This window comes from Pseudomonas sp. NBB, from assembly GCF_032701105.1.
GTDB lineage: Bacteria > Pseudomonadota > Gammaproteobacteria > Pseudomonadales > Pseudomonadaceae > Aquipseudomonas > Aquipseudomonas asiatica.
This window is the reverse complement of the sequence record NZ_CP103994.1, coordinates 683,263-910,933: the sequence shown is the minus strand read 5'-3', so window position 1 is coordinate 910,933 and position 227,671 is coordinate 683,263. Positions and strand designations below refer to the sequence as shown.

Annotated in this window: 205 protein-coding genes, 8 tRNA genes, 2 rRNA genes and 9 pseudogenes (2 of these 224 running past the window's edge); 99 read left to right on the top strand and 125 right to left on the bottom strand. The window is 61.3% G+C overall.

Going from position 1 to position 227,671, the window contains the following annotated elements; all coding sequences use genetic code 11:
- Positions 1 to 412, bottom strand: the 5' portion of a protein-coding gene (locus tag NY023_RS04170; protein WP_013970929.1) for a YajG family lipoprotein. It extends 173 nt beyond the left edge of the window; the window shows 412 of its 585 coding nt (coding positions 1-412); it begins with the start codon at positions 410 to 412; the stop codon falls past the left edge of the window.
- 145 nt (positions 413 to 557) lie between these two features.
- On the opposite strand from NY023_RS04170, the gene NY023_RS04165 reads away from it, so the two are divergent.
- Together NY023_RS04165 and mqo are read left to right on the top strand one after the other, a co-directional pair.
- On the top strand, positions 558 to 791 hold the full coding sequence (locus NY023_RS04165) for a hypothetical protein (RefSeq protein WP_013970928.1): 234 nt from the start codon (positions 558 to 560) through the stop codon (positions 789 to 791).
- Positions 792 to 1,391: 600 nt separating this feature from the next.
- Positions 1,392 to 2,900 carry a malate dehydrogenase (quinone) gene (gene mqo / locus NY023_RS04160; protein ID WP_013970927.1) on the top strand — a complete coding sequence of 503 codons (1,509 nt, stop codon included), beginning with the start codon at positions 1,392 to 1,394 and terminating at the stop codon, positions 2,898 to 2,900.
- Positions 2,901 to 3,078: 178 nt separating this feature from the next.
- Here the strand turns inward: mqo and NY023_RS04155 are convergent, their stop codons facing one another.
- From NY023_RS04155 to NY023_RS04140, 4 genes are all read right to left on the bottom strand, one after another.
- Positions 3,079 to 3,369, bottom strand: coding sequence for a PA4642 family protein (locus NY023_RS04155; RefSeq protein ID WP_044046896.1), 291 nt, complete (start codon positions 3,367 to 3,369; stop codon positions 3,079 to 3,081).
- A gap of 68 nt (positions 3,370 to 3,437) precedes the next feature.
- Positions 3,438 to 3,908 carry a hypothetical protein gene (locus tag NY023_RS04150; RefSeq protein WP_013970925.1) on the bottom strand — a complete coding sequence of 157 codons (471 nt, stop codon included), beginning with the start codon at positions 3,906 to 3,908 and terminating at the stop codon, positions 3,438 to 3,440.
- A 142-nt stretch (positions 3,909 to 4,050) separates the two neighbouring features.
- Positions 4,051 to 4,524: a WbuC family cupin fold metalloprotein gene (locus NY023_RS04145; RefSeq protein ID WP_015268953.1), complete on the bottom strand. Its 474-nt coding sequence runs from the start codon at positions 4,522 to 4,524 to the stop codon at positions 4,051 to 4,053.
- Positions 4,525 to 4,526: 2 nt separating this feature from the next.
- The gene (locus NY023_RS04140; protein ID WP_013970923.1) at positions 4,527 to 5,084 is read right to left on the bottom strand and encodes a hypoxanthine-guanine phosphoribosyltransferase; all 558 of its coding nucleotides are present in this window, start codon (positions 5,082 to 5,084) and stop codon (positions 4,527 to 4,529) included.
- 161 nt (positions 5,085 to 5,245) lie between these two features.
- On the opposite strand from NY023_RS04140, the gene upp reads away from it, so the two are divergent.
- Positions 5,246 to 5,884: a uracil phosphoribosyltransferase gene (upp, locus tag NY023_RS04135; RefSeq protein ID WP_013970922.1), complete on the top strand. Its 639-nt coding sequence runs from the start codon at positions 5,246 to 5,248 to the stop codon at positions 5,882 to 5,884.
- 2 nt (positions 5,885 to 5,886) lie between these two features.
- Entirely contained in the window at positions 5,887 to 7,161 is a 1,275-nt protein-coding gene (locus tag NY023_RS04130; RefSeq protein ID WP_013970921.1) for a uracil-xanthine permease family protein, read from the top strand.
- A gap of 123 nt (positions 7,162 to 7,284) precedes the next feature.
- Here the strand turns inward: NY023_RS04130 and hemH are convergent, their stop codons facing one another.
- Together hemH and NY023_RS04120 are read right to left on the bottom strand one after the other, a co-directional pair.
- A complete protein-coding gene (gene hemH, locus NY023_RS04125) occupies positions 7,285 to 8,298 on the bottom strand; it encodes a ferrochelatase (protein ID WP_013970920.1) in 1,014 nt (337 codons plus the stop codon).
- 13 nt (positions 8,299 to 8,311) lie between these two features.
- Positions 8,312 to 9,217, bottom strand: coding sequence for a TIGR01777 family oxidoreductase (locus NY023_RS04120; RefSeq protein ID WP_013970919.1), 906 nt, complete (start codon positions 9,215 to 9,217; stop codon positions 8,312 to 8,314).
- Between the two features lie 187 nt (positions 9,218 to 9,404).
- Between NY023_RS04120 and NY023_RS04115 the strand changes: the two genes are divergently transcribed.
- The 5 genes from NY023_RS04115 (at position 9,405) to NY023_RS04095 (ending at position 14,477) form a co-directional block, all read left to right on the top strand.
- Positions 9,405 to 10,391 carry an NAD(P)/FAD-dependent oxidoreductase gene (locus NY023_RS04115; protein WP_013970918.1) on the top strand — a complete coding sequence of 329 codons (987 nt, stop codon included), beginning with the start codon at positions 9,405 to 9,407 and terminating at the stop codon, positions 10,389 to 10,391.
- 100 nt (positions 10,392 to 10,491) lie between these two features.
- A complete protein-coding gene (locus tag NY023_RS04110; protein ID WP_013970917.1) occupies positions 10,492 to 11,460 on the top strand; it encodes a YbgA family protein in 969 nt (322 codons plus the stop codon).
- On the top strand, positions 11,450 to 12,349 hold the full coding sequence (locus NY023_RS04105) for a MerR family transcriptional regulator (RefSeq protein ID WP_013970916.1): 900 nt from the start codon (positions 11,450 to 11,452) through the stop codon (positions 12,347 to 12,349). Before NY023_RS04110 ends, NY023_RS04105 begins: the two co-directional genes overlap by 11 nt.
- Positions 12,340 to 13,782 carry a deoxyribodipyrimidine photo-lyase gene (phrB, locus tag NY023_RS04100; RefSeq protein WP_013970915.1) on the top strand — a complete coding sequence of 481 codons (1,443 nt, stop codon included), beginning with the start codon at positions 12,340 to 12,342 and terminating at the stop codon, positions 13,780 to 13,782. Before NY023_RS04105 ends, phrB begins: the two co-directional genes overlap by 10 nt.
- Positions 13,779 to 14,477 (top strand): SDR family NAD(P)-dependent oxidoreductase, encoded by a 699-nt coding sequence (locus tag NY023_RS04095; protein ID WP_024086264.1) that lies wholly within the window; start codon positions 13,779 to 13,781, stop codon positions 14,475 to 14,477. The genes phrB and NY023_RS04095 overlap by 4 nt, the downstream gene beginning before the upstream one ends.
- 123 nt (positions 14,478 to 14,600) lie before the next feature.
- Here NY023_RS04095 and NY023_RS04090 read toward each other — a convergent pair whose 3' ends face one another.
- The 6 genes from NY023_RS04090 to hemA all read right to left on the bottom strand — a co-directional run bounded on the left by NY023_RS04090 (position 14,601) and on the right by hemA (position 19,946).
- Positions 14,601 to 15,119, bottom strand: a complete 519-nt coding sequence (locus tag NY023_RS04090; protein ID WP_024086263.1) for an acyloxyacyl hydrolase — start codon at positions 15,117 to 15,119, stop codon at positions 14,601 to 14,603.
- A 101-nt stretch (positions 15,120 to 15,220) separates the two neighbouring features.
- Positions 15,221 to 16,018 carry a glutamate racemase gene (murI, locus tag NY023_RS04085; RefSeq protein ID WP_024086262.1) on the bottom strand — a complete coding sequence of 266 codons (798 nt, stop codon included), beginning with the start codon at positions 16,016 to 16,018 and terminating at the stop codon, positions 15,221 to 15,223.
- Complete coding sequence (locus tag NY023_RS04080; RefSeq protein WP_013970911.1) at positions 16,011 to 16,766, bottom strand: molybdopterin-synthase adenylyltransferase MoeB; 756 nt, start codon at positions 16,764 to 16,766, stop codon at positions 16,011 to 16,013. Before NY023_RS04080 ends, murI begins: the two co-directional genes overlap by 8 nt.
- On the bottom strand, positions 16,760 to 17,590 hold the full coding sequence (prmC, locus tag NY023_RS04075; RefSeq protein WP_013970910.1) for a peptide chain release factor N(5)-glutamine methyltransferase: 831 nt from the start codon (positions 17,588 to 17,590) through the stop codon (positions 16,760 to 16,762). The genes NY023_RS04080 and prmC overlap by 7 nt, the downstream gene beginning before the upstream one ends.
- Positions 17,590 to 18,672: a peptide chain release factor 1 gene (gene prfA, locus NY023_RS04070; protein WP_013970909.1), complete on the bottom strand. Its 1,083-nt coding sequence runs from the start codon at positions 18,670 to 18,672 to the stop codon at positions 17,590 to 17,592. Before prfA ends, prmC begins: the two co-directional genes overlap by 1 nt.
- Positions 18,669 to 19,946, bottom strand: a complete 1,278-nt coding sequence (hemA, locus tag NY023_RS04065; RefSeq protein ID WP_013970908.1) for a glutamyl-tRNA reductase — start codon at positions 19,944 to 19,946, stop codon at positions 18,669 to 18,671. Before hemA ends, prfA begins: the two co-directional genes overlap by 4 nt.
- Before the next feature lie 416 nt (positions 19,947 to 20,362).
- Between hemA and NY023_RS04060 the strand changes: the two genes are divergently transcribed.
- The 3 genes from NY023_RS04060 to NY023_RS04050 all read left to right on the top strand — a co-directional run bounded on the left by NY023_RS04060 (position 20,363) and on the right by NY023_RS04050 (position 23,413).
- Entirely contained in the window at positions 20,363 to 21,343 is a 981-nt protein-coding gene (locus tag NY023_RS04060) for an IS5-like element ISPa26 family transposase (RefSeq protein ID WP_024086516.1), read from the top strand.
- A 607-nt stretch (positions 21,344 to 21,950) separates the two neighbouring features.
- Positions 21,951 to 23,144, top strand: a complete 1,194-nt coding sequence (locus NY023_RS04055) for a hypothetical protein (RefSeq protein ID WP_024086261.1) — start codon at positions 21,951 to 21,953, stop codon at positions 23,142 to 23,144.
- 23 nt (positions 23,145 to 23,167) lie between these two features.
- Positions 23,168 to 23,413, top strand: coding sequence for a CDP-alcohol phosphatidyltransferase family protein (locus NY023_RS04050; protein ID WP_193384126.1), 246 nt, complete (start codon positions 23,168 to 23,170; stop codon positions 23,411 to 23,413).
- Between the two features lie 134 nt (positions 23,414 to 23,547).
- Here the strand turns inward: NY023_RS04050 and NY023_RS04045 are convergent.
- The 3 pseudogenes from NY023_RS04045 to NY023_RS04035 form a co-directional block, all read right to left on the bottom strand.
- A pseudogene (locus NY023_RS04045) lies at positions 23,548 to 24,018 on the bottom strand (IS5-like element ISPa26 family transposase); the annotation flags it as partial.
- Between the two features lie 59 nt (positions 24,019 to 24,077).
- Positions 24,078 to 25,345, bottom strand: a pseudogene (gene ltrA / locus NY023_RS04040) (group II intron reverse transcriptase/maturase).
- 521 nt (positions 25,346 to 25,866) lie between these two features.
- A pseudogene (locus NY023_RS04035) lies at positions 25,867 to 26,379 on the bottom strand (IS5-like element ISPa26 family transposase); the annotation flags it as partial.
- Positions 26,380 to 26,413: 34 nt separating this feature from the next.
- On the opposite strand from NY023_RS04035, the gene NY023_RS04030 reads away from it, so the two are divergent.
- The 16 genes and pseudogenes from NY023_RS04030 to NY023_RS03955 form a co-directional block, all read left to right on the top strand.
- Complete coding sequence (locus NY023_RS04030; RefSeq protein ID WP_193384125.1) at positions 26,414 to 26,833, top strand: hypothetical protein; 420 nt, start codon at positions 26,414 to 26,416, stop codon at positions 26,831 to 26,833.
- A 12-nt stretch (positions 26,834 to 26,845) separates the two neighbouring features.
- A complete protein-coding gene (locus tag NY023_RS04025) occupies positions 26,846 to 28,156 on the top strand; it encodes an ATP-grasp domain-containing protein (RefSeq protein WP_013970902.1) in 1,311 nt (436 codons plus the stop codon).
- Positions 28,157 to 28,214: 58 nt separating this feature from the next.
- On the top strand, positions 28,215 to 29,030 hold the full coding sequence (locus tag NY023_RS04020; protein WP_193384124.1) for a PEP/pyruvate-binding domain-containing protein: 816 nt from the start codon (positions 28,215 to 28,217) through the stop codon (positions 29,028 to 29,030).
- The gene (locus NY023_RS04015; RefSeq protein WP_193384123.1) at positions 29,027 to 30,574 is read left to right on the top strand and encodes a PEP-utilizing enzyme; all 1,548 of its coding nucleotides are present in this window, start codon (positions 29,027 to 29,029) and stop codon (positions 30,572 to 30,574) included. Before NY023_RS04020 ends, NY023_RS04015 begins: the two co-directional genes overlap by 4 nt.
- The gene (locus tag NY023_RS04010) at positions 30,571 to 31,173 is read left to right on the top strand and encodes a type 1 glutamine amidotransferase (protein ID WP_024086258.1); all 603 of its coding nucleotides are present in this window, start codon (positions 30,571 to 30,573) and stop codon (positions 31,171 to 31,173) included. The genes NY023_RS04015 and NY023_RS04010 overlap by 4 nt, the downstream gene beginning before the upstream one ends.
- Positions 31,170 to 31,895, top strand: coding sequence for a phosphocholine cytidylyltransferase family protein (locus NY023_RS04005; protein WP_013970900.1), 726 nt, complete (start codon positions 31,170 to 31,172; stop codon positions 31,893 to 31,895). The genes NY023_RS04010 and NY023_RS04005 overlap by 4 nt, the downstream gene beginning before the upstream one ends.
- A gap of 188 nt (positions 31,896 to 32,083) precedes the next feature.
- Positions 32,084 to 33,805 carry a tetratricopeptide repeat protein gene (locus NY023_RS04000; RefSeq protein ID WP_013970899.1) on the top strand — a complete coding sequence of 574 codons (1,722 nt, stop codon included), beginning with the start codon at positions 32,084 to 32,086 and terminating at the stop codon, positions 33,803 to 33,805.
- A gap of 4 nt (positions 33,806 to 33,809) precedes the next feature.
- Complete coding sequence (gene lolB, locus NY023_RS03995; RefSeq protein ID WP_013970898.1) at positions 33,810 to 34,427, top strand: lipoprotein insertase outer membrane protein LolB; 618 nt, start codon at positions 33,810 to 33,812, stop codon at positions 34,425 to 34,427.
- 3 nt (positions 34,428 to 34,430) lie between these two features.
- Positions 34,431 to 35,291, top strand: a complete 861-nt coding sequence (ispE, locus tag NY023_RS03990) for a 4-(cytidine 5'-diphospho)-2-C-methyl-D-erythritol kinase (RefSeq protein ID WP_013970897.1) — start codon at positions 34,431 to 34,433, stop codon at positions 35,289 to 35,291.
- 20 nt (positions 35,292 to 35,311) lie between these two features.
- Positions 35,312 to 35,386, top strand: a tRNA-Gln gene (locus tag NY023_RS03985).
- Positions 35,387 to 35,433: 47 nt separating this feature from the next.
- Complete coding sequence (locus tag NY023_RS03980) at positions 35,434 to 36,375, top strand: ribose-phosphate pyrophosphokinase (protein ID WP_003247410.1); 942 nt, start codon at positions 35,434 to 35,436, stop codon at positions 36,373 to 36,375.
- Positions 36,376 to 36,496: 121 nt separating this feature from the next.
- Complete coding sequence (locus NY023_RS03975; protein WP_013970896.1) at positions 36,497 to 37,090, top strand: 50S ribosomal protein L25/general stress protein Ctc; 594 nt, start codon at positions 36,497 to 36,499, stop codon at positions 37,088 to 37,090.
- A 79-nt stretch (positions 37,091 to 37,169) separates the two neighbouring features.
- Complete coding sequence (gene pth, locus NY023_RS03970; RefSeq protein ID WP_008099045.1) at positions 37,170 to 37,754, top strand: aminoacyl-tRNA hydrolase; 585 nt, start codon at positions 37,170 to 37,172, stop codon at positions 37,752 to 37,754.
- 23 nt (positions 37,755 to 37,777) lie between these two features.
- Complete coding sequence (gene ychF, locus NY023_RS03965; RefSeq protein WP_013970895.1) at positions 37,778 to 38,878, top strand: redox-regulated ATPase YchF; 1,101 nt, start codon at positions 37,778 to 37,780, stop codon at positions 38,876 to 38,878.
- Between the two features lie 187 nt (positions 38,879 to 39,065).
- Complete coding sequence (locus NY023_RS03960) at positions 39,066 to 40,310, top strand: tyrosine-type recombinase/integrase (protein ID WP_013970894.1); 1,245 nt, start codon at positions 39,066 to 39,068, stop codon at positions 40,308 to 40,310.
- Between the two features lie 50 nt (positions 40,311 to 40,360).
- Positions 40,361 to 40,513 (top strand): annotated as a pseudogene (locus NY023_RS03955) (integrase); the annotation flags it as partial.
- A 115-nt stretch (positions 40,514 to 40,628) separates the two neighbouring features.
- Here NY023_RS03955 and NY023_RS03950 read toward each other — a convergent pair.
- Positions 40,629 to 41,618 carry a zinc-dependent alcohol dehydrogenase family protein gene (locus tag NY023_RS03950; RefSeq protein ID WP_042927614.1) on the bottom strand — a complete coding sequence of 330 codons (990 nt, stop codon included), beginning with the start codon at positions 41,616 to 41,618 and terminating at the stop codon, positions 40,629 to 40,631.
- A 140-nt stretch (positions 41,619 to 41,758) separates the two neighbouring features.
- On the opposite strand from NY023_RS03950, the gene NY023_RS03945 reads away from it, so the two are divergent.
- Positions 41,759 to 42,655 carry a LysR family transcriptional regulator gene (locus NY023_RS03945; RefSeq protein WP_013970892.1) on the top strand — a complete coding sequence of 299 codons (897 nt, stop codon included), beginning with the start codon at positions 41,759 to 41,761 and terminating at the stop codon, positions 42,653 to 42,655.
- A gap of 176 nt (positions 42,656 to 42,831) precedes the next feature.
- Positions 42,832 to 43,029, top strand: coding sequence for a hypothetical protein (locus NY023_RS03940; RefSeq protein ID WP_013970891.1), 198 nt, complete (start codon positions 42,832 to 42,834; stop codon positions 43,027 to 43,029).
- Between the two features lie 619 nt (positions 43,030 to 43,648).
- On the opposite strand, the gene NY023_RS03935 is transcribed toward NY023_RS03940, so the two are convergent.
- A complete protein-coding gene (locus tag NY023_RS03935) occupies positions 43,649 to 43,951 on the bottom strand; it encodes a putative quinol monooxygenase (RefSeq protein WP_013970890.1) in 303 nt (100 codons plus the stop codon).
- Positions 43,952 to 44,014: 63 nt separating this feature from the next.
- Here NY023_RS03935 and NY023_RS03930 point away from each other — a divergent pair, with 63 nt between their 5' ends.
- Positions 44,015 to 45,028 carry a GlxA family transcriptional regulator gene (locus NY023_RS03930; RefSeq protein WP_028699802.1) on the top strand — a complete coding sequence of 338 codons (1,014 nt, stop codon included), beginning with the start codon at positions 44,015 to 44,017 and terminating at the stop codon, positions 45,026 to 45,028.
- A 274-nt stretch (positions 45,029 to 45,302) separates the two neighbouring features.
- On the opposite strand, the gene NY023_RS03925 is transcribed toward NY023_RS03930, so the two are convergent.
- Genes NY023_RS03925 through NY023_RS03915 form a run of 3 tightly spaced genes read right to left on the bottom strand, consistent with a single transcriptional unit; the run spans position 45,303 to position 47,500 of the window.
- A complete protein-coding gene (locus tag NY023_RS03925) occupies positions 45,303 to 46,412 on the bottom strand; it encodes an S-(hydroxymethyl)glutathione dehydrogenase/class III alcohol dehydrogenase (protein ID WP_013970888.1) in 1,110 nt (369 codons plus the stop codon).
- A gap of 59 nt (positions 46,413 to 46,471) precedes the next feature.
- A complete protein-coding gene (locus NY023_RS03920; protein WP_013970887.1) occupies positions 46,472 to 46,696 on the bottom strand; it encodes a metal-sensing transcriptional repressor in 225 nt (74 codons plus the stop codon).
- Positions 46,697 to 46,756: 60 nt separating this feature from the next.
- Positions 46,757 to 47,500: an SDR family oxidoreductase gene (locus tag NY023_RS03915; protein WP_044047213.1), complete on the bottom strand. Its 744-nt coding sequence runs from the start codon at positions 47,498 to 47,500 to the stop codon at positions 46,757 to 46,759.
- Positions 47,501 to 47,643: 143 nt separating this feature from the next.
- On the opposite strand from NY023_RS03915, the gene NY023_RS03910 reads away from it, so the two are divergent.
- From NY023_RS03910 to mobH, 7 genes and pseudogenes are all read left to right on the top strand, one after another.
- A complete protein-coding gene (locus tag NY023_RS03910) occupies positions 47,644 to 48,558 on the top strand; it encodes a LysR family transcriptional regulator (RefSeq protein ID WP_028699799.1) in 915 nt (304 codons plus the stop codon).
- 107 nt (positions 48,559 to 48,665) lie between these two features.
- Positions 48,666 to 48,791 (top strand): annotated as a pseudogene (locus NY023_RS03905) (hypothetical protein); the annotation flags it as partial.
- Between the two features lie 453 nt (positions 48,792 to 49,244).
- On the top strand, positions 49,245 to 50,369 hold the full coding sequence (locus NY023_RS03900; protein ID WP_025297883.1) for an alkene reductase: 1,125 nt from the start codon (positions 49,245 to 49,247) through the stop codon (positions 50,367 to 50,369).
- A 66-nt stretch (positions 50,370 to 50,435) separates the two neighbouring features.
- On the top strand, positions 50,436 to 51,419 hold the full coding sequence (locus NY023_RS03895; RefSeq protein WP_041014695.1) for an LLM class oxidoreductase: 984 nt from the start codon (positions 50,436 to 50,438) through the stop codon (positions 51,417 to 51,419).
- A gap of 138 nt (positions 51,420 to 51,557) precedes the next feature.
- Positions 51,558 to 51,863: an ArsR/SmtB family transcription factor gene (locus NY023_RS03890; RefSeq protein ID WP_013970882.1), complete on the top strand. Its 306-nt coding sequence runs from the start codon at positions 51,558 to 51,560 to the stop codon at positions 51,861 to 51,863.
- A gap of 266 nt (positions 51,864 to 52,129) precedes the next feature.
- A pseudogene (locus NY023_RS03885) lies at positions 52,130 to 52,607 on the top strand (IS66 family transposase); the annotation flags it as partial.
- A 178-nt stretch (positions 52,608 to 52,785) separates the two neighbouring features.
- On the top strand, positions 52,786 to 54,645 hold the full coding sequence (gene mobH / locus NY023_RS03880) for a MobH family relaxase (RefSeq protein ID WP_013970880.1): 1,860 nt from the start codon (positions 52,786 to 52,788) through the stop codon (positions 54,643 to 54,645).
- Between the two features lie 80 nt (positions 54,646 to 54,725).
- Here the strand turns inward: mobH and NY023_RS03875 are convergent, their stop codons facing one another.
- The 6 genes from NY023_RS03875 to NY023_RS03850 form a co-directional block, all read right to left on the bottom strand.
- Complete coding sequence (locus NY023_RS03875; protein WP_044046895.1) at positions 54,726 to 57,377, bottom strand: excinuclease ABC subunit UvrA; 2,652 nt, start codon at positions 57,375 to 57,377, stop codon at positions 54,726 to 54,728.
- A 25-nt stretch (positions 57,378 to 57,402) separates the two neighbouring features.
- Entirely contained in the window at positions 57,403 to 59,181 is a 1,779-nt protein-coding gene (gene nhaA, locus NY023_RS03870) for a Na+/H+ antiporter NhaA (protein ID WP_238531258.1), read from the bottom strand.
- Between the two features lie 1,034 nt (positions 59,182 to 60,215).
- Complete coding sequence (locus tag NY023_RS03865; RefSeq protein WP_044046894.1) at positions 60,216 to 61,235, bottom strand: zinc-binding alcohol dehydrogenase family protein; 1,020 nt, start codon at positions 61,233 to 61,235, stop codon at positions 60,216 to 60,218.
- A gap of 10 nt (positions 61,236 to 61,245) precedes the next feature.
- Positions 61,246 to 61,539 (bottom strand): putative quinol monooxygenase, encoded by a 294-nt coding sequence (locus NY023_RS03860; protein WP_003288729.1) that lies wholly within the window; start codon positions 61,537 to 61,539, stop codon positions 61,246 to 61,248.
- 98 nt (positions 61,540 to 61,637) lie between these two features.
- Positions 61,638 to 62,627 (bottom strand): zinc-dependent alcohol dehydrogenase family protein, encoded by a 990-nt coding sequence (locus NY023_RS03855; protein ID WP_044046893.1) that lies wholly within the window; start codon positions 62,625 to 62,627, stop codon positions 61,638 to 61,640.
- A 126-nt stretch (positions 62,628 to 62,753) separates the two neighbouring features.
- A complete protein-coding gene (locus NY023_RS03850) occupies positions 62,754 to 63,845 on the bottom strand; it encodes an NADH:flavin oxidoreductase/NADH oxidase (protein ID WP_044046892.1) in 1,092 nt (363 codons plus the stop codon).
- A gap of 83 nt (positions 63,846 to 63,928) precedes the next feature.
- Here NY023_RS03850 and NY023_RS03845 point away from each other — a divergent pair, with 83 nt between their 5' ends.
- The 6 genes from NY023_RS03845 to NY023_RS03820 all read left to right on the top strand — a co-directional run bounded on the left by NY023_RS03845 (position 63,929) and on the right by NY023_RS03820 (position 68,213).
- A complete protein-coding gene (locus NY023_RS03845) occupies positions 63,929 to 64,231 on the top strand; it encodes an ArsR/SmtB family transcription factor (RefSeq protein ID WP_182819077.1) in 303 nt (100 codons plus the stop codon).
- 343 nt (positions 64,232 to 64,574) lie between these two features.
- Entirely contained in the window at positions 64,575 to 64,904 is a 330-nt protein-coding gene (locus NY023_RS03840; RefSeq protein WP_044046891.1) for a hypothetical protein, read from the top strand.
- Between the two features lie 97 nt (positions 64,905 to 65,001).
- Positions 65,002 to 65,970, top strand: coding sequence for a DUF932 domain-containing protein (locus tag NY023_RS03835; protein WP_013970872.1), 969 nt, complete (start codon positions 65,002 to 65,004; stop codon positions 65,968 to 65,970).
- Positions 65,971 to 66,042: 72 nt separating this feature from the next.
- Positions 66,043 to 67,047, top strand: coding sequence for a YqaJ viral recombinase family protein (locus tag NY023_RS03830; RefSeq protein ID WP_044046890.1), 1,005 nt, complete (start codon positions 66,043 to 66,045; stop codon positions 67,045 to 67,047).
- Between the two features lie 90 nt (positions 67,048 to 67,137).
- On the top strand, positions 67,138 to 68,040 hold the full coding sequence (locus NY023_RS03825) for a hypothetical protein (RefSeq protein ID WP_013970870.1): 903 nt from the start codon (positions 67,138 to 67,140) through the stop codon (positions 68,038 to 68,040).
- A complete protein-coding gene (locus tag NY023_RS03820; RefSeq protein ID WP_013970869.1) occupies positions 68,037 to 68,213 on the top strand; it encodes a hypothetical protein in 177 nt (58 codons plus the stop codon). Before NY023_RS03825 ends, NY023_RS03820 begins: the two co-directional genes overlap by 4 nt.
- A 572-nt stretch (positions 68,214 to 68,785) precedes the next feature.
- On the opposite strand, the pseudogene NY023_RS03815 reads toward NY023_RS03820, so the two are convergent.
- The 3 genes and pseudogenes from NY023_RS03815 to NY023_RS03805 all read right to left on the bottom strand — a co-directional run.
- Positions 68,786 to 69,346, bottom strand: a pseudogene (locus NY023_RS03815) (GIY-YIG nuclease family protein); the annotation flags it as partial.
- 168 nt (positions 69,347 to 69,514) lie between these two features.
- Entirely contained in the window at positions 69,515 to 69,715 is a 201-nt protein-coding gene (locus tag NY023_RS03810; protein ID WP_016711371.1) for a hypothetical protein, read from the bottom strand.
- On the bottom strand, positions 69,715 to 70,080 hold the full coding sequence (locus NY023_RS03805) for a hypothetical protein (protein WP_013970866.1): 366 nt from the start codon (positions 70,078 to 70,080) through the stop codon (positions 69,715 to 69,717). The genes NY023_RS03810 and NY023_RS03805 overlap by 1 nt, the downstream gene beginning before the upstream one ends.
- 80 nt (positions 70,081 to 70,160) lie before the next feature.
- Between NY023_RS03805 and chrA the strand changes: the two genes are divergently transcribed.
- Positions 70,161 to 71,366, top strand: coding sequence for a chromate efflux transporter (gene chrA / locus NY023_RS03800; RefSeq protein WP_029380191.1), 1,206 nt, complete (start codon positions 70,161 to 70,163; stop codon positions 71,364 to 71,366).
- Between the two features lie 10 nt (positions 71,367 to 71,376).
- Complete coding sequence (locus NY023_RS03795; RefSeq protein WP_009405714.1) at positions 71,377 to 71,682, top strand: PadR family transcriptional regulator; 306 nt, start codon at positions 71,377 to 71,379, stop codon at positions 71,680 to 71,682.
- A gap of 333 nt (positions 71,683 to 72,015) precedes the next feature.
- On the opposite strand, the gene tnpC is transcribed toward NY023_RS03795, so the two are convergent.
- From tnpC to NY023_RS03775, 4 genes are read right to left on the bottom strand one after another with little or no spacing between them, the layout of a single operon-like run.
- A complete protein-coding gene (tnpC, locus tag NY023_RS03790) occupies positions 72,016 to 73,578 on the bottom strand; it encodes an IS66 family transposase (RefSeq protein WP_009405712.1) in 1,563 nt (520 codons plus the stop codon).
- Positions 73,579 to 73,627: 49 nt separating this feature from the next.
- Entirely contained in the window at positions 73,628 to 73,963 is a 336-nt protein-coding gene (gene tnpB, locus NY023_RS03785; RefSeq protein WP_009405710.1) for an IS66 family insertion sequence element accessory protein TnpB, read from the bottom strand.
- Complete coding sequence (tnpA, locus tag NY023_RS03780) at positions 73,960 to 74,277, bottom strand: IS66-like element accessory protein TnpA (RefSeq protein WP_009405708.1); 318 nt, start codon at positions 74,275 to 74,277, stop codon at positions 73,960 to 73,962. Before tnpA ends, tnpB begins: the two co-directional genes overlap by 4 nt.
- Before the next feature lie 58 nt (positions 74,278 to 74,335).
- Positions 74,336 to 75,004, bottom strand: a complete 669-nt coding sequence (locus NY023_RS03775) for a hypothetical protein (protein ID WP_013970863.1) — start codon at positions 75,002 to 75,004, stop codon at positions 74,336 to 74,338.
- A 141-nt stretch (positions 75,005 to 75,145) separates the two neighbouring features.
- Here NY023_RS03775 and NY023_RS27670 point away from each other — a divergent pair, with 141 nt between their 5' ends.
- Positions 75,146 to 75,217, top strand: coding sequence for a DUF4113 domain-containing protein (locus NY023_RS27670; RefSeq protein WP_230684674.1), 72 nt, complete (start codon positions 75,146 to 75,148; stop codon positions 75,215 to 75,217).
- A 3-nt stretch (positions 75,218 to 75,220) separates the two neighbouring features.
- Here NY023_RS27670 and NY023_RS03770 read toward each other — a convergent pair whose 3' ends face one another.
- The 3 genes from NY023_RS03770 to NY023_RS03760 form a co-directional block, all read right to left on the bottom strand.
- Complete coding sequence (locus NY023_RS03770) at positions 75,221 to 75,946, bottom strand: inovirus Gp2 family protein (protein ID WP_044047210.1); 726 nt, start codon at positions 75,944 to 75,946, stop codon at positions 75,221 to 75,223.
- 409 nt (positions 75,947 to 76,355) lie between these two features.
- Positions 76,356 to 76,586 (bottom strand): helix-turn-helix transcriptional regulator, encoded by a 231-nt coding sequence (locus NY023_RS03765; protein ID WP_034019465.1) that lies wholly within the window; start codon positions 76,584 to 76,586, stop codon positions 76,356 to 76,358.
- 60 nt (positions 76,587 to 76,646) lie between these two features.
- A complete protein-coding gene (locus NY023_RS03760) occupies positions 76,647 to 78,008 on the bottom strand; it encodes a hypothetical protein (RefSeq protein ID WP_013970860.1) in 1,362 nt (453 codons plus the stop codon).
- Positions 78,009 to 78,213: 205 nt separating this feature from the next.
- On the opposite strand from NY023_RS03760, the gene NY023_RS03755 reads away from it, so the two are divergent.
- Positions 78,214 to 78,891 carry a hypothetical protein gene (locus tag NY023_RS03755; RefSeq protein ID WP_024086255.1) on the top strand — a complete coding sequence of 226 codons (678 nt, stop codon included), beginning with the start codon at positions 78,214 to 78,216 and terminating at the stop codon, positions 78,889 to 78,891.
- A gap of 420 nt (positions 78,892 to 79,311) precedes the next feature.
- The gene (locus NY023_RS03750) at positions 79,312 to 81,024 is read left to right on the top strand and encodes a SulP family inorganic anion transporter (RefSeq protein WP_013970859.1); all 1,713 of its coding nucleotides are present in this window, start codon (positions 79,312 to 79,314) and stop codon (positions 81,022 to 81,024) included.
- An 89-nt stretch (positions 81,025 to 81,113) separates the two neighbouring features.
- Here the strand turns inward: NY023_RS03750 and NY023_RS03745 are convergent, their stop codons facing one another.
- From NY023_RS03745 to NY023_RS03680, 14 genes are all read right to left on the bottom strand, one after another.
- Positions 81,114 to 82,136, bottom strand: coding sequence for a DUF2955 domain-containing protein (locus NY023_RS03745; RefSeq protein ID WP_013970858.1), 1,023 nt, complete (start codon positions 82,134 to 82,136; stop codon positions 81,114 to 81,116).
- On the bottom strand, positions 82,126 to 83,223 hold the full coding sequence (locus NY023_RS03740; protein ID WP_024086253.1) for an HlyD family secretion protein: 1,098 nt from the start codon (positions 83,221 to 83,223) through the stop codon (positions 82,126 to 82,128). The genes NY023_RS03745 and NY023_RS03740 overlap by 11 nt, the downstream gene beginning before the upstream one ends.
- Positions 83,220 to 84,740: an efflux transporter outer membrane subunit gene (locus NY023_RS03735; RefSeq protein ID WP_013970856.1), complete on the bottom strand. Its 1,521-nt coding sequence runs from the start codon at positions 84,738 to 84,740 to the stop codon at positions 83,220 to 83,222. Before NY023_RS03735 ends, NY023_RS03740 begins: the two co-directional genes overlap by 4 nt.
- Positions 84,741 to 84,753: 13 nt before the next feature.
- Positions 84,754 to 85,851 (bottom strand): AI-2E family transporter, encoded by a 1,098-nt coding sequence (locus tag NY023_RS03730; RefSeq protein ID WP_013970855.1) that lies wholly within the window; start codon positions 85,849 to 85,851, stop codon positions 84,754 to 84,756.
- Positions 85,852 to 85,890: 39 nt separating this feature from the next.
- Positions 85,891 to 87,087 carry a monovalent cation:proton antiporter-2 (CPA2) family protein gene (locus NY023_RS03725; protein WP_013970854.1) on the bottom strand — a complete coding sequence of 399 codons (1,197 nt, stop codon included), beginning with the start codon at positions 87,085 to 87,087 and terminating at the stop codon, positions 85,891 to 85,893.
- Between the two features lie 35 nt (positions 87,088 to 87,122).
- Positions 87,123 to 87,941: a polyphosphate kinase 2 gene (gene ppk2, locus NY023_RS03720; protein ID WP_003256373.1), complete on the bottom strand. Its 819-nt coding sequence runs from the start codon at positions 87,939 to 87,941 to the stop codon at positions 87,123 to 87,125.
- A gap of 229 nt (positions 87,942 to 88,170) precedes the next feature.
- The gene (gene ycaC / locus NY023_RS03715) at positions 88,171 to 88,791 is read right to left on the bottom strand and encodes an isochorismate family cysteine hydrolase YcaC (protein ID WP_013970853.1); all 621 of its coding nucleotides are present in this window, start codon (positions 88,789 to 88,791) and stop codon (positions 88,171 to 88,173) included.
- Positions 88,792 to 88,916: 125 nt separating this feature from the next.
- Positions 88,917 to 90,302, bottom strand: a complete 1,386-nt coding sequence (locus NY023_RS03710) for an aspartate aminotransferase family protein (protein ID WP_024086251.1) — start codon at positions 90,300 to 90,302, stop codon at positions 88,917 to 88,919.
- A gap of 12 nt (positions 90,303 to 90,314) precedes the next feature.
- A complete protein-coding gene (locus tag NY023_RS03705) occupies positions 90,315 to 91,781 on the bottom strand; it encodes an NAD-dependent succinate-semialdehyde dehydrogenase (protein ID WP_013970851.1) in 1,467 nt (488 codons plus the stop codon).
- 36 nt (positions 91,782 to 91,817) lie between these two features.
- Positions 91,818 to 92,837 (bottom strand): N(2)-acetyl-L-2,4-diaminobutanoate deacetylase DoeB, encoded by a 1,020-nt coding sequence (gene doeB / locus NY023_RS03700; RefSeq protein WP_013970850.1) that lies wholly within the window; start codon positions 92,835 to 92,837, stop codon positions 91,818 to 91,820.
- 3 nt (positions 92,838 to 92,840) lie between these two features.
- Positions 92,841 to 94,031, bottom strand: a complete 1,191-nt coding sequence (gene doeA / locus NY023_RS03695; RefSeq protein ID WP_013970849.1) for an ectoine hydrolase DoeA — start codon at positions 94,029 to 94,031, stop codon at positions 92,841 to 92,843.
- Between the two features lie 36 nt (positions 94,032 to 94,067).
- Positions 94,068 to 95,060, bottom strand: a complete 993-nt coding sequence (gene eutC, locus NY023_RS03690; protein WP_013970848.1) for an ectoine utilization protein EutC — start codon at positions 95,058 to 95,060, stop codon at positions 94,068 to 94,070.
- A 30-nt stretch (positions 95,061 to 95,090) separates the two neighbouring features.
- Complete coding sequence (eutB, locus tag NY023_RS03685) at positions 95,091 to 96,062, bottom strand: hydroxyectoine utilization dehydratase EutB (protein ID WP_013970847.1); 972 nt, start codon at positions 96,060 to 96,062, stop codon at positions 95,091 to 95,093.
- Positions 96,063 to 96,276: 214 nt separating this feature from the next.
- Positions 96,277 to 97,671: a PLP-dependent aminotransferase family protein gene (locus tag NY023_RS03680; protein WP_031324447.1), complete on the bottom strand. Its 1,395-nt coding sequence runs from the start codon at positions 97,669 to 97,671 to the stop codon at positions 96,277 to 96,279.
- 239 nt (positions 97,672 to 97,910) lie between these two features.
- Here NY023_RS03680 and ehuB point away from each other — a divergent pair, with 239 nt between their 5' ends.
- From ehuB to ehuA, 4 genes are all read left to right on the top strand, one after another.
- Positions 97,911 to 98,765 carry an ectoine/hydroxyectoine ABC transporter substrate-binding protein EhuB gene (ehuB, locus tag NY023_RS03675; protein WP_013970845.1) on the top strand — a complete coding sequence of 285 codons (855 nt, stop codon included), beginning with the start codon at positions 97,911 to 97,913 and terminating at the stop codon, positions 98,763 to 98,765.
- 62 nt (positions 98,766 to 98,827) lie between these two features.
- A complete protein-coding gene (gene ehuC / locus NY023_RS03670) occupies positions 98,828 to 99,487 on the top strand; it encodes an ectoine/hydroxyectoine ABC transporter permease subunit EhuC (RefSeq protein WP_013970844.1) in 660 nt (219 codons plus the stop codon).
- Complete coding sequence (ehuD, locus tag NY023_RS03665) at positions 99,484 to 100,140, top strand: ectoine/hydroxyectoine ABC transporter permease subunit EhuD (RefSeq protein ID WP_003256382.1); 657 nt, start codon at positions 99,484 to 99,486, stop codon at positions 100,138 to 100,140. The genes ehuC and ehuD overlap by 4 nt, the downstream gene beginning before the upstream one ends.
- A gap of 59 nt (positions 100,141 to 100,199) precedes the next feature.
- Complete coding sequence (ehuA, locus tag NY023_RS03660; RefSeq protein ID WP_164842880.1) at positions 100,200 to 100,994, top strand: ectoine/hydroxyectoine ABC transporter ATP-binding protein EhuA; 795 nt, start codon at positions 100,200 to 100,202, stop codon at positions 100,992 to 100,994.
- 15 nt (positions 100,995 to 101,009) lie between these two features.
- On the opposite strand, the gene NY023_RS03655 is transcribed toward ehuA, so the two are convergent.
- Complete coding sequence (locus tag NY023_RS03655; protein ID WP_013970842.1) at positions 101,010 to 102,029, bottom strand: transporter; 1,020 nt, start codon at positions 102,027 to 102,029, stop codon at positions 101,010 to 101,012.
- Between the two features lie 431 nt (positions 102,030 to 102,460).
- Between NY023_RS03655 and NY023_RS03650 the strand changes: the two genes are divergently transcribed.
- The 5 genes from NY023_RS03650 to NY023_RS03630 all read left to right on the top strand — a co-directional run bounded on the left by NY023_RS03650 (position 102,461) and on the right by NY023_RS03630 (position 107,993).
- Entirely contained in the window at positions 102,461 to 102,850 is a 390-nt protein-coding gene (locus NY023_RS03650; RefSeq protein ID WP_013970841.1) for a YybH family protein, read from the top strand.
- A 92-nt stretch (positions 102,851 to 102,942) separates the two neighbouring features.
- Complete coding sequence (locus NY023_RS03645; protein WP_013970840.1) at positions 102,943 to 104,442, top strand: purine-cytosine permease family protein; 1,500 nt, start codon at positions 102,943 to 102,945, stop codon at positions 104,440 to 104,442.
- A gap of 13 nt (positions 104,443 to 104,455) precedes the next feature.
- Positions 104,456 to 105,886 (top strand): aldehyde dehydrogenase family protein, encoded by a 1,431-nt coding sequence (locus NY023_RS03640; RefSeq protein ID WP_013970839.1) that lies wholly within the window; start codon positions 104,456 to 104,458, stop codon positions 105,884 to 105,886.
- A 420-nt stretch (positions 105,887 to 106,306) separates the two neighbouring features.
- On the top strand, positions 106,307 to 106,552 hold the full coding sequence (locus tag NY023_RS03635) for a hypothetical protein (protein ID WP_024086246.1): 246 nt from the start codon (positions 106,307 to 106,309) through the stop codon (positions 106,550 to 106,552).
- 223 nt (positions 106,553 to 106,775) lie between these two features.
- A complete protein-coding gene (locus NY023_RS03630) occupies positions 106,776 to 107,993 on the top strand; it encodes a DUF3422 domain-containing protein (protein WP_013970837.1) in 1,218 nt (405 codons plus the stop codon).
- A 114-nt stretch (positions 107,994 to 108,107) separates the two neighbouring features.
- Here NY023_RS03630 and NY023_RS03625 read toward each other — a convergent pair whose 3' ends face one another.
- From NY023_RS03625 to NY023_RS03600, 6 genes are all read right to left on the bottom strand, one after another.
- Positions 108,108 to 110,519 (bottom strand): DUF3772 domain-containing protein, encoded by a 2,412-nt coding sequence (locus NY023_RS03625; protein ID WP_024086244.1) that lies wholly within the window; start codon positions 110,517 to 110,519, stop codon positions 108,108 to 108,110.
- Positions 110,520 to 110,575: 56 nt separating this feature from the next.
- The gene (gene ada / locus NY023_RS03620; protein ID WP_013970835.1) at positions 110,576 to 111,628 is read right to left on the bottom strand and encodes a bifunctional DNA-binding transcriptional regulator/O6-methylguanine-DNA methyltransferase Ada; all 1,053 of its coding nucleotides are present in this window, start codon (positions 111,626 to 111,628) and stop codon (positions 110,576 to 110,578) included.
- 148 nt (positions 111,629 to 111,776) lie between these two features.
- Positions 111,777 to 112,403 carry a DNA-3-methyladenine glycosylase family protein gene (locus NY023_RS03615; protein ID WP_013970834.1) on the bottom strand — a complete coding sequence of 209 codons (627 nt, stop codon included), beginning with the start codon at positions 112,401 to 112,403 and terminating at the stop codon, positions 111,777 to 111,779.
- Positions 112,404 to 112,477: 74 nt separating this feature from the next.
- The gene (locus NY023_RS03610) at positions 112,478 to 113,656 is read right to left on the bottom strand and encodes an MFS transporter (RefSeq protein WP_013970833.1); all 1,179 of its coding nucleotides are present in this window, start codon (positions 113,654 to 113,656) and stop codon (positions 112,478 to 112,480) included.
- A gap of 83 nt (positions 113,657 to 113,739) precedes the next feature.
- On the bottom strand, positions 113,740 to 113,877 hold the full coding sequence (locus NY023_RS03605; protein WP_164842885.1) for a hypothetical protein: 138 nt from the start codon (positions 113,875 to 113,877) through the stop codon (positions 113,740 to 113,742).
- 187 nt (positions 113,878 to 114,064) lie between these two features.
- Positions 114,065 to 115,279, bottom strand: a complete 1,215-nt coding sequence (locus NY023_RS03600; RefSeq protein WP_013970832.1) for an MFS transporter — start codon at positions 115,277 to 115,279, stop codon at positions 114,065 to 114,067.
- 182 nt (positions 115,280 to 115,461) lie between these two features.
- On the opposite strand from NY023_RS03600, the pseudogene NY023_RS03595 reads away from it, so the two are divergent.
- Positions 115,462 to 116,034: pseudogene (locus NY023_RS03595) on the top strand (FecR family protein); the annotation flags it as partial.
- Positions 116,035 to 116,134: 100 nt separating this feature from the next.
- Positions 116,135 to 116,211, top strand: a tRNA-Met gene (locus tag NY023_RS03590).
- A gap of 100 nt (positions 116,212 to 116,311) precedes the next feature.
- Here the strand turns inward: NY023_RS03590 and NY023_RS03585 are convergent.
- Positions 116,312 to 116,926, bottom strand: a complete 615-nt coding sequence (locus tag NY023_RS03585; protein ID WP_024086240.1) for a LysE family translocator — start codon at positions 116,924 to 116,926, stop codon at positions 116,312 to 116,314.
- Between the two features lie 226 nt (positions 116,927 to 117,152).
- On the opposite strand from NY023_RS03585, the gene NY023_RS03580 reads away from it, so the two are divergent.
- Positions 117,153 to 118,070 (top strand): LysR substrate-binding domain-containing protein, encoded by a 918-nt coding sequence (locus NY023_RS03580; RefSeq protein ID WP_013970829.1) that lies wholly within the window; start codon positions 117,153 to 117,155, stop codon positions 118,068 to 118,070.
- On the opposite strand, the gene NY023_RS03575 is transcribed toward NY023_RS03580, so the two are convergent.
- On the bottom strand, positions 118,010 to 118,591 hold the full coding sequence (locus tag NY023_RS03575) for a D-Ala-D-Ala carboxypeptidase family metallohydrolase (protein WP_024086239.1): 582 nt from the start codon (positions 118,589 to 118,591) through the stop codon (positions 118,010 to 118,012). The genes NY023_RS03580 and NY023_RS03575 overlap by 61 nt on opposite strands.
- Before the next feature lie 67 nt (positions 118,592 to 118,658).
- Between NY023_RS03575 and NY023_RS03570 the strand changes: the two genes are divergently transcribed.
- Positions 118,659 to 119,816, top strand: a complete 1,158-nt coding sequence (locus NY023_RS03570; RefSeq protein WP_013970828.1) for a hypothetical protein — start codon at positions 118,659 to 118,661, stop codon at positions 119,814 to 119,816.
- A gap of 16 nt (positions 119,817 to 119,832) precedes the next feature.
- On the opposite strand, the gene rimI is transcribed toward NY023_RS03570, so the two are convergent.
- A complete protein-coding gene (gene rimI, locus NY023_RS03565; protein WP_013970827.1) occupies positions 119,833 to 120,288 on the bottom strand; it encodes a ribosomal protein S18-alanine N-acetyltransferase in 456 nt (151 codons plus the stop codon).
- Positions 120,285 to 121,070, bottom strand: a complete 786-nt coding sequence (locus NY023_RS03560; RefSeq protein ID WP_038408674.1) for a hypothetical protein — start codon at positions 121,068 to 121,070, stop codon at positions 120,285 to 120,287. Before NY023_RS03560 ends, rimI begins: the two co-directional genes overlap by 4 nt.
- Positions 121,071 to 121,355: 285 nt before the next feature.
- Here NY023_RS03560 and mksB point away from each other — a divergent pair, with 285 nt between their 5' ends.
- Genes mksB through mksF form a run of 3 tightly spaced genes read left to right on the top strand, consistent with a single transcriptional unit; the run spans position 121,356 to position 126,173 of the window.
- Complete coding sequence (mksB, locus tag NY023_RS03555) at positions 121,356 to 122,645, top strand: Mks condensin complex protein MksB (RefSeq protein WP_024086237.1); 1,290 nt, start codon at positions 121,356 to 121,358, stop codon at positions 122,643 to 122,645.
- Entirely contained in the window at positions 122,635 to 123,342 is a 708-nt protein-coding gene (mksE, locus tag NY023_RS03550; RefSeq protein WP_013970824.1) for an Mks condensin complex protein MksE, read from the top strand. The genes mksB and mksE overlap by 11 nt, the downstream gene beginning before the upstream one ends.
- Positions 123,339 to 126,173, top strand: a complete 2,835-nt coding sequence (gene mksF, locus NY023_RS03545; RefSeq protein ID WP_013970823.1) for an Mks condensin complex protein MksF — start codon at positions 123,339 to 123,341, stop codon at positions 126,171 to 126,173. Before mksE ends, mksF begins: the two co-directional genes overlap by 4 nt.
- Before the next feature lie 139 nt (positions 126,174 to 126,312).
- Here the strand turns inward: mksF and NY023_RS03540 are convergent, their stop codons facing one another.
- The 5 genes from NY023_RS03540 to rplU form a co-directional block, all read right to left on the bottom strand.
- Positions 126,313 to 126,774, bottom strand: coding sequence for a CreA family protein (locus NY023_RS03540; RefSeq protein ID WP_003256322.1), 462 nt, complete (start codon positions 126,772 to 126,774; stop codon positions 126,313 to 126,315).
- Positions 126,771 to 127,889 carry a glutamate 5-kinase gene (proB, locus tag NY023_RS03535; protein ID WP_015268899.1) on the bottom strand — a complete coding sequence of 373 codons (1,119 nt, stop codon included), beginning with the start codon at positions 127,887 to 127,889 and terminating at the stop codon, positions 126,771 to 126,773. The genes NY023_RS03540 and proB overlap by 4 nt, the downstream gene beginning before the upstream one ends.
- Before the next feature lie 85 nt (positions 127,890 to 127,974).
- The gene (cgtA, locus tag NY023_RS03530) at positions 127,975 to 129,201 is read right to left on the bottom strand and encodes an Obg family GTPase CgtA (RefSeq protein WP_013970821.1); all 1,227 of its coding nucleotides are present in this window, start codon (positions 129,199 to 129,201) and stop codon (positions 127,975 to 127,977) included.
- Between the two features lie 189 nt (positions 129,202 to 129,390).
- Positions 129,391 to 129,648 (bottom strand): 50S ribosomal protein L27, encoded by a 258-nt coding sequence (gene rpmA / locus NY023_RS03525; RefSeq protein WP_003247464.1) that lies wholly within the window; start codon positions 129,646 to 129,648, stop codon positions 129,391 to 129,393.
- Positions 129,649 to 129,686: 38 nt separating this feature from the next.
- Positions 129,687 to 130,001, bottom strand: coding sequence for a 50S ribosomal protein L21 (gene rplU / locus NY023_RS03520; RefSeq protein ID WP_003247466.1), 315 nt, complete (start codon positions 129,999 to 130,001; stop codon positions 129,687 to 129,689).
- A 244-nt stretch (positions 130,002 to 130,245) separates the two neighbouring features.
- Between rplU and NY023_RS03515 the strand changes: the two genes are divergently transcribed.
- The 3 genes from NY023_RS03515 (at position 130,246) to NY023_RS03505 (ending at position 132,052) form a co-directional block, all read left to right on the top strand.
- Positions 130,246 to 131,214, top strand: coding sequence for a polyprenyl synthetase family protein (locus NY023_RS03515; RefSeq protein ID WP_013970819.1), 969 nt, complete (start codon positions 130,246 to 130,248; stop codon positions 131,212 to 131,214).
- A 166-nt stretch (positions 131,215 to 131,380) separates the two neighbouring features.
- Positions 131,381 to 131,722 carry a zinc ribbon domain-containing protein YjdM gene (locus tag NY023_RS03510; RefSeq protein ID WP_009686103.1) on the top strand — a complete coding sequence of 114 codons (342 nt, stop codon included), beginning with the start codon at positions 131,381 to 131,383 and terminating at the stop codon, positions 131,720 to 131,722.
- Between the two features lie 84 nt (positions 131,723 to 131,806).
- Complete coding sequence (locus NY023_RS03505) at positions 131,807 to 132,052, top strand: hypothetical protein (RefSeq protein WP_003256316.1); 246 nt, start codon at positions 131,807 to 131,809, stop codon at positions 132,050 to 132,052.
- Between the two features lie 127 nt (positions 132,053 to 132,179).
- Here NY023_RS03505 and NY023_RS03500 read toward each other — a convergent pair whose 3' ends face one another.
- From NY023_RS03500 to NY023_RS03480, 5 genes are all read right to left on the bottom strand, one after another.
- Entirely contained in the window at positions 132,180 to 132,797 is a 618-nt protein-coding gene (locus NY023_RS03500; protein WP_003256315.1) for an FKBP-type peptidyl-prolyl cis-trans isomerase, read from the bottom strand.
- Positions 132,798 to 132,882: 85 nt separating this feature from the next.
- On the bottom strand, positions 132,883 to 133,188 hold the full coding sequence (locus NY023_RS03495) for a DUF6482 family protein (protein WP_013970818.1): 306 nt from the start codon (positions 133,186 to 133,188) through the stop codon (positions 132,883 to 132,885).
- Between the two features lie 158 nt (positions 133,189 to 133,346).
- Positions 133,347 to 133,835 carry a TIGR00645 family protein gene (locus NY023_RS03490; RefSeq protein WP_003247486.1) on the bottom strand — a complete coding sequence of 163 codons (489 nt, stop codon included), beginning with the start codon at positions 133,833 to 133,835 and terminating at the stop codon, positions 133,347 to 133,349.
- Positions 133,836 to 134,027: 192 nt separating this feature from the next.
- A complete protein-coding gene (locus NY023_RS03485; protein ID WP_003247487.1) occupies positions 134,028 to 134,366 on the bottom strand; it encodes a hypothetical protein in 339 nt (112 codons plus the stop codon).
- A gap of 161 nt (positions 134,367 to 134,527) precedes the next feature.
- On the bottom strand, positions 134,528 to 136,966 hold the full coding sequence (locus tag NY023_RS03480) for a Lon protease family protein (protein WP_013970817.1): 2,439 nt from the start codon (positions 136,964 to 136,966) through the stop codon (positions 134,528 to 134,530).
- A gap of 253 nt (positions 136,967 to 137,219) precedes the next feature.
- Between NY023_RS03480 and NY023_RS03475 the strand changes: the two genes are divergently transcribed.
- The 5 genes from NY023_RS03475 (at position 137,220) to NY023_RS03455 (ending at position 142,182) form a co-directional block, all read left to right on the top strand.
- Positions 137,220 to 137,708 (top strand): DUF3015 domain-containing protein, encoded by a 489-nt coding sequence (locus NY023_RS03475; protein WP_003256313.1) that lies wholly within the window; start codon positions 137,220 to 137,222, stop codon positions 137,706 to 137,708.
- 74 nt (positions 137,709 to 137,782) lie between these two features.
- Entirely contained in the window at positions 137,783 to 139,636 is a 1,854-nt protein-coding gene (locus NY023_RS03470; protein WP_038408669.1) for a DUF4105 domain-containing protein, read from the top strand.
- 240 nt (positions 139,637 to 139,876) lie between these two features.
- A complete protein-coding gene (locus tag NY023_RS03465; protein WP_013970815.1) occupies positions 139,877 to 140,233 on the top strand; it encodes a hypothetical protein in 357 nt (118 codons plus the stop codon).
- 67 nt (positions 140,234 to 140,300) lie between these two features.
- The gene (locus NY023_RS03460; RefSeq protein ID WP_038408667.1) at positions 140,301 to 140,798 is read left to right on the top strand and encodes a GreA/GreB family elongation factor; all 498 of its coding nucleotides are present in this window, start codon (positions 140,301 to 140,303) and stop codon (positions 140,796 to 140,798) included.
- Positions 140,799 to 140,934: 136 nt separating this feature from the next.
- Positions 140,935 to 142,182 carry an IS256 family transposase gene (locus NY023_RS03455; RefSeq protein ID WP_316927882.1) on the top strand — a complete coding sequence of 416 codons (1,248 nt, stop codon included), beginning with the start codon at positions 140,935 to 140,937 and terminating at the stop codon, positions 142,180 to 142,182.
- 108 nt (positions 142,183 to 142,290) lie between these two features.
- Here the strand turns inward: NY023_RS03455 and gdhA are convergent, their stop codons facing one another.
- From gdhA to NY023_RS03440, 3 genes are all read right to left on the bottom strand, one after another.
- Positions 142,291 to 143,631, bottom strand: a complete 1,341-nt coding sequence (gene gdhA, locus NY023_RS03450; RefSeq protein ID WP_015268894.1) for an NADP-specific glutamate dehydrogenase — start codon at positions 143,629 to 143,631, stop codon at positions 142,291 to 142,293.
- 315 nt (positions 143,632 to 143,946) lie between these two features.
- Positions 143,947 to 145,614, bottom strand: coding sequence for an energy-dependent translational throttle protein EttA (gene ettA, locus NY023_RS03445; protein ID WP_015268893.1), 1,668 nt, complete (start codon positions 145,612 to 145,614; stop codon positions 143,947 to 143,949).
- 290 nt (positions 145,615 to 145,904) lie between these two features.
- Positions 145,905 to 146,306 carry a hypothetical protein gene (locus tag NY023_RS03440; RefSeq protein ID WP_024086234.1) on the bottom strand — a complete coding sequence of 134 codons (402 nt, stop codon included), beginning with the start codon at positions 146,304 to 146,306 and terminating at the stop codon, positions 145,905 to 145,907.
- A 248-nt stretch (positions 146,307 to 146,554) separates the two neighbouring features.
- On the opposite strand from NY023_RS03440, the gene NY023_RS03435 reads away from it, so the two are divergent.
- From NY023_RS03435 to NY023_RS03425, 3 genes are all read left to right on the top strand, one after another.
- Complete coding sequence (locus NY023_RS03435) at positions 146,555 to 150,385, top strand: bifunctional diguanylate cyclase/phosphodiesterase (RefSeq protein ID WP_038408666.1); 3,831 nt, start codon at positions 146,555 to 146,557, stop codon at positions 150,383 to 150,385.
- A gap of 196 nt (positions 150,386 to 150,581) precedes the next feature.
- Positions 150,582 to 151,835, top strand: coding sequence for a serine hydroxymethyltransferase (gene glyA, locus NY023_RS03430; RefSeq protein ID WP_003256308.1), 1,254 nt, complete (start codon positions 150,582 to 150,584; stop codon positions 151,833 to 151,835).
- A gap of 278 nt (positions 151,836 to 152,113) precedes the next feature.
- The gene (locus NY023_RS03425) at positions 152,114 to 153,067 is read left to right on the top strand and encodes an arsenic resistance protein (RefSeq protein ID WP_013970809.1); all 954 of its coding nucleotides are present in this window, start codon (positions 152,114 to 152,116) and stop codon (positions 153,065 to 153,067) included.
- 23 nt (positions 153,068 to 153,090) lie between these two features.
- On the opposite strand, the gene NY023_RS03420 is transcribed toward NY023_RS03425, so the two are convergent.
- The 9 genes from NY023_RS03420 to NY023_RS03380 form a co-directional block, all read right to left on the bottom strand.
- Positions 153,091 to 153,414 carry a RidA family protein gene (locus NY023_RS03420; RefSeq protein WP_013970808.1) on the bottom strand — a complete coding sequence of 108 codons (324 nt, stop codon included), beginning with the start codon at positions 153,412 to 153,414 and terminating at the stop codon, positions 153,091 to 153,093.
- Between the two features lie 44 nt (positions 153,415 to 153,458).
- Positions 153,459 to 154,877 carry an aldehyde dehydrogenase family protein gene (locus NY023_RS03415; RefSeq protein ID WP_013970807.1) on the bottom strand — a complete coding sequence of 473 codons (1,419 nt, stop codon included), beginning with the start codon at positions 154,875 to 154,877 and terminating at the stop codon, positions 153,459 to 153,461.
- Positions 154,878 to 154,889: 12 nt separating this feature from the next.
- Positions 154,890 to 155,933, bottom strand: coding sequence for a homoserine dehydrogenase (locus NY023_RS03410; RefSeq protein WP_013970806.1), 1,044 nt, complete (start codon positions 155,931 to 155,933; stop codon positions 154,890 to 154,892).
- Positions 155,934 to 156,142: 209 nt separating this feature from the next.
- Positions 156,143 to 156,580, bottom strand: a complete 438-nt coding sequence (locus tag NY023_RS03405; protein WP_013970805.1) for an Lrp/AsnC family transcriptional regulator — start codon at positions 156,578 to 156,580, stop codon at positions 156,143 to 156,145.
- On the bottom strand, positions 156,577 to 157,965 hold the full coding sequence (locus NY023_RS03400; protein ID WP_013970804.1) for a threonine synthase: 1,389 nt from the start codon (positions 157,963 to 157,965) through the stop codon (positions 156,577 to 156,579). The genes NY023_RS03405 and NY023_RS03400 overlap by 4 nt, the downstream gene beginning before the upstream one ends.
- Before the next feature lie 23 nt (positions 157,966 to 157,988).
- Complete coding sequence (locus NY023_RS03395) at positions 157,989 to 158,873, bottom strand: LysR substrate-binding domain-containing protein (protein ID WP_013970803.1); 885 nt, start codon at positions 158,871 to 158,873, stop codon at positions 157,989 to 157,991.
- Between the two features lie 37 nt (positions 158,874 to 158,910).
- Entirely contained in the window at positions 158,911 to 160,359 is a 1,449-nt protein-coding gene (locus tag NY023_RS03390) for an amino acid permease (RefSeq protein WP_013970802.1), read from the bottom strand.
- 143 nt (positions 160,360 to 160,502) lie between these two features.
- The gene (locus NY023_RS03385) at positions 160,503 to 161,774 is read right to left on the bottom strand and encodes a cystathionine gamma-synthase family protein (protein ID WP_013970801.1); all 1,272 of its coding nucleotides are present in this window, start codon (positions 161,772 to 161,774) and stop codon (positions 160,503 to 160,505) included.
- Between the two features lie 169 nt (positions 161,775 to 161,943).
- Positions 161,944 to 162,828 carry a homocysteine S-methyltransferase family protein gene (locus tag NY023_RS03380; RefSeq protein ID WP_013970800.1) on the bottom strand — a complete coding sequence of 295 codons (885 nt, stop codon included), beginning with the start codon at positions 162,826 to 162,828 and terminating at the stop codon, positions 161,944 to 161,946.
- A 118-nt stretch (positions 162,829 to 162,946) separates the two neighbouring features.
- Here NY023_RS03380 and NY023_RS03375 point away from each other — a divergent pair, with 118 nt between their 5' ends.
- A complete protein-coding gene (locus NY023_RS03375; RefSeq protein WP_044046887.1) occupies positions 162,947 to 163,768 on the top strand; it encodes an ABC transporter substrate-binding protein in 822 nt (273 codons plus the stop codon).
- Positions 163,765 to 164,586 (top strand): amino acid ABC transporter permease, encoded by an 822-nt coding sequence (locus NY023_RS03370; RefSeq protein ID WP_013970798.1) that lies wholly within the window; start codon positions 163,765 to 163,767, stop codon positions 164,584 to 164,586. Before NY023_RS03375 ends, NY023_RS03370 begins: the two co-directional genes overlap by 4 nt.
- A gap of 156 nt (positions 164,587 to 164,742) precedes the next feature.
- Here the strand turns inward: NY023_RS03370 and NY023_RS03365 are convergent, their stop codons facing one another.
- Positions 164,743 to 165,672: a malate dehydrogenase gene (locus NY023_RS03365; RefSeq protein ID WP_023663598.1), complete on the bottom strand. Its 930-nt coding sequence runs from the start codon at positions 165,670 to 165,672 to the stop codon at positions 164,743 to 164,745.
- Positions 165,673 to 166,215: 543 nt separating this feature from the next.
- On the opposite strand from NY023_RS03365, the gene NY023_RS03360 reads away from it, so the two are divergent.
- The 5 genes from NY023_RS03360 (at position 166,216) to NY023_RS03340 (ending at position 172,316) form a co-directional block, all read left to right on the top strand.
- A complete protein-coding gene (locus NY023_RS03360) occupies positions 166,216 to 167,514 on the top strand; it encodes a sensor histidine kinase (RefSeq protein ID WP_230491489.1) in 1,299 nt (432 codons plus the stop codon).
- Positions 167,499 to 168,848: a sigma-54-dependent transcriptional regulator gene (locus tag NY023_RS03355; protein ID WP_013970794.1), complete on the top strand. Its 1,350-nt coding sequence runs from the start codon at positions 167,499 to 167,501 to the stop codon at positions 168,846 to 168,848. Before NY023_RS03360 ends, NY023_RS03355 begins: the two co-directional genes overlap by 16 nt.
- A 167-nt stretch (positions 168,849 to 169,015) precedes the next feature.
- Positions 169,016 to 169,699 (top strand): hypothetical protein, encoded by a 684-nt coding sequence (locus tag NY023_RS03350; RefSeq protein ID WP_013970793.1) that lies wholly within the window; start codon positions 169,016 to 169,018, stop codon positions 169,697 to 169,699.
- Positions 169,700 to 169,711: 12 nt separating this feature from the next.
- A complete protein-coding gene (locus NY023_RS03345) occupies positions 169,712 to 170,986 on the top strand; it encodes an MFS transporter (protein WP_013970792.1) in 1,275 nt (424 codons plus the stop codon).
- Positions 170,987 to 171,062: 76 nt separating this feature from the next.
- Complete coding sequence (locus tag NY023_RS03340; RefSeq protein ID WP_013970791.1) at positions 171,063 to 172,316, top strand: arsenic transporter; 1,254 nt, start codon at positions 171,063 to 171,065, stop codon at positions 172,314 to 172,316.
- Positions 172,317 to 172,501: 185 nt separating this feature from the next.
- Here NY023_RS03340 and NY023_RS03335 read toward each other — a convergent pair whose 3' ends face one another.
- On the bottom strand, positions 172,502 to 173,392 hold the full coding sequence (locus NY023_RS03335) for a LysR substrate-binding domain-containing protein (protein WP_013970790.1): 891 nt from the start codon (positions 173,390 to 173,392) through the stop codon (positions 172,502 to 172,504).
- Between the two features lie 109 nt (positions 173,393 to 173,501).
- On the opposite strand from NY023_RS03335, the gene NY023_RS03330 reads away from it, so the two are divergent.
- Positions 173,502 to 175,040, top strand: coding sequence for an MFS transporter (locus NY023_RS03330; RefSeq protein ID WP_013970789.1), 1,539 nt, complete (start codon positions 173,502 to 173,504; stop codon positions 175,038 to 175,040).
- Between the two features lie 658 nt (positions 175,041 to 175,698).
- Here the strand turns inward: NY023_RS03330 and NY023_RS03325 are convergent.
- The 4 genes from NY023_RS03325 to NY023_RS03310 all read right to left on the bottom strand — a co-directional run bounded on the left by NY023_RS03325 (position 175,699) and on the right by NY023_RS03310 (position 179,556).
- Positions 175,699 to 175,926 (bottom strand): hypothetical protein, encoded by a 228-nt coding sequence (locus NY023_RS03325; RefSeq protein WP_044047208.1) that lies wholly within the window; start codon positions 175,924 to 175,926, stop codon positions 175,699 to 175,701.
- Between the two features lie 569 nt (positions 175,927 to 176,495).
- Positions 176,496 to 177,646 (bottom strand): IS3 family transposase gene (locus NY023_RS03320; RefSeq protein ID WP_085982912.1). Its coding sequence is split into 2 segments (ribosomal slippage): positions 176,496 to 177,403 and positions 177,403 to 177,646, totalling 1,152 coding nucleotides; the frame shifts between segments, so codons are not numbered across the junction.
- A 125-nt stretch (positions 177,647 to 177,771) separates the two neighbouring features.
- Complete coding sequence (locus NY023_RS03315) at positions 177,772 to 178,215, bottom strand: GFA family protein (RefSeq protein ID WP_080563731.1); 444 nt, start codon at positions 178,213 to 178,215, stop codon at positions 177,772 to 177,774.
- Between the two features lie 528 nt (positions 178,216 to 178,743).
- A complete protein-coding gene (locus NY023_RS03310; protein ID WP_049798427.1) occupies positions 178,744 to 179,556 on the bottom strand; it encodes a DUF2971 domain-containing protein in 813 nt (270 codons plus the stop codon).
- Positions 179,557 to 180,282: 726 nt separating this feature from the next.
- Between NY023_RS03310 and NY023_RS03305 the strand changes: the two genes are divergently transcribed.
- On the top strand, positions 180,283 to 186,786 hold the full coding sequence (locus NY023_RS03305; RefSeq protein ID WP_238531257.1) for an NACHT domain-containing protein: 6,504 nt from the start codon (positions 180,283 to 180,285) through the stop codon (positions 186,784 to 186,786).
- A 104-nt stretch (positions 186,787 to 186,890) separates the two neighbouring features.
- Here the strand turns inward: NY023_RS03305 and NY023_RS03300 are convergent, their stop codons facing one another.
- A complete protein-coding gene (locus NY023_RS03300; protein WP_013970781.1) occupies positions 186,891 to 187,769 on the bottom strand; it encodes a hypothetical protein in 879 nt (292 codons plus the stop codon).
- A gap of 343 nt (positions 187,770 to 188,112) precedes the next feature.
- Here NY023_RS03300 and istA point away from each other — a divergent pair, with 343 nt between their 5' ends.
- Together istA and istB are read left to right on the top strand one after the other, a co-directional pair.
- Positions 188,113 to 189,612 (top strand): IS21 family transposase, encoded by a 1,500-nt coding sequence (gene istA, locus NY023_RS03295; RefSeq protein ID WP_169725187.1) that lies wholly within the window; start codon positions 188,113 to 188,115, stop codon positions 189,610 to 189,612.
- Positions 189,605 to 190,405, top strand: coding sequence for an IS21-like element helper ATPase IstB (gene istB, locus NY023_RS03290; protein ID WP_013973887.1), 801 nt, complete (start codon positions 189,605 to 189,607; stop codon positions 190,403 to 190,405). The genes istA and istB overlap by 8 nt, the downstream gene beginning before the upstream one ends.
- A gap of 155 nt (positions 190,406 to 190,560) precedes the next feature.
- On the opposite strand, the pseudogene NY023_RS03285 reads toward istB, so the two are convergent.
- The 9 genes and pseudogenes from NY023_RS03285 to NY023_RS03245 all read right to left on the bottom strand — a co-directional run.
- A pseudogene (locus tag NY023_RS03285) lies at positions 190,561 to 191,181 on the bottom strand (DNA/RNA helicase, superfamily II protein); the annotation flags it as partial.
- A complete protein-coding gene (locus tag NY023_RS03280; RefSeq protein ID WP_013970779.1) occupies positions 191,178 to 191,462 on the bottom strand; it encodes a DUF3077 domain-containing protein in 285 nt (94 codons plus the stop codon). The gene NY023_RS03280 and the pseudogene NY023_RS03285, both read right to left, overlap by 4 nt.
- On the bottom strand, positions 191,459 to 191,740 hold the full coding sequence (locus NY023_RS03275; RefSeq protein ID WP_044046885.1) for a hypothetical protein: 282 nt from the start codon (positions 191,738 to 191,740) through the stop codon (positions 191,459 to 191,461). The genes NY023_RS03280 and NY023_RS03275 overlap by 4 nt, the downstream gene beginning before the upstream one ends.
- A gap of 552 nt (positions 191,741 to 192,292) precedes the next feature.
- Positions 192,293 to 192,886, bottom strand: coding sequence for a hypothetical protein (locus NY023_RS03270; RefSeq protein ID WP_013970776.1), 594 nt, complete (start codon positions 192,884 to 192,886; stop codon positions 192,293 to 192,295).
- Positions 192,883 to 193,152 carry a helix-turn-helix transcriptional regulator gene (locus NY023_RS03265; RefSeq protein WP_013970775.1) on the bottom strand — a complete coding sequence of 90 codons (270 nt, stop codon included), beginning with the start codon at positions 193,150 to 193,152 and terminating at the stop codon, positions 192,883 to 192,885. Before NY023_RS03265 ends, NY023_RS03270 begins: the two co-directional genes overlap by 4 nt.
- 46 nt (positions 193,153 to 193,198) lie before the next feature.
- Positions 193,199 to 194,194 (bottom strand): hypothetical protein, encoded by a 996-nt coding sequence (locus NY023_RS03260; protein WP_013970774.1) that lies wholly within the window; start codon positions 194,192 to 194,194, stop codon positions 193,199 to 193,201.
- Between the two features lie 250 nt (positions 194,195 to 194,444).
- The gene (locus NY023_RS03255; RefSeq protein ID WP_013970773.1) at positions 194,445 to 195,740 is read right to left on the bottom strand and encodes a tyrosine-type recombinase/integrase; all 1,296 of its coding nucleotides are present in this window, start codon (positions 195,738 to 195,740) and stop codon (positions 194,445 to 194,447) included.
- Between the two features lie 161 nt (positions 195,741 to 195,901).
- Positions 195,902 to 195,977: transfer RNA gene (locus NY023_RS03250), tRNA-Thr, on the bottom strand.
- A gap of 71 nt (positions 195,978 to 196,048) precedes the next feature.
- Complete coding sequence (locus NY023_RS03245) at positions 196,049 to 196,459, bottom strand: pilin (protein ID WP_013970772.1); 411 nt, start codon at positions 196,457 to 196,459, stop codon at positions 196,049 to 196,051.
- Positions 196,460 to 196,674: 215 nt separating this feature from the next.
- Here NY023_RS03245 and NY023_RS03240 point away from each other — a divergent pair, with 215 nt between their 5' ends.
- From NY023_RS03240 to yacG, 4 genes are read left to right on the top strand one after another with little or no spacing between them, the layout of a single operon-like run.
- Positions 196,675 to 197,883, top strand: a complete 1,209-nt coding sequence (locus tag NY023_RS03240) for a type II secretion system F family protein (RefSeq protein ID WP_013970771.1) — start codon at positions 196,675 to 196,677, stop codon at positions 197,881 to 197,883.
- Positions 197,884 to 197,885: 2 nt separating this feature from the next.
- Entirely contained in the window at positions 197,886 to 198,752 is an 867-nt protein-coding gene (locus NY023_RS03235; protein WP_044046883.1) for a prepilin peptidase, read from the top strand.
- Positions 198,752 to 199,375 (top strand): dephospho-CoA kinase, encoded by a 624-nt coding sequence (gene coaE, locus NY023_RS03230; protein WP_013970769.1) that lies wholly within the window; start codon positions 198,752 to 198,754, stop codon positions 199,373 to 199,375. The genes NY023_RS03235 and coaE overlap by 1 nt, the downstream gene beginning before the upstream one ends.
- On the top strand, positions 199,372 to 199,572 hold the full coding sequence (yacG, locus tag NY023_RS03225; RefSeq protein ID WP_003260624.1) for a DNA gyrase inhibitor YacG: 201 nt from the start codon (positions 199,372 to 199,374) through the stop codon (positions 199,570 to 199,572). Before coaE ends, yacG begins: the two co-directional genes overlap by 4 nt.
- 135 nt (positions 199,573 to 199,707) lie before the next feature.
- Here the strand turns inward: yacG and NY023_RS03220 are convergent, their stop codons facing one another.
- Positions 199,708 to 200,415, bottom strand: coding sequence for an energy-coupling factor ABC transporter permease (locus NY023_RS03220; RefSeq protein WP_013970768.1), 708 nt, complete (start codon positions 200,413 to 200,415; stop codon positions 199,708 to 199,710).
- Positions 200,416 to 200,501: 86 nt separating this feature from the next.
- Here NY023_RS03220 and NY023_RS03215 point away from each other — a divergent pair, with 86 nt between their 5' ends.
- The 4 genes from NY023_RS03215 (at position 200,502) to NY023_RS03200 (ending at position 203,305) form a co-directional block, all read left to right on the top strand.
- Positions 200,502 to 200,933, top strand: a complete 432-nt coding sequence (locus tag NY023_RS03215; protein ID WP_015268860.1) for a hypothetical protein — start codon at positions 200,502 to 200,504, stop codon at positions 200,931 to 200,933.
- A gap of 55 nt (positions 200,934 to 200,988) precedes the next feature.
- A complete protein-coding gene (locus NY023_RS03210) occupies positions 200,989 to 201,618 on the top strand; it encodes a DUF1780 domain-containing protein (protein ID WP_013970766.1) in 630 nt (209 codons plus the stop codon).
- Positions 201,619 to 201,751: 133 nt separating this feature from the next.
- The gene (locus NY023_RS03205) at positions 201,752 to 201,925 is read left to right on the top strand and encodes a DUF3094 family protein (RefSeq protein ID WP_013970765.1); all 174 of its coding nucleotides are present in this window, start codon (positions 201,752 to 201,754) and stop codon (positions 201,923 to 201,925) included.
- A gap of 84 nt (positions 201,926 to 202,009) precedes the next feature.
- Entirely contained in the window at positions 202,010 to 203,305 is a 1,296-nt protein-coding gene (locus NY023_RS03200; protein ID WP_003260618.1) for an NAD(P)/FAD-dependent oxidoreductase, read from the top strand.
- A gap of 176 nt (positions 203,306 to 203,481) precedes the next feature.
- Here NY023_RS03200 and NY023_RS03195 read toward each other — a convergent pair.
- From NY023_RS03195 to rluD, 8 genes are all read right to left on the bottom strand, one after another.
- Positions 203,482 to 203,557: transfer RNA gene (locus NY023_RS03195), tRNA-Lys, on the bottom strand.
- 5 nt (positions 203,558 to 203,562) lie between these two features.
- A tRNA-Pro gene (locus tag NY023_RS03190) sits at positions 203,563 to 203,639 on the bottom strand.
- A gap of 47 nt (positions 203,640 to 203,686) precedes the next feature.
- A tRNA-Lys gene (locus NY023_RS03185) sits at positions 203,687 to 203,762 on the bottom strand.
- Between the two features lie 6 nt (positions 203,763 to 203,768).
- Positions 203,769 to 203,845 (bottom strand) — tRNA-Pro (locus tag NY023_RS03180).
- Between the two features lie 4 nt (positions 203,846 to 203,849).
- Positions 203,850 to 203,925, bottom strand: a tRNA-Asn gene (locus NY023_RS03175).
- A gap of 455 nt (positions 203,926 to 204,380) precedes the next feature.
- Positions 204,381 to 206,945, bottom strand: coding sequence for an ATP-dependent chaperone ClpB (gene clpB, locus NY023_RS03170; protein WP_015268858.1), 2,565 nt, complete (start codon positions 206,943 to 206,945; stop codon positions 204,381 to 204,383).
- A 252-nt stretch (positions 206,946 to 207,197) separates the two neighbouring features.
- The gene (gene pgeF / locus NY023_RS03165) at positions 207,198 to 207,938 is read right to left on the bottom strand and encodes a peptidoglycan editing factor PgeF (protein ID WP_013970763.1); all 741 of its coding nucleotides are present in this window, start codon (positions 207,936 to 207,938) and stop codon (positions 207,198 to 207,200) included.
- A complete protein-coding gene (gene rluD / locus NY023_RS03160) occupies positions 207,935 to 208,897 on the bottom strand; it encodes a 23S rRNA pseudouridine(1911/1915/1917) synthase RluD (RefSeq protein WP_015268856.1) in 963 nt (320 codons plus the stop codon). Before rluD ends, pgeF begins: the two co-directional genes overlap by 4 nt.
- Positions 208,898 to 209,044: 147 nt before the next feature.
- Here rluD and NY023_RS03155 point away from each other — a divergent pair, with 147 nt between their 5' ends.
- On the top strand, positions 209,045 to 210,064 hold the full coding sequence (locus NY023_RS03155; protein WP_013970761.1) for an outer membrane protein assembly factor BamD: 1,020 nt from the start codon (positions 209,045 to 209,047) through the stop codon (positions 210,062 to 210,064).
- A gap of 94 nt (positions 210,065 to 210,158) precedes the next feature.
- Positions 210,159 to 210,389, top strand: a complete 231-nt coding sequence (locus NY023_RS03150; RefSeq protein WP_013970760.1) for a PP0621 family protein — start codon at positions 210,159 to 210,161, stop codon at positions 210,387 to 210,389.
- Positions 210,390 to 210,481: 92 nt separating this feature from the next.
- On the opposite strand, the gene thiO is transcribed toward NY023_RS03150, so the two are convergent.
- The 5 genes from thiO to NY023_RS03125 are packed head-to-tail and all read right to left on the bottom strand — an operon-like array spanning position 210,482 to position 213,309.
- On the bottom strand, positions 210,482 to 211,579 hold the full coding sequence (gene thiO / locus NY023_RS03145; RefSeq protein ID WP_013970759.1) for a glycine oxidase ThiO: 1,098 nt from the start codon (positions 211,577 to 211,579) through the stop codon (positions 210,482 to 210,484).
- A 54-nt stretch (positions 211,580 to 211,633) separates the two neighbouring features.
- Positions 211,634 to 212,023 carry a type IV pilin protein gene (locus NY023_RS03140; protein WP_013970758.1) on the bottom strand — a complete coding sequence of 130 codons (390 nt, stop codon included), beginning with the start codon at positions 212,021 to 212,023 and terminating at the stop codon, positions 211,634 to 211,636.
- Position 212,024: 1 nt separating this feature from the next.
- On the bottom strand, positions 212,025 to 212,489 hold the full coding sequence (locus NY023_RS03135; protein WP_044046882.1) for a hypothetical protein: 465 nt from the start codon (positions 212,487 to 212,489) through the stop codon (positions 212,025 to 212,027).
- The gene (locus tag NY023_RS03130) at positions 212,486 to 213,130 is read right to left on the bottom strand and encodes a PilW family protein (RefSeq protein ID WP_013970756.1); all 645 of its coding nucleotides are present in this window, start codon (positions 213,128 to 213,130) and stop codon (positions 212,486 to 212,488) included. The genes NY023_RS03135 and NY023_RS03130 overlap by 4 nt, the downstream gene beginning before the upstream one ends.
- A complete protein-coding gene (locus NY023_RS03125) occupies positions 213,127 to 213,309 on the bottom strand; it encodes a prepilin-type N-terminal cleavage/methylation domain-containing protein (protein WP_024086213.1) in 183 nt (60 codons plus the stop codon). The genes NY023_RS03130 and NY023_RS03125 overlap by 4 nt, the downstream gene beginning before the upstream one ends.
- A gap of 109 nt (positions 213,310 to 213,418) precedes the next feature.
- Between NY023_RS03125 and NY023_RS03120 the strand changes: the two genes are divergently transcribed.
- A complete protein-coding gene (locus tag NY023_RS03120; protein ID WP_024086212.1) occupies positions 213,419 to 213,916 on the top strand; it encodes a GspH/FimT family pseudopilin in 498 nt (165 codons plus the stop codon).
- A gap of 78 nt (positions 213,917 to 213,994) precedes the next feature.
- On the opposite strand, the gene ispH is transcribed toward NY023_RS03120, so the two are convergent.
- The 6 genes from ispH to murJ form a co-directional block, all read right to left on the bottom strand.
- Entirely contained in the window at positions 213,995 to 214,942 is a 948-nt protein-coding gene (gene ispH, locus NY023_RS03115) for a 4-hydroxy-3-methylbut-2-enyl diphosphate reductase (RefSeq protein ID WP_013970753.1), read from the bottom strand.
- 14 nt (positions 214,943 to 214,956) lie between these two features.
- Complete coding sequence (gene fkpB, locus NY023_RS03110; RefSeq protein ID WP_003258215.1) at positions 214,957 to 215,394, bottom strand: FKBP-type peptidyl-prolyl cis-trans isomerase; 438 nt, start codon at positions 215,392 to 215,394, stop codon at positions 214,957 to 214,959.
- Positions 215,387 to 215,902: a signal peptidase II gene (lspA, locus tag NY023_RS03105; protein ID WP_003258216.1), complete on the bottom strand. Its 516-nt coding sequence runs from the start codon at positions 215,900 to 215,902 to the stop codon at positions 215,387 to 215,389. Before lspA ends, fkpB begins: the two co-directional genes overlap by 8 nt.
- Entirely contained in the window at positions 215,895 to 218,726 is a 2,832-nt protein-coding gene (gene ileS, locus NY023_RS03100; protein ID WP_013970751.1) for an isoleucine--tRNA ligase, read from the bottom strand. Before ileS ends, lspA begins: the two co-directional genes overlap by 8 nt.
- Entirely contained in the window at positions 218,723 to 219,673 is a 951-nt protein-coding gene (ribF, locus tag NY023_RS03095; protein WP_023660619.1) for a bifunctional riboflavin kinase/FAD synthetase, read from the bottom strand. The genes ileS and ribF overlap by 4 nt, the downstream gene beginning before the upstream one ends.
- Positions 219,674 to 219,791: 118 nt before the next feature.
- Entirely contained in the window at positions 219,792 to 221,330 is a 1,539-nt protein-coding gene (murJ, locus tag NY023_RS03090; RefSeq protein ID WP_013970749.1) for a murein biosynthesis integral membrane protein MurJ, read from the bottom strand.
- 250 nt (positions 221,331 to 221,580) lie between these two features.
- Between murJ and rpsT the strand changes: the two genes are divergently transcribed.
- Entirely contained in the window at positions 221,581 to 221,859 is a 279-nt protein-coding gene (gene rpsT / locus NY023_RS03085) for a 30S ribosomal protein S20 (RefSeq protein ID WP_003247625.1), read from the top strand.
- A gap of 167 nt (positions 221,860 to 222,026) precedes the next feature.
- Here rpsT and NY023_RS03080 read toward each other — a convergent pair whose 3' ends face one another.
- The 5 genes from NY023_RS03080 to NY023_RS03060 form a co-directional block, all read right to left on the bottom strand.
- A complete protein-coding gene (locus tag NY023_RS03080; RefSeq protein WP_013970748.1) occupies positions 222,027 to 224,327 on the bottom strand; it encodes a PqiB family protein in 2,301 nt (766 codons plus the stop codon).
- Complete coding sequence (locus NY023_RS03075; protein WP_015268842.1) at positions 224,320 to 224,943, bottom strand: paraquat-inducible protein A; 624 nt, start codon at positions 224,941 to 224,943, stop codon at positions 224,320 to 224,322. The genes NY023_RS03080 and NY023_RS03075 overlap by 8 nt, the downstream gene beginning before the upstream one ends.
- Complete coding sequence (locus NY023_RS03070; RefSeq protein ID WP_013970746.1) at positions 224,930 to 225,589, bottom strand: paraquat-inducible protein A; 660 nt, start codon at positions 225,587 to 225,589, stop codon at positions 224,930 to 224,932. The genes NY023_RS03075 and NY023_RS03070 overlap by 14 nt, the downstream gene beginning before the upstream one ends.
- A 258-nt stretch (positions 225,590 to 225,847) precedes the next feature.
- Positions 225,848 to 225,963, bottom strand: a 5S ribosomal RNA gene (gene rrf / locus NY023_RS03065).
- 131 nt (positions 225,964 to 226,094) lie between these two features.
- Positions 226,095 to 227,671: ribosomal RNA gene (locus NY023_RS03060) — 23S ribosomal RNA — on the bottom strand; it runs 1,315 nt beyond the window's last position.

The following is a 227,671-nucleotide window of genomic DNA, read 5'->3' as shown; positions in this document are numbered from 1 at the left end:
CGGCACGGAAGGTGGCGCCGATGGTAGCCTCGGTCACGTACAGGTTGTCTTTCGGCGACTGGTACTTCAGTTCGGCCAGGGTCACGGTCAGCTGCGGCGCGTTGTAGGCGTTCGGCGTCGGGGTGAAGCCGAGCAGGCGTACGGCGGCTTCGGCCTGGGCCTGCAGCTTGGGCACGATGTCGTTGCCACTCACGCTGATGGTACTGGTCTCGGGATACATGCCACCGCGAGTGCCCAGGGACTGCGAGGCCCGGCCATCAACTACCCGGACCACTACCGGCTGGCCATGGCCGACCGGGGCGAGCTGGGCCTTGAGCGTGGGTTGCGGGTTGAGTTGTTGCGGGCTGTGGGCACAACCGACCAGGCTGAGGCTGGCCACGGCGATCAAACCGAACAACAGACGTTGCAACATGCGCGTTACTCCAGAAAAAGCGGCGAAGGCCCACAGTATACCTAGCCACGCATCGACCAGTCATCGGTCCGGCCCGCTTGTCACAATCGTTTCATCGCCGCGCCCTTATCCTTGCGCCAAGCCCTAACGCACAGGACTCGCTGCCATGGCCTCGCTCTGGACCCTGCTGTTCCAACGCCCGCGCCACAACACCTATGCCCGCCTCGATGCCGACGGCAAATGCCTGGCCTTCAAGCAATGCAGCCAGGCGCCCAGCGGCAGCGGCTGGGTGCAGATCGGCGAAATCCGGCTCGCCTGGCTGGGCCGCGAGCTGCCCGCCAGTGCCCGGGTTTGCGCCCGCGCAAGCCGCCGCTGGCACCAGCGCATCCTCGCGGCCTGACAAACGCTGCAATAAAAACCACGAATGGCGACATTTCTGCCCGCGACATCGCTATAATCTCCCCCCGATTATAAGGACGTCTCCTGATCGGGCCCCGCACTCGCCGATTGACCCCGGCAACTTCAATGCTTCGCCCACAGAGAGCCTTCCACTCAGGTCTTGCATCGGCTGTCGTGCCTGCTTTTCCGGCCCTTCACACTGCATGAACCTGCGGGTTGCCATCGCGCAGTCCCCTTTTGAGGTTCACGTCTCCAAAAGAGCGTGAAAAAACGGTTTTCACAACTTCACAAGAGTGTGGCGAGCAAATGAACAGTCTGGCATGTGCAAAAGCGGCAGATGTGTCCCGAACAGCCCTGAACAGGCGGCAAATGCGCTCATCCCGTATGAGTGTCTGAGCCGTTCCATAACGCACGCACGACACCTTGACCATAAGTCGAATTGCCGCACCCGTGGCAAACCGCGTTCAATACGCGAACCCGAAGACTGATTGGCGGTGTCCGCGGAAGTTGCAAGAACTGCGAAAAGTCGGACATGGCGACCCTGGCGAACCCAGGTCCTATGCTGTCAATTAGGTAGCTGTAGATTGTGGAGACGCGTTAAATGGCGCAGAACGAATCGGTTGATGTGGTACTGGTAGGCGCAGGCATCATGAGTGCCACCCTGGCCGTACTGCTCAAGGAGCTCGACCCGACCCTGAAGCTTGAGGTCGTGGAGGCGATGGACTCCGGAGCCGCGGAAAGCTCCAACCCCTGGAACAACGCAGGCACCGGCCACGCCGGCCTGTGCGAGCTTAACTACACGCCCCAGGCCGCCGATGGCAGCATCGACATCAAGAAGGCCGTGCACATCAACACCCAGTTCGAGGTTTCGCGCCAGTTCTGGGCCTACCTGAGCAAGAAGGGCAACTTCGGCTCGGCACGTGCCTTCATCAACCCTGTCCCGCACCTGAGCTACGTCGAGGGTGACAAGGGTGTTTCCTTCCTCAAGAAGCGCTATGAGCTGCTCAAGCAGCACCATGCCTTTGCGGACATGGAATACACCGAAGACAAGGCCGTGATGAAGGACTGGATGCCGCTGATGATGCCAGGCCGCCCAGCCGACCAGCACATCGCCGCCACCCGCGTGCTCAAGGGCACCGACGTCAACTTCGGCGCCCTGACCAACAAGCTGCTGAAGCTGCTGGGCGACTCGCAGGACGCCCAGGTCAAGTACAGCAAGAAGGTCGTTGGCCTGCGCCGTAACGGCAAGGGCTGGACCGTGAGCATCAAGGACGTCAACAGCGGCGGTAGCCGTGAAGTGGACGCCCGCTTCGTCTTCCTCGGCGCCGGTGGCGCGGCCCTGCCGCTGCTGCAGCTGTCGGGCATTCCGGAAAGCAAAGGTTTCGGCGGCTTCCCGGTCAGCGGCCAGTGGCTGCGTTGCGACAACCCGGAAATCGTCAAGCAGCACCAGGCCAAGGTCTACAGCCAGGCCGCGGTCGGCGCCCCGCCGATGTCGGTACCGCACCTGGATACCCGCGTGGTCGATGGCAAGAAATCGCTGCTGTTCGGTCCATATGCCGGCTTCACCACCAAGTTCCTGAAGCACGGTTCGCTGATGGACCTGCCGCTGTCGGTACGCATGGGCAACATCGGCCCGATGCTGGCCGTGGCCCGTGACAACATGGACCTGACCAAGTACCTGGTCAGCGAAGTGATGCAGTCGATGGAGCAGCGCCTGGAAGCCCTGCGTCGCTTCTACCCGCAGGCCAAGGCCGAAGACTGGCGCCTGGAAGTAGCCGGTCAGCGCGTGCAGATCATCAAGAAAGACCCGAAAAAAGGCGGCGTGCTGCAGTTCGGTACCGAGCTGGTCTCAGCCCAGGACGGCAGCCTGGCTGCACTGCTCGGCGCATCGCCGGGCGCTTCGGTGACCGTTTCGATCATGCTGGAACTGATCGAGCGCTGCTTCCCCGAGCAGGCCAAAGGTGCCTGGGCTGCCAAGCTCAAGGAAATCTTCCCGGCTCGCGAGAAGACCCTGGCGACCGATGCTGCCCTGTACCACAAGATCAGTGCCGACAACGACGTGGCGCTGGACCTGGTGGAAAGCAGCCCGGCGGCCAAGCATTACGCCTGATTCGGCCGGTCACGAAAAAACGCCCCTCGGGGCGTTTTTTTGTGCCTGGATCTTTGTAAGCCTGTTCCGGCCCTTTCGCGGGTGAACCCGCTCCCACAAGGACCGCACCACAGCTAAGGGCTGTGCTGTACCTGTGGGAGCGGGTTTACCCGCGAAAGGGCCGGAGCAGGTTCACAAATCAGCCACGGGCCTTGGCGATGATCTCGATGTAATCCGGCGCATTGCGCTGGTCGGCAATCTGCTCGACAAAGGTCTGGCCGTGCTCGTCCTTGCCATCCAGATCCAGCCCAGCCTTGACGAAGAAGCCGACAAAACGCTCGAAATCGTCGATGCGCAGGCCGCGGTAGGCCTTGACCAGCTTGTGCAGCGACGGCGAGGTCACGCCATCGGCCGGCTCGAACTGGAGGAACGACTTGATGTAGTCGTCGCTGATCTCGTCACCGATTACCTGTTTCTTGTCTTTACGCATTGCCGACTCCAACTGGACCATCACGAAATTTCGAAGGCCGGCAGTGTACCCCCCGCAGGCCGGGCGCCTCAACGCGTACGTACGGTACCGGTGTGCAGGTCGGCCCAGACGTGGCCGTTGCCGTAGGTGAGGAACTGCACATACAGCGTCTCGTTGCGCAGCAGGTCCATGATCACGCGGTAGTCGCTGAGCGGATAATTCAGGCTCAGGGTGCGGGTTTTCTCATCGTATACGGGTTTCTTCAGGCTCTTGGCCGCTTCACCGTCAAAGGTCAGCAGTACCTGGGCGATGGTTGCGCCCTTGCTCAGCGGCTTGCCCTTGAGGCGCACCTGCAACGACGAGGTGATCGGGATCGGCTGCTGGTCGGATTGGCGTTGGGTACCCACTACCACCGAGTAGTCGGTCACTTGCAGCAATTGCTGGCCGGTCGGCGCTTCCTGGCGCAGGGACTGGTCGTCTGGTGGCAGGAACTGGCTGTGCAGCGGTGCGGCGGCGAGTGGCAGGCTGACCGCCAGCAGGAGGGGAAGAAACGCACGCATGTGAGGCTCCTTGAATGAAAGAGCACTCTAGCATGCTGTGTCTGGGCTGTACCGGCCCTATCGCCGGCAAGCCAGCGCCCACAGGTACCGCGCTATCCATGTGGGAGCTGGCTTGCCGGCGATGGGGCCGGTGCAAGCAACATCAATCGAACTGCGCGCGCATCCAGGCCTGGTACTCGTCCACGCCCTCTTCTCCTTCGCGCGGCGCCCAGTGCGCATGTTCGCCTTCACCCACCGGCCGATACGGTCCGGCCTTGCACTCGAACAGGATGCTGTCCGGCTCCAGCACCACAAGCCCATGGTAAATACCAGGCGCCAGGTCCACACCCAGGCAATCCCCGCCCGCCTGCAGCACTCGCTTGTCGGTCACCGCCCCCTGCTCGTTGAAGAGCAGCAGGCCCAGGCAACCCTTGAGCACGACCAGCGTTTCGGCTTTGTCATCGCTCAGGTGCCGATGCGGCGGGATATAGGTGCTCGGTTGCAGCCCGACTGCCATGCGGTGGCAAGGCTCTTCCATCTCATGGAAATTGTGATGTTGCCGCCCGCGCGGGTTGGCTGCAGCCTTTGCGGCCAGCCCGGCGAACAGCGATTGGTCGATGAACGCAGGCTGGCGCATGATCACAGCCCCTTTACGGCGAAGATGCCGTTGGCGTTGCGCCAGTAGCCTTTGTAGTCCATGCCGTAACCGAAGATATAGCGGTCGACGCAGGGCAAGCCCACGTAGTTGGCCTTGAGTTCCGGGCTGGCCTTGCGGTCATGTTCCTTGTCGATCAGTACCGCGGTGTGCACCGAGCGCGCACCAGCATGCTTGCAGAACTCGATGATGGCGCTGAGGGTGTGGCCTTCGTCGAGGATGTCATCGACGATCAGTACGTCACGGTCGATGAACGACACTTCGGGCTTGGCCTTCCAGAACAGCTCGCCGCCGCTGGTCTGGTTGCGGTAGCGGGTAGCGTGCAGGTAGCTGGCTTCCAGTGGGAACTGCAGGTGGGTCAGCAGTTTGCCCGAGAAGATCAGGCCGCCGTTCATCACGCAGAAAACCACCGGGTTCTTGTCGTGCAGGTCCTTGCAGATCTGCTCGCCGACTTTGGCGATGGCCGCTTCGACTTCGGCTTCGGTGTACAGGCAGTCAGCTTCACGCATGACTTGACGGATATGCTCGAGATCGGCGGACATGGCGCTCTCCGGGGGTGCATTTTGGAAAAGCGGGCAAAGGTACGCATCCGCTCGTCACAGATCAAGCATTTATGGACTAACGTCCAGAATGACCAGACGACAGCACAGGCTGAATAGATTAATCTAGCGCGGTTTTTTTGCCCGCCTTTCGGAGCCCCCCTATGCCCACTCGTGAGATCCGCCATCCGCTGATCCGCCACAAGCTCGGCCTGATGCGCCGTGCCGATATCAGCACCAAGAATTTTCGCGAACTTGCCCAGGAAGTCGGCGCGCTCCTGACCTACGAAGCCACCCAGGACCTGCCGCTCGAAACCTACGAGATCGACGGCTGGTGCGGCAAGGTGCAAGTTGAAAAAATCGCCGGCAAGAAGATTACCGTGGTACCGATCCTGCGAGCCGGCATCGGCATGCTCGACGGCGTGCTCAGCCTGATCCCGGGCGCCAAGGTCAGCGCCGTCGGCGTTGCCCGCAACGAGGAAACCCTCGAAGCCCACACCTACCTGGAAAAGCTCGCGCCGGACATCAACCAGCGCCTGGCCCTGATCATCGACCCGATGCTGGCCACCGGCGGTTCGATGGTCGCCACCATCGACCTGCTGAAAAAGGCCGGCTGCAAAGAGATCCGCGCCATGGTTTTGGTCGCTGCGCCAGAAGGCATCGAAGTGGTGGAAAAAGCCCACCCGAACGTGCAGATCTACACCGCCTCGATCGACCAGCGCCTGAACGAACACGGCTACATCGTGCCGGGCCTGGGCGATGCCGGTGACAAGATCTTCGGCACCAAGCAAAAGGACGCCTGACCATGCAGGACGGCTTCAACGACCCGCTCTGGCGCCAGGTCGTTTCGGGCGCGCAGATGCTCTTCGTGGCATTTGGCGCGCTGGTGCTGATGCCACTGATCACCGGCCTCGATCCGAACGTAGCGCTGTTCACTGCCGGCATCGGCACCCTGCTGTTCCAGCTGGTCACCGGCCGCCAGGTACCCGTGTTCCTGGCCTCGAGCTTTGCTTTCATCACCCCGATCATCCTCGCCAAGGGCCAGTTCGGCCTGGCCGAGACCATGGGCGGCGTGATGGCCGCAGGTTTCGTGTACACCTTCATGGGCCTGATGGTAAAAATCAAAGGCACTGGCTTCATCGACCGCATGCTGCCGCCGGTGGTGATCGGCCCGGTGATCATCTCCATCGGCCTGGCCATGGCGCCGATCGCCGCCAACATGGCGATGGGCAAGGCCGGTGACGGCAGCGTGTTGCTGCCGTACAAGACCGCCATGATGATCTCGATGCCGGCCCTGCTGACAACGCTGATCGTTGCCGTGTTCGGCAAGGGCATCTTCCGTCTGGTGCCGATCATTGCCGGCGTGTTCGTAGGCTTTGCCCTGTCGTTCGCCTTTGGCGTGGTCGACACTGCCAAGATCGCCGCCGCGCCGTGGCTGGAGCTGCCCAACTTCACCGCGCCAGCATTCAACTGGCAGGCCATCCTGTTCATCGTCCCGGTTGCCCTGGCACCGGCGATCGAGCACATCGGCGGGGTGATCGCGGTCGGCAGCGTGACCGGCCGCGACTACCTGAAGAAGCCCGGCCTGCACCGCACCCTGCTGGGCGACGGCCTGGCCACCACCGCAGCCGGCCTGTTCGGCGGCCCGCCCAACACCACCTATGCCGAAGTCACCGGCGCGGTGATGCTGACCAAGAACTACAACCCGAAGATCATGACCTGGGCGGCGATTTTCGCTATCACCCTCGCCTTCATCGGCAAGTTCGGCGCATTGCTGCAAAGCATCCCGGTACCGGTGATGGGTGGCATCCTGTGCCTGCTGTTCGGCTCGATCGCGGCGGTGGGCATGAACACCATGATCCGCCACAAGATCGACCTGGCTGAAGCGCGCAACCTGGTGATCGTGTCGGTGACACTGGTGTTCGGTATCGGCGGCGTACTGATCGGCAGTGGTGATGGCCCGGATGACTGGGGCCTGAAGGGCATCGCCCTGTGCGCCATCGTGGCTATCGCCCTGAACCTGATCTTGCCGGGCAATGATGGCTGGAAGCACAAGAAGCTGGATGATCAGTTGCCTTGATTCGGCTTTAGCCTGACCCGGCCACTTCGCGGGTAAACCCGCTCCCACAGGTACCCCGCTGCCCTCAGGCCTTGTGCAAAACCTGTGGGAGCGGGTTTACCCGCGAAGAGGGCAACCTTGGACTCAGGTTTTTTCGCACATCCCCGCCAGCGCCTTCACCCACTCCGGGTGATCATTCAGGCAAGGCACCAGCACCAGCTCCTGCCCGCCGGCCTCGACAAACTGCTCGCTCCCGCGCATGCCGATCTCTTCCAGGGTCTCGATGCAATCGGCCACGAACGCCGGGCACATTACCAGCAGCTTCTTCACCCCAGCCTTGGCCAGCTCGTCCAGCCGCGCCTCGGTATAGGGTTCGATCCACTTGGCCCGCCCCAGTCGTGACTGGAACGACACCGACCATTTGCCATCGGGTATGCCCATCTTCTGCGCAAAGGCCCTGGCCGTTGCCAAGCACTGCCCGCGGTAGCACACCGCGCGCATGTCGGCACTGGCATCCTTGCAGCAATCGGCCGCCTGGAAGTCATGCTTGCCGGTAGGGTCCAGCTTCTTCAAGTGGCGCTCCGGCAAACCATGGAAGCTCAGCAACAGGTGATCGTAATCCTGCTCCAGGTAAGGCCGGGCGCTGGCGACCAATGCCTCGATGTAGTCCGGGTGCTCGTAGAATGGCTGCAGCACGCGAAGTTGCAACGGCAACTGGCGTTCACTGACCGTCTGCCTGGCCAGTTCCACCACAGTGGTCACCGTGCTGTCAGCGAACTGTGGATACAGCGGCGCCAGGGTCACCTTGCGCACACCCTGGGCCACCAGGCGCTCCAGCACCTCGGGCAAGGCCGGCTGGCCATAGCGCATGGCAATCTCCACCGGGCCATGGGGCCAGTGCTCGACCATTGCCGCCTGCAGGCGACGGGTCAGCACTACCAGCGGCGAGCCCTCTTCCCACCAGATCGAGCCATAGGCGTGCGCCGACTGCTCCGGGCGCTTGATCAGGATCAGCGACACCAGCAGGCGCCGTACCGGCCAGGGCAGGTCGATCACATACGGGTCCATGAGGAACTGGTTGAGGTAGCGGCGCACATCGGCCACCGAGGTGGAGGCCGGGGAACCCAGGTTGACCAGCAGCAGGGCGTGATCGGTCATGCAGCGTCCTATGTCAGAGGCAGCTGGACAGGTTGTCCAGAGCCGATTGCAGATCGTTGAAGCGGAAGGTGAAGCCTGCCGCCAGCAAGCGTGCCGGGCGGGCGCGCTGGCCGCCGAGTAGCAGGGTCGACAGCTCACCCAGCCCCGCCTTGAGCAGCAGTGCCGGCACTGGCAGCAGCGCCGGCCGGTGCAAGGCGCGGCCCAGGCGCCTGGCGAACTCGCGGTTGCGCACCGGCTCCGGGGCGCAGGCATTATAAGGACCGCTGGCATCCTTGTGCTGCAAGAGAAAATCAATCAGGGCGACCTGGTCGTCTATATGGACCCAAGGCATCCACTGCCGCCCGTCACCCAAAGGCCCGCCCAGCCCCAGTTTGAAGGGCAGGCGCAGGCGCGACAAAAAGCCGCCGTCACTGGCCAGCACCAACCCGGTACGCACCAGCACCACGCGAATGCCCTGAGCCTGCGAACGCATCGCTGTCTCTTCCCAGGCAATGCACAGTTGGCTGGCGAAATCTTCGCGCACCGGCGGTGAAGCCTCGGTCAGCTCGCGTTCGCCACCGTCTCCATACCAGCCCACCGCAGAGCCGGAAATCAACACTTCCGGGCGCTGTTCGCGGCTGCCCAACCAGGCCAGTAACTGCTCGGTGAGGGTGACGCGGCTGGCCCACAGCAGGTTGCGCCGGGCCGCCGTCCAGGGCCGATCGGCAATCGGCGCGCCGGCCAGGTTGATCACTGCGTCCAGCTGAACATCCGCCTCCAGTTGTTCCAGGCGGGCGATGCCACGCACGCCGGTCCCACAAATTTTCGGCACCTGTTCAGGCCGCCGACTCCACACCGTCAGGCGATGACCCTGGCCGAGCCAGTACTGGCACAGGTGCTTGCCAATCAACCCGGTGCCGCCTGTCAGCAATATATGCATGGCTGTGTCCTCGCAGAATGCGGCGGTGGTCTATTTTTAACATCAAGGCACTTTTTTGACCCGACGCTCTCGGATAAACATAGGCCAACCTGCCTGCCAACACGGAATAACCTTATACAACATTTGAGCATTGTACAGGTTTTCCTGACAGCGTAGTCTGCTTACAGCAAGGTTTGAAGAGGCCATCATGACAGTACCTATCGCCATCATCGGGGCCGGTATCGCCGGCCTGTCAGCCGCCCAGGCCCTGCAGAAGGCCGGGCAATCCGTGCATTTGTTCGACAAGGGCCACGGCAGTGGCGGGCGCATGGCCAGCAAGCGCAGCGAAGCTGGCGCGCTGGACCTCGGCGCCCAATACTTCACGGCCCGTGACCGCCGCTTCGTCGAGCAGGTACAGCAATGGGTTGCCGCCGGTTGGGCCGCGCAATGGAAGCCACAGCTGTACAACTACCGCGATGGTGAACTCAGCCCCTCCCCCGACGAGCAGACGCGCTGGGTGGGCGTGCCGCGCATGAGTGCAATCACCCGCGGCCTGCTCAAGGACGTGACGGTCAACTTCGGCTGCCGCATCGCCGAAGTGTTCCGCGGCAAGCAGTACTGGCACCTGCAGGACACCGAAGGCTGCAGCCACGGCCCCTACAGCCGCGTGGTGATCGCCGTGCCGGCGCCACAGGCCACGCCGCTGCTGGCCGCTACCCCGAAGCTCGCTGCCGTGGCCGCCGGTGTGCAGATGGAGCCCACCTGGGCCGTCGCCCTGGCCTTCCAGACACCGCTGGATACCCCGATGCAAGGCTGCTTCGTGCAGGACAACCCGCTCGACTGGCTGGCGCGCAACCGCAGCAAGCCCGGGCGTGACGAGCAACTCGACACCTGGGTACTGCACGCCACATCGGACTGGAGCCGACAACACATCGACCTGCCCAAGGAGGAAGTGATCGAACAGCTGTGGGGCGAATTCGCCGAACTGGTCGGCTGCGTGGTGCCAGCACCTACTTTTGCCTTGGCCCACCGCTGGCTTTATGCCCGTCCGAGCAGCAACCATGAATGGGGCGCACTGGCCGATGCTGACCAGGGCCTATACGCCTGCGGCGACTGGTGCCTGTCCGGCCGTGTCGAGGGCGCCTGGCTCAGTGGCCAGGAAGCGGCGCGTCGACTGCTCGAACATCTCGAGTGATGTAGGGTTATACAAAAAAAACTGTTTGCATAACTTCCGGGCTGTGCTGGAATGAACCTGTACAACTATTTTGTCTCGTACAGGTTTTTGGAGGCAGCCCATGCACGACTCATCCGCCCACAGCAAGCCGCGTATCGCCATCAGCGCCTGCCTGACCGGGCACAGCGTGCGCTATAACGGCGGCCACAAGGCCTCCGACCTGTGCCGTATGCAACTCGAGGAACATTTCGACTGGTTGCCGGTGTGCCCGGAGGTGGCCATCGGCCTGGGCGTGCCGCGCGACCCGATCCGCCTGGTCGGCGACCCCGAGCAGCCGGAAGTGGTAGGCACCCGCAACCCCGGCATGGACCTGACCGGACCGCTGCGCAGCTATGGCGAGCAAATGGCGGCGGAACTCGATGATATCTGCGGCTACATCTTCATGCAGAAATCGCCTTCCTGTGGCCTGGAGCGGGTCAAGGTATACCAAGACAATGGCCACCCTGCCTTCCACGGTGGGCGGGGAGTGTATGCGCAGGCGTTCTGCGCACGGCGGCCGGACCTGCCGGTGGAAGAAGAAGGCCGCCTGCACGACCCCATACTGCGCGAGAACTTCATCAGCCGCGTGTACGCGTACGCCGACTGGCAACGCCTGCTGGCCGAAGGCCTGAGCCGTGGCGCTCTGGTGCGATTCCACTCACGCTACAAGTACCTGTTGATGGCCAACAACCCGCAGGCCTACCGCAGCCTCGGGCGCCTGCTCGGCAGCATGAGCAAGGACGATGACCCGCAAAGCATCGGCCCGCGCTACTTCAGCCAGCTGATGCAGGCTCTGCGCCGCTGTGCCAGCCGCGGCACTCATTGCAACGTGCTGCAGCATCTGAGCGGCTACTTCAAGGACATCCTCACACGGCAGGACAAAGCCGAGCTGCAGGCCATCATCGGCCAATACCAGCAAGGCGTGGTGCCGCTGGTAGTGCCGCTGACCCTGCTCAAGCACCATTTGCGCAAGCATCCCGATCCGTATCTGCAGCAGCAGGCCTACCTTCAGCCGCACCCCGAGAGCCTGGGCCTGCGCAATGCCGTCTGAGATCCTGTTGCCCATCGGCGAACTGGCTCGCCGCACGGGCGTCAATCCCGTCACCCTGCGAGCCTGGGAGCGCCGCTACGGCCTTCTCAAGCCCCAGCGTACCGCCAAGGGCCATCGCCTGTATCCGCTGGAGCAGGTCGAACGAGTAGAAGCGATCCTTGCCTGGCTGCAGCGCGGCGCCTCCGTCGGCCAGGTACGCGAGCTGCTCGACAAACCGGCCAGCACGCCGCCGAAAGGCGACTGGCAAGCCCGGCAGTTCCAACTGATCGAGGCCATCGCCACGCTGTCGCAGCGCGCCCTCGACCAGCAGCTCAACCAGGCGATGGCCCTGTACCCGGCCGTCACCCTGTGCGAGCAATTGCTGTTGCCGCTGCTCGACCTCCTCGACCTGCGCTGGCGCAATTACTTCAACGCACGGCTGGAACAGGTGTTTTTCCACAGCTGGTTGCGCAGCAAGCTGGGCGCCAGGGTCTACCACGACAACCAGTTGCTGCAAGGGCCTGCCATCTTGCTGGCCGAAGACAGCGAACAAACTTTCAGCCCCGGTTTGTGGTTGTGCGCCTGGCTGTTCACCAGCAACGGCCTGCCGGTCGAAGTGCTGGAGCACACCATTGCTGGCGCGCACCTGCAACGCGCAGCCACCATGCTCAAGCCACGCGCCGTGCTCCTGCACCTGGGGCCACGCATCGATGACAAGGCGTTGCACCGTACCCTGTCCAACCTGCCCGTGCCGACCCTGGCTGGCGGGCCGACGCTGGCGCTGCATGAAACCCGGCTGCGCGCCCTGGGGCTGCCCAATCTTGCCCTGTTCGATACCCCGCAGGCGGCATTGCGTTTGCTGCAAGCCCATGACCGCCAGCCTGGAGAGATGACCGCACCATGCACCTGACCTGGCTGCGCAGCGACCTGCGCATCGATGACAACACCGCGCTAGCCGCCGCCAGCGAACGCGGCCCGACCCTCGCACTGTGGCTGGTCAGCCCCGGGCAATGGCTGGCCCACGACGACGCCGCCTGCAAGGTCGACTTCTGGCTGCGCAGCCTGCGCGACCTGCGCCAGTCGCTGGAGCGCTTGAACATCCCCCTGCTGATCCGCAGGATCGACACTTGGGACCAGGCGCCACAGGCCGTACTCGACGTCTGCCGCCAACATCAGGTGCAAAGCGTGCACTGGAACGAGGAGTACGGCATCAACGAGCAACGTCGCGACGACGCCACCCGCGCGCTGCTGGAAAAGTCGTCCATCCAGGCCCACAGCCACCTCGACCAGCTGTTGTTCCGCCCTGGCACCATCCTTACCCGCAGCGGCGACTACTTCCAGGTGTTCAGCCAGTTCAAGAAGAGCTGCCTGGAGCACCTGCACCGCAGCCTCCCTGCCCTGGCCCGCCAGATAAAACGCCAGGCACCGCTGCATGTCAGCAGCGACCCGATCCCACAGCACGTGGACGGCTTCGAAAAACCCGCGCAGGCACTGCGCGACCACTGGCCGGCCGGCGAAGCCGAAGCGAAGGCGCGGCTGACCCGTTTTCTCGATGAAACCATCGACGATTACCAACAGCTGCGTGACTTGCCTGCCAAGCCCGGTACCAGCCAGCTCTCCGCCTATCTGGCCGCCGGCATGATCTCGCCACGCCAGTGCCTGCACGGTGCCCTGGCCAGCAACCGCGGCGAGTTCGACAGCGGCAGCAGCGGCGTGCAAACCTGGATCAACGAGCTGCTCTGGCGCGAATTCTACAAACACATCCTGACCGGTTATCCACAGGTCTCGCGTCACCGAGCCTTCCGCGCCCAGACCGAAGCCCTGCCCTGGCGCGATGCACCGGCCGACCTCGAAGCATGGGAACAGGGCCGAACCGGCTTCCCGATCATCGACGCCGCCATGCGCCAACTGTTGCACACCGGGTGGATGCACAACCGCCTGCGCATGATCGTGGCCATGTTCCTCAGCAAGAACCTGCTGATCGACTGGCGCAAGGGCGAGCGGCATTTCATGCGCCACTTGATAGACGGCGACCTGGCCGCCAACAACGGCGGTTGGCAGTGGAGCGCGTCCACTGGCACCGACGCAGTGCCCTATTTCCGCATCTTCAACCCGGTTTCACAGTCGCAGCGATTCGACCCGCAAGGGCGTTTCATTCGGCACTGGCTGCCGGAATTGCAGGGGGTAGATGAAAAAGCCATTCATTTCCCCGTGAAGTCGGCCGATCTTTTTGCTAGATATTCCTACCACAGTCCAATTGTCGATCTCGACAGCAGTCGTCAGCGCGCACTGGAGGCATTCAAGAACCTCCCGCGCCGGCAGGATCAGAGGGCAGCATCTTGAACAACGCACGCAGTATCTGGGTGACGGGAGCAGGCAATGGACTTGGCCTGGCTTTAGTGGAGGGGCTGCTCGGGCAAGGACACCGGGTAGCTGCAAGCGCGAAGCATGGCGAGGCACTGGATGCCTTGGGTGCACGCTATGGCAGCCAACTGTTGCGCTTGCCGTGGCAGTTGCACGAAGAACATCAGGCGGCCCAGGCCAGCCAGCAGATCTGCCATGCCTGGTGCGCGCTGGATGGCTTGATCATCAACGCTGGTACCAGCGATTACCTGGCGGACGATGTGGCTGACAGCGAGTTGTTCGAGGCGATCGTCACGGACAACCAGTTGGCCGGCGAGCATTGCCTGGCCAGTGCGCTGCCGTTGTTGGCGAAGGGTGACTCGCCGCAGGTGATGGCGGTGTTCAACCGTTATTCGGCGCTGCAGTTGCATGCACCGACGCGGGTGCCTGCGGGCTGGAACAACACGCCGCAATGGATGCGCGAGCAGCGTCAGGCGTTGAAGGCGCAGGGGGTTGAGCTGACCGTGGTGGGGCCGCAGTCGCTGAAGACACCCGTGACACCGGCGCAGGCGCTACCGGAGGCGTGGACGCCGCAGGATGCGGCAGAAGAACTGCTGCGGCGGTGGCCGCAGAGGGAGCCCGAGCTTGTGCTGGAGGCCTTGGATCTCCATGGCCTGTGGCCGTTGACGCGCTAGAGCCTGGCATCGGCACTGCTTTGTTCGCGGGTAAACCCGCTCCCACAGGTACACCACTGCACTCAAGATACAGGGGGGGCTATGGGAGCGGGTTCACCCGCGAAGAGGCCGGCACAGGAGAACTCAGAGCGCCATGCGGTAATGCAGACTATAGCTCTCCACCCCATCGTTGGGCTGCTTGATGCCCGCGTTGGAATAGTGAATCGCCCGCACGCCAATCTCATGCCCACCGGCAAAGCGCAATCCAAAGCCGATGCGGTCCTCGAACTGGAATGCCGAGCCCAGCTCGTTGTCTTCCAGCTCGGTGCTGGAGAATGCCGCCACGCCAATCCCAGCCTCTATATAAGGCTTCACCGACTCCCCGGCAAACTCGTAGACGAACACCGGCGCGAACGACAGGCTATGGTTGCTCGCGGTCTCGTCACCATCCCAATAGGTGTAGGCCCCATCCCAGTACCCCGTCAGGCGCCCGACGCTGGTCTGCCACCAGCTCGCTTCCCAATTCGATTGCAGCCCCAACCGGTAGACCATGGTCGAGTCACCGGTCTGCCCCACCGAAAACGAAACGTCGGTAGCCTGCGCCGACAGTGAGTGCCCCAGGGTGAAGACGGCAGCCGCCGCCAAGCCGAGCAGCTTCTTCATGAGCAACATCCTTCTTTGCTGTTATTGGTATCCGCCTCATTTCAGGCAAGGCGGTAGAAAACGGCAGCGGTACGATAGTTCAGCTTCTTTTCACGTTTTTTTCACAATGAAAAGCTTTGCACACTGTCCGACTTATGCCACAGCAAAGGCAGGATCTTTCTGAGATATTGCGGATCGGCACTGGTCCAGAAGCGGGTATCCCTGGCCGGCCCATCGGCCAACAGGTCATCCGCGCCCAGCAGCCGCTGCAGTTGGCGTGCCACTGCAGCACCGGTATCGATGATGGCGACGTCGGCTGGCACCATGCCGGCCAGCAACGGGCGCAGGAAGGGGTAATGGGTGCAACCGAGAATCAACGTGTCACAGCCAGCGGCCAGCAACGGCTGCACATAACCTTGCAGCAACTGGCGCAGCGTCGGGCTGGCCAGGTCACCGGTCTCGATCAGATCGACCAGGCCCGGGCAAGGTTGGGTGATGACCTGTACGTCATTGGCAAAACGATCGAGCAAGGCAGCGAACTTGGCACTCTGCAGGGTACCGGTAGTGGCCAGCACACCGACCACGCCAGAGCGCGTAGCGGCGGCAGCGGGCTTCACCGCCGGCTCCATGCCCACCAGCGGCCAGTTCGGGTACAACTCGCGCAGGTCGGCCACCGCCGCCACCGTGGCGGTATTGCAGGCCAGTACCATGGCCTTGGCGCCCTGTTCATGGAAGAACGCAGCAATGCGCCGGAGACGCTCACGGATATAGTCCGGCGACTTCTCGCCGTAGGGTATGTGGCCGCAATCGCCCACGTACAGTAGCGTCTCGTTGGGCAGCAGGCGCTGGATCTCGGCGAGTACCGACAAGCCGCCAACCCCGGAGTCCATCACGCCGACCGGCGCCGATCGCTCAGCCATCGCGCTTACCACAGACCGCACAAGCCGGGTCGCGCTTGACCCGCAATTCGCGGATACGAGTGCCGAGAGCATCGATCAACAGCAGGCGGCCGACCAGCGGCTCGCCGAACCCGGCCAGCAGCTTCATCGCCTCCAGCGCCTGCAGGCTGCCCACCAGGCCCACCAGCGGGCCGATCACACCGGCCTCGCTGCAGGTCAGTTCGGCTTCGCTGCCATGGCCATACAGGCAGTGGTAGCAAGGGCTGTAGTCACGCCGTGGGTCGAATACCGACAACTGCCCTTCCAGGCGGATCGCCGCACCGCTGACCAGCGGCTTGCCAGCCGCGACGCAGGCAGCGTTGACCGCCTCGCGGGTACCGAAATTGTCAGAGCAGTCCAGCACCAGGTCGACCGCTGCCACAGCGGCCGCCAGCGAGTCCTCGTCCAGAGCCTGGCGATGGGCAACCAGGCTGATTTCCGGGTTGATTGCCTGCAGGCGCTGCAGGGCCGAATCGACCTTGCTCATGCCCACGCTCGCACTGTCGTGGATCACCTGGCGTTGCAGGTTGGTCAGGTCGACGGTGTCAAAGTCCGCCAGGTGCAGCTCACCGACCCCGGCGGCGGCCAGGTACAAGGCGACGGGCGAGCCAAGGCCGCCGAGCCCGACGATCAGCGCCTTGCTCTGCTTGAGCCGCAACTGGCCGTCGATGTCGATCTGGGCCAGCAAAACCTGCCGGCTGTAACGCAGCAGTTCCTGATCACTCAGCATGGCAGGCGCCCCAGGGTAATGCGTTCATGGCCGCCCAGGTCCGTGCGGCTGGCGACCTCGATGAAGCCTTGTTCAGCCAGCAAGGCGCGCACCGCCGCTGCCTGATCGTAGCCGTGTTCCAGCAGTAACCAGCCACCCGGTACCAGGTGCGCGGGCGCCTGGGCAGCTATCACGCGCAGGTCGTCCAGGCCATCGGCACCGGCCACCAGCGCACTGCTGGGCTCGAAGCGTACATCACCGGCGACCAAATGCGGGTCTGCGGCAGCGATGTAGGGCGGGTTGCTGACAATCAGGTCGAAACGCTCGCCGGCCAGACTGTCGAACCAGTGGCTGAGCCGTACCTGGGCGTTTGCCAGGCCCAGCCGCTGGCGGTTGCGCTCAGCCAGGGCTGCAGCCTCCTCCACGCGGTCCACTGCGGTCACCTGCCAGGCCGGGCGATCGCTGGCCAGGGCCAAGGCAATCGCGCCGGTGCCGGTGCCCAGGTCAAGGACCTTGGCCGGCGTGGCGGGTTGCAGTTCAAGGGCAGCTTCGACCAGCAGCTCGGTATCCGGCCGCGGGATCAGGGTATGCGGTGCCACTTCCAGATCGATCTTCCAGAAGCCCTGCAGCCCGAGAATGTAGGCGACCGGTTCGCCGCCACGGCGGCGCTGCAGGTAGCCAGCATAGGTCTCGGCATCTTCGCTGCTGACGATTCGCTCGGGCCAGGTGTGCAGGTAGCTGCGCGATTTGCCGATGGCCGCGGCCAACAGCAACTCGGCATCCAGCCGCTCGGTAGGCGACTCTGGCAACTGCGCGTTGCGCAGCAGGCTGGCGATGATGGTCATCAGTCCCCCAGAGCGGCCAGTTGATCGGCCTGGTATTCGGCCAGCAGCGGTTCGATCACCGCCTCCACCCCGCCGGCGAGGATATCGTCCAGCGAGTACAGGGTCAGGTTGATACGGTGATCGGTCACCCGCCCCTGTGGATAATTGTACGTACGGATGCGCTCGGAACGGTCACCCGAGCCGACCAGCAGCTTGCGCTCGGTGGCGATGGCATTCTGCGCGGCGCTGGTCTGCATGTCGTTGAGCTTGGCCGACAGCCAGGACATGGCACGGGCACGGTTCTTGTGCTGCGAGCGCTCTTCCTGGCACTCGACCACGATACCGGTGGGCAAGTGGGTGATACGGATCGCCGAGTCGGTCTTGTTGACGTGCTGGCCGCCGGCACCGGATGCGCGGTAGGTGTCCACGCGCAGGTCGGCCGGGTTGATCTCGATGGCCGCCTGCTCGTCCGGCTCGGGCAGTACTGCCACGGTGCACGCGGAGGTGTGGATACGGCCCTGGGATTCGGTTTCGGGCACGCGCTGTACGCGGTGCGCGCCGGACTCGAACTTGAGCTTGCCGTACACGCTCTCACCCTCGACGCGGGCGATGATTTCCTTGTAGCCGCCGTGCTCGCCTTCGTTCTCCGAGAGGATTTCCAGGCGCCAGCCACGCTTTTCGGCGTAGCGCGAATACATGCGGAACAGGTCGCCGGAGAAGATCGCCGCCTCGTCGCCACCGGTGCCGGCGCGGATTTCGAGGAACACGTTGCGGCCGTCGTTGGGGTCCTTGGGCAACAGCATGCGTTGCAGCTGCGACTCCAGCGTCAGCAGTTGTTCCTTGGCTTCACGCACTTCTTCCACGGCCATTTCGCGCAGGTCCGGGTCACTGTCCTTGAGCAGCGCCTGGGCACCTTCGAGGTCGTCCTGGACTTTGCGCCACTCTTTATAAGCAGCGTAGACCGGCTCGACTTCGGCGTATTCACGGGAATAGGCGCGAAAGCGCGTCTGGTCGGAAATGACCTCGGCATCACCAAGCAGAGCGGTGAGTTCTTCGAAGCGGTCCTGGAGGATTTCCAGTTTGTTCAGCAGCGACGCTTTCATTGCGGGGATTTGTCCGTCGAGCCCTCGTTGAGGGCAAAGAGTTCCTGGGCCATGGCCAGCGCATCGAGGCGGCCCTCGGCCGAGAGCCTTTTCAATTGCACGCTGGGCGCGTGCAGGAGTTTGTTGGTCAGCCCCCGGGCCAGTTGGGCCAGTACGTCTTCGGGGTTGCCGCCGTTGGCCAGCAGCCGCTGGGCCTTTTGCAGTTCTTCGTCGCGCAGGCGCTCGCATTGCTGGCGATAGGCCTTGAGCACATCCACCGCGGCCAGCTCGCGCAGGCGCAGCATGAAGTCCTCTGCCCCCACCGACACCAGCTCTTCGGCGGCCTGGGCCGCGCCCTGGCGACTTTTGAGGTTTTCTGCCACAACGTCGTGCAGGTCATCGACAGTGTACAGGTAGACGTCATCCAGTTCGCCGACTTCGGTTTCGATATCGCGCGGTACGGCAATGTCGACCATGAAAATCGGCTTGTGCCGGCGCTGCTTCAGCGCGCTCTCGACCGCACCCTTGCCAAGGATCGGCAACTGGCTGGCGGTGGAGCTGATGACGATGTCGCTGTTGGCCAGCTCCTGAGGGATGTCGGCCAGCAGAACGGCGTGCGCACCGAACTGTTCGGCCAGGATGCTGGCCCGCTCGAGGGTACGGTTGGCCACGACGATACGGCGCACGCCCTGCTCATGCAGGTGGCGGGCGACCAGGGTGATGGTTTCGCCGGCACCGATCAGCAGGGCCTGGCTGCGGCCCAGGTCGCTGAAGATCTGCTTGGCCAGGCTGACCGCGGCAAACGCCACCGACACCGGGTTTTCACCGATGGCAGTGTCGGTGCGCACCTGCTTGGCGGCACTGAAGGTGGCCTGGAACAGGCGCCCGAGCAGCGGGCCGACGGTGCCGGCCTCACGCGCCACGGCATAGGCGGACTTCATCTGGCCGAGGATCTGCGGTTCGCCGAGCACCAGCGAGTCCAGGCCGGAGGCCACCCGCATCATGTGCTTCACCGCCTCGTGCTCTTCGTGCACGTAGGCGCTGGCGCGCAGCTCGTCCAGGCTGAGGCGGTGGTAGTCGGCGAGCCATTGCAGCACGGCATCGGCGGACAGGTGGTCCTGCTCGATATAGAGCTCGCTACGGTTGCAGGTCGACAGAATCGCCGCTTCGCGGCTGGATGTCAGCCGGCAGAGCTGCTGCAGGGCGTCTACCAGCTGCTCTGGGGTAAACGCCACGCGCTCGCGTACGTCTACCGAGGCAGTCTTATGGTTGATACCAAGTGCAAGAAAGGCCATGCAAGGTCGCTGGTTGTGACGGGAAGCCGATAATTGTCCTCTTTCGCAGGTTTCAGGACAACCACCGTTCGCTATTGCGCTGATAGTCGTGCGGCTATCGCCTTTTCGTAGCCTGCCCTAGCGGTGTTTTCAGGTCTTGCCGGCTTTTGATCTGGCTTTTGATCCTGATCTTGATCTTCGCGACTTCAGGAGGCCGAACGCAGGCCTTGCGCATGGAGGTGACGGGCATGGATGCCCGTCAAGCGCTGGGCCCCAGGATGAGGCCTGCTGCGCAGTCCTCCCGGGAGCAAGCCCTACGCTCGGCCTCCTGAAGTCGCAATCTGCAGCACCTGATCTACCGCGCTCTTAGGGAAATCCTGAAAAAGACTTCCTGATTTGGCAAAATCCCCGGACACCAATCGCCGAGCTTTTCGATGATGAAACAAATGACCTTCGCCGATGCCGAGTACGCCGGTAAGCGCAAGCAGACCCGCAAGGAGCTGTTCCTGATAGAGATGGATCGGGTCGTACCCTGGGAGGGTTTGATTGCTCTGATCAAACCTCATTACCCAAAGGGCGAAGGGGGCCGTCCAGCCTATCCGCTGATGGCGATGCTGCGGATTCATCTAATGCAGAACTGGTTCGGTTACAGCGATCCGGCGATGGAAGAGGCGCTGTACGAGACGACGATCCTGCGCCAGTTTTCCGGTCTGAGCCTGGAGCGAATCCCGGATGAAACCACCATCCTCAACTTCCGTCGCCTGCTGGAAAAGCATGAGTTGGCCACCGGTATTCTCGGCGTGATCAATGGCTATTTGGGCGACCGTGGCTTGTCACTGCGACAAGGCACCATCGTCGATGCCACTCTGATTCATGCGCCCAGTTCGACCAAGAACAAGGACGGCAAACGCGACCCGGAAATGCATCAGACCAAGAAGGGCAACCAGTATTACTTCGGTGCCAAAGCTCACATTGGTGTCGACGATGAGTCCGGGCTTGTGCACAGCGTGGTGGTCACTGCGGCCAACGTCGCGGACGTAACCCAAGTCGACAAACTGCTGCACGGTGGTGAGAACGTGGTCTGCGCTGATGCGGGCTATACCGGTGTAGAGAAGCGTGAAGAGCATGAGGGGCGCCAAGTCATCTGGCAGATTGCAGCCCGGCGCAGCACTTACAAAAAGCACGGTAACCGCAGCGCGTTATACAAAGCGATACGTAAGATCGAAAGAGCCAAGGCCCAGGTTCGCTCCAAGGTTGAGCATCCATTTCGGGTGATCAAGCGCCAGTTTGGTTATACGAAAGTGCGCTTCCGAGGCTTGGTGAAAAACACTGCTCAGATGGTGACGCTGTTCGCCCTGTCGAACATTTGGATGGCGCGTCGACATTTGCTCTCCAATGCAGGAGAGGTGCGTCCGTGAAGAGTGAAGTGACTGCTGCGAGGTGCTTGCAGCGGCAAAAAAGGCTGAAATAGACGGCAGGTTTGACCGGGATTTGAGCGGCTACCGTTTTTTGAAAGTGTCGATGGCGAAGTAGCCGGAAAACAGGGGCTACTTCAGACCATCCTTAGAAGCAACAGTCACAGCAAAAGCCAGAGCCATCGGCTCGACATCGCCCTAGCCAACTACGCCGACCGGGTCGAGAAGACTCTTTGACATATGTCCATAAGACTTATCCACAGTCTTGTAGTCCATTTCCCAAATACATGCCCAGCTGTTGCCCTACCCTCCTTCCGCACCTAGTCTTGACGCCGCTACATCGATATTCCTCACCGAGACAGCGATACGAGTGGGATAGCATGGCTTTATCAGTCAGTCGGTTTATTTCTATCTACTAATTTTGCTGATGACTAGAAGCTATGTTGGTGAGGATTAGTAAAGATATTGACGGACTGCAATGATGCACATTTACTTGGTGACGCACCCAAAACAAGCATTTTTTAAATTCTTGTTTAACCTATCTTAAAAATGATTTTCTATGCAGGGTATGCTTCATGCATGGCAGGAAGCTATATAATAGGCGCGAGCAATGGAAGAATTTGCAGCATCTCGTAGGCACTCAGTGCTCCTTTGGGGCGTTAACTTGTGTGCCATTTCGGCCTCTACGCTGAGTTATATTTATCTTTCCTACTACATTTATGCTAATACTGCCAGCCTAATACTTTCCCAAGTGGTGCTGTTTGCGCCAATGGTTCTGCCGGTAATTTTTGTCGCTCCTATCTACCGTCTGGCTGACTATCTAGCGCCACGCACCTTGCTGTGGAGTGCCAACTTGCTGTCGCTGGGCTGCGCGGCGGTCACCTACAAGATCCTGCCACATCATGTGGAAGTCGCCGTGTTAGGCGCGGTAGTCATTGGCGCCCTGGATGCGCTGCAACGGGTAGGGCGTATTGTTGCCATCAAGTGTTATTTCCCGAGTGCGCAAATCGCCAGCTCAGTGCCTCTGACACTCACCGCACAATTCATTGCCGGCGGCCTGGCAGGCATCAGTCTGGTACTGTTCAAAGCCAACATGACGCCTGGGTTAGCCCTGCTCATTACTGTCAGTCTTTTTTCCATCGCGGCTTTGGCGGCCTATCTACTACCTGCGCCAACAAAGCCTCCGATCACCGTGCAGGTCGCACCAAGACTATTGACTGCCCTTGGTTCGCTTTTGCAGGAGTATCCCGCGCTACGCCTCAGCCTCTATCAGTTCATCGTCTTCGTCAGCGTTTTTCAGGGTTTCTTCAATGTGTCCAGGGTGCTGTTACCGGCCCATGTGCTGGGCTTGGGAGAGGTGTATATCGGCTTGTTGCAGGCCGTCAATAGTTTGGCAGCTTTGGTGGGCGCAGTACTGTTCTATCGTTTGGGCAAGTGTAATTTGCGACCGCTACCTATGCCGATGGCTGTAGCCAGCGGCCTGTTCATGATGCTCGCAGCGTTCGGCCATGATATTCAGTCCAGTTACATCGCGTATTTTTTCTACATATTCTTTTTCGAACTGACATTTTTCAAGTTGCAAGCCGATCTTGTCAGGAGCACACCTACCAGTGCCATGCCGTTGATGGCATCTGTCCAGTATGCTGGGGTGTACTTAGGCATGATAATTACCATCTTCGTCGGTTCAATTCTGGTCAAGTATGCAGGCCTGTTCAGCACGAGCGTTATCTTCGTTGCTTTCTATTTCGTCGTAACCAACGCCCTTCGAAAGACAGTTGCGATCAAGGGAAAACAACCTGTCTAAATAGTTTCTTCAAGGAGAACAATATGCCCACATTAGCGCGTGTATTTCCGTTCGTCCGTCTTTTGGATTTGGCGAACATATTAACAATGTTCAATATCGGTTTGGCCTTCGGTACTGTTTATTTTGCGTTGCAAAGACGGTTCATTCTGGCGGCAACGGTGATTTGCCTGGCCGCGATGCTCGATTTCCTTGACGGCCACATCGCCCGACGCTACCTGGCGGCGAACAACGCGCAACGGGCCTTCGGCAAGCATCTAGGGATGGTCTGAAGTAGCCCCTGTTTTCCGGCTACTTCGCCATCGACACTTTCAAAAAACGGTAGCCGCTCAAATCCCGGTCAAACCTGCCGTCTATTTCAGCCTTTTTTGCCGCTGCAAGCACCTCGCAGCAGTCACTTCACTCTTCACGGACGCACCTCTCCTGCATTGGAGAGCAAATGTCGACGCGCCATCCAAATGTTCGACAGGGCGAACAGCGTCACCATCTGAGCAGTGTTTTTCACCAAGCCTCGGAAGCGCACTTTCGTATAACCAAACTGGCGCTTGATCACCCGAAATGGATGCTCAACCTTGGAGCGAACCTGGGCCTTGGCTCTTTCGATCTTACGTATCGCTTTGTATAACGCGCTGCGGTTACCGTGCTTTTTGTAAGTGCTGCGCCGGGCTGCAATCTGCCAGATGACTTGGCGCCCCTCATGCTCTTCACGCTTCTCTACACCGGTATAGCCCGCATCAGCGCAGACCACGTTCTCACCACCGTGCAGCAGTTTGTCGACTTGGGTTACGTCCGCGACGTTGGCCGCAGTGACCACCACGCTGTGCACAAGCCCGGACTCATCGTCGACACCAATGTGAGCTTTGGCACCGAAGTGGTGAGTCGGCCACAGGAACTGCCCCCGTAGCCGCTCGCAGAACCGTACGTGACACTCTCGCGTCATACGGCTCCCGTTATCCAACCTGTTGCTCGGTTACTTGCCAGTGATAAAACAGTCGAGGGGCAGCCTTATGCACCGTGTCCAACCATTTAGATATACGCCGCTTGCGCCCGTGAAGTATTTTGTACTTACGACCGGCCCAACGCTTGAGCGCGCTATCGATATGTCGAAAGATACCAAGCATGGCCGTCCGATAGAACGCGCCATAGTACTGCCACCAACCTTGTATCACTGGGTTGTAAAGCCGAGCCACAGCAGCCAGCGTCACATGAGTTTGGCGGCTGACCCGCCACTCGCGCACTGCTCGCCGCATCCGCTTCAACGCTTGCGCACTGACTCCCGGAAGGAAGCTGGTGAAAAGCTTGTTCTGCTGGCCGATTGCCTTCCTAGGTCTAAAAGTGAAACCAAGGAAGGTAAAGCTCACATGCGGATACCCTGCGCGTCGATTGCTGTCCTTGCAGTACACGATTTTCGATTTCTCGGGATGCATCGTGAGGCCACAAACCGCTAGACGTGAAGCGATTGAACGCATCACGTGTTCTGCTTGCCTCTGGCTACGACAATGCACTACCGCATCATCGGCATACCGGGCAAAAGGACAGTTTGGGCTATTTCGTTGCATCCATGCGTCAAAGGCGTAATGCATGAACAGATTCATCAACATGGGACTGATCACGCCGCCTTGCGGGGTGCCACGTTCGCGTTGAATGCGAACGCCATCTGCTGCCTCGAATGGAGCAACCAGCCATCGTTCGATGTACAGCAGTATCCAATCCTCTTTGATATGGGTTCGCACCGCTTTCATCAGCAGTTCATGATCAATGTGATCGAAAGCCGCCTTGATATCAAACTCCACCACCCAGTCGTATCGCCAGCAGCGTTCGCGTGTGATCGCTATGGCCTGTTTGGCTGAACGTCCTGGTCGGTATCCATATGAGTCCGGATGGAAAAGCGCATCCAGCTTTGGCTCGATGAGGAGTTTGACTACAGTTTGTGCGATACGGTCGCTGACCGTCGGCACTCCCAACCTGCGTATACCCCCCGATGCCTTCGGTATCTCAACAGCCTTGACCGGCGGCGGGAAATAAGACCCCGACGACATTCGATTCCATAGCTTGTAAAGATTCTTCGGCAGGTTCCGCTCAAAATCGGCAATGGTCTCATCGTCGATTCCAGCAGCTCCCCGGTTGGTTCTGACCTGCTGATAGGCCTCCCATATCACGCGCTTCGCTATGTTGTAAGGTTTGTTCGAACTCACACCGCTCATCCCCTGAGGTTGGCGGCGTTCGTTGACAGGATAACGCCTCCCCTTCGCTCCAGCTTCATTACAAAGCCTTCATCACTACTACAGGAGGCTCCGCCCCTTATTCCAGCATTGGTATTCTTCCTCATGGTTTTAGCCATTTGTCATTTTCCTTTGCATCTGGAACAAGGTTCTCACGTTCCGTACCCAAGCCTGTATGAAGATCATGCCGCCTTTACACCGGCTGCCACTGGGGCCGTAAGCAGGTAACGCCCCAACTCGTCCTGAAGCCAATACTCAACCTCAGTTTCGACAGCACTTTAGGGAATAACGATGCGTCATCGGACGGTTTGCTCTCGCTCATCTTCTCCATACTCACCTGCCATCATCATGGGATGACTTTTCCTCGGTCGCTCACCACCGCACCTTTTGGATGCAGCAGCACCGGGTGGTTTGAAGCCTGCTCCTGCAAGCCGACTTCGGAAGGCCTACTTCCATCTTCGGTACAGCATCACAGGTCATACGACCTGTGTTCGTGACACACAATACTGGTTGCCCTTCTTGGTCTGATGCATTTCCGGGTCGCGTTTGCCGTCCTTGTTCTTGGTCGAACTGGGCGCATGAATCAGAGTGGCATCGACGATGGTGCCTTGTCGCAGTGACAAGCCACGGTCGCCCAAATAGCCATTGATCACGCCGAGAATACCGGTGGCCAACTCATGCTTTTCCAGCAGGCGACGGAAGTTGAGGATGGTGGTTTCATCCGGGATTCGCTCCAGGCTCAGACCGGAAAACTGGCGCAGGATCGTCGTCTCGTACAGCGCCTCTTCCATCGCCGGATCGCTGTAACCGAACCAGTTCTGCATTAGATGAATCCGCAGCATCGCCATCAGCGGATAGGCTGGACGGCCCCCTTCGCCCTTTGGGTAATGAGGTTTGATCAGAGCAATCAAACCCTCCCAGGGTACGACCCGATCCATCTCTATCAGGAACAGCTCCTTGCGGGTCTGCTTGCGCTTACCGGCGTACTCGGCATCGGCGAAGGTCATTTGTTTCATCATCGAAAAGCTCGGCGATTGGTGTCCGGGGATTTTGCCAAATCAGGAAGTCTTTTTCAGGATTTCCCTAGACAGTTTTGCCGACTTGCTCAATTTCAGCATCACGCCAGCCCTTGTCATCCTAATCCTCGACCAGTCTCTTTCGGCCACGCTGGCCGCAGCAACTCTGGTTTTCACAGCCATTTTGCGGCTATCGCTGTTTGGCATGCCCAGCACATCGGCTGGCGAGGGATATCAGGGGCTACCCACCACATATTCAGGATTTGTCTTTGCGCTGGCGCTGATGGGGCTATCGGCCGGGCATTACGGTGCCGGTGTGATCGTCGGCCTGGTGGCCCTGGTCGGCATCCTCCAGGTCACCAGCTTGAGAATTCCCAAGTATGGCGCACCTTCGACGGTCGCTTGCTTCGCAATGCTGTTCGGGCTCAGCACCATTTACTTTCATCCCTGGTAATCCGAGGTTCCAATGAAACACGTGGTTTTCGTCGACAGCACCGTAAGCGGCCTGCTGGCTTTTGAGGCAGCCAAACGGCTTGGCTGCCATGTCACCTTCATTCATCAGCGCGACGCCTCGTTCCTGACGATCTCGATCAAGGACGACACCTCCCGTCTCGAGCCTTACCTGCGATATGTGGATACTTATTTGCGTATCGATAATCTGGAAGACGGCGAACTCAGCCAGTTGTTGGCCAACCTGCACGCGGAGCGTCCTATTGACGCCCTCATCTCTACCTCTGAAGCAGCCATAGTACCGGTGGCGCGTGAGGCCCAGCGTATCGGCACCCTCTACCCGAGGTACGAAGCTCTGTGCGGGGCGGTATACAAGAGTCGATTGCGCGAAACGCTGCGGGCACACGGACTACGCTCTCCTGATTTTGAAGTACTGAGCGAGGAGCAACTGATCAACGGGGTCGTTCCGAGTTTGTCGCTGCCATTCGTTGTCAAGCCGACCCGAGGATTCGCCAAGCAGTTTTCCGCCATTTGCCATAGCCAGGCCGACGTTGACGCCTTTCTCGCCGAGCTGCGCCAGAGTCGCAAGGGTGCTGATCCTATGATCGACCACTTGGTAAGCCGCGACTATCTGGTCGAGCAATACATCAACGGTACATTGCATTCAGCGGAAGTCATCGTCCAAGACGCCAAGGTCTCCTGCTTTGCGACCACCATCCGTTTCCGCGCCGACCATAGCGAAATATTAGAAATGACCGCGACCATGCCGTCAGGCCTTGACGCAGCACAGCGCGACGAGATCAAAGCATATGTGCAGGCAGTGTTCAGCGCTCTGGGGCTGGATGTTGGCCTTTATCATGTTGAACTGTTGCGCGATGCCAAAGGGCCCTGTCTAGTGGAGATCAACGCACGCATGATGGGTAGCGTAGCGCCGCAGATGTACCGGATGCTGACCGGCATCGACCCGTTCGAACTGCTAGTCCGTCTGCACCTAGGCGAGCCCATTCTAATTGACGACTCAGTGCTTCAGCGCGCAGGTAGCGTCGTAACTGTCGCCTCCCGCAATGGCGGTCATATCGCCAACGACTACACCCCCGACTCCCTACAGCCATTACTGGACAAGTACAACATCCGGTTTTGCACCGCCCACGTTGCGCCTGGCCAGGCGGTAAACGTCTATAGCGGCAACATCGGCACAATTGGCCACGTCATCGTTGAGGACGACTGTCCCTACGCTGCGGCGAAAAAGGGCAATCGCTTCCTGCGCGAGCTGTCCTCACTTTACGGCCTTGAACTCGCGACTTATACCGGCGCCGAGTTGGCTTAAACCTGACACAAACTTACAGCCCCTGCGAAGGACTGATTGGACTGATTAGGGAAGACATATGCACTCGGTAAATCCTTCTTCCGTGTTCGCTTTTTCCGGCAAGGCCGATACCCTGCAGCAACTGGCACCACTTCTGAGCACCGGGCAAGTGTTGCCCCTTCATCGATTCACCGTGGCACAGTGGCGGGAGGACTGGCAGGCAGTGATCTCGCACTGTCAGGCGTTCTTTGGCGATGAGCCGCTGATTGTAAGATCCAGCTGTCTAGCCGAAGACCGCGACGGCCATTCCGGTGCAGGGATGTACGCGTCAATTCTAGATGTGTGTGGCGGCCAGGCACTCGGCGAAGCCATCAAGACGGTGATCGCCTCCTACGGCCTAGCTCGCGAGCGCGATGAGGTGCTGGTGCAGCAGATGGCGAGAGGTGTATTGGCCAGCGGAGTGGCGATGACCCGTGATCCAGAGACGGGTTTGCCATATTACGTAGTTGACTATGTACTAGGTGCCAGCACCGACGGTGTCACTGCCGGCAACGAGACTGTGCACGCTTTCGTCTCCCTTGGCAGCGAGGCGGCAAGCGAGCCTGCGGAATTACTAGGGCTGTTTTCGTTGCTCGAAGAGGTACAAGTTCTAACCGGGCACGATGCCTTGGACATAGAGTTCGCGATCACTGTCGATGGCCCTCTGCTATTCCAAGTGCGTCCCATGACCGCGGATGGGCCCCGTAATGCCAGCGCACTTGCCGACGCCCAACTACGCAAAGTTTTGGAGCACGAGGCCTCTCAGCTCGAAGAGCTGATCTGCAAGCAACGCCATCCGCGTCCTACGTCGACCGCCTTCCTTGGCCTTATGCCGGACTGGAACCCGGCGAAATGATCGGTACCAAGCCGCGGGCGCTAGCCTACTCGCTATATAAGGAGCTGATCACTGACCTTAATTGGGCCTCTGCCAGATTCCGATACGGCTACCGGGATCTGCGGCGCAAACCGCTGATGTACCAGGTGGGTGGCTCTCCTTACATCTGCATTGCCCACAGCATCGAGTCATTCATCCCTGCCTCGGTACCTCAAGATGTTGCCGAGCGCGTAGTCGAACAGTGCGGCGACTACTTGGCCATGCATCCTCATCTGCATGACAAGATCGAGTTCGCGATCATTCCTACTTGCTTCACGCCAGAGCTTACTAGCCCCGGTGCCGCTGCCGCGCTGCCGGCGCTCCGGACTCTTAGTACCGAGCAGCACGAATGCTACTTGAACGAGCTACGCCAGTTGACCGAGCACATTATCTCCCCCAGCGGCCCGTTCTTCTCCGACCTGACACGCCTACCGAGTATTACTGACAAGGTGCAGAGTTTAATGGCGGGGGAACCTCGGCGCGAGTCCTTGCAACGTATGAGGAATGGCCTATCGGCGGCCAACGTGGTCGCTGAAATATTCGCTGGCGCTGCCCGTGCAGCGTTCATAGGTACCGCAATAATTAAATCGCTGGAAACAGCGGGGGTAGTATCTGCCGGTTTCATCGATCATGTGACCGGAGGGGTCAATAGTATCGGTCGCGAGATGGCCAGCGATTTCCAGACGTTGCATAAGGACGATTTCCTAAAGCTGCACGGTCATGTCCGGCCGGGTACCTACGATATACGTGTGGCACGCTACGACGAGACTCCGGAGCGTTATTTTGACTGGCAGCGCCCATTACAGCGGCCCCCAAAATCTATGAACGGGCTAACTGTATCTCGGGCCCAGGTCAACGCCATTCAGCAAGCTTTTGACCAGTGCGGTCTTAACGTTTCCGCCGAGCAGTTTCTACAATTTGCTCAGGCCGCTATTGCGTCGCGCGAGAAGCTCAAATACCTCTATGCAGCGTTTGTTTCGGATGTTCTGCGCTCACTATGCGATTGGGGTGAGGTACATGGTTTTGACCGCGACCAACTCAGCTTTGCGCAAATCACCGAATTTACCAGCGTTTATGCCGACATCGATCGCAAACGTTTGCACCAAGCAATTGCCCACAACCGCAGCCGCTGGTATGAAACGCAGTTAGTCCGTACGCCAAGCATCATCTGTCAGCCGCAAGATCTATTCGGCCATCGAGTGCACTGGTGCAATCCCAACTTCATCACTCGACGTGCCACTCACGCGCGGGTGGCCCAAGTGCTTCCAGGGCAATTGGCACCGGACATAGAGGGTTGCATTGTCTTAATCGAAAACGCTGATCCGGGTTTTGATTGGATTTTTACCCACCGCATTGCTGGTTTCATCACCGCCTACGGAGGCGAGAACTCGCATATGTCGATCCGAGCCCGAGAGTTCGCCATTCCCGCAGCTATCGGCGTGGGCGATACTCGATTCAAAACCCTATTGGCGGCGACAAGCCTGCTGCTCGACTGCGCCGAGCGGCGTATACAGGTGCTGGCATGATTTTGGTTGGGATGACCATGCTCAGGCAGTTCAACGCCGAACGCCAGGAATGGCGGGACGCGCTTGACCAGCGCTGGGTTGAATTCTTAGACCAATGTGGGCTGACCCCGCTGTACCTTCCAAACGATCCGAGAGTCAGCATGGCGCTAGTCCAATCATTGCGCCCTCAGGGCCTCTTGCTTACTGGTGGAGGGAGCTGCCAGGCCCTGAGTGGGACAGCCGACACACGCGACGCCACTGAGAGGGTCTTGCTTGATCTTGCGGAAAATCTACGGCTTCCGGTGCTCGGTGTATGCCGCGGCATGCAGGTAATGTTGACGCGAGCTGGCGGCACTTTGGAACGTTTGGCCGGCCATGTAGGCGAACACATGATCAACATGCAAGAACAACGGCGGCGAGTGAATTCCTATCATGAATACGGCTTTCGGGAGGCGCCCGACGGCTACCGCGTACTAGCCCTGGCCGACGACGGCGTGATCGAGGCTGTGTATGACGACCACCGTCGTCATACCGGGATCATGTGGCACCCCGAGCGAGAACTACCTGCCGATCCATTGGATATTCAACGCGTGCGACATGCCTTTGGAGCTTTTTCATGAAAGCCATTATTCTTGCTGCAGGTCGCGGGAGTCGCTTACAAGCCCTGACCGATGAACGCCCCAAGGCCTTGGTACCCTTTAATGGTGTGCCACTGCTACAGCGCGCGATTGAAACGCTCCGTCGATGCGATGTCAGCGAGGTTGGCATCGTTGCAGGCTATCGAAGCGAAATGCTTGCACCATTCACCGACACTTTGTTTCACAACCACCGCTGGCACAGCTCCGGTATTTTCAGCTCTCTAAATTGCGCCAGCGGTTGGTTGAGCGCAGAGCCTTGCCTTGTTAGCTACGGTGACATCTTCTACGACAGCACCCTAGTATCCGAGCTAATTAACCATCCAGCCGATATTGTCCTGGGCTACGATCCCGCTGCAGTGCGTCTCTGGCAGCAACGCTTCAACGATCCGCTACCAGACCTGGAGAACTTCCGGTTAGTCGATGGATTGGTGAGCGCTATTGGACAGACCGCTACCAGTCTTGAGGTCATTCAGGGCCAGTACATAGGCTTGTTCAAAGTCACGCCAGCGGGTTGGCAGGCGTTGAAAAGGCAATTGCAAGGGCTCACGCCTCAGGCACGCGACCAGACTGACATGACATCGCTATTAGGGGCACTAGTCAGCGAGGGTTTTCCAGTCGCCGGCGTGGCGACGCACGCTCCCTGGGGAGAAATTGACTGCCCCAGCGACGTGGCACTATACGAGCGGATCTATCCTGACCTGTGATCTCGACAAAATTGTCGGCGCAGGTAGGGGCTGGGTCATTGTGTCAGAAGCCCCTTCGAACCTCTCCCCCACCCCGCTGTCCCACTCTGCACCACCCAGCCTGTAAACCACGACCTTCGCAGGTGGGTTTGCCACCGCGCTTGTGTCATCATGCTCCGACCGCCGGTGAGTCCTTTTTAAAGCCTTCTATGAACAAACCATACGCATTGCTGCTTGCCTTCGCCCTGCTCCAGGGCTGCCAGAGCCTGGCCCCGCAAAAGGCCGAGCCTCCCGTCGCCGAGGCCGGCAAGAGCGAGGCGGAAAAACCCGTGGTGTATGGCTCGTTCAAGCAGGATACGCTCTACAGCCTGCTGGTGGCCGAACTGGCCGGCCAGCGCAACCGCTTCGACATCGCCCTGGCCAACTACACCGACCAGGCCGCGAAAACCCAGGACCCCGGGGTTTCCGAGCGCGCCTACCGCATTGCCGAATACCTCGGCGCCGACGAACCGGCACTGGACAACGCCCTGGTCTGGGCCCGCAACGACCCGCAGAACCTCGACGCCCAGCGCGCCGCAGCCATCCAGCTGGCCCGCGCCGGCCGCTATGACGACTCCATGACTTACATGGAAAAGGTCCTGCAGGGCCAAGGCGACACCCATTTCGATTTCCTCGCCCTGTCCGCCGCCGAAACCGACCAGAGCACCCGCGACGGCTTGCTGCAAAGCTTCGAACGCCTGCTGGCGAAGTACCCGGACAACAGCCAGCTGGTGTTCGGCAAGGCCCTGCTGCTGAACCAGGACGGCAAGGCCGAAGAAGCCTTGGAGTTGCTCGAGTCGCACCCGCCGCAAAACGGCGAAGTCGCCCCGGTCCTGCTGCGCGCGCGCCTGCTGCAAGCCCTGGACCGCGGCCCGGAGGCCCTGCCACTGCTGCGCGGGGCGATTCGCGACAACCCGGACGACAAGCGCCTGCGCCTGACCTACGCGCGCACCCTGGTCGAACAGGACCGCATCGCCGATGCCAAGGGCGAGTTCCTCAGCCTGGTCCAGCAATACCCCGAGGACGACGAGCTGCGCTATTCGCTGGCGCTGGTGTGCCTGGAAAACAAGGACTGGGATGAAGCCGAGGGCTACCTGCAGGAGCTGATCGAACGCGACAGCAACGTCGACGCCGCGCACCTGAACCTGGGCCGCATCCGCGAAGAGCGCCACGACCCTGCAGGCGCCCTGCGTGAATACGCCCTGGTCGGCCCGGGCCCCGACTACCTGCCGGCGCAGCTGCGCCAGGCCGACATCCTGATTGCCAACGGCCGTGGTACCGAAGCCTCGCGCCTGCTCGCCGATGCCCGCGAATCCCAGCCGGACTACGCCATACAGCTGTTCCTGATCGAATCGGAAAGCTACAGCAACAACAACAAGGACGCCCAGGCCAGCCAGGTGCTGCAGCAAGCCATCCAGCGCTACCCGGACGACCTCAACCTGCTGTACACCCGTGCCATGCTGGCGGAAAAGCGTGACGACCTGCCGCAGATGGAAAAAGACCTGCGCGCCATCATCGCCCGCGAGCCGGAAAACGCCATGGCCCTGAACGCCCTCGGCTACACCCTGGCCGACCGCACCACCCGCTACAGCGAAGCCAAGGCGCTGATCGACAAGGCCCATCAGCTGACCCCGGATGACCCGGCGGTGCTCGACAGCCTGGGTTGGGTCAATTACCGCCTGGGCAACCTCGACGAGGCTGAAACCTACCTGCGCAAGGCCTTTGCCAGCTTCCCAGACCACGAAGTGGCCGCCCACCTGGGCGAAGTGCTATGGGCCAACGGCAAGCGCCGCGAAGCCCGCCAGGTCTGGGCCAAGGGCTTCGAAGCCCAGGCCGACAGCCCCATCCTGCGCAAGACCATCCTGCGCCTGACCGGATCCGAGACTCTCTAACACCATGTTCCTGCGCCATTGCATTACCTTCACCCTGATCGCCCTGCTGGCCGGCTGTGCCGGCTTCGGTAGTCGCGAGGCCCTGCAGGGCCACGGCGACCCGCAGCAGTGGCGCGCCCATAAAGAGCAACTGAGCAGCCTCGATGGCTGGCAGATCAACGGCAAGGTCGGCATCCGTGCCCCGCGCGACTCCGGCAGCGGCACGCTGTTCTGGCTGCAACGCCAGGACTACTACGACATTCGCCTGGCCGGCCCGCTGGGCCGTGGCGCCGCTCGCCTGACCGGCCGCCCCGGCGGCGTGGTACTGGAAGTGGCCAACCAGGGCCGCTACGAGGCCCTCAGCCCCGAAGCCCTGCTGGAAGAACAACTGGGCTGGCAGTTGCCGGTCTCGCACCTGGTCTGGTGGGTCCGCGGCCTGCCGGCCCCCGACAGCAAGAGCAAGCTGACCCTGGACGGCGACAGCCGCCTGGCCAGCCTCGACCAGGACGGCTGGCAGGTGCAATACCTGAGCTACACGGAACAGAACGGCTACTGGCTGCCCGAGCGTATGAAGCTGCACGGCAAGGACCTCGACGTGACACTGGTGGTCAAGGACTGGCAGCCCCGCCAGCTGGGGCACTGATACATGCAGACCCTAACCCTGCCCGCTCCGGCCAAGCTCAACCTGTGGCTGCACATCATCGGCCGCCGTGCGGACGGCTATCACGAGCTGGAAACCGTGTTCCAGTTTCTCGATCACGGCGACGAACTGAGCTTTGCCGTGCGTGACGACGGCGTGATCCGCCTGCACACCGAGATCGAAGCAGTGCCGCATGACAGCAACCTGATCGTGCGTGCTGCGCGCAAGCTGCAGGAACAATCCGGCACGACGTTGGGCGCCGATATCTGGCTGACCAAGGTGCTGCCCATGGGCGGCGGCATCGGCGGTGGCAGCTCGGATGCCGCCACTACCCTGTTGGCCCTCGCCCACCTGTGGCAACTGGACTGGGACGAAGACCGCCTGGCCGCACTAGGCCTGAGCCTGGGCGCCGACGTACCGGTATTCGTGCGCGGCCACGCGGCATTCGCCCAGGGCGTGGGTGAACAATTGACCCCGGTCGACCCGGAAGAGCCGTGGTATGTCGTGCTTGTGCCGCAAGTGTCTGTCAGCACAGTAGAAATTTTTTCACATCCACAGTTGACACGTGATTCGCTCCCCCTTAAGATGCGCCCCGTTCCCGAGGGAAACAGTCGAAATGACTGCCAACCGGTGGTAGAGCAGAGTTACCCGGAAGTTCGCAATGCGTTGAATTCACTGGGTAAATTCACTGAGGCTCGACTGACCGGTACTGGAAGTTGTGTGTTTGGGGCCTTCCCAAGCAAAGCCGAAGCTGATAAAGTTCTGGCCCTTCTTTCAGCGACCCAAACAGGGTTTGTGGCGAAAGGAAGCAACGTTTCGATGTTGCATCGCAAGCTGCAAAGTCTGGTCAAGAAGTCGAGCGCATAAGCGTTCGCAGCAACAGATACAGGGGCGTCGCCAAGCGGTAAGGCAGCAGGTTTTGATCCTGCCATGCGTTGGTTCGAATCCAGCCGCCCCTGCCATTTTCCTTATACTCATCCAGGTTACCCTCAGCCTTCAGGTACTGCGCGTGTCCAAGATGATGGTCTTTACGGGGAACGCCAACCCCGATCTGGCTCGGCGTGTCGTACGTCAGCTGCATATCCCTCTCGGTGACGTTTCTGTCGGTAAGTTCTCCGACGGCGAGATCAGCACTGAGATCAATGAGAATGTCCGCGGTAAAGACGTCTTCATTATTCAGCCGACCTGTGCCCCGACCAACGATAACCTGATGGAACTGGTAGTGATGGCCGACGCCTTCCGCCGCTCCTCAGCATCCCGAATCACCGCCGTGATTCCTTACTTCGGATACGCCCGCCAGGACCGCCGTCCGCGTTCGGCACGTGTAGCCATCAGCGCCAAAGTCGTCGCTGACATGCTGACTGTCGTAGGTATCGACCGTGTACTCACCGTCGACCTGCACGCTGACCAGATCCAGGGTTTCTTCGATATCCCGGTCGACAACATCTACGGCTCGCCCGTACTGGTCGACGATATCGAGGACCAGCGTTTCGAGAACCTGATGATCGTCTCCCCGGACATCGGTGGTGTCGTGCGCGCACGTGCCGTTGCCAAGTCCCTGGGCGTCGACCTGGGTATCATCGACAAACGCCGCGAGAAGGCTAACCACTCCGAGGTCATGCACATCATCGGCGACGTCGAAGGGCGCACCTGCATCCTGGTAGACGACATGGTCGACACCGCCGGCACCCTGTGCCACGCGGCCAAAGCCCTGAAAGAACACGGCGCTGCCAAGGTTTACGCCTACTGCACGCACCCTGTCCTGTCGGGCCGCGCGATCGAGAACATCGAGAAGTCGGTACTGGACGAGCTGGTGGTGACCAACACCGTTCCGCTGTCCGCCGCTGCTCAAGCCTGTGACCGTATCCGCCAGCTGGATATCGCACCGGTTGTCGCTGAAGCGGTCCGCCGCATCAGCAACGAAGAATCGATCAGCGCGATGTTCCGCTAAGCGGAACACACGCTGACGAAAAGCGCCCCGCCCCAACACTGGTTGTTGGGGCGGGGCTTTTTTGCCATCCCCGTTGGCGCTGGTCGCAAACGCCCTCGGGGGGCTACTTTGGAGAAACAAAATGACCGAATTCACTCTGAACGCCCAAGCGCGTACTGACCTGGGGAAAGGTGCGAGCCGCCGCCTGCGTCACTCCGCGAACATCCCAGCCGTTGTCTACGGTGGTAACCAAGACGCTCAGTCCCTGACCATCCTGGCCAAGGAAATCACCAAGCTGTTCGAAAACGAGGCTGCCTTCAGCCACGTTCTGGAACTGAACGTCGACGGCGCCAAGCAAAACGTCGTGGTCAAGGCTCTGCAGCGCCACCCGGCCAAAGGCTTCATCATGCACGCCGACTTCGTTCGCGTCGTTGCTGGCCAGAAACTGACCGCCAAGGTACCGGTTCACTTCATCAATGAAGAAGCCCCGGTCAAGAAAGGCGGCGAGATCTCCCACGTAGAAGCCGAGATCGAAGTTTCCTGCGAAGCCAAAGACCTGCCTGAGTTCATCGAAGTCGACCTGGCCAACGCTGAAATCGGCACCATCATCCACCTGTCGGACCTGAAAGCTCCGAAAGGCGTAGAGTTCGTAGCTCTGGCCCACGGTGATGACAAAGCTGTTGCCAACGTTCACGCTCCACGCGTTGCTCCAGAAGCAGAAGGCGCTGCCGAGTAATCCACTCGCGCGCCGGCGTTGATCGGGTTACAGTGCCGCGCGCCCTGTAACCCACCAACTCCAAGGAAGAGCCCCTGACGTGACCGCCATCCAGTTGATCGTCGGCCTGGGTAACCCCGGCCCCGAATACGAACAGACCCGGCATAACGCAGGGGCTCTTTTCGTTGAACGCATTGCCAGCGCCCAGCGCGTCTCGTTGACCGCTGACCGCAAATATTTCGGCCTGACGGCTAAGTTCAGCCATCAGGGCAACGACGTTCGTCTGCTCATCCCCACCACCTACATGAACCGTAGCGGCCAGTCCGTGGCGGCCTTGGCCAATTTCTTCCGCATCAAGCCGGAAGCGATCCTGGTGGCACATGACGAACTCGACCTGCCCCCGGGCGTCGCCAAGCTCAAGCGCGGCGGTGGCCATGGTGGGCACAACGGCCTGCGCGACATCATCGCGCAGCTCGGCAACCAGAACGACTTCCACCGCCTGCGGCTTGGCATCGGCCACCCGGGTGACGCCAAACTGGTCTCCAACTTCGTCCTGGGCCGCGCGCCGCGCGCCGAGCAGGAGAAGCTCGACGCCAGCATCGATTTTGCCCTCGGCGTGCTGCCGGACGTGCTTGCCGGCGACTTCGCCAAGGCGATGCGCGAGCTGCACAGCCAGAAGGCCTGATTTCCTTAGAGAGGGGAATACCCATGGGTTTCAATTGCGGCATCGTCGGCCTGCCCAACGTCGGCAAGTCCACCCTGTTCAACGCCCTGACCAAGTCTGGCATCGCGGCGGAGAACTTCCCCTTCTGCACCATCGAGCCTAACAGCGGCATCGTGCCGATGCCCGATGCGCGCTTGAATGCACTGGCTGAAATCGTCAAGCCAAACCGCATCCTGCCGACCACCATGGAGTTCGTCGACATCGCCGGCCTGGTGGCTGGTGCCTCGAAAGGCGAAGGCCTGGGCAACAAGTTCCTCGCCAACATCCGCGAGACCGACGCCATTGCCCACGTGGTGCGCTGCTTCGAAGACGAGAACGTGATCCACGTTTCCAACAGCGTCGACCCCAAGCGTGACATCGAGATCATCGACCTCGAGCTGATCTTCGCCGACCTCGACAGCTGCGAGAAGCAACTGCAGAAGGTTGCCCGCAACGCCAAGGGCGGCGACAAGGAAGCCCTGGCGCAGAAGGCCATCCTCGAACAGTTGATCCCGCACTTCACCGAAGGCAAGCCAGCGCGCAGCCTGATGAAGAACATGAGCGCCGAAGACAAGGCGGTCATCCGCGGCTTCCACCTGCTGACCAGCAAGCCGGTCATGTACATCGCCAACGTGGCCGAAGACGGCTTCGACAACAACCCGCACCTGGACGTGGTCAAGGCCATCGCCGAGGAAGAAGGCGCGGTAGTGGTGCCGGTGTGCAACAAGATCGAAGCGGAAATCGCCGAACTGGAAGACGGTGAAGAGAAGGATATGTTCCTTGAGGCCCTGGGCCTGGAAGAGCCTGGCCTGAACCGCGTTATCCGCGCCGGTTACGAGCTGCTGAACCTGCAGACCTACTTCACTGCCGGCGTGCAGGAAGTACGCGCCTGGACCGTACGCGTCGGTGCCACCGCACCACAGGCCGCTGGCGTGATCCACACCGACTTCGAAAAAGGTTTCATCCGCGCTGAAGTGGTGGCCTATGACGACTTCATCCAGTTCAAGGGCGAGAGCGGTGCCAAGGAAGCCGGTAAATGGCGTTTGGAAGGCAAGGACTACATCGTCAAGGACGGTGACGTGATGCACTTCCGCTTCAACGTCTAAACAGCAACTTGTATTTCACCGGACCTTACCGGACACAGAACCCCTTGAGGAATGAAGCCTCAAGGGGTTTTTCTTTTCCGAAAAGGTCCGACAAGAATCTATACGATCCACATATTTACCGGGTACGCTACCGGGTATCGAAAAATTCACCCACCCATATAACCGGGTATAACAGGATTGAGCAGCCATGCCGCTTACCGATACCGAGTGCCGTACCGCCAAGCCCAAGGAAAAGCCCTACAAGCTCACAGATGGCAATGGCCTTTACCTTGAGGTGAAGCCTAACGGGGTTAAGGCATGGCGCTATCGGTTCGAGCTGAACGACGGAACCGGCAGGAAGGAAAGCGTGTTCGCGATTGGGGACTATGTAATCGCGCCCAAAGGGGAATCACCCGAGCACGCCGAAGAGCGCCGCAAAGGGCGCCGCTTCACTCTTGCAGAGGCACGCGATGAGCGCGTGAAAGCCCGTGCCCTAGTCATACAGGGCATCAATCCCGCGCACCACCGGCAACAGGAGCGGGTGAAGCGCGACCACGAGAAGGCCATTACGTTTGAAGCCGTCGCCAAAGAGTGGCTTTCACTGAAGGACTGGGAGGAGATCACCAAGTCCAGACGACTCAACATGCTTGAACGCGTCGTATTTCCCAAAATCGGTGAACTGCCGATCAAAGCCATCACCCCCATGCACATTCTTGAAGTGCTCAGAGCAGCCGCTCAAGATAATGGCCCATCTGTTGCCGCAGAGGCCAAGCGGAGCATGTCCGGAGTTTTCGAACTGGCAATTTCCACGTTGCGAGCCAGCACCGACCCGGTACACCCCGTTCGAAAAGCCCTGCCAGCCAACAAGACTCAGCACAAACGCCCTCTCTCCACCGAAGAAATTGGCCAACTGTTACGCGATGTCGAATCTCACGGCGGACGCCATGAGACCCTCTGCGCTTTCCAGCTCATGTGGCTGACTCTGTGCCGCCCCAATGAAGCTGTAGAGGCTCAGTGGGCAGAATTTGACCTGGAGAAGGCGCTTTGGCGCATTCCCGCCGAGCGGATGAAAAAGCGCAAAGAGCACACGGTGCCACTGCCGCGACAGGCAGTCGAAATACTGCGAGGCCTGCATTCCATCACAGGAAAATACACCCACGTATTTCCTCACCGCGACGTACGCACCCGCCCAATGGTTGCGGCCTCATTCCGCCAGATGCTCAACACCCTTGGCTGGGGAGGTAAATACAGCCCGCATGCCACGAGGACAACGGGCAGCACCAGACTCAATGAGATGGGCTATTCAGCAGACTGGATCGAAAGACAGCTCGCCCATACCGAGCAAAACGCTGTCCGCCGCACCTACAACCATGCCGAGTATTTGAGTGATCGAGCCATGATGATGCAGAGATGGGCGGACATGCTGGACAGCTGGAAAAAGGACTTAGGCTGAATGGAAAGAGACGTCGCTGATTACGAAAACATCGGCTGGCGCTTTCACCCGAATGCACCAACTACCCGAGAGAGGTTTGTGAGCTTGCGCTTGCCCATGATGAACGCGACCAGACCGAGGCGGCCTATTCGCGCTCCGACCTTCTGGAGAAGCGCAGTGCACTGATGGCGGAATGGGCCAAGTTCTGCACGAGCAAGAAGTGACCCACAGCAAGCCCAAAGCAGCCGGTAACAACAGGCAGAAACCGGCCAAAAGCGGTCATCAGGGCTGGCTTGAATCGGGGCCGAAGGATTACGCTCTCAGCCCCATAATTGCTGGTCAGACAGTTACCACGATCTTGCCGATCTGCTGATTGGCTTCAAGGAAACGATGGGCATCCTGGATGTCGCTAAGTGTGAATGTCTTGGCGATGATCGGGCGCAACGCACCGGACTCCAACCCTTGCAGAATAAAAGCCTTTGCTCTCTCCAGGGCTTCAGGGTCGGCCACAATCTCTGCGTAGAGATAGCCCTTCAAAGTCAGGCTTTTGCCCAGCACGGTAAACAGTGGGAATGGTGTCGGTTCAGAGCTAAGTGCGCCGTACTCCAGCAAAATTCCGCCCCGCGCCATGCTCTGCGTGAGAGGTTCCAAGGACGGCCCGCCTACAGGATCGAATACAACGCGAGCGCCTTGACCGGCAGTTATCGTCATAACACGCTCGACGATATCCTCTTCATCGCTGACGATGACATGCGCAGCGCCTGCATCAAGTAGGGCTTGCTTCTTCGCGTGAGTTCGAGTGATCGCAATCGATGTGGCGCCAACCATACGAGCCATTTGGAAGGCGGCCAAGCCAACACTGCTTGACGCGGCGGTAACGATGACAAAATCGCCCTGACGTAGCTTCGCCTGTTCAATCAATCCCCCCCAGGCGGTGACGTACTGCATCCAAGACGCCGCAGCCTCTTCAAAGGACAAGTTCTCAGGGCTCTTTACCACCAGGTGGGCCGGTACATTGGCCAACTCGCCGTAGGTGCCCCAGCGAGCAATATCCAGAGGTGGGATCAGAGCGACCGAGTCACCAATCGTGATCTCGGTTACGTCGCTCCCAACTGCCGTTACGATGCCTGCGGCCTCGTAGCCTAAGCGGCTGGGGAACTCCGCTTCTTGTAGGTATGCGTGATTGCGGAACATCACTTCGGCTCGGTTCAAGCCAAAAGCTTTAACACTAATTTGCACCTCGTTTGCTGCTGGTGCCGATACTTCCAGATCTTCCAGCTTCAGAACGCTGGCGTCACCGTATTCATGAATTCTGACAATGCGTGCCATCATAAATACCTCGTTTATCAATGGGCCTCGACGTACATCCGGAAGGTATCCGGGCACTCGAAAGGTGACAAAAATTTAGTCATTGGTTGGCGCTAGATAAAGGCCTACGATGGCGTATTACTAGAAACAGGGTGTTTATAATGGATCGCCTGACCCAGATGGCCACGTTCGTCAAAACAGTTGAGCTGGGTTCATTCAGCGCCGCTGCGGACGACCTGAATCTGTCCCCTCAATTGGTAGGGAAACAGGTGAAAATGCTCGAACAACATCTGGGTGTTTCCCTGCTGCACCGGACTACGCGCAGGCAAAGCCTCACCGACTTCGGCAGGGCGTTCTACCCGCGAGCAAAACTGATCCTTGCAGACATGCAGTCTGCCGAGAGCCTTGCTGCCCTCACTCGGGGCACACCAAGCGGCCGCCTTCGCATCAACGCGCCGGTCACGTTCGGAATCCGCACGCTTTCGCCACGCCTGCTGGAATACATGGTTCGGTATCCTCAGGTGTCTGTTGACCTAACGTTATCGAACGAACTGGTCGATATCGTTGATGATGGTTACGACGTGGTATTTCGCATCGGCGAGCTGGCGAGCAGTGGGTTGAAGGCATTGCCACTGGAGCCCTATCAGATGGTTTTATGCGCTGCGCCGTCCTATCTTGCACGTCGCCCTCCCATCATCAATCCGTGGGATCTACAGCAGCAGGAATGTCTGGGGTTTACCTATTCTGATGGCCGCTCACACTGGAGCTTCGACAGCCCGGAGGGGCGTATAGATGTTCCTATTACAAGCAAATTAACGATCAATCAAGGTGATCCACTGCTGGCAGCGGCTGTAGCTGGTCTAGGCGTGGTTCTACAGCCGATAGAGTTGGTTAGCGATGCACTGCGCGATGGGACACTGGTGCGTCTGTTGCCGCAGTACCCGGTGCCGAATACCGCAATGCACATCCTCTATGCCCCTGACCGAAGAATGACTCCAAAGCTGCGCAGCTTCTTGGAGTTTGCGCGTGAGGCTTTTGGGCAGCGAGGCCCTCTCTAACGCACGAAAATCAATGTCTGCGCTATCCGGTATTCGTAAAGGACGACGATTACCGTGGCTCACCGGATATGACCAAGCACCCCTTGCTGAGGAAGTACCTGCTGTAGCACTTCGCGGCGGAAGTCGAAGAACTGAAAGATGCCATGTTCGTTGGCTTGGGGCCGTAGGTCCAGAGCGTGCTGGAACGCCTGATCCAGGAGCGGGTTCTGAATCCCGACCGGGTGATTGCCGGCATGCTGCACCCCTCCGGAAACTGCACCTACCGGATCAACGACCTCATCGGCGACAGAAGCGCGCTGGTCCCGCACGCCACCAGCCCTGTGCCTTACGACCAGGTCCGGCGAGCATTTCGGGAGCGGTTCGTCACCGCCTGATCGAACGTCGGATGAGTGGATGCTGACGCGGGTTCAATTCCCAAACGGGAATAGAACTGGCGCCCTGTCTGATGCGCTCGGTTGGTGACCCGACCAGGGCAGAACTGGTAGGATTGCGGGCATCAAGGTCCGGATTCCGCACCTTTCCGCAGGAGTTTGCAGCGGTCGCAAGGCGCTGAGTTACATAGGTTTGGCGCAGGGTTCCACCCCACCGAGCCCCTGCAGGAGTTCGAATCGGTACGCCCCCCCAGAAACCCTCACTAGCCCGAACGACCCGATGCTAGGTCGTTGATTTTCAACAAATCGCTCGATCGATCCGCGCTTGCGGACTGCGGACTTCCAATGGGCCGGAAATCTGGCTCGCCCAGACGGCTCTCGATACCGACACGTTGCAAACAGTCGGTACTTCTCGATAACTACCCGACGAATCGGAACATCACAGCCAGCCCTGATGTTGCCCCTGCTTGCTGACGCAGCTTGGAAGTTCTGGCTGCAATATTGCCCCCCGTCGCTGTGGAAGGTAGCTCCCTGGGCAAGTGCAATCGAGGGGGGGGGACGCTGCGTAGAGCTTGTGCCCCCCCATCCTGCAGCGCGACCTGATTGGGTCAAGGCCGGGTTGTCATGCAGGCAGTTTGGCTGCAAGCAGTTCGACCTTCTCGATATTGGGCGGAGAACTGAGCAAGGTCGCGGCGTTGGTCATCAAGGCCGCGGCGATCTGGCCGTTCAGATGTGCTTGGCGACCTGCCTCATCGGCAAAGGCATCGAACACACCGAACGTCGAAGGGCCAAACTTCAATGCGAACCAGGCAGTGGTGCCGCACTCGGCGTTGGCGAGCGGCAGTGCGCTGGCCAGGAAGTCGGCAAGCGCAGCCTCCTGGCCGGGTTTGGCTTCGAGGCGAACAAACAGGGCGAGCTTGGTCATACTGTAATCCTTTGGGTGAATGGGTTAGGTGAATGGATCAATGAGCCTGCAGTCTAAGTCGTCATGACAGCCATCTCTATAGACAATAATGACAACATTGATATCATTGTTGCCATGAAACTCCACATCCTTGTTTGTGATGGCGTGTTTGATCTGGGGCTTGCGGCGCTCACCGACACAGTGGGCTTGGCCAATGCGATGGCGGGCTCGCTGCCACAGACTCCCGCGCACATAGAGCTCACGCTGGTGGGCGTGCGGCATCGCATCCGAACTGCGCAAGGCTTGACGGTCCCCGTGGTCCCTGCGCGTAGTGTGCCGAAACCAGACGTCGTGCTCGTGCCCGCGTTTGGCGACAAGATGCCTGACACGCTCTCGGCTCGGCTCACACGCCCCGACGTGCCCGACGCGGTCGCGGCGCTACAGCAGTGGTCCACCGCTGGCGCGCACCTAGGTGCCGCTTGCTCCGGTAGCTTCTTGCTTGCAGAGAGCGGCCTGCTTGATGGGCATCGTGCGACGACGTCATGGTGGCTGGGGCCGATGTTTCGGCAGCGCTATCCGAACGTCAAGCTGGACGAGTCACGCATGATCGTGAACTCGACACGCTTCACCACCGCTGGTGCCGCTTTGGCCCACGTCGACCTGGCCTTGCGCATCATCCGGGAGCGCAGTCCGGCGCTGGCGGCCCTGGTGGCACGCTATCTGCTGGTCGAGGCACGCAGTTCGCAAGCCGAGTTCGTGATTCCCGACCACCTTGCGCATACCGACCCGATGGTGGAGCGCTTCGAGTGCTGGGCCAGAAGTCAGCTCGCGAAGGGGTTCTCCCTGGCCGAGGCGGCCAGCGCCGCGGGCACAAGCGAGCGCACCTTGGCGCGGCGGCTGCAAAGCGTTTTGGGCAAGACACCCCTGTCGTATTTTCAGGACCTGCGCGTGGAGCATGCCGTCCATCTCTTGCGCACCGGAAACGCGAGCGTCGACCAAGTCGCCGCACAGGTCGGGTACTCGGATGGGGTGACCCTGCGGGCCCTGTTGCGCCGCAAGCTGGGCAGAGGTGTCAGGGAGTTGCGACGCGGTGGATGACCAGAGGCGTTTGGTGTATGTACAGCTGGAGACCGCCGGGAAACTGACGCAGGCCAAACGGCGCATTTGGACCTGACAAAACTACTGCGCCACGTTATTTGAACTGGTTTGCTAGGGTCTGTTGCCATTTCGCGCTAACCCATTGATTTATAAGAGCAAGCCCGTATCGTTGAAGCTCTGACCCAACATCGATACGAGCTTGCAATGCCCCGATTACTGCTCAGCGATGAGCATTGGTCGAAGCTGCGGGAAATTCTGCTGCACAAGTGGGCGGTCAGTAGTGGATCACCGTGCGAATCGACTTGCCTTCATGCAACAGGTCGAAGGCCTTGTTGATGTCGTCGAGGCCCATGGTGTGGGTGACGAACGGGGCGAGATCGATCTCGCCTTTCATTGCGTCTTCCACCATGCCCGGGAGTTGGGTGCGCCCCTTGACCCCGCCGAAAGCCGACCCCTTCCAGGTGCGACCGGTGACCAACTGGAACGGGCGGGTCGAAATTTCCTTGCCAGCACCAGCCACGCCGATGACGATCGACTGGCCCCAGCCACGGTGGGCAGCTTCCAGAGCCGAACGCATCACGTCGACGTTGCCGATGCACTCGAAGGTGTGATCGACACCCCAGCCGGTCATCTCGATCAGAACCTCGTGAATCGGCTTGTCGAAGTCCTTCGGATTGAGGCATTCGGTCGCGCCGAAGGTACGAGCCAGATCGAACTTCGCCGGATTGGTATCGATGGCGATGATGCGACCCGCTTTGGCCTGGCGTGCCCCCTGAATCGCAGCGAGACCGATGCCGCCGAGGCCGAAGATGGCCACCGAGTCGCCCGGCTGCACCTTGGCCGTGTTGTGCACGGCGCCGATGCCGGTGGTCACGCCGCAGCCCAGCAGGCAGACATGCTCGGGATTGGCGTCCGGGTTGATCTTGGCCAGCGAGACTTCGGCCACCACCGTGTATTCGCTGAAGGTCGAGCAGCCCATGTAGTGGTAGATCGGCTGGCCGTTGTAGCTGAAGCGGGTGGTGCCATCGGGCATCACGCCCTTGCCCTGGGTGGCGCGCACCGCCACGCACAGGTTGGTCTTGCCGCTCTTGCAGAACAGGCACTCACCGCACTCGGCGGTGTACAGCGGGATCACGTGGTCACCCGGCTTGACCGAGGTCACGCCCTCGCCGACCTCGACCACGATGCCGGCGCCCTCATGGCCCAGCACCGCCGGGAACACGCCTTCCGGGTCCTCGCCCGACAGGGTGAAGGCGTCGGTATGGCAAACGCCGGTATTCGTGATCCTGACAAGCACCTCGCCCTTGCGCGGCGGCTCGACGTCGATCTCGACGATTTCCAGTGGCTTTCCAGGCCCGAAGGCAACTGCTGCACGTGATTTCATGATGTCGCTTCCTTTACTAGCTAACTAAACTTTCCCTCACCGAGGGCACCCTGGTGCCTCTACCGCAGGTAGGAGCGGACGATGGAGATGGTCTCGTCAATGGACTTGTTCTGCGAATCGCTCCTGATTTCGCTACTGGGAAACTCTTCCCGTAGATAGCTCTCCATAACCGTTGCCATCAATCCGTTGTCAGCCCCACGAACAGCTGCAAGCTGCTGAAGAATTGCAGGGCATTCAGCACCTGCATCGAGCGCTTGCTTCTTTTCTTCCGGGCCATGTGGCACTCACCGCTTTTCACTCCAGATAAGCGGGGCCTGACGCCGAAGCGACAGGCCCTCAACTCATTAGAATTCCTGCACGGTTGGGCGCAGAACGATCTCGTTAATATCCACGTCAGCAGGCTGTTCAATCGCAAAGGCGATAGCCCGTGCGACGGATTCGGCGGGAATTGCTTGCTTGTAGAAGTCCACCACGAAGTCGCGGCTCTGCTGGTGGGAACTGCCGAATTTCAACTCGGAGTCCACGGCACCCGGTTCGATAGTCGTGGTGCGAATGCTGCCACCGACTTCGTGACGCAGTCCTTCGGAGATGGCCCTCACAGCAAACTTGGTGCCGCTGTACACCGTGCCGCCAGGGCTGAATACCTTCAGGCCTGCAACCGATGCGATGTTGATGAAGTGGCCACTGTTTTGTTTCTGGAAGACCGGCAATGCAGCCGCGACTCCGTACAGCAGCCCCTTGATGTTGATGTCGATCATGCGATCCCACTCGTCAGTGCGAGCATCACTGAGCGGTGCAATCGCCATCAGCCCGGCATTGTTGACCAGTACATCTATGCGCCCGTAGGTGTCCACGGCACCTTGAATGAGCGTTTTGACCTCTTCCTGAGAGGTGACATCGGTCTGATACGCGATTGCCTGACCACCTGCATTGGTCAGCTCAGTCACCAATGCGTCGAGTTTATCTTTGCGGCGTGCGGCCAGCACTACGCGCGCGCCAAGCGCAGCAAGGTGGCGTGCAGTCGCTTCACCCAAGCCACTGCTGGCGCCGGTGATAACGACAACTTTTCCAGAAATGTTATTGCTCATGTTGAGAACCTCATCGGCGGGTTTGTACTTCGCCATGGCTGGTTAACCTGGCAGTGCACAAACCTTAGCCCCATGATTGATCTCAATAAATGGAAATGATTGGATTAAGCTATTCCTGAATATGGAATAAATGGGAGGGCAACATGCTTAACCGCATGGAGATGGTCAGGATTTTTTGCACAGCAGCAGAGGCAGGTAGCTTCCGCGAAGCGGCAACCCGATTAGGTATCTCCCCGCAAGGGGTTACCCGAGCCATTCAAGCCCTGGAAACGGAGCTTGGCGAATCGCTGTTTCACCGTAATACCCGCCAGGTGAGCATCACTGCTTTCGGTCAGGATTACGCCAAAGATGCCAGATCAGCTCTGGAGCATTTCGACACGCTATTCCGGTCGCACAGGATGGAACCTGAGCTGTCAGGGAGGGTGGGGATCACGGCTCCACATGCTATTGGCAGGCGCTTCTTAATACCGTTTCTTCAGCCCTTGGCCGCAGCACATCCAGACCTGCAATTCGATCTCCGCCTGGAAGATCAGATGACCGATGCCGTTGAGGCGCATATCGATATTGGCATCAGGGTGGGTGTTATTCGCGACCGGCGCTACGTCGCACGGGCCTTAGCTCCCGTGCCGTTTTACGTTGTCGCAAGCCCGGCGCTAATAGAGCAAAAGGCAATACCTGGATCTCTGGATGCCTTGGCTCAGCTGCCACTTTCAGTCCTGATCGACCAGAAAAATGGTCGCCCTTGGCCTTGGCTATTTGCCGACGGGCAAACATTCACGCCCAGGCAGCCAGCGCTTATCTGTGATGATCCAGATACGGAATTGGAAGCCACCCTGGCAGGCATGTGTTTTGGCCAAATTCCTGCCTATCTGGCTGAGCCTCATCTGCGGTCAGGAAAGCTGGTTGCCGTTTTGGCTGATCACGCTCCAGCACCATGGGATCTGTTCATATACCGCCCGCAGCAGGGTCCTGTATCGAAGCGGGTGCGATTGGTGTACGACCATCTTAAGCAGGCTTTCTCAAACCCCGAGCTATTTCCCCAAGGCCTGGGGACATAGCGATGCATACCTGCCAGCCAATCGTCCGCTATTGGCCCAGGCTGTGTAAAAACGTTGGCATCGACCTTGCTGTGATTTGAAGGATTCAGACTCAGCAGGGGCGGCCCATGAAGCGCTTTATCCAGGGAGTACATCGAGGCCAAAGCACGCTGCTGCCCGAGAGCCTGGATGACTACGTCGCGGACACCAACCCGGTGCGGGTGGTCGATGTGTTCGTCGATGCAACCAGCCTCCTTGATGAAAAAATCAAGGGAGCTGGCTGCATAGGCAACCCTGGCGCGAAGCACGGCGCGCTCCCAGCTGATCCAGAAGTGAGCTGCAAGGGCGTGGAACCATGCGTACGTGCCGGCATCAATATTAATATATTGACATATATGAATATCGAGAATAGCCTACCGATAACCGCGCTAGAAACCCCAGGAGGTAGTCCCATGAAAGATTCCAGCGATACCCATCCGAATCACCTTCCCGACAGCAGCTACGGCCTGTTTATTGACAACCAGTGAGTTTCGGACGAATACGGTGAAGCCCTCGACATTATCAACGCCACAGCTGCCGACGTCGCCCGCGCGGTGCAGGGCGCACAGCGCGCCTTCGTGACCTGGACCGCTCGGACTCTTCCGACCTCGTTGATCCATATTTTTTGACCCATGACATCGACTATTTTAGATATGCAGGTAAACAAAATGGCACAATCAGAACTTTTCAAAACCACTCAGCTGGGCCCATACACCCTCAAGAACCGTATCGTTCTGCCGCCACTGACGCGTTCACGCAGCTCCCAACCCGGCAATATTGCGAACGACCTGATGGCCACGTATTACCGTCAGCGCAGCGGTGCTGGCTTCATGGTGACCGAGGGCACACAGATCGAACCCCGAGGACAGGGTTATGCCTGGACACCCGGCATTCATAGCCCGGAACAGATACAAGGCTGGCGTAAGGTCACCGACGCTGTTCACGCCGAAGGGGGGGTCATCTTTGCTCAGCTTTGGCATGTGGGTCGCGTGTCGCACACATCGCTGCAACCCGGTGGTGAAGCGCCCATCGCGCCATCAGCCATCCGCGCGGACAACGTCAAGGTGTTCATCGAAACTGGCCCCGGCACGGGTACACTGACCGACCCTTCGACCCCACGAGCTCTGTCCACCGCGGAGGTAAAGGAACTGGTTGCGCTCTACGCCCAAGCAGCCCGAAATGCTTTGGACGCAGGTTTTGACGGGGTGGAGCTTCACTGCGCGAACGGGTACCTGGTAAACCAGTTCATTTCGGCCCATACCAACCAGCGTGATGATGAATATGGCGGTTCGCTGCAGAACCGTCTTCGCTTCCTGCGCGAAATCACCCTCGCCGTTGCTGGTGTTGTCGGCAAGGAGCGCGTTGGCGTTCGCTTCGCCCCGCTGTTCGCGACCACAGACGAAGACCGCGTCTACCTTGGTCTGGTCGAAGATGATCCTCATCAAACCTACATCGAGGCAGTGAAGATCCTCGAGGAAGTGGGCATTGCCTACCTGTCGCTCGCCGAAGCCGATTGGGAAAACGCACCCGAGCTGCCTGAGACGTTCCGGGAAGCTGTTCGTAAGACCTTCAGCGGCAAGATTATCTATGCCGGCAAGTACACCGCTGAACGAGGAAATCGCGTGATAAAAGCTGGCTGGGGCGACCTGATCGCTTTTGGCCGTCCCTTCATTGCGAACCCCGACCTGCCCGCTCGTATCGCCAACAACTGGCCGCTTAACCCAGTTGATCCAAGCAGCATGTACGGCGGTACCGATAAGGGCTACACCGACTACCCGACTTACAAATCCTAAACGCTCAGAGCCACGCCCCATAACTCAGGGGCGTGGCTCAGCGTTTGCTGACCGAGGAAGTTAAGCATGTACCAACCGAGCACGACTCCCTACCAAGAGCATAGGGGATTCAAACGGACCTTCAGGCAGGGTCATCTAAGCCTTGGGCTGTTCTTTCCCCTGGAGGCTTTCGAGGGTGACACACCGCGCATGCTGGATCAGGTCGCGCTGGCCAAACGTGCAGAGGCACTTGGTTTTTCGGCGCTCTGGTTTCGCGACGTCCCGCTCAGGGACCCAAGCTTCGGTGATGTCGGCCAGGTTTTCGACCCTTGGGTGTATCTGGGCTACATCGCAGCCCATACAACAAAAATCGCACTAGGCACCGCCTCCATCGCCCTTACTTTGCGTAATCCCTTGCACACGGCAAAGGCCGCAGCGAGCATTGATCAGTTGAGCGGAGGTCGCTTGCTCCTGGGAGTAGCCTCTGGCGATCGTCCCGTGGAGTTTCCCGCATTCAGCGTTGATCCAGAAAAGCGTGGCGAGACCTTTCAGGAAAACCTCAATGTGATACGCCAAGCCCATCGAACACACTTCGAGCCCATTCGCTGGAGTCACGGCGAGTTACTGGGGGCCGATCTCGTTCCCAAACCTACGACTCGGGAAATACCGCTATTCGTAACCGGACATAGTCGCCAGTCGCTCGATTGGATCGCGCGTGAAAGCCATGGATGGATCAACTATCCACGTCCGCCAAAAATACAGCGACTCATCGTGGAAGATTGGCGACAGGAAACGGCTAAACAATGTGGCACTATCTACAAGCCGTTCTTGCAATCGCTGTATATCGACCTGGACGAACACCCATCCACGCCACCCTCGCCTATCCATCTAGGATTCCGACTGGGACGTAACCACCTGCGGGCCTTGCTGGATACACTTCAGGAAATCGGTGTAGATCACGTCATCCTGAACCTCAAGTATGGTAAACGCCCCGCAGCAGAGGTTATCGAGGAACTTGGCAAACATATCGTCCCGCAATTCGGCGCACAGGTGCCCGATAGTCCTACCTGACAGGACAATAGGATTCCAGTCCAAACCAGCCCGTCATTGCGACGGGCTGGCGCGCAGAGATCATGGCGAAGCCTTCCAATTTGATGCGCGAATCAGGAAGATATCTAGATATCGAAAAAAACAGGTCTCAAAAAATTCATGACTATTGACGTCAACGAAGCCCTGAAAGCATTGGCGAACCCGACGCGCCTTGCCATCCTCAATTGGCTCAAGGATCCCAGGACAGTCTTTCCCGCGCAGGAAGTCGACCCAGAAACGGTAGGCGTGTGCGTCAGTATCATCCAAGAGCGCACGGGCCTCTCTCAGTCAACGACATCGCTTTATCTCGCAGCTCTACAGCGCGCGCAATTGGTTACATCGCAGCGGATCGGCCCCTGGACCTACTACAAACGCCACGATGAGAATATCGATGCCTTCTTCAAGGCGCTGCAAGAAAGAATCTAGGGCTGCACACCCTTGTATTTCTGACTGATTTCAGTCTTTGCCGATGTCAAAAACAGCAATCTGACCAAATAACGATCAGATCATCCGAAGCTTCGAGTGATCGAACAGCATTACCAGTGATGCGTGCGCGGAAAGAAGGCTCCTATAGCAAAACTGCCACTTGACAACGCTGAAACCAGGGGCTGAATACGCAAAAGACAGCACACTCCAGAGAGGGACGCGAAGCCCTTCAAGTGCTCTTCTACGGCCAACCTTCTTTAGGGGGCAGCCGCCACGGCGTCGACATCCCACGCCAGCCCCTGGCGCGTTGGGTCCAAAGTGGCGAGCAACTGCAACCGTTGCTCAACCTGATGCGCGACAAGCTGCTGGACTACCCCGTGTTGCACTGCGACGAAACGCGCTTGCAGGTGCTGCATGAACCGGGACGCGACCCCTCGGCACAATCCTGGATGTGGGTGCAAAGCGGTGGGCCGCCGGACAAGCCGGTGATCCTTTTCGACTACACAGCCAGCCGCGCGCAGGAGGTGCCGCTACGCCTGCTCGATGGCTACCGCGGCTACCTGATGACCGACGACTACGCCGGTTACAACGCCGTGGCTGCACGCGACGGCATCGAACGCCTGGGCTGCTGGGCGCATGCGCGACGCAAGTTCGTCGAAGCCCAAGGGCAAGACTGGGCGTGCCGACGTGGCGCTGAGCCTGATCAACAAGCTCTACGGCATCGAGCGTGACCTGAAGGACGCTGACCATTCCACTCCAGCGGGTTCCCCATTGACGCTGGAGCCGCATCCCATTTCCCGCTATACCGAAGCGGTTAAAGGCCAAAGGGCCGAAAAGGCAAGGGAATGGGAGTGCAAGGGGAAAGGCCCTACCTCGAAAAGGCGAAAAGGCATCCCGGCCGCCCCCCCCAGAGGACACCCACATGCTCTCCCTGTTCCAGCGAAAACGGCCTCCGGTCACTGCCCCATCACCAGCGCCCGCCACCGACCTCCCCAAAGGGCTGCTACGGCCCGAATCGGCCGCATCGCTGCTGGCGACACCGCGCCGACAGAAGCTGCTGGAACACATCTGGCAGCGCACGTCGCTGTCGCGCCGGCAGTTCGCCACGCTGTACCGCACGCCGCTGGAGCGCTACGCCGAGCTGGTCCAGCAATTCCCCGCTTCCGAGAGCCATCATCACGCTTACCCCGGCGGCATGCTGGATCACGGGTTGGAGATCGTCGCCTATGCGCTCAAGCTGCGGCAGTCCCATCTGTTGCCCATCGGCGCCAGCCCCGAAGACCAGGCGGCGCAGTCGGAAGCCTGGACCGCCGCCGTTGCTTACGCCGCGCTGCTGCACGACATCGGCAAGGTGGCCGTCGATCTGCTGGTCGAGCTGGCAGACGGCTCGCCGTGGCATCCCTGGCACGGCCCGCTGCACCAGTCGTACCGCTTCCGCTACCGCGAAGACCGCGAGTACCGGTTGCACAGCGCCGCAACAGGGCTGCTTTACCGCCAATTGCTCGATGGTCCGCTCCTAGACTGGCTCAGCGGCTATCCGTCTCTGTGGGCACCATTGCTCTACGTCTTGGCCGGGCAGTACGAGCACGCCGGCGTGCTGGGTGAACTGGTCGTGCAGGCTGATCGCGCTTCTGTGGCACAGGAACTGGGCGGCGATCCCGCGCGCGCCATGGCCGCGCCCAGGCACGCGCTGCAACGCAAGCTGCTGGACGGGCTGCGCTTCCTGCTCAAGGAACAGTTGAAGCTGAATCAGCCGGAAGCCTCCGATGGCTGGCTCACTGAGGATGGGCTGTGGCTGGTGAGCAAGACTGTCTCGGACAAGCTGCGCGCGCACCTGCTGTCTCAGGGGATCGACGGCATTCCTGCGAACAACACCGCCGTCTTCAACGTGCTGCAGGACCACGGCATGCTCCAGCCTACCTCAGACGGCAAGGCGGTCTGGCGCGCGACCGTGACCAGTGCGACCGGCTGGTCCTACTCGTTCACCCTGTTGCGCCTCGCGCCCGCGCTGATCTGGGAATCCGGCGAGCGGCCAGCGCTTTTCGCAGGCACGGTGGCGATCGACACGACGCCAGCGGAAATCAACGGCAGTGCACCAGGCACACCGCCCGCGGTCGTGGGGCAGCCAGCACCCGAAGGTCAGGAGACTCCCCCTTGGGAATGCCCTCGCAGCGATACCGCCTTGCCGACTGCGGCCCCGCCCGTGCCCGACGTCATGGAGGACATGCTGCCGATGGTTGGATTGGATGGCACGGCCGACATGGGGAAGAGTGAAGAGCCAGTGGAGAAAGTCCCTGCCCAGCCTGACGTTCCTGCCCCAACCACAGCCGCAGCGTCTCCCTTGCCACTTACCCCTGCGCCTGGACCTGCATCAACTCCAATAGTCGCGATACCATCCGGGGAGCATTTCATGACGTGGCTGCAACAGGGAGTCGCCGCGCGGCGACTCATCATCAACGACGCCAAGGCGCTCGTGCATACGGTGAGCGACACCGCCTACCTGGTCAGTCCCGGCGTGTTCCATCGCTATGCGCAGGAACATCCCCAGGTGGATGCGCTAGCCAGGCAGGACAAGCAACAGGATTGGCAGTGGGTGCAAAAGCGCTTTGAGAAACTGCAGCTACACCGCAAGCACTCAAATGGCCTGAACATTTGGACCTGTGAAGTCACGGGCCCGAGGAAGTCCCGCCGACTGCATGGCTACCTCCTCGAAAATGGGTCCTTGGTATTCGCCGAAATACCGCCCAACAATCCCTATCTTGCTCTGACTCAGGAAGGATGACGCGACTCGGGCAGCGACCGTCACCACCGTGTGGCGACGATCAATGCCCCGCGAAGCTGGCAACATTTTGGCGAACTAAGCTACTCGGCCCGCGCCAACTCCCGTGCAAGGAACGGAGCGGTTCGGCTGCCAGACTTTCGGGCCACCTGCTGAGGGGAACCCGCCACCACGATGCTGCCGCCGGCAGCGCCCGCGCCTGGCCCTACGTCAATCACCCAGTCGGCTTGGGCCACCGCACGCATGTCGTGCTCGATCATCACTACGGTATTGCCGGCATCGACCAGGCGCTGCAACTGCACCAGCAGCCGGTCGGCATCCGACGCGTGCAGCCCGGTGGTCGGCTCGTCGAGCACGTACAGGCTTCGGCCGCGCTGGCTGCGCTGAAGCTCGGTCGCCAGCTTGATGCGCTGCGCCTCGCCACCGGAAAGCTCAGTGGCCGGTTGCCCCAGGCGCAGATAGCCCAGTCCGATGTCGCGCAGCAGTTGCAGGGGCCTTGCCACCGCGTCTTCACCCGCGAAGAATTCGCTGGCATCGTCCACGGTCATCTGCAGCACCTCGGCGATGTTGCGCCCGTTCCACTGCACCTTCAGCGTGGCCTCGTTGTAGCGCGCGCCATGGCAGGTCGGGCACGGCGCGTACACGCTGGGCATGAACAGCAGTTCCACGCTAACGAAACCCTCGCCCTCGCAAGTCTCGCAGCGCCCCTTGGCGACGTTGAACGAGAACCGTCCGGCATCATAGCGGCGGCGTCGAGCATCGGGCGTGGCGGCGAACAGCTTGCGCACATGGTCGAACAGACCCGTGTAGGTAGCCAGGTTCGACCGCGGCGTGCGCCCGATCGGCTTCTGGTCCACCTGCACCAGGCGCTGTATGGCGTCCACGTCGCCCGCCAGATGGCCGCCGGTCGCTTCGACCACTGCCGGCCCTTCGCTGGTGGCGCTTTCGGCGACATCGTCTTCAGGCTCGTGGCCCAGGTGCAGCAGCACCAATTCCGGCAGGGCCTGCGCGACGAGGCTGGATTTGCCGGAGCCAGAGATGCCGGTAACGGCTGTCAGCACGCCCAGCGGAATGCGCGCATCCACGCCATGCAGGTTATGGCGGTGGATGCCCTGCAGCTCCAACCAGCCGGTCGCTTCGCGTGCTCGGCTTCCGGGTGCGGGAATTTCGTCGAACAGGTAACGTGCAGTACGCGATTCGGCAATCTTGCGCAGGCCATCCGGCTCGCCGCTGTAGAGCACGCGGCCGCCACGCTCGCCGGCATCCGGCCCGACATCCACGAGCCATTGCGCGCGGCGCATCAGGTCCAGGTCGTGCTCCACCACAAACACCGAGTTGCCCGCGTCGCGCAGCCGGTCGAGTGCATCGTACAGGGCCTGGCTGTCGGAGGGATGCAGGCCCGCCGAGGGTTCGTCAAGTACGTACACGACGCCGAACAGCAGGGAACTTAATTGCGTGGCCAACCGCAAGCGTTGCAACTCGCCGGCCGAAAGCGTCGGCGTGGCCCGGTCCAGCGTCAGGTAGCCCAGGCCTAGCTCGCGCAGTTGGCGCAGGCGCGCCATCACGCCTCCAGCCAGGCGCTGTGCGGCGAGGCGCTTTTCTTCCGACAGCGCGGAGGTACGGCGCACGTCGGGCGATACCGCATGGACCGCACGGCCGGTGGCAGCGCGTTCGGCACGCTCGCGCCGGGTCGCTTCCTTGTCCGTAGCCGCACCCGCTGCATGGGCGCGGAAATCGCCCTGTGCGATGGGTTCGAGCAATGCCGCCAAGTGGTCCAGCGGCATCTGCATAAACGCGCCGATGTCCACCCCAGCGAAGGTGACCGACAGCGCTTCGGGCTTGAGCCTCTTGCCGTGGCAGGTGGGGCACGGCTTGCCCTCCATGAACCGGGATACGCGCTTTCTCATCAGCGCGCTCTGGGTATTGGCGAAGGTGTGCAACACATACCGCCGGGCGCCGGTGAAGGTGCCCATGTAGCTCGGCTCCATCTTGCGTTTGAGCGCGGTGCGGGTTTCGGCAGGCGTGAAACCGGCGTACACCGGCACCGTTGGTGTTTCCTCGGTGAACAGAATCCAGTCGCGATCCTTTTTCGGCAGGTCCTTCCACGGCCGGTCAACGTCGTAGCCCATGCTGACCAGGATGTCGCGCAGGTTCTGGCCCTGCCAGGCGGGTGGCCAGGAAGCAATCGCCCGCTCACGGATGCTCAGGGAGGGGTCGGGCACCATGATCGCCTCGGTCACTTCGTACACATGACCCAAGCCGTGGCAGGTCGAGCACGCCCCCTGCGGCGTGTTCGGCGAAAAATCCTCGGCGTACAGCATCGGCTGGTTGGCGGGATAGGCGCCGGCGCGCGAATACATCATCCGCACCAGGCTGGACAGGGTGGTCACACTGCCCACGGAGGAACGCGCATTGCTGGCCCCCCGCTGCTGCTGCAGCGCCACCGCTGGTGGCAGGCCGTCGATCGCATCTACGTCCGGCACGCCCGCCTGGTCGATCAGGCGCCGTGCATAGGGGGCCACCGACTCAAAGTAGCGTCGCTGCGCCTCGGCATAGATGGTGCCGAAGGCCAGCGAGGACTTCCCGGAGCCGGAGACACCCGAGAACACCACCAGCGCATTCCGCGGGATAGAGACGTCCACCTCTTTGAGGTTGTTCTCACGCGCGCCACGCACCTGCACGAGGCCGCTGGCCGCAGCGGTACAAGAGGATTCACCGAAAGAATTGCTTGGCATGTTCTTATCCTGTAGTTCGCCCCACTCAGGACGGGACTTCCTGAGTGCGAGGGCCGCGGCGACTGGCTTCGAGCACTGCGGTGAGAGTGCGGGCGTCGTAACTGCCGAGCAGACGACGACCCTCGATGAAGAACGTAGGAGTGACGTGCGCACCGCTGGCGACCGCGCTGACGAGGTCACGCTCGACACGCTCTATCACTGCGGGGCTGTCGAGATCCGCGATGAACCGATCGATGTCAAGACCCAGCTCGGCGGCGTAGCCGATCAAGTCCTCTCGCTCCAGCGCATGCTGACGGGTGAACACGAAGTCCAGCCACGGCCAGAACATCCCCTGGTTCGATGCCGCCTCGGACGCCCGCGCGGCGATCGGCCCGTGGGGGTGGTGCGGCAACTGGCGCACCACATACCGCAGGTCGTCCCCGAAGTGGGCGCGCAGATCGCCCCACGAACCGGTGGCGTGTGCACAGTACGCGCACTCGAAGTCAACGTACTCCACGAGCGTGAGCTGGGCGTCCTCCGGACCGCGGATGTGATCGACCTCCGGATCGACTGGTGGCTCAAGTACCATCGGCAAATCGGCAGTCTCCTCCCCCCACTTGAGAGCGGCGACCTTGAATATGAGCCACCCCAGCAACGTGGCGAGTAACATCGACACGAGCACCCCGACCGTCGCCTGGCGGCCCAGGTCAGAGGTCGTACCGAACGCGAGCCCGATGATGAGCAGCGACACGGTGAAACCGATCCCGGACAGCGCCGCACCACCGAACACGCTCCCCATCCCGACGCCCACCGGCAGGCGCCCCAGTCCGAGGCGGACTGCGGCTAGAGTGATGAGCCCGATGCCTAGAAGCTTACCGAGCACGAGTCCCGAGATGACGCCCCAGGTCACGGGCGAGCCGAAGGCCTCAGCGAGCAACCCGCCACGCAGATCCACCCCGGCGTTCGCCAAGGCGAACACCGGCACGATCAGCAGTGCCGCCGGCAGCCGCAGGAACTCGTGCAGCCGCTCGTTCACAGAGATACCGCGGGATAGTCCGCGGTCCACCGCGTGGGCCGATGCGGCACTCGGAGACTGCCAGAAGTCACGGAACAGTTGTCTTGCCGCGACGACTTTGTGACGCTGCGTCGCGTAGGCGGGGATCAGGAGCCCCGCAGCCATCCCGGCCAGGGAGGCATGGATGCCGGAGTACACGGTCGCGAACCACAGCACGATCACGATCAACACATACGGCGTCGCCCGCCACTGGCGGGTGCGCCCCAACAACCACAATCCAACGAGGCTGGCGAGGGCGATAAGCAACGGGACGATCCGGATCTCCTCGCTATAGACGATGCCGATGATGGACACTGCGAGGAAGTCATCGACCACGGTCAGGGTGAGCAGGAACACGCGCAACTGACCCGATAGCCGCGGGCCGACGATCGCCAAGGTGCCCAGCATGAACGCCGTATCGGTGCCGACCACCGCACCCCACCCGTGCAGGCCCTCACTTCCGGCTAGTTTCACGATCAGGACATACACCAGCGCGGGAAGCACGACTCCCGTGACCCCCGCGATCAGGGCGAGGCGGGCACGGCTGCGGTCACGGAGCGATCCGTGGGCGAACTCCTGACGCACCTCCAGTCCGATCAGGAAGAAGAAGACGACCATCAGGCCGTCGTTGACCCAGTGATGCAGATCCATGTGTAGGCGCAGTGGCCCGAAGTTGAACCCGACGTCTAGGTGCCACAACTCGAAATAGGCGTTAGATAGCGGCGAGTTCGCCCACACGAGCGCCACAACCGTGACGATCACCAGCAGCACCGCAGCGCCAGACTCCGTGCGTAGATAGTGGGCAACGCGTCTGCGTCTGATATGCGCCGAGGACTCACCGAAAGAAGAGGCTGGCATGTGCTTATCCTGTAGTTTGTGAGATCACGATGGGCCGGTTTCGGATGGACCGATCAGGCGTCCGCCTCTGGCGGCGTCTCATCATCGAGCGAGCGCAGCCAAGCGAGTCTTTCTCCCGGCCTGCGCTCAACACCTCTGTCCGTTGGCTGATACCAACCCGGCCGCGCCACGCCCTCGGGAAAATAGGTTTGCCCAGCGGCATAAAAGGCTAGAAATGGTGTCCACTTAAATCAGGTGGACACCATCGCCTTTGGCGTCGAGGCCAGGAAGGTGTGTTGGCCGGACGGATACACAGAATCGGCCAGAAGCGGGCATTGCGGGTCGAAGTTCTTGTATTCGGGGACTGGGGCTGGGGACGGGCGAAAGAGACCGAAGTAGGTCCTGCACATCGCTAGTGTGCGGCCTTTGCTGTAGCGGTTCCCGGTGCGACCAACGTCAACGGCTTTGACAGCCCATGACGTGCGACCGGGATATCGCCCCTCCAAAGACCCAAGGTACTCTCTAGCGAACACCGCCCTAGGGGCACTCCTCTCAAGATATCTGAGGATCGCCTTGCACCTCCAGAGATTGCATCGCCTTGCTGCTCAACAGCATCTGTTTTGAGGCAAGCTCGTTTACCTCAACGTAGTGGCGAAGCTTGGTTGGGGTCATGCTTACCCCAGTCTCGTCGCGGACCACCCGGACAATCGTGTCATAGCTGTAGTTGCGTTTGAGCACATGACAATTACGCTACATCAGGCTTTTGACTCATCCGATACGCCCTCCTCCGGAGTCGCTACCAATTCCTATTAGTTGGACGTTTCGGATGAAGTCGTTGACGGCTGGGTGATGGTCTTGCGAGACGATCTCAATAGGAGGCATTTCAAGGCGCTCACTGAATCGCTCATGGGCGCTACTCTTGAATCCAGCATTGGCTACCTACCGCATGAGCCGGTAGCCAGATACCGTCAGAAGCCCTCCAGAACGATCTTGCCCTTTGCCTTGCTGCTCTCCAGCAAGGCATGGGCGCGACGTAGGTTTTCGGCGCTGATACGCCCGTAGTTTTCGCCAACGGTGGTGCGCAACACACCCGCATCGATCTGGCGGGACACTTCATTGAGGATGTTGTGCTGCTCCTGCATGTCCTCGGTCTCGTACAGCGAGCGCGTGTACATCAGCTCCCAGTGCAGCGACAGGCTCTTGCGTTTGAGCGGTACGACGTCCAGCGTGGCCGGGTCATCGATCAGGCCCAACCTGCCCTGTGGCTTCAGTGACTCGATGATCTGCTCGTAATGCCGATCGGTCTGCGTCAGGCTTGCGACGTAGCTGACCTGCGGAAGGCCGATGCGCTTGAGCTCTTCGCTCAGTGGCTTGGTGTGATCGATCACGTAATGGGCGCCGAGTTCGGTGACCCAGGCCTGGGTTTCAGGGCGCGAAGCCGTACCAATGACGGTCAGGCCGGTCAACTGACGCGCCAGCTGAGTCATGATTGAACCCACCCCGCCTGCAGCGCCAATGATCAGCAGCGTTTCGCCACGGTCGGTGGTGTCGCGCGCTACGCCGAGGCGATCAAATAGCAATTCCCAAGCGGTCAGAGACGTCAGGGGAAGCGCCGCGGCCTGGGCGAACTCCAGCGACTGTGGCATCGATCCGACAATGCGCTCGTCTACCAGCTGCAACTCACTGTTGCTGCCCGGGCGGATCAGCGACCCGGCGTACCACACCTTGTCACCGGGCTTGAACAGCGTTACGTCGGAACCGACCGACTTGACCACGCCGGCAGCGTCCCAACCGAGGATGCGCGGCTGTGTTTCGTCTGTATGCGGCACGTAGCCCTGGCGGACTTTGGTATCGACCGGGTTGACCGATACGGCCTTGACTTCTACCAGCAGGTCGCGCGGCCCCGGCACTGGCTCGGGTAGATCGATCTCCACGAGGGCGTCAGGGTTCTCAACAGGCAGACATTTGAAGTGTGCAATGGCTTTCATTCGGAGCTCCTCAGGAGACGCGGTACATTTTCATGACGGAGAATTTTTCGGCGGCGCGTTCGATGACGGGCAGCGCTGCCTGGAAATGCGGGGTGGCCTCGTGCGCAGTCAGCGCCGCTTCGTCTCGCCACTGCTCAACCATATGGAAGGTGCGAGGCTGTTCTGCATCTTTATGAAAGTCGTATTGGATGCAGTCTGCTTCGGCGCGACTTGCGCCTTGCAGATCCTGCAGCGTCTGCTGGAGCTCATCTTCGGAGCCGGCCTTGGCGACCAATGTGGCAACCAGTGTGAGTGGGGTGGTCATCGAACCTCCTGTCTGTGCATGTGTGAGAGACGCATCGAGCTGGCATGGGCTTATCGACAGTGACCCTACCGGCCATGCCGCGAAGACCTGCACGTGGTTTAAAGCGTTACAACAATCTTGCCCACCTGGGCATTCGATTCCATGTACCGGTGAGCCTCGGCCATCTCGTCGAGGCTGAATGTACGGTCGATTACCGGCTGCAGCTGCCCAGAGGCGAGCCCTTCGTTGATGAAGTGCTTGGCCCGTTCGAGTTTTTCTCGATCCTGGGTGATCTCGAACAGCTGATAACCACGCAGCGTCAGATGCTTGCCGAGCAGGTCCATGACCGACACAGGGATATCCCGAGTGTCCAAAGCGCCGTACTGGAAGAAGATGCCGTGGTTCGCCAGTGCCTTGAGCACCAAGGCCACTTCGGGCCCGCCAACGGGATCGAAGGCCATGCGAGCGCCTTTGCCATGAGTCATCGTCATGACCTCGGCCACCATGTCCTGCTCCTGCGTCGCAATGACTGCCGCCGCCCCGGCCTGAAGTAAGGCCTCGCGCTTGTCGCTGGTGCGGGTCAGCGCGACAGGAACGGCGCCCACCATGTTCGCAATCTGGATAGCGGCAAGCCCCACGCTGCTGGACGCCGCACGGATTAGCACCGTCTCGCCGGCCTGCAGCCCACCAAGCTCGATCAGTGCGCCATAGGCAGTGACAAACTTCATCCAGGTCGCCGCTGCTTCCGTGAAAGAAAGCGCTTCCGGGTGTTTGACCACCGCGTGAGCCGGCGCGTTGACCAATTCACCGTACAAGCCGTATTCGTCAAAGGAGAACGCGGGCACTACGCTGACCGCATCGCCAACAGCGAAGCCGACCACACCGGGACCCACTGCAGATACGGTCCCAGCCGCTTCATAGCCCAGCATGGCGGGAAACGTCGGTTCGATGACGTACTGGCCTGTGCGGTACATCACTTCAGCCCGGTTGATGCCGAGCGCCCTGACGTTGATTTGAACCTCGTTCGCGCCGGGAGCCGGCACGTCGATCTCGTCGATCTGGAGAACCTCCGGTCCACCGGTGCGATGAAAGCGTATGACGCGAGACATAGCGTAATCCTCAGCTATCTATCGGAAGGGCCGAGCCATGAGCGGCCCAGCCAGGTAGCCACCAGCGCACATCGGCGCTGAGGCAGCGGGCGATTAGGCCATGACGGCCGTCTTCGCCCCGACGGATCACTTGTAGCGTTCAAGCCAGTGGGCATAGGGAGCCGGCAAGGTCCAGGACGCACGCTCTACGCCCAGCTCTTGGGCGGCAAGATAGGACCAATTTGGATTGGCCAGATGTGCTCGCCCAATCATCGCCAAGTCCAGCTGACCGCTCTTGACCGCTTCTTCGGCAACGCTTGGCGCGCCGAAGCCCCATGCCGAAGCCACTGGTATCCCCGCCTCACGCTTCACGCGCTGGGCAACTTCGCCCATGAAGCCAGGCGCCCAGGGAATGTTGGTTTCAGCGATGGTGAAACCAATGCTGACGCTCAGCAGATCCAGGCCACCATCTTTGAAGCGACGTGTCAGTTCGATAGCCTCGGTCAGCGTCTGTTCGTCCCGGCCGTCGTATTCGATAACCCCTAGACGAGCGGTTAGCGGCAGGTGCTCCGGCCAAACCTCACGAACAGCCGCCAGCGTTTCAAGCAGGAAGCGGCTACGGTTGTCGAAACTGCCGCCGTAGGCGTCATCGCGATGGTTGGAGTGTTCGGAAAGGAACGACTGGGCCAGATAACCATGGGCGAAATGCAGCTCCAGCCACTCGAAGCCAGCGTCACGCGCACGGCGAGCGGCTGCGACGAAATCCTCACGCACACGGGCAATGTCTTCCAGCGTCATGGCTTGCGGCTGCTTGGCCAGGTGACCGCCAAAAGCTATGGCCGATGGAGCGATGGTCTGCCAGCCACGGGCGTCATCTTCAGCGATGTGGTCATCGCCTTCCCATGGACGGTTTGCGCTTGCCTTGCGACCGGCGTGGGCGATCTGCAGGCCGGGGACCGAGCCGGCTGCCTTGATCGACTGCACCACCGGTACGAAGGCCTGGGCCAGCTCATCGTTCCAAATACCCGCACAGCCAGGAGTGATCCGCCCTTCTGGCGCTACAGCGGTTGCTTCGACAATCACCAACCCCGCCCCGCCACGCGCAAGGGAGGCGTAGTGAACACTGTGCCACTCGTTGATCAGGCCATCGTTTGACGAGTACATGCACATAGGGGGAATCGCAATACGGTTGCGAAGCGTGACGTCTTTAAGCGTGAAGGGTTGGAACAGCGCAGACATTGGTTTCTCCGAGGGTTGTCTATTACGTCAATTCGATAGTATTCGAACTATGGAGATAGAGCAAACCCGTGTATGCTTCGTTCATGCGCCCCTACAAACACCCTCCCGTCACTGAATTCGTCCTCGAGCGTCTGCTATACGCCTTGAGCGATCCTGTGCGCCTGGAGATCGTCCGACGCCTTGCCGAACTGGGCGAAGCCAGCTGTGGCGAATTGGACGGTGGCCGACCAAAGTCCACCATGTCCCATCACTTCAGGGTGCTGCGAGATGCCGGGTTGGTCCAAACCCAAACCATCGGCACGACCCATATGAACTCGTTGCGCAGGGATGATTTGAACAATCGATTTCCTAGTTTGCTCGAGACGATCTTATCTCAGCGCGGCTAAGGCTGGCTTGAGAGTCAATTCATCGAGGAAGACGTTGAAGACGGCCTGCTTCGAAACCCTGGGCTCCAGTGAGCTCAGGGACTACCTCGCCGCTGACTGCGGAAGCATGACTAGTCCCGACGTAAACGCCTTACCCAGATGGCCTCAATCGAGCAGCTGGAGCGTTTCGCTTGTGCGCAGTATCGGTGGCTCGTCTACAGATTATGCCGCTTACGACAGGCCGCTAGTGGCCGACTCCAGCCAGTTCGCACTCAGTTAGCGCTGCTGAAAAGCAGCCATTCGATTCAAAAAAATCTCGACCACACATTACCGCAATGACATCAGCACCAAGGAGGTTCGTCCCATGTCATTGCAGTGCCCCCGCTGTCACTCCCCAAAAGTCGCTTCTTTCCATCACGCCATGAAAACCGGCGCTGCTATCGGCGCGGTCGGTGGCCTCGCACGTGGCATCAGTGCTGCTCTGGCAGGCGGCAAGGCCGGTGCAGCACTCGGCGTATTCGCCGGCCCTGTCGGCATAACCCTCGGCTCGGTATCCGGCGCCATTCTCGGCGGCCTTGCCGGAGGCGTCGGTGGCTGCGCGATTGGCGCTCAGCTCGGCGAGTCACTCGACCGTCACGTCCTGGCCCACAACCTCTGCCTGCTCTGCGGTCATCGCTTCAACCTACCGGCCTGATCCGGCCACCGCTCTCCTCTTCCTTACCCATCAATGATTGCCGGTGCTGCGCTCTGCGCGGCGCTTTATGCCGGCTTGCACCCAAAGGAAATTCGTCATGGCTCATCAAATCGAACAAATGGCCTACGTTGGTGCTACTCCGTGGCACGGCCTGGGCAACAACCTGCCGCAGAAACAGCCCATCGAAGTCTGGCAACGCGAAGCCGGCATGGACTGGCAGATACTGGAAAGCCCCGTGCATTTCAAGTCGGATGCCATCGGCCACCTGGGCGCGATCCATTCGTTCCCGGAGCAGAAAGTGCTCTACCGCTCGGACACCAAGGCACCGCTGTCGGTGGTCTCGCAGCGCTACCACACAGTTCAGCCCAAGGATGTGCTGGAGTTCTACCGGGACCTGACCGAGGTCTCCGGCTATGAGCTGGAAACCGCTGGCGTGCTTAAAGGCGGTCGCAAGTTCTGGGCGCTAGCACGGACCGGCCAGGGTGCAGCGATCAAAGGTAACGACCAGGTAAATGGCTATTTGCTGCTGGCCACTTCCTGCGACGGCACCCTGGCCACCACCGCAACGCCCACCACCATCCGCGTAGTCTGCAACAACACGCTGACCATCGCCCTGGACGGCACCAGCCGTGCGATCAAGGTGCCGCACAGCACCCGCTTCGACGGCGATCTGGTCAAGAAGCAGCTCGGTATAGCCGTCTCGCAATGGGACGACTTCATGTACCGCATGCGCCACCTGGCTGAACGCAAGGTGCAGTGGCATGAGGCACTGGGCTTCTTCATGAACGTGATGTGCGAGACCAGCCCGACCGGCGCCCTGCCGGAGCAACTGCCCAACGAGCGCGCTCTGCGCAAAGTGCAGGAGCTGTACGAAGGTCGTGGCCGTGGCAGCCAACTGGACTCCGCACGCGGAACCGCCTGGGGCTTGCTCAATGCCGTAACCGAGTACGTCGATCACGAGCGCCGGGCACGCAGCACGGAGTACCGCCTCGACTCCGCCTGGTTCGGCCAGGGTGCCCAGATCAAGCAACGCGCATTGGATACAGCCCTGCAATTGGTCGCCTGACCTTTTACCCCCCATAACGCCCGACCCGCTTCGTTGCAGGTCGGGCGTTTCTATTTCTGCAAGGTGAACGTTATGAAAGCCACTTCATTGAATCGCAGCACCAGCAAAGCCCGCCCTGCACTACGCCTGGTCAGCACCAAGGAACTGCCACGCGAGGACTGGCTGCAGATCCGCAAGCAAGGCATCGGCAGCTCAGACGCTGCGGCTGCCGTAGGCCTCAACCCCTACAAGTCGCAGTTGGAGCTGTGGCTGGAGAAGACCGGGCGCGATGCCGGCATGCCCAAGGCTGATCCTCAGGATGAGGAAAGCCCGATGTACTGGGGCAACGTACTGGAGCCAGTCGTTGCTTGGCACTACAGCAAGCGCACGAAGAACAAGGTGCGGCGTATCAACGCCGTGCTGCAGCACCCGGATCCGGAGTTGCCCTGGATGCTGGCCAACATCGACCGCGAGGTGATCGGGGCTGACGATGTGCAGATCCTGGAGTGCAAGACAGCCGGCATAAACGGGGCACGCCTCTGGAAAGAGGGCGTGCCGGAATATGTGCAGCTGCAGGTGATGCACCAGCTCGCCGTCACCGGCAAGCAGGCGGCGGATGTGGCGGTGCTGCTGGGTGGCCAAACGCTGGAGATCCACCGTATCGAGCGGGACGAGCAGATGATTGCTCGCCTGATTGAGCTGGAGCGCCAGTTCTGGCACTACGTGGAAACCGACACACCACCGGCGGCTGATGGCACTGCTTCCGCTGAGTCAGCACTTCGCTGCCTCTATCCAGAGGACAACGGCCAGGTCGTCGACTTCAGCCAGCATGCCGGGCTCACTGCAGCCTATATAGAGCTGAAAGCCGTGCGCCAGTCGATTGCCGACAGGGAAAAGCGTGAGGCTGAACTTAAGCAGATGCTGCAGCAGGCCATGGGCGACGCCAGTCGGGCTGAGTTCACCAGCGGCTATGTCAGCTGGCGCAAAGCCAAGGACAGCATCGGCCTCGATGTTGCTCAACTGCTCAAGGACAAACCCTACCTGCAGGCCAAGTACCCACTGCTGAAGCAGGGTGCACGGCGCTTCCTGGTCGGCTGAACCGCCACTACTCCAACCATTCCCTCCCCTTGGCCAGTCCATGCAGTTCGCGCTGCGTGGCTGGCTTTTTTCATTTCCAGGAGACTCACCATGCTCAAAGGTCTGGCTATCACTCCGCCGGTGCTCGGGCGGATTTCCATCGGTAAGGTCATCGAGAAAAACGGCAAGCGCCTGCCGGAGAAGGATGACCAATTCACCATCACCTCCCAGGTGCAGGGTAAGGACGGCTGGCTGCTGCACCCGCTCAATGAAGAGCTGCGTCTGGGCAAGGACGACAAGCTGCGCAGCATTCCGGTACGTCTTTTGTTCAACGAGCCGGAGCTGAATTTCCGGGCTGACTACACGCTGTTCGACCGGCAATCGGGGCGCCCGGTTTGCGTCGGTAATGGCGAAACCTGCAAGCGGGTTACCCAGGACGGCATGCAGTCGATGCCTTGCCCGTCGCCGGATGCCTGCCCACTCGCCAAAGGCGGTGCCTGCAAACCCTACGGCCGACTGAACGTGGTCATTGGTGATGAGGATCCGCTGGGCAGCTTCGTGTTTCGCACCACTGGCTTCAACAGCATCCGCACCCTGGCCGCTCGTATGCATTACTTCCAGGCCATCTCGGGTAATCGCTTGGCCTGTCTGCCGCTGGAACTGCGTCTACGCGGGAAGTCGACGCGCCAGAGCCATGGTACGCCAATCTTCTACGCCGATCTGACGGTACGCGGGGGCATGGACATGGCTGAAGCTCTGGTGACAGCTAGTGAACTCGATTCACGGCGTCAGGCAGCTGGCTTCAACCAGGCTGCTTTGGATGAGGCAGCACGACGCGGCTTCGGCAACGGAGCCTTCGAGGACAGCGAGGAGGATGCCAGCGCCATCGTGGAAGAGTTCTACCCAGAAGGTGAAGTGCCCGCCTCAACAATCACACCACAAGCCACCTACAGCAAGCCCAGCCTGGCTGAGAAGTTGGACGCGCAAGCCACACGCCAAGAGGTAGAAGTATGAAACGTCTGCTACGCACTTTCGGTGCTGCGATGATGTTTGCCGGGATCCTGGCAGGCTGCCTGGCGGTCTTGTTACTGGTGATTGTGATGGTGCGATTTCCACCACTGCTGATAGCGGTGGTACTGGCGTGCTGGATCTTCTGTCGACTCCAGGCAGCACCAAAAAGCAAGTGACCGACGTCAGAGGAAACGGATGTCCCGCTCCACTGAGGGCGGGACATTCTTTATTTTTTGTCTCGCAAATAAGGCCCGATGTGCGATTGCTAATCAGCCAAGCCCGTGGGGGACTCAGCTATCTGCGTCCCTGATCTTAAACCCAGGACTCACCTTGACGACTGCATCCAACGGAGCGCTGACAAGCGTAACGTCCTCCACACAGTCATCGGCGTCACCGGTACTGAAGAGTACATGCCAAGTGAATTTCCCTTGAGGTGTAGTCGCAACGAACGTAGCTCGACGAACCTCATCGCCACCTTTGAACGCAGGTGTTGATACCTGCGTCGTCTCATCAACGACTTGCTCTATCTGATCGGCGCTGATCGTGCTGGGTTGCCCAGCGTGTAAAAACTCAGCCCCACGGTAGCACTCGATATAAAATCCCATGTGAAGCACTCCTTCAGTTGAAGGAGTGACTCTACCAAATCTTCAACAAGGAACGGTCAATTAGCAGCCGATGAGATTGAGTCTCCCAGCGTTGCATCCAGCGGGCTTGCAGGGAACGAATGTTCACGGGACAAATGCTCGGTTCAGCCGACACTTCGCAACGATGCCGACGCGGGATCGTAAATAACGCCGGCGATTGAACCGTCGCGAATGCGCTCCACAGCTTCGTTGATAACGTGCAGCGGTACCAAAAACCACTCCCGGGGTTTGACCGGATTACCGAAGCGATCAGGGATCGTCAGCTCAATCTGGGCAGGGCTGAACAGACGATGGAACAAGTTTTCCATCCGCGTACGATTGATGTTGTGCAGCTTGTAGGTGGCAACCACCTCAACATCCGCCAGCAGGTAGGTGGCGTCCTTGTTAGCCCCGGCGATACGAGTTTCCACCTTGCCACCGGTGACGCCGATCTTGTGGATCAGCTCGCGATGTTCGGCTACGAAGGGATGCGTTGAGTGACTGCGCAGCACGTAAATGGTGCCACTCTCGATGTCATCGGGCTCCAGTGTTTCGCCAAACAGAGGCCCCGCATCCGCATCTGTAATACGGCGACCGGCATCATCTTTGTAAAGAGCTCGCACCAGCGAAAGTCGCAGCAGATTGCTTTGCGTACCGTTGGAAAAAATTACTCTCAGACGCGCATCTTTCGTAAGCGTACGGGGAATACGCCTTGCGTAGATCAGCCAGGCATCCTGGGAAATTGCACCTCTCTTGACCAAGCGTTTGCATTGCACTTGACCACCTGTTGGCATCGGATTTGACCAGCCAATTGCATTGGATCTGACCACTCAAAGCACGGCGTAACTGAATAGCTACAAAAACGATGTGGGCGGCATCATCTGCGGCGTGCCATCAATGATGCACATCCAGCCCCAGGTTTTGAGTGCTGGCGTCTTGTTGAACTCTTTCACCAAATCGGCGGCGATCTGCCCTATGTCGATCTGCAGTGCGAACTGCGGCCGCATCGCGTGCATAACATCTACCCCCACATCGCCGGCCAGAAGTTCGCACATCAGTCTGGTGCGTAGCTTCCAAGGAGTTCTTTCCGCGTCGTTCCGGATGCTGAAAGACCATGGTGTCCAGATGGGCCGACGCGCGGCAGTTGGTCGAAGAACGCCAGTGAGCCTGCGCCCAGGGTTGCCGTGAAGGCAGCCGGCAAGCTGAACTTCACCACAACCGACCAATCAGTCTGCTGGGCCATCAGCCCGAGCTTAAAAAGATTGTTGGCGAAGTGCACCACGGCGGTGGCCGCAATAGCGAGCTGCAAGGGGAAGAAAAGGGCAAATACTGGCATCAGCGCTGTCCCTTGACCGAAGCCAGAGAGCAACGTCAGCCCTGAAGCCAGCAGTGCCGCAAAGCCGATCAGAATGAGTTCCATGATGGTCGACCTCAATTATCGATTTACGCTATCGTACATCGATAATTTCATCCAACCCTGTCACAGATCAAGTAATGACCATGACTGAGATCACCAAGACTGACCGTAGCCCTTGGGCTGTTTTTTTGATCTTCCTCTGCTTGGGGCTCACCTCCTTCGGCGGCCCAATCGCACACCTGGGCTATTTCCGCGATGAGTTCGTGGTGCGTCGACAATGGTTGAGCGAGCGCAGCTATGCGGATCTTGTCGCCCTTTGCCAGTTTCTGCCAGGGCCGGCCAGCAGCCAGGTCGGTATCGCGCTCGGTCTGTCGCGCTCTGGCTATCGCGGCGCGCTGGCCGCGTGGCTGGGCTTCACCTTGCCCTCCGCAATTGCCCTGATCCTCTTCGCACTCGGCATCGCCAGTTATGGTGATGCCATGCCTGCTGGCGTGCTGCACGGTTTGAAGGTGGTGGCCGTGGCAGTGGTCGCCCAGGCGGTCTGGGGCATGGCGCGCAATCTGTGTCCCGATGCACCGCGTATTTCCATCATGGCGGCGGCGACCTGCTTCGTGCTGCTCATACCCTCTGCCTGGGGGCAAGTGAGTGTCATCATCCTTGCAGCCATCGTCGGCCTGCTGCTGTTCAAACCGCAACAGGGAGAGGCCCATGATCCACTGCCGATCAGCGTGCGGCGTCGCGTTGGCCTGTTCTGGCTGGCGCTGTTCTTTGCTCTTCTGCTGGGGCTGCCGTTGCTAGCAGCTGTGTTCCCGAATCAGACATTGGCGATGGTGGATGCCTTCTACCGCGCCGGCTCGCTGGTATTCGGTGGCGGGCATGTCGTGCTGCCGCTGTTGCAAGCTGAGGTCGTACCAACAGGCTGGGTCGACAATGATGCATTCCTCGCGGGCTATGGTGCGGCGCAGGCCGTGCCGGGGCCTCTGTTCACCTTTGCAGCCTTTCTCGGCGCCTCGATGAACCAAGCACCAACTGGCTGGCTTGGCGGCCTGATCTGCCTTCTGGCGATCTTTGCGCCGTCTTTCCTGCTGGTGGTGGGTGCCCTGCCGTTCTGGGAACACCTGCGCCGTAACCTGCGCACGCAGGCTGCACTGCTCGGCATCAATGCGGCCGTGGTCGGCCTGCTGCTGGCTGCTCTCTACCAGCCCGTGTGGACGAGTGCGATTCATGGCCCGCAAGACTTCGGCCTGGCCCTTGTGGCACTGGTGGCGTTGATGTTCTGGAAGCTGCCGCCGTGGCTGGTCGTGCTGGGCAGCGGTATCCTAGGCGGGCTGTTGAGCATTGCCCTGTGAGAGGCGGCGAATGACCGACAAAGACCTCTACGGCGGGTTGATCCGCCTGCACATCCTGCACCACGCCGCCGAGGCTCCCATCTTCGGGCTGGCCATCATCGAAGAGTTGCGACACCACGGCTACGAGCTTAGCGCGGGCACGCTGTATCCGATGCTGCACGGTCTGGAAAAGAAAGGTTATCTGCGCTCGCACCATGAGCGTACCGGGCGCCGTGAGCGACGCATGTACGAGATTACCGATGAAGGCCGAGTCGCGTTGGCGGATGCCAAAGTCAAGGTCAGGGAGTTGTTCGGAGAGTTAATCGAAGGGCGCTGATGGCCTTATCCGGAGTGCCTGCGGCCAGCTACTTGCTTTCATGACCGCGCACTGACCGAAAGCAGTGGTCTATTAGCTACGTCCGCTTTTGGCCGATTCTGTTGAAAAAGTCGACCATGGTTTCCGCAGCAGAAAAGTATGCGTCCGAGATTGAAATCTTTACTTTCGGCAGAGGCTTCCGGACTCAGATTTCACGTAGCAGTGTGCAAAAAAGGCGTTTTAACCAGTCAATGACCGGGCTGTTTGGGCGAACCGACTTTTTCAACAGAGTCGGTCGATTTCTGCCGGTCAGGGCGTACCCGTGCGCGGTTCAAATTCGATGCAAACAACTGGTCAAGTCGAGTGCAAACGGGTGGTCAAGTCCATGCAATTACGCAGCATCCACTGATGCGGCAGTAGATGTTCGATCTCACTAGCTTTCTGCGTCGGCAATCGCGTCAGTACATCCTTGAGATATGCGTACGGATCATGCCCGTTCATGCGTGCCGACTGGATCAAACTCATGATCGCTGCCGCTCGTTTGCCACTGCGCAGAGACCCGGCGAACAACCAATTGGAGCGCCCAAGCGCCCATGGTCTGATCGTGTTCTCCACCGGGTTGTTGTCGATGGGTACGGCACCATCATCCAGGTAGCGCATCAGCGCTACCCAGCGTTTCAAGCTGTAATCCAGAGCCTTGGCCGTGGCCGACCCCTCGGGCACGAGGTCGCGCTGAGCCAGCATCCATTCATGTAACTTCTGTGCAATGGGCGCCGCTATTTCTTGGCGTAATCGCCATCGTTCTTCATCGCACATGTCTTTGGCCTGCCGTTCGACTTCGTACAGCCCGCCGATTGAGTGCAGCGCTTGTTCGGCCAACTGGCTTTTGTTCGCTGCATGCAGGTCGAAGAACTTACGGCGGGCATGCGCCATGCAGCCGATTTCGGTGATATCCAGGTCGAAGCTGGCCTTGTAACCCGCGAAGTCATCACAGACCAGCTTGCCGTTCCAGGTGCCCAGGAAGTTGCGCGCATGTTCGCCGGCGCGGCTGGGGCTGAAGTCGTAGACCACCGCCTTGAGGGCCGAGTAAGGCGTCGTGCAATAAGCCCAGACATAAGCTCGATGCGTTTTCTTCTCTCCGGGAGCCAGCATCTGCACCGGAGTTTCATCGGCATGCACGACTCGCTGAGCCAGCACCGCTTCGCGCAGTGCATCCACCAGCGGTTGTAGCTGTACGCCAGTTTGGCCCACCCATTGAGCCAGCGTTGAACGCGGGATCGCCAGGCCTGCACGGCCAAAGATCTTTTCTTGCCGGTACAGCGGCAGATGGTCAGCGAATTTGGCTACCATCACATGCGCCAGTAGGCCTGCGGTCGGGATGCCCTTGTCGATCACCTGGGCCGGCACCGGTGCTTGGATCAGTGTTTCGCACTGGCGGCAGGCCCACTTTCCACGTACATGCTGCTCAACGGTAAACACGCCAGGTGTGTAATCCAGCTTCTCGCTAACGTCTTCGCCGATGCGCTGAAGCTGGCACCCGCAGACACACTGGGTGTTCTCTGGCTCGTGACGAATGACGGTACGTGGGAACTGCGGCGGTAGCGGCGCGCGCTTGGGCTTTTGGCGGGGTTCGTCCGACGTTGGGGCGGGACGAAGCGCGTTCAGTTCTGCCTCGATAGCCTCAAGGTCGGTGTTGAGCAAGTCATCCAGCAAGCTGCCTTGCGCTGGGCTGATCTGCTCGCTGCGCTTGGCGAACTTGTGGCGCTTGAGGATGGCAATCTCGTGAGAGAGCTGCTCGATGATCGTCTCGTCACGATGGATTTTTCGCGCCATGGTGTCGACCTTCGACAGCAACTGCGCAGCGAGTGCGCGCAGTTGTTCGGGTGTCATTTGGGCGAGATTGGGCGAGGAAGTCATGCCGTGGATTTTACCAAAGCGATCCACCTGCCACAGCTGAAAAGCAAGGCTAAATCACTGTGATTGCGCCGTTAGCGCCAACTCGCTGCCATGGCAAACCGAGCACCAGCGCTTGAAGTTGTTCAGCGTCGAGCCCAACTTCCAAGCCGCGATGAGTGCCAGGCCAGTGAAACTTGCCTTGGTTCAAACGCCTCGCGGCAAGCCAGATGCCCACGCCATCGTGCACCAGCACCTTCATCCGGTTGGCCCGGCGGTTGGCGAACAGATAAGCGCAGTGCGGCTTCGCCGCACCGAACACAGCGACCACGCGGGCCAACGCAGTTTCGGTGCCGGCGCGCATGTCCATGGGCTCGGTGGCTAGCCAGATGGCGTCGATGCGCATCATTGCGAGAGGCTGCGGATAAAACGTGCGCAGCCGTCCGGGTCGGAGATGGGCCATTTTACCGTGATGGATTTGTCGCCCAGCGACAGTGCGATGACCACGGCTTCATCAGCTTGCCGTTTAGGAATCGGTTGCAGCGGTACAAACGCGGGAAGTGGCGCGACGGGTTTATCACGGTAAATCGGCAGCCACTTGCGAATCACGTTGGCATTGATGCCGTGGCTGATGGCGACGCTGGAAACTGAGGCACCGGGTTTCAGGCATTCCTGCACGACCTGGGCCTTAAAGGGTTTGGGATAGGAGCTTCGTTGGCGCATGGAAATCCTAGCGATAAGGGTGATCGCGTCCGCTTAAAATAGGCGGACACCATCGCCCTTAATTCCGGATTTCTGAAGGTGTGTTCTCTGGCCGCTTACCATCTTTCTTGCCCTGTGGCGAATCAAAGTCCTCACCTTGCTCAGCTACATAAGCAGTCTGGCCGCTGAGAATAAACCACTGCCCAGCCTCAACGGTGGTATCCCTCATGAAGTTGCGGGTAACTCGAACGCCCGACTGCAGCTCGCGCTGCACTTGCTCAAACAGCGGCTGGAACCGCTCAAAGTCCTCGCAACGCTCGCGCTGTGCAATCTCCTCGGCCTCACGCTTTTCGGCATTGCTGCGAACATGACGGAGGTTCTGAATATCCGAACCCTCGTCGCCGCCGGCCAGTTCCGCCAACAGTTCGTCGTCCGTGATGCTGTAGTCGCCTTGTGGCTCTGGTACCTCAAGCGCATTCAGTAGGCCCTGATGGTCGAGAGGCATGAGCAGGCTGCGGCATTCTTCCTGATCGCGCAGGCGATCCAGGCGCACGGCATACAGGCGCTCGAAGATGTCTTTATCATCGCCGTGGCGCGGCGCATGGCCGTGCTCCTCAACAAAGCGCTGAATGTCTTCGAAGCCGGCAATGATGCGCTCCTCGCGAGGAGTGCGGCCGGTCTTCTTGTCTGACGTGGCGAAATCGGAAAGCTCCGCTTCCAGCTCATCCAGATCAAATTCGTTAGCCATAACGGCCCTCTTTCTTGAAACGCATAAAGGAACGAGCATTGGCATGTGAAAATGATCCTGTGCCCCATGGAAGCTATCAAAAACTGCTGAGGACGTGGAACGCTGCAGCCGGGACGCATCACCAAGCCAGTCGAGTGGGCTATGCGAAGAGAATTGCTCTCCCCGGCTTACACCACTCGCTGGTCTGAGTTAATGGTCGCAAAGGCGAACTAGCCACTACCCTCGGCTAGTGCCGAATCCCCGCTGACGATCCCCGTAGGACTTGGTCGCTTTCTTACACAGGTAGCTGGCCCGGTAGAACAGATCCGGTAGCTCATCAACAAGAACCTTGTGTTCTGACCATGCAACCTTCCGCATACGGGGATGCCGATCTATCCGATACGTTGGATTTTCGGGGATATGTACCAGCCCATCGACTTCAGACATCAACAACCCCAGCGCACTGGCCCATGACTCTTCTATGCGGCTGATCATGTTGACCCTCTCTGAGCCCAGCAGCCCTAGGGTGTAATAGGCATCACGGTTAAGCAGGATCAGCAGGTGATAATGCTGGCGGCCTCCCTGACCGATCTCTCTCGACCAGACGTACCGTACTTTGCAACCACGCGAGTAGCCACGCTCAGCCACCCGCTCCTGGTGGTACTGGATCTTCTTCGTAAACGATTCGAAGAACCGGCTGATGACCTGATTCGTATAGGCGAAGTCGGGTAGCTCGACACCCTGAGGCAAACGCAGATCCACCCTGTAGGCCAAGACCCTCGGATACTCAGCCAATGCCAGGTCGACGGTGCGCTTGAGATCAGACAGGTATTCCCGAATAAAGGGGCCTACTTCGATCTGTATGGGAAAGCCCTCGAAGGTATCCCCGTAGTGCAGATGGAGGTTGGGATTATCAGGATGACGGAGTGGGTAGCGCTGGGTGGGTTCGGTATCGTTGAGCATGGTTATGACCTCTCGTTGGTTGAGTTTCATAACCAGTGCCTGCTGTGTACTTTTTAACCGTTACCTGTCCTCGCCTGATCCGTTGGTTGGTCTCTCTGGATACGCTGTAGTGATGGCCTCTCAGGTGGTGGATCAGTGTCCGACTCCCTGTGTAGGCCAGTGAAGGTTGCTACTCGGTTAGGCGTGAACCCTTCGGGTGGTAATAGCTAGTAAAAGCATAATACCCGCACCGCAATTTCCTTCTCCGACCAGCTCGGGCAAAGCCACCTCAATCTTCCCGCCATGGCGGCAATTTTTGCCGAGTTCGGATTTCGGAAATAAATCAAGCCGAAGAGGCCGCACAGCCAGTGACTGAACGGCGGCAGAAGCGCCATGACCAGCCGAAGCCGATCATGGCGCAGGAGCGGTTCTAGCCGGCCATACTCAGATGGCCAATCGGGCGCGTAGCAGCACCCTCAGCCTGGTCACGCTCCTCAATCCTGGCCAGGATCCAGTCGTGCACCTCGCTATCGACCCAGCCGACGCAGCGGTCGCCCAACGATACCGGTTTCGGGAAGGTGCCTTCCGAGATGTACTTGTACAGGGTCGACCTAGACAGGCCAGTAGCAGTGATCACGTCTTGTAAGCGGAAAATTCGCATCAGCAGGGCTCCTCTGTATGTCCCAGAGGATCTGCGAGGGCCGTATAAAAAAACTGCCTGTTACCCAGCAGCTCGTGCTGGCGTGAGCAACCCTGACTTTTCGCGCAGCTCCAGCGGAATATCCACCTCCCTTAACACGCTTTTCACCACAGGATCATCGCACCCCTTGGTGACCATCCAATGCTTGGCCAGACCCTCGTCCGAGGCTCTTTCAGTCAACAGAGCGATGCAACGGTGGCCAGTCGACACATGCGCCGGAACCAAGATGTAGCTAACCCTGGCCAGATCAATGCTGGATACCTGCGAAAAACGTTGGACCACCTCTCTGGCCAGCTCAAGGACTTGGTGGTGGAAGAAGTCGAAAATCTCCTCGTGGTCCAGAATCGCTTTGTCCTTGGGATCAAGCATCGGCAGTCGAAAGAATGCCGCCACTTGCTCCTTCACCGTCGAGTCCACACCGCGCACCTTTCCCCATCCGGCGGAATCAGCCTGAACCCAGTGGCGCGACAGAAAGCCCAATACGCAGTCACAAATAAAAAGCTCAAGCTGATCAAACGCATGATCTGGCGCTCGCCTGAAGAGACGAACCACGCTGCGAGGTGCCAAGTATTCCCCTCGCCTTAGGAAGGAGTTGCGATCAAGTCTGACGCCAGCCAAAAACTTGTAGTCGATGTCTTGATCGGCGGCCTTCTTATGCACCACGACGGAAACAACGTCGTCAGCAGGTGAAAGCTGAAGGTGGTTCAGATTAAGCCAATAAACGCTCCTGAGCTTCTCAGCGAAAATCGGACTCGCCAACCCAGGTATGTGTCTACGAATGAATCCCAGCTCCGTAAGCCTGCGCAAGCGCTGCTTGAGAGAGGCCGCATCCATTCCCGTCAGCAAGCAGAGCTCCTTGCTACTCAGCCCCCTGGCAACCCCAAACGGATCTGCATGGCTTAGCAAGATCATGAGCAGCAAACGATTCGCCAAGCTGAGCTTCCCCTGCCGCACTGGAGCAACTCGCTTCTCGTCTCGCGAGCGTGTGTTGAGCTCCTTCGCAGTCGGCGCATCGTCCTTCCAGCCAGACCAGATGGCCCTGATGCGCTCGCCACCCAAGACATGCTTGACCAAACCGGGGTGGTTCAGCGTCCTTTCCTCGACATCCCGCAGAGCCGACTGGATAGCTTTGCTCATCTCGTAGGTACACCTTGGCCGCCCCTTCCCTTCAGGCTGAGTAACGACTCGCAGTACCCCCACATCAACCAGTTGGGCAACCGCTTTTGAAACTGCTTGCACCGGAAGCCGCAGGTCTTCAGCCAATTGCTTCTGCGAACGAGGCTTAGGCGTCACCGAGCCATAGTGCTTCCAGAATGCAATGAGCAAAAATTTAGCATCTGGATCACCCGCCCTTAGCTTCGCATCAAGAAGCCTAGCAAGCATAGAACCTCCAATTTTTAACTCGGAAATATACCCTATATCTACTATACCTTAGTTACAGTAACGACTCACATAACAACACGTAACGTTTTACTAACATATCAGTGGCAAAGCTGATAACGGTTGCGTAACGAAACAGTAACGGTATAAATCTCTCCCGAAGGCTTGGCTTTGGCTCATAGCCAAAACGGCCCGCCTGGAGGATGAGATGTCAGAAAACGAGAAACCGCTGAAGTGGCTACGAAAGCAGGATGACGAATGGAAATGGGCCGCCGAGTACCTGAAGCATCGCCTCAGCGCCGACTACATGAGCAAACTTAAGGGTGACGCGTTTACTAGGTTTGCGAGTTATGAGCACGTCGCCTCTGCTATCAGGCAGATTCAGCAAGACATGCCAGTCCTGGTGATCAGGCTCCAGGGAGCAATCCGTCAGCGCCGCTATCGCTCGGACAGCAATGGCAGGCAGCCCATCACCTTTACGCTGACGAACGAAACGATTGACCGCCTACACGCCATCGCCCAGAAGCAAAAAAAGGACGAAACAGCCACGATCACTTCGCTAATTGAGGAGGAAGGGAAAGCTCTCAACGCAGAAAGGGACTATAAAAGGCAGCTCAAAGAGTCAGTAGCGCGAAAGCTCGCGATTGCCAACCAGCAATCAGCCTTGTTCGAGGCTCAACTAGATGAAACCCTGAAATACACCGAGCGCTACCTAACGCTTTTAGCTCGCTGGGAGCTAATGTGGCCTGACGAAACGCCACCCACCGCAAGCGATGAAGATGTGTCGAAGCTTGTGGAGTCCAAAATGAAAGACCTAAAGGACAAGCTAGCCTACATTGCCTTCAGAGACGCAGTGACAACTGACCGAGGGCATGACGAGCGCTAATCATCTCACCTCACACTGAAGCAGGCACGAAGCACAAAACCGGGTACAGAACCGGGTACATAATTTTAAGAAGTTGGCACCCCCTCAGGTCTGGCGGCTGCCTCAGGCCTGACTTAGCGGATAACGTCTAAGCGCCAGACTGCAGTACCCACGAACCCCTTGAGGCCAACGCCTCAAGGGGTTTTGTTTTTTCTGGCATTTGGCAAGCGGCACGCTCCCCCTGTGGGCTTTAGCCGCGAAGAATCCAACGCGGTGCCTGGCACCGGCTGCGCCGGTGTTCGCGGGCATGCCCGCTCCCACAGCTACCACGCATTTTCTGGACATTGCATCAAAGGCCTTGTGTCGCGAAAGGGCCGCAGAGCGGCCCCGGAATTCAGCATCTAAGCTGTGATTCAGCACCCTCCCCTGGACGCACGCCCCATGCCCGAAAAAACCCGCCTCGACTGGCAACGCTGGTTACCCGGCCTGGTCACCCTGCTCCACTACCAACCCGCCTGGCTACCCAGGGACATCGCCGCCGGCCTGGTGCTCACCACCATGCTGGTGCCGGTGGGTATCGCTTATGCCGAAGCTTCCGGCGTACCTGGCATCTACGGCCTGTACGCCACCATCATCCCGCTGCTGGCCTACGCCCTTTTCGGCCCCAGCCGCATCCTGGTGCTGGGCCCGGACTCGGCGCTGGCCGCGCCGATCCTGGCAGTGGTGGTGCAGTACGCCGCCAGCGACCCGCAACGGGCAATCGCCATCGCCAGCATGATGGCCCTGGTCGCCGGGGCGTTCTGTGTGATCGCCGGTTTGCTGCGCCTGGGCTTCATCACCGAACTGCTGTCCAAGCCGATCCGCTATGGCTACATGAACGGCATCGCCCTCACGGTGCTGATCAGCCAGTTGCCCAAACTGTTCGGCCTGTCGGTCGACAGCCAGGGCCCACTGCGGGATACCTGGAACCTGATCCAGGCATTGCTCGCCGGCCAGGGCCATTGGCCAAGCTTCGTGGTCGGTGGCGGTAGCCTGGCGCTGATCCTGCTGCTCAAGCCGTTCAAGCGTTTGCCGGGCATTCTCATTGCTGTGGTGCTGGCCACGCTGGCGGTGAGCCTGCTGGGGCTCGACCAGCAAGGCGTGAAAGTGCTCGGCGAACTGCCCCAGGGGCTACCCAGCTTCGTGTTCCCCTGGGTCAGCGATATCGACCTGGTGGAGGTGCTGCTCGGTGGCATCGCAGTAGCGCTGGTGTCGTTCGCCGATACCAGTGTGCTGTCACGTTCATACGCCGCGCGCATGAAGGCCCCGGTCAACCCCAACCAGGAAATGTTCGGCCTGGGTGTGGCCAACCTGGCCTCGGGGCTGTTCCAGGGCATCCCCATCAGCAGCAGCTCATCGCGCACCCCCGTGGCCGAAGCGGCCGGCTCGCAGACTCAGCTCACCGGTATTATCGGCGCGCTGGCGGTGACCCTGTTGCTGCTGGTGGCGCCCAACCTGATGCAACACCTGCCCAACAGCGCCCTGGCGGCAGTGGTGATTGCCGCAGCATTGGGCCTGTTCGAGTTCGCCGACCTCAAGCGCATCTTCCGCATGCAGCAATGGGAATTCTGGCTGTCGTTCACTTGCTTCGTCGGCGTAGCGGTATTCGGGGCCATTCCCGGTATCTGCATTGCCGTGGCTATATCGGTGATCGAATTCCTGTGGGACGGCTGGCGGCCGCATCATGCGGTGCTGGGACGGGTGGATGGCACCCGCGGTTACCATGATGTGCAGCGTTATCCACAGGCCCGACGCATTCCGGGGCTGGTGCTGCTGCGTTGGGATGCCCCGCTGTTCTTTGCCAATGCCGAACAGTTCCAGAGCACGGTGATGGCGGCGGTGGATGCATCGCCTACCCCGGTACAACGGCTGGTGATCGCGGCAGAGCCGGTGACCAGCATCGATATCACCTCGGCGGACATGCTGGCCGAGCTGGACCGGGCGCTGGAGGCGCGGGGGGTGGAGTTGCAGTTTGCCGAGATGAAGGACCCGGTAAAGGACAAGATGCGGCAGTTCGAGTTGTTCGAGCATATGGGGGAGTCGGCATTTCATCCCACTGTTGGGGCAGCGGTGGACGCCTACCTGGAAGAGAGTGGGGTTGACTGGAAGCCCTAGGTTTTCCTGGGCTGGCCTCTTCGCGGGCATGCCCGCTCCCACAAGAATTGCGTGATCCCATGGGCAACACGATACCTGTAGGAGCGGGTTCACCCGCGAAGAAGCCCACGCCGCATCCGAAGCCGGTCGATCCAGATCAGCATGGCACTGGCATACACCGACACCGCCAGAAACAGCGCCATGCGCACGGCAAAGGCGCGGTACACATCCTGCCCGCCCGCGCTGTCCTGCACCGACTGCCCCAGCAAGATCAGCATGGTCGTCAGGCAACTCACCCAGTACGCCGGGCTTTGCCTGGTATCCACCGCACGGTAGAGCCTGCGCCCCTGCCAGAGAACGAACAGCAGCACCCACAGAAAAAACATCCACAGGTGCACGAACAGGCTCAACGCGCCCCACATCAATATCGCCAGCAACCCGGCCAGCAAGGTCGAGCCGATCAGCTCGCGGCTGGCATGCCGTGCGCGGGTCTCACCGGCCTGCTGCCCCAGGCTCACTGCCTTCATGATCAGCGGCATGTACTGGTCCGGGGCGATCAGCGCCAGCAGGAAGGCCGGCATGACGATCAACGTAGCACGCAAGGCAACCCAGCTCACCTGGTCACCGTCGAGCAGAGGCGGTGCCGGTTGCGCCGGCGCATCGGCCGGCTCGGGAAACAGCACATGCGCCGCTGCCGTGCCCAGCACCGCCAGCAGCATGCCTTTGGCCAGCGCTTCGACCACCGACAGCGCCAGGCTGAAGTCGCTGGTGCCGGCGGCAGCGATCATGGTCAGGCCGATAACCAGCAAATTGGCCAACAGGCCATTGCCGCCTTTCAGTGCATAACGCAAGGTAAGGAAAACCCCCACGCTCACCAGCAACACCCCACTTACCGGGGCATGGCGCAGCAGCGGAATCAGCAGCAGCCCGCTGCCGCAGGCAAGCAGCACCAGCACCGCCAAGGCCGGTGCCGCACGCAGGGGCAAGGGCTGGCTGCGCATGGCCAGCAACAACACCGCGAACACCGGCGCCAGGATCGGTACCGGCAAGCCGATGCCGAAACTCACCGCCAGGCAAAGCGCCACGCCCCAGGCCAGGCGCAGGGCACGCAGGCGGCGTAGTTCAATAGGCATACGACAGCCAGCTCATCAGCCACATGAACAGCCGGCCCAGCAGGTTCAATGGGTTGCCCTCGCTTGGCAGGGCCATGACTTCGGCCTGGCCACCGACCCGCAATACGGTCTTGTCCTGCAACTGGTCACGCTCCAGTTCGACGATAACCGGGAAGCGCTGTGCGGAGCGCAGCCACTCGCGGCTGTTCTGTACGGTCGGCAACGTACCTGGCGGGGCACTCTGGCCTACGCTCACACCGTAGCCGATGCTGCGAATGCGCCCCTTCAACACCGTGCCGGGCAGCGCATCAAGCACTACCAGCACCGGGGTTTCAGGGCGCAGCCGACCTAGGTTGTTCTCGGTCATGTCGGCACTTATCCACACGTCATGGATAGCGATCAGGGTCATCATCGGGCTGCCGGCGCCAACATAGTGGCCAACGTCGGTGCGCAGGTCGGTGATCAACCCGTCTGCATCGGCGCGTACCATGGTGCGCGCCAGGTCCAGCCGGGCTTTTTCCACATTGGCCGCCGCGCTGCGCAGCTGGGCGTTGTCGTCCTGCGCCCCGCCCTGCTGCTCACGGGCCCGCTCAACTTCGGCACGGGCTGCCGCCACCTGGCTGATGGCCTGGTCGCGGGTGGCCTGGGCGCCCTCGAGGCGGCGCACCGACACCGTGCCCGGGTCTTCATCGATCAGGCGCTTGAGCCGCTCGGCGTCCTGCCGGGCCTTGCGCTCGTTGGCCTGGGCCGCCACCAGCGCCGCCTGGGCCGAGTCGATGCCAGCGGTGTGGGCGCCGATCTGCCGGCGTACCGTGTCCAGGTCGGCTTCGGCTCGGGCCAGGGCGATGCGATATTGCTCCTGGTCCAGTTCGAACAACACATCGCCCTTGCGCACTTCCTGGTTGTTGCCCACCGCCACACGCTTCACCTGCCCAGCCACCTCGGCACTCACCGGCACCACGTAGGCCTGCAGGCGGGCTTGCTGGGTATAGGGCGTGAAGCGATCGGCCAGCAGGTACCACAGCAGGCTCACGACAATCAGCAGCAGCACCCAGCGCATGCCGCGATCGGGGGCTGGCGGGGATGGCGTCGGCGTGGTGTCGCTCATTTCGTTTCACCTTGTGCATGTGCGCTGGGGCCTGGTTCGTCAAGCAGCTCACCCCAGTCGGTGCGTTGCTGCATCTGCTGGCGGGTGGCCGGGTCGATCGGTGCGCGGCTGGCGTCCCAGCCGCCGCCCAGGGCCTTGTAAAGCGTCACCAGGCTGCTGACCGCATTGCCGCGGCTGACCAGGTAGCCGTCCTGTTGCTGCAGCAGCAGTTGCTGGGCGTCGAGCACGCGCTGGAAGTCGGCAAAGCCTTCGCGGTACTGCGAGCTGGCCAGGTTCAGGGAGCGCTGCGCGGCCTGCGAGGCCTGGTCGCGGATACTTGCGCTCTGCAGCGAGCGCACCAGCCCGCTGGCGGCATCGTCGGCCTCACGGGCGGCTTCGCGCACATCCTGGTGATACAGCTCGATCAGTTGCTGCAAGCGGGCATCTTCCACGCGCACAGCGTTCTTGCGTCGACCGTAGTCGAACGGGTTCCAGATCAGGCTGGGCCCGGCGGCGATGTCGAAGGTATCGGGCAAATGATTGGCCGTGACGAAACTCCAGCCGATGCTGCCCAACAGGCTCAGTTGTGGATAAAGGTCGGCCTCGGCTACCCCGACCAGCGCCGACTGCGCCGCTACCGCCTGCTCGGCGGCACGGATGTCCGGGCGGCGCTGCAGCAGGCGGGCGGGCACATCCTGCAGCACGGCACGGTCCGGCAACGGCAACTGGCCATGACCGGCATCTAGCTGTGGCAGCGGCCCGGGCGCGCGGCCCAGCAGCGAGCACAGCACGTTGCGCAGGGCATTGAGCTGGTTCTGGAACTCGGGGATGGTGGCCTGGGTAGCCAGGTACTGGGTGCGCGCCTGTTGCCAGTCGAGTTCGTCGTTTTCGCCATGACGGAACAGCCGCTCGGTTATCTCCAGGCTGCGCGCCTGGCGGCGGGCGTTTTCTTCGGCGATATCCAGCCGCGCCTCGGCGGTGCGCAGGGCAAAGTAGGTGTCGGCCACCTGCGCACGCAACAGCAGCATGGCATCGGCGTAATTGGCCTGGGAGGCGAAGTAGACGGCGTCGGCGCTTTCGATGGCGCGGCTGAAGCGCCCCCAGAAGTCGATTTCCCAGCCAATGTCGAAGCCCGCGCTGGATTGCCAGAACACCGAGTCGCGAGCGGTGGCGGTGCCGGACTGATCCTGCTTCAGGTAAAGGCTCTGCGCGCGCAGTTGCTGCAGCTGTGGATAACGCCCGGTCTGCACGATGGCCAACTGGGCGCGGGCTTCGGCAACGCGCAAACCAGCCACGCGCAGGTTGCTGTTATTGGCATCGGCCTCGGCGATCAAGGCATCCAGGGCAGGGTCGGCGAACACGGCCCACCACTGACGAAGGTCGGGCGCCGCGGCCTGCTGCCCGGCCTGCTCCAGCAGCGGGGTATTCCAGGTACCCAGCCACGGGTCCTGCGGCGGCTGGAAATCCGGGCCGACCTGGGTACAGCCCACCAACGCGGCAGCCAGGCTCAGTGCAAAACCACAGAAGCGTCCGGGCATGGCAGGCCTTGGCTTACGCCGACGGTTCGACGGGATTTTCCGGCACCTGCAGCGCCACCCACTGCCAGAACAGTACATAAGTGACGCCCAGGATCACCGGCCCGATGAACAGGCCGATGATGCCTTTGACCACCATGCCGCCCAATGCCCCGATCAGCACCACCGGCATCGGCACGTCCACCCCGCGCCCCAGCAGCAGCGGCTTGAGCACGTTGTCGGCAAGCCCGGCGACGAAGGTGTAGATGGCGAAAATGATGGTCGCCACGGTAAAGCCTTCGACGTTGAAGATGTAGATGATCACCGGCACCGTTATCAACGTGGCCGGTGCCTGGGCAATCCCCAGCATGAGGATGACGATTGCCAGCATCCCCGCTCCCGGTACCCCTTTGATGACGAAGCCGACACCGATCAGCAGCATCTGGATGAAGGCAATGCCGATCACGCCCTGGGCCACCGCGCGAATGGTGGCGGTGCACAGCTTGGCCAATGGCTTGCCGCGCTCCTCCCCCGACACCCGCATGGCAATGCGCTGCGCCGCGATTTCGCCGCGGTCACCGAACGCCATGATGATGCCCGAGACGATGATCGCCGCGATGAACAGCAGGAACGCGCCGCCCGCACTGGCTGCAGCCCCCAGCACCGTGCGCCCGGCACCCTTGAGCTGGGGCATCCACTGGTTCAGCACACCGGCCATGTTTTCCGAGGCGGCCAGCCACAAGGCATGCACCTTCGGCCCGATCAGCGGCCAGGCCGCCACCGAGTCGGGAGGGGCCGGCACGGTCCAGGCCCCGCTTTTCAGCAGCGTCACCAGGCTGTCCACCGATTCGCCGATCGACATCACCACCAGGTAGATCGGCACCAGCAGCACGACCAGTACCAGCAGAACGACCAGCGTCGCCGAAAGCCCGTCCTTGAGCCCTGTGCGGCGCTGGATGCGGCAATACAACGGGTACAAGGTCACCGCCAGGATCACCGACCACAGCATCAGCTCCAGGAACGGCTGGAACGTCTGGAAGGCGAATATCACCAGCGCAGCCACCAGGCCGGCCTTGATGAGCACATCGAGCAAGCCCCGCGACAGGCGGCTGTCCATCTTGATACCCGGTTGCATGCTTCACCTCCGAACTCCAGGTGCGCCATGTGGCGCGATTCAGTGGCCCGCTTCAGGGGCTGCCGGTGTGGGGCTGTCGTCACGCAACTGCCGCGCCAGGGCCATCATTACCAACGGCACTACCGCCATCGACAAGGTGATGGCCAGCACCAGCAGGTCATGCACCTGCTGCCCCAGCACCTGATGATCCAACGCCAGCTTGAACACCACGAAGGCAAACTCGCCGCCAGACGCCAGCACCACGCCCAGGCACAGCGCCTGGGCCTGGGTGAGCCCACCTGCGGTGCGGCCCAGGCCATAAAGCAGCGGCAATTTGATCATCACCAGCAGCAGGGTCAGCCCCAGCACCATTAACGGCATGCCGAACAGCAGGCGCAGGTCGGCGCTCATTCCCACGCCAACGAAGAACAGCCCCAGCAGCAACCCCTTGATGGGCTCGATCTGGGTTTCCAGTTCGTGGCGGAAAGGCGACTCGGCCATCAGGACGCCCGCCAGAAACGCCCCCAACGCCATGGACACACCTACGTGCTCCATCACCCAGGCGGTGCCCAGCACCACCAACAGGGCGGTAGCGGTAGACAGCTCGGGCAGGCCAGAACCGACTGTCCATTTGAAGACAGGGGTCAAAAGGTAGCGGCCAAAGATGATCAGCACACCTATGCCAACCACCACCGCCAACACCGGCCAGGCGCCTTCGTCGGCGGTACTGACATCACCACCGAGCAGCGGCACCACGGCAATCAGCGGGATCGCGGCAATGTCCTGGAACAGCAGGATCGCCACGGCCAGGCGGCCGTGCGGCTTGCCCAGGTCCTTGCGCTCGGCCAGTACCTGCAGGCCAAACGCAGTTGACGACAGCGCAAGGCCCAGGCCCAGCACGATGGCAGCCGGCTTCGACTGGCCGAACAGCCAGTACGCCAGCAGGCCAAGCACTACAGCACTCAGGCCCACTTGTAGCGAGCCGACGCCAAACAGCGCCCGGCGCATGCCCCACAAACGCCGCGGCGAAAGCTCCAGGCCGATGACGAACAGCAACATCACCACACCCATCTCCGACAGGCGTGCCACGTTATCCGGGTTGTTCAGCAGGCCAAATACCGATGGCCCTATCAGGATGCCCGCCAGCAGATAGCCGGGCACCGCCCCCATTTTCAAACGCTGCGCCAGCGGTACCAGAAGCACCACGGCCAGCAGGAACACCACCGTCGCCTGCAACAGGCTGCCATCATGTGGCATAGGCTCGCACCCTCGCTGCTCCCCGCGGGGAGAGATCAGAAACGCTCTTCGACGACTTTGAACGGGTAGTTGACGGCCTTGTATTTGCCGATCTTGCCGCGCTTGGGCAATTTCACCAGCCCGTCACGGGTGATGTCCTTGTAGGGAATGCGCGTCAACAGATGGCTGATGATGTTCAGCCGGGCACGGCGCTTGTCGTTGGAATGGGCCATGAACCACGGTGCCCATGACGAGTCGGAGGCGGCGAACATTTCGTCGCGGGCCCGGGTGTATTCATCCCAGCGTGTGTAGGACTTGAGGTCCATCGGCGACAGCTTCCACAGCTTGCGGCCATCGTTGATGCGGTCCTGCAGGCGGCGGGTCTGCTCTTCGGCGCTGACCTCCAGCCAGTACTTGATGAGGATGATCCCCGACTCGACCATCATCTTTTCGAACAGCGGCACCACGGTGAGAAACTTGCTGCTCTGCTCTTCACTGCAGAAGCCCATCACTCGCTCGACACCGGCGCGGTTGTACCAGCTGCGGTCGAAGATCACTACCTCGCCCGCGGCAGGCAGGTGGCCCAGGTAGCGTTGCACATACATCTGGCTCTTTTCCCGCTCGGTTGGCGCCGGCAGCGCCACCACGCGGAATACTCGCGGGCTGACGCGCTCGGTAATGGCCTTGATGGTACCGCCCTTGCCGGCGCCATCGCGGCCCTCGAAGACAATGCACACCTTCAGGCCCTTGGCCACCACCCATTCCTGCAGCTTCACCAGCTCCACGTGCAGCTGCTTGAGCTCCTTCTCGTACGCCTTGCCGCCCAGTTTCTCCGGCTGGTCCTTGGGGTCTCTCTTCCTGGACGACTTCGACATGGCACTCTCCTGAGGGCGAATGAAGAGTCAGTATGGTCGATCCATGGCAGTTTGCCGCTTCGCTTATGGATTTCGCAGGCTTGCCTCTATCTCATTGATTCTACGAGTGCTGGTGAGTGTTCCGGGGTGGGTGTAGGAGCGGGTTTACCCGCAAATGCGTCATCAAAGCTACCGATGCATTCGCGGGTGAACCCGCCCCCACAGGGTACGGGGTGCCTTCAAGGCCGGATTACTTGGCCATCTTGTTGTAGCTGGTCATCAGGTTGCGGTAGTCCGGAATATGGTTGGAGAACAGGGTCCCCAGCCCTTCGATGTCGTTGCGCCAGTCACGGTGCAGCTCGCAGGCCACGCCGAACCAGGTCATCAGTTGCGCCCCGGCGGCCTCCATGCGCCGCCAGGCCGAGTCACGGGTCAGTTCGTTGAAGGTGCCGGAGGCATCGGTGACGACGAATACCTCGAAGCCCTCCTCCAGCGCCGACAGTGCCGGGAAGGCCACGCACACTTCGGTCACCACGCCGGCGATCAGCAGCTGCTTCTTGCCGGTAGCCTTGACGGCCTTGACGAAGTCCTCGTTGTCCCAGGCGTTGATGTTGCCAGGCCGGGCGATGTACGGGGCGTCGGGGAACTGCTCTTTCAGTTCGGGCACCAGCGGGCCGTTGGGGCCGGTCTCGAAACTGGTGGTGAGAATGGTCGGCAGCTTGAAGTACTTGGCCAGGTCCGACAGGGCCAGGACGTTGTTCTTGAAGCGGTCGGGGTCGATGTCCCTTACCAGCGAGAGCAGGCCGGTCTGGTGGTCGACCAGCAGCACGGCGGCGTTGTTCTTGTCCAGACGCTTGTATTGGAAGGCCATGACGGGTTTCCTTGCGTTAGCGGGTTGGGAATATCAGCGTAGGCAAGGATGAAAGGTGGATGGGACCGTCAGTCGGTTCGCCTGCCAAGGCCGGCGATGGGGCCGCACGGCGGCCCCTGCGATGCTTAGCCGAGTACCTTGCCAGCTACCTCATCGACCGCCACCTTGGTGATGGCGACGATCTTCTCGGCATCCTCCTGGTTCAGCACCAACGGCGGTGCGAAACCGAGAATGTCACCATGCGGCATGGCCCGGGCGATCATCCCGCGCTCAAGGCACGCTGCCGACACCTGTGGCCCGACTTTCAACGCCGGGTCGAACGCCGTACGCGCCTCGCGATCGGCCATGAACTCGATTGCGCAAAGCATGCCGTCACCCCGTACTTCACCTACCAGCGGGTGGCCTTCGAAGGTTTCGCGCATGCGCCGGTTCAGGTATGCACCCACCACTTCGGCATTCTCGGTCAGGTTCTCGCGCTCGAGAATATCCAGGTTGGCCAGCGCCGCCGCCGCGCAGATCGGGTGCCCAGAGTAGGTCCAGCCGTGGCCCATCGGGCCGGCCTTCTGCGAGCCTTCTTCGATCACGTTCCACACCTTCTCACCAACGATCACTGCCGACAGAGGCGCATAGGCGCTGGTCAGGCCCTTGGCCGTGGTGATCAGGTCCGGGCGGATGTCGTAGCGCTGGCTGCCCATCTTCGAGCCCAGGCGGCCGAAGGCGCACACCACTTCGTCGGCGATCAGCAGCACGTCGTAGCGATCGAGCACGGCCTGGATCGCCTTCCAGTAGCCCTTGGGCGGCACGATGATGCCACCGGTGCCCATCAGCGGCTCGCCAATGAACGCGGCGACCGTGTCGGGCCCTTCGGCCAGGATCAATTGCTCCAGCTCGTCGGCGCAATAGCGCACGAAGGCCTGCTCATCCATGCCGGCCGGTGCCTTGCGGTACCAGTGCGGGCAGACCGTATGCTTGACGCCTTCCACCGGCAGGTCGAAATGCTGGTGGAAGCTGGGCAGGCCGGTAAGGCTGCCGGTCATGATGCCCGAGCCGTGATAGCCGCGGTCGCGAGAGATGATCTTCTTCTTGAGTGGACGACCGAGGATGTTGTTGTAGTAGCGCACCAGCTTGACCTGGGTCTCGTTGGCATCGGACCCCGACAGGCCGTAATAGACCTTTTTCATCCCAGCCGGCGCCCAGTCGATGATGCGGCTGGAAAGCTCGATGATCGCTTCGGTCGAGTGGCCGACGTAGGTGTGGTAATACGCCAGCTCCTTGGCCTGACGATGGATCGCGTCAGCGACCTCGGTACGCCCGTAACCGATGTTCACGCAGTACAGGCCGGCGAAGGCGTCGATCAGTTCGCGGCCTTCATGGTCACGCAGGCGGATGCCCTCGGCACCGGTGATGATCCGGCCCTTGAGCGCGCCGCTGGCGTGATCATGGGCGTGGGTCGAAGGGTGCATGAAGTGGGCGCGGTCCTGTTCGAACAGCTGGCTGAAATCTTGGCTCATGGCAAACACTCCTTAGAACTGACCGTGGTGGTGCAAGCAAACGTATTTGGTTTCGACGAAGGGTTCGAAGCCCTCGCTGCCGCCTTCGCGGCCCAGGCCCGAGGCCTTCATGCCGCCGAACGGGATGGGGTGGCCGGTGAACTTGACGCCGTTGATCGCCACCATCGCGTGGTCGAGCCGGCGCACCAGCGGGTGCACGACATCGAGGCGGTTGCCGACGATGTAGGCAGCCAGGCCGTACTCGGTGTCATTGGCCATGGTGATGGCCTGCTCCAGCGTGTCGAACGGCATGACCCCGGCAATCGGCGCGAAGTTTTCTTCCTGGTAGATGCGCATCGCCGGCGTGACATCGGCGAGCACCGTCGGCTGGAAGAACCAGCCACCCAGCGCATGGCCCTCGCCACCGACCAGGCGCCGGGCGCCACGCTGCAGGGCGTCCTCGACCCGGGCCTGGGTGGCATCGAAGGCGGCCTGGTGCATCAACGGGCCGACCTCTGCCGCCGTCTCCTCGCCATCGACCATCGCCGGGCCAACCTTCAGCGCCCGCACCGCTTCGGCGAAACGCATCAGGAATGCTTCGTACAACGGCCGCTGCACCATGATCCGGTTGGCCGCGCAGCAGTCCTGGCCAGACGTCTGGAACTTGGCGGCCACGGCCACCCGCACGGCCAGCTCCAGGTCGGCATCGGCGCAGACGATGAACGGCGCGTTGCCGCCCAGCTCCAGCGCCACTTTCTTCACATCCTGAGCCGCGGCTTGCAGCACCAGCTTGCCGACACGGGTCGAGCCGGTGAAGCTGACCGCCCGCACGCGGCTGTCGCACACCAGGGTTTCCATGGCCATCTGCGGCTCGCCGATTACCACGTTGAACACCCCCGGCGGGAAGCCGGCGTCCTCTGCCAGCTGGGCCAGGGCCAGCGCCGAAAACGGTGTTTCGTGGGCCGGCTTGACCACCACCGTGCAGCCGGCCGCCAACGCCGCAGCCGCCTTGCGGGTGATCATGGCACTGGGGAAGTTCCACGGGGTGAGCAGCGCGCAGACCCCGACGGGCTCCTTCAGCGTACTCAGCTGGGCACCCGGAATATGGCTGGGGATAGTCTGCCCGTTGAGGCGCCGGGCCTCCTCGGCAAACCAGGGGATGAAGCTTGCCGCATAGGCGATTTCACCGCGTGCTTCGGCCAGCGGCTTACCCTGTTCCTCGCTGAGAATGCGCGCCAGAGCCTCCTGGTGCTCGAGCATCAATTCAGCCCAGCGCCGCAACAGCGCAGCGCGGCTGTCCAGACTCTGCTGGCGCCAGGCCGGGAAAGCCCGCTGGGCGGCATCCACCGCGGCGACGATCTGCTCGTGGTCGAGCAGCGGCACATGGCCGATGACCTGGCGGTTGGCCGGGTCATGCACGGCGATGCTGTTGCCGCTGTGGCTGTGCAGCCATTGGCCATCGACGTGGCACAGGCTGTTGAATGGGTAGTGGTGTGACATGACTGTTCTCCATACCTCGTTGTCGTGGCGCCAGGTTCAGGCCAGTACGTCGGCTATCACCGCCAGGGTGTCGCCGCACTGCACCAGGCCGGGAAAGTGCCGGGCTGCGAGCAAGCCATTGCGTCGGGCGCGGTACTCGACCGGGGCGCTGCCGGTGCGGCGGATGTCATGGATACGGGCGATCACTTCGCCCTGGCTGACCGTTTCGCCCAGGTCGCGGCACATCTCCAGCAATCCGTCGTGCTCGCTGGCGATGAAGCAATCGCCATCGGGCATGTCCAGCAGGGTTGTCTCGCCCTGCTCCACTTCGCCGGCAAGGATGCCGGCGTGAATCAGCACATTGCGCACGCCGCGCTCCGCCAGGGCCACGCTTTTCGCCGTGGAGGTGCCACCACCGCCCAGTTCGGTGGTGATGAACACCTTGCCCTGCTCTTCTGCCGCGGTGTCGTACATCGCCTGCGCATCCAGCTCGAGCATGCGCATGCTGTAGGGCGCGGCGAAGGCCTGCATGCCGGCTTCACAGCGGGCCTGCTGGGCCTTGTCGGGCAGCACATGGCATGCAGCGAACGGCAGGAAATCGAGGGTGCGACCACCGGAGTGGATGTCCAGGACGATATCGGCCAACGGCAGCAAGGTGCGCCGGAAATAATCGGCGATCTTTTCCGTCACGCTGCCATCAGGCCGGCCAGGGAAGCTGCGGTTGAGGTTGCCCCGGTCGATCGGCGAAGTACGGGTGCCCGCCTGGAACGCCGGTGTGTTCATGAACGGCACGATGATCACCCGCCCGTTTACCTGCTCGGGCTGCAGCTGCTGAGCCAGCTTGCTCAGCGCCACCGGGCCTTCGTACTCATCACCGTGATTGCCACCAGTGAGCAAGGCAGTAGGGCCACTGCCATTCCTGACCACCGTCAGCGGAATCATCACCGCCCCCCAGGCCGAGTCGTCACGCGAGTACGGCAGCTTGAGGAAGCCGTGCTGCACACCGTCCTGCTCGAAATCCAAGGTACAGGTGATCGGGTTGGCCACCGTGGCGGCGGCCTGAGCGATTGCATTCATGGGTCAGTCCTTCACGAACAGCTGGCGCGGCACGTTGCACAGGGTCTCGACCCCGGTCTCGGTGATGAGGATGCTTTCGGTGATCTCCAGGCCCCAGTCGTCCATCCACAGCCCCGGCATGAAGTGGAAGGTCATGCCCGGTTGCAGCACGCTGGTGTCGCTCGGGCGCAGGCTCATGGTGCGCTCGCCCCAATCTGGCGGGTAACTGATACCGATCGGGTAACCACAGCGGCTGTCCTTGTGTATGCCGAACTTCTCCAGCACACGGAAGAACGCCCTGGCGATGTCACCGGTGGTATTGCCTGGCCGCGCGGCATCGAGGCCGGCCGCGATACCTTCGACCACCGCCTTTTCGCCATCGAGAAAGTGTTGCGGCGGCTTGCCCAGGTACACGGTACGCGACAGCGGGCAGTGGTAGCGCTTGTAGCAGCCGGCAATCTCGAAGAACGTGCCGGCGCCGCGGGTGAACGGTGAATCGTCCCAGGTCAGGTGCGGCGCGCTGGCATCAGCGCCAGTCGGCAACAACGGCACGATGGCCGGGTAGTCGCCACCGTGGCCATCGACACCGAGGATGCCGCTGCGGTAGATCTCGGCCACCAGCTCGTTCTTGCGCATGCCGGGCTCGATGCGTTCGAGGATGCACCCGTGCATCTGTTCGACGATGCGCGCGGCGATACGCATGTATTCGATTTCCTGCGGCGACTTGACCGCCCGCTGCCAGTTGACCAGCCCGGCGGCATCGCTGAAGCGCGCCTGCGGCAAGTGCTTGCACAGCGCCTGGTAGGCCGCCGCGCTGAAGTAGTAGTTGTCCATCTCCACGCCGATGCTCAGGCCGCCCCAGCCCTTGGCCAGAATCACCTCCTGGCACAGGTAGTCCATCGGGTGGCGCTCGCGTGACTGCACATAGATATCCGGGTAGCCGACGATGTTGTCGTGCTGCATGAACACCGTGCGCCTTGCGCCATTGGCGTCCTGGCCGCGGCCAAACCAGATCGGCTCGCCATCGAGCGCCAGCAGCACGCACTGGTGCACGTAGAACGACCAGCCGTCATAGCCGGTGAGCCAGGCCATGTTCGATGGATCGGTAACCAGCAAAAGCTCCAGGCCCTGTGCCTGCATGGCAGCGCGGGTCTTGGCCAGGCGCTGGGCGTACTCCTGCCGGCTGAACGGCAGGTTGACCACTGTCTGTGACATACGGATGCCCTTCTTGTGAGTGGGTTGTGAAAACTGTCAGCTGTGAAACGCCAGGCCTTTGTTGGCGGCGATTGCGCGTTCGAAGGCAAGGTTGGCGATGGCGGTGTCCTGGGCCCCGGTGCCGGTCAGGTCGCACAGGGTGACCTCTTCGGCCTGCACACGGCCCGGGTGCAGGCCGGCGATGATCTGGCCCAGCTCGGAATGAACGGCCTGTTCGCTGACCACGCCAGCGCGCAAGGCGTGGTGCAGTTCGCCCAGCACGCGGGTCTGGCTCAGGCGGTCGGCCACATAACGGTCGAGCCGGGCCAGGGCCATGGGCGCGATCTCGTTCTTGTGCTCGGCATCCGAGCCCATGGCAGTGATGTGCAGCCCCGGTTGCAGGTGATGCGGCTGGATCAGCGGCTCGCGGCTGGGGGTGCAGGTGATGGCGATATCGACCGCCTGCATGGCCTGGTCGACACTGTCGCAGGCCTGTACCTGCAGTTGCCCATCGCGCCCCAGGTCATCACATAACGCTGCGGTTCTCTGCGCATCGCGCCCCCACACCTTGACCTGCTCGATCGGCCGCACCAGGCGCAGTGCCTGCAGCTGCAGGCGTGCCTGTTCGCCACTGCCGATCAAGGCCACGCTGCGGCTGTCCTGCCGCGACAGCCAGCGGGCAGCCACCGCACCGGCTGCAGCGGTGCGCACGGCGGTGAGGTAGCCATTGTCGAGGAGCAAGGCATCGAGCAGGCCAGTGCGGGCCGACAGCAGCATCATCATGCCGTTGAGGCTGGGCAGGCCAAGCTTGGGGTTGTCGAAAAAGCCTGGGCTGACCTTGATCGCGAAACGCTCCAGACCAGGAAGGTAGGCGGTTTTCACGTCCACCTCGCCGTTGTGCTCGGGCACATCCAGGCGCAGGATCGGCGGCATCGCCACATTGGCCGTGGCAAGCAGGGCAAAGGCCTGCTCGATGGCATCGATCGCGTCGCGGTCGAGGGTAATGCAGCTACGCAGGTCGGCTTCGCTGAGCAAGGTGATGGCCGGCATTCGAATACCTCCAGTGAAGGAACGTGAATTTCAGGCGTCGCCGCCATTGATGACGCGCTGATGCTGTGCGCTGTCGACGTTGCGCCCGCTGACCACCACCACCACCGGGCCGCGGGCCGTCACCAAGCCGTCGAGCAGCGCGGCGATGCCGACTGCACCGGCACCTTCGAGTACCAACCGTTCGTGCTGGTAGGCGTGGCGCATGCCATTGGCGATCGACGCTTCCGGCAGCAGGTGGAGTTGGTCGAGCAGACGCTGGGTCATGTTCAGGGTGTGCTGGTTGCCCAGGCCGATGCCGCCGCCGAGCGAGTCAGCGAGTGTCGGCAGCTCCTCAACCTCGACCGGCCTGCCGGCCTGCAGGCTGGCGTACATCGCCGCGCCGCGCTGCATGCTGATGCCATGGGTGGTGATCGCCGGCTTGATGCTTTTCATGGCCAACGCCACACCTGCGAACAGGCCACCACCGGAGAGCGGAATCAGCACCTGCTCCACCTCGGGCAACTGCTCGATGATTTCCAGGCCCAACGTGCCCTGGCCGGCGATGACCTGAGGGTGATCGAAAGGTGGGATCAGGGTTGCGCCCTGTTGATCGGCATGTTGTTGCGCGGCCTGCTGGGCATCGTCCTGGGAGTGGCCGACGATGCACACTTCGGCGCCCAGATCGCGGATGGCCTGGACTTTGTTGGCTGGCACCAGTTGCGAAAGAAACACGGTTGCCTTCACGCCCAGTTGCGCAGCAGCGTGGGCCACCGCCCGGCCGTGATTGCCGGTGGAGGCCGTAACCACGCCGCAAGCGCGTTGTTCAGCGCTGAGTGCGGCGATGGCATTGCTGGCCCCGCGCAGCTTGAAGCTGCCGGTAGTCTGCAGGGCCTCGAGCTTCAGGTAGACCGGCGTGCCCAGGCGCCGTGACAGGCTGGGGGAAAGTTCCAGCGGCGTGCTGCGCACCAGGCCGTGGATACGCTGGCGGGCGAGGTAGAGATCGTGAAGCGAGAGCGCTGACATGACCGGGACCCAACAAGTGAGCTGATGTTGGGCGGAGTGTATGAGGCGAAAATTGTCGTGCTGAATGTACTAGGGCAATTTGCCGGGGAATTTGTTTTTGCCTGTACCGGCCTCTTCGCGGGTAAACCCGCTCCCACAGGTTCCGTGCGGGGTTCAGGAAATGCGCGATTCCTGTGGGAGCGGGTTTACCCGCGAAGAGGCCGGTACAGGCCGCTCAAAGCTCGTGGATCTGCGGATACTGCCCGAACAACTCCCGCATATCGCCAAAGGCCTGGCGCAACTTTGCCTCGGAACACTCGGCGCCCACGCACAAGCGCACGGCCCGTGGCCGCGGTGTACCGCGCACCAGGAACGGCTCCGGCGGCGTCACCGCAATCTGCCGGCGGCGCAAGGCACGCACCAGGCTGTCCACTTCCCAGCGCTCGGGAATGTTCAGCCAGGCACCCAAGGCATGGGCGTGCTGACCACGCACATACTCCCCCAGGTACTCACGCAACAACGCCTGACGCTCGCCCAGCAAGGTGCGCTGCAGCGCCACCAGTTGCGCCGCGCGCCCGTCGTTGATCCAGCGCGATGCAATCTCCGCCACCAGGGGCGTGGCCATCCAGCTGTTGACCCGCAAGATGCTCTCGGTGCGCAGCGCCAGCCGCTTGGGCATGGCCAGATAGCCCACGCGCAGGCCGGTAAGCACCGATTTGGTCATGCTGGTGCAGTAGAACGACAGCTCCGGCGCATAGGAACTGAGCGGCCTGGCATGGCTGCCACCCAGTAGCGGGCCGTAAACGTCATCTTCGATGATATGCACGCCAAAGCGCCGGGCAATTTCGGCAATCTCCTGGCGCCGGCTGTCGGGCATCAGGCTGACGGTCGGGTTGTTGAGGTTGGGTGTGCACACCAGCGCGGTCACCCGCTCGTTGCTGCAGATGTCCTCGAAATGTTCCGGGTTGATGCCCTCGCGGTCCATCTCCAGGCCCTTGAGGGTGAAACCGAGCACCTGTGAATTGCCGATCACGCCATGGTCGGTCAACCCCTCGCACAGCACCACATCATCCGGCCCGGCCAGCGAGGCCAGGGCCAGGAAGATGGCGTGGGCGGCGCCGTTGGTTACCAGCACATCGTCACGCTCGACCTGCATGCCCAGGCCGGCAAGCCAGCGCACCGCGGCCTCGCGGTGGCTCTCGAAACCGGCGATGGGCCGGTAGGCATGGATCCACGGCTGCTCCTCTTCCACGGCCAGCTCGGCGCAAGTGTCGCGCCAGATGCGCTCATGCACCTGGGTGTGCAGGATGCGGGTGATGGAGAAGTCGACCAGGGTACGCTCGGGCAGGTCGATGATGTCATCCGACACACGGTCGCTCATGCGCCGGCTGACGAAACTGCCACGGCCGATCTCGCAACGTACCAGGCCTTGGCGCTCGAGTTCCTTGTAGGCATTGGTCACGGTCTGCACGCTGATGCCCAGGGCATCGGCTACCTGTCGCTGCGGTGGCAGGCGCTGGTCATGTACCAATACGCCGCGCTCGATCTCGCCGGTGACGGCCTGGACCAGGATCTTGTATTTGGACTCGCCGATGCGGGCCGCGTCCAGGGCTGCCTTCCAACTGTTCATCATGAGGTTCGCTTCGCTTGCCGGGGCCAGGGTCACAGCATCCCCCGTACAAGTGCTTCGGGCAATTGTCCTAGTGCAATGCCATCGCCGTTTCAGCTTTTGTATGCTCGCCCCAAGGTCGAACTCCCGCTGCCTGGCAGCCTCGAACAAAAGACCGACCTGCTATCGCTGTTTTGCTCCACTGCCTCCTAACACAGAGCCGTCGACGACGGTTTTTATAACAAACAGGAGCTTCATTGATGAGCCAGCCTTTCAACGTTCCACGCCCCTTCCAGCGCCTGCTGATGGCCTGTGCCGCCGTCGGTGTGCTCGCCAGCGCCCAGGCCGCCAGCCTGGACGAGATCAAGGAAACCAGCCGCATCCGCATCGGCTACGCCAACGAAACCCCGTTCGCCTTCACCGAAACCGATGGCCGTGTAACCGGTGAGTCACCGGAAATCGCCAAGATCATCTTCGAGAAAATGGGCATCAAGCAGGTCGATGGCGTGCTCACCGAGTGGGGTTCGTTGATCCCGGGCTTGCGCGCCGGGCGCTTCGATGTGATTGCAGCAGGCATGTACATCACCCCCGCACGCTGCAAGCAGGTGATCTTCACCGACCCGCAGTACGCCCTGCCCGACACCCTGCTGGTGGCACAGGGCAATCCGAAGAACCTGCACAGCTACGCCGACATCGCCAGGAGCCCGGACGTGAAGCTGGCGATCATGGCCGGCACGGTCAACCTCGCCTATGCCCGCGACTCCGGCATCACCGATGCGCAGATCCTTCAGGTGCCGGACACCACCGCCCAGTTGCAGGCCGTGCGTGCCGGCCGCGCCGATGCTGCCGTGGGCACCCAGCTGACCATGAAGGGCCTGGCGAAAAAGGGTGGCGACAAGGTCGAGGCGATCAGCGACTTCACGGATGACCCGGCCCACACCGGCTACGGTGCCCTGGCCTTCCGCCCCGAGGACAAAGCCCTGCGCGACGCGGTCAACGCCGAGATGAAGAAGTGGCTGGGCAGCGAGGAGCATCTGAAGACCGTCGCGCCGTTCGGCTTCGACCGCAGCAACGTGACTGACAAGACCGCCGCCGAGCTCTGTGCCCAGCAGTGAATCGAGGTGGCATGGCGCTTGCCGTGCCATTCCCTGTGTAATCCGATTATTCAGGTCGAACCATGGGTGAATTGATACCGTTGTTACTGCAAGGCGCCTGGATCACCATCCAGGTGACCTTCTTCGGCTCGCTGCTGGCCATCGTCGCCGCGATCCTCGCCGCCCTCGGCCGGCGTTCGTCATGGCGGCCATTGAGCTGGCTGTGCGTGGCCTACATCGAGCTGTTCCGTGGAACCTCGCTGCTGGTGCAGTTGTTCTGGCTGTTCTTCGTATTGCCGCTGCCACCGTTCAACGTCGAACTCAGCGCCTACACCGTGGCCATCGTCGGCCTCGGGCTGCACATCGGTGCCTACGGTGCCGAAGTGATGCGCGGGGCGATCAGCTCGGTGGCCAAGGGGCAGTACGAAGCCTGCACCGCGCTGAACATGCCCGCCACCACCCGCTTCCGGCGGATCATCCTGCCGCAGGCATTGCTGGCGGCCATCGCACCTGGCACCAACCTGCTGATCGAACTGCTGAAGAACACCTCGCTGGTGTCGCTGATCACCCTGTCGGACCTTAGCTTCCGCGCCCGTCAGCTGGACCAGGCGACCTTCCAGACCCTGGAAATCTTCAGCCTCACCCTGCTGCTCTACTTCGTCCTGGCGCAGGTCATCAACTTCCTCATGCGTCGGGTCGAACGGCGCCTGAGCCGTGGTCGCCTGCGGGGGAGCCTGTCATGAATTTCTGGGACTGGAACTACGTCGCGCAAATCCTCCCCGACTTGCTGCAGGCGTCGCTGAAAACCCTGGGCATCACCTTGGTTGGCTTCCTGATCGCAGTGGTGCTGGGCCTGTTCCTGGCCATTGCCCGACGCAGCCGCCAGGCCTGGCTGTCGTGGCCGGTGGCATTGCTGATCGAGTTCATCCGCAGTACGCCGCTGCTGATCCAAGTGTATTTCCTCTACTACGTGCTGCCCAACTACGGGGTGAACATGACGGCCATGCAGGCCGGCATCATCGGTATCGGCGTGCACTACGCCTGTTACCTGGCCGAGGTTTACCGCGGCGGCCTCGACTCGGTGGCGCGCAGCCAGTGGGAAGCGGTGGTCGCCCTCAACTTCGCGCCGTGGACCGCCTACCGGGCAGTCATCCTGCCCCAGGCGATTCGCCCGATCCTGCCGCCGTTGGGCAACTACCTGATCGCCATGCTCAAGGACACCCCGGTGCTGTCGGCCATCACCGTGGTGGAAATCATGCAGCAGGCCAAGAACGTCGGCTCCGAAAGCTTCCGCTACCTCGAGCCGATCACCCTGGTCGGTCTGTTCTTCCTGGCCTTGAGCGTCGCTCTGGCCTACCTCGTTCGGCGCCTTGAAGTGCGCCTGGAGCTCCGCTGATGATCGCCCCTGTGACCCACTTCGCCACTGCCACCGCCACCCAGCCGCTGGACACCCACATGCCCACACCGGCCATTGCCCAACCGATCGTCAGCTTCAAGGACGTGACCAAACGCTACGGCAGCTTCACCGTGCTCGACGGCCTCAACCTCGATGTCGCCCCCGGCGAAAAGGTGGCGATCATCGGCCCCAGCGGCTCGGGCAAATCGACGTTGCTGCGGGTACTGATGACGCTTGAAGGCATTGACCAGGGCATGATCGAAGTCGATGGCGAATCGCTCACCCACATGCCCGGGCGCAACGGCCAGCAGCTCATCGCCAACGAGCGCCATGTACGCAAAGTGCGCGCGAAGATCGGCATGGTGTTCCAGAGTTTCAACCTGTTCCCGCACATGAGTGCCTTGCAGAACGTGATCGAAGCCCCGGTCCAGGTACTGGGCGTGAAGCCCTCCGAGGCGCGCGAACGGGCTGCGGAGCTGCTGGAGATGGTTGGCCTGGGCAACAAGTTCGAGCATTACCCGTCGCAATTGTCCGGAGGTCAGCAACAACGCGTGGCGATTGCCCGGGCGCTGGCGATGCGACCCAAGGTGATGCTGTTCGACGAAGTGACCTCGGCGCTGGACCCGGAACTGTGTGGCGAGGTGCTGAACGTGATCCGCCGGTTGGGCAGCGAACACAACCTGACCATGCTGATGGTGACGCATCAGATGGGCTTTGCCAGGGAGTTCGCGGATCGGGTGTGCTTCTTCTACAAGGGGCAGATCCACGAACAGGGGACGCCGGCGCAGATCTTCGAAAACCCGCAACAGGAGCGGACCCGGGCGTTCCTCAGTGCAGTGCGGGAGGCGAACTGACCGGCGATCGTCGCGTCAGTACTCGCGCCGCTTGCGAAACGCCCAGCGCCCCACCAGCACGGTGAAGGTCGCCACCAGGGCCACCAGCACCCAGAAACCATGGGGGTTTTCCGCCAGCGGCACACCCCCGACATTCATGCCGAAGAAACCGGCGATGATGTTGATGGGCAGCGCCAGCACGGTCACCACGGTCAGGGTGAACAGGGTGCGGTTGGTCTGTTCGTTGAGCTTGGCGGCGATTTCTTCCTGCAACAGCTTGATCCGCTCACCGAGGGCGGTGAGGTCGCTGATCACCAGGGTGAACTCTTCTGTGGCCGCGCGCAGCTGGCGTATGTCCTGTTCCTGCAGCCAGTCGGGCGGCCGGTTGAGCAGGCGCAGCAGCGCCCCCGGCTCCAGCGCCAGCAGGCGCTGCAAGCGCACCAGCACCCGGCGCATGCTGCCCAGTTCGGCGCGGTTGTCGCTCAGGCGCTGGGACAGCAACTGGTCTTCGATGCGGTCGACGCTGGTGGTGGTTTCACGCACGATCTGGGTCAGCACATCGCCCTGGTCGCGCAACAGATGGACCAGCAACTCGATGGACGAATGAAAGCGCTCGCCATGCTTGACCGACGAGCGCAGCTTGTCCACCGAATGCAGCGGCTGCAACCGCGCGCTTACCAGCAACTGGCTGCTGGCGCAGGCCCACAGCGTGGAGATGTCCGAGGACACCAGGCCGAAGTTGAACACCACATCGTTGACCACCGCCAGCAGCGTCGAGTCGGCGTGTTCGATACGGGTCGAGCGCGAACCTTCGCGCAGGGTTTCGAAGAAGGCTTCGGGCAACTGCAGGTGGGTACGCAACCAGCGTTCGCAGGCAGCGTGGGCCAGGTTCAGGTGCACCCAGAGAAACTCGCCAGGTTCCAGCGGCTGGCCGAGCGTGCGCAACAACTGCGCCGAATCGATTTCGCGCCCCGGCTGGCCAGGGCGGAAGGCGAAGGCGTAGAGCAGGCCGAACAGGTCGTGGTCCTGTGGCAGATGCAGCGCGGGATGGCCCATTCGAACTCGCAATGAGGCACGGGGAGATGGCAGAAAGGTTGCTGAATATTCGTTGCAGTCAGATGACAGCTGGATAGCTGAAAGCCCTTTGGGCTGCGCTGTCGCGTAGAGAGCCGAATTCGCAAGCGGTCCGCATACCCTGTGGGAGCGGCTTTAGCCGCGAAGAATCCAACGCGGTGCATGGCACCGGCTGCGCCGGTGTTCGCGGCTAAAGCCGCTCCCACAGGGTCCCTGCTAATTCAATGAGTTATGTGCAGCCTTATGAGAGCGGGCACACCCGCTCCCACAGGATGCGCAGTGCGAAACCTGAGAAAGCGCCTCCATCACTTCACAAATTCCTGAACTGATTATTTGCCCGCAGCGATTTTTCCCCTCGCCAACCGCCACCAGAATCGCTTCACCACAATCACAAGAACCGTGAGGCCACTCCCGTGGACCAGACACTCCAGGTACGGCAAGCCGCCGCCGACCTCGTTGCGGCGTTCGCCAGCAACGACACCGCTCGCTATTTCGCCTGCTTCAGCGAAGACGCCACCTTCCTTTTCCACACCCTGCCGCAACCGCTGCTGTCGCGCCATGCCTACGAGCAACTCTGGGCCCAATGGCAGGCCGACGGGTTTGCCGTGCTCGCCTGCGAATCGGGCAATGCCCAGGTGAGCCTGCAAGGTGACATGGCGATCTTCATGCATGATGTGGCCACGCACATCCGCATCGCCGGCGAAGAACACCAGTTGAGCGAGCGCGAAACCATTGTCTTCCGCCGCCACGGCGAACGGTGGCTGGCCTGCCACGAGCACCTGTCGGTCGTATCGCCGGCCTGATCCCCTTTACGCGGCCCTGCCGCCCTGCCATCGCACCCACAAGAAGGCCCGCGCACTGCGCCGGCCCACAACAACCGCGCTGGAGCATCACCATGAGCCACTCGACCGGTATCGAGACCAACGGCGTCGAACAGATCCCCGACGATCAACGCGACGCCTCCCCGCTGGACCTGTTCCGCCTGATCTTCGGCGGCGCCAATACCTTCGCCACGGCCGTGCTGGGCAGCTTCCCGGTGCTGTTCGGGCTGTCGTTCCAGGCCGGCGTGTGGGCGATCCTGCTCGGCGTCGGCGTAGGCGCGCTGATCCTCGCGCCCATGGGCCTGTTCGGCGCGCTCAACGGCACCAACAACGCGGTGTCGTCGGGTGCGCACTTTGGCGTGCACGGGCGCATCGTCGGTTCGTTCCTGTCGCTGCTCACCGCGGTGGCATTCTTTTCGCTGTCGGTGTGGAGCTCGGGCGACGCCCTGGTCGGCGGTGCCAAGCGCCTGGCCGGCCTGCCGGAAACCGACCTGACCCTGGGCCTGGCCTACGGCCTGTTCGCGGTGCTGGTGCTGGTGGTGTGTATCTTTGGCTTCCGCTTCATGCTGTGGGTCAACAAAATCGCCGTGTGGGCCTCGAGCCTGCTGTTCCTGCTGGGCATCGTTGCCTTTGCCGGGCCGTTCGACGCCGGTTATGCGGGTAGCGTAAACCTCGGCCAGGCGGGCTTCTGGGCGGCATTCGTCGGTGCGGCGATCCTGGCCATGAGCAACCCGGTGTCGTTCGGTGCGTTCCTCGGCGACTGGTCACGCTACATCCCGCGTGAAACCCCAAAGGCTCGCATCATGCTGGCAGTGATCGCGGCCCAGGGCGCGACACTGATCCCGTTCCTGTTCGGCCTGTGCACCGCCACCCTGGTGGCCACCCAGGCGCCGGACTACATCGCCGCCAACAACTACGTCGGTGGCCTGCTGGCGGTGGCGCCAAGCTGGTTCTTCCTGCCGGTGTGCCTGATTGCGGTGATCGGCGGCATGTCGACCGGCACCACCGCGCTGTACGGTACTGGCCTGGACATGTCCAGCGTGTTCCCACGCCTGCTCAGCCGTGCCGGCGCCACCCTGCTGATTGGCGTGCTGGCTATCGGTTTCATCTTCATCGGCCGCTTCACCTTCAACCTGGTGCAGAGCGTGTCGACCTTCGCTGTGCTGATCATCACCTGCACCAGCCCGTGGATGGTGATCATGATCCTCGGCCTGATCACCCGCCGCGGCTTCTACCATGCCGACGACCTGCAGGTGTTCACCCGCGGCCAGCGTGGCGGCCACTACTGGTTCCTGCATGGCTGGAACTGGCGCGGCATGGGGGCGTGGATCCCCAGCGCGGCGGTGGGCCTGTGCTTCGTCAACCTGCCAGGACAGTTCGTCGGCCCACTGGGCGACCTGGCCGGCGGCATCGACCTGAGCCTGCCGGTCACCCTGGGGCTGGCCGGTGTGCTGTACCTGCTGCTGCTCAACCTGTTCCCCGAACCTGCCGGCGTGTATGGCCCCCAGGGCCCGCGTTGGGTGCGTTGCAAAAGCACCGCGCACTCGCCGGTAACCACCGCCGAAACGGCCTGACTGGAAACCGACCATGACCACTTCCCACTACATCGCCGGCCGCTGGGTCGAAGGCCAGGGCAGCGACTGCATCAGCGTCAATGACCCGGCCTTTGGGCAACCGTTTGCCGAACTGAAGGCCGCCAGCGTCGCCCAGGTAGACCAGGCAGTGACCGCTGCCCGTGGCGCCCTACCCGCCTGGAAAAACACCAGCGCCAGCGAACGCGCCGCCTACCTGCGCGGCTTTGCCGAACAACTCGGGCAGCGCCGTGAAGCATTGATCACCTTGCAGATGCGCAACAACGGCAAGCCACGTCACGAGGCGGAAATCGACCTGGACGACGCCATCGCCACCTTCGGCTACTACGCCGAACTGGCCGAGCAACTGCCATCGAAGAACCGCGATGTGCCGCTGGCTGCGCCGGGTTTCAGCGCTCGCACCCGCCTGGAACCAGTGGGCGTGGTCGGCCTGATCGTACCGTGGAATTTCCCGCTAGTGACCAGCGCCTGGAAGCTCGCCCCGGCCCTGGCCGCTGGTTGCACCGTGGTGCTCAAGCCATCGGAAGTCACCCCGCTGATCGAACAGGCCTATGGCCAGATCGCCGATGCCCTGGAGCTGCCGGCCGGGGTGTTGAACATCGTCAACGGCAAGGCCGAAACCGGCGCTGCACTGAGCAACCACAATGGCCTGGACAAGCTGTCGTTCACCGGCAGCAATAGTGTCGGCAGCCAGGTAATGCGCAGCGCTTCGGCGCAGTGCCGGCCGGTGACGCTGGAGCTGGGCGGCAAGTCGGCGATCGTGGTGTTCGATGATTGCGACGTGGGCCAGGCAGTGGAATGGATCGTCGCCGGCATCACCTGGAACGCCGGGCAGATGTGCTCGGCCACTTCGCGGCTGCTGGTGCAGGACGGCATTGCCGATGCATTGCTGCCGCGTTTGCAGGCCGCACTGGAGCAGCTACGGGTCGGTAATCCATTGACCGAAGAGGTCGACATGGGGCCGCTGACCAGCCAGGCGCAGTGGCTGAAGGTGGCCGGCTACTTTGCCACGGCGCGGGAAGAAGGCCTGCAGTGCCTGGCCGGTGGCAAGGCGCTGGACCGTGATGGCTGGTTCGTCAGCCCGACGCTGTATGCCGATGTGCCGAAAGACAGCCGCCTGTGGACCGAGGAAATCTTTGGCCCGGTGCTGTGCGCGCGTCGCTTTGCGACCGAGGAACAGGCGATTGCCGAGGCCAACGATAGCCGCTTCGGGCTGGTGGCTACGGTGTGCTCCGCCGATCTGGAGCGCGCCGAGCGGGTGGCCGATGCGCTGGAGGTTGGCCATGTGTGGATCAACTCGGTGCAGGCGGTGTTCGTCGAGACCTCGTGGGGTGGCACCAAGGGTAGCGGGATCGGGCGTGAGCTGGGGCCTTGGGGGTTGTCGGCCTACCAGTCGGTCAAGCATGTGACGCGCTGTCTGGGTTGAGATTTCCGGGGCCGCTTTGCGGCCCTTTCGCCGGCAAGCCATATGCCATCCCTGTGGGAGCTGGCTTGCCGGCGATCGAGGGCGAAGCCCTCGCCTTGCCCCCCTCAGATGTAAGACTTTTCCCAACCTGAAACCAAATGCTTCAGCTGGAAGTAGCTTGGGAATTATCCTACCCGCGCCGCAGCCGTTTCTCTGTTGTTGAACAGGAGCATCAGGGCTAATTTCCCTGGGTCGTCACAAATGGCGACCGGGTGTGAGAGCCCGTGCTGATCTGGTTGCAACCTCAACGGTAGCTGTGCGCGGGCAGGCTTGGTCCTGGCCGGGTTCCTAGGTCTCCGGTCTCTCACCCCGCGTACGGCTGCCACCCGATCCTGTGAGAGGGAATGAGGTGGTAGCTCCTGACCGACCTAGGGAAACGCAATGAATAAACTTGTGCCCGATCCACCTGTAAAACCTGGCTCCCGCCCGTTCTACACCATCAACAACGACTTGCCCTCACCCGAGGCACTTCGTTACGTCTCGCAATTGCTGCTCGGCATTGAGGACACCCTCGACGAATACATCTGCGCCAACGCTGGCGAACCGGGCATCGGGTTGTTGGTCAATACCGTGCATAACGTGCAAATGACCCGGGCGCTCAACCAGTTGCTGTTGAACCGCGAGTAAGGCCTGGAATTGATGCCGGGCTCACCGGCCTCTTCGCGGGTAAACCCGCTCCCACAGTGATAGCGCAGGCCTGAAGGGCAGCACCGTACCTGTGGGAGCGGGTTTACCCGCGAAGAGGCCGGCACAGGCGATACAAAACTTTGCGTCCGCGTGACTTTGCCCGCCCACCGCAAAGTCCCACTTCCTGGTACCCCCACAATCACAACACCAGGCCGGACCACCCATGCACCCTCAACGCACCGCCTTGCACAACGAACTGCACGCCCGCCCGTCGCTGTATTTCGACGGCCCGGCGCATGTCTTCCACCTGGCCTTGCTCGGCGGCGATGCTGCCTGTGCGGCACTGCTGCAACGATGCTGCCCGGATGCCCTGGACACCGCAGCCGCCCAAGGCATCACCCGCCTGGATGGCCATCCGTTCAAATGGGAACGGCACACCGAGTTCTTCACCCTGACCCTGGTGGTGCCCTGCACTGCCGCCGACACCGAGTGGCAAACGCTGCCGCCGGTGCTGGCCGAGGCTATCGCCCCGCAAGCGGCGCAAGTGATCAATGCGGTGCAGGTGCTGGTCCGTGACGAACACGAACTGGACCTGCCCCACTACGGTTTCAAGGACCCGTGCGGCTCCTGCGTCGGCGGTGGCGATGCGGTGGTGTGGAGCGATTTTCGCCTGACCGAGGACGGCACCAACCGCTTCCTGTTCATCAACCGTCGCCTCAATGCCTACCGACAGGGCCGCATGATCCGCCGTCTGCTGGAGATCGAGACCTACCGCATGATGGCCTCGCTGACCCTGACCACGGCCAAGGACCTCAGCCAGGAACTGGATGCCTTCGACAAGACCCTGGTCAACCTCTCGGAGCGAAGTGCCGGTGTCGATGACCATGATTCCAAAGGCTTGCTGGAAGCCATTGCCCACCTGTCACGCCAGGTGGTCAGCCGTACGGTGAAAACCCGCCACCGCTTCGGCGCCACGCAAGCCTATGCGCAACTGGTGTTCGAACGCCTGGGCGAGCTGCGGGAAAGCCATGTGGGCGATTGCCAGCGCCTGGGGGTTTTCATCGAACGCCGGTTCAAGCCAACCGTGCGCTACTGCGCGGCCACCGAGCAGCGCCTGGAGCAGCTGGCAAAGAACGTGGCCAACCTGGGCGACCTGTTGCAGGCGCGGGTACAGGTGGAAATGGAAGAGCAGAACGCCGAGATCCTGCGCAGCCTCAATGCCCGGGCCGATGCCCAGGTGAAGATCCAGCGGGCGGTTGAGGGGCTGTCGATCATTGCCATCACCTACTACCTGCTGAACTTGTTCAAGCTGCTGTATGGCGGGCTGAATGTGCTGGGGTTGGGGCTGACGGCGCGGGATGGGCTGTTGGCCATGGCGCCGCCTGTGCTGTTGGTGTTACTGGTGATTTTGCTGAGGATCAGGCAGGCCAAGCAGCATTGAGGGTTGGGGGCGCCTTGCGCCCCTATCGCGACACAAGGCCGCTCCTACAGGGACTGCACATTTCCTGTAGGAGCGGTCTTGTGTCGCGATGGGCTGCAACGCAGCCCCCGATGCTCACACCGGCTCGTCAGCCGGCCGTGCATTCTCTTGCACCAACACCATGCTCTGCGGCGACGACAGGGCAATACCTTCATCACGCAGGCGCCCAAGGATGGTAAACAACAGGTCACTGCGCGTACCGGACACCTGCCGCGGCCCCGCCACGTAACCACTCACACCTATCACCATGCCGCTGCTGGTCAGGTCCTTGAAGGTGACCGAGGTAGCCGGCGCATCCAGAATCGCCTCGTGCTCCTGGTAAGCCGCCAGCAGCAGTTCACGCACGCGGTTGGCATCGGTCTCCAGCGGCATGGTCAGGGTAATGCCGACCACGCCCAGGGCGTTGCCCATGGTCACGTTACGCACGTTCTGCGAGATGAACTGCGAGTTGGGCACGATAACCGTCGAGCGGTCGGACATCTGGATCTCGGTGGCGCGCACGTTGATACGGCGAATGTCGCCCTCGACACCCGCCAGGCTGACCCAGTCGCCCACCTTGACCGGGCGCTCGGTCAGCAGGATCAGGCCGGAAATGAAGTTCTGCACGATCTGCTGCAAGCCGAAACCGATACCCACCGACAGGGCACTGACCACCCAGGTCAGGCTGGTGAGGTTGATGCGCAGGGTCGACATCACCAGCATGGCCAGGAAGATGAAGCCCAGGTAACCCACCAGAGTCACCAGCGAGGCACGCATGCCGGCGTCCATGTCGGTTTCCGGCAGCAGGCGATCGCTCAGCCAGCGCTTGACCACGCGGATGGCGAACAGGCCGCCGAGGAACATCACCACTGCCAACAGAATGTCCTGGGGGACAATGTTCATGTTGCCCAGCAGCTTGCCACCGGTCTCGTCCCAATCACCCAGGCTCAACAGCAGTTCGCTGGGGCTGGTGCCCGACGGCATCAGTGCCAGCAACAACGCCAGGAACAGCACCACGGTGCGGCCGATACCGGCCAGGATGGTGCTGGCCTGGGCCTGGTGACGTGGCGCCAGGCCCAGGGTCGAGGCCAGCGCCAGGCCGCCGGGCTGGCGGGGCGACAGCAGGGTTTCGCACAGGTCGCCAAAGAATGTGGTCAGCAGGTAGGCACAGGTAATCACCAGGCTGACCCACAGCAGCTTGGCGGTGAGGAAGTAGGCGAGTGTCAGGTAACCGGCGAGCAAGGCCAGCAGGATCAACGTAAGCCAGATCACCATCACGAACGGGATCAGCCCGGCCAGGCCTGTGGGGCGCTCCAGGTCATGCTTGCGCAGGGTGCGGCGGTAACGCAGCAGCGCACCGGCGAAGGTGAACGCCACTACCAGCGCGGTCAGGCCGTTGACCGCCACGGTCAGCGCCAGGCTGGCACCGATCACGCTGTTGATGCGTTCCATGGTCATCATGACCATCAGCGCCAACGCCAGCACCTTGGGGAACCAGCCCAGGGCGCTGGCCACTTCATCGTGAATAGGCGGCAGGCGCCAGGACGGACGCTGCAGCATCAGCATGGCGCGGCCCAGGCCGGTGATGAAGGCACTGAACACCACCAGGGCAAGTACATGATTGGCCAGGCTGGCGATATCGGCGCCCAACTCGGCGCTGCTCTCCAGCCCCCAACGCAGCAGCGAGACCGAGCCGGCGATGGTGCCCAAGGTTGCCAGGCTGACACCCAGCGCCAGCGCACTGCGGCGCAGGCGGCCTTCGGGCAGCCAGCTGACCATGGCGCCGGCGAGAAGGCGCTCGAGCACGCGGCGCACCAAGGTCCAGACCAGGATTGCCGCCACCAGGCTGGTAATGAACAACCAGCGATTTTCAGCGCTGAAGGCACTGCCGATGGCATCAGCCGTCTCACCACGCAGGTCACGCAGGCGTGCCACATCGTCCTGGGTGGGGCGAATGATGCTCTGCCAGAATGCCGGGGTCAGCGGTGAGGCCGCGCGGCTGGTGATCTGCGAGTTGAACTGGCTGCGGCGCAGGTTGACGATTTGCGTGGACAAGTCGCGCGCCGACTGGGTCAGCTTGGAGGCTTGGTCCTGCTGCGCCACCAAGGCCTTCTTCTCGGCCTCCAGCGCTTTACGCTGCTGGGTCAGGGTAGCCGCCTCGTCCGGCTGGACCGGGCCGATGACCTTGAGCTTGTCGTCGACTTTTTCAACATCAGTGGTGCGCAGGGCAGTCAACGCGTCGGCCTGACGCTGCACCTGCATTGCGCCCAGGCGCAACTGCGAAAGCAGATCGTCATTGGCGTCGCTGGTAACGCCCTGGCGTATCTGGTCCAGCCGCTCGCTCAACTGCTCGATGCTGGCGTTTTCATCCAGCACGTCCGCTTCGGCAACCGCCAGATTGGACAATGGCGTGGCCGGGGCCGACCAGGCCGGGCTGGCAATGGCCAGCATCAGGGCCATGAAAACCATCAGGCCTGGACAATAACGGGCAAGGCTGACACGCCTCATCGAATATTCCTCTTTACAATTCGATTTGGCGGGGGATTCTACGCGGCTTCACGCGATCAGGAGAGTGCCGTTTCTCGTTTGAGCAACTGCTGTTTGCGCTCGATGCCCCAGCGGTAACCACTGATGTCGCCGTCGCGGCGGACCACCCGATGACAGGGGATGGCCACGGCGATGTGGTTGGCCGCGCAGGCCATGGCCACCGCACGCACCGCCTTGGGCGCGCCGATGCGCTCGGCGATGTCGGTGTAGCTGACCCGGCTGCCGGCCGGCACCTCGCGCAGGGCTTGCCACACCCGCTCCTGGAACGCAGTGCCTTGCACATCCAGTGGCAGGGCCAGGCCCAGCGCGGGTGCTTCGACGAATCCCACCACCTCGGCGACCAACCGTTCGTAAGCACTGTCGCCGCCGACCAGGTGGGCCTTGGGGAACTGGTCCTGCAGATCGTGCAGCAGGGCCTCGGGATCGTCACCCAGCAGGATCGCGCAAATGCCCTTCTCGCTCTGGGCCACCAGGATGGCACCCAAGGAGCATTGGCCAAGGGCGAAGTGGATGGTTGCCCCGGCGCCGCCGGCGCGGTATTGCCGCGGACGCATGCCCAGGCGCTGGTCGGCGCTTTCGTAGAAACGGCTGCTGGAGTTGTAGCCGGCGTCATAAATGGCATCGGTGACAGAGCGCTGGCCATCTTCCAGGTGAGCGCGCAGGCGCCGGGCACGGAAAGCGGTGGCATAGGCCTTGGGGGTCAAGCCGGTTTCGGCCTTGAACAGGCGATGCAGGTGAAAAGGGCTGACGGCCAGTTGGGCGCTGAGTTGGTCGAGGCTGGGTGCCGGGTCGGTGGCTTCGATCAGGCGGCAGGCGCGGGTGACCAGCTGGCTATGGCGGGTGGCGCTGGTGGTGGCGGTGCAACGTTTGCAGGCGCGGTAGCCGGCGGTTTCGGCGGCAGCTGGGGTGTCGTAGAACTCGACATTGGTTCGCTTGGCAAGACGCGATTTGCAGCCGGGGTGGCAGTAGATGCCGGTGGTGCGCACGGCGTAGACGAAGTGACCGGTGGCGGCGGTTTCGCGGGATTCTACGGCTTGCCAGCGTTGGTCGGGGGTGGTGTAGGGGTTCATTGGTAAATGTCCAGATAGGTTGTTGCCTGTGCCGGCCCTTTCGCGGGTAAACCCGCTCCCACAGGTACTGCATAGCCTTTCAAGGCTGTGGATATCCCTGTGGGAGCGGGCTTGCCCGCGAAGAGGCCGGCACAGGCAGTGCAAAACCTCAAGCCCGCCACAGGTACCAGGCCGCCACGGTGCGGTATGGCCGCCAGCCGCCACCCAGCGAACGCATTTGCGCCGGCGTCGGCGCCTTGTCCAGCCCCTTCAGCCGCCGATACCCCTCGCGTACGCCAAAATCGTCGACCGGCAGAACGTCCGAACGCGCCAGGCTGTAGATCAGCAACATCTCCACCGTCCACCGCCCTACCCCGCGCAATGCCACCAGCCGTTCGATCAACGCCTCGTCAGCCATGGCCAGCGCCTCTTCCCGGCTCGGCACCAGGCCATCCAGCCGGCCTTGGGCAATACCCTGGATCGTCGCCATCTTGCTCGCGGAAAAACCACAGGCGCGCATGGTTTCCGGTGTAACCGCCAACAACTGCTCCGGCCCTGGGAACGCAGCCTCCGGGAACAACGCCAGCAAGCGCCCAAGAATTGCCTCGGCAGCACGGGCATGCAACTGCTGGTAGGCAATCGCTCGCACCAGCACTTCGTAAGGCTCACGCCCCGGCGTGGCCTGGTGCAGGCAAGGCCCGGTCGCCTCGATATGCCGCGACCAGTCCGGGTCGAGCGCCGCAAGGTATTCAGTGGCCTCACGGTAGGCTTCAGGCGATAGGTCGGACAGGATCATGGCACCTCCAACGGGTCGATTGCAGGCCCAGCTTAACGCAGCCGTTCATCGGACAAACGCCGATTCTTGCGCGGCTAATTCCTGGCAGGGTATTGCTCGGCACCATCGCCCCGCAACCGCACCGTGCGCCGGTACGACTGCCGGGCAAAGCACACGAACAACCCGGCCATCAGCGCCAGCGCGATGGGCAGACCATGCGGCGCCACATCCATCGCCGCACCGCTGACCAGCGGCCCGACCAGGCTACCCACACCCCACAGCAAACCCACGCTGGCATTGGCGGTAACCAGGTCCTGCCCCTTGAAGCGCTGCCCGATCAGTACCAGCGCCAGGGTATAGATGCCGCCTGCCACGGCGCCCAGCAGCACCAGCAGCGGCCATAGCAACCAGGTCAGGTTCAGCAGCCAGGGCAGGCCGATACCGATCGCCATCGCCAGCAGCCCGCATACCAGGTGCAGCCCGGTGCGCTCCACCCGGTCGGCCAACCAGCCAAGCGGCAACTGGAACAACATGTCACCGGCAAACACGACGGTCACCATCAGCGCCGCCACGCCCACGGCAAAGCCATGGCTGGTGGCATACACCGGCAGCAGCGACAGCACCACGGCATCGAAGAACGAGAAGAACAGCACCGCCACGCATAGCGCCGGCGCCACACGGAAGAAACCGGCCAGGCCGAAGCTCTTTTCACCCTCTTCATGTTTGACATGGTCGTTGGGTACGGTCAGCACGATGCACAGCAGCGCCAGGCCATAGCAGGCGGTGACCACACCGGTGATCCACGGGCTGTCGGCGCCCAGCACCGCCAGCATTGCCGGGCCGAGCACCTGGAAGCCGGTGAAGCTGGTGGCGTACAGGGCCATGATCTTGCCGCGGTTGTGCTCCGGGCACAGTTCGTTGACCCACGACTCGCCAAGGATGATGGCGATACCCATGCCCAGCCCCAGGCCCAGGCGCAACAGCGCCAGCTGCCACAGCGAGCCGAACGCCGACTCGAGCAAGGCAATGCTGAGCGTGCACAGGCTGAAGCACAGCAGGTAGATGGTGCGCCGGGTCAGGTGGCGACAGCAGGCGTCGACCAGGAACGCCGAGAGCATCATGCCCGCAGCGGGGATGGCCGAGATGATGCCGATTTCCAGGGTGCTCGCACCGGCTTCATGCAGGCGCAACGACACCAGCGGCAGGCTGGCCCCCAAACTGAAACCCACGACCGAAACGGCGAACAACAGGCCCGCCAGCAAACGCATGTTCATGTACCACTCCTTGCAAACCGAAAAGACGTGCAGACACAGGCGCGCACGCCAGGGCGGCGAGCGACGCGAAAGCGCAGATCAGTTCAGGCGAGGTGTGGCGAGAAGGTGAAGGCAAACAGCACGCTGCGGCGACGCTTGAGCACCGTGTCGCGCGGCCACGCACGACGCAGGGCCTGGAAGGCAGGCTGGCGGGCGTTCGGCAGGGACTGGGTACGGCACATTGCTTTGACTACTACGCAGGTGGTTGAAGAAAGGGCGGACTCTAGGCCACCGCAGGTTGGCTCGTCAATTGCCCAGGGGGCCTCTACGAGGCCGTTTCGCGACACAAGGCCGCTCCTACAACAGTACGCAGTCCCCCTGTAGGAGCGGCCTTGTGTCGCGATGGGCTGCAAAGCAGCCCCGGCAATATCAGCGCTTGCCGGTACTTGGCAAGAACACCGCCAGCAACCCGAACAAAGGCAGGAACGAACACACCTCGTACACGTACTCGATGCCACGCAGGTCCGCCACATACCCCAGCAAGGCCGCACCGATGCCACCAAAGCCGAACATCAGCCCGAAGAAGATCCCGGCAATCATGCCCACGCTGCCCGGAACCAGCTCCTGCGCATACACCACGATCGCGGAAAACGCCGAAGCCAGGATAAAGCCGATCACCACGCTCAACACGGTGGTCCAGAACAGATCGGCATACGGCAGCACCAGGGTGAACGGCGCCACGCCAAGGATCGAAAACCAGATCACGGCCTTGCGCCCGATGCGGTCACCGATCGGCCCGCCAAAGAAGGTACCCGCCGCCACCGCACCAAGGAACAGGAACAGGTGCAGCTGCGAGCTGGCCACCGACACATCGAACTTCTCGATCAGGTAGAAGGTGAAATAGCTGGTAAAGCTGGCCATGTAGAAGTACTTGGAGAACACCAGCAGGCCCAGCACGATCAGCGCCGCCACCACCCGCCCGCGGGAAATGCCGTGGGTCGCCTGCACAGCCTTGCGCGCCTTGGCCTGGTTGAGGTGCTCCTTGTACCAGCCACGCAGCATCAGGGTGACGCCGAGAAAGAACAGCGCAGCCAGGCCGAACCAGGCCACGTGGCTCTGGCCGAACGGAATGACAATGGCTGCCGCCAGCAGCGGCCCCAAAGCCGACCCGGTGTTGCCACCGACCTGGAAGGTCGACTGGGCCAGGCCGAAGCGCCCGCCCGATGCCAGGCGCGCAATACGCGAGGTTTCCGGGTGGAAGGTCGACGAACCGATACCCACCAGGGCCGAGGCCAGCAGAATCATCGGGAAGCTGCCGACGAAGGCCAGCATCACGATACCCACCAGGGTACACAGGGTGCCCAGTGGCAGCAGGTTCGGTGCCGGTCGGCGATCGGTAAAGAAGCCGACCCAAGGCTGCAGCAGCGAGGCGGTGATCTGGAACGTCAGGGTGATCATGCCGATCTGGGCGAAACTCAGGTCGTAGTTGGCCTTGAGCATCGGGTAGATCGCCGGCAGCACAGACTGGATCAGGTCATTGATCAGGTGCGCCAGGGCGCAGAAACCGATTATGCGCATCACCAGCGGCGTGGATTGGCTCGCCGCCGCACTGGTGGGCGCCGTGGAGGCGCTACTGATAGCCATGTGCCTGAATCTCCGTCCGTAGTTTGGGATCCGATTATCGGAAAACAAATAGATACATAGCTACCTTTTATTTCCTTTGTCCGCGACACACTTGAAAATGGTTCTCAATATAATTAGCATCCTTGGCCAAAACACCCGTCATCGTTGGGCGAAACGGCCCTAATCACGAGCACACCAACCCAATGAGCCCAATGCCCGTTCGCGTCCGTCCACGGCAGATCAACGCGCACCGCAGCCATCTGGGCAAATGGCTGGCGCTATTGTTCCTCCTGGGGCTGGCCGCTACCGCCTACCTGTACTGGCCGCTGATACAGCGCCTGGGCAGCGAATTGCATACCGATGCAGGTGAACGCCGCAGCATCCGCCTGGCCGATGGCACCACCCTGCACCTGGGCAGCGCCAGTGCGATGAACGCCGACCTGCGTGGCCGCACGCGCCAACTGCACCTGGTGCAGGGCCGGGTATACCTGGAAGTGATGCTCGACGGCAGGGCCATGGAGATAGCAGTGGGCGACGCGCGCATCCAGGTGTTCGGTACCCGCCTGCAGGTCGCCCGCCATGCAGGCCATGACGAACTGGTGGTGCTCAGTGGCAAGGCCATGGTTATCCAAGGCAGCGAACAGCGCATGGTATCGATGGGTGAGCGGGTAACCTTCGATGGCGCGCATATCGGCCCGGTACGGAAAGCCGACCTCAAGGCCGCCGATGGCTGGCGCAGCGGGCAGTTGAAAGCCGGTGACATGCCGTTGGGCAAGGCAGAACCCGGGCCTGGCCGCTAAGTTTTTGAAAGCGTGCAAATTTTTTTTGAAATGAGTGTTGACAGGGGGGCCGTTCAAGAGAATAATGCGCGCCATCGGCTACATAGCTCAGTTGGTTAGAGCATAGCATTCATAATGCTGGGGTCCGGGGTTCAAGTCCCTGTGTAGCCACCAAACAAGACGAAGGGCTTACCGCAAGGTAAGCCCTTTTTCTTTGCCTGCGAAAAATACCACAGGCCTGCACCCTTCCCGTACAGGGCATGCAATTGCCACCTCAACGCATTCCGGTCACCGCCACGGCCAGGCCCAACCCGATCAGCGCCAGGCCGATTACCCGGTCCACCAGCCTTTGCCGCTCGATCATCGCCTTGCGCAATGCCGTACTGGAGAAAAATACCGCCACCAGGCTGAACCACACCCAGTGAGCAATGGACATGAAAGCGCCGTAGGCAAAATCCAGCGCCAACGAGCTGCCCGGTTGCACTACCTGGGTGAAGGCACTGATCACGAACAGCATGGTCTTGGGGTTGAGGGCGTTGGTCAGAAAGCCCGTGCGCAGGGCCTGCGTTACGCTGGTGGCTGATGCGGCAACCCCGTCGAGGCTGATACGCCGGGTGTTGGTCAGCGACTGGAAACCCAGGTAGACCAGGTAACCCGCGCCCAGCACTTTCATGCCCAGGAACAGGGTCGGGCTCTGGCTGATGATCACCGCGATGCCCAGCACCGTGTACAGGACGTGCACCTGCACTCCCAGGGCAATGCCCACGGCGGCAGCCAGCCCGGCCTTGCGGCCTTGTGCATAACTGCTGCGGGTGACCATGGCGAAGTCGGCACCGGGGCTGATGACGGCGAGCAGGGTGAACAGGGCGACGGCAATGAGTTCGGTCATGCTGGTGGCTCTCGATAGACGATGGAAATGCACAGACCGGGTAATTATCGAGAGCTTATAGACCAGGAAAAATCGATTTATAGTGAAGCAAATCTGATAGCTTTCCTCACAGATATCTAGAGCCTGTGTCGGCCTCTTCGCGGGTAAACCCGCTCCTACAGGGGCGGCGTATCACCTGTGGGAGCGGGTTACCCGCGAGAGGTCGGCACAGACAAACAGGAATGCCATGAAACTGCCGCCACTCAACGCCTTCCGCTACTTCGACATAGCCGCCCAGACCGAGAGCTTCGTGCGCGCCGCCGAGCACCTGCATGTCACCCATGGCGCCGTCAGCCGCCAGGTGCGTCTGCTTGAAGAAAGCCTTGGTGTGGAGTTGTTCGAGCGCCGCAACCGGGCCATTTTCCTCACCCCTGCCGGCCGTGCCTTGCAGGGCACTACCCAGGCGATCTTCGAGCAGCTCGAAGGCGCCGTGCAGCGTTTGCAACAACAGGCCCGCGACAACGTACTGGTGCTGTCGTGCGAGCCGACCATCGCCATGCGCTGGCTGATCCCGCGCCTGCCCCGCTTACACGCCGCCCATCCCGACCTGCAGTTGCACCTGGTGGCCGCTGGCGGGCCATTGGATTTCGCACGTAGCGGTATCGACCTGGCAATTCGCCGCGATGACTTCCACTGGGACAAACAGCTGTACAACCAGAAGATCTGCGACGAATGGATCGGCCCGGTCTGCCACCCCACCGCCCCCCTCCAACTCGAAGGCCAGCGCCTGCTGCACAGCGCCACCCGCCCCGGCGCCTGGCCCAACTGGCTGCGCCTGAGCGGCGAACAGGTCCGGCACACCGAGCGCAGTGACTACCAGCACTTCTACCTGTCGATTCAGGCCGCCAGCGCCGGCCTGGGCCTGGCCATGGCCTCAGCCCTCATGGTGCGCGACGAACTCGACAATGGGCAGTTGCAGGCACCGTTCGGCTTCGTGCGTGACGGCTCGGCCTACCACCTGCTCAGCCCTTTGCCGCTGGAAGACGACGGCAAGCGCCAGCGCTTCGCCACGTGGGTGATGGGCGAATGCAGGAGCTGCCTGGCTCATCTGGGCTTGATACAGAACGACGAACCCGCACGGCCGTCACCACCCCAGGTACGGTAACCCGCGGTATCCACATGAATACGCCCGGAGGGGTAGCGCCCCAGGCCCATGTTCCAGGCCTGGCCGTATTGCTGCCAGAACCGGCACAGCGGGTTGGGGTCCGCCCACTCGGGCAGCAGGATATCGACAGCGAACGCCCGGGTATGGGCGCTGTTGGCCGCCCCGCCGGCGCAGGCATTCAGGCGCGGGGCTCGATAGGCTGAAACCACCTCGAACTGACGCAGGATGCCCTGGTCGTGAAGCGTCTTTATCAGCGAGAGCGTCGAGCGCACTGCCGGCCAGTTGCTGGCGGGCGGCACGGCGAAGGGGGACGCGTGGCACTGCTTCCAGTCCGAAGCCGAACGCAACAGCTGATGGATCGGCACCACGCCATAAAGACGGGCATCCACAAGCATCTCGCGAAATGGCCGTGTCTGATGGTCCCCGGCCCATTGCGCGAACAACCAGATATCACGCTCATCGGCCTGCGCTCCTGCACCCAACATGCCCAGCACCAGCGGCAGCCATCCAGCCCTTTTCATCCCTGCTCCCCTTGCCACAGTATGTGCCACGCTGCCGAATACGGCTGCGCCCAACAAGGAGTTAAGCATGCACAAGATGGCACTACCGAGCCTTGCCGCCCTGGCCTTCAGCGGCCTTGCAGCCGCCGATGCGCGAATCGACCTGGGCGACGCCCAGCGCGTCACCCGCCTTTTCGCCTTCCCCAACAACTGTCACGTGATCTGTTATCGCGACTGGACCCTGGAGCAAACCGTAGAACACTATCTGACTCAGAGCGTACGCCGCGACGGCCATGCCGCGGCCCAGGTGCATGTAAGCCGCGACAACGATCGCCTGCACGCAACCATCAGTGGCGTACCCGCCAACTATGCAAAACCCCTGCGCAAGCTGCTCGACAGCGGTGAACTGGCCTATCAGGCGGCCACCCGGCTGAACGAGGACGGCAAATGGTCCTACGACTGGTATCTGTTCCTGCCGCTGGGCATGGCCCTGCAGAACCGCCGCAGCATCGAACTGCTGCACTTCCCGCCGGACTACTCGCTGACCCAGGCCCAGGACTACCTGCGCTCCAACACCACCGACCGCTGGGCCGAGCTGTTGACATTCAATGGCGTCGACGCCAGCCAGACCCCGGCCTACCAGACCATCATCGATATCGCTCCCATCGCCGCGCCCGCCAGCGCGGGTGAAACGCTGAAGGAAACCTACAGCTACTTCAAGGACTACCAGGTGCGCATGGTCAGCGAGATGACCCTGCAAAACCCCGCCAGGCCTCTGCCGATGGTGGCATTCGGCGCGCCGGTACGCAGCTGGATCCAGCAGCAGTACGGGCCGCAGGTGAATGTGCTGGGCCTGGTCAGCATCAGCCCGCAGGCAGGTGCCAAGGTACCGGTACTGGGTGCCAACCACCCTAGTGCCATCTGGTATGCGGCAAACAAGGACAGCCACGGCGGCGACCAGGATGCAGCTGATGCTGCCGGCTTGAAAATGATGGGGCAGGACCTGACGGCAGCCTGCTGGCAGGCAGGGATGGGGCGCAATCAACGGGCCGATGCCAAGCTGACGCTGGATGCCTGCTCGACCAAGTGGCAGGTTACACAGAAGAAACAAACCTGCGAGCTGTTCTTCCGCACCATTCGCAAGTACACGCCGGAGCAGGCGGCGGCAAAATGCAATACCGGCAGCGTGACCAGAAGCCTGCGCGACCTGGCCAAGCCGATGGAGGCTCAGCCACAGGACCTGTGATTGAAGCCCGCCCTGCTCAATCTTCGAGCAGGGTGCAGGCCATCACCAAGGCGTCTTCACGGCCGCCGGCAACCGGGTAATAGTCGCGGCGGCGGCCGATTTCGTTGAAACCAAAGCGTTCGTACAAACGATAGGCCGACTGGTTGCTGGCACGCACCTCCAGGAAGCACTCGCGGCCATTGAGCTGGTAGGCCCGGGCCATCAGATGCTCGAGCAGCCGCAGGCCCAGGCCGCGGCCCTGGTTTTCCGGCTTGACGGTGATGTTGAGCAGGTGGGCCTCGTCGATGATCACGTTGATCACGCCATGGCCCACCTGCTGCTGGCCGTCGAACATCAGCCAGACTTCATACGATTTGAGCGCATCCTGAAAGATCCCTCGAGTCCAGGGATGACTGAACGCGGCATATTCGATCTTAAGTACGGCATCCAGATCCGCCTCGGTCATCCGGCGGAAGCTGATCGAGTCACTCATTCAACGCTCTTCCAGCGCGCCATCAGCTGGCGCATGGCTTTCCAGACGTCCGCCTTGCGCTGCGGCTCGTCCATCAACAGTTCAAGGCCCGGCAAGGCCCAGGCTTCGCCCAGGCCCTCGAGCTTCAGGGTTTGGTAATAGGCTTCGCCGTCGACATTGGCGGCAAAGCGCAGCGCCGGCAGGCCGACCAGCCACAGGCAGGTGCACGGGGCGTCCTCCAAGCGCGCCTGGACAAAGCCCTGGACAAAATCGCGCGCCGCCTCCGGGCCCTGGTCCATGTTGCCGCGCACCAGCAGCGGCCAGCGCACCGGCTCGCCGATGATCTGCGGTGCGTCGGGCAGGCCGGCGGCGCGCAGCATGTCCTTGAGCAGCAGGTACGACGGGTCGCGGCTCTGGAACGGCTGGCCGGTGGCCAACTCCACCAGTAGCAGGCAGCTGCCGGCTCGCAGCAGCTGCAGCGAGAAGCGCGGGGGTGGCACCATGGCCGGGCGCGGTGGCGTGGCTTGCTCCTCGGCCTCGACAGGCTTGGCGGCCGGCTTGGGCGCACTGCCCGGGCGCGGAATCTCGATTTTCGGCCGCTCGCCGGAGCGGGCCTGTGGGGTGACTGGCGCCTCGTTGGCAGCCGGTGGCGGCCTGACGTCGAAGTCGAGATCCTCGACCGGCGCCACCGGCAGCAGCAGCTCGGGCCGCGACGGTGCGGCGAACGGCAGTTCGGCGCGCGGCAGCCAGTGCACCACTTGCATGGCGGAAAGGTAGGCGCGGCGACGGGGTTCGGTGAGCAAGGGACGGGGTTCCGAGGGGTGAAGACAAAGGGCCATTCTAACGCCGTTGGCATTCGAGTGCCGCAACTGGTCGGCGGATTTTTATTGCCTGTACCGGCCCTTTCGCGGGTGAACCCGCTCCCACCGGTACTGCGCAAGGCCCTGTGGGAGCGGGTTCACCCGCGAAAGGGCCAGTGAATCCCGCACAACGACAAAGGTTATCTCTCATTACAGACCAAGGGGTGAAAACCTCCCCCCCGGATGCAGTACAATCGCCCCCTTTTTCTTGGCAACGAGTCGAAGCCAATGATCGAACCCAAGCGCGTCCTGCGCGCCCTAGCCGAACACTGGGCCCTGATCGAGCCGCTGTGCGAGCGTTTCGACCAGGGCACCCTGAGCCTGGTCGAATTGCGTCAGCATGTGGCCCGCCAGCAGGTCGAGAGCACCCCGCAGGACATCACCCAGCTGCTCGACGTGTGGATCCGCCTGGATATCCTGGTCCCGGTGGCCAAGAGCCCGAACCGTTTCGAGCTCAACGCGCAGATCCACGACTTCCTCGCCTACCTGCGCCGCGAACACCGGCTGGGCCTGTGCCTGGAGATCGAAGCCTACCTGCGCCACCTGGAGCGCCTGGCCGGGCATATCCAGGACGCCTTCGACAACCGCGACAGCGACGACCTGGCGCGCCAGCTGCGCCTGCTCGACATGCGCGTGCGCGATGTACTGAAGAAGCTCGACAACGACGAACAGGCACTGGTGGCCGTGGCCGAGCGGGCCAAGACCAGCAACCGCCAGATCCCGCTGCGCCAGCGCTATGCCGAAGTACTGGCGACCTGGGACGAGTATGTCGAGCCGATGATCCAGCTAGTCAACGCCGACGGCGCCTTCGAACAGGGCGTGCGCAAGGTCGAGACCGTGCTGCTGAAGCTGCTGGGTGAACAGGCGCGCCTGGGCCACCTGGTCGACGACGACATGCTGCTGCGCACCCACGCGCGCATCCTGGAAATGCAGACCAGCGCCCAGCTGACCCTGCGCCACGCCCGCGAACTGCTGCTGCCGCTGCGTGAAGAAGCCCGCCGGCACAACGCCGTGACCCGTGGCGCCGCACTGGCCCTGTCGGTGATCCGGCGCAAGGGCATCGACGCCGTACCGCAAGCGGCCATGCCGATGTTCACCCGCCCGCAAAGCACTTTCCTCGGCAGCGCCAGCCAGGTCGAGGCCTATGTCTACGCCCTGGCCCGCTTCGAGCCCAAGCCGGCGCGCTTCCCCAAGGCCCACAAGACCCAGTCCGGCGCCCTGCCCCGTGCACCGCGCACGGTCAAGGAAATGGCCGAACGCTGCGAACAGGCCCTGCCGCTGCCCGACCTGATGGTCTGGCTGCTGGAGCAGGAACCCGAAGGCGCCACCGACGAGCTGCTGTACTGGTTCTCGCGCCTGTCGCGGGAAAAGCGCTTCAAGCGCGAACGCCTCGACCGCCGCGAGTACATCACCCAGGAACACCTGGTCAGCCTGCGCTCGTTCGCCCTGACCTCCAGCCGCGAAGACGCCGCCAGCGCGCCTACCGAATCCAACGCGAGCCCAGCCCATGCATCTTGATCTTTCCGAACTGTCCCAGCTCGCGCCGATCTTCCGCGAGCTGTTCAAAGGCTTCCACGTCAGCCGCCGCGACCCCGAGCTGTACGCCCAGCTGTCGAACTTCCAGGACCAGTACCGCACCCTGTTCAAGGCCCTGGGCTTCGAACTGGTGTGCGACACCCGTGGCTTCTACTACTTCGTGCCGGACATGACCGCCGCGCAGGTCAACAAGACCGCGCAGCGCCTGTCGCTGTTCACCTTCATCCTGGTCGAACACCTGGCCGACCAGGGCCGCGACCCGATGGCCGTGCTCGATGGCGGCAGCATCGGCCGTGACGAACTGCCCTCGCTGCTGGACAAGTACCGCGACCTGTTCCTGCAGGCCGAAGTGCAGACCGTGGACGAGCTGGAAGAAAAAATCCTGCGCCGCATGACCCAGCTCGGCTTCGCTTTCGAGGAAGGCGGCATCTACCGCTTCCTGCCGCCGATGCATCGCTTCCTCGACGTGTGCCTGGCCGTGCAGCAGGACCGCGACCTGGCGGCCACCCTGCACAGCGACCTGCCGCTGCCGACCCCGGTACTGGTCGAGGAAGAAAGCCCCGAAGAACTCAACCGCACCGACGACCCGCTCGACCTCAGCCCCTTCGAGGGCGAGGAAAGCGAAGAGGAAGCCCTGGCCCGGGCCATCCGCGAAGAGCAACAGGAGATTGACGCATGAGCCAGGAACGCTACGGCATCCGCCGCTTCGCACTGCTCAACACCGCCGGCTACAGCCTTGGCCTGTTCCCGCTGGAGCACCCACTGTCGGTATACGGTGCCAACAACCTGGGTAAATCGGCGTCGATCAACGCCCTGCAGTTCCCGATCCTGGCGCGCATGTCGGACATGAGCTTCGGCAAGTACAGCCTCGAGCAGTCGCGCCGCTTCTACTTCGCCAGCGATACCTCGTACATTCTCTGCGAACTGAGCCTGCCCCACGGCCCGCACGTCATCGGCGTCGTCGGCCGCGGCCCGGGCGGCGGTTTCGGTCACCAGTTCTTTGCCTACAAGGGCGAACTGGACCTGGCCCACTACCAGAAGAACGACACCTGCCTGCGCCAGAAAGAGCTGTTCACCAACCTCGAGCGCCTGGGGATCAAGGCCTACGAGCTGAAGCCGGACGAACTGCGTCGTCTGCTGGTCGGTGGCCACACCTCGGTGCCGCTGGACCTGACCATGATCCCGCTGCGCTCGACCAGCGAGCAAAGCCTGAAAACCTTCCGCGCGCTGTTCATCAACCTGCTGCACATGCGCGAAATCACCGCCGCCAAGCTCAAGCAGCTGTTCCTCGACGCTTTCGAGCACAGCCTGCGCTCCGGTAGCGTCGACTACATCGCCGCATGCGAGGAAGCCTTCCGCGACGTGCGCCGCATGGAACAGGACTACAACGCCCTGGTCGCCGCCGGCCCGCTGGTCGAGGCCCTGGCCGGTGGAGTGGCCCAGCGCGACATCCTGCGCGGCAAACTGCACCGCATTTCACCAGTGCTCGACACCCTGCTGGGCACCTGGCAGGAATACGCCATGGCGCGCAAGGAAGAGCTGGTGATCCAGGCCGAGCACTACCGTGGCGAGCAGGACCGCCTGCAGAACGACCAGCGCGGCGGTACTCAGGAACTGATGCGCCTGGAGCGTGAAATCACCGGTATCCAGCGCTGGCTGGGCGAACTGTCGGTGCTCAAACATCGCTTCGCCCTGGTCGATGACGTCAAGGTGCTGGAGCAGCAACTGCTGGCGGCCAAGGACGCCCACGACGAACTGGCCGGCGCCCTGGCCCAGTCGCGGCAGTTCAGCGCCGAAGACCTGGACGAACGCGTCCGCGACCTGGAAAAGCGCCTGAAGCAGGTCAAGCAACAGCTCGACCACGCCGACAACAACAGCTACGCCCGCCTGCGCGAAGAGTTCTCGCAGCAGGACGTCGACCGCCTGATGCGCCTGTTCAATGGCGCGCTGTTCAGCCTGCCGCTGGGTGACCGCGGTATCGAACTGGACGACAGCGACCTGTGGGTAAAATCGCTGGAAGCGGTGCTCGACGGCTTCAAGGGCGAACGCTTCGAAGCCCCGGGCCTGTCCATCGACCTGTCGCACATCGACCCACCGGCACTGCAGGCCCTGGCCGACCGTGCCGCCCTGCGTGACCAGAAAGAGCGCCTGGAAAAAGAGCTGAAGCAGCTCAAGACCCAGCAAGCCGTGGCCGCCGACCGCTCCGCCTCCAAGGCGCAGACCGAGGCCCTGTACCAGGAAGTACTGGACGCGCAAAAAGCGCTGGAAGACTTCCGCCGCAGCGAAACCCTGGCCGCCGAAGAGCCCGAGAAGCTGGAACAGCTGTCGCAGCTCGAAGCCGCCCAGGACGAACTCAAACGCTCCAGCGACGCCTTCACTGAACGTGTCCAGCAGCTGTCGGCCAAGCTGCAGCTGGTCGGCCGGCAGATCGGCGACCTCGAGGCCAAGCAGCGCACCCTGGAAGACGCCCTACGCCGTCGCCAGCTGCTGCCGGCCGACCTGCCCTACGGCACGCCGTACATGCAAGCCATCGACGACTCGATGGACAACCTGCTGCCACTGCTCAACGACTACCAGGACAGCTGGCAGAGCCTGCAACGGGTCGACAACCAGATCGAGGCGCTGTACGCCCAGGTGCGCCTGAAAGGCGTAGCCAAGTTCGACAGTGAAGACGACATGGAGCGCCGCCTGCAGCTGCTGGTGAATGCCTACGCGCACCGCACCGACGAAGCCCTGACCTTGGCCAAGGCACGCCGCGCGGCGGTCACCGACATCGCCCGAACCCTGCGCAACATCCGCAGCGACTACGACAGCCTCGAGCACCAGTTGGCGCTGTTCAACCGCGAGATCAACAAGCGCCAGGTATCCAACCTGGAGAGCTTCCGCGTGGTGCTGGCGCCGAACAAGGAAGCGCTCAAGCACATCGACCAGATCATCCACAGCGCCGGTCAGTACGAAGAAGGCGAAACCCTGTCGGTATTCGACCTGACCCAGAGCGCCGAGCAGGACAACAAGAACGAAGAGGCCAAGGAATACCTGGCACGGCTGGTGGCAGCCAACCACAACCAGCTGGGCCTGAAGGACCTGTTCGAGCTGGCGTTCGAGATCACCAAGGTCAACGGCCAGCCGGTGATCCATGCCGACATCGACGGCGCGGCATCCAACGGCACCACCATGACCATCAAGGCGCTGACCAACATGTACCTGTTGCTGCACCTGATGGACCGCGACCTGGCCGGGCGTATCCGCCTGCCGTACTACCTGGACGAAGCGGCGGACATCGACGAACGCAACCAGGCTGCACTGCTGGAGACCAGCCTGCAGCTCGGCTTCGTGCCGATCCTGGCGAGCGTGAAGCCGCAGGTGTCGGCGCGCGTGGCGATCGACCTGGAAGGTGGCAGTGGGCCGAATGGCATCTACATCGACGAGGCGGACTGGAAGTTCATCAGCCGTCGGGATGAGGTGAAGGCGGTTGTGCGTGAGGATCATCAGGCCGAAGAGTTGGCCTGATATCGGAGTAGTGGGGCCGCTTTGCGGCCCTTTCGCGACACAAGGCCGCTCCCACATTGACCGGTGTACGCAGGACCTTTGTGGGAGCGGCCTTGTGTCGCGATGGAGGCCAAAGGCCTCCCGGCGATCTGTCAGGCTATCAATGAGCCCAAGGCAGAATCGGAATCGCGGTCACCGCATTCTGCGGGCTGCCTTCGATCATGCGGTCGCTGTACACCAGGTACACCAGCGTATTGCGCTTCTTGTCGAGGAAGCGCACCACCTGCATGGTCTTGAACACCAGCGAGGTGCGTTCCTTGAACACTTCCTCGCCATCCTTCAGCTCACCCTTGAAGTTGATCGGCCCGACCTGGCGACAGGCAATCGATGCCTCCGCCCGGTCCTCCGCCAGCCCCAGCCCACCCTTCACGCCGCCGGTCTTGGCCCGCGACAGGTAGCAGGTCACGCCCTCGACCTTGGGGTCGTCGAACGCCTCGACCACAATGCGGTCATTCGGCCCGAGGAACTTAAACACGGTGGATACCTGGCCGATTTCCTCGGCCCCGGCCAGCATTGGCAGCACCAATGCCGCCACGCCGATTACCCGCTTCAGCACGCTCATACCAGCACCAGGTTGTCGCGGTGCACCAACTCCGGTTCTGCACTGTAGCCCAGCAGGCTTTCGATGGCATCGGATGGCTGGCCGATGATCTTCTGCGCCTCAAGGGCGCTGTAGTTGGCCAGCCCACGGGCTACTTCCAGGCCGTCCGGGCCGACGCACACCACCATCTCGCCACGACGGAAGCTGCCCTGCACGGTCTTCACGCCAACCGGCAGCAGGCTCTTGTTGGCCTGGCGCAGCGCCTGCACGGCACCGGCATCCAGCACCAGGGTGCCACGGGTCTGCAGGTGGCCGGCCAGCCACTGCTTGCGCGCGGCAAGCATGCCGCGCTCGGGCGACAGCAAGGTACCCAGGCGTTCGCCAGCCTTGAGGCGATCCAGCACGCGCTCGATGCGGCCACCGATGATGATGGTGTGGGCACCGGAACGGGCAGCCAGGCGCGCGGCGCGCAGCTTGGTCTGCATGCCGCCACGACCCAGCGCGCCACCGGTACCGCCGGCCACGGCATCCAGTGCCGGGTCGTCGGCGCGAGCCTCGTAGATCAGCTGGGCTTCGGGGTTGTTGCGCGGGTCGGCATCGAACATGCCATCGCGGTCGGTGAGGATCACCAGCAGGTCAGCCTCGACCAGGTTGGCCACCAACGCCGCCAGGGTGTCGTTGTCGCCGAAGCGGATCTCATCGGTGACCACGGTATCGTTTTCGTTGATCACCGGCACCACGCCCAGGTCGACCAGCGTGCGCAGGGTGCTGCGGGCGTTCAGGTAGCGCTTGCGGTCGGACAGGTCGTCATGGGTCAGCAGGATTTGCGCGGTGTGCTTGCCGTGCTCGCCGAAGCTCGACTCCCAGGCCTGCACCAGACGCATCTGGCCGATCGAGGCAGCCGCCTGCAGCTCGTTCATCGCACTCGGTCGCGACGTCCAGCCCAGCTGGCTCATGCCGGCAGCCACGGCCCCGGAGGAGACCAGTACCAACTCCACGCCTGCCTCACGCAGCGCGACCATCTGCTCGACCCAAACGGCCATGGCACCGCGATCGAGGCCTTTGCCATCGGCGGTCAGCAGAGCACTGCCAATCTTCACGACCCAGCGCTTGGCGCCCGTCACCTTGCTTCGCATCTTCTTCCAACCTATGTCGAATCTGTAGATACCGTGGATACAAAAACGCCGCTCCAAAGAGCGGCGTTTAGTGTACTGCAACCGGTCAGTCGCGCACGTAAATGATTTCCGGGCCGTCTTCGTCGTCCTCGAAATCATCGTCCCAACCGTCATCGTCGCCGATGTCGTGCACGCTCTTGACACCAGTACGGCGCAGGGTACGGGCGTCGTCCAGGGCCTGCAGCTGGGCACGGGCTTCGTCTTCGATGCGCTGGTCGAGATCGGCCAGCTCTTCGGCGTAGGCCGGGTCGTTGGCCAGGCGGTCGGCGCGGTCTTCGAGGTAGCGCATCAGGTCGTGGCTGAGCTTTTCGGTGCCCTGCTTGGAGATGGCCGAAATCACGTAGACCGGGCCCTCCCACTGCAGGCGCTCGACCACTTCCTTGACCCGCTCGTCGCGCTCGTCGTCCATGACCATGTCGGCCTTGTTCAGCACCAGCCAGCGCTCACGCTCGGCCAGCGACGGGCTGAAGCGGGTCAGCTCGTTGACGATGACTTCGGCGGCATCGGCTGGGCTGCTTCCGTCCAGCGGCGCCATGTCCACCAGGTGCAGCAGTACGCGGGTACGCGCCAGGTGCTTGAGGAAGCGGATACCCAGGCCGGCGCCCTCGGAAGCACCTTCGATCAGGCCAGGAATGTCGGCGATGACGAAGCTCTTCCAGCGGTCGACGCTGACCACACCCAGGTTCGGCACCAGGGTGGTGAACGGGTAGTCGGCCACTTTCGGCTTGGCGGCCGAAACCGAGCGAATGAAGGTGCTCTTGCCGGCATTCGGCAGGCCCAGCAGGCCGACGTCAGCCAGCACTTTCATTTCCATCTTCAGGTCACGCTGGTCACCTGGCTTGCCCGGGGTGGTCTGGCGCGGTGCACGGTTGGTGCTGGACTTGAAGCGGGTGTTGCCCAGGCCGTGCCAGCCGCCTTGGGCGACCATCAGTTTCTGGCCCGGGGTGACCAGGTCACCGATCACTTCCTGGGTGGAGGCGTCGATCACGGTAGTGCCGACCGGCACACGCAGGTACAGGTCGTCGCCTTTCTTGCCGGTGCAGTCGGTGCTGCCGCCGTTGGCGCCACGCTGGGCCTCGTGGTGACGGGTGTAGCGATAGTCGACCAGGGTGTTGAGGTTTTCGTCGGCGATCATGTACACCGAACCACCGTCGCCACCGTCACCACCGTTGGGGCCACCGTTCTCGATGAATTTCTCGCGACGGAAGCTCATGCAACCGTTGCCACCGTCACCGGCCTTGACCCGAATGGATACTTCGTCAACAAACTTCATTCAAAACCGCCTCTCGCCTGCTGGCGAGTTGAATACCTGAAAAACCTGAGGCTCTTGCAAAAATGAGCGCGGCGGCCCCGTACGACCGTAGAAACCCACGCCGGCAGCCCATACAAACAGCTTTGCAAGAGGCTCACCACAAACGAAAAAGCCCCGTCGCATGACGGGGCTTCTGGAGCGACGTCGCGATTAAGCGGCGACGATGCTCACGTAACGGCGCATGAACTCGCCTTTTTTCTCGAACTTGATCACGCCTTCGATCTTGGCGAACAAGGTGTGATCCTTGCCCATGCCAACACCGTAGCCAGCGTGGAATTCGGTGCCGCGCTGACGGACGATGATGTTGCCTGGCTTGATAACCTGGCCGCCATACATCTTCACGCCAAGGCGTTTCGATTCTGAGTCGCGACCGTTACGAGTACTACCACCAGCCTTCTTGTGAGCCATGGTTCAATTCTCCAAATAAATTCAGGGGATCTAGGGGATTAAGCCTGGATACCGGTGATTTTGATCTCGGTGAACCACTGGCGGTGGCCCATACGCTTCATGTGGTGCTTACGACGACGGAACTTGATGATGCGAACCTTGTCGTGGCGGCCTTGCGAAACGACTTCGGCCACTACTTTAGCGCCAGCAACAACTGGAGCACCGATGGTGACTTCTTCACCGTTGGCGACCAGCAGGACGCGATCGAAGGTCACGGATTCGCCAGTGGCGACTTCCAGTTTTTCGATCTTGAGGAATTCACCTTCAGCGACTTTGTACTGCTTGCCGCCGGTAACGATTACTGCGTAAGACATGGTATTTCTCCGATAATCCTGCTCACCCAGCGCTTTATATGATGAGTATTGGCTGGCATGGCTGCACAGGGCTGGAACGGCCCGGCGCAATTGCGTAAGGCAGGTGCTGCCCAGGAAGTTAGGGTGCGCGATTGTACGCAACCGTGGTTTTGCTTGCAAGTGCCGCCCCCGGGGCGCTGGCACCGCGCCTTGACACACCGGGACCCGCGACCTAGCATGCCGCGCAACCTCACTGGAGCAGCCGATGCAACCCCAATCCTTCTACCGCGCGGTGGCTGATGATTTCAGCGCCGTCGACGAGATCATCAAGAAGCAGCTGACCTCGCGCGTGCCGCTGGTATCGAAGATCGGCGACTATATCACGTCCGCCGGTGGCAAGCGCCTGCGCCCCCTGCTGGTGCTGCTGTGTGGCAAGGCCCTGGGCCGCGAAGGCGACGACCTGCGCCTGCTGGCTGCCACCATCGAATTCCTGCACACCGCTACCCTGCTGCACGACGACGTGGTCGACATGTCCGGCATGCGCCGTGGCCGCTCCACCGCCAATGCCCTGTGGGGCAACGCGCCGAGCGTGCTGGTGGGCGACTTCCTCTATTCGCGCTCGTTCGAGATGATGGTCGAACTGGGCTCGATGCCGGTCATGCAGATCCTGTCCAAGGCCACCCGCGTGATTGCCGAAGGTGAAGTGCTGCAGCTGTCGCGGGTACGCGACGCCAGTACCACCGAGGAAGTCTACATGGAGGTCATCCGCGGCAAGACCGCGATGCTGTTCGAGGCTTCGACCCACAGCGCCGCCGCCCTGGCCGGAGCAACCGACGAACAGCGCGAGGCCCTGCGTACCTTCGGTGACCACCTGGGCGTGGCGTTCCAGCTGGTCGACGACCTGCTGGACTACAAGGGCGACTCGCAGACCCTGGGCAAGAACGTCGGTGACGACCTGGCCGAAGGCAAGCCTACCCTGCCGCTGATCTACACCATGCGCGAAGGCACCGCCGAACAGGCTGCGCTGGTGCGCCAGGCGATCCAGAAGGGTGGCCTGGAAGACCTGGAGCAGATTCGCGTGGCAGTCGAGGAGTCGGGTGCTCTGAAGTACACGGCGGAGCTGGCGCGTGACTATGTGAAGCGTGCCATCCAGTGCCTGGAAGTGCTGCCGGCCAGCGAATATCGTGATGCGCTGGTCGAGTTGAGCGAGTTTGCTGTCGCGCGTACTCACTGATAGACCGAGTCGTCTTCATTCGCGGGCAAGCCCGCTCCTACAGGATTGCGTCGCCTGTATGAGCTGGCTTGCCCGCGATGCTTTTGTCCGGACATAATCACTTCTGAAAAAATACCTTATACAATTCGGGTTTTTAACCGCCCGTCTGTTTGTTTGAGGAACCGAAGTGAGCACTCTGCCACCCTGCCCGAAATGCAACTCCGAATACACCTATGAGGATGGCACTCAGCTGATCTGTCCTGAATGCGCCCACGAGTGGTCGGCCAGCGGCGACGCCGAAGCGGCCAGCGACGAGGTGGTGAAGAAGGACTCGGTCGGCAACATCCTGCAGGATGGCGACACCGTCACCGTGATCAAGGACCTCAAGGTCAAGGGCTCGTCCCTCGTGGTCAAGGTCGGCACCAAGGTCAAGAATATCCGCCTGTGCGACGGCGACCACGACATCGACTGCAAGATCGACGGCATCGGCGCCATGAAGCTGAAGTCCGAGTTCGTTCGCAAAGTCTGATTTTCCAAAAAACCGCCAATTGGCGCTTGCTATTCAGGTAATAAGAATTATTCTCATTGGGACTGCTATCCAAGGAGAATAGCCATGACTTATCTGATCGACGCCTGGCTGGACCGCCCTCACCCCTACCTGCGCATTCTTCATCGGGAAACCGGCGAAGTGTGCGCAGTGCTTGAAGAAGAAGCGCTCGACGAGCTGCGTGACCAGGGCGACCTGGACATGAGCGGGCTGAATTCGAGTGAACCGGGGGTACTCAAGGAGCTGGTGCGGAATCTGTTTCTGTTCTGCTATGCGCGGGCGTTGCGCCCCGGGGGGACAGACTGGAATTGAGGCTGGCAGGGCCGGCCTCTTCGCGGGTGAACCCGCTCCCACAGGGACTCCACAGCATTTGAATCCTGCGCTGTACCTGTGGGAGCGGGCTTGCCCGCGAATGGGCCGCAAAGCGGCCCCGAGGGCATTACAGAACGTCGAGCAGCTCGACGTCGAACACCAGCACGCTGTGCGGCGGGATGCTGCCAACGCCTTGGGCGCCGTAGGCCAGCTCGCTCGGCACGTACAGGCGCCATTTGCTGCCAGCGTTCATCAGCTGCAGGGCTTCGGTCCAGCCAGCGATCACACCACCTACCGGGAATTCAGCCGGCTGACCACGGTCGTAGGAGCTGTCGAACACAGTGCCGTCGATCAGGGTGCCGTGGTAGTGGGTGCGCACATTGTCTTCGCGGGTCGGCTTGGCGCCTTCACCTGCGGTCAGTACTTCGAACTGCAGGCCCGAAGCCAGGGTGGTGATGCCGTCACGCTTGGCGTTCTCGACCAGGAATGCCTTGCCAGCGGCAGCAGCGGCTTCAGCCTTGGCAGCTGCTTCGGCTTGCATCACTTCGCGGATCACCTTGAAGCTGGCCGACAGGTCGGCTTCGCTGACGCGGCTGTCGGCGCCGTTGAAGGCATCGGTCAGGCCAGCCAGGATGGCTTCCAGGCTGACGCCCGGTGGCGGGTTGTCGCGCAGCTGGCCGCCCAGCTGACGGCCGATGCCGTAGCTGACGCGCGTTTCGTCGGTGGACAGGTTGAGTTCGGACATTGTCGTGCTCCACTGCAGGGCGCAGTGAAGCCGCGCCCTTGATGAAAAGGGCGAGCAGCCTAGCACACTGGGGCGCTGCGAGCAGCTACCAGGCCGAGCGCTGGGAAATCGGCACCTTCAAGTCTTCTTCCGGGTGCGTGCCCATGCCGCACATTTCGTCCTGCACCGACCAGTGCACCAGGTTCATCGAGACCATGGGGATGGTTTGCAGCAACTTGCGTGCATCCTCCACCGAATGCACGCGCAAGCGTTCACCACGTGTGTCGGAGAGAGGATGGGGGTGGCCTTTGATCCGCGCTTCGAGCAGGTAGTCACCGCCTTCGATGGCGATCAGGTTCAGTTCGTCGACATGGCCAGCCCTGGCCTCGGTGTTGAGCTGATGCAGGTTCATGAGAGCACCTCGCGATGGGAACCACGCATGAGAGCTCATTTTTTGTACAGAAAGGGCGAATGCACAAGGCATGACTGACGCCGCTCGTCAGTTGGGCCGTGTCGGCCTCTTCGCGGGCTTGCCCGCTCCCACAGGGATTGCGAAGAGGCCTGAAAGGTTCAGTGCTTGGTCAGCTTGTCCAGATAACCCATGCAGAATGCCGAGACCACGAAGGTCATGTGGATGATCACGTACCACATCAGGTAATCGGTGGAGATGTTCTGTGCGTCCATGAACACCCGCAGCAGGTGGATGGACGAAATGGCCACAATCGATGCGGCAACCTTCATCTTCAGCGACGAAGAGTCCATCTTGCCCAGCCAGTTGAGCTTTTCCTTGCTCTCGTCGATGTCCAGTTGCGAGACGAAGTTCTCGTAGCCGGAGATCATCACCATCACCAGCAGGCCGCCCACCAGCGACATGTCGATCAGCGACAGGATCACCAGGATCAGGTCGGCTTCGCTGAGGGCGAAGACGTTGGGCAGGACGTGGACCACTTCCTGGAAGAATTTCAGCGCCAGGGCCAGCAGGCCGAGGGACAGGCCGAAGTAGATGGGGGCGAGCAGCCAGCGCGAGGCATACATCGCATTTTCGAGGATACGTTCCATGGAGTGTCGGGACTCATCAGGTGACTAAAAAAGCGACGGCGAGTATAGCCAGCCACCTGTTACAGCAAAAGCCCGGTGAACGGGGCTGCTTTGCAGCCCATCGCGACACAAGGCCGCTCCTACAAGAGATTGCTGTCCCTTGTAGGAGCGGCCTTGTGTCGCGATGGGCCGCAAAGCGGCCCCCTGCATCAATCAGGTCTCAGGATGAAACTGGTAATCCCCCAGATTCCGACACCGCTCACCGTTGATCCGCCGCAACTGCGCCTGCAAATGCAAACACCAGATCTGCGGATCCTCGGCCACCTGGTACCCATGCAAGGTCAAGCTGTCGACAATGGCATTGAGCACAGATTCGGCCACCAGCGGCCCATGGAACGGCCCTTGGGCCTTGATCGCGGACGGTTGTTCACCGGCCATGCCGGCGGCGAACAGCAGTGTCCACATGCCGTTATCCCCGGCCAGCGGACGGATGCTGCATTCGATGCGGGTCACCAGGCCCAGGCACTGGCGTGTGAGGCTGAGATTGCGCATGGCCGCGCCCCCTCCAAAAAGCCTTGTTCAGCCTGAACCTCAGGCTGTTTCCATCCTGAACGCTGTTACCGTCCTTAAGTTCCAGCATAGAAGAACGGTACAGAAAGATGGAAAACCGGCGCTGAACGGTAGCACATCGCCGCCAGCGCCGGTTTCTTGACTCAGGCTGGCTTGGCCTGGGCAATCACCTCTTCCAGGCGCTCTTTCTCCGCCTTCTCGATTTCTTCCTCGCTGATCATCTCGGCAATCTCACGCAGGCGCTCCACCACCCGCGCGTTGACGCTGCCTTCGGTGAACTGGCCCTTGTCATCCAGCACACCGGCCTCCTCGCCTACCAGCAGGCTCAACGCCTCGTCGGCCTGGCTGACCGCGTACACGTGGAACATGCCGTTCTCCACTGCCTGCAGCACACGCTCGTCGAGCATCAGCGTGGCAACGTTGGCACGCGGGATGATCACCCCCTGCTCGCCGGTCAGGCCACGCGCCTCGCACAAGCGGAAGAAGCCTTCGATCTTCTCGTTGACCCCACCCACCGCCTGCACTTCACCAAACTGGTTGATCGAGCCGGTAATGGCGAAGCACTGCTTGAGCGGCGTGCGCGACAAGGCCGAGATCAGCGTGCAGGCTTCGCCCAGCGAGGCACTGTCACCGTCCACATAGCCGTAGGACTGTTCCAGGGCGATACTCGCCGAGATCGCCAGCGGGAACTCCTGGGCATAGCGGCTGCCCAGGTAGCCGGTGAGGATCATCACACCCTTGGAGTGGATCGGCTGCCCGAGGTTTACCTCACGCTCGATGTCGACGATACCGCTGCCGCCCGGGTACACGGTGGCGGAGATACGCGCCGGCATACCGAACGCCGAATCACCCACTTCCAGCACGGTCAGGCCGTTGCACTTGCCGATGGCCGCGCCTTCGGTGTCGATCAGGATGATGCCGGCGAGCATGTCGTCCAGCACCCGCTGCGAAACACGCCCGGTGCGGGTGGCCTTGGCCTTGAGCGCACGCTCGATGTGCCCGGCGTCGGTCATTTCGTCACTGGCCAGCTGGCGGATGAAATCGGCTTCGCTGACCAGCTGGAACAGGTCGCCGATACGTGCCGACAGGCGCGACTGGTTTTCTGCCAGGCGGGCGCTGTAGGTGGCCAGACGCGCCACCGCGTCACTGGTCAGTGGCGCCATGCCCTCTTCGTTGGTGCGGGTGCGCAACAGCTGGGCGAACTGCTCCAGGTTCTCGTCGACCATGGGCATGTCTTCGTCGAAGTCCACCAGCACCCGGAACATTTCCTGGAAGTCCGGGTCGTGGTCCTGCAGCGCGTAGTAAAGCTGGCGCGAACCGATGATAACCAGCTTGATGTTCAGCGGGATCATCTGCGGCGTCAGGCTAACGGTGGCCACCCGCCCCAGCTCGCCCAGTGGCGACTCCATCTTCAACTTGCGCGACTGCAGCGCACGCTTGAGCGCGTCCCAGACGAACGGCTCGCCCAACATCTTCTCGGCTTCCAGAATCAGGAAGCCGCCGTTGGCGCGGTGTAGCGCGCCTGGGCGCAGCTGACGGTAAGAGGTGTACAGCGCACCCTGGTCGGTGCTGTATTCGATACGGCCAAACAGGTTGTCGTAGGTCGGGTGCGGCTCGAACACCACCGGCGCACCGCCATCGGCGTGGTGGCCGACCACCAGGCTTGGGGCGTACTGCTCTTCCAGCAGCTTGCGCGCGGCCGCGTCGGTCTTGCTGTCATCGACCAGTTGCTCGACCACGGTACGCAGCAGGTTCAGCTGCACAGACTGCAGGTAGGCGCAGACCGCAGCGTTCTCGGCGTACTTCTCCGACAGCGGCGCCAGCAACGGCTGCAGGGCCAGGGTGATGGTTTCTTCGTTGAGCTGGCGCAGCTGGTTGTTCGACTCGCGTTTCCATTGCGGCAGGCTGGCCAGCTCTTCGTTCAGGCGTTCCTCGAGCAGGGCGATATCCTCGTGGAACTGCTCGCGCACCTCTTCCGGCAACTGGGCGAATTCGGCTTCATCCAGCGCCTTGCCGTCGGCCATCGGGGTGAAGGCGACGTTGCTGGCGTCACGGTACAGGGCCACGTCCTTTTCCAGCGAGGCGCGCTCGATCACATCCAGGGCGCGGTCGTAACGCTGGTTGAAGGCGCGGTCGATGGCGCCTTTCTTCTGCTGGTAGGACGGGTGCTCGAATACCGCAGGGAAGGTCGACAACAGGTTGTCGATCAGCCCGTTCATGTCGGCAATGAACGCCCCGGCGGTGCCGGACGGCAATTCCAGTGCGCGGGGTTCGCGCGTGTCATCGAAGTGGTTGACGTAAACCCAGTCGGCCGGGGTCTGCTGACGCTTGCCCTCGGCCTTGAGGTAGCGCTTGACGAACGAGAAGCGGCCGGTGCCGGGCTCGCCCATCACGTAAACGTTGTAACCAGGGCGCGGCATGGCCACGCCAAACTGCAGGGCCTCGACAGCACGCTCCTGGCCCAGGACTCCGCGAAACGGCTCCAGATCGTCGGTATTGGTAAAGGCAAACTGCTCGGGGGAGAAACGCCGGGTCAGGGCTTCAGGCGCGAGACGCAGGCGCGCAGCGACAGGATCGGGCATTGGGTTTCCTTACTTCGGCGGGGCAGATAGGCAGCATTCTGGCGCTGCCCGCGCGCGCCTTGCAAGGCTCCGCAGGACTTTATGTCGCAGCCGGTGCGGGTCATGCAACAGCAAATTTTTCGCAATCAACAACGCAACTCTTAGATCGTGCCTAAACTCCAAGCTGCGCGGGTGGGTGAAAAGCTTTCCCGACCTGGCAACCGAGTTGCCAGAAACCCTGACCCTTGGTTAAGTCAAATAGAGAACAAATGCTATGAAACGGATTCTTCTGGGTACTCTGTTCACCGTGGTCTCGATCAATGCCATGGCCGAAGCGCCAGGCGGCCCGAACTGCGGCTGGGGCAACATGCTGTTCGAAGGCCAGCGCGGCACTCCGGCACACTTCCTGGCTTCCACCACCAACGGCACCTCCGGTAACGCCACCTTCGGCATGACCTCCGGCACCAACGGTTGCTCGACCAAAGCGTCGCTGACCTACGGCGGCAAGTCCTGGTTCGCCATGAACGGCATGATGAATGAGCTTTCCGAAGACATGGCCATGGGCCAGGGCGAAGCACTGACCACCTATGCCGTGGTTCTCGGCGTGGCCCCTGAAGACCGTGGCTACTTCGCATCGGTCACCCATCAGCACTTCAACCAGATCTTCAGCAGCGCCGACGTCACTGCCGAAACCGTCCACAGCAACACCCTGGCTGTTCTGAAGAACGACCCACGCCTGGCCAAATACGCAACCGAGGCCTGAGTGCAGCTCCTCCCGCCCCGGCCCCGGGGCGGGTTTCGCCTTTTTTCGGCATCGTTAAGAAGTAGTTGCCCGACATGCTCAAACGCTTCGTATCTCTGGCGCTGTGTGCCTGCGCCCCTGTTCATGCCGCGCCTGTGCTGGACCAAGGCCGTGTCCAGCAACTGGCCAACACCCCTTACTGGATTGCCCTGGGCCATTACGAAACCGCCAAGCTGGGTGGTTGGCGCAGCTACGTGGATGATGATGCGTTCTTCCTTGCCGAGGACGGCGCGCACCACCCCGACCAAGAGCTGCAAGCCACGGTCGAAGCGCTGTACGCCCCGGCCAGCCTCGGTGACAAACATGCCCAGTGCGTATTCCCGGCGCGCACCCGCTGGCTGCGCGAACAGCTCGACCTGCAAGACTTGCCGCAACCTGACTGCCAGGAGTTCACCACCTGGTACCAGTCGATCGACCCACACAGTGCGGCGCTGATCTTCCCGGCGGCCTACCTGAACAGCCCGTCATCGATGTTCGGCCACACCTTGCTGCGCATCGACCAGTCCAACACCCGCAGCGACGACACCACGCTGCTGAGCTACGCAATCAACTTCGGCGCCTACATCGAAGGCAGCGACAACAGCATCCTGTATGCCTGGAAGGGCCTGATGGGTGGCTACCCGGGCCTGTTCGCGCTGATGCCCTACCAGGAGAAACTGTCCGAATACCGCAGCCTGGAAAACCGCGACCTGTGGGAATACCAACTGGACCTGACCCCGGAAGAAACCGGGCGCATGGTCGAACATGTGTGGGAGCTGAAGCAGATCCAGTTCGACTACTTCTTCTTCGATGAGAACTGCTCGTACCGCCTGCTGGAGCTGCTGCAGGTGGCCCGGCCGGGCCTTGACCTGACCTCGCAGTTCCCGCTGACCGCCATCCCGACCGACACGGTGAAAGCCGTGAAGCAGTCCGGCATGGTCGCCAGCGAGACGTACCGCCCCTCTCGCGAACGTGAACTGCTGGCCCGGGCCGAGCCGCTCGATCACGACGAAAAGCGCCAGGTGCTGGCTGTAAGTGCCGACACCGGGCAACTGCAGAGCCCCGAATTCAAGGCCCTCCCCCGCCAGCGCCAGGCGCTGGTGCAGGACGCCGCGTACCGCCTGGAGCGTTACCGTGCCAATGGCCAGGAGCGCGACCCTGGGCAGGCGAAACGCAGCTTCGAACTGCTGCGGGCAATCAACAGCAACCCGCCCCCGCCCCTGCAGATCGAGCGCCCAGGCCTGCCCGAGGACGGCCATGACTCGCGCACCTGGCAGCTGGGCGTAGGCACCCGCGAAGACCGCGCCTACGCCGAGTACGGCCTGCGGATGGCCTACCACGACCTGAATGACAACGCCTATGGCTTCCCGCTGGGGGCGCAGATCGAGATCCTGCAGCTGAAGCTGCGCCAGTACGAAGGCAATGACTGGCAGGTGCAGCGCCTGGACCTGGCCACCATCCGCTCGCTGACACCGCGCAACGAGCTGCTCAAGCCCTGGTCATGGCAGGTGGCCGGCGGGCTGGAGCGCGTGCCGGGCAAGCATGATGACGAAGTGCTGGTAAGCCATGTGAACGGCGGGGCCGGCGGCACCTGGCAACTGGCCGACGGGTTGCTGGGCTTTGCCCTGGGCACGCTGCGGGTCGAGCACCACAATGATTTTGCCCAGTTCATCGCCCCGGCGGCGGGCTTCAATGGCGGGCTGCTGTGGCGCAACGGGCTGGGCAACATGACGCTGGAGGCCAAGGGCGATTATTTCACCAATGGCGAAGTACGGCGCAGTGTGAGCCTTAACCAGCAATGGGAGATCAGCCAGAACCTGGGCCTGCGGTTGAGTGCTTCGCGAGAGTTCAGCCACCTGGCTACGGCGCAGAACGAGGTGATGCTGGAGTTGAAGTGGTATCACTACTGAAGCGGACTTTGTGGGAGCGGCCTTGCGTCGCGAAAGGGGTGCGAAGCGCCCCCAGATTGTTGCACTCATGCAGAATTGCCGGGGCCGCTTTGCGGCCCTTTCGCGACGCAAGGCCGCTCCCACAAATGACCGCATCAAGGCTGACCTGTGTGAACCAACCGACTCTTTGACACTGTTTTAACGGCTCCCCGACAAATCGCCACCTAGACTTTCCAGTATCAACCGGAGGGTTTTGTGGTTATGTCGCGGTACTGGTTCGGCGTGTGCATGGCGTTGTTGCTGTCTGGTTGCGAAACCACCCACGAGCAGATGGTCCACCAGGGTTATCCCCCCGCCTATGCCGATGGCTTCCAGGACGGCTGCAGCAGCGGCCGACAGGCGGCAGGGCTGATGGTCGGCGCTTTTCGCAAGGACGTGCCGCGCTACCTGCACGAGCGCCAGTACGAAAGCGGCTGGGACGACGGCTTTCGCCAGTGCCACGCCATGCAGAACAGCGAAGAACAGCGCCAGTACCACGAGCGCTTCTGGGACCAGCGCGAGCGCGACTGGGAGCAGGAAAAGGACCGCGACGCCGCACGCGCCTATCGCCACAACTGAGTCGCAAACGGACATCCCTTGAAACCGGCGGCCTGCGATGATGGTCTCCTGCAAAAGGAGGCCACGCATGAGCCGAGCATTCGTCAACGAAGACCAGGCCGCCGCCCAGGCTGATCAGCCGGTCGAGCGACGGGTCAGCGAACAACCCAACTACGTGACCGCCAGTGGCCTGCGCCAACTGCAGGAGCGCGTGACCGAGCTGAATGCCCTGCGCAGCGAACTGCAGGCACAAGTTGAACGTGGCGACAAGCAGCGGCTGGCGGATACCGAACGGGACCTGCGCTACTTCAGCGCGCGAGTGCAAAGCGCCCAGGTTGTGCCGGCGGCGACGTCGCGCAGCAAGGTGCAGATTGGCAGCCGGGTGCGGTTTGTCGATGCGCAGGACCAGGAACATGTGGTGCGGCTGGTGGGCGAGGATGAGGCGGATGCCGGGCGGGGGTTGATAAACTGGGGTTCGCCGTTGGGGCGGGCTTTGCTCGGGGCGGGGCCTGGGGATGAAGTGGTCTGGCGGCGGCCGGTGGGGGAGCAGGTGATCGAAGTGGTTGAGGTTTTTGGTGAAGATTGAGGACCTGGGGGCTGCTTTGCAGCCCATCGCGACACAAGGCCGCTCCCACAGGAGTACGCAATTCCCTGTGGGAGCGGCCTTGTGGAGGGTGTCAGAAATTTTGTGTTCGGGCATAACATGAGTAAGAGGTGCATGTATGCCAACCAAAAAGAAACCCCTGCGTGACCTGCCCAAAATCCCCAAAGAGCTGCTGGAGCAGTTCGGTGAGGGTTTGATGACCGCAGAAGCTATCGAGGATGCCTCTGCGGCGTTCAAAAAGGCCCTGATTGAGCGAGCTCTGCATGCCGAGCTCGGCCACCACCTGGGTTATCCGCCGGGCGCGCAGCGCCTAGAGGATGAAACCAACCAGCGTAACGGTAAGAGTGGCAAGACGGTTTTGACCGGCGATGGCCCTCTTCGTTTGGAAATTCCCCGAGATCGAGACGGCAGCTTTGCACCCATTCTGATCCCTAAGCACGAGCGGCGGTACACCGGCTTCGATGACAAGATCATCGCCATGTACGCCCGAGGCATGACGGTCAGAGAGATCCGAGCCTTTCTGTCCGAGCAGTATGGAACCGACGTTTCGCCCGATTTCATCAGCTCTGTGACAGATGAGGTCATGGAGGAGATTGGCGCGTGGCAACAGCGACCACTGGAGCCGATGTACCCGGTCATTTTCTTCGATGCGCTGCGGGTGAATATTCGCGAAGAAGGCCTGGTGCGCAACAAGGCCATTTACCTGGCACTGGGCGTTCTACCCGACGGGACGCGCGATATCTTGGGCATCTGGATCGAGAACACCGAGGGTGCGAAGTTCTGGATGAAGGTCTTTAACGATCTCAAGACGCGTGGTGTCGAAGATGTGCTGATTGCCGTGACCGATGGTCTCAAAGGCATGCCAGAGGCCCTCAGCGCCGTGTTTCCAGAGACGACGCTGCAGACGTGCATCGTGCACCTGATCCGCAACAGCCTCGACTTCGCGGCCTGGGACAAGCGGCGGGCTCTGGCCAAGGAGCTGAAGCCGATTTACCAAGCCATCAATGCTGAAGCGGCTGAGCAAGCACTCGATGAATTTGAAAGCGGGCCGTGGGGCGAGAAATATCCAACGGTGGTGGCTGCCTGGAGACGCGCCTGGGATCGAGTGATTCCATTTTTCGTCTTCCCTCCGGCCATCAGGAAGGTGATTTACACTACCAACGCCATCGAGAGCATCAACGCCCAACTACGCAAGGTCATCAAGACTCGCGGGCATTTCCCGAATGATGACGCAGCGACCAAACTGATTTGGCTGGGATTGCGCAACATAACAGCCAATTGGGGAAAACCGGCCCATGATTGGAAAAGCGCGATGAATCAATTTGCGATTCTGTACGGAGATCGGTTCATCAGGCCAACCTGGTGAAAATCAGGGCCTGCCTGGCGGCAGGCCATTACCGGCCCGAACACAAAAAAACTGACAGTCCCGCCTTGTGTCGCGAAAGGGCCGCAAAGCGGCCCCAACGGCCTCAGATCAAACCACGCCCTGCGCCAACATCGCATCAGCCACTTTCACGAAGCCCGCGATGTTCGCACCTTTGACATAGTTGATGCTGCCATCCGCCTCTTCACCGTAATGCACGCAAGCATGGTGAATCGACTGCATGATGTTGTGCAGCTTGCTGTCCACCTCACCGGCAGTCCACAGCAGGCGCATGGCGTTCTGCGACATCTCCAGGCCCGACACGGCCACGCCGCCGGCGTTGGAGGCCTTGCCCGGGGCGTACAGGATGCCGGCCTCCAGGAAGATATCCACAGCCTCCAGGGTAGTCGGCATGTTGGCGCCTTCGGCCACGCAGATGCAGCCATTGCGCAGCAAGGTGCGGGCGTCTTCGGCGTCCAGTTCGTTCTGCGTGGCACACGGCAGGGCGATGTCGCACGGCAGGCTCCACGGGGTCTGGCCCTTGCGGAACTCCAGGCCGAACTGCGCGGCCAGTTCGCTGATGCGGCCACGCTTGACGTTCTTCAGCTCCATCACCGCATCCCACTGGGCATCGGTCAGGCCGGCTTCGGCGTACAGGGTGCCTTCGGAGTCGGACAGCGAAATCACCTTGCCGCCCAGGTCCATGACCTTGCGCGCGGCATACTGGGCCACGTTACCCGAACCGGAAATCGCCACGCGGCAGCCATCGATACGCTTGTCCTGGCGCTTGAGCATTTCCTCGGCGAAGTACACGCAGCCGTAGCCGGTGGCTTCCGGACGGATCAGGCTGCCGCCGTAGGTCATGCCCTTGCCGGTCAGCACCGAAGTGAACTGGTTGGCCAGGCGCTTGTACTGGCCGAACATGAAGCCGATTTCGCGGGCACCCACGCCGATGTCACCGGCCGGGACGTCCAGGTCAGCGCCAATGTGGCGGTACAGCTCGCTCATGAACGCCTGGCAGAAACGCATGACTTCGGCGTCGCTCTTGCCTTTGGGGTCGAAGTCCGAGCCGCCTTTGCCGCCGCCCATGGGCAGCGAGGTGAGAGAGTTCTTGAACACCTGCTCGAAGGCCAGGAACTTCAGCACGCCCAGGTTGACCGACGGGTGGAAGCGCAGGCCGCCCTTGTACGGGCCGATGGCGCTGCTCATCTGGATGCGGTAGCCGCGGTTGACCTGCACCTTGCCCTGGTCATCGACCCAGGACACACGGAACAGTACGGCGCGCTCGGGCTCGACCATGCGCTCCAGAATGCCGGCCTGCAGGTAATGCGGGTTGGCCTCGAGGAATGGCCAAAGGCTGCGCAGCACTTCTTCCACAGCCTGGTGGAATTCAGGTTGGGCCGGATCGCGTTGCTTCAGGCGCGCGAGGAAATTGTCGACAGATTCGATCATGGTAGACATCTCACCAAGAGGATTGGACTTATTGGTTTTTTTCAGGAATGTACCAAGAAGCAATCGCACCGGAATAGGGCGAAATGTCGTTTTTTTGAAATTATTTGGTGCGTTTTATATAAGTGTATACAAATTCGCTATCAGTGTTGGCCTCTTCGCGGGTAAACCCGCTCCCACAGAGGAGCTGCGCAAGCCCGAGAGCTATGGGCATCCCTGTGGGAGCGGGTTTACCCGCGAAGAAGCCAACACCACTTTCCAGCCGAGCACAAAAATGGGGCCTCGAAGGGCCCCATTCTTGTGCATCAGAACACCGGCTTACTGGGCCAGCTTCTTGTGCCGTACACGGTGCGGCTGGGCAGCAGCATCGCCCAGGCGCTTCTTGCGGTCGGCTTCGTACTCGGTGTAGTTACCCTCGAAGAACACCACGTTCGAGTCGTCTTCGTACGCCAGGATGTGGGTAGCCACACGGTCCAGGAACCAACGGTCGTGGGAGATCACGATCGCCGCGCCCGGGAAGTCCAGCAGGGCTTCTTCCAGCGAACGCAGGGTTTCGACGTCGAGGTCGTTGGACGGTTCGTCGAGCAGCAGGACGTTACCGCCCTCCTTCAAGGTCAGGGCCAGGTGCAGGCGGCCACGCTCACCACCGGACAGGTCCTTGACGAACTTCTGCTGGTCGCCACCCTTGAAGTTGAAGCGGCCCACATAGGTACGCGACGGGATCTCGTAGTTGCCGATGCGGATCATGTCAGAGCCGTCGGAAACCTGCTGGAACACGGTCTTGCCGCCGTCCAGGTCTTCGCGGCTCTGGTCGACGCAGGCCAGCTGCACGGTTTCACCGATCTCGATGCTGCCCGAGTCCGGCTGTTCCTTGCCCATCAGCATGCGGAACAGGGTCGACTTACCGGCACCGTTACCACCGATCACACCGACGATGGCGCCTTTAGGCATGGAGAACGACAGGTTGTCGATCAGCACGCGGTCGCCGTAGCCCTTGGTGACGTTCTTGAACTCGATGACCTTGTCGCCCAGGCGCGGACCGGCCGGGATGTAGATCTCGTTGGTTTCGCTGCGCTTCTGGAATTCCTGCGACTGCATTTCTTCAAAGCGCTGCAGACGTGCCTTGGACTTGGACTGGCGGGCCTTGGCGCCTTTGCGCACCCACTCCAGTTCCTCTTTCATGGCCTTTTCGTGGGCGCTCTGCTGCTTGGATTCCTGCGCCAGACGCTCGGACTTGGCTTCCAGCCAGCCCGAGTAGTTGCCTTCGTACGGGATACCGGCGCCGCGGTCCAGTTCCAGGATCCAGCCAGCGACGTTGTCGAGGAAGTAACGGTCGTGGGTAATGGCTACCACGGTGCCCGGGAAGTCGTGCAGGAAGCGCTCCAGCCAGGCCACCGAGTCGGCGTCCAGGTGGTTGGTCGGTTCGTCGAGCAGCAGCATGTCGGGGGCCGACAGCAGCAGGCGGCACAGGGCCACGCGGCGCTTCTCACCACCGGACAGGTGCTCGATGCGTGCATCCCAGGCCGGCAGACGCAGGGCGTCGGCGGCAACGTCCAGCTGGCGCTCCAGGTTGTGGCCGTCAGCGGCCTGCAGGATGGCTTCCAGCTTGGCCTGCTCGGCGGCCAGCTTGTCGAAGTCGGCATCCGGTTCGGCGTAGGCAGCATAGACCTCGTCCAGGCGTGCCTGGGCGTCCTTGATCACGCTGACCGCTTCCTCGACCACTTCGCGCACCGACTTGTTCGGGTCCAGTTGCGGTTCCTGTGGCAGGTAGCCAACGTTGATGTCGGGCATCGGACGGGCTTCGCCGTCGAATTCCTTGTCGACGCCCGCCATGATCCGCAGCAGGGTCGATTTACCCGCGCCGTTCAGGCCGAGCACGCCGATCTTGGCGCCCGGGAAGAACGACAGGGAAATGTTCTTGAGAATTTCCCGCTTCGGCGGCACGACCTTGCTCAGCCGATGCATGGTGTAGACGTATTGAGCCAAAACCAAGCCCTCTAATCAGATAGGTAAAGACATCGACGATCGCCCCGGCGCGCTGGCCAGGGGGATGTATTTACGGGGTGTCATTGAACAAAGTCGACCATTCTACGCCAACGCGCGGCGTTGCATAGGAGGGGCGGATGGTGGGGGTGGGATCGGGGGGAATCTATTGCCTGTGCTGGCCTCTTCGCGGCTAAAGCCGCTCCCAGAGGTACTGCACAGTTCTCGAAGGCAGTGATAATCCCTGTGGGAGCGGCTTTAGCCGCGAAAGGGCCGGTATAGCTGCAGATGACTCAGACGTGACGCTGCTTGGCCTTGCCCCGAGGCAAGCGGCAACGGTCGCCCTGCTCGGCCAGGCGCGCGGCCCAGGCGGACTTCACGCTGAAGCCACCGCTACGAGCCGGCTGCTGCTCAGCAGCTTTGGCCGGTTTGGCGGCCGCAGGCACGCTGACAACCTTGGCCGCCGGCTTGACCTCGGCCACGGTAACAGCCGGCTCAACTGCCGCCTTGGCGGTCTTGCGCAGTTCGGCCAGTGATGGGCTCTTGCTCTTGGCGACAGCTGCCGCCTCGGGTTTGCTCAGCGAACGCTGGCAAGACTTGCAGGATACGTCCTCGGTCACGGCAGTGCTGACAAGGGTCTGACTGCTGCGCCCGCAGGCGGAATCGAGGCCATTGGAGGAAAAGTGAGTAACCAAAACCGAACATCTCCGATGCGTTGTCATTTGAAGCGGGCGCTATTCTCGCACAGGTTGCAGGGGCTTGCCGAACCACCGGGCAGGCACCACCGGTCACATCGGCTGGCACTTTGCCATAATCCTAGGCATGCTAGCCCGTTTCGGGTGTCCGGCCTTATAGTGCGCCACCGCGGTCTGGCAACCAGACACCGGCACACACCGTGCATGATCCATCCCTGCCATCGCCAGCCCAATCGCAGGATCAACGCTTGACCAATCTTACTCATCCGTCGTCATTGCGTTCCGCGCCACAGGCGCCCGTCGCCTCGCTGCGCGGGTCGATCAAGGGTGCGCTGGCGCTGCTGGCCCTGATCCTGCTGGGCCTGCTGCTGTGGCAGCTGTTCGCCCAGTTCAACCATACCCAGGCTGACCTGCGCAAACAGAGCCTGGACGCCACCGCCGAACTGGCCGACCACCTGAGCCTGAACATGGCCCTCAAGGCGCAACAGGCCGTGAATGTGGTGCAGCCCTACGTCAAGGCGCCGACGCCCTCGGCCTTGCCCAGCCTGCTGGGCACCCTTCGCGAGCGCCTCCCGGCCCTGCAGAGCATGGCCTGGCTGGACGCTACCGGCCAGGTGCAGGCCGACAGCCTGGCCGGCAGCCCCGACCGCCATTTGCTTGACGAGCTGCTTAGGCTGAACCAGGGCAGCCCGTACTTCTTCACCAATTCGGGCGACAACCGCACCGTCTACCTATTGCTACGCCAGGCCACCGAACAAGGCCGCGGCTACTGGCTGCTGCGCCTGTCGCCGGACTACTACCGCACCCTCACCCTCCACCTGGATGGTGCCGGCCACCCGCTGTGGCTGTTGGAAAACAGCCGCAACGGCGAGGTACTGCAAAGCCATGCGCCGGCCGTTACCAGCAACGAACCGCTGCAAAGCGTGATGCTGGCTTTCATCGACAACAGTACCTGGCAGTTGCGCGGCCTGTTCGACGCCAAGCTGGCCCAACAGAAGCTGCTGCCGGCGCTGCTCGGCAAATGCCTGCTGGTGCTGTTCTGCGCCCTGCTGCCGATGCTGGCCCTGGTCAACATGCGCCGCCGCCAACGGGCGCTGCAGGACGACCGCCGGCGCTATCAGGAAATTTTCGAAGGCACCGGCGTGGCCTTGTGTGTGCTCGACCTGTCCAGCCTGCCCGGCCAACTCGACCGTTACCACCTGCGCAACCGTGCCGCGCTCAAACACAGCCTGGCCCTGGACCCCAACCTGCGCCGCTCGCTGCTGCTGGAGCTGAAGATCACCGAGATCAACCAGGTGGCCCGCCAACTGTTGAACATCGACAGCCACGAAGGTGCCTGGCAGCGCCTGATCGATGGCACTGGCGATGGCCGCGACAGCATCGGCATGCAACTGATCGACGCGCTGATCGAGCAGCGCCCGCTGCTGGAGCTGGAGGTGCGCCTGCCGGCGCCGCTGGGTGGCGAGTTGCACCTGTGGCTGATGGCCCGCCTGCCGCAGCAGCGCCGCGACTGCCAGGCGGTCATCCTCAGCATCAGCGACATCACCAGCCGCAAGCAGGTGGAGCTGTCGCTGCTGGAGCGTGAGAGCTTCTGGTCGGACGTGGTGCGCACGGTGCCCGACCAGTTGTATGTGCAGGACGTGCTCAGCCAGCGCATGATCTTCAGTAACCGCCACCTCGGCCAGACCCTGGGCTACGACCGTACCGAGCTGGCGCATATGGGCGAGCGCTTCTGGGAGCTGCTGCTGCACCCCGAGGATGCCACGCACTACCAGGCGCTGCGCCAGCAACAGCGCGACAGCGGCCATGACCAGCCGCTGCACTGCCAGCTGCGTTTCCGCCACCGTGATGGCGGCTGGCGCTGCTACGACATCCGCGAACAAGTGCTGACCCGTGACGCCGACGGCCTGGTGACACGCATCATCGGCGTGGGTAAGGACGTGACGGTGCAGATCGAGGCCAGCCAGTCGCTGCGCGACAGCGAACAGCGCTACCGCATGCTCGCCGAAAGCATCAGCGACGTGATCTTCTCTACCGACAGGCTGCTCCAGCTCAACTACGTAAGCCCCTCGGTGCAAAGCGTGCTGGGCTACCAGGCCGACTGGATCTTCGCCAACGGCTGGCAGTCGATCATCGCCAACCCGTCCCAGCTCACCGGCATCTATAGCCTGATGGAGCGCGTCAGCAAGGCCATGGGCGACCCGGCCCAGCTTGCCCAGCTACGCAGCCAGCTGCCCACCCAGCTGTTCCTTTTCGACTGCCTGCGCGCCGATGGCCGCAAGATCCCCATCGAACTGCGCCTGGTGCTGGTGTGGGACGATGAAGAGCGCTTCGAAGGCGTGCTCGGGGTTGGCCGCGACATCAGCCAGCAACGCCGTGCCGAGAAAGACCTGCGCATGGCCGCGACGGTATTCGAGCACTCCACCTCGGCCATCCTCATCACCGACCCGGCGGGCTATATCGTCCAGGCCAACGAAGCGTTCAGCCGCGTCAGTGGCTACGCCGTCAGCGAGGTGCTCGACCAGTTGCCGGGCATGCTTACCGTCGACGAGCAGCAGGAAGGCCACCTGCGCTACGTGGTGAAGCAGCTTTACCAGCGCGGCAGCTGGGAGGGCGAAATGTGGCTCAAGCGCCGCGACGGCGACCACTACCCGGCCTGGGTCGGCATTACCGCAGTGCTGGACGACGAAGGCGACCTGGCCAGCTACGTGTGTTTCTTCACCGACATCAGCGAGCGCAAGGCCAGCGAACAGCGCATCCACCGCCTGGCCTACTACGACGCCCTCACCCACCTGCCCAACCGCACGTTGTTCCAGGACCGTCTGTACAACGCCCTGCAGCAGGCCGAGCGGCAAAAGGCCTGGGTGGTGCTGATGTTCCTCGACCTGGACCGCTTCAAGCCGATCAACGACTCCCTCGGCCACGCTGCCGGCGACCGCATGCTCAAGGACATGGCCCAGCGCCTGCTGGCCTGTGTGGACAACGACGACACCGTGGCGCGCATGGGCGGCGACGAGTTCACCCTGCTGCTGCAACCGCGCGCTACCCGTGAAATGGCACTCAACCGCGCCATCCACGTGGCCGAGAACATCCTCGGCAGCCTGGTGCGGCCGTTCGTGCTGGAAAACCGCGAGTTCTTCGTTACCGCAAGTATCGGCATCGCCCTCAGCCCGCAGGACGGCAGCGAGCTGAGCCAGCTGATGAAAAACGCCGACACCGCCATGTACCACGCCAAGGAGCGCGGCAAGAACAACTTCCAGTTCTACCAGGCGGAGATGAACGCCAGCGCTCTGGAACGCCTGGAGCTGGAGAGCGACCTGCGCCATGCCATGGAGCAGAACGAGTTCATCCTCTACTACCAGCCGCAGTTCAGTGGCGACGGCAAGCGCCTGACCGGCGCAGAAGCCCTGCTGCGCTGGCGCCACCCGACCCGCGGCCTGGTCCCGCCGGGCGAATTCATCCCGGTGATCGAAGAACTGGGCCTGGTGGTGGACGTGGGCGACTGGGTGCTGCGCGAGGCCAGCCGCCAGCTCAAGGCCTGGCACAAGGCCAAGGTGCGCGTGCCCAAGGTGTCGGTGAACATCTCGGCGCGGCAGTTCTCCGACGGCCAGCTGGGCACGCGCATCGCCACCATTCTGGAAGAAACCGGCCTGCCACCGGCGTGCCTGGAGCTGGAGCTGACCGAAAGCATCCTGATGCGCGAAGTGAACGAAGCCATGCAGATTCTCGCCAGCCTGAAAAACCTCGGCCTGAGCATCGCGGTGGACGACTTCGGCACCGGTTACTCGTCGCTGAACTACCTCAAGCAGTTCCCGATCGATGTGTTGAAGATCGACCGCACCTTCGTCGACGGCCTGCCTGAAGGCGAGCAGGATGCGCAGATTGCCCGAGCGATCATCGCCATGGCCCACAGCCTCAACCTGGCGGTGATCGCCGAAGGGGTGGAGACCCACGAGCAGCTGGAGTTCCTGCGCGAGCATGGTTGCGACGAGGTGCAGGGCTACCTGTTCGGGCGGCCGATGCCGGCGCATCAGTTCGAGGCGCAGTTCGCCAACGAGAAGCTCTTCATGTTCCATTGAGCAGTTGCCGGCGATGGGGCGCACAGCGCCCCAAAAAACGGACCTGCGAGTCAACTCCAGTTCCCGCCCAGCCCAGAAACGGCGCGGGATGCAACGTGAAGCCCATTGGTCCGCGACTTGATGCCACTTCATATGCCAGCCGCGGATCAATCGGTTAGAATGCCCCCCCAATTCACCCCGATCCTTGAGGACCGCCATGTTCAGCCGTGATTTGACCATTGCCAAGTACGACGCCGAGCTCTTCGAAGCCATGCAGCAAGAAGCTCTGCGCCAGGAAGAGCATATCGAGCTGATCGCTTCGGAAAACTACACCAGCCCGGCAGTCATGGAGGCCCAGGGCTCGGTCCTGACCAACAAGTACGCCGAAGGCTACCCAGGCAAGCGCTACTACGGTGGTTGCGAGTACGTCGACGTCGTCGAGCAGCTGGCCATCGACCGTGCCAAGGAACTGTTCGGCGCCGACTACGCCAACGTCCAGCCGCACGCCGGCTCCCAGGCCAACGCCGCCGTCTACCTGGCCCTGCTGTCGGCCGGTGACACCATCCTGGGCATGAGCCTGGCCCACGGTGGCCACCTGACCCACGGTGCTTCGGTAAGCTCCTCGGGCAAGCTGTACAACGCCATCCAGTACGGCATCGACAGCAACGGCCTGATCGACTATGACGAAGTCGAGCGCCTGGCTGTCGAGCACAAGCCGAAGATGATCGTTGCCGGCTTCTCGGCCTACTCGCAGGTGCTGGACTTCGCCCGCTTCCGCGCCATCGCCGACAAGGTCGGTGCCTACCTGTTCGTCGACATGGCCCACGTTGCCGGCCTGGTTGCCGCTGGCGTGTACCCGAACCCTGTTCCGTTCGCCGACGTGGTCACCACCACCACCCACAAGACCCTGCGCGGCCCGCGCGGCGGCCTGATCCTCGCTCGCAAGAACGAAGAGATCGAGAAGAAGCTGAACTCCGCCGTCTTCCCTGGCGCCCAGGGTGGCCCGCTGGAGCACGTCATCGCTGCCAAGGCCATCTGCTTCAAGGAAGCCCTGCAGCCTGAGTTCAAGGCTTACCAGCAGCAGGTCGTGAAGAACGCCCAGGCCATGGCCAGCGTGTTCATCGAGCGTGGTTTCGACGTGGTTTCCGGTGGCACCCAGAACCACCTGTTCCTGCTGTCGCTGATCAAGCAGGAAATCTCCGGCAAGGACGCTGACGCCGCCCTGGGCAAAGCCTTCATTACCGTCAACAAGAACTCGGTACCGAACGACCCACGTTCCCCGTTCGTCACCTCGGGCCTGCGTTTCGGCACCCCAGCCGTTACCACCCGTGGTTTCAAGGAAGCCGAGTGCCGCGAGCTGGCTGGCTGGATCTGCGACATCCTGGCTGACCTGAACAACGAAGCGGTTATCGACGCCGTGCGTGAAAAGGTCAAGGCCATCTGCAAGAAGCTGCCGGTTTACGGCAACTGATTGGCGATTGCCTGACAGGAAAAAGCCCGGCCTAGTGCCGGGCTTTTTCGTTTGACTCAGGCGGCATGACTTGAAGTCGATGCGGTCAATGTGGGAGCGGCCTTGTGTCGCGAAAGGGGCGCGCAGCGGCCCCACGATTGCACCTTCACCATCGAGATCGCCGGGACCGCTTCGCGGTCCTTTCGCGACACAAGGCCGCTCCCACAAAAAACCGCGCCCCCTACTGGCAGCAGGTATTACCCTGTGCCTCCTCCATACCACCGAGCACAGGCCCTACATTGACCAGAGAGCAACTTGAAACCCACCAGGTCCCGATCTATTTCGTCGCCGTGCTCGCCGCCGTCACGTTCGGCCTGCTGACAAGCGACACTGCACAGCTTCTGGAGGCGCTGGTCACACCCGCCATCGCCGTGCTGATGTACGCGATGTTCCTGCAGATCCCCTTCCTCGACTTGCGCCAGGGTCTGGGCAACCGCCGCTTCACTTCCGCCCTGCTGCTGGCCAACTTCGTCCTCGTGCCGCTACTGGTATGGGCCATCACCCGCGGGCTGGTCGAGCACCCGGCGATCCTCATCGGCGCGCTGCTGGTGTTGCTGACACCGTGCATCGATTACGTGGTGGTTTTCACCCACATCGGCAAAGGCGACTCCCGCCTGACCCTGGCCGCCACCCCGGTGCTGCTGTTGGTACAACTGGCAATGCTGCCGCTCTACCTGGCCCTGATGCTGGGTGACAACAGCAGCGTGGCCATTTCCATCACCCCGTTCGTGGAAGCCTTCGTGCTACTGATCGTGCTGCCGATGGTCCTCGCCGTACTCACCAGCGCCGGCGCCCGTCGCTCGCGCACGGTCTCGGCCTGGAACGATGCCTGGGCGTGGATGCCGGTACCGGCCATGGCCTTGGTGCTGGTGGTAGTGATCGCCTCGCAGATTGCCGTGGTGCTGCGTGATTTCGACCGCTTGCTGCCGGTGATTCCGGTGTACATCGGCTTCATGCTGCTGGCGCCTGCGCTGGGCATATTATCGGCGAGGCTGCTGCGCTTGCCGGCCACCGAAGCACGCTCGGTAACCTTCAGCGCCGCCACGCGCAATTCGCTGGTAGTGCTGCCGCTGGCGCTGGCGTTGCCGGAAGACATGCGCGGTTTGGCGGCGGCAGCTGTGATTACGCAGACATTGGTGGAACTGCTAGGCGAACTGGTCTACGTAAAGGCGATACCCCGGTTTGTGCGCTGACCCGGGGCGTCAGCCGCTTTGGGTCAGGAGCGCTCAGGGCACACGGCAAACACCTGTACCTCGACCAGGTAACCCTCTCCCAAGTCTGCGCCTACGCAAGCCCGTACTGGTTTCGGACAACCCTGCAACCAGGCGTCGTACACCACATTGACCAGGTCGAAGTGGCTGTAGTCGGCAATCCATAACTGAACCCGGGTCAAATGTTCCTTGCCGACGTTGGCCTCAGCCATCAGCCCATCGATCGTACTCAACGCCTGGCGCAACTGCCCCTGCACATCCTGCTGCAGGTCGTCCGCGACCACGCCAGCCGTTTCGAACAGGCCCCTGTAGCTCACCGCCAGCGACATCCGTTCGCCTTGTCCATACCGTTCGATCATCAAGATTCCTCCTATTAGCCCATCTGGTTGAGGCAGACGACTTTGGGCTGAGTCATGTCCTCGTAGGCGAACCGCACCCCCTCGCGCCCAAGGCTCCCATATTTGGAGCCACCGAATGGCATGGCATCGAAGCGGTAGTCGGACGAGTCGTTGATCATCACGCCGCCCGCCTCGATACGCCGTGCCAGGCTCAACGCCAAGGACAGGTCTCGGGTAAACACACCAGCGTGCAAGCTGTACTCCGGGGCATTGGCCAGCGCAATGGCCTGCTCGATATCCTCGAAGGGCGCCAGCATCACCACCGGTGCGAACACCTCTTCACGCCACAGCCGGCTGGCGTGGTCAACACCCTCCAGCACTGTCGGCGAATAGGTCGCCCCCTGGCGCTTGTGGCCACAGAGCAGGCGAGCGCCGCCTTGAAGGGCCTGGTTCACGCGCTCTTCAATCTGCCGGGCCGAGCCTTCGGTGATCATCGGCCCCATGTCGGTTTCGCGCAGGCCAGGATCACCCACCACCATCGCCTGGGTCAAGGCAACGAAGCGCTGGCGGAACGCCTCATAGATCGAAGCGTCCACCAGGATGCGCTGGGTGCCGATGCAGTTCTGCCCGGCCGCCCAGAATGCGCCTGACACACAAGACTCGACAGTGGCCTCGAGGTCGCAGTCCTTCAGTACCAGCACCGGGGCGTTGCCACCCAGGTCCATGGCCAGTTTTTTCAGGCCCGCCCCCCGGGCAATCTGTTCGCCCGTGGCGAAGCCGCCTGTGAAGGAAATCATCCGCACTTCACGCACAGCCACCAGGGCCTTGCCCAGTTCGGCACCGCCAGTGGCCACGGTGACGACGGCCTCTGGCAGCCCCGCGTCGACCAGGTACTGCACCAGCTTCAAGGCAGAAAGCGGGGCCAGCTCCGAGGGTTTGAGAATGACCGCATTGCCCCCGGCAATCGCTGGCCCCAACTTGTGCGCCACCAGGTTGAGCGGGTCGTTGTACGGCGTGATGGCCAGGATCAGCCCCAGCGGCTCGCGTGTGAACCAGCCCTGACGCGATTCGGAGCCTTCGTAGGCATCGAACGGCACCACCTCGCCGGCATTGCGCCGCGCTTCCTCGGCAGACAGCTTGAGCGTGTTGATGCAGCGTTTCACCTCCTTCTCGGCCTGACGCAGAGTCTTGCCCGCTTCGTCGACAATCAGGCCGGCAAAATCGGCTGCATCGCGCTCTATCAGCCGGGCCGCCTGCTCCAGGATGCTCGCGCGACGGTGCCGAGGCAGCGCAGCACTTTCGTGCACGCCCTGCCGAGCACGCACGAGCAGACCTGGCACGGCATCGGCAGCAAGGTTGGCGACGCTGCCGACCAGGTTACCGTCGAACGGGCTGTAGACATCGATCAAGGCGGGTTGCTGGACGGCTACCCGGGACACGGAAGTCAGGCTCATGAAGGTTGCTCCTCAGGCCGAGCGGCCAGCAGTGTGGATGGCGACGATATCCGACAACAGGGCGAATGCCGTTTCGACACGCCCCGCACCCGGGCCGGACACGGTTACAGCGCCCAGCAATTCGGTGTTGAACGCAACCGCATTGGTGGCACCGGAAATACCCGCCAGAGGGTGGTTGCCGGGCAACAGGCGCGCTTCGACGCTGGCACGCACCGAACCATCGGTTTCACGGCTGGCACTGCCGATCAGTTTCCAGCGCTGGCCCGCCGCCTGCGCTTGCTGGATAGCAGCGCTATCGAGGCTGCTGATCCCGCTGCAGGTCACATCACTCACCTGCAAGCAAGCGCCGAGCAGCTCGTTGGCAAGGATCACCACTTTCAGGCGTACGTCATACCCCTCCACATCGGCGCTCGGGTCCGCCTCGGCATAGCCAAGTGCTTGCGCCTGGGCCACTGCATCGGCAAAACCGAGCCCCTCTTCCATACGCGTCAGCACATAGTTGGAGGTGCCGTTGAGGATGCCCTCGAACCCCACCAGGCCTGCGCCGGCCAACGTCTGGCGCGCCATGCGCAGCACCGGCGTACCACTCATGACCGCGCCTTCGTACTCGAACGACACACCATTGGCCTTGGCCAGGGCCTTCAGCGCCGCAGCATGCAATGCGATCGGCCCCTTGTTGGTAGTGACCACGTGCTTGCCAGCTTCCAGCGCCCAACGGCAGAAGGTTGCCGCCGGTTCACCGTCCTTGGGGTTGGTGAATGTGGCCTCGGCGATGATGTCGGCGCCAGACTGCTTGATCACCGATTCGTTGAACGCTTCAGCCGAACCTTGCGGGATCTGCGCCAGCGCCCCCTTCTGAGCAGGCAGAGCAGCCAGCGTGGCCGCATCCAGGCCGTTGCGGTCGATTGCCGACCCCAGGAACAGGTCGGTGACGCCAACGATCTTCAGGCCAAAGCCCAGCTCTTGCTGCCAGCGCGCATTGCGTTCGGCGATCAGTTGGGCCAGGGCACGGTTCACACCGCCAAAGCCAACAAGTGCAATTTTGTATTCGGTCATGGTTCGCTGTCCTTTCCAGACGGTTGGTCGATGGGGACAAGCGTAAGAGCCGTGCAATGCCAGTTGAATATGGCAATCCGCTGTATTTACTGGCCAATCTGACCAGTAGCCGATGCACGCCTGAGCGCCGCCGGAATGCAAAACGCCGCCAGGGCGCAAACCCGGGCGGCGTTGTTGTAGCAATGGTTGCCAAAAGGCAAACGCGCGTCTCAGATCACCGAGGCCAGGACGAACGATGTCACGGTGTTCTCGACCCCTGGCATGGCGGCAATCTCCTTCCATACATGGTGCACCCGTTCCGGGCTGGAAGCCTCGACGCGCAGCAGCAGGTCGAATTCGCCGCTGAGCACTTCACACTGGATCACCTCGGGGATCTGGCGCAACGCATCGAGCACAGCCTCTCCGCGCATGCGGTCGTAGCGGTAGACGAAGATGACCGCGTTGATCAGCGAGGTCGGTCGTCGCCCCTCACCGATACGCAGGGTATAGCCCTGGATGGCCCCGTCACGCTCCAGGCGCTCGATGCGCTGGCGTACCGCATTACGCGACAGGTTCACCTTGAGCCCCAGTTCGGCATGGGCAATGCGTGCATTGGCGGTGAGTTCGGCGAGAATTCGCTCGTCCAGGGGGTCGAGGATGCGCTTCATCGTCCTGCCTGCAACCGGGCCAATATCTCATGAACCCCCGCCAGGTCCTCTGGCGCCAGCAGCGGCCCACTGCCCGCGCTGCCAACACCACAGGCCGGCACCTCGCCATGCCAGGCCCCAAGCTCCGCCAGCAACCCGGCAGACTTTTCCGGGGCAAACTGGCCCAGCGTGACGATCGGCGCACCAATGTTGCGCCGGTGCAGGCGCCCGGCGAATGCCCCGGTGGCAGCGTGTGGGTCTACTGCGCAGCCGGTTTCCTGGAACAGCGTGACGATTTCTTCGCGAATCAGCGCGTCATCCACGGCGTAGGAGTCGAACAGCATGCGCGCGTGCAGCCACTGGCGGTTGCCGATGCTCAACTCGCCACAATCCTCGAAATGCTCCATCAGTGCCCGGGTCGCCCCACCATCGCGGTCATACAGCTCCCAGACGAAACGTTCCAGGTTGGAGAACAGCGAAAAGTCCATGACCGGCGACAAGGTCTGGCTGGTGGAACCACGGCTGTAGCGATTGCAGTGGATGAACCGGTGCAAGGCATCGTTGCGGTTGGTGGAAACAATGATCTGGTTGATCGGCAGGCCCATTTTCTGGGCAATGAACCCCGCGTAGATCTCGGCAAAACTGGCCGTGGGGATGCTGAAACCCACCGGCCGAATCCCACCACCCAGCTGAAGCGCCGCGTGGAAATAGAACACGATCTGCGCCAGCACGCCGACCCAGTTGGTCGAGTTGAAGCTCACGGGAATCAGCCCGGGGCACGGCCATGCACGCAGCAACGTCGACACCAGTGACTGGCAGTCATCGAAGCTGCCGTCCACGGCCACGCAGCTCACGCTTTCGGAAGCAGCACTGCGCATCACCGCCGCCCGGTCGGCCGGTGTCCCGGCACTAGGGTAAAGCGCCAGCAAGCGTGCCGTAGGGCAATGCCGCAAGGCTTCGATAGCGGCCACCGCCGTATCGCCGTTGCTGGCACCGACCAGCATGACCCGTTCGCAATCGGGCCCCAGGAAATGGCGAATGAGCCGCGCCTGCAACTGCGCGGCGAAATCCTTGGAGGAACGGGTAGGCCCGTGAAACAGCTGCAGGATCCATTCGTTATGGCCAATCTGCTGCAACGGTGCGATGCCACGGTGCTTGAAGCCGCGGTAGCTGTCGCTTACCAGCGCCCTCAGGGTCGGCTCATCGAGCGTGTCGCCGACAAACGGCGCCATTACCCGCCAGGCCAGTTCGTCGAACGGCAACCACGACCAGCTGGCAATATCCTGCTGGCTGAACGTCGGCACCGCAGTCGGCACGTAAAGCCCGCCATCGTCGGCCAGCCCGGAAAGCAGCGCCGTGCGGAAATCAACCCGTGTCTCGTTGCCGCGCGTGGATGTGTACTGCATCGGTGCTCCAGGTAAATATTTGATTAACGGTGGGCCATCGCCACCAACCAGTGGCTGAAGGCTTGGGCATCCGTGGACAACGCCTCACCCAGGCCACGTACCAGGTAAAACGACTCGCTCGCCTCGATGCGCTGCGCAAAAGGCGCCACCAGCCGCCCCTCCTGCAGCAAGTCCTCGACCAGCGACGAGCGCGCCAGTGCCACCCCAAGCCCCAGTTCCGCCATGCGCAAGGTCGCCACCAAAGTGTCGAACTGCAGGCCGCTGGAAGAATCGACCTGATCGGCGCCTACCCGCTCCAGCCAGTAACCCCACCCCTCCTCGTAACCCAGCACGTGCAGCAAAGGGACGCGGGCCAGGTCGCGCGGCTCGCGTAGCGGGGAGCCGGCAATCAGCGCAGGCGAGCAGACTGGCACCAGCAGGTCGCGGGTCAGGCGCTGCGCCTCCACGCCAGCCCACTGGCCGCTGCCCCAGCGGATTTCCAGGTCATCCTCTGCATCCAGTTCCTTGACCCACAGGTTACTGATGTAGCGGATGTCCACCTGTGGGTGCGAACGGCGAAAATCGGCCAGGCGGGGCGCCAGCCAGAAATGCAGGAACGACAGGCTGCCGCGCACTTTCAGGGGCCGACGCTGGCGTTGCCCGAAAATTTCATTGGTGCCTACCGCCAGGCGGCTTATCGCATCCTGCACCACCGGCAGGTAGGACTGGCCTTCTTCGGTCAACCCCAGCCCCCGGGGCAGGCGCTTGAACAGCGCCACCCCCAACTGGCTCTCCAGGTGGCGGATCTGCTGGCTCACGGCCCCTTGGGTGAGGTGCAGTTCCTCGGCTGCATGGGTGAAGTTCAGGTAACGCGCCGACACTTCGAAGGCTCTGAGCCAGTTCAAGGGGGGCAGGGTTTTCTGGGTCATCGGCGGTTTCTCGTGGCAACGTTCCGGTGCCCTAGTATCACCCTGCTCTGGCGGCCTCGGAACCTGTTGCCAAGGCTTCCGGTTGCAGCGGGCGACGGTCGCGGTACTTGCGGGTCAGCCAGTAGGCCAGGTAACACCAGGCGATAAATGGAAGACCAAAGTACAGGGCCACGCGCTGGGCCGGGTCGAAGGCAATGCCGACGCAGGCCAGCACGCAGCAGAAGATGGCCGCCAGCGGCACGAACGGGTAGCCGCGCACGCGGAACTTGAGGTCTTCGAGCTTGCCGCCATTGGCGATGTAATGGCGACGGAATGCCATCTGGCTGGCCGCGATGCTGATCCACACCACCACCACCGCCAACCCGGAAATGGACACCAGCGCCAGGTAGATGGTGTCGGGGGCAAACACACTGCTCAGCAGCGATGCCATGCCACCGGCCATGCTCAGGACGATGGCATTGAACGGCGTGCCACGACGCGACAGCGCCGCGTACCGGCGGGGCATGTTGCCTTGGTCGCTGAGGGTCCACAGCATGCGCGCCGCAGCATAGAGCCCGGAATTGGCTGCCGACAGCAACGCAGTGATGATGACGAAGTTCATGATGTCTGCGGCATAGGGGATACCGATCATGGCAAACACCATCACGAACGGGCTTTCAACCAACCCTGCCTGTTCACGTGGCAACAAGGTTGCCAGCACGAAGATGGTACCGACGAAGAACAGTGCCAGGCGCAGGACCGTGGTACGGATGGCCTTGGGTACGTTCTTTTCCGGGTCGCGGGTTTCGCCGGCGGCGATGCCGATCAACTCGGTACCCGAGAACGCGAAGGCCACCGCCAGCAGGGTCATGGCAATCGACCAGAAGCCCGTAGGGAACAGCCCCTCGCGGGTGAAGTTGCCCAGCCCGACACTGTGCGCCTGGGTAATTTCGAAAACGCCCAGGATCGCGCCGCCGCCCACCACCAGGAAGGCAATCACCGCCAGCACCTTGATCAGTGACAACCAGAATTCGGTTTCGGCAAACGACCGCACCGAAATGATATTGCTGATGAACACCGCAAACCCGAACAGCGCACTCCATATCCACACCGGCGTATCGGGGAACCAGCGCACCATCAGGATACCGGCGGCGGTGAATTCCGAGCCGATGGCCACGGTCCAGGTCAGCCAGTACATCCAGGCCACCATGTAGCCTGTTCCCGGCCCGAGGTAGCGCGTGGCGTAACTGCTGAACGAGCCGACTTCCGGCATGTGTACCGCCAGTTCGCCCAGGCACATCATCACCAGGTAGACCATGATCGCGCCGAGGATATAGGCGATGACCGCCCCCAGCGGGCCCGCCTGGTTGACGGTGTAGCCCGACGTCAGGAACAGGCCGGTACCGATGACACCGCCCAGCGCCAGCATGACGATATGGCGGGTTTGCATATCCTGCTTGAAGCTATGCGCCGAAGCATTTCTCGTTGTCGTTGTCTGCAGGGACATTGTGGTTTACTCATGAAAGTTGGCGGGCAAGGACGTTGCAACGACCTCGTCTTGGCAGAGCGAAGCGAATTGCCTTGCATATTGTTTTTGTTCGACTTCATGAAGTGGCACCCACCGCAAGGAGCGGGTGCTACACGCCTGCCTCAGGCCTGTGCTTCGGCCAGGCAGGCGTCTTCGTCACCGTGCAATTCCTTTGCTGCGGCCAACTCCTGGCGCACCGATGCACAGGCCTGTGCCAGGTCTGCCAGCAGGTCCTCGGTGTCCTCGATGCCCACCGAAATGCGCACCAGCCCTTCGGAAATGCCCAGGGCCAGCCGTTCTTCGAGGGTGTTTTCCACATGGCTGGTGGTACGCGCCGGGCCGTAGATGGTTTCTACCGCGCCCAGGTTGCCCGCCCGATGGGCGTACTTCAGGCGCGGCAGCAGCCGCGCTACGGTGGGCATGCCACCTTTGAGCACGAAGCTGACAATGGCGCCGAAGCCACGCATCTGCGCTTTGGCAATCTCATGGCCCGGGTGCTGGGGCAACCCCGGGTAGTTGACCGCTTCGACCAGCGGTTCGGTAGTCAGGTAATGCGCCAGGGCCTGGGCACTGGTCTGTTGCTGACGCAGGCGCAGGGCCAGGGTCTTGATACCGCGGATGATCAGGTAGGCGGAAAACGGGTCCAGCGCCGCACCGTTGATCTCGCGGTAGTGGCGCACCTGGGCCATCAACGACTCGGCACCGCACACCACCCCGCCCAGTACATCACCGTGCCCGGACAGGAACTTGGTGGCACTGTGCACCACTACATCCACGCCCAGGGCCAGCGGGTTCTGGTTCAGCGGGGTGGCGAAGGTGTTGTCGGCCACCACCACGGCGCCAGCCTTCCGGGCGGCAGCGCTCAGGCGCTGGATGTCCAGTACCTTGAGCGTGGGGTTGGTAGGGGTTTCCAGATACAGCAGGTCGCAACCCGCGGCGATCTCGCGCTCCAGCGCTTCGGTGTCGAGGGTGTCGCACAGGCAGACCTGCACGCCCATGCGCGGCAGGAACTCTTCGAAGATCTTGTTGGTACCGCCGTAACTGTCGCGGGTCGATACCACACGCTTGCCGCTTGAGAGGAAGGTATGCAGCACGGCACTGATGGCAGCCATGCCGCTGCTGAATGCCACCGCCGACTCGGACTGTTCCAGCTCGCAGAGCTTGGCTTCCAGGGTAGCGACTGTCGGGTTGCTCATGCGGCTGTAGATGTAGCCGGGCAGCTTGCCCTGCGCCACGTCGTACCAGGCATCGATGTCGTTGTAGCCGTAGGCGGCACTGACCACGATCGGGGTCTGGGTAGCGTTGTACGGATGCTGAACCTGCTCCCCGCTCCACACCACACGCGTACCGATACCGGCCGCTGCATTGCCCTCGAATTTCTCGTTCTTGTTCATATCCGGTTCCCGCACCGCTGAGTTGTGTACACCGATTCGGCATCGGCTTTCAGCGGACTATAGGGGCATGGCGGGGGGACTGAAAAACGATGGAATCCGGGTCTGAGTAACGTTTTTTTTAATGGCTGGGGCCGAGCGGGTGCGGAAGCCGCCCTGCCCCTTCAAGGCTTTACGCCAGGTTGCGTTTCAGCTCGGCGATATGCTCCGGGCCAATGCCACAGCAGCCACCGATCATGCTGGCACCCCGTTCACGCCAGTCGCTGGCCCATGCCAGGTAACCCGGCGGGTCAAGGTCTTCGCGCAGCTCATCCAGGCCGTCGTTGGCGGTGGCTTCCTTCGGCTGCGGCGGGAAGGCATTGGCATAGGCGCCGATGGCGATGTCGGCGTTGTGTCGCTCGATTACCGAGCGCGCTACATCCAGTGCAGCGCCAATGACCTCGGGCTGGCTGCAGTTGAACAGCACGGCCGCCGCGCCCAGGCCGACCACGGCTTCGATGGCATCGGCCACCGGCTCACCGGAACGCAGGCGTGGCACCTCGTCGACTTCTTCGTCCTGCAGGGTGAACGACACCCAGAACGGCCTGCCGTCTGCCGGCAATTGGCCGTGAATGGCTCGCACCTCGGCAACCGAGCTCTGGGTTTCGGCCAGCCACAAGTCAACATGCGGGGCCAGGCCCTGCAGCAACGGGGCCAGCACCTCCTCGACGCGCTCGGGCTGGAACAGGTCCGGGCGATAGGAGCCGAACAGCGGCGGCAGCGAGCCCGCCACCTTGACCGGGTGTGCTGCGGTATCGGCGGCATGCCGCGCCAGCTGGCCTGCGATATTGGCCAGTTGTCGGCCTTCCTTTGCAAAACGCTCTTCGCCGATGTGGAACGGCACCACCGCATAGCTGTTGCTGGTAATGACCTGGGCACCGGCAGCGATAAACGCTGCGTGCACACCAACCACCGCTTCCGGCGCCTCGCTCAGCGCCAGCGCCGACCACTCGGGCTGACGAAACGGCGCCCCACTGCGCTGTAGCTCACGGCCCATGCCACCGTCGAGAATTACCATCGCTCGCTGTTTCATATAACTACTCTAAAGGTGCTTATGAATAAAATTCATTATGTAGGTGACATTTATAACTATTAAATACCGCTTCCTATAATTGGCCAACATTTCAGGTATGTCCATGCGATTTTCTACTGTGCTCGGTGCGGGCCTTGTGCTGCTCGCAACTGCTTCCCAGGCCTTTGCCGGTGCCACGCTGGAGCGGGTTGAAGCGCGCAAGGAACTGGTCAACGTTTTGATGGAAAGCTACCCACCGTTTTCCTTCCTCAATGACCAGAACCAGCTGGACGGTTTCGACGTGGATGTGGCCAAGGCCGTGGCGGACAAGCTCGGCGTCAAGCTGCGCCTGGAAACCCCTTCGTGGGACGTGATCGCCGCAGGCCGCTGGAGCGGCCGCTACGACATCTGCATCTGCTCGATGACCCCGAGCAAGGCCCGCGCCGAAGTGTTCGACTTCCCGGTGGAGTACTACGCATCGCCTGCGGTGATCGTGGTCAACGCCAAGGATGAGCGCATCCATGGCGCCAAGGACCTGGAAGGCCGCAAGGTAGGCCTGACCAGTGCATCGAGCTACGAGAGCTACCTGAACAAGAACCTGGTGATCGAAGGCGACGAAGACAAGAAGATCGAATACCCCTTCGATTTCGTGCAGATCGCGCCCTACGACACCGACAACGTCGCCTTCCAGGACCTTGGCCTGGGTGCCGGCGTACGCCTGGACGCCATCCTCACCAACCTGGTGACCGCGCAGCCGCGTCTGGACCAGGACAAGCGCTTCAAGCTGGCAGGTGCCCCGCTGTATGAAGAGCCGAACTCGGTGGCCATCGAGAAAGGCGACCCCGAGTGGGATGCCAAGGTGCGCCAGGTGTTTGCCGAGTTGAAGGCTGACGGCACCCTGGCCAAGCTGTCGCAGAAATGGATTGGCGCCGATATCAGCAAATGAGCACCTTCCCCTCCTCCCCCAAGCCCGTGGTCAAGCCCACGGGTGCCGGCCTGTTCGGTTTTCGCACCCGGCTGCTGCTGACCTGGCTGGCGCTGTTTGGCCTGTTCGTTGCGTTTTTCCTCAGTTTCGATCTGAAGTTCTCGATCATCCTGGAGAAGTTTCCGAACCTCGCCGGGTTCAAGCTGGGGCCCAACGGCTTTCTGCAAGGCGCGGCACTGACCCTGTTCCTTTGCCTGTGCTCGATGGTGGTGTCGGTGCTGTTCGGCTTCGCCGCCGCGCTGGCGCGGTTGTCGAACAGCGCGGTGCTGGTGGGTATCGCCAGCTTCTACACCTCGTTCTTCCGCGGCACACCCCTGCTGATCCAGATTCTGCTGATCTACCTGGGGCTGCCACAGCTGGGCCTGGTACCGGGCGCCATCAGCGCCGGCATCATCGCCTTGTCGCTGAACTACGGGGCCTACCTGAGCGAAATCTTCCGCGCTGGCATCCTCGGCGTCGCGCGCGGGCAACGTGAAGCGGCACTGGCGCTGGGCATGCGCACGCCGCAGATCTTCTGGCATATCGTCCTGCCCCAGGCCATGCGGGTGATCATTCCGCCTACGGCCAACCAGTTCATCTCGATGCTGAAGGATTCATCGCTGATATCGGTGATGGGGGTATGGGAGGTGATGTTCCTGGCGCAGTCGTACGGGCGGTCGAGCTATCGATACCTGGAGATGCTGACCACGGCGGCGGTGATTTACTGGGTGCTGTCGATCCTGCTCGAGCTGGTGCAGGCGCGGCTGGAGCGGCATTTTGGCAAGGCTTACCAGCGCTAGGGGCCAGGCTGGGTTGGCAGCCCCCCCTTATTGAATTGCACGTAAACTCATTGAATTAGCAGGGACACTGTGGGAGCGGCTTTAGCCGCGAACACCAGCGCAGCCGGTGCCATGCACCGCGTTGGATTCTTCGCGGCTAAAGCCACTCCCACAGCGTTACAGCGCCTTCATTTCAGCAATATCCCGCGCCACCTGATCAGCCGATTGGTCAAACATCGCCTGCTCCTGCGCATCCAGCGGCAACTCGATCACCCGCGCCAGCCCCTCCTCTGCCAGTACGCAGGGCACACCCATGGCAATATCCGTGCGCCCGTACTCGCCTTCCAGGATCGCCACCGCCGGCAAGATGCGGTTTCGCCCGTTGGCGATCGCATCGACCATCTGCGCAATCGCCACGCCCGGCGCATCGCAGGCGCTGCCCAGCTTCTTCAGCCCCAGGATCTCGCCACCACCCTTGCGGGTGCGCTCGACGATCTGCTCGATCTGCTCACTGGACAGGAAGTGCGACAACGGCACCGAACCGATCTGGCAGTAGCGCATCAGCGGCACCATGCTGTCGCCATGCCCGCCCAGGACCAGCGCCGTGATATCCCGGGCAGAGAACCCGGTCTGCTCGGCGATGAAACACTTCATGCGTGCGGTATCCAGCACCCCCGCCTGGCCGAACACCTTGGTGCGCCCCAGCCCGCTGAGGCTCCAGGCGCGATAGGTGAGCACATCGACCGGGTTCGACACCACCAGCACCGTCGCAGTTGGTGCATGCAGCTTGATGTCGGCCATGATGCCGTCGAGGATTGGCAGGTTGATACTCAGTACATCCTGACGTGACTGCCCCGGCTTGCGCGGCACGCCTGCGGTGATGACCACCAGTTCAGAGCCGTCCAGCATTTCAGCCTTGGCCCCGCCGTGAACCCGGGTATCGGAACCCGACTCGACTGCCGCCTGCCACACATCCAGCGCTTTGCCTTGCGCCATCTCGCCCTGCACATCCATCAACACCAGCTCACGGCACAACTCTTCCCGAGCGATGATCTGCGCTGCCGCCTCGCCGACCATGCCGGCACCCACGATTGTCAGTTTGTTCACACGACACCTCCCAGCGGCGCGCGCCACCAGGAACACGCCTGCAATACAGAGAAGTATCGCCTGCTGAGGCGAAAAGACCACACAAAGGCAAATGGAAGCGGTACGCGTACCCCGTGGGAGCGGCTTTAACCGCGAAGAATCCAACGCGTTGCCTGGCACCGGCTGCGCCGGTATTCGCGGCTAAAGCCGCTCCCACAAGGACCGCGCCACCTTCGAGTGCAGTGCAGTACCTGTGGGAGCGGCTTTAGCCGCGAAGAGGCCGGTGCAGGCTGGCCTAGAACTCGAAGGTACTGGACAAGCTCACCTGCCGCGCATCGCCAATGGCCACAAAGTACTGGTTCACCGCCAAGCGCCCACAGAGTCACTGCTAATTCAACCGACCCTGTCCTTGCACGGCGATTTTCCATCTGGCAAGGTTGCCAGCAGAACGCCCACCGACTGACCAGCGGTGCCCCACATCAAAGGAAACCTGACCTGTCACTGCAACCCTCCGTTCGCCGTGATCTGCTGATTCTGTGGCTTTCCATTGCCGCAGTTGCGCTTGTGCTGGGATGGCTGCTGCTGATAATCAGCCGCCAAGGCGCCGGCCCCCAGATTGCGCAGGCGCGCCAACTCACCTCGACCAGTTGCCAGGCGCTCCAGGCGGGTGCGGCACGGGTTCGCCAGCAGCTCCCGCCTGCACAAGACCACCCCGATCTCATGCCCCCCGCTGCCGCACAGGCAGTGCTGGATTTGGCACTGCGCGATCAGCCGGGCATGGAGGGCGGCTTCTGGCGAGCGGATGCGGGTGTGGTGGCCTACGCCTTCCCAACCTACGACGGCACGGGAATCAAACGCGACCCGCCGAGCGCTGAGTTGCAGCGCATTGCCTCCACGGCCCAGCGTGCGCAGGATTCTGCAGGCCTGGTGGCGGATGTGCGACCGGGCTTACGCGAAGCCGTGGCTTTCGCCGCCTGCCCCGTTCAGGCCTATGACCGGCAGCTGATCGCCTGGACCCTGATGCGCGTTCCGCTGTTGGCCACAGAAACAGTCAATACCTTGATACTCGCGGTAAGCCTGCTGCTGGCGCTGGTCGTTGTCTCCGGGGCATGGCTGGGCTGGATGATTTCGCGTTGGCAGCGCCAGTCGGCGCATTTGCGAAAGCAACTGGCCCAGTCCGAGCGCCTGGCCACGCTGGGGCGCGTTTCCGCCGGGCTTGCACACGAGATCCGCAACCCTTTGGGCACGATGCGCATGAAGGTGGAAAACGCGATGGCTGCCCCGGCTGACCGGCGCGAAGCACGTGTGGTTGGTGCCCTGGAGGCTGTACTTTCGCAAACGGCACGGCTGGAGACGCTGGTGTCGAGCCTGTTGGCATTGACCCAACCTTTCCGCGCCGAGCGCCAGGCAGTTGACCTGCAGGAATGGCTGGAGGAGCGGCGTAATGCCCACGCCGAAGCAGCGCAAAAGAAAGGCGTACGAATAACACTGGCCGTTGAACCGGAGCTGACCGCTAGCGCGAAGCAAGTTGCGCTGTTCGACCCGACACAAATGGCGCGGGTCTTTGACAACCTGCTGCTCAATGCGCTGGCGCACACGGAAGAACGCGGTGAAATCGAGCTCGGTGCACATCGCACGCACCGCGGCACATTGCTGTTGTGGGTGGCGGACGATGGTTCCGGCATTCCGCATGACCTGCGCGATACACTGTTCGAACCGTTCTCCACCAACCGCGCTGGTGGTACCGGCCTGGGGCTGGCGCTGGTGCGCGAGATCGTGCAGGGTCACGGCGGGCGGGTCGGTCTCGCCGAGTCGGCCAAAGGAACGCGCATAGAGATGGAGCTACCGTGGCCCGAATCCTGATCGTCGACGATGACGCCGCATTCCGCGACAGCCTTGCAGAAATGCTGCAAGACCTGGGGTATACGGTGCTGCAGGCTGAAACCACCGATGCAGGCCTGCACAGGCTGCGCACCGAGGACGTGGATGCGGCCATCGTCGATCTGCGGCTGCCGGGCGAGGATGGCCTGGTGTTCCTGCGCCGCGCGGCGCGCATCTCGCAGGTGCCTTGCATCATGCTCACCGCCTATGCGAGTGGCGGCAACACCATCGAGGCGATGAGCCTGGGCGCGTTCGACCACCTGACCAAGCCCGTGACCAGGGCCGCCCTGATCGAGACGCTCGAACGGGCCCTGCGACGGGCAGCCAAAACCCCAGACAACCCCCAGGCGGCCGGGGCATCACCTGCCGCAAAAGAGCCCGTGGATGGCACCGAACTGGTAAGCAGCAGCGAGGCCATGCGCCAGGTCTTCAAGCGTATCGGGCTGGCCGCGAACTCCGATGCCACTGCGTTGATCCTGGGCGAGACGGGCACAGGCAAGGAACTGGTCGCGCGTGCCTTGCATCGCAACAGCGGGCGAGCCACCGGCCCCTTCGTCGCCGTCAACTGCGCGGCGATCCCGGCCGAACTGATGGAAAGCGAGCTGTTCGGTCATGTCAAAGGCGCGTTCACCGGTGCCATCACTGAACGCACCGGGCGCTTTCGCGAGGCCGATGGCGGCACCCTGTTCCTCGACGAAATAGGCGATATGCCGTTGTCCACGCAGGCGAAGATTCTGCGGGTGCTGCAGGAACGCGAAATCACCCCAGTGGGCGCCAATCGTGCCCAGCCGGTGAACGTGCGCATCATCGTGGCCACCCACCGAGACCTGCCCAGCGCAGTCAAGGAAGGGCGCTTCCGGGAAGACCTGTGGTACCGCCTGCAGGTAGTACCCCTGTGGCTACCGCCGCTGCGTGAGCGCCTGGGCGACGTGCTGCTGCTGGCCGAACACTTTCTACGCCTGCTGGGCGGCGACTCGCCCAAGCGGTTGAGCGCGGCGGCAGCCCGGCTGCTGCTGGCCCATTCCTGGCCGGGCAACGTGCGCGAACTGCGCAATGCCATGGAGCGCGCGGCCATCCTCAGCCACGGCCCGGTCATCGAGGCCGAACACATCGGGTTGCAGACGGCGGCGGCGCCCACCCCGGGCCTGGACATTGACTGGGAAGGCCCAATGGCACAGGCCGTTGCCCAGCTGGAGCGCGAAATGATCGTGCGCGCCCTGGCTGCGACGGCGGGCAACCGCGCAGAGGCGGCGCGGCGCCTCGGTCTGTCCCGCCAGCAGCTCTACCGCAAGCTGGCCGAGTTCGATCTGGACTAACCCCTTCGCCCGCAAAGGGGGTGTCCGATTCCGTGACACCTTAGCGTCACGGAATCGGACGGCGCATCACTCCTATCAATCATAACTGTTTGATTTAATTAATATTTTTATCTGGCATGGTGCTTGCGCTACAGGTTGGGTGTTCCCAACCCAAAAGAGCTTCTCCAATGTCCAGGTATTTCATCGCCACATCTCTTGCACTGGCAATTGGCCTGGGTAGCCTCAGCGCGCATGCCATGCCGCCCGCCGCCGCCCATCTGCCTCCAACACCGCATCAGGGTGTGGAAACACCTGGCCTGGTGAGCCAGTACGTGGTGGAAGGCCAGGTGCAACGGATGCTCATCAATCCCTATGGTGAGGTCGACGGGCTGCGCCTGAGCGACGGGACCATTGCAAAGTTTCCACCGCACATGGCCGATGCGCTCACAGCCACGGTCAAAGTGGGGGACGCCGTCCGCATCATCGGGCGGGCGGAAACGCGAGGCACGGTCAAAGCCGACGCCATCATCCACGCCGACAGCGGGCGCACTGTGTACGACCAGCCGCCACCGGTCGGCGAAGGCCGAGCCCTGCCGCCACACCTGCGCGCCCAGCGCCTGCAGCCCCAACAGGTGGAAGGCCAGGTGGAGACCGTGCTGACTGGCCCACGGGGCGAGGCCAACGGCGTCATCCTGAGCGATGGCAGCATCGTACGTTTCCCGTCAGAGAGCCTGCGTATTTCCGTGCAGACGGGCGCACCGTTCGCAGCATCCGGGCTGGGCACGCGCAATGCATTTGGCACCGCTTTGGAAGCGGTCAGCATGGGCACCACGTTATCCACCCTGCAGCCGCTCTATGACCGCGCGCCATAGGGGAATGCCGCTATGCACCCGGCAACACCTTTCATAACCCCGGCGCATGCCAGCTCACGGCGCTGGCTGTCCGGCCTCAACTTCTTCCTGGCCGATGTCAGTGACGGCCTGGGCCCCTTCCTCGGTGTGTTTCTGGCCAGCCATGGCTGGCGAGCCGATGACATTGGCTACGTGATGGCCGCCGGCGGCATCGCAGGCATGTTGGCGACCACGCCGATGGGCGCATGGATCGACGCCTCGCGCCACAAGCGACTGCTTCTGGCAAGCGGCGCCATTGCACTCATTCTCGCCACGGCAGCGCTATGGACGGCGCCAACGTTCGGCGTCGCCGTCGCCTCTCAAGTGGTGACGGGTGTTGTGGGTGCGTTGATGGGCGCCGGCATCATGGGTATCACCTTGGGCATCGTTGATCAGAAAGACTTGTCTCGGCAGCTCGGCATCAACGAAGCCTGGAACCATGCCGGCAACGTGGTAGCGGCTGCCTTGGCCGGGCTGGCAGGCTACCGCTGGGGGCTGTCAGCCGTATTCGTCCTGATAGCCCTGATGGCGTGCGCGGCTCTTGCCTGCTTGCGCAAGATCGATCCACATGACATCGATCATGAGCGTGCCCGCGGTGGTGACCTCACTGGCAACCAGCCTGCGCAAGGTAGCAGCCCCTCGCCTTCCATGGTGCGGGTTTTGACGCACTCGCGCGAACTGGGCCTGCTCGCGATCACCATGCTGCTGTTCCACCTTGGCAATGCCGCGATGCTGCCCTTGCTGGCACAGTCGGTTGTCACGCGTGGGCTGGCCGACCCCAGCGTGTTCACGGCATCCACCGTCATCGTGGCGCAGCTGGTCATGATTCCCGTGGCGCTTTGGGCCGGGCGGCATGCCTCTCGGCACGGGTATCGGGCACTGATCCTTGCCGCCCTCCTGGCCTTGCCCTTGCGCGGGCTGATCGCCGGTTGCTGGGAGTCCCCGTGGGCCCTGATTCCGGTACAGGCCCTTGATGGAATCGGGGCAGGCCTGCTGGGTGTCGCCTTGCCTGGGCTTGTCGCTTCCATCCTGCGCGGCACTGGGCACATCAATGCCGGGCTTGGTGCAGTGATGACGATACAGGGAATAGGCGCGGCCATGAGCCACGCACTCGCCGGCTGGATCGCGCAACATTTCGGCTATGGCACAGCCTTTGTCGTTCTGGGTATCGTGGCTGCAATCGGGCTACTCACCTATCAGACAGGCCTTAGGAAGGGACACCCAAGCCGACAATTGCCAGCTCAGCCAAATAACGTTGACACGATATAGCGTGCTGCACGCCATCCACCAAAGGCTGGCACCCGGCCAAGCCGCGCCAACTCATTCATTCACCTGAGTAAACTGCATGCCTGTATTTGATCCATCCTCGCTCATCTGGGCCGTCGCCGCCGTTGCGACCGGTGGGGTAATCCTGCGCCCCTGGCGGGTGCCGGAATATGTCTGGGCAGTCGGCGCCGCTGTATTGCTGACCGCGTTTGGCCTGGTGCCACTACCCACGGCCCTCGGCGCTGTCGCCGAGGGTGGCGATGTTTACCTGTTTCTGATCGGTATGATGGTGCTGGCCGAACTGGCACGCCAGGAAGGGCTGTTCGACTGGCTGGCCATGTACGCGGTGCAGCATGCCCGGGGCTCCGGCCAGCGCCTGTTCGACCTGGTATTCCTGGTGGGGGTACTGGTAACGGTGTTCCTCTCCAACGATGCCACGGCGGTGGTGCTGACCCCAGCAGTGTATGCCGCATGCAGGGCGGCCAAGGCCGAGCCGCTGCCCTATCTGTTCATCTGTGCCTTCATCGCCAATGCCGCCAGTTTTGTGCTGCCCATTTCCAACCCGGCCAACCTGGTAGTGTTCGGCAGCCAGATGCCGCCGTTGCTGGATTGGCTGCGGCAGTTCACCTTGCCGTCGCTTGCGGCCATCGGCCTGACCTACCTGGTGCTGCGGCTGGCCCAACGCAAACAGATACGCCAGCCCCTGGCAACGACTATCGACATGCAACCGCTGTCCAGCGGTGCACGCTTGTGCGCGCTGGGTATCGTGCTGACAGGCGCCCTGTTGCTGCTGACCTCCGCCCTGGACCGACAGCTCGGCTTACCCACCTTATGCGCCGGCATCGCCACGGCCGGGCTGATCCACCTGCGCCAACGGCGCAACCCGATGCCGGTGCTCAAAGGCGTGGCATGGGGCGTACTGCCGTTGGTCGCGGGCCTGTTCGTGCTGGTGGAAGCGGTGGCACAGACGGGTGTGATCGAGCACCTGGCCCATGGCTTGGCCGCGCTGGCGCGCAGCTCCGAGACCCAGGCGAGCTGGGGCGCCGGTGTGGTCGCGGCTATCGCCGGCAACCTGATGAACAATCTGCCGACCGGCCTGATCGCAGGCTCCGTTGGCCATATTGTCGATTTACCCGCGAGAACCACTGCGGCGCTGCTGATTGGCGTCGACCTCGGGCCGAACCTGTCGATTACCGGCTCCCTGGCCACTTTGCTCTGGCTGGTTGCCGTTCGCCGTGAAGGCGAACACGTCGGTGCCTTGGAGTTCCTGCGCCTGGGGGCGCTGGTAATGCCGCCTGCCTTGATCGGGGCGTTGGGGTTGCTTCATTTGTGAAGCGCTCGCAAGCGGTCCGCGTACCGTGTGGGAGCGGGCGTGCCCGCGAAGAATCCAACGCGATGCCTGGCACCAGCTGCGCCGGTGTTCGCGGCGGTTCGACGCCTCGACACGCCCGCTCCCACTAGGTCACTGCCAACTCAATGAGTTATGTGTTGTGGAGATCGTGGGAGGCGCCGGGCAATTTACGCCTTGAACAAACGCTCGGCGATGAAGTCGACGAACACTCGGATCTTCGGCGACAGGTGCCGGCTCGATTGCCACAGCGCCCAGAACTGGCCCTGGTCGGAGGTATGCGCATCAAGCAGGCTTTCCAGTGCGCCAGTCCTGACCGATTCACGTACCAGAAAGTCCGGCATGTAGGCGATACCATGGCCGTCCACCGCAGCCATCAGCATTGCCTCCATGTTGTTCAGCGTCAGCACCGTGGGTAAGCGCAACTGGGTAATCTCGGGATCGGCGCCGAGGCTCCAGTCCATGATCTTGCCGGTCGTGACGAAGCGATAGCGCAGGCAGTCGTGTCGCTCCAGGTCGGCTAGCGTCTGGGGCCGCCCCTTGCGTGCCAGGTAGGTAGGCGCTGCGCACAGGACAAAGCGGAACGGCCCGAGCTTGCGCGACATCAATTTTGAATCGGCTAGCCCACCACTGCGGATCACCACATCGAAGCCATCGTCGATCAAGTCGACCAGGTGGTCGTTGAAGTCCATTTCCAGTTCGATTTCAGGGTATGCCTTGCGAAAAGCCGGCATCAACGGCAGCAGAAAACGGTAGCCGATGGTCGGGAGGCTGACCCGCAAGCGACCACGCGGGGCCTGTATCGCATGGGACAGCATGGCCTCCGCATCCTGGAGGTCGTCGAGGATGCGCCGGCAGCGCTCATAGAACAGCTGGCCTTCCGCCGTCAGGCTGACCTTGCGCGTACTGCGCTGGAACAGCCGCACCTTCAACGAACTCTCCAGGCGGGCAACGTTCTTGCCGACCGCCGATGCGGAAATACCCATCGCCCGCGCCGCGCCGACAAAGCTCAACGACTCGGTGGTTTTCACGAAGGCGAGGATGCCGTTCAGGCTTTCCATGGCATTACTTCCTTTTTGTCCATTATGAGTGGAGTTACAGCCTGTTTATCCAGCATTGCGGCCACTATAGATTTAACGCACACGGTGCTACAACAGGAGGGATAGCGCAATGGATCAGGCTACTGATCACACCCCGCACGCGGGCCGTTACCATGTTCTGGCAGCCATCTGCCTGGCCGCCCTGGTGCTGCCGCTGAGTTTCACCGGTGGCGCCGTGGCCACGCCGGCCATCGGCAAGGCCTTCGATGCCGAGCCGTCCTCGCTTACCTGGATCACCAACGCCTTCATGCTCAGTTTCGGCAGCCTGCTGATGGCAGCCGGAACCCTGTCGGACATTTACGGGCGAAAGCGCCTGTTCACGCTGGGCCTGGCCCTGTTCGTCATCGTCAGCATCCTGCTGGCGAGCGTCTACAGCATCGTCTGGCTTGATGCCCTGCGGGCGGTACAAGGCGTTGCCGCCGCCGCTGCCCTGGCCAGTGGCTCCGCCGCCTTGGCCCAAGAGTTCGAGGACCAGGCCCGCACGCGCGCGTTCAGCCTGCTTGGCACCACGTTCGGGCTGGGCCTGGCGTTCGGGCCGATGGTCAGCGGCCTGCTGATCGAACAGTTCGGCTGGCGCTCGATCTTCGTCAGCACCGCGGCCCTTGCTGCGATCTCGCTGCTGGCAGCGTTGTCACGGATGCGCGAAAGCTTCAACCCCAAAGCGCCCAAGCTGGACCTGCCCGGTGTGCTTGCTTTCTCGAGCATGCTCGCACTGTTTACCACTGCGATCATCCTGGGGCCGCAGGCCGGCTGGCGCTCCCCGCTGATCCTGGGCCTGTTCGGCGGCGCGGCACTGAGCTTGCTGGCGTTCGTGACCCTCGAGCTGCGCGCCAGGCAGCCGATGCTCGAGCTGAGCCTGCTGAAATACCCGCGCTTTGTCGGGGTGCAGATTCTGCCGATCGGTACCTGTTATTGCTACATCGTGCTGATCGTACTGCTTCCGTTTCGCTTGATCGGCGTAGAAGGAATCGCCCCGATGCACAGCGGCCTGATCATGCTGGCACTGTCGGCGCCGATGCTGGTGGTCCCGCTGCTGGCCGCCTGGTTGACCCGCTGGGTAAGTGCTGGCGTGCTGTCGGCTGCAGGCTTCCTGGTGGCGGCCGCGGGGTTGTACCTGTTGGCCCATGCCGCTATTGGCGATTACCAGCAACTGGTGCTGGCAATGCTGGTGATTGGTATCGGCACCGGTTTCCCTTGGGGCCTGATGGACGGGCTGGCGGTTAGCGTGATTCCCAAAGAGCAAGCAGGCATGGCCGCCGGCATCTTCAACACCACCCGGGTAGCGGGCGAAGGTGTCGCCCTGGCGATCACCATCGCCCTGCTCACCGCGTTGGTAGGTAACAGTCTTGGGCGCGTACTGCCTGCCGGCGATTACAGCGAACTGGCGCAGCGCCTGGTGATGGGCGACCTGGGCCAGGTTCAGGGCGTCGATCCGTTGCTGCTGCAGGCTGCGTATCTGGATGGCTTCGGCACCTTGGTGCTGGTGCTGATCGGGTTCACCGTGTTGTCGGCTGGAGCGGCGTTCTTCTTGCTTGGTCAAGACGAGCAGGCAAGGCATGCCAAAGCGCCTCACAGCAGCCTGCCAGCCTCCGATTCGGTGCGGGGCTGACGACGGCATGGCGATTACACGCAACAATGGGATCTTGCCTAACGCTCAGGGGCCTGGCTGCTTCGCTCCATCACCTTCCCACACTGCTCACTGGCCAGACGGCTGATGATCCGGGTCACCTGATGGATACCGGCCGTGTTGCGAAAGCTCAGGCGCGGGTTGTGTTCGCATTCCAGCATTTCGTCGTGCTGGAGGGACTAGCGCGGTCCCTGTAGGAGCTGGCTTGCCTGCGAAGGGCTGCGCAGCAGCCCCATAACCCTACCCGACAGGAATACACCACCAGGAGGCCTTTAGCAGAGGGCCAGCCGCAAGCGTGATATCCGGCCCGCCGCTCATCAATGATCCTGCCTAACTAACAGGGTCCTGCCCGTTTCGCTCCATCACCTTCCCACACTGCTCACTGGCCAAACGGCTGATGATCCGGATCGCCTGGTGGATACCGGCAGTGTTACGAAAACTCAGGCGCGGGTTGTGTTCGCACTCCAGCATTTCGCCGTGCTGGAGGGACTAGCGCGGTCCCTGTAGGAGCTGGCTTGCCTGCGAAGGGCTGCGCAGCAGTCCCATAACCCTACCCGACAGGAATACACCACCAGAAGGCCATTAGCAGAGGGCCAGCCGCAAGCGTGATATCCGGCCCGCCGCTCATCAATGATCCTGCCTAACTAAGAGGGTCCTGCCCGTTTCGCTCCATCACCTTCCCACACTGCTCACTGGCCAAACGGCTGATGATCCGGATCGCCTGGTGGATACCGGCAGTGTTGCGAAAGCTCAGGTGGGGGTTGTGTTCGCACTCCAGCATTTCGTCGTGCTGGACCAGGGCTTCGCCTAGCAATTCTAGGGTCCAAGCGTAGCTTTGGATGGTGGATAGGCGTTCTTGGTCAGTCATGACGTGCCTCCCTTGTTGCAGAGACAGAGCGAGATTGACTGGAGGTGAGATCGTCGAAGGCCGCCGAGGTACGACGGTGGAGAACGGATACGCGGATCTTTAGCGGATTTTCGGTGGTCATGCATGAGTTCCTTTCGTGATGGAACTGCCACCGCTCGCGGCCAAGCAAGTTAAGGTGGCAGCAGTACGCGGGTTGGCCGACCGGGACGAAAGGAGCCCGGCACACCCGAAGGTGTCCCGCGCACCACCGCCATAACGCGACATCGCGGGCACAAAAAAAGCGCCTGCGATGAAGACTGGGCGCTGATGCGCCTTTCGATTCCGACCGGCCAAGGTCGCATCACCGATGCTTCGGTGACGGGAGGACTTTATTCCCGAGAGACCGTATTCGCAAGTTTCTGAGAGTAGGAAAGGACTATGCGTTTCGTAGGAAGATGGCCATCAGAGATCTTTAGCAGAGGGCCAGCCGCAAGATGATGTCTGGCCCACCGTTCATGCATTTGCGAGTTAGGTTAGCGTTGATGCCATGGCTAACGGCGACACTGGAAACGTGAATCGCCCCTGGTTTCCTAGACACTCTCCAAGCTCAGGAAATAGCGTTTCTCATACTCTACTGGAGACAGCTGCATAGCACTGCTGTGTCGACGTTTTGGGTTATAGAACATCTCGATGTAATCGAAAATATCACTCCGGGCTTCGTCACGTGTCGCGTAGGTCTTTCGTCGAACCCGTTCCCGCTTCAAAAGCTGGAAAAAGCTCTCGGCTACGGCATTGTCGTGGCAGTTTCCCCGTCGGCTCATGCTGCTGACCACATTGTTGGCCTTAAGGAAGCTTTGCCAATCTGAGCTACTGAACTGACTGCCTTGGTCTGAGTGAATCATCACTTGCTGCTGTGGCTTGCGTCGCCAAACGGCCATCAGCATCGCGTCGATAGCAAGGTCGCTGCACATCCTTGGCTTCATTGACCAACCAATTACTTGGCGTGAGAAGAGATCCAGCACTACCGCCAGATAAAGCCATCCTTCATAGGTGCGGATGTAAGTGATATCTGTCACCCAGACCTTGTTCGGCTCGCTGACCTTGAACTGCCGGGCAAGGTGGTTGGGCGAGGCCACGGTTGGTTTTCCGCCATAAAACCCAGGACGACGGCGATAACCCGTTTGCGAACGCAACCCCTCTGCTTGCATCAAACGACCGACTCGATTTCGCCCGCATGTCTCTCCCAGCTCACGCAGGTCACCATGAATTTTGCGATAGCCGTACACACCTCCGCTTTCGAGCCAAGCATGTTTGATCAAACCAAGCAGACGATGATCTTCTTTTGCTCGGGCAGATTGAGGCTCCGCCAACCAAGCGTAGTAGCCGCTGGGATGCACCTTGAGGGTTTGGCAAAGGCGCCGCACCGGGTAATCCGTCGAGTGCTTCTTGATGAAGGCGTACTTCAGCCGCACTCCTTGGCAAAGTACGCGGCGGCCTTCTTTAAGATGTCTCGCTCTTCCGTCACGCGCTTGAGTTCAGCGCGCAGCTTGCGCAGTTCGGCCTGCTGATCATTGTCTTGCTGACGCTGCTCTTGGGGCTTGCTGTAGACCTTGATCCAGGCGTAAAGGCTGTGCACGGACATGCCCAGGCGCTGGGCAACCTCAGCGACAGGCTTGCCTTTCTCGGTCACTTGCTTGACCGCTTCGATCTTGAATTCTTCAGGGTAACGCTGACGACTCATGGCACCTCCTATTTGGGCCTCATTATGAGGCTTGGAGGTGTCTACGAAACCAGGGGCGATTCAACGGGTCTTGGGCTGTATGGTATCCATCCAGCTCTCGGCACGATGCCCACGTAGAGTCGGAATCAATCATGGCTGCTTTCATATCGTAGCCATCCAGCAGTCAATGAGCCTCCACCTACGCGGTCTTTTGGATGAGTCCGCCCTTCACTGACAGGGACTTCCGGGAAGTCAAATGGGCTCATGCCTTCGATACAGGCAACGTTGACCCCATATTGATCCGGTGAGGAGCGGCGCTGGTGGAAGGTGTAGATTCCGCATTTCGAGCAGAAGTAGTGCTTTGCAACACGTGTGTTGAACTGATACAGGGTGAGCGCATCCTGCCCTTGGGTCACAGTGATATCGCCCAGGTTGGCTGATACCGCCACTGCACCCCGCATACGGCAGAGCGAGCAGTTGCACCGGCGCGCTGTACGCACACCATCGGTTAAGCGAAGTGAAAAACGCACCGTTCCACAATGGCAGGCTGCCTGGTAAACAGGGCGATCATCGTGTTTTTCGTCAGTCATAGCGTTTCTCTTGTCGTGTCAGAGGAAACAAAGTAGTTGGTCTGCGGGTTGTGTGGTGAGCGGGCGGGATCAGCCGCTAGAGGTCTGATGGAAAGCTCGGCCATCTGAAAATATCTGTAAACCGATTAAAGCACCATCTTAAAAAATCTCGCCAAACACCCCGAAAACACGGGGCGAAAGCCAAATACCGGCCACTCATTATCTTGAAATCCCCGTACAACCGGAAGTGAAACACCGCTGACTACTCACTCGGCCGAGAAGCTGGGCTGAAGGTGGCCTGATCGGCCGCAGAAAACTGAACAAAAAAAACTGTCCGCACAAGGCAGGCATTTTGGGAGTGGCTGAACGCAGGAAAACCTGCATCAAACCATCAAATTCTGGTGCGGAGACAGGAATCGAATGACACCCATATCACCCAATGGTTACGGCGATCAGCTGATTAGTTATCTCAGCCGTATCCCTAAATGTATCCCTATTCACAAATCCACCCCCTTCGATGAGCAATCGCCATAGGCACGTCGCCCCCCATCAACGGATCTTGATCGTGCTTCGCAATATGCGACCTCCAGGTGCGTGGGCGGCAAGCATGGCCTCTACCCGCCACGCCTGCTCTTCGCTGATTTTGGGCCCAAGCACTACCTCGATCTCGGCTAGACACGAAGGATCTAACGGCAGGTCTACCCATTTTTCCCTGACCGGATACTGCTTAAGGTCGTAAAAAGGATGCGAGAGGGGATCGGGCTCCTTCAGCTGGACTTCGAAAGGTGCTGCGATGACTTTGAATCGCCATTCCTCCTCGTAGGACCAGTGGGTGTTCTTCACCATACCCAAATCGTGTAATTGAACAGACCAGGTTCCACGGTCGGCCAACAGGCAGGATCCGTTTCTGTACGGAAGTTCATCCGTGTAATAGATCTTGTTAGGACCGAAGACCATCGAAGAGGAAGAGTGCCAAGAGTCACCTTCTCGTGTCAGCGAGACCCGTCCATCAAAAGTCTGCATGGCCCCACCCTTCTCGTACACAGTGGGCGCACGCCGCCCGCGAAAAGGGTTGATAGGGAGTGCGATCCGAACACCGGCCAGGCCGGTGTACATACTCCACATTGGCAGCGACTCTTTGGCCTGAGCCGTCCAAGAGGATGTGAAAACCAGCGTAGAAGCTAAGGGAAGATCCTCGGCCATCGCCTCCTCGGGATCGTTCACCCCATCGAGGCGGGCGAAGCGGAGTGTCTGATTGGCCAGAATGAGCCCCAAGGTGTCTACGGAGGTGTAGTGATACAACCTCTCGGGCAGTCTTTCGATCCCCATTACCTCATACATAAAGTCGTCGGTGTAGAACATAGCGCCTCGTGAGTTCTGACCTTCAGAGGCGGGAGACTAAAGGGATGCCGGGATAAAGGAAACGTTCCGATGCGAAAGCGTTGGGGCACCTAGGCGGGATCAGTAGTAGAGGAAGAGTCTGAAGGGTTGTTGTTCGTGGGCGTCAGCCCACTGCTGAGGTATGGCTGTACCAATCTTTACAGAAACGGTAAGGGTCGCAAGTCATGACCAGGAAAACACACATTTCACCTGGTTCACCTTGGTCAACCAGTTCACTAAGCTGGCAGATGCTCCGCTAACAAAACGCCGCGGGTTTCCAGCCCCGTGTCTCATAGGTTTGCTCAGGGTCCCCGGCATCATCGAAGCTTAGCCAAAGCCCAACTCTCGCTGAAGGTGGCCCTACATGCTGGGCGTGGGTATTGAGCCAAAGCTATTGAAATGGGTTTCAAGTGTTTCAAGTGTTTCGCCACCGATAACACTATGATTTATAAGAGTTTTTCTGAAAAAAACCGTGAAATAACATGTGTAACAAGAAACTTTTAGGTGTATCGGTGTTGCATGTCCACTGTGTGCGCAAGCAGCCGATACCACTTACCCCGTTTATGGATGGTGATCCGATCAATGCCTTTCTGAATGCAAGGCTAGCGCTGATGGCCCCTTAGCCCTGCGAATAGGCCCCGCCCGTAGAAAATGTCATTATTGGTAAACAAAGCTTATAAATCGCCAGCAGGGAGCTCATCGATCAGAATGGCTAGCACGCGTGAAAAAATGGACAGTGTTCGAGCATCCAGGGATGGTCACGAATTCCACGAGGCGTGGGTCGCTCGTAAATGCCTGGGACTTCTGCTGCCCAGAGACCAGTTCGTTGGTGTTGCGATAGAGGGTTTCTCTCCCATTGATCAAACGGGTGCAGAGGACGCAGGCAACGAAATTGCCGACGCCGTTCTCTATTACGGGAAAGCTGCCTCGTTTGAGCACGCCCAAAAGATCGTCGTGGTGCAGGTTAAGTACTCAAAAGCCTCGGAAGACAAAGCGTTCCGTGCAGCCGATGCGAAAAAAACCATCGAGAAGTTCGCCAAGACCTATAGGTCGCACAAGACCAGGTACGGAACTGCTCAAGCACGCGAAAAACTTCGCTTCGAGTTAGTGACAAACCGTCCAATTCTCGGCGAACTGGACGACGCGATCGCTGGGATTATTGCTGGAATTTCAGCGACAGGCACCGTCAAAGAACAGACAGACCAAATTAAATCGGCTTGCAATCTCAAGGGCAAGGATTTGGTAGAGTTCGTTAGTCGACTGAGCTTTACAGGACTTCGAGGAGATCTACGGGAAAGCAAGCACCGGTTAGCACTGATTCTCGCAGACTGGGGGGTGGCACGTGATCCTCAGGCTAGGGTTCGACTCAACGCTATAAGAGAACTAGCGCGTGATAAAGCGAACCTTGCCAATCAGAGGCGAAATGTGATTTCACGCGCTGATATTCTGACAGCCCTGGAGTTACAAGATGAACATGAACTGCTGCCTTGCCCAGCAAGCTTTCCAGATGTGGGTGCGGTTGTAGAACGCAGCCAGTTATCCGACGTCGTCGAAAAGATTCCGCAACTGACCATTCCACTGGTCATTCATGCAGATGGCGGTATCGGCAAGACAGTCTTCATGAACTCTATTGCGGCTCGACTGACTGAAAGACATCAAGTTGTTCTCTTCGACTGTTATGGAATGGGTCAATACCGCGCTCCTGGTGATGCGCGACATCTCCCGAGAAAAGGTCTGGTTCATATAGTCAACGAATTGGCATGTCGAGGCTACTGCGACCCGCTTCTACCGATCACAGATAATAGCGATGACTTAATACGGGTGTTTCGCCTTCGGATGAAGCAGGCCGCAGAAACGGTTCGCCGCTTCGAACCTGACCGACAACTTGTTCTCCTGCTCGACGCAATCGATAATGCTGGCGAACATGCAAGAGATCGCGGTGAAATTTCTTTCCCTGCACTTCTTCTCGCCAGCCTAACTCACGGCGGTTCGATTTCCGGTGTGCAATTAGTAGTGAGCACACGTACTCATCGACGTGCCATTGCAACAGGCGAAGCGACATGTGAACAGTTTGAATTGAAGGCCTTCACGATTGATGAAACACGTGAGTTCCTGAAAACCCGGATAGAGGATCATAGTGAGGACAACACTCAAGTAGCCCAGTCTCGATCAAGAGGAAACGCTCGCGTGTTGGAACATCTGGTCGCAGATGCTCCCGCGTTATTGGCTTCCTCCGAAAAGCATAACGTAATCCAGTTGGATGAGCTACTTCACAATAGAATCAACTCTGCGCTAATGCAAGCCCGCAAGCAGGGCTATAGTGATATGGATATCACCACATTTTTGACCGGTCTGGCGTTACTTCCGCCACCAGTACCGGTTCGGGAATTTGCCGAAGCCAGCGGGCTTGCAGAGGGAGCAATCGCCAGTTTCGCTGCAGACCTTTCGCCACTTTTGGAGCACACGAAACACGGGCTGATGTTCCGAGATGAACCGACAGAGACCCTCATTCGAGACGAGTATTGTGGAAACAGCGACACTTTAAGCAGTCTCTCGAAAAGACTGCTTGGTATGCAGGCGACTTCGATTTATGCCGCCACCACTTTGCCCGACTTGTTGAAACAACTGGAAGACGGAGAACTGCTATTCAATCTCGCGTTTGACGAGAGAATCCCAACCATTATCACAAGTCCTGTCAGTCGCCAAGCCATTCGACATGCACGCTTACGAGCTGCTGTGGCATACGCTGCTGAGAAGGATGAAACAAACCGCTTGGTTCCACTTCTTGTAGAGTTGTCGACCTTGGCAGCGGTGGATCAGCGTGGCACTGATTACATCCTCGACAACCCTCACCTCACGGTCTACTCCGGCGATGCGGACTCAATACGTCGCCTTTTCGAGCTGCGTACCCATTGGCCTGGTACTCGTCACGCGCGGCTGACTATTGCTTATGGTCTCGGCGGAGACTTGGCTGATGCCTATCACCACGCTCATCGGGTTAAAGAATGGAGAACTCATTGGCTTGAGCAAGACTTCAGCGAACGCCAACTGCAGGGCGACAGAGCCGATCCGACCGCCTTAGATATGGCTGCCATACCTTTCTGCTATCTGATCAAAGGGGAAAGTGAACGCGCGGCAGCAGATCTTAAGATGTGGATGGACTGGTACGCTTTTGAGGTGACGGAGACGTTAGTGCCTTTGTTACGCTTGGGCGCTGATTTGGGAAGCCTGAAAAGCAGCTCGGTCGATGCTTTTGCGAAATCTGATCTGTTGGGCCCAGGACCGCTAACAGCGTTGATTCCCCTTTTTGACGGGAATTCATCTCTACAGAGAGCCCTGATCAGCAAACTTTCAGGCGCGTGCGAGAAAGCCCAACAGGTGAAATTAGGAGAAAAAAACTCCAGCTATAAACAACCGCGAATCATTCTCGGTTTGTTACGAGCGGCTTCAGTAGCCCTTCTTAACGGCATGAAACTCGAGGCCAAGCAGATCTTGGCCGCCACACCAATACCTGTCCCATCACTATACGTCTACACAAGCGAATACTGGTCAGAAGAGATCTATCCATTTCTGGCGAAGGTGGCGCTGCTTAGCGTTTCCGATGGCCTAGAACTTCGGGAGCGCGAAATTCTTCCCGAAGAACTTACGGACCTTATTGTAGATATCCCCCCAAACATCCAGAGAGAAGAGCTCAAAGCGGCGCTAAAGCTTGAACTTGAAAAAAGATCTAGCGAGACGCACCGCAACGATAGCAGTCAGAAGACCTTCTCCGCCGACACGAAGAGTGCCGCACTACGATTCTTAACGCACCAGTTGGAGCATTGGTTAACAATCTCCCGTGCATTCGCTGCCGGTTTCAGTGATCAGCTTGAAATTGGCCGGCGCTTGACCCCTCTACTCGATATTTGGCCGGACCTGCTTCGCTGCAATGACTACCAGTCCGGTGGAAGTGATGCGCAGCGTCATCGCCTCCTGGTGGCTGACCGACTCCTAACGCTAACGTTTGAAGCGGCGTCCACTCTAGAAGTCTCTGAGGTTGTCCACTATCTAGAAGCAGTAAAAGCACGCGGAGTATCTGAAATTTCGAATCTAATTAGAATCGTAAGCGTGCTGGCCGTCAGACCCGAACTACACATACTAGCAGGATCAACAGCAAATAATGTGAGACTGGCCATCGAACAAGAGGATGAGGTTAAACAGCGTGCGGAGCTCTTTGCTGATCTAGCACAAGCTGTATCGCCAGCTAGCAAGCAAGAGGCGGCCGTCTATTTTCACCGCGGGTTGGAGCAGTTAGATGCTGTTGGGTCTGGCGACTATCAGTTCGTAAATGAGCTGATGCAGTTTGCAGCCTCTCTGCATGGAGAGGAGCTTTCTGAGGAAGACTGCCACACGCTATCCAACATCTGCGAACTTAATCTTGGTGATGAGGAAAATAAGTTCAACTGGGGCATGTATGGCATGGCAATGGCAAAAGCCTCAGGACTGAAGGGGCTGGCAAAGCTCTCTCGATGGGAAGACAGAGGTAGGGTCACACTCGACTACACACTTCTCCCATATATTCGGGGCTTGATCCACGCTAGGAAGATACACCCGAATGCTGCGCTTGCAATGCTCAGAACTGCAAGTCCTGCAGAGCTGTGGGTATGCGGCACGGAGCAACTAATTGAGTCCTTGGAGCATCTGCAGCTTAATCAACAGGATGACCTAATACGAGAATTAATCACCCAGTATCATCAAAATAATCCACATGGCTTCAGCCCAGCAGTACCGCGTGCTTTAGCAGGCCTGGCCAAATCCGCCTTAGGCACAGACTCTTATGATTATAAATATCTATCCTCACTGGCTGAAAGCATTGAGGTCTCTACGCGAGAGTACAACAACCTGAATAATTGGCGAGGCGCCCCTGCTTCTGAGGTTATCGATCGACGTCAAAGAGAACAAGCTGACGCAGAAAAGTTACTTGAGTCACTGGTGCTGGCAATCAACCCTACAGACGATCTCTCCCTGTCTGAAGCACTAGAGAAACTTCAGGAGCTGAATAGTTGGGGCAGGCGAATTCAAGAAAACTTCTTCGAGCAGCTGCAGGTCAAAGTCCCTTACGGACACTGGTCAAAGTATGTCACCACAATTGCACGCCAGGAGCAATTAACGCTCCATGAGAAGATTCGCATTCTTAGCGCATGCAAAGAATCTTGGTCACAAGCATCCAACGCTCTTTCCGACGCTCTTTATGATTGTGGCTCTATCATTATCCGGCACTGCGCAGATGAGTTCATATCATTTGGTCACCTAAGTACCTCGGACATCAATGAGCTTTCCACGGTTACAGGCAAGGATCGCCAAAAACTAATACTTGAGCTAATTACAGAGTTTTCTCGCCCCAATTTTGATGTACCGGCATCTGTGTGGTTGAATCTAGGGACCACACTGAATGGTGCAGCCGCAGAGGGAGTTGGACAAACAGCTATTCATCGACTTTTGAATACCGGCGCTGCAAAATTGGCGTCTTCTGTTTTGGACGGCCCCTGGCAACCCTCTCTTTACCCGCCTCAAGATCAATCAGAGGTGGCCGCAGGACTCATTTGGTTCGCACTTGGCGCACCAGAGGCCGAAAGACGATGGATGGCCGCTCACAGCCTAAGGGTTGCGATGCGCCTTGGCCAAACTGATATTTTGGACAAGGTTGTGTCGAAGTTTGACACCACGAATGCAGCTCCTTTTCAGGCTCCCGAACTGCCCTTCTTCCATCTCCATGCAAAGCTCTGGCTTCTGATAGCGTTGGCACGTATAGCTTTAGATCAGCCCGCAGAGGTGAGCAAACACCAAGCTCTGCTGGAACGGATCGCGCTGGACGTGGAAGAGCCTCATGTACTTTTCAAGCACTTCTCCGTACAGGCACTACTCACGTGTAATGATCAGGGCCAACTTAAGCTTGAGCCAGCAAGATTGGATGAGCTTGAACGCGTCAACCACTCGCCCTACCCAATTGAAAAGTCGAGCAAACATCTCGGAGGAACTTTTTACAAAGGGCGTCCAGATGGCGTACCAAAACCACTTAAGCCACTCTACCTCGATCACGACTTTGGCAAGATTGATGTCGCTGGATTAGGTGAAGTATTTGGCCAGCCGCATTGGTATACAGAAGATGCTGTAAACCTATGGGTGAGACATCACGATGCTCAAATCACTCATATGTCAGATCAAGGAGGACGGTCCATATATCGTCGCGGGAGGGCTCGTGGACTTTCTCACGATCAACACAGCTATGGTGAGCAACTATGTTGGCATGCCCTACATGCGGTGGCCGGTGAGTTTCTCGCTAAGCTCCCTGTGATTCAGGGGCCTTATAGGGATGGGGACCCGTGGGAAGAATGGTTGAGTGAGCGAGTGCTTACCCGCACAGACGGGTTCTGGTTAGCCGATGCCACTGATCGACGACCTCTGCCCACCCGCATCAACCTAAGGGAAGTGTCCGGGGGTAAAGTGGTCCTAACAGGAGCAGCGAGTACGCTGCAATCACTACTAGGCATCAATGGCAATCTGGATGAATGGGTAGTGGTAGACGGCGAGTGGAAATCTATCGATGGCATCGACGTCCATATCCGATCAGCTTTTGTTTCGACTGAGGAAAGCGCGCGGGTCGCAGCAGCCCTAGCTAATGAGGAGCCGTTCCATGCCTATATACCTCGATTGGACGAGTATGAGGATACAGAGTCTGACGCCAGCTCGCATTTGCCTCTTATACCTTGGATTGTTGACGCCAGCCATGCTGAAGGGCTCGATGAATATGACACCCTGGGTGCAGCCTCAGCAGCATCGCGTTTAAAACTTGCTAGGCGGGTAAATGATTTCGCACAAATCACCGAAGAAGCTCCATATGGACGCCGGTGGATTGATCCCTCCGGCGCTGTCCTGGTGCAATCTCAAATTTGGAATCAGCGAGCAGACCGTAACGATGATCACCTCTCCAGCGGCACTCAGCTAAGTTGTCGTACGGACCTTATCCAGAGATATCTATCTGCGAATAATGTGAACTTGCTCATCCTAATAGTCCTGCGTCAGTACGAGCCTGGATACGGCAATAGCTCCTCCCGATCGTCGCACACCATAGCTGTGGTGGAGATAAGCGAATCACTTAAAAGTGCCTACTACCCAAGGCAAACTAACGAGTTAGATGATGAGAAACAGCACACTTTGACTCAACACAGCTAGATAAAAATCTTGACGGTGGATGGCGACCAGTTAACAGTTACGATACTTGGCCGCCATTACTGCTCTATGCCGAGTGCTTAACGGACACTTACGTCGACGCCTAATTAAGCTGCTGCGCTAATTTGATCAGAATCGTGGAGCTGGGCATCAATGATCAGTGAAGGGGTATACTTCCAACTCATTTCAGCCAAATCTCGGTCATTCCAGTGAGTAAAGCTCTCAATTTGACTACTCACGTGGAAGCGATGAAATGCCATTCCTTCTCGTCCCATGTAGCGTTTCGCCGCATACAACTTCGCCCCGAGATCAAGAAGCTGTTTTACTGACATATCCCATTGTTCTTCCAGGCGCTCCAGTGCCACCAAGACTGCGCAGCGCTCGGCCCTGATAATTTCTTGATCAGCTTCCTCGATATGCGCGTCGATGGTTTCAATTTCCAGTTCCATTGCAGCAATCATCAAGCCTTGGCGACGCTGATGCTCCAGAGCAAAGCCCAAGGCTTTTGCCGCCTTTTGTGCCTCATCGGCAGCCTTCTTCTCGCCCTCGACGTCGCTCCAGGCAATCGCTTGGGCATAGGCCCGTGCTGCATCCTCCTCAGCCTGGCGAGCATCAGCGATTTGCTTATCCGATTGGCTCCTGGCTTCCGCCAACCGACTGCTCAGCACCTTCCGCTTCCCCTCTAGATCAGCCTTATCAATTGCCCAGTTGCCCATTGTTTCTTTATATCCTGCCATCAGCTCGGAGCTGTTGGCTTTTCGGTCGTACCATGCAATGTCCTGATCAATGACGGTAATTTTGAATTCAATGTTGTCGACTTTGGAATTTGCCTCTCGCAGGCGAATTTGTAGGTCATCGCCGGCTGACGTTTCAGCGCCATCTGGGGCACTCAGTTGCACTTCCCACTGAGCGATTTGCTCTTCGAGTCTTTGGAGCTCTGCTTGGTGTTGGCAGCGTTCAGTGTTCAGTTGTTCAAGGCTTTTCATTCATTTGTCATCCATAAAATTGAGGTATCAATTGAACGGCTGGCGAGACCGGACGCGCCGGTAAACCTCATGTGCAAGGTCTGCTTTTAGACAGCCACAGCCTCAGCCAGCGGGGCCTCAGTGCTCGGCTCACTGAGCACCACATAACAGCGCTGCATTCCCATGCCAGGCAGCCTCACAGTGCAGGACGCCTTTCCGTCCTTACCGCTCTGTAGAACACCCCGCTCTTGTTGCCGCTGACCGAAAACTGACCCAGTTTCGCCCGTTGTGCTGACTGAAAACTGACCCAGGTGTTCCACTGCACCTGCTCAATTTTTGAGCAGGAGAACACAGGGTGATCAGCATGGAAATGATGGGCAAAATTCGGCGGATGTATTTCCGCGACAAGCTGTCGTTGCATGAGATAGCCAAGCGCACCGGACTGTCGCGCAACACCATCCGAAAATGGGTCAGAGCGCCGGAGTCCAAACAGCCGGTTTATCAGCGTCGAGCCGTGTTCAACAAGCTCAGTCCCTTTCACGAGATGTTGGAGCAAGCGCTGCGGGCTGATGCCTTAAGGGCCAAGCAACATCGTCGCAGTGCCAAGGCGCTGCTGGCCATGATCCGCGCTGAAGGCTATGACGGCGGCTACAGCCAGCTCACTGCCTTCGTTCGTCATTGGCGCGGAGAGCAAGGCAAGGCGGTACGGGCATTTGTGCCGTTGGCATTCGCCTTGGGCGAGGCCTTCCAGTTCGATTGGAGCGAGGAAGGCCTGCTGGTTGGCGGTGTTTTCAGGCGCGTCCAGGTCGCGCACATGAAGCTATGTGCCAGCCGAGCTTTCTGGCTAGTGGCCTATCCCAGCCAAGGGCATGAAATGCTGTTCGATGCCCATACCCGCTCATTCGCCGCCTTAGGTGGCGTGCCGCGTCGCGGCATCTACGACAACATGAAAACTGCGGTCGACAAGGTCTCCAAGGGTAAAGGCCGCACGGTCAATGCTCGCTTCATGGTGATGTGCTCGCACTACCTGTTCGACCCGGACTTCTGCAACGTAGCGTCCGGCTGGGAAAAAGGTATCGTCGAAAAGAATGTCCAAGACAGTCGGCGCCGCATCTGGCTGTCCGCCCGCGACAATACTTTCCATAGCTTCGAAGAGTTGAATGCCTGGCTTGCCCAGCGCTGCCGGGCTCTCTGGCATGAGCTGATTCATCCGCAGTACAACGGCCTTACCGTCGCAGAAGTCTTGGAATTGGAGCGCGTCGAAATGATGCCGATGCCGACGCCTTTCGACGGATATGTAGAACGCACGGTTCGCGTTTCCAGCACCTGTCTGATCAACGTGGCTCGCAACCGCTATTCAGTACCCTGTGAGCGTGTTGGCCAGTGGGTCAGCAGTCGGCTCTATCCCTCGCGAATCGTCGTGATTGCCGATGAGGGTGTGATTGCTAGCCATGAGCGCCTGTTTGATCGCGATCAGGTCAGCTACGACTGGCAACACTACATCCCCCTCATTGAACGCAAACCGGGGGCCCTACGCAATGGTGCCCCGTTTGCCGATCTGCCTAAGCCACTACGCCTGCTCAGGCGCGGGCTGCTGCGGAATCTACAGGGTGACCGGGTTATGACCCAGGTCTTGGCCGCCGTGCCCATCGCTGGCCTGGATGCTGTTCTCGTAGCGGTTGAGCTGGTTTTGGAGTCTGGCAGCCTGAGCGCTGACCACATCCTCAACATCGTGGCCCGTCTGACCGCTCGTGAAGCACCACCCTCGGTCGAAACCAACCTGCAACTGAACGTTACCCCTGTTGCCAATACCGCACGCTATGACCGGTTGCGCAGCACGGATGAGGAGGTGCGCAATGCGTGATCTCACAGAGGAACTCAAAGACTTACGCCTGCACGGCATGGCCGATGCCTGGGCAGAGCTGGCCGCACAAGGCGAATCTTCCACTGCGTCATCGAAATGGCTGATCGAGCATCTCCTTGATCAAGAGCACGCCGACCGAGCAGTACGCTCGGTGCATCATCAGATGAGCATGGCGAAACTGCCCATGCACCGTGACCTGGCTGGCTTCGACTTCGGTGTATCCAGCGCCGATGTCCGATTGATCAGGGAACTGTCCACTCTGGCCTTCACCGACACAGCGCAAAATGTGGTGTTCATCGGTGGCCCTGGCACCGGTAAAACGCACCTCGCTACTGCCTTGGCAGTGGCCGGCAACACCCAACATAACAAGCGTGTGCGTTTTCACTCCACAGTCGATCTGGTCAACCTGCTGGAGCGTGAAAAACATGAGGGCAAGACAGGGCGTATCGCCCGAGGACTACTGCGTGCAGATCTGGTAATCCTTGATGAGCTTGGCTACCTACCTTTCAGTCAGAGCGGCGGAGCCCTGCTGTTCCACCTGCTTTCGAAGCTTTACGAGCACACCAGCGTGATCATCACCACCAACCTCAGCTTCGCCGAGTGGTCGAGCGTATTTGGCGACGCCAAGATGACCACGGCCTTGCTCGACCGATTGACACACCACTGCCACATCGTCGAGACGGGGAATGAATCATACCGCCTGCAAAACAGCACCTTGGTGGCCAAGACCAAGATCCAGGCGAGGGAGCGCAGACGGCAGGATGTCGAGGAATCGGAGGACGACCCGTTTTGACCTCTTTGGGCTGGCCTTGCTGAGTGCAGGGTCAGCACTTTCACGACGCTGTCGACTGCTAGGCTTATCCACAATTGCCGGGGTCTAAATCGGCAAGCAGCCCTGGGTCATTTTTCAATCGGCAGGGTGGGTCAGTTTTCAATCAGCGCCGACAGGCGTGGCTCAGCCAGGCCCTGCCAGCGCCATTGAGCCGGTCCCTGCGCGCCACGCGTGCACCACGTGAGCGGCGCAAATACCTTCTTGGCGGGTTGTTCTGGACTACCGGCGACATCGAATCGATAGAGAACCATCAAGGGGTCGCCTTGGCCATTGCGGTAACACCAAACTTTCGACGGAGCCCCATGCTGTCGGTGCTTGCTTGGGCATTTGGTCATCGCCTCAGCGGGGATCGGTAATACCGCCTGCCATTCAGCAGTTGCTGGCTTTTTAACCGGCTGAGCCGAGATCGCGCCACAAGGATCAATACGCAGAAACTCGACCAGCTTCTGACATGCATCAACGTCAGAGGAGCTTTCGAGATAGCGCACCAGGTCGATCAAATCGCCGCCTTTGTCACCCGTTGCAAAGTCAGCCCACGTGCCCTTGGTCAGGCTGATCTTCAGAGAGCCGGCGTGCTTGTCATTTCGGGTGGGGTTCGGTGCGGTGTATTCCTTACCACCGTCTACACGCTTTCCGTTTGGCAGCCAGTGGGAGAGCACCCGATCAATCTGATACAGCGCCTCAGCTTTGACCTGCGCGAAGGTGGGGCGACGGCTGTTGACTTTGGTTCCGCTCATGCGCCACCGCCTTGGGCAACTTGAAGCCCTGTGGCGACGTCATCAATGAGGGCTTTAGCCATTTCCCCCAGGTAATGAGCAGCCCAAACCACCGTCCCATTCTCATTTTCCATCCCACCCCGTAGAGTGAGCTTATTGATGCAGTCCATCAGAAGCGAGGCTTGTTCAAGCGCTTCCTCACAAGAAATGCCGGCGTTAACACGGAACAGCGGTGAACTCTGCGAGTTGCTATTGGCAAAGGTGGCGCCGCCAGCGGTGTTGATCTCCAAGGAGGTCTTCATTGCGCACCTCCAGATACTGAGCGACGGCTTGATTCGTCAGCATGAATCACCAGCGTGCGAATCAGCCCCAGCGTCCCGCGTACGTCCCACAGGGCAGCGGCGATCACGCGGTTCGCCAAGCGAGGGGCGTCACACTCGAACTGATCTTCTAGCAGCAGCAGAACAGCGTTCGCACGCTCTACTGCGCAAGTGATGGCATCGACTGGAATACCGGCATCGGTCTGTTTAGGAACAGCGAGGATGTCTTCGGGAAGGGCCATGGTCAGAGACGTGCTCATTGCGCACCCCCTGTATTTTCCAGGGCTCGGGCTTTGGCCATATGGTCGTTGTAACGGGCAAGGCGAGTACGAAGGCTGGAGTCGGCGTGAAGAGCGGCGAGAGCCAATGCCCGATGGGCAGCGGCGCGAATTTTGGACGGATTGAAGGCGTGCATTGGGTGTTGCTCCTTGAGTTGAGGAGCCATCACCGCTTGCGGCCAAGCAAGGAATGGTGACGGCTGTACGCGGGTTGGCCGACCGGGACTCAAGGCACCCGGCACACCCGAAGGTGTCCCACGCACAGCCGCCATAACACGAAACTGCGGGCACAAAAAAAGCGCCTGCAATCGTATGGTGGGCGCTTGTGCGCCTTGAGTTGTTCGACCGGCCAAGGTCGGTCACTGAATTTGCAGCGACTCTCACAGAGTAATCGTGAGCGAGCAAAAGCGCAACAGGTGCGCTTACTTGCACAAGCGCAGATGGTGGATTAGATTGAGCAGGCATGAAGAATTACCTCAACGCCCTCGGTAGCCGCCGGGGGCGTTTTCGTTTAAGCAGTGCGGGCCGGTGCTGTCAGTTGCGGGATATCAGCGGGTGCGGTTCGCCTTTCAGCCAGGCACAGATCCTCGCGTCTTCCCTGCACCGTCGGCGGTACTCCTCAGTGAGCCACTCTTCACGCTTTGCAACGCACTCATCCACGAAGGTATCCAGGTCTGTCTGGTCTCGTCCAAATGCATGACTCTGTTCGCTGGTAGCCCGCTCTTCTTCCAGATCGTTCGCTACCCAGCCGTCCCAAACCTCTGCATCATTCGAATAGGGATAGCTCTCATCGGTGAACCAGTAGGTTACCCATTCAGCCAGTTGACTTGCTGTGAGGCTCAAGCGCCGCTGTTTGTCCATTGCGAACGGCCCTTCCCCCACGATGGTGGAGAACTCGCGACGGATCCCATGCTTTCGCATGAAGGCGGGCATTTCCCATGGATTCACACGGAGCGGGATGGTCAGCCCATCAGGGTTGAAGAAGAACGCTTCCTGGGTTTGACCATTCCAACTGACGCCAGCAATGATCCGATGGCGCCAGTTGATTTCCCCTGGTTTGTAGAGGCAGAAGGCTGCGCCATATGGATCATGATATGGGCCAGTGAAGTGATAGCGGCGCACGCTCATGCTGCCACCCGATCACGAGCCTGAATGCGGCTACGCGTCCATGCTTGAACCTCGGAAAGAACCCAGGCTACCGGAGCGCCCCGGGCGGTGCTGTTGCTCAGCTTCACGGGCAGCGGGAAGCCACTCTCGGCCTGCTGCATCAGCTTGTAGATCGTGGGACGGGCCAACCCTACGATGGCCATCACTTCAGTGATGCGTATCAGAGTGGTCTGTGGGTCGCGCCCAGAATGGAGGGAGGTTGCTGCGGAGAAAGTGGTCATAATCATGCCTATATCTACAGAGACAGGCACAGACTAAAAACTCAAAAACGAATCAACACGGTCCGCTCGTTTTTCTTTTTTTCCTAGGGCCGTACTCTCCCAGCTGTCTGAGATTTTCCCTAATCGTGTCCCGTGTTCCGATTCCCTCTACACCGACCAGCCTAGACAGCAGTGCCTTAGGTTCAATTTCAGGATAGGACTTCTTGATACGCTCAACGGCGGCCCGGGTAAGCTCCCGCTTCTTCGCCTTTCCATCTTGAGTAGCGGTACCTGGCCGACTGTTCCCCTTGCCAGCCAAGCGAGCCCGCTCGGAGCTTTTCACGGTGTAGATTTTGTCGATCATCGCCGGAAAAAAACTACCTGGCTGAAGCGTCCCAGAGCTCAACGCGACTTCAGACTGGCGATGAAGGTCAGCAAGCATCAAAACCTTTTCCGATTCAGCCACCCACTGGGCAAAGGTCTCTCTCACCTCTGCTTCCCTGCCCGGTTGAGTACGACGTTGGCGCTCAACCATGGTTTGAAAAAACTCGGGATCATTCAGCCTTAGGGATTCGGTTAAGTCAGGGTTGATGTCGTACACATTGAGCTCAACATTCCCCAGCCAATCAGCCAGCATCTGAACAGCATCCAGCGCTTGCGCGAAAGCGTAGCTCGCCGCCATTCGAGAGCTAGGAATAGCTTCAACTTGACCTAGCACCTCACGCACTACATCCGGCAGCGAAAACGACTGGGCAAAGCACAATCGCTCGTAAATGAGATCTCGCTGCCTGAACGTCTCATTGATTACCCGCCTTGCTTGACTGGAATACCCCAAGCCTTCCTCAAGCCAATATGAAGCTGCCTCGTTTATCACATCGAATGCATGGCGAAAGTGCTCACGAAACTCAGGGAAAAGTGCAGCTTCCGCTACAGCATCCTCCATCACCTGGATCTCATCGAGCAGGCTACTGATGTCAGTATTCGCAAGCTCGAACGTGAATTGCTCCACCTCATTTTGGGACCAGATCACACCCCACGCCCCCTTGATCGAAAAATGAACCTGCGCCACAGATGATCGCTAAGATGCCGACAGGGACGACAGGCAACAGTAGTGCGAAACACCATATTGCGTTGATACACCTGCTTGTCTGCGTGGGCCAGCGATGTGTTACCCGTCCGAAGGCTAGGATTTTCAACGTTTCCACCAGCCTCGAAACACGGGTTACACATGAAACACCCCAATTGGTGGCTACGATCCACGAGCATTGTCGACCGTAACGCATCGCGGGCTCTCGATGCTTCATGCGTTTCTTGAAGTCTCAAATGTCGCTCGCTACAGCATCTCGGTGGGCAAAGTCGTACGGGGTGATCGCTTCCACTCGATTGGCGTCCAAATAATCTGCCCACCACTGCACCATGAGCCTTCGCTCCTGAATGTGTTCTGCTTTGTGGATATACGCTGCGCGCACTGTGTTTCGCTCCTGATGGCTCATCTGTCGCTCGACGGCGTCTTTACTCCACAGCCCCGACTCAACCAGTGCTGAACAAGCCATTGTCCTAAACCCGTGGCCGCACACTTCTGACTTCGTGTCATAGCCCATGCGTCGAAGGGCCTTGTTGACGGTGTTTTCGCTCATGGGTTTCCAGTGATGGTGATCACCTGCAAATACCAAATCGAATCGGCCGGTGAGATCACGGATTCGCTCTAAGACACTAACTGATTGACGACTGAGCGGAACCAAGTGTGGCGTGCTCATCTTCGAACCGCGATGGGAGTTCTTTACTCCCTCGATAGGAGCTCGCTCACCAGGGATTTCCCACATCAACCTCCCCATGTCGATCTCTCCCCAGCGAGCGAACCGAAGCTCACTGGAGCGGATGAACACCAGCAAGGTCAGCTGCACCGCGAGCTTGGTCAGGCCGCGCCCGCTGTCGGCATCTATCCGCTGCAGAAGCTCAGGTAACCGATCAAATGGCAGAGCAGGCCGATGTGCTGTTTTGCGAGTAGCAGTGGCGCCTTGCAGATCGATCGCAGGATTGAAGTCCAGGTGCCCATGCTGAACTGCCATGCGGAGGATGCCCGTCATGTACTGACGTAGGCGTGCAGCCGTATCTAAGGTATCCCGCTTTTCTGCCGCTTTCAGCGGGACAAGCAGATCCCGTGTTTTCAGCTCCGCGACCGGACGATCACCGAGGGTGGGCAACAGGTGTGATTCGATCCGTCGCCATACGGTGGCAGCATGACCAGGCGTCCACTTACGAGCGCAGGCCGCGTGCCATTCCTGAGCAAGCAAACGGAATGTATTCGCCCGGGCGTTAGCCGCTTCCTGTTTGTCCAAGCGCGCCTGCTCGATGGGGTCTTTCCCAGCAGCAAGGAGCTCAAGCGCCTGAGCGCGTCGCTCCCTAGCCGCTTTCAAGCCGAGCGCCGGATAGTTGCCAAACGTTGCTAAACCATCCCGGCCATCAGGTTTGGTGTACTTCATACGCCAGGTCTTGACCCCTGACGGCTTCACCAGCAGGTAGAGGCCCTTGCCATCGAACAGCTTGTAGTCCTTCTCCCGTGGCTTGGCCGCATCACATTTGGGATCGGTGAGAGGCACCACTGTGCGCGCCATAGGGATACGTTTCCTTGTCGAACCGAGATATCCCTAACCATATCCCTAAATCGCGTATATGCCCAGAGACAAAACGAGACAGACAGAAACAACAAAGCCCGCTCTAGGCGGGCTTTTCTGGGTGTTTCGTAGACAGTCATAGACTTCTAGAAACTGGTCTCTGGTGCCGGAGACAGGAATCGAACCTGCGACCTTCGCGTTACGAGTGCGCTGCTCTACCGACTGAGCTACACCGGCGTGTAGCGCAACGTACCACTGCTCGCACCCGTTACGCAAACCCCTGTTTCCCCTGACTTATTGCCCTACCCTCAAGGCGCCTTGCACCCCTTCGGCGCCAGGTCTTCTTCAATGTCGGTCGTGCACCCCCACCCGCTAGCCGAACGCGTCAGGGTCAATGCCTTGCCCAGCGCATTGGCCGGCGCATCCACCAGCGTGCAAACGATGCTCCCAGTGCCATCCGCCGCCTTGCCGCTAGCCGTGATCGCACAGTGCGCCGTCGCCGGCTGGCCACCCAGCGCGGCCACATCCGGCACATCCTTCCCATCATTCAACCGCAGGTCCATCGCGGTCTTCAGCGCGCTGATCTCCAGCAACCCGGCCGCGGCCTTGGAGCGTGACTGGTGGTTGGTGTACATCGGTAAGGCGATGGTCGCCAGAATGCCGATGATCGCGACGACGATCATCAGTTCGATCAGGGTGATACCGCGTTGCCCTTTCATGAACGTTTTCCTTTTTGATACGCGTACTCGTTGAGGTCAGGCTCGACCCCGGCTGGCAGCGGCGCAGTAGGCCTGAACAGACACCTTTTGTCACCCCTGCCCGCTTGGGCGTCGTCTTCGCTGAACTACTCTAGTGAGCATCTCGGACGCACGTCCTTGCATGGGCGCGGCAAGCTGTTTCCAGGCTTGTCGCACGGGCAGAAAAAGGACCTTGCATGACCCAATCCACACTCCTCTACACCTGGCACGGCACCGACGCCAACGGCGCGCCGGTCAGCGGGCAAACGTCCGGGCGCAGCCCGGCCTATGTGCGTGCCGGGCTTATCCGCCAGGGCATCAAGGTGGCCAGCTTGCGGCCTGCCGGTGGGCTGACGTTCAGTTTGCCGAAACGGCAGGCAAAGGCCGACCCGGCGGGGTTCAGCCGGCAGTTGGCGACCTTGCTCAAGGCCGGGGTGCCGCTGCTGCAGGCGTTCGAGGTGATGGGGCGCAGTGGCTGTGATGCGGCGCAGGCGGCATTGCTGGATAGATTGAAACAGGATGTGGCCTCGGGCCTGGGGCTGGCGGATGCGTTGCAGCGCCACCCGGGCTGGTTCGATGCGCTGTACTGCAACCTGGTGCGCGTCGGTGAGCAGTCCGGCACGCTCGACCGGCAGCTGGAACAGTTGGCGGGCATGCTGGAGCAACGTCGGGTGCTGCACAAGAAGGTGCGCAAGGCGATGATCTACCCGTTGCTGCTGTTGCTGACGGGGTTGGGGGTGTCGGCGATCCTATTGCTGGAGGTGATTCCGAAATTCGAGGGCATGTTCTCTGGCATGGGCGTGGCGTTGCCGGCATTTACCCAATGGGTGATCGACTTGTCCACAGGGCTGAGCCGCTTTGCGCCGCTGTTGCTGGTGATGGGCGTGGTGCTGGGTTTTGCCATGCGCCAGCTCTACCGGCAGCACGCGCCAGCGCGCCTGTGGATATCTCGCCGGGTGCTGGGTTTGCCGGTGTTCGGCACGCTGCTGGGGCAGGCGGCGCTGGCGCGCTTTGCGCGCAGCTTGGCAACGTCCTACTCCGCCGGGGTGCCGTTGCTGGATGCGCTGGGCACGGTGGCAAGGGTCAGTGGTGGCGACCTGCATGAACAGGCGGTGTTGCGGTTGCGTCAGGGCATGGCCAATGGGCAGGGGCTGCACCAGGCGATGGCCGCTGAGCCGCTGTTTCCGCCGCTGCTGGTGCAACTGACGGCCATCGGGGAATCCAGCGGTACGCTGGACCAGATGCTGGAAAAAGCCGCCAGCCATTACGAGGAACAGGTCAGCCAGGCGCTGGACCAGTTGACCAGCCTGCTGGAGCCGGCCATCGTGCTGGTCCTGGGCCTGCTGGTGGGCGGCCTGGTGGTGGCGATGTACCTGCCGATCTTCCAGTTGGGTAGCTTGATCTGAACATGACTTTATGGACTTTGCTGGCTGAGCAGCCGGCGTACTTTCTCACCCTGGCCACGGTGCTCGGTCTGCTGGTGGGCAGTTTTCTCAACGTGCTGGTGTACCGCCTGCCGATCATGCTGGAGCGGCAATGGCAGCGTGAGGCGCAGGAAATGCTGCAGTTGCCGATCACGCCGCACGAGCGTTTCGACCTGTGGCTACCCGCCTCGCGCTGCCCCCATTGTGCGCATCGGATTCGCGCGTGGGAGAACATTCCGGTCATCAGCTACCTGGCCTTGCGCGGGCGTTGCTCAGCCTGCAAAACCCGCATCAGCCCGCGCTACCCGTTGGTGGAGCTAGCCAGCGCGCTGCTGTCGCTGGTGGTGGCCTGGCGCTTTGGTGCTTCGCCCGAGGCCTTGCTGGCGCTGCCGCTGACCTGGTGCCTGCTGGCCCTGAGCCTGATCGATGCTGAGCACCAGTTGCTGCCGGATGCGCTGGTGCTGCCGATGCTGTGGCTGGGGTTGATCGTCAACGCCTTCGGCCTCTACGTCCCGCTGACCAGCGCACTGTGGGGCGCGGTGGCCGGGTACCTCAGCCTGTGGACGGTGTACTGGGTGTTCAAGCTGGTTACCGGCAAGGAAGGCATGGGCTATGGCGACTTCAAGCTGATGGCGCTGATCGGGGCCTGGGGTGGCTGGCAGGTGTTGCCGTTGACCCTGCTGTTGTCGTCGGTGGTCGGGGCGCTGGCTGGGCTGTGCCTGTTGCGCTTGCGCCGCCATGCCATTGGCACGGCGATCCCGTTTGGCCCCTATCTGGCGATTGCGGGGTGGATTGCCGTGCTCTGGGGTGATGAAATATACGCCTCATACACAAACCTGCTTGGATTCTGATGACCACTGCGGCCTTTACCCCCTGGATTCTCGGCCTGACCGGCGGCATTGGTAGCGGCAAGAGCGCCGCTGCCGAGCGTTTCGTCGAACTTGGCGTGCATCTGGTCGATGCCGACCAGGCGGCGCGCTGGGTGGTCGAGCCTGGCCGCCCGGCCCTGGCCAGCATCGTCGAGCGCTTTGGCGCCGGCGTACTGCAGGCGGACGGCCAACTCGATCGTTCGGCACTGCGCCAGCTGATATTCGCCGACCCGGCGCAGCGCAAATGGCTGGAGCAATTGCTGCACCCGCTGATCGGGCAGGAGATTTTCAGCTACCTGGCCAAGGCGGAGTCGCCGTATGCGGTGTATGTGTCGCCGCTGCTGATCGAGTCGGGCCAGCACCAGAAAACCCAACGGGTGCTGGTGATCGATGCGCCTCAGGAGCTGCAGGTGGCGCGTACCCTGGCGCGTGACAACACCAGCGCCGAGCAGGTGCAGGCCATTCTCAAGGCCCAGCTGGCCCGTGAGGAGCGCCTGCGCCATGCCGATGATGTGGTGGTCAATGACGGCGACCTGGCCGCGCTGCATCAGCAGATTGACCGCCTGCACCACTTTTACCTGACTTTACGAGGAGGCCAGCCATGAGCCAGCCATTGACCGTCGATTGCCCGACCTGTGGCGCACCTGTGGAATGGAACGAGAAAAGCCCGTTCCGGCCATTCTGTTCGGACCGTTGCAAGCTGATCGACCTGGGGGCCTGGGCGGCGGAGGAGCACAAGATTCCGGGGGCGGAAGAGTCCGAGGATGAGCTGTACTCGGGGGATTTGGAGCCGCGGCATTGATCCGATAGCAAGGTGTCCTTCAGGGCCCTTTCGCGGGTGAACCCGCTCCTACAGAGACCTCACGGCTTTCAAGGCTGGTGCAATACCTGTGGGAGCGGGTTTACCCGCGAAAGGGCCAGTACAGCCGCCACAAAATCACCGCTCATCCTCCTTCCAGGGTGCCTGCAGATACCGCGTGCGGTTGAAGGTTTCCAGCCACTCCGGGCAAAACACCACCAACGCACTGATCACCGTGCCGTTGATGAACGCTTCGGGGAACATCATCAGCCACAGGTAGCCGACAAAATCGGTGAGCCACTCCGGCATGGCGAAGCGCCCGTCCAGCCACAACAGCCCCAGCGCGGTCGACAGGCAGGCCAGCACGGTCAGTGCCGCCGGGAAGAACCCTGAACAGAAGATATACACAAACAGGTTCCGCGGCTGGGCGCGCTCGACCCCTATCGCGCACGCCTCGGCGATCAGCACCGGCAGGCCAACCAGCAACAAGCCATTCACCCCCAGCGCCGCCAGGTCCTGACGCCCCAGCACCAGCAAACCGAGCTGGGCCATGAACCCGCCAAGCACCGCCAGTGGCCAGTCCAGCAACAGCGTGACCGCCGTCATGCCTATGAAGTGGTACGACACACCGGTATCGAAATCACGCCGCACCAACCACAAGGCAAACAGGCAGAACACCGTGCCAAACAGCAGATGCTGGCGGCGCCGGTCGGTGAACAGCTCAACCCAGCGTACCTGGCTGACCGCCCAGATCAGCAACGGCACATATCCCAGCCAGCCAAGCGTAAGGGTGGTGCCCGACAACACCTGCGCGCTGATCACCTGACCAATTCCCCTTGCAGCCATGTGGATAAATCCGAGTCTACACCCATTCTCCGTTTCATTCGGTTGCGCTAGGCTGGCACCCTCACTCGATGCAGGAAGCATTGCTCATGCCGGAAGGAATCAACCTCGCCCTGCTGCTGGCAGCAGCGCTCAACGCCATCATCGGCGTACTTCACCTGGTCATCATCGCCGTCGGGCCGCGCTGGTACCGTTTGTTCGGGGCCGGCGAGCGCATGGCCGTGGCCGCCGAAAACGGCCGCTGGTACCCAGGGCTGATCACCGCAGCCATCGCCTGCGTGCTGCTGGCCTGGTCGGGGTATGCGTTGTCAGCTGCCGGGGCCATCGGGCGGTTGCCCTTGCTGCTGCCGGCCATCTGCCTGATCACCTTGGTGTACCTGGCGCGCGGCCTGCTGGGGCCGATATTGCTGGCGGGTACCGGGCGCTCGCGGCGTTTCATCGTGGTCAGTTCGCTGATCTGCCTGGGGTTTGGCCTGGTGCACCTGCTTGGGGTGGTGCAGCAATGGCCAATACTGGGCTGATTTCTGCGCACAAACAGCATCTTATCGTCATCGATTAGCAGCTAAGCTTGTCTGCATGGATGACTCAGACTACCTGCGCCTGCTTACCATCCAGGCGGAACAAGCCAATGCCTTTCTCTCCAACGCCCGCAAGTGGGAGCGGGAGCGTTGGGTGTGCCAACGCCTGTTGCAGGGGCTGAACATCCCCTATCGCAGCGAGGACTTCACCCCGGCCGGGCAAGAACCGCCAGACGTGCTGTTCCGCGACGCGGCCTTCGAGGTGTTTTTCGTGCTCGACGAGGGCCGCCGGCTCAACGATGAATGGCGCGAAGAACTGCAGCGCCGGCGCAGTGCGTTTTCCCTGGCGCAACTGGTGCGCCGCGAAGCGCGCCCGCGGCGCATCAGTGCCACCGAGCTGCTGGGGCGGCTGGCGCCGACCTTGCGCAAGAAGGCGCACAACTACCGGGAACGCGGGCTGGAACTGAACGAGCTGGATATCATTGCCTTCGCCAGCCTCAAGCGCGAAGTGCTCGACCTCAATACCCATTTCCCGCCGCCCACCGAATATCTGCGCCAGGGCTGGCGCTCGCTGTCACTGGTCGGGCCGACATTTGCCCGGGTGCTGTTCGCCCACCCCGATGCGCCGGACTTCCTGCGCGGCAACCTGGGCCGCAGCATTGTGTTCGACGTGGGCATCAGTCTTTGATCCACTGCAGCGAGTGTTTGCGATGGCGTACACTCGGCGCCGGAGATAGAAAGCCTTATCATTTGTTTCAAGCGCTTGCGTGAACGCTGTAGCGTTTACGCAGTCCCAAACGTCTACCTGACGAGGCCCTACCATGACCAGCCGCCTGAATCCGGAAGATCAGCGTCGTGTCGATGAGTATCTGCGAGCCCCCCAGCACCAAGTCGAGCGCAGGCCCTTCCGGCCGTGGCTGCTCCTTGTGCTGGTGGTGGCCGTGACCATCGGGTTGGGTCTCATCAGCCGCCTGCTCAGTGGACTGGTGCTATGAGCTGCTTCGCGCTCGCCCTCCCCTCGTGCAGTTTGCGGCCGGCCCCCGGGGCCACGAATTCCGTAAACCTTATGAGATATCCCCATGACTCATCGCATCGTGATTGTCGGCGGCGGCGCCGGCGGCCTGGAACTGGCGACCCGCCTGGGTAAAAGCCTGGGCAAGCGCAAGCAGGCCGAGATCACCCTGGTCGACGCCAACCTCACGCACATCTGGAAGCCTCTGCTGCACGAAGTGGCCGCCGGCTCGCTGAACTCCTCGGAAGACGAACTGAACTACGTGGCCCAGGCCAAGTGGAACCACTTCAACTTCCAGTTGGGGCGCATGAGCGGCCTGGACCGTGAAGGCAAACAGATTCAACTGGCCGCCACCCTCGACGAAGAGGGCCGCGAGCTGCTGCCTGCGCGCACCTTGGGCTACGACACCCTGGTCATTGCCGTGGGTTCCAACACCAACGACTTCGGCACCTTGGGCGCGGCGCAGCACTGCCTGTTCCTCGACACCCGCAAGCAGGCCGAGCGTTTCCACCAGCAGTTGCTCAACCACTATCTGCGCGCCCACGCCGGTGACGTGGCGAGCGAGAAGATCAGCGTGGCCATCGTCGGCGCCGGTGCCACCGGTGTGGAACTGGCAGCCGAGCTGCATCACGCGGCCCACGAACTGGCGGCCTATGGCCTGGACCGCATCCAGCCCAAGGACATGCACATCACCATTATCGAGGCCGGCCCGCGCGTACTGCCGGCGCTGCCGGAGCGCATCAGCGTGCCGGTGCACAAGACCCTGGAAAAGCTCGGGGTGAAGGTGATGACCAATGCCGCCGTCAGTGAAGTGACCGAGGATGGCCTGAAAACCAAGGACGGTGAAGTGATCCAGGCCAGTTTGAAAGTGTGGGCGGCTGGTATCCGTGCGCCGGCGTTCCTCAAGGACATCGATGGCCTGGAAACCAACCGCATCAACCAGCTGGTGGTGCGCCCTACCCTGCAGACCACGCGCGATGACAACATCTTTGCCTTCGGTGACTGCGCCGCCTGCCCGCAACCGGGTAGCGACCGCAACGTGCCGCCACGTGCCCAGGCGGCGCACCAGCAGGCTTCGATGCTGGCGCAGAGTTTGAAGGCGCGGCTGGAGAACAAGGCGCTGCCGACCTATGAGTACAAGGACTACGGTTCGCTGGTGTCGCTGTCGCGCTTCTCGGCGGTGGGCAACCTGATGGGTAACCTGATGGGCAGCGTAAAGCTGGAGGGCTGGCTGGCGCGGATGTTCTACGTGTCGCTGTACCGGATGCACCAGATGGCGTTGTACGGGTTCTTCCGTACGGCGTTGATGATGCTGGGTAGCAAGATTGGCCGGGGTACCGAGCCGCGCCTGAAACTGCACTGACAGACACCAGCATGCCCTGTGGGAGCGGGTTTACCCGCGAATGCGATGGTGAACCTGCTGCCGCATTCGCGGGTGAACCCGCTCCCACACAGGGCTGTGTGGGCCCAAGAGCGCATTCTTGTGGGATAAATTCAACGCAAAAAAAGGGCATCTCATGCGAGATGCCCTTTTTTTCATGGTGGGTCGTGTAGGATTCGAACCTACGACCAATTGGTTAAAAGCCAACTGCTCTACCAACTGAGCTAACGACCCGGAAATGGTCGGGGTGAGGGGATTCGAACTCCTGACATCCTGCTCCCAAAGCAGGCGCGCTACCGGACTGCGCTACACCCCGTGATACTTAAAGAAAAAGGGCATCTCGCTTGAGATGCCCTTTTTACATGGTGGGTCGTGTAGGATTCGAACCTACGACCAATTGGTTAAAAGCCAACTGCTCTACCAACTGAGCTAACGACCCGGAAAATGGTCGGGGTGAGGGGATTCGAACTCCTGACATCCTGCTCCCAAAGCAGGCGCGCTACCGGACTGCGCTACACCCCGAGATTGGCTCCGCGACCTGGACTCGAACCAGGGACCCAATGATTAACAGTCATTTGCTCTACCGACTGAGCTATCGCGGAACTGAACTTCGGTACATCTTTACAGCTTCGAAGCTTGTGTTAGCTTCGGTCTCTTTGGCTATCCGCTTTCGCGTTGCAGCTGCTGAGGCCGGCTATTCTACATTCTTCGTTTTGCTTGTCAACCACTTTTTTTCATTCAACTTACTGATTTGTAAGTTGTTTTGCGGTCACCGGTGTTGCTGGTGATTCGCTTAGTGCCTGACAACGCGGCGTATATTAGGGGCACCAGATTTTAGATGCAAGCAAAAATTTCAAAAATTTCAGCTAGTTATCCAGGAGGCCGGAAAGGCCCGGATTTTCTGGGGCTGTGAGGGCCTCTTCGCGGGTAAACCCGCTCCCACAGGTACTGCACAGGCCTTTGAGCTGTAGGTAATCCTGTGGGAGCGGGTTTACCCGCGAAGGGGCCGGCACAGGCAAAAAAAGCCCCGCAGATGCGGGGCTCATGGTGAAACAGATCAGCCGAAGACGATTTCGTCGCCTTCCACCTTGGCGGTAATCGCCGTGCCCGGCATGAACTTGCCTGCCAGGATCAACTGCGCCAGCGGGTTCTCGATCCAGCGCTGGATCGCACGCTTCAGTGGCCGTGCGCCGTATACCGGGTCGTAACCCACGGCAATCAGCTTGTCCAACGCCTCCGGGCTCAAGCTCAGCGACAGTTCGCGCTCCAGCAGACGGCTGCGCAGGCGGCCCAGCTGGATTTCGGTAATGCCGGCAATCTGCTCGCGGCCCAGTGGCTCGAACACCACCACTTCGTCGATACGGTTGATGAATTCCGGACGGAAGTGCGAACCCACCGCATCCATCACCGCCGCACGCTGTGCCTCGCGGTCACCCACCAGTTCCTGGATCTGCGCCGAGCCCAGGTTGGAGGTCATCACAATCACGGTGTTGCGGAAGTCCACGGTGCGCCCGTGGCTGTCGGTCAGGCGGCCGTCTTCCAGCACCTGCAGCAGCACGTTGAACACATCCGGGTGGGCCTTCTCCACCTCGTCCAGCAGCACCACCGAGTATGGCTTGCGCCGTACCGCCTCGGTCAGGTAACCGCCCTCTTCATACCCCACATAGCCTGGTGGGGCACCGATCAGGCGAGCCACGGAATGCTTCTCCATGAACTCGGACATGTCGATGCGCACCATTGCCTCTTCGGTGTCGAACAGGAACTCGGCCAGCGCCTTGCACAGCTCGGTCTTGCCCACCCCGGTCGGGCCGAGGAACAGGAACGAACCACTCGGCCGGTTCGGGTCGGACAGCCCGGCACGCGAACGGCGCACCGCGTTGGCCACGGCGGTTACCGCCTCGTTCTGACCGATCACACGCTGGTGCAGCAGCTCTTCCATCTTCAGCAGCTTTTCACGCTCGCCTTCGAGCATCTTGGCCACCGGGATACCGGTCCACTTCGAGACCACTTCGGCAATTTCTTCCTCGGTCACCTTGTTACGCAGCAACTGGTTTTCGGTCTTGCCGTGCTGGTCGACCATCTGCAGGCTGCGCTCCAAGTCCGGGATCACCCCGTACTGCAGCTCGGCCATGCGGCTCAGGTCGCCTTTGCGACGGGCGGTCTCCAGCTCCTGACGGGCCTGCTCGATCTTTTGCTGGATCTGCGCCGAGCCCTGCACCTCAGCCTTCTCGGAGGCCCAGATTTCTTCCAGGTCGGCGTATTCACGCTCCAACCGGTCGATTTCCTCGGTCAGCTTCTCCAGGCGCTTTTTCGCCGCTTCGTCTTCTTCCTTCTTCAGCGCCTGCGACTCCACCTTCAGCTGGATCAGGCGACGGTCGAGGCGGTCGAGCACTTCCGGCTTGGAGTCGATCTCCATGCGGATGCGGCTGGCCGCTTCGTCGATCAGGTCAATGGCCTTGTCCGGCAGCTGACGGTCGGTGATGTAGCGGTGGCTGAGCTTGGCCGCAGCAATGATGGCGCCGTCGGTGATGGCCACCTTGTGGTGCACTTCATAACGCTCTTTCAGGCCCCGCAGGATGGCGATGGTGTCTTCCTCGCTCGGCTCCTCGACCAGCACCTTCTGGAAGCGGCGCTCCAGGGCAGCATCTTTTTCGATGAACTGGCGGTACTCGTTCAGCGTGGTGGCGCCAACGCAGTGCAGCTCGCCACGAGCCAGGGCCGGCTTGAGCATGTTGCCGGCGTCCATGGCGCCCTCGCCCTTGCCGGCGCCGACCATGGTGTGCAGTTCGTCGATGAACAGGATGATCTGGCCTTCCTGCTTGGACAGCTCGTTCAGCAGGCCTTTGAGGCGTTCTTCGAACTCGCCGCGGTACTTGGCACCGGCAATCAGCGCGCCCATGTCCAGCGCCAGCAGGCGCTTGCCCTTCAGGCCGTCCGGCACTTCACCATTGATGATGCGCTGGGCCAGGCCTTCGGCGATGGCGGTTTTACCTACGCCAGGCTCACCGATCAGCACCGGGTTGTTCTTGGTACGGCGTTGCAGCACCTGTACGGTACGGCGAATTTCGTCGTCACGGCCAATCACCGGGTCCAGCTTGCCCTCTTCGGCACGCTTGGTCAGGTCGACGGTGTACTTGTCCAGCGCCTGGCGCGATTCCTCGGCGTTGGCGTCATTGACCGCCGCACCGCCACGCAGGTTGTTGATGGCGTTTTCCAGGGCCTTCTTGCTCACGCCCTGGCTCAACAACAGCTTGCCGAGCTTGCTGTTCTCGTCCATGGCAGCCAGCAACACCAGTTCGCTGGAAATGAACTGGTCGCCCTTCTGCTGGGCCAGGCGGTCGGCCTGGTTGAGCAGGCGCGCCAGGTCCTGCGACATGTTCACGTCGCCGGTGGGGTTCTGGATTTTCGGCAGCTGGTCGAGTTCTTTCACCAGTGCCTGGCGCAGGCTGTTGATGTCGAAGCCTACCTGCATCAGCAGCGGCTTGATCGAGCCGCCCTGCTGCTCGAGCAATGCCTGCAACAGGTGCACCGGCTCGATGGCAGGGTGATCCATGCCAACCGCCAGGGATTGGGCATCGGATATCGCAAGCTGCAGCTTGCTGGTCAAACGGTCTATTCGCATGGGGATACCTTCCTTTTAAAGGGCAGGTCGGAGCGATGGACAGCGCCTGTTTGTGAAGAAACCTGCCTGAGATGACCTTATAGATAAGGCTGATTCTGGAAGATTCAAGCGTAGCGGGGTTGACCAGGATCAACCTGTTGGATTAGTGCTGGGCCATTCGCGGGCATGCCCGCCCCCACAAGTACTGCTCCGCTCTCAGGGCCTGTGATTATCCTGTGGGGGCGGGTTCACCCGCGAAAAGGCCGATGCAGGCTAGCGCGGTTCCAGCCACACAAGGGAAGCAAAACGCCCCCCCTGCGGAGTACGGCGATAGGAGAAGAACCGCTCGTCGCTGACCGTGCACAAGCCACCGCCATGAACAGCAGTCACCCCACGCGCCGCCAAACGAATACGCGCCAGCTCATAGATGTCGGCCATCAACTTGCCCGGCCGGGCACCATCGACAAAGGCCCTGGCCGCTTCCGGGTGCACCGCCGTAAAGGCATCACGCACTTCCAGCCCCACTTCGAACGCCTGTGGGCCAATCGCCGGGCCCAGCCACACCAGCACCTCTTCGGGTGGCAGTGCCAGGCGATCCAAGGTGGCCTCCAGCACACCACCGGCCAACCCGCGCCATCCAGCATGCGCGGCCGCCACGCGGGTACCGGCCCGGTCGCAGAACAGCGCTGGCAGGCAATCGGCAGTCATCACGGTGCAGGCAATGCCAGGCTGATCGGTCCAGCTGGCGTCGGCCTCGGCCACCACGGCCGGGTCGGCATTTGCCACCACCAGCCCATGCACCTGCTTGAGCCAGGCCGGCTGGATGGCGAATTCGTCGCTCAGGCGACGACGGTTCTCGGCCACCGCGACAGGGTCGTCCCCAACATGGTCGCCAAGGTTGAAGGTTTCATAGGGCGGCAGGCTGATGCCGCCCTGGCGAGTGGTGACACAGGCGCGCACCGAGGCCGGGGCCGGCCAGTCGGGGAACAGCAGCGACTGAGTCAGGCCACTCATCCGATAAAGCTCTCGCGGTCCTGGTTCAGCAGCGACAGCAACCAGACGAAGTCGTCCGGCAGCGGCGATTCCCATTCCATGCGCTCACCGGTGGTCGGGTGTACCAGCGCCAGGAAGCGTGCGTGCAGGGCCTGACGCGGGAAGGTTTTCACCGCCTCGACCATGGTCGGGCTGGCTGCCGGCGGGATGCGGAAGCGGCCGCCGTAGGTCTGGTCGCCGACCAGCGGGTAGCCGACATGAGCCATGTGCACGCGGATCTGGTGGGTACGGCCGGTTTCCAGCTTCACCCGCACATGGGTGTGCGAGCGGAAGCGCTTGAGCACACGGTAGTGGCTGATCGCAGGCTTGCCGCCGTCGGTGACTGCCATGCGCTGGCGCATGCCGCCGTGGCGACCGATGGGCGCGTCGATCTTGCCACCGGCAGTCACCACACCAACCACGATGCATTCATAAATGCGGCTGACCGAGCGCTTTTGCAGCTGGTCGACCAGGTTGGTCTGCGCCTGCAGGGTCTTGGCCACCACCATCAGGCCGGTGGTGTCCTTGTCCAGGCGGTGCACGATGCCGGCGCGCGGCACGTTGATGATGTCGGGCACATGGTGCAGCAGCGCGTTCAGCAAGGTGCCGCTGGCATGCCCGGCAGCCGGGTGCACAACCAGGCCGGCAGGCTTGTTGATCACCAGGATCTGGTCGTCTTCATAGACGATGTCCAGCGCGATGTCCTCGGCCTCCCACTCGCCCTGGGCCTCTTGCTCGGCCTCCAGGGCCAGCACGGCGCCACCATGGACGGTGTCACGCGGGCGCAGGACCGCGCCATCGACCGTCAGGCGGCCTTCTTTGATCCAGGTAGTCAGCCGCGAGCGCGAATACTCGTCGAACAATTGGGCGGCGACCTGGTCGAGGCGTTGACCGCCCAGTTCGGACGGGACCTCTGCGCTAAGTTGAATGATCTCGGACATGCTCGATTCGGCGGGCGCACAGCCTTTGGTTTCGGCTGCGAGCTTGTGGTTAAATACGGCTTCTTTTGTCCCGGGGTTGGCCGGGGCGCTCATCATAACAGGACGGCACCGCCCAAGACAGCGGCCGTCAAAGGGACGCAAGCCGCCATGCAAGTGAAACACCTGCTGCTGATCGCCATCCTCGGGCTCACCGCGGCCTGTTCCTCCAATAAGGAAGTGATCGACGAGAACCTCAGCGAGGCCGAGCTGTATCAGCAGGCGCAAGCTGACCTGGACAACTCCAGCTACACCAGCGCCGTGAACAAGCTCAAGGCCCTGGAGTCGCGCTACCCGTTCGGCCGCTATGCCGACCAGGCGCAGCTCGAGCTGATCTACGCCAACTACAAGAACTCCGAGCCCGAGGCTGCCAAGTCGGCTGCCGAGCGCTTCATCCGCCTGCACCCGCAGCACCCGAACGTCGACTACGCCTACTACCTCAAGGGCCTGACCTCGTTCGACCAGGACCGTGGCCTGGTGGCGCGCTTCCTGCCGCTGGACATGACCAAGCGTGACCCGGGTGCTGCCCGCGACTCGTACAACGAGTTCGCCCAGCTGACCAGCCGCTTCCCCAACAGCCGCTACGCCCCCGATGCCAAGCAGCGCATGATCTACCTGCGCAACCTGCTGGCGTCGTACGAAATCCATGTGGCCGACTACTACCTGAGCCGCCAGGCCTATGTAGCCGCTGCCAACCGTGGCCGCTACGTGGTGGAGAACTTCCAGGAAACCCCATCGGTCGGCGACGGCCTGGCGGTGATGGTCGAGGCGTACCAGAAGATGCACCTGGACGAACTGGCCGCCACCAGCCTGGAAACCCTCAAACTCAACTACCCGGACCACCCGAGCCTGGTAGATGGCGAGTTCCAGCCAAAGCAGACCGAGTCTGACGGCCGCGGCTGGCTGTCCAAGGCGACCCTGGGCCTGATCGAAACCGAAACCCCGCTGCCACCGGGTGAAACCCGCGCCAACCAGGACGTCGTCAAGCAGTTCCAGGATGCACGTGACGAGATGCCGCGTGAGCTGCTGCCAACTGACGAGAACGGTGACCCGATCGTGCCGGAAGGGCCGAAGGAAGCCGAGAAAGACCGCTCCTGGTTCAGCTACATGACCTTTGGTCTGTTCGACTGATACGTAGCGGTACATGAAAGGGAGGCCCTGGGCCTCCCTTTTTTATTGGCCGCGTCCTAGACTGTCGGCTTCTTCAACCGACAAGCTGGACACCATGGTTCGCCTACTTTTCTGGATCGCCCTGATCGCCGCTGCGTTCTGGCTGTGGCGCAAGTTCAAAGCCAGCCAACAGTCGCACCCCGAGGCCAAGCTGGATGCGCCGCTGAAGATGGTGCGCTGCGCCCATTGCGGCGTGCACCTGCCCAATGACCGGGCGCTGCAGCAGGGCAACGAGTGGTACTGCAGCCAGGCGCACCTGCAGCAAGGGCCAGGCCGCCAAGACTGAATTCAAATCTCCACTGGCTTCTTCGCGGGTAAACCCGCTCCCACAGGGATCGCACAGTTTTCGAAACCTGTGCTCTACCCGCGAAGAGGCCCTCAGCCCAGCCGCCCGGTTGGCGCATAGGGCGCCGGGTCGATGATCGGCTCGGCCCCGGTCAGCAAGTCGGTAAACAGCTGGCACGAAGCCGGCGCCAGCACCAGCCCGTTGCGGTAATGCCCGCAGTTCAACCACAACCCCGCATGCCCCGGCACCGGCCCGATATACGGAATACCTTCCGGCGACCCCGGCCGCAGCCCGGCCCAGTGCGCCACCACCGTGGCCCCCTCGAGCTCAGGCAGCAACTCCACCGCCGAGGCCTTCAGGCTCTCCAACGCCTCCTCGGTCGGGGTCTTGTCGTACCCGGCATGCTCCAGCGTGCTACCCACCAGAATATGCCCGTCACGCCGCGGGATCGCATAGCGCCCCTTGGCCAGCACCATGCTCGGCAGGAAGTCTTCGGCACATTTGAACAAAATCATCTGGCCCTTCACCGGCTCCACCGGCAGCTCCAGGCCGAGCGTACGCAGCAGGTCGCCACTCCACGCGCCAGCACTGAGCACCACCTCATCCGCCGCCAGAACGCCGTCTGCCGTCTGCACCCCGGTCACGCGACCGCCCTGCTGGACAAAACCGGTAACCTGGCAGTGCTCACGCAAGGTCACGTTGGGCAACGCCAGCAACGCCGCCTTGAGCGACTTCACCAGGCGCGGGTTGCGCACGTTGGCCACGCCGGCCATGTAGATGGCACGCTTGAAGCCCGGGCCCAGCACCGGCACCGCGTCATAGGCCGCCGAAATATCCACGGCACTCAGCGGCCGCTGCTCACGCTCGGCCCAGGCCAGCGCTTCGGCCTCGTCGTCCAGGTCGAGCCAGTACAGGCCCGTGGTGTGCACTTCGGGGTCGACGCCGGTGCTGGCGAACAAACGCTCGCCCAGCTGCGGATAAAAGTCTTGCGACCAGTGTGCCAGGGCGGTCACGGCCGGGCTGTAACGCCACGGGTACAGCGGCGAGACGATGCCACCGCCAGCCCAGGACGACTCGCGGCCGACTTCCCCCTGATCGCACACCACCACCTGCCCGACCTTCGCCGCCAGGTTGAATGCCGTCAGCAGGCCGATCACCCCGCCGCCGACCACCACTACTTGCTTGCTCATCTGTCGATCCAACACCTGAAGTAAATCCGCGATGCACCGGGCATCATTCAATCTTCAGCTTCCCCAGCAATGCACGCTGTCTTCGACGGCACCCGGATTGCGCTGCACGCCGGCCTGGTCGAGCTGGAAATCGCCACAGCGGTCCTGCGCCATCAGCCCGCTCGGCAGCCGCCGGGCGCGCAGCGTGAAGGTGTCGCTGTCGCGCTGGGCCTGCAGGCTGTAATAGCGGGTACCGTCGGGCAAGGCCGGGTCGCCCTCGGCGTATTGGCCAGTGCGTACGCGGTGGCGCTCCAGGCGCAGGGCGGCATCATGCAGCAGGCCAACCACTTCGCTGCGCGCGGCTCGCCGTAGCTGGTCGCTGTAACTGGGGTAGGCAATGGCTGCCAGAATGCCGGTCACGGCCAGCACAATCAACAACTCGATCAGGCTCAAGCCTTGCTGCATGTCAGTCTCCTCGCAATCTCTGCCGCCAGGCAATGCGCCGGGTTGTGTCGCCGTCCATGGCGTAGACCGCTTCCAGCACATGCCGTGACTGGGTTTGCAGGCTGACGGCGGTGACGCGGTACAGGGTGACCTGCTGCCCTTCCGGCATATGCGCCGCGTGTTCGCTGGTACCCAGATTCTGCAAATGGAAATAGCCGGTTCGCGTGGGCTGCCACTGCCCGCTCAGGTCATGCGGTCGAGCGGGTGGCGGGCACGCCTCGCAAGGGTCGGGGGGAGCCCGCTCGAGCTCGCCTGCCCCTGCCAGCAGCGTGGCCTCGGCCTGCTCCAGCGCCAGCAGGCCTTCGCTCAGATAGCCGGTCATTCGCGTTTGCACCAGCGCATTACGCAGGGCAGACGCCGCAAACAGCCCAAGCAGCAGGCTCAGGACCAAGGCCAACAACAGGACTATGCCACGCTGACGATTCATGAGGCCGGCACCGGGTTGCGGATTGCGACGCTCAGTTCATGGTGCTGTTCAAGTTCGAGCGTGGGTTCGTAAAGCGTCAGGGCAATATCCACCCCCTCACCCTGTGCCATTTGCACACGTTGGAAACGTATTGAGCGCACATTTTCAACCAGCGGCTGGAAGTTGCTTTTGTTGCGTTTGAATCTCAGCGTATTGCCCTGGAGTTGGTAGACATATCTGCTGATGGGGTAAACCTGTGGGTAGCCCTCCTTCAACTCATCGTCCACAGACACCTTGCTAGTACAGTCCGTGTGCAGGAACCACTGCGGGCCCCCGGCTTGCCCAGGTAACTCCGCAACGACCAGGCTAAGGGTGGATGCTTCGACTTCCATCGGCCGGGCGAATGCGTGCCCTGCGCTCGAACTGCCGAAGTGCTTTGGCCGCAGTCGCAGGCAGCCGAACATCCCGGTCATGCGGATATCCTGGGCCATTCGCAGCAATGCCAGGCGTGCCTCATCCTGCATGCGTACTGCCGTGCTTTGCAGCCGCCAGGTATGGTGGGCCGAGGCAAATAGCTGGCTGGCCGCCGTCAACAGCAGCAACCCGATGGTCAGCGCCAGCATCACCTCAAGCAAGCCGAAACCACGCTGGCCGCGACTCATGGCCGCCCCCTTTCATGCTCACTGTGCGCCGCCATTGCCGCCTGTCCATCGCGGCGCGCGTTCTCCGCAGCCTGCAATGCCTGCAGTTGCAGGCCTGCCGCTGCGAACATACCCACAGCCACCACTACCACCGCCAATAACACTTCCAGAAGCGTCATGCCCCGCTGTCTTGCGTGCATCCCTGCACCTCCTGCGACTTTTCCTGCAATTGCATTGAACCCGGGCGACTGGACCGCCGGTCCAACGACCGTGAAGCTACAGCCAAGCACTTCCAGGGAGGAATGCACGGTGAAGCAACGAGGTGTAACACTGATACAAATGTTGTCGGCCCTGGCGGTGGCCGTATTGCTGACACAACTCGGCATGCCGGCCTACGCCAGATTGAGCGACGACCTACACAGGGCGGCAGCTGCGCGTGACTTGGCGCAGGCACTGCGCAGTGCGCGCAGCCATGCCATGTTGCAAAGCCAGCCGGTGCTGGTGCAGGCGTTGGACGGTAACTGGGGGAATGGTTGGCAGGTGATGCTGGAGCATAACGGGCAGGTGCTGCGCGAGCAGCGTCTTTCACGGCCGCTGAAGATCACGAGCAATCGCGGTGAGCAGCTGAAATTCAGTGCGCAGGGTGTTCCGCTTGGGGCCAACGGTAATTGGTTAGGTTCAACGATGGAGATTTGCGAGCGCTTGACCGCAACTAGCCAGTATCAAGTTGTGATGGCATCGACTGGCAGGGTCAACGTACAGATGGGAGAGCCAAAAAAATCCCGATGCAAAGACACCTCCAGCTAGCATATGTGGTCGTTGTGGGAGCGGCCCTTTCGCACACAAGGCCGCTCCCACATAAAACAGCACCAGGTGGGTGCCGTTTCAGATCAGCGACCGAACCCGCAGTTCCTTGGGCATGGAGAAGGTGATGTTCTCTTCCCGCCCATCCAGCTCTTCAGCACCGGTGGCGCCCCAGGCCTTGAGCTGCTCGATCACGCCACGCACCAGAACTTCGGGAGCCGAAGCGCCAGCGGTGATGCCGACCCGCGCCGTCTGGTCGAACCAGCCACGCTGCAGGTCCTCGGCACCGTCGATCAGGTAGGCCGGGGTGCCCATGCGCTCGGCCAGCTCGCGCAGGCGGTTGGAGTTGGAGCTGTTCGGGCTGCCGACCACCAGTACCACGTCGCACTCGTCCGCCAGTTGCTTGACCGCGTCCTGGCGGTTCTGGGTGGCGTAGCAGATGTCATCCTTGCGCGGGCCGCCAATGTTCGGGAAGCGCGCACGCAGGGCGTCGATCACGCGGCTGGTGTCGTCCATCGACAGCGTGGTCTGGGTGACGAACGCCAGGTGGTCCGGGTCCTTCACCTGCAGGTTGGCAACATCCTCCTCGTCTTCGACGAGGTAGATGGCGCCACCGTTGCTGGCGTCGTACTGGCCCATGGTGCCTTCGACCTCCGGATGCCCTTCGTGGCCGATGAGAATGCACTCACGGCCGTCGCGGCTGTACTTGGCCACTTCGATGTGCACCTTGGTCACCAGCGGGCAGGTGGCATCGAACACTTTCAGGCCACGGCCAGCAGCTTCCTGGCGCACGGCCTGGGAAACCCCGTGGGCACTGAAGATGACGATGACGTCGTCCGGTACCTGGTCCAGCTCTTCGACAAAGATGGCGCCACGGTTGCGCAGGTCTTCCACCACGAACTTGTTGTGCACCACTTCGTGACGCACATAGATCGGCGGGCCGAAGACTTCCAGCGCGCGGTTGACGATTTCGATCGCCCGGTCGACCCCCGCGCAGAAGCCGCGAGGGTTGGCGAGTTTGATTTGCATGCTCGGCTCCAGGCTTACAGGGCCTTCACCTCGAGGATCTCCACCTCGAAGGTCAGGGTCTTGCCAGCCAATGGGTGATTGAAGTCGATGGTCACCTGGTCGTCATCGAACGCTTTGACTACACCCGGCAGCTCGGTGTTGGCGGCGTCGTTGAAGATGATCAACAGCCCTTCGGACAACTCCATGCCCTCGAACTGAGACCGTGGCATGACTTGCACGTTCTGCGGGTTTGGCTGGCCGAATGCGTTCTCCGGGGCCACCACGACGGTACGCTTGTCGCCACCCTTGAAGCCGAACAGGGCGTTCTCGAACCCTGGCAGCAGGTTGCCATCGCCAACCTTGAAGGTGGCCGGGGCCTTGTCGAACGTGCTGTCGACGGTGTCGCCGTTTTCCAGGTGCAGCGCGAAGTGCAGGGTGACTTCGGTGTTCTGGCCGATACGGGTGTCAGTCATGGACCGGATCCTCGGACTTCTTGCTCTTGAACATATCCAGCGCCAGCATCACCGCACCAACGGTGATGGCGCTGTCGGCCAGGTTGAAGGCCGGGAAGTAATGGCGGTTCTGCCAGTGCACCAGGATGAAGTCGACCACATGGCCGAGCACGACGCGGTCGTACAGGTTGCCGATCGCGCCACCCAGCACCAGCGCCAGCGCCACGGCCAGCCAGGTCTCGTTGCGCCCCAGGCGCTTGAGCCACACTACCAACACGGCACTGACCACCACGGCGATCAGGGCGAACAGCCAGCGCTGCCAGCCGGAGCTTTCAGCCAGGAAGCTGAACGCCGCGCCGGTGTTGTAGGCCAGGGTCCAGCTGAAGTAGTCAGGGATGACGACAACCTGCTGGTACATGGTCAGGGCATTGTTGAAATACAGCTTGGTGGCCTGGTCGAGGACCAGTACCACCAGGCTCAGCCAAAGCCATGCAAGGCGCCCGAAGCGCCCCGCTACAGGGTTAGGCATAGTGGCGCACCTCGCCGGAACCGCTCAGGTTGTCGACGCAACGGCCGCAGATTTCCGGGTGCTCCGGGTGGCTGCCGACGTCGGCGCGGAAGTGCCAGCAACGGCCGCACTTGGTGTGGCCGGACTTGACCACTTGCAGCTTGAGGCCTTCGACTTCGGTGGCCACCGCTTCGGCCGGCGCTTGCGCGAATGGCACCACGCTGGCAGCCGAGGTGATCAGCACGAAGCGCAGTTCGTCGCCCAGCTTGCCCAGGTCGGCGCTCAGGCCTTCGTCGGCGTACAGGGTGACTTCGGCCTGCAGGTTGCCGCCGATGACCTTGGCGGTACGCTGGTTTTCCAGCTCCTTGTTGACCGATGCCTTGACGGCCATCACGCGGTCCCAGTAGGCGCGGTCCAGTTCGGTACCTACCGGCAGCTCGCTCAGGCCTTCGTACCAGCCGTTGAGCATTACCGACTCGTTGCGCTCGCCTGGCAGGTACTGCCAGATTTCGTCGGCCGTAAACGCCAGGATCGGCGCGATCCAGCGCACCAGCGCCTCGCTGATGTGGTAGAGCGCGGTCTGGCAGGAACGGCGAGCGACACTGTTGGCGCCGGTGGTGTACTGGCGGTCCTTGATGATGTCGAGGTAGAAGCCGCCCAGTTCCTGCACGCAGAAGTTGTGCACCTTGGAGTAGACGTTCCAGAAACGGTACTCGCTGTAGTGCTCTTCCAGCTCGCGTTGCAGCAGCAGGGTGCGGTCAACCGCCCAGCGGTCCAGCGCCAGCATGTCTTCCGGGGCCAGCAAATCGCGGGCCGGGTCGAAGCCGGACAGGTTGGAGAGCAGGAAGCGTGCAGTGTTGCGGATACGGCGGTAGGCGTCGGCGCTGCGCTGCAGGATTTGCTCGGAAACGGCCATTTCACCGGAATAGTCGGTAGCGGCAACCCACAGGCGCAGGATATCGGCACCCAGGGTGTTGTTGACCTTTTCTGGCTCGATGGTGTTGCCCAGCGACTTGGACATCTTGCGGCCGTTCTCGTCCACGGTGAAGCCGTGGGTCAGAAGCTCGCGGTACGGCGCGTGGCCGTCGATGGCGCAACCGGTCAGCAAGGACGAGTGGAACCAGCCGCGGTGCTGGTCGGAACCTTCCAGGTACAGGTCGGCACGCGGGCCGGTGGCGTGGCCAATGTCATGCGAGCCACGCAGCACGTGCCAGTGGGTGGTACCCGAGTCGAACCACACGTCGAGGGTGTCGGTGATCTTGTCGTACTGCTCGGCTTCAGCGCCCAGCAGTTCGGCGGCGTCCAGCTTGAACCAGGCCTCGATGCCTTCCTGTTCGACGCGCTTGGCCACTGCTTCCATCAGCTCGACGGTGCGTGGGTGCAGCTCGCCGGTCTGCTTGTGCAGGAAGAACGGGATCGGTACACCCCAGTTGCGCTGACGGGAGATGCACCAGTCCGGGCGGTTGGCGATCATCGAATGCAGGCGCGCCTGGCCCCAGGCCGGGACGAACTTGGTGTCTTCGATGGCTTTAAGTGCGCGCTCACGCAGCGGCTCGCCGGTGGTCGGCTGCTTGTCCATACCCACGAACCACTGCGCGGTGGCGCGGTAGATCAGCGGGGTCTTGTGGCGCCAGCAGTGCATGTAGCTGTGGCTGATGGTTTCGGTGTGCATCAGCGCGCCGACTTCGCTCAGCTTCTCGACGATGGCCGGGTTGGCCTTCCAGATGAACTGGCCGCCGAAGAATGGCAGCGAGTCCACATACACGCCGTTGCTCTGCACCGGGGTGAGGATGTCGTCGTTGACCATGCCGTAGCGCTTGCAGGTGACGAAGTCGTCTTCACCGTAGGCTGGCGAGGAGTGCACCACGCCGGTACCGGCGCCCAGTTCGACGTAGTCAGCCAGGTAGATTGGCGACAGGCGGTCATAGAACGGGTGGCGGAAGTTGATCAGTTCCAGTGCCGAACCCTGGGCGGTGGCAATGACCGAGCCTTCCAGGCTGTAGCGCTTGAGGCACGACTCGACCAACTCTTCGGCCAGAACCAGCAGACGCTCGCCGGTGTCGACCAGGGCGTACTTGAACTCCGGGTGGATGTTCAGCGCCTGGTTGGCCGGGATAGTCCACGGGGTGGTGGTCCAGATCACGATGGCAGCCGGCTTGGCCAGCGAAGCCAGACCGAAGGCAGCAGCCAGCTTGGCGTCATCGGCTACCGGGAAGGCAACGTCGATGGTCTGCGATTTCTTGTCGGCGTACTCGACTTCGGCCTCGGCCAGGGCCGAACCGCAATCGAAGCACCAGTTCACAGGCTTCAGGCCCTTGAACACGAAGCCTTGCTTGACCATCTCGGCCAGGGCGCGGATTTCGCCGGCCTCGTTGGCAAAGTTCATGGTCTTGTACGGGTTGTCCCAGTCACCCAGCACGCCCAGGCGGATGAACTCGGTCTTCTGCCCTTCGATCTGCTCGGCGGCGTACTCGCGGCACAGCTCGCGAGTGCGGTCGGCGGACAGATGCTTGCCGTGGGTGACCTCGACCTTGTGCTCGATCGGCAGGCCATGGCAGTCCCAGCCCGGCACATACGGCGCATCGAAGCCGGCCAGGGTCTTGGAACGGACGATCATGTCCTTGAGGATCTTGTTCAGCGCATGACCGATGTGAATCTTGCCGTTGGCATAGGGCGGGCCGTCGTGCAGGACGAACTTGGGACGATCCTTGCCAATTTCGCGCAGCTTCTGGTACAGGCCAATGCTGTCCCAGCGCTGCAGGATCTGCGGTTCGCGCTGAGGCAGGCCGGCCTTCATGGGGAAGGCGGTGTCCGGAAGGTTAAGCGTGGCTTTGTAGTCGGTCATTTCAGGCTCTTCGTTAGCGGTTGAGCGTGCCAATGTGCACGTGCGGCGGCGATATCCGCATCGATCGCCGACTTCAGCGCCTCCAGGGAGGCGAATCGCTGCTCTTCTCGCAGCTTGTGGTGGAACTCCACCGTCAGGCGCCGGCCGTAAAGGTCGCCGGCATAGTCCAGCAGATGAATCTCCAGGTGCGGGCGCCCATCACCGGCAACGGTGGGGCGCACGCCGATATTGCCGACACCCGGCCAGGCCTTGCCGTCGATTTCGATGCTGGCCAGGTAGACCCCGGACAGCGGCACGCGGCGGCGCTTGAGCTGAATGTTGGCGGTAGGTGTGCCGAGCTGGCGGGCCAGCTTCTGGCCATGCAGCACGCGGCCGCTGATGCGGTACGGGCGGCCCAGCAGGTGCTCGGCCAGCTCGAAGTTGCCTTCGGACAGGGCCTTGCGCACTTCGGTGCTGCTGACCCGCAGGCCGTCCTGGATCACCGTGTTGGCAGCCTCGACGGTGAAGCCGTACTGCTTGCCGGCCTCGACCAGGAAAGCGAAGTCGCCGGCGCGGTCGCAGCCGAAGCGGAAGTCATCGCCCACTTCGAGGTGGCGTACACCCAGGCCGTCGACCAGGATGGCCTTGACGAAGGCATCGGCGCCGAGCTTGCTCAGGCGCTGGTTGAATGCCAGGCACAGCACCCGGTCGATACCCTCGGCCGCCAGCAGCTCGATCTTGTCGCGCAGCCGGGCCAGGCGGGCCGGCGCGGTGTCGGGGGCGAAATACTCGCGTGGTTGCGGTTCGAAGATGACCACGCAGGTCGGCAGGCCCAAGGCCTGGCCGCGCTCGCGCAGGCGCGCCAGGATAGCCTGGTGGCCGCGGTGAACCCCGTCGAAGTTGCCAATGGTGGCGACACAGCCCCGGTGCTCGGGGCGCAGGTTGTGAAGACCTCGAACCAGCTGCATAACGCGCTTCTTGCTCATAAAGTGGCCGATTATAACCACACCCGGGCGCCGGTGACAGGCAGCAGCGCCCAAGGGCGGCGTGGAATTCGAAAAACCGACGCCTGACCCGCCCGATGCCTCAGTGCAAGGCCTTGCGGGCGAAATGCCGAGGCCGGAAGCCGCACAGGTACAGGCAGCCGAAATAGGTCACGACGCCCGCCAGTACCAAAGCCCCCAGGCGCACCAGGCGCTCGAGCATGTTGCCCTGTTCCCAGGCCGGCAAATAATGCATGCCGGCCAGCAACACCGCCGACATCAGCCCCACCGCCAGCACCAGCTTGAGCAGGAATATCGCCCAGCCTGGTTGCGGCTGGAACAGCTGCTGACTGCGCAGTTTCCAGAACAGCAGGCCGGCGTTCAGGCAGGCCCCCAGGCTGATCGCCAGGGCCAGGCCGGCATGCGCGAGCGGCCCGATCAGGGCCAGGTTGAACAGTTGGGTGCAGACCAGGGTGAATACCGCGATCTTCACCGGTGTACGGATATTCTGCTGCGCGTAGAAGCCGGGTGCCAGCACCTTGACCAGAATGATCGCCAGCAAGCCCACGGAATAGGCGATCAGCGCCTTCTGGGTCATGGCTGCGTCGACGGCAGTGAACTTGCCGTACTGGAACAGCGCCACGGTCAGTGGCTCGGCGAGAATGGCCAGGGCCAGGGTGCATGGCAGCACCAGCAGGAAGCACAGGCGCAGGCCCCAGTCGAGGATCCGCGAGTATTCCTCGCGGTCCTTGTTGGCGTAGGTCTTGGCCAGGGTCGGCAGCAGTATGGTGCCCAGGGCCACGCCCAGTACGCCGGAAGGCAGCTCCATGAGGCGGTCGGCGTAGTACATCCACGACACCGAGCCGGCTACCAGGAAGGAGGCGAAGATGGTGTTGATGATCAGCGAGATCTGGCTCACCGACACCCCGAGGATCGCTGGCAGCATCTGCTTGAGCACCCGCCACACGCCGGTATCGCGCAGGTTCAGGCGTGGCAGCACGAGCATGCCGATCTTCTTCAGCGCTGGCAGCTGGTACAGCAACTGTGCCAGGCCACCGGCCAGCACGCCCCATGCCAGGGCCATGATGGGCGGGTCGAAATACGGCGTGAGCAGCACGGCGAAGGCAATCATCGCCACATTCAGCAAGGTCGGGGTAAAGGCCGGCACCGAGAAACGGTTCCAGGTATTGAGGATTGCCCCGGCCAGGGAGGACAGCGAGATCAGCAATATATAAGGAAAAGTCACCCGCAACAGGGCGGTGGTCAGTTCGTACTTTTCGGCACTGTCGACAAAGCCTGGTGCGGTCGCCCACACCACCCATGGCGCCGCCAGGATGCCGATGGCGGTCACCAGCGCCAGAACCAAGGTCAGCAGGCCACTGACATAGGCGACGAAGGTGCGGGTCGCCTCCTCGCCTTGCTGGGTCTTGTATTCGGCCAGGATCGGTACGAAGGCCTGGGAAAACGCGCCCTCGGCGAAGATGCGCCGCAGCAGGTTGGGCAGCTTGAAGGCGATGAAGAAAGCATCGGTGGCGATGCCGGCGCCGAAAACACGCGCCAGGATGGTGTCGCGGACAAAGCCTAGCACCCGGGAAATCATGGTGATCGAGCTTACCGCAGCCAGGGATTTGAGCAGGTTCATCGAAAAGATTCACGCCAAGGGCAGAGGACGCTGCCAGACAGCGTCCGAATGTGCGATACTCCCGCGCCTTCGCAGGGGAGCCAAAAATTCCCGAGTTTACAGGTCGCGCAGCAGAAAGGAATATTTCCCTCTTGTTGGCGCACCGCTCGGCGGAACCTTGCAGGTGGCCTTGACATCCGTTCGACTGATCGGCATGATTCGCGGCCTATTTTGTTTGCTATTTACCTAAAGTCTTTCGAGGAGCTCGACGGTGGCCAACACACCTTCCGCCAAGAAACGTGCAAAACAGGCTGAGAAGCGTCGCAGCCACAACGCCAGCCTGCGTTCCATGGTCCGCACCTACATCAAGAATGTAGTCAAGGCCATCGACGCAAAAGACGCCGAAAAAGCGCAAGCCGCTTACGTTCTGGCTGTGCCTGTAATCGACCGTATGGCCGACAAGGGCATCATCCACAAGAACAAGGCTGCTCGTCACAAAGGCCGTCTGAATGGCCACATCAAGGCGCTGAAAGAAGCTGCAGCTGCCTAAGCGACGCGCTAGTCGAAAAACCGACCCTAGGGTCGGTTTTTTGTTGCCTGCGATTTGACGGGCTTGCCTGGATAACCTGATCCGGCCTCATCACCGGCAAGCCATGCGCGGTCCCTGTGGGAGCTGGCTTGCCGGCGAGGGGCCGCAAAGCGGCCCCTTCTGCAATCTTACTTGGCAATCTGAATCTTCGGCGCCCACTGCAGCCATTCATCCTCGGCCTTGTCGAACAAGGCGAACGTCTGCTGCGGCCGTGCCGGGTTGCCCATCTGCTCGCCATCCGGCGTGGCGAAGGCGATACCGCCGTCGATCATGGTCTCCACCGACTCGGTACGCACCGTAACCCCCTTGACCAGCCCCCAATCGAAACCGAAGCCGCTGCTGTTCCAGAAGCGGCTGCCGCTGCGCACCAGGGCCGCATAGCGCGGCTCGATCAGGATATGGATCAATACGCGGTCAGCGCTCTGGCCCAGCTCGAAGCCCGTCACCTTGCCCACCGCAACCTCACGATAGGTCACCGGCACGCCCGGCTTGATCGAGCCACGGCGCGGGGCGCTCAGCGTCAACGGCAGCCCGACTTCAGGCCCTGCCACCTGCGGGGCGTCGGCCAAGGCGATGAAATCGCGCTGCGGGCCACGGTCCTTGGCAGCCGGCTGCACTTCCAGGTACTGCCCGCCCACCAGGGTGTCGAGGTTCTGCGTGCGCACCAGGCCAAAGGCTGGCTTGACCACCCAGAACTGCGTACCGACGCGGGCGATACGGTCCGCCGCTTCGGTAATGCGCGCCCGCAGCAGCACCGCCTGCAAGTCATCGGTCAGGTCGACGCTCTCGACGCTACCCACATCCAGGCCGCGGAAGCGAATCGCCGTGCCAGGCTTGAGGCCGTCGGCACGGTCCACACGAATGGTGATCAACGTACCCGCGCGGTTGACCGCCTCCTGGCTGTCATGCAGGCGGAAGCGTGGGATGTGTCGTTTGAGCGGCACATCAGGCCGTGGCGTATCGAACGCGATACCACCAGCCATCAGGGTCTGCAGTGATTCACTCTTGATCTTGATGCCCGACAGGCCGCCCGTCAGGGTGATGCCACTGACATTCCAGAAGCGCGACGAACCGTTGACCAGCTTTTCGTATTCCTTCTCGATATGCACTCCGATCAGGATGCGATTGCTGTTGCGGGCGAACTGGTAGCTCTGCACGCTACCCACCTTCACCTGGCGGTACATGACCGGGCTACCGACTTCCAGCGAACCCAGGGTGTCGGCGAACAGCACCATGTGCAGGCCTGGTGCCTTGAGGTCGAGCGGAGGCGCCTTAGCGCGGGCTTCGAACTCACGCTCTGGCCGCGCCCCTTTCTCACCAGGGCGAATGGCGATGTAGTTACCCTTGACCAGCGCCTCCAAGCCAGTGATACCCGCCAGGGAAATTGACGGTTTGACCACCCAGAACTGCGTGCCCTCGACCAGATAATCCTCGGCCAACGGGTCCAGCGTAAGCTCGGCCGAGGCACTGGCCAGGTTGTCTGCCATTGTCAGGGCTTTCAGCGAGCCTACCTGGATGCCCTTGTACATGACCGGTGTACGGCCCGCCTGCAGGCCCTCGTAATCGCTCAATTTCACCTTCACCCGGATGCCGGCCTGGGCCGCATCGAAGTCCTCATACAGACGGAACGGCAGGTTCGAGTCGGTGGGTGGACTGTCCTTGCGGTGTTCCGGCGTGGCAAAGGCGATACCACCGGCGACAATGCTCGACAGCGATTCACTACGCACTTTCACGCCCGACAGCGAAGCATCGATGCTGACGCCGCTGGCATTCCAGAAACGCGTGTGCTTGCGCACCAGGCTGGCATAGGCCGGCTCGATGAAGACCTTTATCTCGACAGTGCTCTGGTCCTCGGACAGGCGGTAGCTTTTAACCCGGCCAACCTGGATCTGCTTGTAGAACACTGGGCTGTCACGGTTGAGCGACCCAAGCCGCTCGGCCTTGAGGGTAAGGTGCAGGCCCGGCTCAGTGTCCGACAGCGGCGGAGCAACCTTCAAGGCAGTAAAACGCTTGGTGCGCTCCCCCTCCCCTGGGCTGACGGCGATGTAGTTGCCTGACACCAGAGTTTCCAGGCCGGAAATACCCGCCAGGCTGACGCTCGGCTTCACCAGCCAGAAACGCGTGCCTTTGGTCAGATGCGGCTCGGCAGCCTTGTTCATCTCGATGGTGGCGATCACCCCCTGGTTCTCACCCTTGGCGTCGAGCACCAGGCTCTTGACCTTGCCAACCGGCATGCCCTTGTAGATCACCTCGGTCTTGTTGGCGACGATACCCTCACCCGACTCGAAGCGGACCTCAATTTCCACACCGGCATCACGGTAAGCCTGCCACGCAAGCCAGCCACCGATCATCAAGGCGATCAAAGGCAGGATCCATATGGCCGACCAGTTCGAGGCTGGGCGGGTTTTAGCCGTTGGCAGGTCACTCATGGTCGTCATCCGACTCCGTGTTATCCCAAATCAGTCGGGGATCGAAAGTTAAAGCGGCAAGCATTGTCAGGATCACCACAGTTGCAAAGGCGACAGCGCCCAGGTTGGCTTCGACACTGGCTATTCGGCCGAAATTCACCACCGCCACCAGGATGGCGATGACAAAGATATCGAGCATGGACCAGCGCCCAATGAATTCGATGAAGCGGTACATCAATATCCGTTGCCGTGCCGAAAGCGGCTGACGGCGCTGAACGGAGTACAACAGCAAGCCGATGCCCACCAGTTTGAACGTGGGCACCAGGATACTGGCAATGAACACCACGGCAGCAATGGGCACCATGCCATGCTTGAGCAAGGTGATGACACCGGACATGATCGTGTCGGGGCTGCCTTGGCCCAGGGTGCTCACGGTCATGATCGGCAGCATGTTGGCCGGGATGTACAGGATCGACGCGGCAATCAGCAGCGCCCAGGTACGCGCGATGCTGTTCGGCCGACGGGCATGCACGATGGCACCGCAGCGTGTACAGGTTTGTGAAGTGCTGTCTGGCTGTTGCCGGTTCAGCTCGTGACATTCATTGCAGACAAGAATGCCTGCATCAATCGCCCGCATGCAGGTCCTCCCCTGATAGCGCACTCCAGATCTGGTGCGGTGACATCACCACCTCGAGCCACACCTGGATCAATAACAGGCTGATGAAGCAGAACAGCCCCAGACCTACCGTCAGCTCGGCCAGGTCCACCAGCTTGACGATGGCTACCAGCACGCCCATGAAATAGACCTCGAGCATGCCCCAGTCACGCAAGTGGTGATAGATGCGGTAGAACAGCAGGCCGAAACTACGCCCCACGTTCAGACGGATACTCAAGAGCACGACCAGCTGACAGAGCAGTTTTGCCAGAGGGATGGCCATGCTGCACAGGAAAACCACGACGGCCACACCGCGCATTTCCGAGTTGTACAGGCCCAGCACGCCGCTCCAGACAGTATCGTCCGATGTCTGGCCAAGCAGGTGCAGCTGCATGATCGGCAGGAAATTGGCAGGCACAAACAGCAGCAAGGCGGTGAGCACCAGGGCCAGGCTGCGGTTGACCACATTGTGCCGATGGGCGTACAGCTCATAGCCGCAGCGCGGGCATTGGGCTTTCTCATCATGCTGGAGCACGGGCTTGCGCAGCAGCAGGTCACATTCATGACAGGCGACAAGCTCGTCCAACGGCAACTGGGCCAGGGTTTCAGGTTCGACAGGATTGGGCATATAGCGCTTCTGAATAGGTGCGTGGGCCTATTCTAGTGTTCTGGCTCGAATTGTGGGAGGCGACGATTGAACGGTGACCAGTGCGGGCGAGTCGAGGCGTCGAACCGCCGCGAAGCAGGCGACGCGGTGGATGGCACCGGCCTTGCCGGCATTCGCGGGTGAACCCGCTCCCACAGGGGCGGCGTATGCTTGGGAATTTTTGCGCCAGAAAGACAAAACCCCTACCTGCATGCGCAGATAGGGGTTTTGCGAAATGAATCTTGACGATGACCTACTCTCACATGGGGAAACCCCACACTACCATCGGCGATGCATCGTTTCACTGCTGAGTTCGGGATGGGATCAGGTGGTTCCAATGCTCTATGGTCGTCAAGAAATTCTGTTGCCAGAATGTCCAGATGGACAGCCCAGCGAATTCGGATATGCGATATTTGTGATGTTGCGAACTTTCGGTTGTTTCGTCTTCACCACCGCAATCTGCGCTAGCAAATTGCTTGGGTGTTATATGGTCAAGCCTCACGGGCAATTAGTATTGGTTAGCTCAACGCCTCACAGCGCTTACACACCCAACCTATCAACGTCGTAGTCTTCGACGGCCCTTTAGGGGATTCAAGATCCCAGTGAGATCTCATCTTGAGGCAAGTTTCCCGCTTAGATGCTTTCAGCGGTTATCTCTTCCGAACATAGCTACCCGGCAATGCCACTGGCGTGACAACCGGAACACCAGAGGTTCGTCCACTCCGGTCCTCTCGTACTAGGAGCAGCCCCTCTCAAATCTCAAACGTCCACGGCAGATAGGGACCGAACTGTCTCACGACGTTCTAAACCCAGCTCGCGTACCACTTTAAATGGCGAACAGCCATACCCTTGGGACCGGCTTCAGCCCCAGGATGTGATGAGCCGACATCGAGGTGCCAAACACCGCCGTCGATATGAACTCTTGGGCGGTATCAGCCTGTTATCCCCGGAGTACCTTTTATCCGTTGAGCGATGGCCCTTCCATACAGAACCACCGGATCACTAAGACCTACTTTCGTACCTGCTCGACGTGTTTGTCTCGCAGTCAAGCGCGCTTTTGCCTTTATACTCTACGACCGATTTCCGACCGGTCTGAGCGCACCTTCGTACTCCTCCGTTACTCTTTGGGAGGAGACCGCCCCAGTCAAACTACCCACCATACACTGTCCTCGATCCGGATAACGGACCTGAGTTAGAACCTCAAAGTTGCCAGGGTGGTATTTCAAGGATGGCTCCATGAGAACTGGCGTCCCCACTTCAAAGCCTCCCACCTATCCTACACAAGCAAATTCAAAGTCCAGTGCAAAGCTATAGTAAAGGTTCACGGGGTCTTTCCGTCTAGCCGCGGATACACTGCATCTTCACAGCGATTTCAATTTCACTGAGTCTCGGGTGGAGACAGCGCCGCCATCGTTACGCCATTCGTGCAGGTCGGAACTTACCCGACAAGGAATTTCGCTACCTTAGGACCGTTATAGTTACGGCCGCCGTTTACCGGGGCTTCGATCAAGAGCTTCGCTTGCGCTAACCCCATCAATTAACCTTCCGGCACCGGGCAGGCGTCACACCCTATACGTCCACTTTCGTGTTTGCAGAGTGCTGTGTTTTTAATAAACAGTCGCAGCGGCCTGGTATCTTCGACCGGCATGGGCTTACGGAGCAAGTCCTTCACCCTCGCCGGCGCACCTTCTCCCGAAGTTACGGTGCCATTTTGCCTAGTTCCTTCACCCGAGTTCTCTCAAGCGCCTTGGTATTCTCTACCTAACCACCTGTGTCGGTTTGGGGTACGGTTCCCAGTTATCTGAAGCTTAGGAGCTTTTCTTGGAAGCATGGTATCAACCACTTCGTCGCCTGAAGGCAACTCGTCATCAGCTCTCGGCCTTGAAATCCCGGATTTGCCTAAGATTTCAGCCTACCACCTTAAACCTGGACAACCAACGCCAGGCTGGCCTAACCTTCTCCGTCCCTCCATCGCAATAACTGGAAGTACAGGAATATTAACCTGTTTTCCATCGACTACGCTTTTCAGCCTCGCCTTAGGGACCGACTAACCCTGCGTCGATT

What these genes read in the sequence shown, in the direction of transcription:
- NY023_RS03500 (WP_003256315.1), bottom strand. Translation starts at nt 132,797, where the DNA reads ATGTCCGAACTCAACCTGTCCACCGACGAAACGCGCGTCAGCTACGGC.
- NY023_RS04150 (WP_013970925.1), bottom strand. Translation starts at nt 3,908, where the DNA reads ATGCGTGCGTTTCTTCCCCTCCTGCTGGCGGTCAGCCTGCCACTCGCC.
- hemH (WP_013970920.1), bottom strand. Translation starts at nt 8,298, where the DNA reads ATGACCGATCACGCCCTGCTGCTGGTCAACCTGGGTTCCCCGGCCTCC.
- NY023_RS03945 (WP_013970892.1), top strand. Translation starts at nt 41,759, where the DNA reads ATGGATCGCCTGACCCAGATGGCCACGTTCGTCAAAACAGTTGAGCTG.
- NY023_RS03310 (WP_049798427.1), bottom strand. Translation starts at nt 179,556, where the DNA reads ATGTTCTACACCGACGACTTTATGTATGAGGTAATGGGGATCGAAAGA.
- NY023_RS03915 (WP_044047213.1), bottom strand. Translation starts at nt 47,500, where the DNA reads ATGAGCAATAACATTTCTGGAAAAGTTGTCGTTATCACCGGCGCCAGC.
- NY023_RS03705 (WP_013970851.1), bottom strand. Translation starts at nt 91,781, where the DNA reads ATGTCACACCACTACCCATTCAACAGCCTGTGCCACGTCGATGGCCAA.
- NY023_RS03655 (WP_013970842.1), bottom strand. Translation starts at nt 102,029, where the DNA reads ATGGGCCATCCCGCGCTGCATCTGCCACAGGACCACGACCTGTTCGGC.
- NY023_RS03325 (WP_044047208.1), bottom strand. Translation starts at nt 175,926, where the DNA reads ATGACTGACCAAGAACGCCTATCCACCATCCAAAGCTACGCTTGGACC.
- mqo (WP_013970927.1), top strand. Translation starts at nt 1,392, where the DNA reads ATGGCGCAGAACGAATCGGTTGATGTGGTACTGGTAGGCGCAGGCATC.
- NY023_RS04110 (WP_013970917.1), top strand. Translation starts at nt 10,492, where the DNA reads ATGCACGACTCATCCGCCCACAGCAAGCCGCGTATCGCCATCAGCGCC.
- NY023_RS03395 (WP_013970803.1), bottom strand. Translation starts at nt 158,873, where the DNA reads ATGACCCAGAAAACCCTGCCCCCCTTGAACTGGCTCAGAGCCTTCGAA.
- NY023_RS03770 (WP_044047210.1), bottom strand. Translation starts at nt 75,946, where the DNA reads ATGCTCAACGATACCGAACCCACCCAGCGCTACCCACTCCGTCATCCT.
- NY023_RS03455 (WP_316927882.1), top strand. Translation starts at nt 140,935, where the DNA reads ATGCCAACCAAAAAGAAACCCCTGCGTGACCTGCCCAAAATCCCCAAA.
- NY023_RS03580 (WP_013970829.1), top strand. Translation starts at nt 117,153, where the DNA reads ATGAAACTGCCGCCACTCAACGCCTTCCGCTACTTCGACATAGCCGCC.
- NY023_RS03865 (WP_044046894.1), bottom strand. Translation starts at nt 61,235, where the DNA reads ATGAAAGCCATTGCACACTTCAAATGTCTGCCTGTTGAGAACCCTGAC.
- NY023_RS03400 (WP_013970804.1), bottom strand. Translation starts at nt 157,965, where the DNA reads ATGCAGTACACATCCACGCGCGGCAACGAGACACGGGTTGATTTCCGC.
- NY023_RS03515 (WP_013970819.1), top strand. Translation starts at nt 130,246, where the DNA reads ATGCAACCCCAATCCTTCTACCGCGCGGTGGCTGATGATTTCAGCGCC.
- pgeF (WP_013970763.1), bottom strand. Translation starts at nt 207,938, where the DNA reads ATGAGTGGCCTGACTCAGTCGCTGCTGTTCCCCGACTGGCCGGCCCCG.
- NY023_RS03380 (WP_013970800.1), bottom strand. Translation starts at nt 162,828, where the DNA reads ATGGTAATTCTCGACGGTGGCATGGGCCGTGAGCTACAGCGCAGTGGG.
- NY023_RS03070 (WP_013970746.1), bottom strand. Translation starts at nt 225,589, where the DNA reads ATGCCCAATCCTGTCGAACCTGAAACCCTGGCCCAGTTGCCGTTGGAC.
- istB (WP_013973887.1), top strand. Translation starts at nt 189,605, where the DNA reads ATGCGTGATCTCACAGAGGAACTCAAAGACTTACGCCTGCACGGCATG.
- NY023_RS04015 (WP_193384123.1), top strand. Translation starts at nt 29,027, where the DNA reads ATGATCGGTACCAAGCCGCGGGCGCTAGCCTACTCGCTATATAAGGAG.
- NY023_RS03405 (WP_013970805.1), bottom strand. Translation starts at nt 156,580, where the DNA reads ATGAAGCGCATCCTCGACCCCCTGGACGAGCGAATTCTCGCCGAACTC.
- coaE (WP_013970769.1), top strand. Translation starts at nt 198,752, where the DNA reads ATGACCACTGCGGCCTTTACCCCCTGGATTCTCGGCCTGACCGGCGGC.
- ychF (WP_013970895.1), top strand. Translation starts at nt 37,778, where the DNA reads ATGGGTTTCAATTGCGGCATCGTCGGCCTGCCCAACGTCGGCAAGTCC.
- NY023_RS03340 (WP_013970791.1), top strand. Translation starts at nt 171,063, where the DNA reads ATGCCTGTATTTGATCCATCCTCGCTCATCTGGGCCGTCGCCGCCGTT.
- NY023_RS03220 (WP_013970768.1), bottom strand. Translation starts at nt 200,415, where the DNA reads ATGGCTGCAAGGGGAATTGGTCAGGTGATCAGCGCGCAGGTGTTGTCG.
- NY023_RS04010 (WP_024086258.1), top strand. Translation starts at nt 30,571, where the DNA reads ATGATTTTGGTTGGGATGACCATGCTCAGGCAGTTCAACGCCGAACGC.
- NY023_RS03375 (WP_044046887.1), top strand. Translation starts at nt 162,947, where the DNA reads ATGCGATTTTCTACTGTGCTCGGTGCGGGCCTTGTGCTGCTCGCAACT.
- glyA (WP_003256308.1), top strand. Translation starts at nt 150,582, where the DNA reads ATGTTCAGCCGTGATTTGACCATTGCCAAGTACGACGCCGAGCTCTTC.
- NY023_RS03460 (WP_038408667.1), top strand. Translation starts at nt 140,301, where the DNA reads ATGAGCCGAGCATTCGTCAACGAAGACCAGGCCGCCGCCCAGGCTGAT.
- NY023_RS04090 (WP_024086263.1), bottom strand. Translation starts at nt 15,119, where the DNA reads ATGAAGAAGCTGCTCGGCTTGGCGGCGGCTGCCGTCTTCACCCTGGGG.
- NY023_RS03485 (WP_003247487.1), bottom strand. Translation starts at nt 134,366, where the DNA reads ATGCGCAATCTCAGCCTCACACGCCAGTGCCTGGGCCTGGTGACCCGC.
- NY023_RS03385 (WP_013970801.1), bottom strand. Translation starts at nt 161,774, where the DNA reads ATGAACAAGAACGAGAAATTCGAGGGCAATGCAGCGGCCGGTATCGGT.
- NY023_RS03895 (WP_041014695.1), top strand. Translation starts at nt 50,436, where the DNA reads ATGTACCAACCGAGCACGACTCCCTACCAAGAGCATAGGGGATTCAAA.
- fkpB (WP_003258215.1), bottom strand. Translation starts at nt 215,394, where the DNA reads ATGACTGACACCCGTATCGGCCAGAACACCGAAGTCACCCTGCACTTC.
- phrB (WP_013970915.1), top strand. Translation starts at nt 12,340, where the DNA reads ATGCACCTGACCTGGCTGCGCAGCGACCTGCGCATCGATGACAACACC.
- NY023_RS03330 (WP_013970789.1), top strand. Translation starts at nt 173,502, where the DNA reads ATGGATCAGGCTACTGATCACACCCCGCACGCGGGCCGTTACCATGTT.
- NY023_RS03730 (WP_013970855.1), bottom strand. Translation starts at nt 85,851, where the DNA reads ATGCAACCGGGTATCAAGATGGACAGCCGCCTGTCGCGGGGCTTGCTC.
- ribF (WP_023660619.1), bottom strand. Translation starts at nt 219,673, where the DNA reads ATGCAGCTGGTTCGAGGTCTTCACAACCTGCGCCCCGAGCACCGGGGC.
- NY023_RS03605 (WP_164842885.1), bottom strand. Translation starts at nt 113,877, where the DNA reads ATGTGCCGTACCCAGTCCCTGCCGAACGCCCGCCAGCCTGCCTTCCAG.
- NY023_RS03475 (WP_003256313.1), top strand. Translation starts at nt 137,220, where the DNA reads ATGAAACGGATTCTTCTGGGTACTCTGTTCACCGTGGTCTCGATCAAT.
- NY023_RS03465 (WP_013970815.1), top strand. Translation starts at nt 139,877, where the DNA reads ATGTCGCGGTACTGGTTCGGCGTGTGCATGGCGTTGTTGCTGTCTGGT.
- lspA (WP_003258216.1), bottom strand. Translation starts at nt 215,902, where the DNA reads ATGCCTAACCCTGTAGCGGGGCGCTTCGGGCGCCTTGCATGGCTTTGG.
- NY023_RS03645 (WP_013970840.1), top strand. Translation starts at nt 102,943, where the DNA reads ATGAGCCACTCGACCGGTATCGAGACCAACGGCGTCGAACAGATCCCC.
- NY023_RS03930 (WP_028699802.1), top strand. Translation starts at nt 44,015, where the DNA reads ATGACAGCCATCTCTATAGACAATAATGACAACATTGATATCATTGTT.
- NY023_RS04005 (WP_013970900.1), top strand. Translation starts at nt 31,170, where the DNA reads ATGAAAGCCATTATTCTTGCTGCAGGTCGCGGGAGTCGCTTACAAGCC.
- NY023_RS04145 (WP_015268953.1), bottom strand. Translation starts at nt 4,524, where the DNA reads ATGCGCCAGCCTGCGTTCATCGACCAATCGCTGTTCGCCGGGCTGGCC.
- NY023_RS03300 (WP_013970781.1), bottom strand. Translation starts at nt 187,769, where the DNA reads ATGAAAAGCCTTGAACAACTGAACACTGAACGCTGCCAACACCAAGCA.
- NY023_RS03735 (WP_013970856.1), bottom strand. Translation starts at nt 84,740, where the DNA reads ATGCCCGGACGCTTCTGTGGTTTTGCACTGAGCCTGGCTGCCGCGTTG.
- NY023_RS03950 (WP_042927614.1), bottom strand. Translation starts at nt 41,618, where the DNA reads ATGGCACGCATTGTCAGAATTCATGAATACGGTGACGCCAGCGTTCTG.
- NY023_RS03890 (WP_013970882.1), top strand. Translation starts at nt 51,558, where the DNA reads ATGACTATTGACGTCAACGAAGCCCTGAAAGCATTGGCGAACCCGACG.
- NY023_RS03875 (WP_044046895.1), bottom strand. Translation starts at nt 57,377, where the DNA reads ATGCCAAGCAATTCTTTCGGTGAATCCTCTTGTACCGCTGCGGCCAGC.
- NY023_RS03080 (WP_013970748.1), bottom strand. Translation starts at nt 224,327, where the DNA reads ATGAGTGACCTGCCAACGGCTAAAACCCGCCCAGCCTCGAACTGGTCG.
- rimI (WP_013970827.1), bottom strand. Translation starts at nt 120,288, where the DNA reads ATGAGTGACTCGATCAGCTTCCGCCGGATGACCGAGGCGGATCTGGAT.
- ehuB (WP_013970845.1), top strand. Translation starts at nt 97,911, where the DNA reads ATGAGCCAGCCTTTCAACGTTCCACGCCCCTTCCAGCGCCTGCTGATG.
- NY023_RS04000 (WP_013970899.1), top strand. Translation starts at nt 32,084, where the DNA reads ATGAACAAACCATACGCATTGCTGCTTGCCTTCGCCCTGCTCCAGGGC.
- NY023_RS03135 (WP_044046882.1), bottom strand. Translation starts at nt 212,489, where the DNA reads ATGAATCGTCAGCGTGGCATAGTCCTGTTGTTGGCCTTGGTCCTGAGC.
- murJ (WP_013970749.1), bottom strand. Translation starts at nt 221,330, where the DNA reads ATGAACCTGCTCAAATCCCTGGCTGCGGTAAGCTCGATCACCATGATT.
- NY023_RS03350 (WP_013970793.1), top strand. Translation starts at nt 169,016, where the DNA reads ATGTCCAGGTATTTCATCGCCACATCTCTTGCACTGGCAATTGGCCTG.
- NY023_RS03345 (WP_013970792.1), top strand. Translation starts at nt 169,712, where the DNA reads ATGCACCCGGCAACACCTTTCATAACCCCGGCGCATGCCAGCTCACGG.
- NY023_RS03235 (WP_044046883.1), top strand. Translation starts at nt 197,886, where the DNA reads ATGACTTTATGGACTTTGCTGGCTGAGCAGCCGGCGTACTTTCTCACC.
- NY023_RS03270 (WP_013970776.1), bottom strand. Translation starts at nt 192,886, where the DNA reads ATGAGCGTGCGCCGCTATCACTTCACTGGCCCATATCATGATCCATAT.
- NY023_RS03750 (WP_013970859.1), top strand. Translation starts at nt 79,312, where the DNA reads ATGCCCGAAAAAACCCGCCTCGACTGGCAACGCTGGTTACCCGGCCTG.
- NY023_RS03835 (WP_013970872.1), top strand. Translation starts at nt 65,002, where the DNA reads ATGGCTCATCAAATCGAACAAATGGCCTACGTTGGTGCTACTCCGTGG.
- eutB (WP_013970847.1), bottom strand. Translation starts at nt 96,062, where the DNA reads ATGTCAGCGCTCTCGCTTCACGATCTCTACCTCGCCCGCCAGCGTATC.
- ileS (WP_013970751.1), bottom strand. Translation starts at nt 218,726, where the DNA reads ATGACCGACTACAAAGCCACGCTTAACCTTCCGGACACCGCCTTCCCC.
- NY023_RS03125 (WP_024086213.1), bottom strand. Translation starts at nt 213,309, where the DNA reads ATGCACGCAAGACAGCGGGGCATGACGCTTCTGGAAGTGTTATTGGCG.
- NY023_RS03745 (WP_013970858.1), bottom strand. Translation starts at nt 82,136, where the DNA reads ATGCCTATTGAACTACGCCGCCTGCGTGCCCTGCGCCTGGCCTGGGGC.
- ehuC (WP_013970844.1), top strand. Translation starts at nt 98,828, where the DNA reads ATGGGTGAATTGATACCGTTGTTACTGCAAGGCGCCTGGATCACCATC.
- NY023_RS03245 (WP_013970772.1), bottom strand. Translation starts at nt 196,459, where the DNA reads ATGAAAGGGCAACGCGGTATCACCCTGATCGAACTGATGATCGTCGTC.
- NY023_RS03910 (WP_028699799.1), top strand. Translation starts at nt 47,644, where the DNA reads ATGCTTAACCGCATGGAGATGGTCAGGATTTTTTGCACAGCAGCAGAG.
- NY023_RS03335 (WP_013970790.1), bottom strand. Translation starts at nt 173,392, where the DNA reads ATGGAAAGCCTGAACGGCATCCTCGCCTTCGTGAAAACCACCGAGTCG.
- NY023_RS03585 (WP_024086240.1), bottom strand. Translation starts at nt 116,926, where the DNA reads ATGACCGAACTCATTGCCGTCGCCCTGTTCACCCTGCTCGCCGTCATC.
- NY023_RS04025 (WP_013970902.1), top strand. Translation starts at nt 26,846, where the DNA reads ATGAAACACGTGGTTTTCGTCGACAGCACCGTAAGCGGCCTGCTGGCT.
- NY023_RS04120 (WP_013970919.1), bottom strand. Translation starts at nt 9,217, where the DNA reads ATGCATATATTGCTGACAGGCGGCACCGGGTTGATTGGCAAGCACCTG.
- NY023_RS04080 (WP_013970911.1), bottom strand. Translation starts at nt 16,766, where the DNA reads ATGCTGAGTGATCAGGAACTGCTGCGTTACAGCCGGCAGGTTTTGCTG.
- NY023_RS03755 (WP_024086255.1), top strand. Translation starts at nt 78,214, where the DNA reads ATGTCAGAAAACGAGAAACCGCTGAAGTGGCTACGAAAGCAGGATGAC.
- clpB (WP_015268858.1), bottom strand. Translation starts at nt 206,945, where the DNA reads ATGCGAATAGACCGTTTGACCAGCAAGCTGCAGCTTGCGATATCCGAT.
- NY023_RS04105 (WP_013970916.1), top strand. Translation starts at nt 11,450, where the DNA reads ATGCCGTCTGAGATCCTGTTGCCCATCGGCGAACTGGCTCGCCGCACG.
- NY023_RS03610 (WP_013970833.1), bottom strand. Translation starts at nt 113,656, where the DNA reads ATGAACATGCGTTTGCTGGCGGGCCTGTTGTTCGCCGTTTCGGTCGTG.
- mksB (WP_024086237.1), top strand. Translation starts at nt 121,356, where the DNA reads ATGATCGAACCCAAGCGCGTCCTGCGCGCCCTAGCCGAACACTGGGCC.
- NY023_RS03240 (WP_013970771.1), top strand. Translation starts at nt 196,675, where the DNA reads ATGACCCAATCCACACTCCTCTACACCTGGCACGGCACCGACGCCAAC.
- NY023_RS03150 (WP_013970760.1), top strand. Translation starts at nt 210,159, where the DNA reads ATGGTTCGCCTACTTTTCTGGATCGCCCTGATCGCCGCTGCGTTCTGG.
- NY023_RS04050 (WP_193384126.1), top strand. Translation starts at nt 23,168, where the DNA reads ATGCCCACATTAGCGCGTGTATTTCCGTTCGTCCGTCTTTTGGATTTG.
- NY023_RS03850 (WP_044046892.1), bottom strand. Translation starts at nt 63,845, where the DNA reads ATGTCTGCGCTGTTCCAACCCTTCACGCTTAAAGACGTCACGCTTCGC.
- rplU (WP_003247466.1), bottom strand. Translation starts at nt 130,001, where the DNA reads ATGTCTTACGCAGTAATCGTTACCGGCGGCAAGCAGTACAAAGTCGCT.
- NY023_RS03275 (WP_044046885.1), bottom strand. Translation starts at nt 191,740, where the DNA reads ATGAGCACGTCTCTGACCATGGCCCTTCCCGAAGACATCCTCGCTGTT.
- ada (WP_013970835.1), bottom strand. Translation starts at nt 111,628, where the DNA reads ATGAACCCCTACACCACCCCCGACCAACGCTGGCAAGCCGTAGAATCC.
- NY023_RS03925 (WP_013970888.1), bottom strand. Translation starts at nt 46,412, where the DNA reads ATGAAATCACGTGCAGCAGTTGCCTTCGGGCCTGGAAAGCCACTGGAA.
- ehuD (WP_003256382.1), top strand. Translation starts at nt 99,484, where the DNA reads ATGAATTTCTGGGACTGGAACTACGTCGCGCAAATCCTCCCCGACTTG.
- NY023_RS03935 (WP_013970890.1), bottom strand. Translation starts at nt 43,951, where the DNA reads ATGACCAAGCTCGCCCTGTTTGTTCGCCTCGAAGCCAAACCCGGCCAG.
- NY023_RS03630 (WP_013970837.1), top strand. Translation starts at nt 106,776, where the DNA reads ATGCACCCTCAACGCACCGCCTTGCACAACGAACTGCACGCCCGCCCG.
- ispE (WP_013970897.1), top strand. Translation starts at nt 34,431, where the DNA reads ATGCAGACCCTAACCCTGCCCGCTCCGGCCAAGCTCAACCTGTGGCTG.
- NY023_RS03845 (WP_182819077.1), top strand. Translation starts at nt 63,929, where the DNA reads ATGCGCCCCTACAAACACCCTCCCGTCACTGAATTCGTCCTCGAGCGT.
- NY023_RS03480 (WP_013970817.1), bottom strand. Translation starts at nt 136,966, where the DNA reads ATGCCCGATCCTGTCGCTGCGCGCCTGCGTCTCGCGCCTGAAGCCCTG.
- NY023_RS03830 (WP_044046890.1), top strand. Translation starts at nt 66,043, where the DNA reads ATGAAAGCCACTTCATTGAATCGCAGCACCAGCAAAGCCCGCCCTGCA.
- NY023_RS03415 (WP_013970807.1), bottom strand. Translation starts at nt 154,877, where the DNA reads ATGAGCCTGACTTCCGTGTCCCGGGTAGCCGTCCAGCAACCCGCCTTG.
- NY023_RS03740 (WP_024086253.1), bottom strand. Translation starts at nt 83,223, where the DNA reads ATGAGCGACACCACGCCGACGCCATCCCCGCCAGCCCCCGATCGCGGC.
- NY023_RS03975 (WP_013970896.1), top strand. Translation starts at nt 36,497, where the DNA reads ATGACCGAATTCACTCTGAACGCCCAAGCGCGTACTGACCTGGGGAAA.
- rpmA (WP_003247464.1), bottom strand. Translation starts at nt 129,648, where the DNA reads ATGGCTCACAAGAAGGCTGGTGGTAGTACTCGTAACGGTCGCGACTCA.
- istA (WP_169725187.1), top strand. Translation starts at nt 188,113, where the DNA reads ATGGAAATGATGGGCAAAATTCGGCGGATGTATTTCCGCGACAAGCTG.
- NY023_RS03775 (WP_013970863.1), bottom strand. Translation starts at nt 75,004, where the DNA reads ATGGCTAACGAATTTGATCTGGATGAGCTGGAAGCGGAGCTTTCCGAT.
- NY023_RS03130 (WP_013970756.1), bottom strand. Translation starts at nt 213,130, where the DNA reads ATGAGTCGCGGCCAGCGTGGTTTCGGCTTGCTTGAGGTGATGCTGGCG.
- NY023_RS03140 (WP_013970758.1), bottom strand. Translation starts at nt 212,023, where the DNA reads ATGCAGCAAGGCTTGAGCCTGATCGAGTTGTTGATTGTGCTGGCCGTG.
- NY023_RS03470 (WP_038408669.1), top strand. Translation starts at nt 137,783, where the DNA reads ATGCTCAAACGCTTCGTATCTCTGGCGCTGTGTGCCTGCGCCCCTGTT.
- upp (WP_013970922.1), top strand. Translation starts at nt 5,246, where the DNA reads ATGCCCACTCGTGAGATCCGCCATCCGCTGATCCGCCACAAGCTCGGC.
- doeB (WP_013970850.1), bottom strand. Translation starts at nt 92,837, where the DNA reads ATGAATGCAATCGCTCAGGCCGCCGCCACGGTGGCCAACCCGATCACC.
- NY023_RS03570 (WP_013970828.1), top strand. Translation starts at nt 118,659, where the DNA reads ATGCACAAGATGGCACTACCGAGCCTTGCCGCCCTGGCCTTCAGCGGC.
- NY023_RS03725 (WP_013970854.1), bottom strand. Translation starts at nt 87,087, where the DNA reads ATGCCACATGATGGCAGCCTGTTGCAGGCGACGGTGGTGTTCCTGCTG.
- gdhA (WP_015268894.1), bottom strand. Translation starts at nt 143,631, where the DNA reads ATGATCGAATCTGTCGACAATTTCCTCGCGCGCCTGAAGCAACGCGAT.
- NY023_RS03410 (WP_013970806.1), bottom strand. Translation starts at nt 155,933, where the DNA reads ATGACCGAATACAAAATTGCACTTGTTGGCTTTGGCGGTGTGAACCGT.
- NY023_RS03505 (WP_003256316.1), top strand. Translation starts at nt 131,807, where the DNA reads ATGACTTATCTGATCGACGCCTGGCTGGACCGCCCTCACCCCTACCTG.
- lolB (WP_013970898.1), top strand. Translation starts at nt 33,810, where the DNA reads ATGTTCCTGCGCCATTGCATTACCTTCACCCTGATCGCCCTGCTGGCC.
- rluD (WP_015268856.1), bottom strand. Translation starts at nt 208,897, where the DNA reads ATGTCCGAGATCATTCAACTTAGCGCAGAGGTCCCGTCCGAACTGGGC.
- NY023_RS04165 (WP_013970928.1), top strand. Translation starts at nt 558, where the DNA reads ATGGCCTCGCTCTGGACCCTGCTGTTCCAACGCCCGCGCCACAACACC.
- NY023_RS03420 (WP_013970808.1), bottom strand. Translation starts at nt 153,414, where the DNA reads ATGTCGCTGGCGGTGAGCTACAGGGGCCTGTTCGAAACGGCTGGCGTG.
- NY023_RS03075 (WP_015268842.1), bottom strand. Translation starts at nt 224,943, where the DNA reads ATGCGGGCGATTGATGCAGGCATTCTTGTCTGCAATGAATGTCACGAG.
- eutC (WP_013970848.1), bottom strand. Translation starts at nt 95,060, where the DNA reads ATGCCGGCCATCACCTTGCTCAGCGAAGCCGACCTGCGTAGCTGCATT.
- ppk2 (WP_003256373.1), bottom strand. Translation starts at nt 87,941, where the DNA reads ATGTCGAAGTCGTCCAGGAAGAGAGACCCCAAGGACCAGCCGGAGAAA.
- NY023_RS03265 (WP_013970775.1), bottom strand. Translation starts at nt 193,152, where the DNA reads ATGATTATGACCACTTTCTCCGCAGCAACCTCCCTCCATTCTGGGCGC.
- cgtA (WP_013970821.1), bottom strand. Translation starts at nt 129,201, where the DNA reads ATGAAGTTTGTTGACGAAGTATCCATTCGGGTCAAGGCCGGTGACGGT.
- NY023_RS04055 (WP_024086261.1), top strand. Translation starts at nt 21,951, where the DNA reads ATGGAAGAATTTGCAGCATCTCGTAGGCACTCAGTGCTCCTTTGGGGC.
- NY023_RS03765 (WP_034019465.1), bottom strand. Translation starts at nt 76,586, where the DNA reads ATGCGAATTTTCCGCTTACAAGACGTGATCACTGCTACTGGCCTGTCT.
- chrA (WP_029380191.1), top strand. Translation starts at nt 70,161, where the DNA reads ATGACTGAGATCACCAAGACTGACCGTAGCCCTTGGGCTGTTTTTTTG.
- NY023_RS03640 (WP_013970839.1), top strand. Translation starts at nt 104,456, where the DNA reads ATGACCACTTCCCACTACATCGCCGGCCGCTGGGTCGAAGGCCAGGGC.
- ehuA (WP_164842880.1), top strand. Translation starts at nt 100,200, where the DNA reads ATGCCCACACCGGCCATTGCCCAACCGATCGTCAGCTTCAAGGACGTG.
- NY023_RS03390 (WP_013970802.1), bottom strand. Translation starts at nt 160,359, where the DNA reads ATGTCCCTGCAGACAACGACAACGAGAAATGCTTCGGCGCATAGCTTC.
- NY023_RS03840 (WP_044046891.1), top strand. Translation starts at nt 64,575, where the DNA reads ATGTCATTGCAGTGCCCCCGCTGTCACTCCCCAAAAGTCGCTTCTTTC.
- mksE (WP_013970824.1), top strand. Translation starts at nt 122,635, where the DNA reads ATGCATCTTGATCTTTCCGAACTGTCCCAGCTCGCGCCGATCTTCCGC.
- NY023_RS03900 (WP_025297883.1), top strand. Translation starts at nt 49,245, where the DNA reads ATGGCACAATCAGAACTTTTCAAAACCACTCAGCTGGGCCCATACACC.
- hemA (WP_013970908.1), bottom strand. Translation starts at nt 19,946, where the DNA reads ATGGCCTTTCTTGCACTTGGTATCAACCATAAGACTGCCTCGGTAGAC.
- NY023_RS04115 (WP_013970918.1), top strand. Translation starts at nt 9,405, where the DNA reads ATGACAGTACCTATCGCCATCATCGGGGCCGGTATCGCCGGCCTGTCA.
- thiO (WP_013970759.1), bottom strand. Translation starts at nt 211,579, where the DNA reads ATGAGCAAGCAAGTAGTGGTGGTCGGCGGCGGGGTGATCGGCCTGCTG.
- NY023_RS03825 (WP_013970870.1), top strand. Translation starts at nt 67,138, where the DNA reads ATGCTCAAAGGTCTGGCTATCACTCCGCCGGTGCTCGGGCGGATTTCC.
- mobH (WP_013970880.1), top strand. Translation starts at nt 52,786, where the DNA reads ATGCTCTCCCTGTTCCAGCGAAAACGGCCTCCGGTCACTGCCCCATCA.
- NY023_RS03760 (WP_013970860.1), bottom strand. Translation starts at nt 78,008, where the DNA reads ATGCTTGCTAGGCTTCTTGATGCGAAGCTAAGGGCGGGTGATCCAGAT.
- NY023_RS03215 (WP_015268860.1), top strand. Translation starts at nt 200,502, where the DNA reads ATGCCGGAAGGAATCAACCTCGCCCTGCTGCTGGCAGCAGCGCTCAAC.
- NY023_RS03255 (WP_013970773.1), bottom strand. Translation starts at nt 195,740, where the DNA reads ATGGCGCGCACAGTGGTGCCTCTCACCGATCCCAAATGTGATGCGGCC.
- NY023_RS03960 (WP_013970894.1), top strand. Translation starts at nt 39,066, where the DNA reads ATGCCGCTTACCGATACCGAGTGCCGTACCGCCAAGCCCAAGGAAAAG.
- tnpC (WP_009405712.1), bottom strand. Translation starts at nt 73,578, where the DNA reads ATGACTTCCTCGCCCAATCTCGCCCAAATGACACCCGAACAACTGCGC.
- NY023_RS03155 (WP_013970761.1), top strand. Translation starts at nt 209,045, where the DNA reads ATGCAAGTGAAACACCTGCTGCTGATCGCCATCCTCGGGCTCACCGCG.
- mksF (WP_013970823.1), top strand. Translation starts at nt 123,339, where the DNA reads ATGAGCCAGGAACGCTACGGCATCCGCCGCTTCGCACTGCTCAACACC.
- NY023_RS03855 (WP_044046893.1), bottom strand. Translation starts at nt 62,627, where the DNA reads ATGTCTCGCGTCATACGCTTTCATCGCACCGGTGGACCGGAGGTTCTC.
- tnpB (WP_009405710.1), bottom strand. Translation starts at nt 73,963, where the DNA reads ATGATGCGCATCGACGCCATCTGGCTAGCCACCGAGCCCATGGACATG.
- NY023_RS03680 (WP_031324447.1), bottom strand. Translation starts at nt 97,671, where the DNA reads ATGAACAGTTGGAAGGCAGCCCTGGACGCGGCCCGCATCGGCGAGTCC.
- NY023_RS04130 (WP_013970921.1), top strand. Translation starts at nt 5,887, where the DNA reads ATGCAGGACGGCTTCAACGACCCGCTCTGGCGCCAGGTCGTTTCGGGC.
- ycaC (WP_013970853.1), bottom strand. Translation starts at nt 88,791, where the DNA reads ATGGCCTTCCAATACAAGCGTCTGGACAAGAACAACGCCGCCGTGCTG.
- tnpA (WP_009405708.1), bottom strand. Translation starts at nt 74,277, where the DNA reads ATGCGCCAACGAAGCTCCTATCCCAAACCCTTTAAGGCCCAGGTCGTG.
- NY023_RS03575 (WP_024086239.1), bottom strand. Translation starts at nt 118,591, where the DNA reads ATGAAAAGGGCTGGATGGCTGCCGCTGGTGCTGGGCATGTTGGGTGCA.
- NY023_RS03280 (WP_013970779.1), bottom strand. Translation starts at nt 191,462, where the DNA reads ATGAAGACCTCCTTGGAGATCAACACCGCTGGCGGCGCCACCTTTGCC.
- doeA (WP_013970849.1), bottom strand. Translation starts at nt 94,031, where the DNA reads ATGTCACAGACAGTGGTCAACCTGCCGTTCAGCCGGCAGGAGTACGCC.
- NY023_RS03495 (WP_013970818.1), bottom strand. Translation starts at nt 133,188, where the DNA reads ATGAACCTGCATCAGCTCAACACCGAGGCCAGGGCTGGCCATGTCGAC.
- NY023_RS03305 (WP_238531257.1), top strand. Translation starts at nt 180,283, where the DNA reads ATGGCTAGCACGCGTGAAAAAATGGACAGTGTTCGAGCATCCAGGGAT.
- NY023_RS03820 (WP_013970869.1), top strand. Translation starts at nt 68,037, where the DNA reads ATGAAACGTCTGCTACGCACTTTCGGTGCTGCGATGATGTTTGCCGGG.
- prfA (WP_013970909.1), bottom strand. Translation starts at nt 18,672, where the DNA reads ATGAAAGCGTCGCTGCTGAACAAACTGGAAATCCTCCAGGACCGCTTC.
- murI (WP_024086262.1), bottom strand. Translation starts at nt 16,018, where the DNA reads ATGGCTGAGCGATCGGCGCCGGTCGGCGTGATGGACTCCGGGGTTGGC.
- NY023_RS03200 (WP_003260618.1), top strand. Translation starts at nt 202,010, where the DNA reads ATGACTCATCGCATCGTGATTGTCGGCGGCGGCGCCGGCGGCCTGGAA.
- NY023_RS03810 (WP_016711371.1), bottom strand. Translation starts at nt 69,715, where the DNA reads ATGTGCGAACTTCTGGCCGGCGATGTGGGGGTAGATGTTATGCACGCG.
- NY023_RS03860 (WP_003288729.1), bottom strand. Translation starts at nt 61,539, where the DNA reads ATGACCACCCCACTCACACTGGTTGCCACATTGGTCGCCAAGGCCGGC.
- NY023_RS03615 (WP_013970834.1), bottom strand. Translation starts at nt 112,403, where the DNA reads ATGATCCTGTCCGACCTATCGCCTGAAGCCTACCGTGAGGCCACTGAA.
- NY023_RS04155 (WP_044046896.1), bottom strand. Translation starts at nt 3,369, where the DNA reads ATGCGTAAAGACAAGAAACAGGTAATCGGTGACGAGATCAGCGACGAC.
- NY023_RS03795 (WP_009405714.1), top strand. Translation starts at nt 71,377, where the DNA reads ATGACCGACAAAGACCTCTACGGCGGGTTGATCCGCCTGCACATCCTG.
- NY023_RS03805 (WP_013970866.1), bottom strand. Translation starts at nt 70,080, where the DNA reads ATGGAACTCATTCTGATCGGCTTTGCGGCACTGCTGGCTTCAGGGCTG.
- NY023_RS03315 (WP_080563731.1), bottom strand. Translation starts at nt 178,215, where the DNA reads ATGACTGACGAAAAACACGATGATCGCCCTGTTTACCAGGCAGCCTGC.
- proB (WP_015268899.1), bottom strand. Translation starts at nt 127,889, where the DNA reads ATGCGAAGCAAGGTGACGGGCGCCAAGCGCTGGGTCGTGAAGATTGGC.
- NY023_RS03490 (WP_003247486.1), bottom strand. Translation starts at nt 133,835, where the DNA reads ATGGAACGTATCCTCGAAAATGCGATGTATGCCTCGCGCTGGCTGCTC.
- NY023_RS03635 (WP_024086246.1), top strand. Translation starts at nt 106,307, where the DNA reads ATGAATAAACTTGTGCCCGATCCACCTGTAAAACCTGGCTCCCGCCCG.
- NY023_RS04060 (WP_024086516.1), top strand. Translation starts at nt 20,363, where the DNA reads ATGAAACAAATGACCTTCGCCGATGCCGAGTACGCCGGTAAGCGCAAG.
- prmC (WP_013970910.1), bottom strand. Translation starts at nt 17,590, where the DNA reads ATGACCATCATCGCCAGCCTGCTGCGCAACGCGCAGTTGCCAGAGTCG.
- NY023_RS03370 (WP_013970798.1), top strand. Translation starts at nt 163,765, where the DNA reads ATGAGCACCTTCCCCTCCTCCCCCAAGCCCGTGGTCAAGCCCACGGGT.
- NY023_RS03205 (WP_013970765.1), top strand. Translation starts at nt 201,752, where the DNA reads ATGACCAGCCGCCTGAATCCGGAAGATCAGCGTCGTGTCGATGAGTAT.
- NY023_RS03625 (WP_024086244.1), bottom strand. Translation starts at nt 110,519, where the DNA reads ATGAGGCGTGTCAGCCTTGCCCGTTATTGTCCAGGCCTGATGGTTTTC.
- NY023_RS03600 (WP_013970832.1), bottom strand. Translation starts at nt 115,279, where the DNA reads ATGGCTATCAGTAGCGCCTCCACGGCGCCCACCAGTGCGGCGGCGAGC.
- yacG (WP_003260624.1), top strand. Translation starts at nt 199,372, where the DNA reads ATGAGCCAGCCATTGACCGTCGATTGCCCGACCTGTGGCGCACCTGTG.
- NY023_RS04020 (WP_193384124.1), top strand. Translation starts at nt 28,215, where the DNA reads ATGCACTCGGTAAATCCTTCTTCCGTGTTCGCTTTTTCCGGCAAGGCC.
- NY023_RS03210 (WP_013970766.1), top strand. Translation starts at nt 200,989, where the DNA reads ATGGATGACTCAGACTACCTGCGCCTGCTTACCATCCAGGCGGAACAA.
- NY023_RS03710 (WP_024086251.1), bottom strand. Translation starts at nt 90,302, where the DNA reads ATGAGCCAAGATTTCAGCCAGCTGTTCGAACAGGACCGCGCCCACTTC.
- NY023_RS03540 (WP_003256322.1), bottom strand. Translation starts at nt 126,774, where the DNA reads ATGAGCGTGCTGAAGCGGGTAATCGGCGTGGCGGCATTGGTGCTGCCA.
- NY023_RS04140 (WP_013970923.1), bottom strand. Translation starts at nt 5,084, where the DNA reads ATGTCCGCCGATCTCGAGCATATCCGTCAAGTCATGCGTGAAGCTGAC.
- ispH (WP_013970753.1), bottom strand. Translation starts at nt 214,942, where the DNA reads ATGCAAATCAAACTCGCCAACCCTCGCGGCTTCTGCGCGGGGGTCGAC.